A 230,686-nucleotide genomic window follows, 5' to 3' on the forward strand; every position below is an offset into this window, starting at 1 on the left:
CGCGGTAGGCACTAGCGATTTCGCCGCTGTTGTGACGGGTCTTCTAATGCAACAAGGCTTGGATGCGGCAACCGCATCTCAAACAGCTGCCATTGTTGCGCCAATGTACCCAAATATCGACCCTATCATCCTCGATATGCAGTACGGTCTTGATCAAGAAATTAAATCATCGGCAATCTATGGTGATATCACATGGTCTGTTAACGACAAGTTCGACATCTTAGCGGGCTTGCGCTATGACACCGAAGAGCAAAGTAACAGCTCGAATAACGCCTACAAAGTCAATAACACGTTACCAGATCCATCAGTTTTACCAGCACAAATTGCACCTGTAGTCACTGGTATTAATGGTTACTTACACGGCCTAGCAGCAAACGCTTCGGGCATCGGTGAGAAGTCGAAAGACGATTTTAACGCTTGGTTACCTAAACTTGGCGCGACATACCACATTAGCGATGACAGCTCAGCTAGCTTCATTTTCCAGCGCGGTTACCGCTCAGGTGGGGTTGGCTTTAACATCGCCCAAGGCGAAAGCTTTAAATACGATCCTGAATACACCAACAACTTCGAGCTATCATACCGCTCAGTTAATCTAGACGGTGACCTAGTGTTCAACGCGAACTTGTTCCTATTAAAATGGACAGATCAGCAAATTGAAAAACGTGGCACTAGCCAATTTGATACAGAAACAGTTAACTCAGGTAAATCGGAAGTTAAAGGTTTTGAAACTGAAATCTTCTACACAGCATCAGATAACTTGACCATTAAAGCTGGTTTAGGTCTAGCCAAATCAGAGTTCACTCAGTTTGTGATTGAGCAAACAGGCCAAGACGACCTGAACTACACAGGCCAACGTTTCCCAGATGCGCCTAAATGGACTGCTAATGTTGCTGCAAAATACGTGTTTGATAACGACGTTTACCTCAATGTGACAGCCAAACACCAAGATGCAAGCGATGCTTACTTAGATCCTCGTCGTTCACTGGGCGCTGCGCGTTATGCCGCTGAAAACAACCCACAAAACGATGGCCGCACTGTAGTCAATGCAACGCTAGGTTACGACTGGGACAAATACAGCGTTCGTCTAGATGTTGAAAACTTATTCGACGAAGACTACATCGCTTACTACACTCGCGATGCACTACCTGGCGAAGGTTTTGACAACTACGGCCAACACAGTGTTGGTTTATCACGTCAAATTTCAGCTAGCTTCCAAATGAAGTTTTAATTAAAGCGATTTAAAACAAAAACGGGAGCTCACGATCATGAGCTCCCGTTTTTTATAGTGAATTTTTATCTAACTAACTCGCCAAAACTGCTATCAACGCCAATAATGCCGGCGTGCCCTGTACAAATAAAATTGAACGCTTAGCCGTTAAACCACCAAATATTGCCGCAACGATAACGCAACCTAAAAAGAACAATTGAACTTGCTCGCCAATCGCTGCCGCAGGATGCAGTAAGCCCCAAATCAAACCTGCCGCTAGAAAGCCGTTATAGAGTCCCATATTGGCCGCCAATGTCTTAGATGTCTGTGCATCTTCAAGTGACATTCCAAACACCTTAAGTGCGCGAGGTTTAGTCCACAAAAACATTTCAAGCACTAAAATATAAATGTGCTCCACCGCAACCAAAGCCACGAGAATAAGCGCCAGCATTTCCATAAAATCTCCATTAATTCATATAAATAGTCTATTTAACCAACACTGTACGCTTAAATGATTATTAACGCCATCAATGGTTTATGAAAATCAGATTTTTGTTATCTCCTTGTCCATTACCGCAATTAATTCACTGCATAACTCGTCATCTAATACATCGCTGTGAGGCGAAGAGAAACGTCCAGCGTCATTATCAAAATAATCACCACTGTACGCAGTCGCCGTATCACTAAGTGCCATCTCAACTAATATGTCTGCGCCAATTGCCAAATTCTTTCCCGCCACACCAAAGCCTTGCTTAACCATCTTACTTGCCAGTAAAGAGCCAGGATTAATAGCCAGTAAAACAAGGTCTTGTAATTGACGAGACAACGTTTTAGTCCACATGGTAATCGCTGTTTTACTCTGCGCATAAGCCGCCATGTCATCTAGTTGTTTTTGCCCTTGCAAGGCGTCAAAATCGATGCTCGCTTGTGCAGCCGAAGATAAGTTAAGCACCCTAGCTTGAGCATTGAAAACCGATAGCAACTTTCGAGTGAGTAAATAAGGAGCAATGGTATTTACGGTGAAGCGGACATCCATGCCTTGTGCAGTTAGTGGAGTAGCAGTTCTAAATACCCCAGCATTATTAATTAACACATCGATTTTATAGCCACGATTTATCACTTCATCCGCCATTGCTGATACTTGCGTGAGCGAAGAAAAGTCAGCCATTAGTGAAATCACCTTGCCGCTACCCACTGCATCAATTTGCTTGTTGGCGTCAGCCAGCTTTTCACTGTTACGGCCGTGGATGATTAAATCATGGCCCAATTTAGCCAACTTCATCGCTGTAACCAAACCAATACCGTCAGTAGCGCCTGTAATTAAAATAGTCTTAGCCATTACCTTACCTTTTCAGTTATTAAGCGTTAGTTTAAACGTGCTCAACGACAACCTTGCCCATCGCCAAGCCACTCGTTAACCTCTCGTGAGCCTGACCAATTTGTGACAATGAAAAATGCTCGCTATCTAATACTGGTGTTAGGCCTCCTGCTTCAACAATGTCAGCAAGTTTTGTCAATATTTCGCCGTGCTCTTGGCGCTTAGTATTGTGCAGCATCGGGATCAGCATAAATACAACGTAGAGAGATAACCCTTTAAAGTGCGCCGTCGACAAATCCATTTCCACCATAGAAACCGTACTAATCACTTGCCCATTTAACGCAGCAGCGTCAAAAGAAGCCTGCATATTCATGCCGCCGACACTATCAAACACCACTTCAAAGCCAGCCCCAACAGTGTACTGCTCAACATAATCTTCAACGGTTGTAGTTTTATAGTTAATTGGCGTAGCTCCTAATTGTTCAATCAACGCCATTTGCGGCTCACCGCCACCAGTCGCATAAACATCTGCCCCAAAGTATTTCGCTAGCTGCAATGCGACATGACCAACGCCGCCTGAGCCGCCATGCACTAGCACCTTCGCCTCACTGTCTTGCGCTATTAACTGTTGTATATTGGCACGCATCAATCCTTCGTATGCCGTAATACCAACTAAGGGCAACGCAGCAGCTTGCGCCATGGTTAAATTTTTTGGTTTCAGCGCCATCAAGTTTGCGTCAACCAACATATATTCAGCTAATGAGCCTTGTAAATCGGCAAGACCACCAGCACAACCATACACTTCATCACCCACTTTATAGTTGTTCACGTCCGGTCCTACTTCGGTAATAACACCTGCGAAATCCATCCCTAGCACCGCAGGTAATGCTGGAGATAGTGGTAATTCGTCCCCCATTGCACGAATCATGGTATCAACAGTGTTAACGCTACTCGCCATCACGTTTACAACCACTTGCCCAGCTCCGGCTGTTGGTTTTGCCAGCTCAACCATGTCGAAACCATCAGTAGTACCAAAGGCTTTTAAAATCATCGCTTTCATTTAATTATTCTCATTCAATTTAGATTGCAGAAAGTGTAACCAGTAGCAATTAAATTGATAATAGAGCAAAATAAAGAATCACTTTATAGATTTTATTGAAAATAAATGAATACCGACTATCTGCAACTCTTTATCAAAATTGCCCAATACCAAAACATAAGCGCCGCCGGAGAATTACTGGGATTGTCGCCAGCGGTAGCAAGTGCGCACATTGGTAAATTAGAGCAGCAGTTAGGTGTACGGTTACTTCATCGCACCACACGGCAAGTATCACTCACAGAAGACGGCCACGCGTTTTTACCTCACGCAGAAAATGTTATCGCCAGTGTCGAAGCAGCCAAGGCATCTGTCGGCGCAACAGACGCTAAACCCAATGGCACACTGCGAGTTGCCGCGCCAGCTTCTTTTGGTCGTATGCACCTGCTCCCGGCACTAACTGATTTTTTCGAGCAATTTCCACAAATAAAAGTGGACTTAAAACTGTCTGACACCATCATCGATTTAGTAGAAGGTGGTTTTGATATCGCTATTCGCAATGCGCCATTGAAGGATTCTAGCCTGGTAGCGCGAAAACTTGCCCCAGACAATCGAGTGTTATGCGCCTCGCCTGATTACCTCAAACAGTTCGGCCATCCGCAGACACCGGATGATCTAAAGAACCATCAATGCATCACGTTAATGGGCATAGAAAACTGGCAGTTTCAGACAGTAACAGGCCAACAAACGATTAAAGCGACAGGAAATCTGCGCACCGATAATGGTGAAGCCATTAGAGACGCCTGCGTAAACGGATTGGGGATTACAATTAATTCGAGTTGGAGCGCCTATCAACACATACAAAATGGCGAATTAGTGCCTATTCTCACCGATTATCCATTGTTATCAAACACGGCGATCTGGGCGGTTTATCCAAGTTCACGACTTTTAGCCCCTAAAGTGAGAGTGTTTATCGATTATCTCGTCAGTTACTTTGGTGATACGCCCTACTGGGATCTAAACACACTCAACAAGTGAGTATTTAACAAACAAAAACACGCCTTCATCGATCAAAAATAAAACAATTTTACCTTTACAGACTTTTTCCGTTCATCATATTATAGATTGAGTGATATTTAATCACTTCATAATAAAGCATTAACAGGGAGAAGTTATGAATACCTACGATATTATGCCTGAAGACGAGTTTCAGAGCCGCTTTCCAGAAATTCACGATCAGGTTTGTAACGAGTTAGGCATCGGGTTTGTACCAGAAATATTCCGCGCTGTCGTTAACGCCAATCCAGCACTAGCTCAATCTTCGTGGAGCATGGTACGCGTTAATTTGTGTGCTGGAGACATTCCACGTATCACTAAAGAAATCTTATTTTCCTATGTCGCCAATCAGCGTAAATGTGACTACTGTGACATTGCCCATCAGGCACTAGCAATACATCACGGCTGCGATATTCCAGATATTCCCGACATGTTTAAAGACATTAATGCCATTCGCAATCCACCGCTTCGCGCAGTCATCCAATACACAGATGCAGCCATCAATAACGACTACATTAAACAGTCTCTATTAGAAGACGATCTCATTGGTTTTGGCTTTTCTAAAGAAGAAATTCTAGAGCTCATTGGCATGATTTCGTGTGCAATGTACATGGTAAACATTGCAAGTAGTATTCGCGTGACACCAGATCGTCGTTTTAACGACGTGGTAAATCAACACGCACAAATGGCGTAGGTAGACATGGCATGGACAATTCTAGCAGTAACGGAAATACAAAGCCGAGCCCATTAGATCTCTTTAGTCACTCGTCATCCACCAATCAGGCAATTGAAGCGGCATTACGCAGCTCCAGTTTACTTGGACTTAGCGAAACCATTAGAGAAAACTCTAATATCATCGATGATCTAAAAAGCATTTATAAAATCACCCGTTTTTCCATCGATATCGATAGCTGTATTTTGTTTCGATTCGTTAATGGCTTGTGGTGGGAATCCTTGATAATCATTAAAGATTATCAATTTAAAGAGCAGCACAAGTGGGAAAAAGTCGATAAGCTTACCGCGAATCAAATCGACTCTCTTTTTGACATTAAACACGATATTAGCGACAGCCAAATAATCACCGATACATCATCAGTTATTAACCCGAACGATAATTATATCGACAGCGTGTTGGCGGCAGACAATAACCATTTTGAGCGTTTTAAATTAGTACGTGGAGGCGTGTTATTCAAACCGTCTCAAGGGTGTGATTTCAATAACTACGATGAATCTTTTTTAGCTCAAATGACCGCTATTATGTCGTTTAGTGTCGACAAAGAAATTTCGGCAGGATATCTCAACGAACTATCAGATAACTTGCGCGATTTAGCCCAGAAAATCGACCGCGGTACTAATGAGCAGAGTACCATCCGCAGTATGTATTTCGACTATAATCTCGGTGTAAATCGCAAACTGGGGTTATTGCGAATGCTTAGCCAAGCGACTAATGCAGGAATCGACAATGGCTTTCTCGTGGTCATGACCCTAGATCAAGCGAATGGCTCGCCGCATAATCTAAATGATGAAATCAAAGTTGAGTTTCTAAAAGCGTCGATAAAGCGCATCGCCCGAGCCACTAAAGATGCACCAACACTAACGTTCTCTGAGCCTAATGAATTCTCGTTTCTTATTATTAATTCAAACGAAGAATCAGTAATTCGCATCCTTAAAAAACTAGAAGCCGAGTTCCAGAGTGATTTGGTGCTCAATAACTATCATATTCAATGTAAATTTAGCGCCGGCTACAGTAGCTACCCCAGTTGTAGTAACGATCCTGATACCCTCTATCGCATGGCGCAAATCGCCAACTTTCAAGCACTCAATAACAAGCAAATTAATTTCAGTGGCTACCAAGACAGCATAGTGCAAGAGCTACAACTCAAACTATCGCTGTACAAGCAGTTGCCCAAAGCCATCAGTAATAGCGAGTTTTCGGTATTTCTACAGCCCATAGTGGCAACTGAACAGCTAAAAACACCGGCAAAACATTTCGAATCACTCATTCGTTGGAATCATTGTGACAAAGGTTATTTAGAGCCCAATCAGTTTATCGAGCTCGCTGAAAAAAGCGGAAACATCATCGAGCTTGGTTATTGGTTTATCGACAATGTCAGCCAAATCATCAATCAATTTGATAAATTGCAAACAGGCACCAGCGTCAGCGTTAGCTTGTCGCCACTGCAACTGCGGGAACCAGACATTGTTGTCACGATCAAAAAAATCATCGACAACTACGGTATTTCACCAGAGCAAATCGTCTTTGAAATTTCAGAGCAAAATGCCATGCTCGATATTAACCTCACCAAAGAGCGCTTTACTCAGTTTTCAGAGGCTGGCTTTAAACTTTGCATTAGCAACTTTGGCTCAGGCTATTCATCCTTGTTTTATTTAATGAACTTGCCATTTAACATGCTAAAAATTGATAAAGAATTTGTGCTAAAAGCAAACCGCAACAATAAATTCGACATCATAGGCGCATCTATTGTAAAGATTGCCCAAGACTTATCGCTGACAGCAATTTGTGAAGGCATAGACCAACAAGACCATCTCGACATGGTAACGCAATGGAATGCTGATGCGATCCAAGGTCAAATAGTTAGCGAGGCAAAATCATGGGAAGTCTATTTTTATGATGATAAACAGTCGCGTCTTTAATTGGTTCTTGCTGGGTATTGCGCTGATGCTACCATTGTCAGTTTCAGCGCAAACACTCACCGTTTACACCGAAGACTTGCCGCCCTATCAGATTAAGAAGCGTAACGGCGAAATCACTGGCTTTAGTGCAGAATTAGTGCGAGCGCTCCTCCAGCGCGCAGAATTAAAAGCAAACATCCGCATGGTGCCGTGGGCTAGAGCTTACAACTCTGCTCTCAAGCAAAAGAATACGCTAATTATTTCCATGGTACGAACACCAGAGCGAGAAGGTTTGTTTCACTGGATAGGCCAGGTAGATAAATTAGAATACTACTTCTATCGACTAAGTAACCGCCAAGATATTCAACTAAGCAGTTTTGAACAGGCTAAAAAGTATCGTATTGGTGTCGGCGCAAATTCTTTTGAATATGAAAAACTCACCTATTTGGGCTTTCCTTACGTGGTATCAGTTCCCACCTATAATCAACTCATGGCGATGCTTAAAGCCAATAGATACGACTTATTTTTCTCTGCCGATCGCACCTTTAAAGGCATGTTAGAAAACAGTAATTCAAACCCCGACTCTTTCGATATAGCTTTTCATATTTCGTCTATAAATCAACAGATGTACATTGCCATGAATAAATCGTCAGATCCGCAATTAGTTAAGCGCCTCACCAATGCCTACCAACAACTTAAAGAAGCCGGAGAGGTAGAACGATTAGCGCAAATTTGGTTAAACTAAGCGCCTAAAACTCTTATTAGGAAATGTTGTGGATTCTTTAACTCAAGCAGTGTTAGGCGCAACAGTCGCTGGCGCTGTTGCCGGAAAACGCTGTAATGCCAAAGTTTTGATCGCAGGCGCTGCGCTAGGCACCTTGCCAGACTTAGATGTGTTGATTGATTATGGCGACGATATTAACAACGTCATCAAACACCGTGGATTTTCACATTCTATTTTTGTGCTAAGCGCCTTTTCATTCATTATGGCGCTGCTAATCGATAAGTTTAAACCTATTGCCAACTGGAGTTTTTATCGCTTATTTGGGTTAATTTCTGCCGCACTTATTACCCATCCTTTGCTGGATTTTTTTACCAGCTACGGCACTCAATTAATCTGGCCACTTGAAGGCTATTTTAGCGCCTCGAGTATTTTTATCATCGATCCAGCCTATACACTTCCGCTCATTATTGCGTTGTTTCTAATAAGGCTCGACTATCAAAAAGCCCGTAAACCTGCGGTTATTGCCCTCAGCTTCTCGACGCTGTATTTAGGTTGGGGTGTTATTGCCAAACAAGTTATCCATCAGCGAGCGCTATCCAGCCTCGCCGAGGCAGGCATTACTAGCGACAAAATATTCATTACTCCCACAGCTTTTAACACTATTTTATGGCGCATTGTCGTGATAGATGGAGAAACTTACTGGGAAGGTGAAAGTTCATTTCTAGACCAATCGCCAAAGGTTGATTTTGAAGCTCGAGAGCGTCATAAATGGCCGATTCAACAGCACCCTCAGTTATTGGACAGTTACCTATTCTTCACTCATGATTTAGTGCGCTATCGCGAACAAGACAATCAATTAATCATTTCCGATTTACGCATGGGCACAGCACAACAGGCGGCTTTTGAATTTGTTTTTGCCACACGCGACCACAACAATACTTGGCAACTTGTTACGCCAACACGCTATGAATCAGATCGCTTTAACGTCGATTTAAAAGCCTTTGGCCAACGTATCTTAGGGAATAAAAAGCCCAATAGTTCAACGCTAATAACTCACGAAGAAAATCAGCAATGATGGTTAAAAATTCACTTATTTGTTGCGTTATTCTCGTTATCGTTAGTGGCTGTACCATCAAGCCAGCCACTAACAACGCAGCATTACAAAACAGTAAAATAGCGATTCAACTAACACCCCACCCAGAAAGTAAATTCAATCAGGTAACTGCCAGCTTCACGGTTAACACAAGTAAAGAAACGGCATTTAAAGTGATTTCAGATCTCGCTAAAACGCCTTTGTGGTTAAAAGAAGTGTCGTCGATACGCACACTTAAAATCTATGATTTTAACAACTTCCTATTACAAACAATTCTCGATAGTCCGTGGCCTTTTAAACCCCGTGAAACCATTACCTGTGTCACCACTAGTTTTGAAGATTTAACGATAGATATTGCGATAAAAAGCTGTAATAAACGTCACCCAGAGTCACACAACGCTGTAAGAATTTCTCAGTTAAACTCTCATTGGCAAATTACCCAGATTAACGATACCTCGGTAAACGTCCAATACAGTGCATGGTTAGATCCAGCTGGTAATGTTCCGGCGTATTTCTTCAACCGACAACTACCAACTCAAACCAAGCGCTCAATGAGACTCCTTAAACAGCTCATTGAAGATACTAACAACGTTAAATAATCTCCAATAAAAAACCGCAGTAGGCTAAGCCATACTGCGGTTTTGGTAAATAAAGCTAACTTAACCCGAATTAAGACTAATGATGTTTCTGTGTCACTAAATCAGTCAAACAAGAAATCACATGCGAGCTGGCATTCTCCGCTTCTTGGAAGTGGTAAACAATGCCGTCAAAGACATCATCATTACGCAGCCAATCTTGCTTAACCAGATCCATGGCCTGATGAATATTGCCATGAACCTTAGCGTGGTGCCCATCGAGCTGGTTAAATGCCGGCAGGCCTTTAAATAGCGTTTGTCCCTCGCCTTCGAAATACCACTTACCGAGGCGACATGAATGATGATCAACTTCAACGGCTTTAGCTTCAACACCTTCGCCGTCCTGCTCAACGGCGATGTAAGCGTTTTGCATATATACGATATGGTCAAGTTTAACCAAAGAAGCAAAGGCGCGATCTTTCGTTTTAGTCACCAAGTTAATGGTTTGATCTGCTGACTGAGCAACCAGCTCGAAATTGGTATAGAAGTTACCAATTTCCTCACCGATAAGCTTAGCACTGCTGCTTACTTCAACCGTCTGCTCTACCATGCGATCAACTTTGCCAGTGAGATTATTAATAACATCGGCGATCTCGGCAGTCGATTTACGCGTTCTATCCGCTAGGTGTCTAACCTCATCAGCAACTACCGCAAAACCTCGACCAGACTCACCAGCACGCGCCGCCTCAATGGCCGCGTTTAGTGCTAGCAGATTCGTTTGCTCTGCAATATCGCTAATCAGTTTAACCGTTTCAGCAATACGGCCGCTTTCATTAGCTAATACATCAACGGTTTCTTCAACAATCACCATCCGCTCATTCACTTGATCAACCGAGCTCTTGAGCTTAGCAACAGTTTGGCTGCTTTCATCAGCGCCGCGCTTACTCTCAGAAGCGATAGCCGAAACATCATCCATATCAGTCGAAAGGTGACTCATCTCAGCTTGAGTATTCTTAAGGTTAGTCAGTAAATTCGTGGTATTAAGATGATGCATTTCACTTAACAGTCTATTTTGCCTCGCAAAAGTATCAGCCTTTTCCATCGCCGCAATTGCGGTATTGGTTTTGGCCATAATGCTAGCAAACTCACCTGGTAAGCCCTGAAGGTTACCACGGCGATAGAACTCGGCGCGACCCGCGCGCTCAAAGCTGTTCGACAACTCTTTAAAATTAACCTCAACAATGTCGAGAAATTCATTGAGCTCCCACGCAACTTTACCAACTTCACCCAATCCTTTAGTGCCTGTAACACGAACGTGAGTCTTTCCGGCAATTGCATCGTTAAGAGTTAAATAGATCGCCTTTAGTGCATTAATTGGCTGTCGTTGATCGATGTATGCATATATTGCAAAGGCTACAGCGAGCAAAGGTGGAATGACACTCCACAAGCTAATTCCGTTGTACCAAATGCTGTTCGCAGCTACCAACAGGTTTAAAATGACAAAAACCACACAAACGATTAAAAGTTTCTGTGTTAAAAAAGGAATATTTTTACTGACTTCACTAGTATGTCTAGGCATGATTTTCTTCCCTACTCTTGTTCGTACAACTTAAGAACATATTGCTCATAAGACATATTGTGCTCTTGGCGTAAATGCTGTTCTAACCATTCCCAAGACGCTTTTGCTGCCTGCGAAGGACTGGTCTTGCGCTCGATTTCATGCATTTGCTGATACACAGCTTCCATCGTTTTTAAAGCATGGCGCGGTGGTAGACGGCGCACCGAGAAAAACCCCTGAATTTCATCTTGCACCATATCAGGGGTAATGTTGGCAAACACCCAATAATAATTACCTTCGGCGGTGAGGTTTTTTACAAAACCAAAAAATTCGCGTTTCGCTTTTAGCGTCTTCCAAAGTGCGTAATAAACACCGCGCGGCATATCAGGATGACGAATTATATTATGCGGTTGACCGTGTAATACAGATTCAGGGAAGTTTGAAACTCGCATAAAAACGCGATTTGCATAGGTAATATTGCCTCGTAAATCCGTTTTACTAATAATGAGTTCATCTTTTTCGAATAAGACTTCGATAGGGTTTTCAGCCACTTTAATCACATTATTCTCTCTATTCTACATAATGGATATTTTAATAAATATTTAGACGCCAAAGTTTGATTGTAAACAATAAAGTCATCACAATCAGACGCCTTCTGACACACAAATGCAATCAGCGATTAGTATAAAATCAGTGATTTTCCCCGAACTTAGGAACTATATTCGCATACAGTTTGTGCTCCAATTTATAAACACGGTTTAATAAATAGTAGTAATTTACTTATAGTTGCACAAAGCCACTCCCTTATACTTAGATAATGCGATATATTTAGATACAGTGTTGATTAGTAAGAGTCTCTCGTGAAACATTCCAATATTGGACACCGCCCGTTTATTCTATCAGCCACGGCGCTGTTATCACCACTATTGTTATTTATAATCATTGCATTTGCTTCACTTACTATGCGCACTGGTCAGTTCGACATCAGTGAGTTATCTAACCAAAATGCCATTGCCATTCACAGTCTTGCTGTTTTAGTCATCTACGCAATTTATTACGGTATCGTAAAATCCGCCCGCCGCTGGATAACTCACCTCGATGACAAAATGACCGAAGCCAATCAAGCACTCGATGAGCAGAAAAAGCAATTAAAGTTAGAAACTTATCAACACCAACAAACCAACGTTGAGCTGCATAAGCTGCGTACGCAAGATCCACTGACAGAGCTCTATAACCAGAGCCACTTCGTACAACTGCTACACAACGAAATTGCCCGTTTCCGTCGTTACGAAAGTGAGTTTTCACTGCTGGTTATTGCAATAGATAATTTCGATAAGATTCATCACGAATACGGTAGCGAGTTTGCAGACTACCTCATTAAGAAATTCGCCGATTTACTGGAAAAACAGTTACGTGAGAGTGATATTCTCACCCGCTACGATCGCAATCACTTTGCCATTATCGCGCCAAGTACAGTGATTGATGATGCCATCACTTTTGCAAACCGACTGTGCAATCACATCGAAGTGAAAAAGCTTGATTATAAAAGTGTCGAATTAGACGTTACACTCAGCATTGGCGTAGTCGCACCATCTGCGGTTAAAGAAGTGACAACAGATAATCTAACCTCAATCGCCGATAAAGCCCTTCGCGCAGCCATTGAACAAGGCGGTAATCAAGCTGCTATTCTAAAATAATCCATCTGGCATATTTGTATACAAATAATGTAGAAATGTGCACTGCTTAAATTTCGTACCAATTTTATTATGTGTTTATCAATTTAATGAACCGCATCCGTTAGTGATGCCGAATGAGGTAAACATGTACAATTTTCCGAATATGCCCAATTTAAGCGGTAAAGTTGCAATAGTCACAGGCGCTAATAGTGGTACAGGATATGGCATTAGCTATCACCTAGCTAAACAAGGCTGTAAAGTCATTATGGCTTCACGTTCTCTAAGCAAGGTAGAAGAAGCTATTAAAAAATTACAAAGCGAAGTTCCTAACACTCAGTTAGAAGCTGCACAGCTAGATATTACTGATTTAGGCAGTATCGATACCTTCGTTGCTAAAATGCAGCAACAATATTCAAAAATCGATTACCTAGCCAACAACGCTGGCGCAGGTCATCATTCTTACATTAAAACCAAAGACGGACTTGAAGAGAACCTAACGGTGAACTACTTAGGCCACTTTGCGTTAACGACTAAATTACTGCCTTTATTACTCGACGGCAGTCGCATCGTTAACTTCTCAAGTATTGGTTACAAGCAGTTCCTTAAACACGATTTAGATATCGACAACCTAATGTGTACCGATGCAAGTACATACGATCAAATGCAAGAGTACTGTAAAGGTAAGTTGTGTTCTATTTTACACGCCGTGAAATTGCAGCGTGAATTCGAGCGTTTAGGCATTAGCTCACAGATTTCATCATGTCATCCGGGTAATGCACGCACAGAGTTGATGAATAAAGATCACAATAAATTACCGTTGCGTATTGCATTTAAGTACTTAATTGCTCCAATCATGAAAGTAACAGGTATGAGCCATAGCCTTTACGACGGTGCATTACCAGCCATAGAAGCGTTAATTACTGACGATTTACAAGCAGAGCGTGTATATTCGCCAAGTGGTAAAAACGAGTTCACAGGTAACCCAGTTCCATTAGAGATCGATCGCACGCACTTTAAAGAGCAAGATATCGACGCGTTATGGGATAAAACCCAACAACTATTGAACTTATCGGTTGCTGACTATCTCAAAGTCTAGCTCCAAAAATTCGGCGTAATACTAGGAAAATAATGAAAAAAATCGCATTAACTCTTTCGTTAGCTGTAATGGCAATACTATTACTTAGCAGTTGTGCTCGTACACCAGTGCAGCCACTAAATAACTCGACTAATTACTACCAGTATATTCAACCGAGTTTCGCCGAATACACCCGAGTAACCAGTGATTGGTTAACGTCTCATCGCGCTTACATTAGTGATGAGACTGCAACAGAGCTAGCCATGAACGCCCCTTACGCCGTTGAACCAACGCAGACGACAGACAAAGCGATTTTACTCGTTCACGGTCTTGGGGATTCACCTTATAGTTTTTCAGATCTCGCCACCACACTTAGTCAACAAGGGTTTTATGTCGAGGTATTACTCTTACCTGGTCATGGCAGCAATCCCAAGCATCTCGAGCTAATCGAATACAAAGATTGGCAACATATCGTCGATCACTACGCAAATCTACTCAAACAAAAGTACAAAAATGTTTGGCTCGGCGGTTTCTCAACTGGCGGTAATTTAGTGACGATTCACGCGATGGAGCAGCAAGGTATTGCAGGCTTAATGCTATTTTCACCGGGCTTTCAATCTCGAACCCCATTCCTTGAAAAATTAGCGCCACTAGCGGCATTGTTTATCGACGGTTACCGAGGAGTCGAAACTAACTTTGCCCGCTATAGCTCAGCACCGCTTAACGGGGCAATCGCCTATACCGATAGTGCCGATCGCGTACGTGAATTATTTGAGCAACACTCATTATCTATCCCAACACTAATCGCGGTAAGTGAAGCAGATAGCATAATTGATGCAGGGGCAATCAAAGGTTTTTATCGCACTAATTTCAGCCATCCAAATAACCGCTTTATTTGGTATGGCGATACGACAGAGCCAGTACCTAATATCAGTGTTAAGACAATGCGCCTGCCGCAACAAAAAATCACTACAGGATCTCACATGAGCATGCTATTTGCGCCTGACAACAGCTATTACGGTCGCAATGGGCGCAAAAAAATGTGTAATAACGGATTTGATAAAGAAGCTGCAAAACGCTGTAAAGAAGGCGCTGAGACTTGGTACAGCGCATGGGGCGTCGAAGAAGAGGGAAAAATTCACGCGCGCCTAACGTTTAATCCATACTATCAAGACTTAGCACGGCAAATGCAGCATGTCGCCAACTAAAGACTGTTATCCAAAAGCGCCACAACAGTGGCGCTTTTACTATCAAACTATTTCTTCACCTGTTTATTATCACTGACCACCATCATTTCACATTTCACACAGTCAAAAACTAATTTAAGTGTATCATTGCCGATTTCAATGGTCAGTGGTTCAGCCTTAATGTTTGGTACTTCTTTTGGACACAAGTTGAAGTTGTAACGCAAACAATGGCGAGTCACCATCAGCGGCGCATCATCCACTACTTTATTGAGCTCATAAGCATCTTCAATGTGAATCACGCCGTGTTCAGTGTAGAAATCACGGGCGCGTTGGTTAGCAACGTTATCTAAAAAGCTCAGGCTATTTGTTGGATACACGGCATCGTCATTGCGCTGCCACGCCTTAGGACGCACGTAATTTTCGATACGTTTAGCTTCAAGTGCGGCAATCGCATCGCGGCGCAAACCGTTTAACACCCCCGCAGGCATAAAGAATTGTTCAACGCCATTGGTAGTTAATTGCTTAAGGGTGAAGTCAGTACTACCTAACTTGCCAAGCTGCTTATTTAGAGTACTCAATGCGCGCTCGCTATCTTTGGCGGCTTGATGCTCAAATTCAGTTTCAACAGTTACCGCAGTACCAAAATAATCATCGACAGTTAATGCAAAACCGTTATCTGTGGTATTAAGCGCCATACCAACTTCGATAATACGCTTGCCAGATGGCTTCGCTAATAACGCTTCAAATTCATGATCGTGGTTACGATAAAGCTTCATGCCCACTTTTAGCGATTTCGGCAAATCGTTAACAAAGAGCTTGTTACCGTCGGCGCGGTTAACACGTAGACCTTCTGTTTTTTGGTCGCTGATTTGCTTTTTCTTGTGATCTTCAATGAAGTAACCCAAGCCATCGGCGTTGTTAAAGGTCATCTCTGAATCAACGGTGAAAAAGCCTTTGCCGATACTCGCTACAGTGCCGACTTCTTCCCCCATGTATTTCGGGGTTTGGAAATCGCTTAAACCATAACTGCGGTCGTTAACGAAATAATCCGTTTTACCACGGTTAAAGCTCTTATCAGGGTTTGGCGTGAAAGTATGCTCGGTGCGGCCATGTGACATATTCGACAACTCAGGGCGACGGGCGATAATCTTGTCCAGCTCTTGACGATAATGAGCAGTAATGTTTTTCACATAACTTAAATCTTTTAAGCGGCCTTCAATCTTAAACGAACGCACACCCGCATCGATTAGCGCTTCGAGATTATCGGTTTGATTGTTGTCTTTTGGCGATAGTAAATGCTCATTCTCAACAATGACTTCACCTTGACGGGTGGACATATTACACGGCAGACGACACATTTGAGAGCACTCACCACGGTTAGCACTACGGCCAGTGTAAGAGTGAGAAATGTTACAAAGACCACTGTAACTCACACAAATAGCGCCGTGAATAAAGAACTCCAACTGCATCTTGGTGTTTTTAGCTACCGCGCGAATTTGCGGTAAGGTCAACTCACGCGCTAGTACCACTTGGCTAAAACCCACTTGCTCTAAGAACGCCGCCTTTTCTGGCGTGCGGTTATCCATTTGCGTACTGGCATGCAGCGCAATTGGCGGGATATTGAGTTTTAAAATCCCCATATCCTGAATAATTAATGCGTCAGCGCCCGCCTCATAAAGCTCCCAAATGAGCTTTTCGGCGATGTCTAACTCATCATCTGTCATGGTGGTGTTAATCGCCACAAAAACTTGCGCGTTGTAACGATGGGCAAATTCACACAAACGCGCGATATCAGCTACTGTGTTGCCTGCACTATAACGCGCGCCAAACGCTGGGCCACCGATATACACCGCATCGGCACCATGTAAAATAGCTTCCATTCCGTATTCAGCATTTTTGGCAGGTGCTAATAATTCTAGCTTGTTGTTACCGACATCAATCGGCGTCAGAATGCGCGCTTCTTCAGACAGCGGCAGCGCTTGTGGCGCTTTTGGATCAAATATTTGTGGTTGGCTCATGACTATTTCATTGCTATATGGCGCTAGCGCGCTTGTATTTATGGCGCGCATTATAGCGTGTTATTGTGCAAATGGGATCTATGTTGCCAGTTCTGCGAGCACTGTCGAATATTGCAGCAATGCCCTACTTATTTTCCAAACGATTGTAGTCTAATAGCCCATGTTCTAATGGTTCATAGTCCTTAAACAGCTGATTAATGCGATCACTGTGTTGCCAAAATTGCGGATGAGTGCGGCGAATAGCAAACCTATCTAACAACTGCTTGTAATCTTCTTTCGACGTTAAACTCGCAACTGCATTAACAAAAGGCGTGATTTGCGCCTCGGTCAACTCAATAAATACGTTAGGGTAAGCGCCAATAAAGCCATTAACGACAGTCACAGTATCGCGTTTTGGCAAGCGTCGCTCCTGCTCATGCCCCAGTTCGGCCACATTTTTATGCGCGTTGTTGTGCAGCATCGAAAACACATGGCGTTGATTGTTTTCATCTACTACAGTGATCAACGATGTTTGCGCCAAATATTGTAAATTCTGCCCCTGCAAGGAATTTAACACCGCTAACTTACTCAAGGAGTCCGCATTCAAACCACTTTTAGCCAGTTCGAATTTATGCTCTAGGCTTGGCGCTAGATAGGCTTTGAGCTTTTGTTGTAACTCGCGATAAGTATCTTTGGTTTGGTAATCAATCCCAGTATCGGTATTGAGAATAACCTGACTATCGGTAAAGAACTTCTTCATCGTATCTGGATGATCTTGATACCACTTAGCCAGCAATTTAGCACGGTCACCTTTGGGTAATAGGCTCAGGAAATTAAACTCCCCTTCCATGCGTAAAAAATCCATAAATAAACGCGTTTTTAATTGATGCCCGTAATTGCCATAAACATCGAATCCCGCCACCAGCAAATAGTGTATTTGTTCTAGCAGTGGATAAGAAATCAACCACATGGTTTGTGGTGTTTCACCAATTAAACCATGCTCGACCGATGCCGTGTCATAATGTCTGAAGATGGTTAACGCGGCATTCTTATTGCCATTGTCACCATGCCATACGGTGTCTATTTTAGGTTTAAGGCCATCTGAATAAATTGAATTGATGTATTGTGTTTTAGCCTTGAGAAAGTCCATTTGTCTATCAGCGTATAGCAGCCATGACAACGCTCCGGTCGTACTACCCGATTCGGCGGGTAAATGAAGCTTTTTAGTAGCTTCGATAATAGACCCTTGATCTAAGGTTGCAATACGCTGTTTAACGTCACTTGCCAGCGCATCATCAGGCGCGACAAAGACCACCCAGAAGTGATCGTTAATCACATTGAGGGCGATTTGGCCGCGACAAACAGGCCCTTTAATAAAGCCCATGATGGTGAAACGCGCTTCTTCAAGCATAAAACGATAGCGCGTATTAGACGGAATTTGCGCGAAAGTCACAAAAGGATTAGACGCATTTTCTGGTTTGTAATCAGGCAGTTTGGTCACTGCGTAATTTTCGTCGATAAAACGTGCTTTTAACGTCGCTAAACGCTGGTTTGTCAGCACATAAGGCATATGAGTTTTCGACAAAATACTCTGGGTATTTTCGACTAAACGATAGTAGACGCGATCAACTTTAGGATCGTCAAACGGGCGAGTGGTGGCGATCACGTCAACTGGCTCACCGCTTGGTGTGCGCGAACGCACCAGCTTAAAGAAAGTACGCTGTGCCTTTACATCGTCAAAATATAAGTTCGCTAAAAACCAATGTTCATAAATATAACGCGCCATCAACTGCGCCTTAAGACTATCTTGATTTAAGAAAGTCTCCCATTGATTCACCCGCGCCACAATATCGTCAGCCAGTGTTTTTCTCGCCTTCACAGGAGCTCCAGCCGCAATCCACTGTGTTAAATTGTCGTATTCACTATCCGATAACCCCGGTAAACCAAAAGGCATGCCCCAGTGGGAAAAACCAGCCTCAAAAGCAGGTAATTCAGTGACTGTTGGGCAAAATTGATCACGATCTAGCGAAAAATCAAATTTATCACTATCAAGCGGCTGATTATCAAGAGGAAAACTATCTCGTTGTTGCTGTTTTAAGCTAAGGAGACGATGCATCACACCAGCTTCACGGTCGCCACTTGGCGAGCGCTCATTTAGCACCGGAAAAAAATCCTTTTCGCGCCATTGTGTAGGTGTTTGTGCGTCAATGAACAGGCGACTCGGCGCGGCAGCTAAAATGCGTGTACCGTTATAAACCAAAGCTTTACTCGCACCGCGACTTAACCCGTCATAAGAAGCGAGATTGAGCTGACACGGCGAATCATAACAGCCATGACACACCACACAGCGATTATCGAGAATTGGTTTGATATCTTGTTGGAAATCGAGCTTGGTTGGTGCAGTGGCCAAAACAGGCTGCTCGTAACGACGACTATCCTGCGGTCCCCAAAGTTTATCCAATTCTAAGCTTGGAATGACGGCACAGGCCCCTAAAAAAAGAGCGAGAAAAAAGGCAACAGACTTATTCATATTCTACATTGGCGACAAACTGATAATAGAAATATGGTATATCAAGCGCGCAATTCAAGAAACTGTGTTTAACCGATAATTACATGGATGGGACTTATCCCGCATATCCCGAGCAAAGTAATTACACTCTCCCACATCTCACAAGCGAGGCTAATTCAGCTCAGCCAACACCTTAGCGCGATTGTTATCGAGTAATTTTTGATAATCATCGCGCTTGAGTCCAGCATCGATAAAGAGTTGCAACATGATAGTTTCAGGATACAACTGCGCATTGTAATCTGGCAGCCAACCATCGTGCATTAGCCTGAGAATTAACGTTTGTGCTCGCTCTTTGTGGCCTCGAAATAACAACCAACGAGCATAATAAATATCTTGTAGTAAATATCCTTGCGTAAAGGTTCTATCTAGCAACTGCGCTAGTGCACTAACAGACTCAAACTTGCCACGCTTTGCCTGAAGTTGCACAAAATAGGCAATCAAATAAGCGTTATCATCTCCAATATCAACATCGCCGAATTTCTCTTGATGCAATAACTTATCAGCCAACTCAGGCCGCAAACGCAAAAACGCCTGATACACTTTTTCAGCATCTCCAAACTGCTCAAGCGCCATCAAATAGGCCCCAACATATCGCTGGGCATCTTGATGGAGTGCCATCCGCTTTTCGATTAACTCAATCACATCTTGATAGCGCCCTTGAGCGGACGCCAACGACATTTCAATAAATAGTTTGAATGAAAGATTAACTTGCTGACCTGCTAACTTTTCCAAGGTATTTGCCACTGCCGCATGATCACCCACTGCTAAGTGAATCAAAGCCTGTGTTAATTGATAAGAGTGTCGTTTTTCCATCAACGATGAATTCTGCTCTACCCATTTCAAAAACGCACGCGCTCGCTCAATCGTGATTGGCAAGAAATCCAACTCTTCAATAGCACGATCCGTATAATCAAACTGCAGACTCAATGCTCGGCGATAATAAAATCGCGCTTGTTTTTTGTTACCAGCATTTAAATAGGCATATGCCAAGCTTCGATTAACCGTTGGCGACATTGGCGCCAACTCATAAGCCGTTTGTGTCATACTCAAGCCTTGCTCATATTTCCCCATTCTGCGATTTTGCTCCGCATGCCAAACGTAACTAAAGGGATAATTAGGCGCGTTTTTAATTGCTTGTTTAAACAGTTCACTGGCCTGTTGTTTCTTTCCTTGCCTGCTCAACAAAAAGGCCTGCGCCGCCAACGCCTGTCCGAGTTCTGGCTCCTTAGACAAGGCCTGTTCTAACAGAGGGCGACATTTATCCAACGCCTGTTGCAATGACCAGTCGCTATAAATATTAAGCGAATGATAGGTATCGCATAGGCCGACAGCGGCTAGTGGAAATAACTGCCCCTGTCGCTGCATCTCTTCAAACACATCCTTGGCACGATTTAAAGCCTCGCTATTTCGTTGTTGCCATAAATGACGCCCCAACAAATATTGGTCAAAGGTTTTTCTATCAATCGCATCCTGCTTAAAAATAGAAGAAGTCGACGACTGTTCAAACACCGCTAGCAACCATTCGGCAATAGCGTTTTGCAGAAAAAACAAATCATTGGTATTACCGTCAAACACCTTAGCCAGAATCACGTCCTGACTTTCCACATCAAGCAACTGCAGAAAAACGCGAATATTGTCCGCCTTCTTATCAATGCGGCCAGTTATTATGGCTTGTGTCGTTGCATTTGATGGCGCTTGCCCTAGCGACACCACACGCAGCTTCTTGATTTGCATTAACTGAGTCAGCAACACATCATTTAACGCTACTAGTGAGTTAGCTTCATCAAGTCCCGTCGTGTCTAAATGTTGCAATGAAATTGATTTTATTTGAGCGATTTCAAGTGTCTTCGATGGTTGTTGAGAATCTAATAACCATTGTCCCGAAAGCAACACAATGAAAATGACCATGCAAGAAGCGGCAATCTGCCAATACCAAGGTCTCTGCATTTTTGGATTTAGCTCAGCATCGGCAGACGACAAAGAGGCGGAATCGTCACTATCTTTCTTATCGCAATCTAACTTAACGTCAATGAAATTGACCTCGGCAATTAAGCGATATCCTTTACCGGAGACTCGCTGAATGTAGGCAGGCTTAGCTGCCGTATCTCCTAATGCCTTACGCAGTTGAGCAATGGCTTGATACACAGAACTGTCACTAACAACCTGCTCTTTCCATACTTTTTTCATCAATGTTTTTAAATTAAGGGGCTCACCGCCACTTTCAACCAACACCAATAAAACAGCCATCACCTTAGGTACAAGAATCACTTCATGCTCGCCACAAGATAATTTATTGAGCTCGGGTTCAACTTTCCATTGCCCAAGCATAAAGGCCTTAGATGTATCCAAAAACTGCAAATCCACGATAAAAATTTCAAATATTCTATCAGATAAACTTTCTTTTACAGACTTTGTAACTCATTGTTTTAATTGCATTCAAAAAACTTTTAGAAATATTTCAACTAACTTTTAAGCATCTTTTTTCGATTAACGGCAATATCTTCCTCAATCGACAACCAACAAGAGAAAATTAATGATAATCACCAACCCACAACTCAACTTGCTAAAAATTCTGATACTGGCGAGTACCTTAACGGTAGGCAACTTTGCATTTGCAGCGCTACCAACACAGCCGACAGAAAGCGTACTCAATGAAAAAAATGTTTGGGATAACTCCTATAACAAGAAAACCAAACAGCGCTTTATTCCCGTCGAGCTATTCACAGGAGCTTATTGGGATGGCAAACACCAACTTGTTATGAAACCAGTAACCACAGTTGCTTGTTCTTCAGCTGGCGGCAGACCATGTGATAAATACTTCATAACAGGCCCATTTAAAACCACCGACAACACCACCAGCATTAGTTGGGTGGGTGATCAAATTCCTTATTACAAAAGAACCTTTTCAACGCGGCGCATGGGAGACGTTGTATCGCATTTCACCATTAACAATTCGAAAGATGGATTAGTCAGAATATTTGATAAGCGCAAAAGCTGGGGAAACAGAACCTACAGCGGATTAGGCAGCAAATTTCCATTGGGCTATTGGCGACAAGGAGAAATTCGCCATTATGATTCCAGAGCCCCCATTAGTATTGAAATATTAGAATTAAATGGGCCAGATAACTGCCTAACATTTCGCTGGATAATTGGCACAGGAAAACGACGTAATAGCGACAACAATTACACGTTTTGCCCTAACCGAGGTTTTACTAAAGTGAGTCATAATTACGGTGATTCGAAAAATAAGAGCAAACGTTTACCGTAAAGCAACTCAGCTTGCCGCATTAAAATAATGCTTAACCAGCTGATAAAAGCTACGGCTAACAACCAGTAACTGACAATGTAGTTACTTTGTAAAAACCCATTTAAAGATTGAAAATAGGCATTGACGAGAATATATGATAATAGAGAGCTCACAAAGCTAAAAAAATAAACTGTTGATATATATAACTTTAAGGTGTAGATTACATTTGCTACGAATCGTAGCTAAACACTTAAATAAAGGATTTATTATGTTATCAAAGTTTAAAAAAAGCCATTTTGTTCTTGCAGTTCTATTTACAGGCCTAACTGGTGCAGCAGTTAATGCAGCCCAACCTCGCCCAATTGCAGATTGTTTAAGAAACGGTGGTGAACTGGTAAAAGTGTATTTTTGTGACACAGTAGTTGGGGATGATGGGCAACCAGCTCAATATTGCTCATATGGCTATAAATGTGTTTACGAGTTAGGAAATGAAGGCCCAGCTAATAAAGTGACGCCACTTAATTTACAGCGCCGAGAAGATTAAGATCATACTAATTCACTTGAGTTAGTCTTCTCATCATTTAAAGCGAGAAAATTCGTTCTTAGTTTCTCGCTTTTTTGTGAAGAATAGAGAGCATATCAAATTAATTAATTTAATTACTGCCGATATCACTATTTAATTCCCATTTCAAACCATACCAACCGTTTTAAAATATCACGGAAAGTTTATCGCTAAAGGGAACGCAGACTCACTGCGCGGCAAACAACCATTTGCCAACAAAGCCGTGATTGAATTTCCGACAGAGCAGCACGCAAGAGACTGGTACAACAGCGAAGAATATCAAGCCCTAATTCCACTGCGTAGCCAAGCGTTAGACTGTCAGTTTCACTTAACGCGTGGGGTGTAAAACCCTAAATTAAGCGCTATTTAGTCAATAAATAGCGCCTTTATCTAGGCTGTATCATTATGCTATTTCTCAAAACCAAGTTAGTTTAGCAACACCTTGTCGCTTTTATCCAAGACCAACGGATGAAAACAACATATCATCTTGTATTCAAATTAATTAAGGGATTTATGCATGAGCGAATTAACATTCAAATACACCATTCTTTATGTGGCAAACGTAGCTGACACACTGGCATTCTTTGAGAATGCGTTTGGCTTTAAACGCACCATGCTCCATGAAAGTGGCGACTATGGCGAACTAGATACAGGCAACACAACCCTGTCTTTTTCATCACTCGAACTCATGACGGATATCGGCAAAAATCCCGCTAAGGTTGACGCATCAAAACCAACCTTCGAGTTAGCCTTTCAAACAGAGGATGTTGCAGGTGCATTAGCAAAAGCCATTGCAGCTGGCGCAACGCTGGTTCAAGACGTTGAAGAAATGCCGTGGGGACAAACCACTGCTTATGTGTCAGACAAAAATGGTTTTCTCATTGAGCTGTGTTCACCAATTGCTAGCTAATCATAACCCGCGCTAAACAGTTGGCTTATTGAGCTGGGCGCAGTTCGAATTGAAGATGGCGTTGTGTTAAACCAACGCTTTAACTCTCGGTTCATGTGCGACTGATCGGAATAACCGTAAATATCAGCGATTTCTGCAAACGACTTCTCTCCCGTAATCGCCCGTGCAGTCCTCCGTGCCCGCGCCAGTAAAATCCAATACTGAGGCGAACGATTTGTATGGCTTATAATGAGCCGTTGTAGCGTTCTAGCACTAACACCTAGCTCTTTTGCCACCATAGCGACAGAGGCAACATCAGTCGCCAAACAATCAAGCGCCTCAGACACTGCACCATTGATGTTCGTCGTGTCAGACAACAGCGATGGAATATCATCAATATTCCCGTCATTGCCACTTAGCGCACTCAGCAACTTATCTTCGGCAATATCAACTCCCGCTCTTAACCGAAAGCCCACCAGCGTAGAGCCAGATTCAATTGAAACGGTTTCAGCAGAGTCATACAGCGGTGATACAAGCCAGGTGGGTTTATCGTTTCCGACAACTTTCATAATGAGATCACGACAACCATCTGGCAACACAACCGCTGTGCTACTTTCCTTAGCATTCACCTGCCAAGATGCTAATAGATTGCTGTCGTTAAATTTATTCATTTAGTTGATGCCGAATAGAGATAATTCGCTAATTAAAAGAATGATAAGAGGCGACGACTTAAAACAATTTATCGACATTCATCGATGCTACACGCTCAAACTCATCAATAATGTGTTTTACAGTGCTTTCTTCCGCAAATAGAGTACAGCCAGTATCGTAAGTAAAAGATAACATTGAGCCCTGTAACTGAGTCGCAACAGTTATTACTGGCCCATCAGTACTATATAAACCACATTTAAAAACGTCTCCTTTACGATCGTTAGTAAGCCTTCCAATTCGAGCTAGCTTAAGAAAATCATTGTTATCTAATAAGTTTATTAAACTGACAAATGCGCCATCAAATAATTTACCGCGATATGCACCTTTCTTTTTCACATATCTATGGCCAATGAATACGAAGCTATCATCAGGAAACACATAGAAATCAAATACTGGACAAGGCCCGAAACAAGCATGGCGCGAGAATGAAACTACCTGTGTTTCTTTTGGGTGATAATCGACAATACGCTCTATCTTTGGCTTCCATTCACCTCTTTCAGGAAATACAAAAATCAAAACTGTGCTGGTGATTGTTAGCACAATTAGCAGCGCAATGATAATTACTGATCTTAGAAACATTAAGGCTCTCTGATTATTTGGCGTTTAAGGAGTTCACTAATAATTGGCGCAACACCTCTAAGAATAAAGATAACTACATAATTATCAATGATAAAATCATGTCTCTCCGAATTTCTAATACTCACAACGATTCTGTAATAAATAATCGTATGATATTATCGCGCTATTAAAACGACGATTATTAATGGATTAAAAATTGATTTTAAAAGACAAGGTTATTTCTCCTACCACTTCTCCAACCTTAAAAGCAGGTCAAAAACAAGAACAAGATGTAGCTTTCTTTTTGCGTCGACATTTCAAAGACGACAAAAATATTTTAGTTTTTAATGATATAAAAATAACTCATAACGAAGAAACTGCTCAAATTGACCACCTAGTTCTTTACCCATACGGCTTTGTTCTGATCGAGTCGAAAAGTATTACCGGCGAGGTTTCCGTGAACAAGCAAGAAGAATGGTCTCGTAGTTATAACAATCAATGGCGCGGCATGCTCTCGCCAATAAAGCAGGTTGAACTTCAGCAAAAGCTTCTCAGAGAACTGCTCTATGAACGACGAGCTGAGATCTTAGACACCTTCTTATTAATGCAACAAGGATTTGGTGGTCGTTGTTGGGACAACATTTGCGCTGTGTCTTCTAACGCGATAATCAATCGCGAACAGATGCCTGAAAGCATCTCATCGAAGCTCGTAAAATCAGAGTTTTTGGCGGATAAATTAAAAGCCATCATGAAAATCCGTAATCCGGTGCTAAACATGGTCAATATCTTAGATTCAAGACCAGCCTTTAACGCGCAAGAAATGAAATCTATCGCCGACTTTCTGCTAGCCAACGATCAATCAGAATTAAAAGCCAAAGTAGATAAGCCTTTAGAAAACGAAGAAATGATCACTGAGCCCTTACCGGATTATCAAAGCAACAAGCCCCAAGCTGACACTAAAGCGCAAGTTGAAACCAGCGAAAATACAGCGCCTTCTGTAGCGCAGACAGCTAGCCCTCAGGTTATCCAAATTCATTGCTCTAAATGTAACGAAGAAAATCAGCTGACCGCTAAAGCTGGAAAGTTTGGATACTATTTCAAATGTGGCGCATGTGCAGCTAACACATCAATGAAGGTCCCTTGTCCAAGTTGCCAGAACAAAAAGACAAAGGTAAGTAAGAAAAAAGAGAGCTACAAACTGATATGCGAAGCTTGTGATACTACGACGGAAATTGCTACGTAGATGTATCAAAGTGATTATCGAATTGCTTTGTTAGCAGCGCGCTTTAGGTTGGTGTAATAGTTAAGAGTATTGGGCGCTATTTAGATGGATAATTAGCGCTTCTACGAAGATTAGTTATTAATATAATGATAGTTTTTGTGGCTAAACTAATTTCACGAGTAACAATATAATTATCAAAAATAAATTTAAGGCTGTCCCCCATTTTTATTATAGACAAATACTGAATGAAAAAATTGTTTTTAATCAATATATTGGATTGTAATTTATACTTATTTTTATTGAACTTCCCATTGTTTTGATAGATTATAAATTCCCATTAAATATTATTTTATTAGAAAGGAATAACATTGATTTCTGGAAATGTATTAGGCGATATAAGAGCAGAGCACGACTCAAAAATGTTAGAGGCCACATTTTGGGAATCTTCAGATTATAAGTCGTTGTTAGAATCTTACGATCGACCAATTATTGTCGGGAGACGCGGAACAGGAAAAAGTGCTTTAGCGCATATGCTTTCAAAGCACTGGTCCATGAAAAGTAATACTACTGTCATAAAAATAGCTCCAGAAGAAGAACAAATGATTGGTCTAAGAGATATCTTTGAACAATTTGGAGAAAAATATCTACATATAAAAGCTGGCACTAAAATGGCTTGGCGGTATGCAATTTATATGGAAGTTATTACAGATTTAGCTAATCACTATAAGTATAAAAATAACCTTGATACTAATGCCATAAAAGAACATATTATTTCCTGGGGCCCTAAAAGACAAAGTATAGCGACTAAAATAAGAAAAAAACTTAAAGGAATTTATGATAAAAATCAGACTCCCCAGTCACGTATTGCAGATTTATCAGACACTCTAGAATTAGAATTAATCGAAGAAGTTTTGATTGAAGCTATTGAAAAGTCTAAGACTCAATATATTATTTTTGCTGATAAATTAGACGAGGGTTACAGCCCGGATAATCTTGGAGTTGCAATAGTAGATGGTTTTGTTCAAGCAGTAATAGATGTTAAGTCTAGATTAAATGAAAACGTTATCGCTTTTTCTTTCATCCGAGATAATATTTACAGAGCTATAGCGAAATTAGATCCCGATTTTACGAGAAATATAGAAGGACAAACATTAAGATTACATTGGGATGAATATAATTTATTTAACCTTGTCTGTAATCGTATGAGAGTAGCATTCGATACAAATGTTGAAAACAATATAAGGGTATGGAATAGCTTTACCGCGCGAGAACTAAAAGGGAAAGAGGGGTTTCGAGTTGCCTTAAAGCTCACACTTTATAGACCTAGAGATATTCTCGTCTTATTAAATGAAGCTTTCCTACATGCCAACTCTCAAGAACGTAAAGAAATAGTTCTAGAAGACATTGATATAACAGCAAAAACAATTTCCAGTAATAGACTTTCTGATTTACATAAAGAATATGAAATTATATTTCCTGCGCTGGAAGAATTCACAAGCGCATTCCATGGTTTATCGCCGGAAATTCTAGTTGAAAAAGCATTATCTATTGTAAATAAAACACTATCACAAGAAAATTTAGATAAAGAGAAACAGCAGGATTTGTTTATATTTGAGAATGGGAATCAAGTACTTTATAGATTATATAGCGTCGGATTTATTGGAATATACAACGAAAAGTCATCATCTTATGTTTTTTGTCACGATGGAAAAGATCCTGATAGAGATTTTAAGTTAGAAACAAGGCTATTGTTTCATCCGTGTTATTGGTTAGCATTAGGAACATCTCAGTCAGAATTAAAATTAGACGAAGCAGAAGAGATACATGATGAATATGATATAGAGGTAAGTTCAGTTTCTGTTGAGCAAAGAAATCAAAGGATTGGAAGCCTATTGCAAGAGTTATCTGCTATACCAGAAGGAGCAGACGGAGCAAATGATTTTGAAGGATGGTGTTTAAAAGCATTAAAAATAATATTTGCAGGTACTTTAAATAATATAGAAATGCACCCTAATAAGAATGGATTACAACAAAGAGATATCGTTGCAACCAACATGGGTAAGTCTAACCTCTGGAAGAGAATATTTGAAGACTATGGTTCTCGTCAAATAATATTCGAAATTAAAAATTTTAAAGAGCTAAAAGCTGATGCGTATCGCCAAATAAATTCTTATTTATATAATGAATATGGGAAACTTGCGTTTGTGGTTACAAGAGATACAACTAATAATTTGAAAAAACATCGTGAATTAGAATGGGCTAAAGAACTTTACAATGGACATAAGAAAATAGTAATAAAAATATCATCTAACTTTATTGAAAAACATTTAAGTAAAGTTAGAAGCCCCAAAAAACATGATGCAGTAGAAAAAGAATTAAACCACTTGTTAGATACCTATATCAGAAATTACTTCAATGGTAAATGTCGTTAATAATTATGCAATTAATCAAATCATAACTTATAAATTATGATTTTTCATACTTGTTACTCTTAAAAACTTATTAACTAAAAAATGAGCGAAGATGAAGATTATCTCTTCGCTTATAACTTACTATCGGGCCATGTAATACTATTACACCATCGATTCGAGTTAACCTCCTTTAGCTTGTTTCGTTCAACAATCTAGCCCTTTCTATATCAACTGAAATGGAAAGCGTACTACTATCAACTGATGTCAAGTTATCAAAAAGTGATTCAATCTGTTCTAGTTCATATTTTTCATCAAAGTGAAACGATATTGTTCCTTGAAACTCAGCAATATAGAATTCATAAAGATCGCAAATACCTTCACCATTCATACTATCCATATCAACATTTCTATCTTTATCGCGCTCTAACTCTAAGTAATTACCGTAATCACTAATGAAATGTAATGGGGCGCGAGAAGTGAAAGAAACAGCTGCTGTAAACTCGGTCTCAGATATTAGGTAAAAGTTACTTATTGACAAGTTATCTATTGATGCTGCGTCTGGATAATTTATTTCAGCATTGAATATACGAATACCAACTTGGTCTATATTTTCAACAGCCCCATCGGGGATGTATATTTGGCTAATTAATTCATCTTGAGTTCGCAAATAGTTCATAAGCAGTGTAGTTAGTTTGTTACTGCTAAAATACTGTTCGAACTGTGCGTTAGCAAGAAAGTTTTCAATCGTATCAATAGTAAAAAACTCATTGAGTGAATCATAAACCTTCACATTTGGGGCTTTTTTCATGTGCTTTTTGAATGCACCGTCAATCAGAGTAAGATGAACTTCTCCCACATCACTAACTATTTGTTTAATTGTTTGATGAATCATCGAGTCTGGTAGATCTTCACGTTGCTTTAGAGATCTAAAAACACCGTTACCACTGAAATAATCATTAAGAACAGAATAAATATGTTCAGGGTTAAATATGGATATAGTTACTTTTAGTTCATTTACCCAAGTTTGGAATTCAGCCTCAACACGTTCCTCAACTATTTCTTTTAATCTATTCAGCTCTTTTTCTATTTCTTGACTACTACTTTTTAGGTCATTATCAAAATCAATTCTACCTTGTAATTTATTGATATCTCCTTTCATATTATTTAGAGCCTTGGTTATTTCACTAGCTCGTTTAGTAGTAAATTCTCGTTTTACAATTTCAGGAATAAAAAGCCTGACCATGTCATTTTCTATTAGCTTTTTAAGCACTTGCATACGACCAGAGTTTAATCCTTCCTGATGGAGTATATTTGTATCCAGAATTAGGTTTATCATTTATATCCTTTGTCTACACTGATTTTTATGTTAATTGATACTGTATATTTACAACGAAAGAGACTCCTCAAAATCAATAATGAGCTCCTTTCTTTTTGAAGTAGATTAATTTTTCATATGTAACTGGCGTTCAGGTAAACTTAAATAGTCTTGATTTGTGAATTTATTTATATAATCAAGCTAATACTGAGACGTATATGAGAAAACTTCTTCAATCAATGAGGTCAAAGATAGCTGATATGATTACCCCGCCCTACATATTTAAATTTATAAGTCCTAATCACTAATCATCAAAGCCCGATATTCATCATAAGCAAACTGATCAGTCATGCCGCTGATGTAATCTTGAAGTAAGCGACAGCGATAATAATATTCATCTTCGTCGGTACTATTTTCATTGATGACATCGTCATAGGCGCGTAAGTGTTTGTTTGGCAGTTTTTTGAATAATCGTTTATGGAGTAATCCAGCTGATTTCTTTTGCTGTCTTACGTCTTCAAAGTCAGCTCTATTTAACGACAACAATGGTTTATAGGTATCTAATAAGCCAGAAATTATCTTATAGCCTTGTAACTCTCTCGCTTCGACTTCTTTGTCGCAAAATACATGTTTTTTAGCAACGCGCTGTTAGGTTTCACTGATAGCGTTTTCAATGCTTTTATCTTCTAGCAACGCCTCATTAAATGAGCCGTCATATATCTCATTAATATTCGATACAAAACGCTCAGTAGCATGTTTAGCTAGCGGGTGAAGTACGCCAACTCTTAGGGATATAAAAAACTCGCTGATCTGACACATCCCGTTTTCGTTGTATTTTTCTAGTGCTTTTTCGATGATTTTTGAAAACTTCTGATCATATATATTCAAACCAAACTCGCGCAGTATCGATTCAGATTCTTCCTTCAACAAAGCGCACAGTTTCTCTACGTCTAAAATGTCTTTTTCAACGGCGTCTTCAATATCAGCAATGCAATATGAAATATCATCAGCGGCTTCCATGATGTAAGAAACGGGATGCCTGCAACCTACTTGCATATCGAGGGATTGGCATAGTTCTTCGACATAGGCTTTTTCGCTGTGGTAATAACCGACCTTCTTTTTCAAATAATCGAATTTGTCGCCTTTCTTAGGTTTTAACTCTGTGCCACAGCGTGTGTATTTTAGAATTCCCGCAACCTGAGAATAGGTTAGGTTCAATTGGAGTAACGAATGAATTAGCCGAATAGCTTGGGCATTACCTTCAAAATGGCAGATATCTCGTGTCAGTTCGTCACTTATTGATAGTTTTATCTCTCGATCGCCTTCCTTAATTGTTGGCAACATCGAATCAAAATTTTGTTCAAACCAATCGTTAATCGCCTGCTCACCAAAGTGGCCAAATGGTGGGTTGCCAACGTCATGTAACAAGCATGACATTTCAACGATACTTTCAAGGCAACGTTCTAAGCCGTAGAGTCTATATTTATCTAATTGCTCATCACTCAATGTCTTAAACATCTTTTGAACAATGAAGCGGCCAACTTGTTGTACTTCTAATGAGTGGGTCAAACGACTGCGTACAGCGGAATTTCGTTCAAGGGGGAATACTTGTGTTTTTTGCTGTAGCCGACGCACAGCGGCAGAATTAATAATTCGTCCTCTGTCACTTTCAAAAGCTAATAACAAATTATCTAGCGACGTATAGTTCTTTGAACTTCTTACACGCTTACTTGTAATTTTCCTTGAAAAATCAATCATCAAACTCATCCCTGTTCATTAATTACTATGCAAGACTATCAGCCTTCAAATAAAACACAATAGATATTATTGCGATTCAATCATATCAAAGGGATAAAAGACTAAGGTGATACAAATCAAGTATTTCCTTACTTTGTCTCCTGCTTTGCCTCTTGTTTGATGAATAAAGAAAAGTAATCAAACCACACCATCAACAATCGCCTCTAAGCACAGCTTTACTCGCGATGGTCTAGTGGGGATTTGTGGATACACAAGGTACAAGTCTCGATGCTCTGACTCTTGGTTAGGGAGCAATGCCACTAACTCGCCTGATGTTAGCTCATCTTTGATCATGTACTCCGGTAATCGGGCGATGCCGTGGTGATTTAGCGCGGCCTTTTTTAATAAGTCATTATCAGACGCAGTGAATTTGCCTGACAAGTCAATACGTTCGGTTTTACCTGCATTACTAAACGTCCAAAACTGCCAATGGGCGAGTACTAAACACTTATGTTGTTGTAGTTCTTGCGGCGTTGCAGGTTCGCCGTGTTGTGCGAGGAATGTGGGTGTCGCGCAGCAAACGTATTTAAAGCGCATCAACTTTTTGGCAATCATATCTTGTGGCGGTGTGTTGGTGATGCGCACGGCAAAATCAAAATCATCGGCTACTAAATTGTGAGTGGTGTTTGAGGAATCGACCCAAATATTGATATCGCTGTGTTTGCTCATGATGTCATTAAAAATCGGCCACAACACGTGCGCACTCAAGCCAACTGGCGCAGTGCATTTTACAGTGCCTACTAGACCATCCTCACCGTGTTGCAGTAGTGATTGAGTTTCTTGCAAAAAGGTCGGCAGTTTACTCGCTTGCTTAAACAGGATTTCACCCGCCGAAGTCAGCCGCATTGTTCGTGTATTTCGCACTAACAACTGCTTGTTGGTTTCCGCTTCGAGCTTTTTGATTTGTGTCGATAAATACCCTTTAGAAACACCCAATAAATCAGCGGCTTTGGTGTAACTGCCCTGCTTTACCACTTCGCAAAACAAGCACATGCGCTCTAAATTCATAATCCACCTATGTTCATTCAACCGCACTACTCTACCTCATTGTTCTTATATGTGAACAATGTTTTTTTGGCTGTTGGTTGTTCAGCAGCAGGAAGTTGCAACAATGAAGGGATTACTATAATTACAACACCATTGGAAATTAGTTATGTTTCTTAACCACTTATCTAAAAAATGTGTCTCGGTAGCACTGACGTTGAGCTTGTTCAGCGCCACAGCTGTTGCCAAAAACACCACGACAACAGATCCTTATCAACCAGCGCCATACGTCGAATTGCAGCATCCCGAATGGTCTAAAAATGCCACCATTTACGAAGTGAACATTCGTCAATACACCAAAGAAGGCACCTTCAATGCGTTTGCTAAACACCTACCGCGTTTAAAAGATTTAGGTGTCGATATTCTGTGGTTAATGCCTATTCATCCTATCGGTGAGAAAAACAGAAAAGGCGGCAAAGGCAGCTATTACGCAGTTAAGGATTATCGTGCAGTAAATCCTGAATTCGGTACGCTGGATGATTTAAAAGCCTTAGTAAAACAAGCGCACGACATGGGCATGTATGTGATTTTAGATTGGGTGGCGAATCACTCGGCGTGGGATAACCCGCTGACAGTATCGAACCCTGAGTGGTACACCAAGGATCACAACGGCAATTTCCAACCAACGCCGTGGTGGGATTGGTCGGATATTATCGACTTTGATTACGAGCAACCGGGCATTCGCAAATACATGACCGAATCGCTAAAATACTGGGTGAAAGAAGCCGATATCGACGGTTACCGCGCTGATGTTGCTGGCTTTATTCCAACAAACTTTTGGGATAACGCCCGTCGTGAACTAGATGAAATCAAACCTGTATTTATGTTGGCGGAATGGGACGCTCGCGATCTGCATAAGAAAGCGTTCGATATGACCTACGCATGGAAACTGCACGACACCTTGCACGATGTCGCCAAAGGCCATAAAGACGCCTCAGGTGTTTACCTCCACTTTGCCCACGCGTTAAGTGCATGGCCTGACAACGCCATCAAAATGAACTTTGTTGATAACCACGACAAAAACTCGTGGGAAAAAACCATGTTCGATCGCTTTGGCGACCACCTAGAAATGAGCATTGTACTAACGGTCACTGCCGAAGGGATGCCATTGCTCTACAGCGGTCAAGAAGCGGGGTTAGACAAGGTACTAGCCTTCTTTGAAAAAGACGAAATCAAATGGCGTAAGCACCCAATTGGCGATTTGTACAAATCGTTATTCAAGCTTAAGCACGAGAACCAAGCGCTGTGGAATGGCAACTGGGGCGGCAAGATGATCCCTGTGCCAAACAGCAATCCGAAAAACGTGTTCTCATTCGCTCGTAAAAAAGCCGATGACAAGGTCTTCGCAGTGTTTAACTTCTCAGATAAGGCACAAACTGCGACTTTCAACGAAAACATCCAACATGGTGATTACGTTGAGTGGTTTAGCAAAGAGAAGAAATCGTTCGGCCCCAAAACCAGCGATACCATAGCACCATTTGGCTATAAGGTTTATGTGAAAGTGAAGTAGTTTTACAGCCTTAAAAGGAACATTAAAAAAGCGAGTGTCGGTTTGGCACTCGCCTTTATTTTGTATATTTCACGCCCTAACTCTCGTTAAAACCAACAACACTATAGTTCTCAATTTAAATTTTATGGCTGTCCAAAAATAAATCATTAATTAATTTCACGTTAAAAACGTAAATTAATCATCAAATGATATATAACAATTGGCTTATGAGCTCTGTACCTTACTTCCTTATAAAAGTTTAAAGTCTGTGAACTTTGTACAGTTTGAATGTTATCGCCTTTCGTGGTCGATTTTTCAAACCCCTTATAATCTCGGACTTTTGTATCATCATAGTATTTATCACAAAGACCTATAAAATCTGATACATCGCAATAAGCAATAATGAACACTGGGCTAAGACACTCTTGATCATATCCAGCGATTTTATTTAAATGACTCTCTATAACTGTTGTATCATTTGAGAAAAGACGAAATGCCTCCATTATTGCAATACGCTCGTTGTTATTACCACAGAGGAAAAAATCTATTTCACCGGGGTTCTGACTATTAGGCGAACGTCCACCTCGTTTTTGGTCTCTACAACTTAAGCCTATATAAGATAGTCTATGGTCAAATAATGAAGTCACCCAGTCATTAATAGGGTCCTCATTTATTATTCGATGAGAATCTTGGCTACCACTTTTATCAGTTGTCTTATTTAGGTTACTTTTCCTAAGCTGTATTTCTCCAATTATCGAACTTAATTGTTCATATAGAAAACTATCTATTGTCGAGTTAGCCCCTTCAATTATAGTTACTATATCAGCCAATTTCTGTGACTTTATTTCACTATACCTCTGCCTTAACTCATCGACAGATCTCGGTTGATTCGCTAACATATTGGTCAAAGCAGATGCATGTTTCGGCTCTATATCTTTAACAATTAGAGCCTCTAATTCAAGTAGTTGCTGATCAGCTTCTTCGCCTAAGGAAGTTACGTTGTGGTAATTTTTTAGCTTTTCGTAGATTGACTGAGCCACATAGTGCTGTCCTCTTTGCTTAAGTGAAGAGCAATAAGAAGTGACGATAGAAACATTGTGGTGTTGGCTTTTAGACAATCTATTCCAAAGTACATCAACCCCTCTAAAGTCATTGATTTTATTTAAACAATAAAGCCAATTTGAAATTATATTGAAATCGATCTCATGTGCATTTACACCACTTGCAGACTCTAGCCATTCACTTAATGCTTTTTTATAGTCAGCTTTGGTGGTTTCAAGATTACTATCTAAATACTTCAACTTTGATGCAAAGCGATTACCAGCAATATCATGAGTTCTCAATTCTCTATATAGTCCATCGAAATACTTATAAGCAGCTTCAGGGTTTGTGCTATAGAGAATTAAGGCAGTAATTTGCTTTTGAAAACGCTCACAATTTGTGGTCAACTCTTGCCTTACATGATGCGTGTCCTCCCCCTCAAATGGAAGGACAGCCTTTCTAAGGCTGTCTAATTTATTTTCATCGCTCAAGCTTTCATCTTTACTAATGAGCAATAATCCAACTTTAAACTCATATGCACTCCAATCATCTTTAAGCTTAGAAATATTAGCTGTAGATAACCTCTTATTTATGTAGCTATTGCTATCCGATAGTAAAGAAAGTCCCTTGTCCAGCATAATCTTTGCTGTATCAACTTGACCTACACGACATGCAAAATCCAATGACTTTTCAAGTGCTATAATATTTAAGTTTTCTAGAGCGTTATCTGAAGAAGCATCCTTTACATACTGTAGCAATTGAAATTTCCGAGATTCTCTTTTTAAATTAATATATAACTCTAGTATCTTATTTAGTGGGGCTTCATCTCTAAGAACCGAAATAACTCTATCGAACTCTTCATCATTTAAGTATTCTACAAATAGAGTAAACTGTTGCCATAACAGGTAGTCATATTGAGATTCAAAATCAAAAATCCCATGAAAATCCACCTCTCCATCGAGAAAACCACAACACTCCAATAGACTAAGGATCTTCAAGATAATTTTTGAATTGCACGAATCATTTCGACTATCACTATGTAGACCTATTAGCAGTTGAAAATAACTTCGTACAATATTTTTATTTTGATACCCCAACTCATCAGAACTGGAAAGCTTAAGACTCCACTGAGCAGGCTTTCTAATAAGTTGTAAATAATCAGAAATATACTTACTATCAATCCGCCACCAAGGCAGAAATTCAAACAATTTGTAAGCGTTAATTCTGTGATCTTTATTATCAACATTACGTTCAAAACATTCGCAATATAATTTTGTGATCAAAACTTGCGTCTTGTTCGATATTTCTTCACCTTCTGATAGATTTAAATCTTGAGCTACCTCTAGCAACCAAAAAAGTAGATAAAATTTCCAAACTGACAGACATCGTTCAGCTCCCGATTTGTCATTTTCAATACTTGACAATAAGCAATCCGAAATTGCTGATATTTGCTCTAAATTAAATTTACTCTTTAATATATCTAAGCAATCTTTTCTCGAATTAGATTCTCCTGCATAGCTGTCACGAATTGCCCCCTTTGCCATTAATATAAGTAACTCAACAATATCATCAGCAGACTCAACATCCTTATCGACTCCCCCATTTTTAAAATAATTCTTGAAATACACTTCCAAAAACTCATCGCAAACAACTGGAAAGTACTCTAGATGATAAGATTCCAACTCTTTATGAGTTAAATTGAGTCGGTAGTTTAAAGAGCTATTGCCGAAGAGGTATAACGCAATTGTCGCAGTCTCTTTTTTTGTTAGGAGATACAATAAATACTTAACTTCGCTATAGTGAAGTCCCTCACTTAGCATCATGAATCTTAGCTCATGACTTCTCTGTGACTTTTCAAAGAGCCTATCTAGTCTCCCATAGCTATTTATACTAGAGCTACTGACATAAATGTCTGAATTAATAATCTCTCCCAAAGGACTTGAATAAAAGTTACCCGAATCACCTTCATTAAAGCGACACCGATATAATTCATCACAAAAAGCTAAATTAGAACTGGGGGCAGGATTACCATTTGAGAAAAAGCTGCGCTCTACATCAACTAACTTTTTGGGATTTATTGTTTCTTTATAAGAATTTTTGGTAGCTGAATCAGGGGAAGTAAAATTAATTTGCACGCGATGTTCTGAGCGAATATCTAAAAACATTCCTCTGATATCAGAAGAGCATAACCATTTATTTTCTAAAACCAATTTAGGTTGCTTTAATTGTTCATCAGAATCGATCAAATATTCAAAGAATTCTAAATAAACCTTTTTATGGAAGCGATTTACAAAAGAAAAGTTAATTTGACTCAAGTAGTTATCAGAATAAACACGACATATTAACAGCCATTTTTTCATTAGAATTAGTTGCTGTTCATTTAAATTCACACTACAGCTGCCTTCCTCTTCCTCCTCTAAAGCAAGCTGCTTAATCAGTCCTTCCCATAAATACTCTGCTATTAAATTATCAAAGTTACACTCCAAAGCATCTAAATGGTAAAAATCGTTTTCTTCTTTAAACTCTGTTGTGATTAAAGGCAATGATCTATCCGATAAAATCGATTCTGCTTTTTTCTTGTCTATTTTAAAGTAGGGTTTAACAAAGCTTTCCCAGCCAAATATAATATTACGGAGTAACGCTACAGCCTCAAACAACGGTTTACATGATTCGTCAACCTCACCTATATCGGGTAGATTCCTGACATGTACTTGGCAGTAATTAGCATAAAAAGTTACTGCACCTAATTTTTCCAATGTCGACAATTCTACATTTAAATCTCTTTTGTATTCTTCACCATTGTCCTTAGGCCAAGCTAGTTTCCCAGATAATAGCTGAGCTACATTTTCCCTATTTAATTCTGGAGTTGCTATATTTGAGTTTAAGAGAAGTTCAGCGATGACTTTACTTTTCAAAGCCGAATCAAAATTTGACAGATATTCTTTATTTCGCTCAGTATGTTCTTCCCTAAATAATCTTAAAATTATTCCTATATTTTCTGAGTAATACATTGCCTTCCTTCTTATTAATTATATAGCTGCAGTGATCAAGTTAAACTGGCCACTTTTTAGAGTTTTTTAAATTTTCGTGCCCCTTAAGCTTTCTTTGAAGGAAATTCACTTTGGCTTTTGGGAAAGGTGTATCCAATATTTCTAACACGTTTTTTACCTCCCCAAATTCCACTACCGCCAACATCAACGAGGTATCCCCTTTAATTGGAGATATCTCTTCGTCATTCACGTCAGCACCACTTTCAATAAAAAGCAGCGCTATAGAGCTTAACTAAGTAATTTGAAAAATTCTTCGATTTATTCAAGTTGAAGCTTTAATCTCATTTCTGTTGAAATTAGATGATAGTCTTAAATTTCCCTTTGAAAATTATAGTGTTGTTGGTTTATGTATACCAGAAGCACCGAAAAATAGATGAAATAAATCAATAACTAGCCAACACATTCAATCAAACAAAAAAGCGAGTCCCACTTTCATGGCACTCGCTTTTATTTTGTCTGTTTGGCGGCTCTAACATCAGTTAAAACCGCAGAGTAACTAATTACTCTTCAATGTACTCATCAATTGGTACACAAGAACAATGTAGGTTACGGTCACCGAATACGTCATCGATACGGTTAACTGTTGGCCAGAACTTGTTAGCGCGTACTTCGGCTGTTGGGAATACAGCAAGTTCGCGGTCGTAAGCGCGGTTCCAGTTAGCGTCCATTACGTCGTCCATCGTGTGTGGTGCGTTGTGTAATGGGTTGTCAGTGTCAGTCCATTCACCTGATTCTACTTTAGCGATTTCGGCGCGGATAGCGATTAGGGCATCGGCTAAACGGTCGATTTCTACTTTAGACTCAGATTCAGTTGGCTCAATCATTAATGTGCCAGCTACTGGGAATGACATGGTTGGTGCGTGGAAACCGTAGTCGTTAAGACGCTTAGCAATGTCCATTTCTGTTACGCCACAAGCTTCTTTGATTGGACGTAGGTCAACGATACATTCGTGTGCTACGTAGCCATCGCGGCCGGTGAATAGAATTGGGTAGTGCTCGCTTAAACGGTTCTTCAAGTAGTTGGCGTTTAAGATGGCCATTTGCGTTGAACGACGTAAACCTTCGTTACCTAGCATTGCAATGTACATGTATGTGATTGGTAGGATGCTTGCGCTACCGTATTGCGCCGCAGAAACTGCGCCGTTACCTGATTCAGGACCTTCTAAATCAACAACACTGTGGTTTGCAACAAATGGTGCTAGGTGAGATTTAACACCAATTGGCCCCATACCTGGGCCACCGCCACCGTGTGGGATAGCGAATGTTTTGTGCAAGTTAAGGTGCGATACGTCTGCGCCAATGCTGCCTGGTGAAGTTAAACCAACTTGTGCGTTCATGTTCGCACCGTCTAGGTATACTTGACCGCCGTTGGCGTGGATGATGTCACAAATCTCGCCGATGGTTTCTTCGTATACACCGTGCGTCGATGGGTAAGTGATCATGATGCACGATAGGTTGTCTTTTAGCTCTTCTGCTTTAGCGCGTAAATCGTCGATGTCTACGTTACCATCGCTGTCACAAGCTGTAACAACAACTTTTTGACCAGCCATTTGTGCAGAAGCTGGGTTAGTACCGTGTGCTGATGCAGGGATCAGACAGATGTTACGGTGCGCGTCACCACGGCTCTCGTGGTATTTTTGAATCGCAAGCAGACCAGCGTATTCACCTTGAGCACCTGAGTTTGGTTGCATACATACCGCGTCGTAACCTGTGATGTTTACTAACCATGCTGATAACTCTTCAATCATCGCCACGTAACCTTTTGCTTGGTCTTGCGGGCAGAATGGGTGCATATTGGCGAATTCGTTCCAGCTAACAGGCAGCATTTCGCTGGCCGCGTTTAGCTTCATGGTACAAGAACCAAGGCTGATCATTGAGTGGTTTAGGGCTAAATCTTTGCCTTCTAGGCGACGGATGTAGCGCATCATTTCAGTTTCACTGTGGTACTTGTTGAATACTGGGTGAGTTAAGTATTCAGACGTACGAACAAGGCTGTCGCTGTATGAGTTGCCAGCAACTTCGCTGTCTAATGCAGCAACGTTTAGGCCGTGACCTTCACCTAAGATGATGTCGAATAACTGTGCAACGTCTTCACGAGTTGTTGTTTCGTCAAGGGCGATACCGATTTGACCAGCTAGGTCGCGACGGAAGTTAACGCCAGCTTTTACGCCGTTTTCGATGATGCTGTCTTTGTCTTCACCAACGTTTAACGTGATGGTATCGAACCAAGTGTCGTTCGCTAGTTCAGCGCCTTTGGCTGTTAAACCGTTTGCAAGGATAGTAGTTAGGCGGTTGATGCGAGTTGCAATGTTTTTCAGGCCTTTAGGACCGTGGTAAACCGCGTAGAACGATGCCATGTTGGCTAGTAGCACCTGTGCAGTACAGATGTTTGAGTTAGCTTTTTCGCGGCGGATGTGTTGCTCGCGCGTTTGCATTGCCATACGTAGTGCTGGACGACCGCGAGTATCTTTAGATACACCGATGATACGACCCGGCATAGAGCGCTTATGCTTGTCGCGTGTTGCGAAGAATGCAGCGTGTGGACCACCAAAGCCCATTGGCACACCAAAGCGTTGGCTGTTACCAAATACTACGTCTGCGCCCATTTCGCCCGGCGCTTTAAGTACTGTTAGTGCCATTAGATCAGAAGCAACAGTTACAACCGCTTTCTTAGCTTGTAGATCGGCAATTAACTGCTCGATGTCGTCAACGTGACCAGTTGAACCTGGGTAGCTTAACATTGCACCGAAGATATCGTGGTTTACTGCGTCTTGTGCAGGGCCAACAACGATGTCGAAACCGAATTTTTCAGCACGTGTTTTAACAACATCTAACGTTTGTGGGTGAATTGAATCACTAACGAAGAAGGTGTCTGATTTTTTGTTTTTTGAAACGCGCTTAGCAAGACCCATCGCCTCGGCACCAGCAGTTGCTTCGTCAAGTAGTGACGCGCTCGCTAGGTCTAAACCTGTTAGGTCGATAGTTAGCTGTTGGAAGTTAAGAATAGCTTCTAAACGACCTTGAGCGATTTCTGGTTGGTATGGCGTGTAAGCCGTGTACCAGCCTGGATTTTCTAATACATTGCGCAAGATAACACTTGGTACGTGTGTGTTGCTGTAACCCATACCAATGTAGCTTTTTAGTACTTGGTTTTGCTCAGCCATGCCGCGAAGGTGTGCTAGTGCTTCAACTTCAGTTTTTGACTCACCGATAGTTAGGTTGTCAGTTAGTAAAATCGATTCTGGAACGATTTTTTGCGTCATGTCTGTTAGTGATTCTGCGCCAATGGCTGCAAGCATTTCACTTTGTTGTGCTTCATCTGGGCCAATGTGGCGTGCGATGAACTCTTGCTTGTTTTCTAATTCGGTTAACGTTGGTAAACGAGTCATGAGGATTCTCTACAAAATATTACTAATTCAACCACTTAACATTTTAAGCGGCTAGAAAGAACAAAGCCCCTTAACGCAATGTTAAGAGGCTTACTCGATAATCAGTGATTATTCTTCTTCGATTGAAGCAGCGTAACCTTCTGCATCTAGTAGGTTATCTAATTCAGAAGCATCGTCTGCTTTGATTTTGAATAACCAGCCGTCGTTGAATGCGTCAGAGTTAACTAGCTCAGGGCTGTCTTCTAACTCTTCGTTTACTTCAACAATTTCGCCACCGATTGGTGCGTAGATGTCAGAAGCAGCTTTTACAGATTCTGCTACAGCAGCGTCTTCGCCCGCGTCGAACGTGTCGCCAACGTCTGGTAAGTCAACAAATACCATGTCGCCTAATAGACCTTGTGCGTGCTCGGTGATACCTACAGTGAAAACACCGTCGCCTTCGTCACGAACCCACTCGTGTGAAGAAGCGTATTTTAGTTCTGCTGGGATATTGCTCATGAGTTTATCCTTTAATAATTTAGTTAAGCAGCGATTTAGAAATCGCCACTATTGTAATTTAAGTCGTTCCTAAATGTCATCGAAAATGTTCACTTTGGAAACATATCGGATGTTAGGAAATTAGTTCTTGATCTGAATTAAAAAGTTTTCTTGCCGTTGCGAACGAAACCAGGCTTAACCACTTTTACATCAACGAATTTTTTACGCATTTCAACTTGTGCTACTTCACCAATTGAGCGTGGTACACGCGCGATTGCGATTGAGTGACCCAAGGTTGGTGAGAATGTACCAGAAGTGATTACACCTTCTTGGTCATTGCCTTCGCTGTCTTTAAATACCACTTTTAAACCAGTGCGTAACACGCCCTTCTCTTCTAGTAGTAAACCAACTTGCTTGTGAAGTTTGCCAGACGCTTTTTGCTCTACTAATGCGCTGCGACCGATGAAATCACGCTCTTCTGGATCCCATGCGATAGTCCATGCCATGTTTGCGGCTAGTGGCGACACTTCTTCGTCCATGTCTAGGCCGTATAAGTTCATTCCAGCTTCTAAACGCAGCGTATCACGCGCGCCTAAACCACAAGGGCGAACATCAACGTCTAATAGTTTTTGCCATAAGTCAGCAGCTTTTTCTTGAGGAACGATAATTTCGTAACCATTCTCACCTGTGTAACCAGTAGTCGCGATGAAGTAGTCACCTGACTCAACAGACATAAATGGCTTCATGCCTTCAACTAGTGAGTTTTGCTCGTCGTTAAATACCTTACCCGCTTTTTCTTTAGCGTTAGGACCTTGAACAGCGATCATCGCTAGCTCTGGTAATTCAGTTACTGTTACTTCATAACCAGCAGATTGCTTGTTGATCCAAGCCATGTCTTTTACGCGCGTTGCTGAGTTAACAACTAGACGGTAGTAGTCTTCTGTAATGTAGTAAGTGATCAAATCATCAATTACGCCACCAGCTTCGTTTAACATGCCGCCGTACATCGCTTTACCTTCAACGGTTAGCTTGGCAACGTCATTTGCTAGTAGTTTTTGTAAAAATGTTTTCGCACCTGCGCCTTTGATATCAACAACGGTCATGTGTGACACGTCGAACATACCAGCATCTTGACGAACCGCGTGGTGCTCTTCAATTTGAGAACCATAGTTGATTGGCATATCCCAACCGTGAAAATCAACCATCTTAGCGCCAGCTTCGATGTGCTTATCAAATAAAACTGTTTGTTCTGCCATTAGAGATCCTCAAGCATATCTAGGTGTTACGCCCCTTTTTTGGGGGTATCAAAAATTTTGTTGCGCGATTATAGCTTTTTTGTGAGGAAGGTTACAAAAAAAATTTCCAATTTTTCACATTTAGAAACACAAGGAAACTTTTCTCTAAATTAGGGAATTTAAAAATCAGCTCAAAAGTCACTGATATATAGTGCTATTAGGGATTTTTTTGCTTTTTTGTGTCATCGAAAATAAATAAAAGTTTCTCAGTTATTAGAAACACCAATCCACAAGATCACAGGTTGTTACATTTATATTTTGTACATTTTGCATTCCACCAAATATAGTAGCAGTACAAACTACTAATAAAATAAATTCCATGTCATCACATACTCAAATTTGCGATCAATTAGCTCAAATGGGGTTTACCTCATTAGAAGCTGAGATTTATCTAGCGCTACTTACTAAAGGTAAACAAACGGGTTACGCCATCGCCAAACACCTGAAAAAGCCAACGGCCAATGTCTATAAGGCCATCGATAGCCTAACCAGCAAGGGCGCGGTGGAGTTTACGACCGATAATAAAAAGAGTTTCTTCGCCTGCGATTGGAAGCTACTGCTAGAGCGTAAACAGCAGCAGTTTAATGAAACACTATCCAGCCTTGAGCAAAATCTAAGTCAGCTCGACAATACCATTGAGGACGATGAGCAGGTTTATCAGATTGCTCAGGTGGATTTGGTGATCGAACACAGCAATGCCTTAATAAATAATGCTCAGCATTTACTGATGGTTGAAGCTGAGCCAGATGCCGTTGCTCTATTGCAACCTGCGCTTGAGCAGGCGGCGCAGCGTGGTGTTGAAGTTTGGATAAAGGTTTATGAACCAACAACTATCGCTGGGGTGAATGTAATAGTGCGTGATAACGGCGATCAAATCTATCGCAGCACCAATGACGTTTCTTTTAAATTGGCCGCAGATGGAAAATCGATGTTGATGGCGGATCTCACCGCCGATTGCCAAGGCGTGATTCAAGCATTTCGCTCCAGCAGCGCATTGATGGCAATGAGTATATACAGCGCGTTACTTTATGAAATCACCCTTACCGAGCTGAAAAAATCTATTCCTGCAGGTGATATTAAAGCGGCACAGCAACTGCTTGATCGCAGCGCTCACCTGCATCCATTTTCAAGTCGCAATAGCGCATTCGAACACTATCAAGACAAATACCAAGACAAGAGGACTGACTAATGAATTTAGTTAACAAGCTCACCACCTTGTGCGGCGCCGTATGCCTATCAATGTCGGCAATGGCAACGGACTTTTCAAACATTGAGAAAATCATTAACGACACCAAAACTGCGGCTAATTTTCCATCAGGCACAGCTATTGCTGTGGTTAAAGATGACAAAATTATCTACGAGGGTTATTTCGGCTATGCAGATATCGCCAACAAAACGCCGATAACCAAAGACACCAGCTTTTATATTGCCTCGACCACTAAGCCTTACTTTGCATTGGCGATGTTACTAAAAGAGCACCGTGGTGAATTATCACAGGACACTAGCCTTGATAAGTTATTTCCTAAGATGAAGTTTAGCGACTTCGACGCATCTAAAGTGACGGTGAAGCATTTGCTTGGTCACACTATGGGAATCGATAATGTGCCATTAGTCATGGCGACTGCCTATACCGGCAATCACGATGCTGCTAAGCGTAATCAATTGGTGGCTAACAGCTACCCTAACAAAGAAGCACCATTAGATACCTTTGATTACTCGAATGTTGGCTACAACATTTTGAGTGTGTGGTTTGACAATACCCACCAGCAACCTTGGCAACAAATGGTTAATCAAAGTGTGCTATCACCATTGCAAGCACGCCATAGTTCGACTGTTATTAGCGATGCTAACAAAACAGGCTGGTCGCTTGCGCTACCCTATTCAATCTATAGCAAAACCGATAACCCCTTATATCTGCAAAAGCGCGACAACACCATGCATTCTGCTGGCGGCATGATTAGCTCGGCACGAGATATGGCTAACTTTGTTAAGGTGCAACTCAATAACGGTAAGCTAAATGGCCAACAGGTCTTCCCAGCATCTGTAATTGAAAAATCACAACAGAACATTGCCAAAGCGAATATGAGCCGCGGAGATTACAACAGAACTGGCTATGCTTGGGGCTGGTTTACGGGGCCCTATTTAGATGAGTCTCTCTATCATCATTTTGGCGGCTATGCTGGCACGCACTCTCACCTATCTTTTATGCCTGAGCACAACATTGGTGTGGTCATCCTAAACAACGATGACATGCTTGGTTCTAGACTTACCGCTGTGGTTGCCAAAACAATCTACGCCACACTGTTAAACAAGCCTGATGCATTAGCGCAAGCCAATAGCGAAGCGGAAAAACTGCAACAAAAGATAACTCAGCTGCCAAAAATGATCGCCCAAATGGAGCAAAAACTCGCAGCACGAAAATGGCAATTATCCTTACCTAGAGCGTCTTATACCGGCACTTTTAATCATCCTGATTACGGCGATTTAGTGGTAACGACTAAAGCTGATGATAAATTTGAAGTGACATTAGGACAAATACACGCTATTGCAACGCCTTATAAAAACAAGGATTCACTGCGGGTAGAGCTGATCCCTAATCGCGGCGAGCCAATAACCTTTACCGTAGAAAATAACAAAGCCGATAGTTTGAAATATAACGGCACGGTGTTTAAGCGAGTTCGTTAGATAGTTAAAAAATAAAATGGCCGCTAAGCGGCCATTTTATTGTTCACATTCCGTCAAACTATTTAGATTAACTATCTGCCTTAGAAAGAACAGATTTAGACAACTGCGGTAAATTCCCCGTCAGTCCCATCGCGTGTTTGATAAAGACTTCTTTGGCTGGAGTAATTTTATCAACCGCCACCAAACCGATATCTCGCACCAACTTCTTGAGTGGATTATCACCAGCAAATAACTGCTTAAAGCCTTCCATACCAGCAATCATCTGCATGGCATCACTTTTACGCCAGCGTTCAAAGTGGCGCAGGTTTTTATAGGCGCCAATATCTTTGCCTGCTGCGTGATTCGCCAGTAACTCTTGAGCTAGTGCTGCTGCATCTAAAAAGCCTAGGTTTACGCCAAGACCAGCTAACGGATGAATGGTATGGGCAGCGTCGCCAATTAATGCGATACGCTCTTTGGCAAAGCTTTGCGCATAACGCATGGTTAGCGGGAATACACCGCGCGCCGATTTAACCTGACAATAACCGAGACGATTATCAAAGGCGGCAGTGAGGCGGCGGTTAAACTCAATCTCATCACAAGCTTGCAATTCTTGTGCGTCATCTGGCAGCTGTGACCATACAATCGAGCATAAATTTGGTTCATTAAGGGGTAAAAATGCCAAGATGCTATCAGGCGAAAATATCTGGCGCGCCGTATTGTCGTGTGGCATATCGGTTTCAATAGTTGCGACTAGTGCGTGATGGCTATAATCCCAACTAGTTAAGCCGATTTCTGCTTGTTTACGTAGCCAAGAGTTTGCACCATCTGCGCCCACTATCAGCTTGCTGGTTAGCTGCTGCGTTAGGTGTTTTGTATCGTCGTTTGCGCCAACCAAAGTTAGCCATGTTTCACGCTCGCCCATGGCAATGCTTTGACAATGATAAGGATGAAACAGCGTAATATTGTCGGCTTTTTCTGCCGCTAACCACAGCGCTTGTTGAATAATTGAGTTTTCAACAATGGCCCCTAAGGATGCTTGCTCATTCGATTTTAAACTGGCTGCGTCAAAGGCGATTTTACCAAAACTGTCTTTTTCCCATACGCTCATTTTGCTGTATGGTTGATGACGATTTTGCGCGATGTAATCCCAGGCACCGATATTAGTGAGTAAGTTCTTACTTGCGGCAGACAATGCACTAACACGTATTTCATGTTCTTGCGCTATGGTCATCGACGGCGTTTTACCTTCAATCACAGCTACCTTGAGTTCACTATCAGCTAGTGCATTAGCCAAGGCTAAGCCCACCATGCCACCGCCAATTATAGTTACATCAAACGATTGAATATTCATGACTAAAACGACCTTATTGTTAACTGTTCGCCGAACTTGGCACTAGTGGATTAAGTTGATGACGCCAACCAAGCATTTGCTCAGCCACGGGCTTTTTAAGTGGCGATAATGAATCTGTTAGATGCAGCGCGACATTTCGCCCAATCACCAACGGCCAATGATTGTTGGAAAATAGTGAGACTAAACTACTGGTGGCATTGATGGTTTGCGCTTGATCATCAACTCGCGCTTTTTGATAGCTATTAAGCACATTAAAAGCACCAATATCTTGGCCGTTATTAACCGCAAGAGTTAGTTTGTCAATGAGCGCTGCGACATCGCGTAATCCGAGATTAAAGCCTTGACCGGCAATTGGATGTAGCGCCTGCGCCGCATTGCCCACCAGCGCCGTACGATGGTGAATATGGGCATTGGCAACATTTTGTATGAGCGGATAACTAAAACGTTTCCCCGTTTTTACTAAGGTGCCTAATCTAAAGCCAAAGGCTTGTTGCAATTGGAATAGGAAGTCTTGTTCATCAAGCGCCATCACATCGGCGACATCTTCGCTTGCCATTGACCATACTACAGAGCTACGCCCTTGTGACATCGGTAAAAATGCCAAAGGCCCATTTTCGGTAAAACGCTCAAAAGCTTCACCGTGATGCTTGGCGCTGGTTTCTACATTGGCAATAATCGCCGATTGACCAAAATCGGTAAGGGTTTTATCGATATTTAACAGTTGGCGCACTTTGGAGAATGCACCATCGGCGGCAACCATTAATTTAGCGCTCAGCGCTTGGCCATCAGCAAGGGTGACTTCGACGCTATCTTGATGCTGTTTAAGCGTTTCAATCGAGTTTGGGCGAAACCAAGTGACTTTGTCATCGTTGCCCAATTTATTCATTAATAAACGACCGCTATCTGCCAATTCAACCACATAACCAAGATGCGGCAAGTTATATTCTTGCGGTAATAAGGTTGTAAAACCACAGTGTTTGCGATCGGTAACCGATATTTTTTCAATTGGCGTCACTAAGTTGCGGTAGTCTTGCCACAGGTTGAGCTGCTCTAAGATTTGCTTTGAACCATAGGAGAGTGCAATCACACGCGCATCAAAACCAGCGTGATTATGGTCATCTTGCGAGGCCTCAATAATAGCAATATTAAGCGCGCGCTCAGGGCCTAAAATGGTGTTTAGTCCCCACGCCAAGGTCGCGCCAGCCATGCCGCCGCCATTGATAATGAGATCGAATGTTTTACTCACGCCCTTTCCTTATGCCAACTAGCTAGAAGCCATTAACGCTTCAATTTCATCGACAGTTTTCACTACGTCTTTGGTTAATACTTCGTTGCCGTCTTTAGTGATCAAAATATCATCTTCGATACGTACACCGATATTGTGCCATTTAGCATTAATTTCTGGCTTCGCCGCAAAATACAAACCCGGTTCAACCGTTAATGTCATGCCCGGCTCTAACACACGCGTTCTACCTTTGCCGCCGTAATCACCAACATCGTGCACATCAAGGCCGAGCCAATGACTCAAACCGTGCATGTAAAAGGCGCGATGTGCGTCTTCTTCGATAAGCTTTTTAACATCGCCGTTTAAAATACCAAGCTCCATCAAGCCTTTGATCATGATTTCAATCGCCACATCATTGGCCATCTTAATGGTGTTGCCCGGCACCAGTAATTTAATCGCTTCAATTTGTGCCTTAAGCACTAGCTCATAAATCGCTTTTTGCTCAAGCGTAAACTTGCCGTTGACTGGAAAAGTACGGGTGATATCTGCTGCATAGCCGTGCAATTCACAGCCCGCATCAATCAGCACTAATTCGTTGTCATTAAGCACTGATTCGTTTTCGGTGTAATGCAAAATACAGGCGTTTTCACCGCCGCCAACAATGGTGTTATAGGCGGCAAAGCGCGCGCCGTTCATGGCAAAGTGATGGAGAATTTCAGCTTCTAATTGATACTCAAACATGCCCGCTTTACATTGCTGCATTGCACGGGTGTGGGCTGCACTTGAAATTTTGGCGGCTTCACGCATCACCTCAAGCTCTTGCGGCTGTTTAACCAGACGCATTTCATCGCTAATTACTCGTAAATCAGATAAGTTTTGCGGTGCCTGATACTCTGGATTCGCTTTTAACGAGTCCAGTAAATCGTCAATAAAGCTATCATTATCATCAAAGAAGTCGTGATAAATGGTGTCACAACCTGCTACAAGTTCAGGCAGCTTTTCAGACAACTCTTCAACAGATAGCGCCTGGTCGATATCAAATTGCTCTAATGCAGCTGCTTGGCCTAAGCGTCTGCCGTGCCAGATTTCTTGTAGCTCGTCTTTCTCGCGATTAAACAACACGGATTGCAATTGTTCATCGCGCTTAACCATCACTAACACGGCTTCAGGCTCGGTAAAACCAGTAAAGTAATAAAAGGTGCTATCTTGGCGAAAGTGGTATTCAGTGTCGTTGCTGCGCGTTTTTTCTTGCGCCGAAAACACAATAGCCGCGCTATTATTGGCAAGTTGTTGCGCCAGCGCTTGGCGGCGCTGGGTAAAAAACGATTGCTTAAGCATTAGTGTAAATTCTTCTTATCGTCTGCTGGGGCAGGCTTTTGGCCAAGCTCAGAGAAACACAACATCGCACTAACACGCACGTATTCAGCAATTTCTTCAAAGGCGCGTTGCGACTCTTCATCATCTTCAACATCGGTATCTAGCTGGCTAATTTGTCCTAAGTCACCCAATGCTTCGGTTACATCTTTACTAAGCTTTTTCTTGCTTTCATTGCCGATAGCAAAACCAGCCATAAAACTTTCCGCCCATTGTGTAAGTGACACAGCTACCGCACTTAACGGCTGATTATCATCATTGAGCAGTAGCTTTAATTGATAGTCGCCACCAATAAATTGGTTAACAGCATCATCAAACAGCTCTTTGAGTAATTTTTTAAGCTCCGGTGGCAATGCCAAGCCGTCGTTCATTAAGTCGTTAAAGGCACCAGACCACGAATTATCTTCAACGTTAATACCGCCACAAATCAAGCCACAAATAATGCCGTGACATTCACTTGGTGTAGCGCCAAGTTCACTAGCCGTTAAAACACTTGAAAGTTGCTGCCACGATACGTTTTGATTTGAATTTTGGCTCATGTTGCCACCTACTTTAAGAACGAATTGGCCTCATTCTATCAGCACTGTAAAAGACATAAAAAGGAAAATAATAAATTCGCCCACAAAACCGACAGTTAGATCAATTTAGGGCGTAGTTGAGCAAGAAAAGGACAAATAGCCATTAACAACAACGCATTGCTGGCATATACTGATTTCAATTCCTGGGGTGTTCGTCAGTGTTCAGAGTTCCCGAGCCAATATACACACCAAGGGAGTTAATTCCTTCGCTATTGCGTAAGCCCGGCATGTACCGGGAAACCTACGGTGATAATTACCTCCCGCCTTGAACCGTCTGGTTCGAGGGCCAACGTTCACAACGGCACTTTGGGAAGTTTAATCTTTTCTAAATTATCCAGATAATTACCTCCCGACTTTCGCCTCAAAGAATACCGTCTAATTCAACAACCAAAATTCACGACAGCATCTTGGGAAGTTTAATCTTTTCTAAATTATCCAGATAATTACCTCCCGACTTACACCTTAAGAATACCGTCTGGTTCGAGGGCCATCGAATGCAGCGACACTTTGGGAAGTTTAATCTTTTCTAAATTATCCAGATAATTACCTCCCGATTTTCGTGCAGATAAAAACGCTAGATACAAGGCAAACGCCGAGTGAAGAAAGGCGTGTAGCAGCGCTACATAACTGACTGAGCGAGAAGTTTAACGCCGTAACTAGTGAATTTTAGCAAACGAAGCCTTAAAGAATACCGTCTGGTTCGACGGCCAATGTCCACAACGGACTTTCTCAGAAACAAAAAGTGGGAAGTTTAATCTTTTCTAAAGCTACTTTATCAATGCGTGACTCGGTGCGAATTTTTTAACTAATTTTTCCTGACTGCCATTTTCTTTTAAAACTTTAATCGCGCTATTTACTTTATTGACGATTTCTAAACCGCGATCGGCAGTCGTTGCACTCACCATAGCGACAGATTTGTGAAATGAAAGATGAGGAACTAGCACGATGTCTTTCACTAAAGGGTCGTTAATCGATTTTAAATAATCCACTTCTGCAGAGTGTAAAATCACGCCATCAATGTGCTTCTGATTCAAATTTCGCAACAATCCTTTGGCATTTTTTTGCGTCATTACTTTGCCATCGGCTCCCGGAGATACGCGAAGTTTTTCCATCTCAGGTGTTCTGATATCGTGAAAATTAAACCCAAATCGGAATCCTGCTCTAACAACCTCTGTCAGCGATTTTAGTTCTCCAACACTTGGATTTGATTTTAAGCGGTAAAAGCCCATGGGATCTTTTCGATAAACATCGGTTAAAACGTAAACTCCTAAATCAGCACCGCTTGGAACAGTACCAAGTAGCAAATCGAGCTTACCGTCAGCGAGTTCCTTAATCTGACGCATCCATGGTATATATCTGAAATTAACTTCACAGCCGAGTTCTTTACCAATTAGCTTAACGTATTCAATATCGAATCCTGTAGGTTGGCCAGAACGCTTCTTGTATTGATAGCTTGGCCTTTCCATCCAACCAACTTTAAGCTCACACTTTTCAGTTGATTCAGCGTTGGCACTTGATGCGATTGAAAAAAATAAAGCAATACCTAATAAAAATTTCATTATTCCCCGCCTTTGATATTGATTACCTGATGACTGGGTACATATTTTTGAATTAACTTTTGTGGTATCTGTTTTTCATTTAACGCAGCGATACCTTGATTAACAGTGTGTATGTAATCAGCGCCTAACGAAGAGTCTCGTCCAAGAATGAGATGCGCTGGTCGAGTAAAAGACAACTGTGGAATAAGCACAAGATCTTTGACGAAGGGATCCTTTTTTTGCCTCATGTAGTCAACTTCCGCGGCGTGAAGCATAATCGCGCCAAGCATTTTTCGCTTAAAATTTCTAAGTAATGCTTTGGTGGATTCAACAGGAAAAATTCTTGCTTTATATCTCGGTTTTTTTATAAGATTTAAGACCTCTGGACTATGAGTATCATGTGCGATTGTGCCCAGCATAAAACCGTCGTCTAACAGCTGAGTAATAGATTTATTCTCGATCTTATGCACATCACTTTTATGGACATAGAATCCAATTGGGTCTTGCCGATATTCCGAGCTTACTCTGATTAATTCAGGCGTTTCACCACTAGGTAATGCTCCCAACAAAAAATCAAGTCGACCAGCTACCATCTCTTTGTCTTGTCTAAACCATGGCATTTTCTTGAAAACGATTGAGCAATTCAGTTCTTTGGCTAAGGCCTTCATGTAGGCGATATCAAAGCCATCAGGTTTCCCGTTTCTTTTAGCGTATTGATAGCTAGGACGTTCCATCCACCCTGCTGATATTGCACATTTTTCTTGCGCCTGAGCCTCAGCCATAAAAGCAGACCAACTTAAGACAATTGCACCAACACTGATTTGTAATAACTTGATAATCGTCTCCTAGCATCCTTTGCGAAAATTCACTTTAGTATTAAAGCGAATATAAAATCAACACTTTTGACGCAAGTTAGACCAAGGGAGAATACGGCATTATTTCCATACTTAATTGGCAAGCATCACAAGTTGTTTTTTGCCAATTTGAAGGACAACTCACAGTATGTGAAAAGTAGCTAAACTGAGTGTTTAACATCGAAATTACGGAATTTAAAAAAACGAAAATCATGCTAAAGAAAACACATTGCCAACGAGTTAATATCCTCTAAAATAGCCAATCGCATTTATCCAACATAACTGGCTCAATGAAATATCAATTAGGACAATTTGAATTAGACACAACTGCACGCACGATAAATAATGGTGAGCAAGCGCAAACGATTCGTCCTAAGACACTAGAATGCCTGCTTTATTTAGCACAGCGCCCCGATGAAATTATTAGTAAACAACAATTACTCGACGATTTATGGTCAGATGTTACTGTCGATGAGGGCGTAATTTTTCAATCGATTACAGAAATCAGAAAACTGTTTGGTGATTCTAAAATCATTTTGAATTATCCCAAACGAGGTTATCAATTTACCCAACCGCTAACTCAAGTAAGCAGTAATAAGCCTGTCATCAATGCTAAAACTAAGCTAATAACCATTAGCTGTGTATTGGTATTGATTGCGCTATTGCTAACATGGCCACTCATACAGCCACAACAAATCTCAACTCCAGTGGCAAAACAACAGGTTGTAATATTGCCAGTTACCAGTCACGTCAACTATACCGACAATTCTTGGGCTGGGACTAACGGCAGGCAGACAATTATCAACAACCTTGCTCCTAATGTCGTTAATAGCGTTAACCTATTTGATACAAAAAAGCTCGCTAATCAATTGCGCCCCTCCAACACTAGCGCCCAACAAAACGCTCAAGTAAATATTGATGCTATTCGCCAGCACTCACAAGCCACGCTAGTGGTTGAAACTCAGGTCTATGGCGGCGTTAATAATTACAGCCTGATTTACAAATTGCACGGTGAAAACAGCACTCAACACGGTGCTATTTTCGACATTACAACTGATGGTGTCTTCGCGCAGTTAGCCGATAAAATTCATCAATGGACCGAGCAATATCCACATCAAAACACAACTACGGCGCAAGATGATTTCAATAATCAATTGCTATCGAAGGCGATAGTCAATTATGAATCTGATTGGCAAAGCTCCATTAGCTTTTTCGAAACCTATCTAACGTTAAATCCCGACTCTGTTAACGCCCGTATTCAACTGAGTCGTCTTTATCTATGGCAACAGCGAGTAGAAGATGCAATCGCAACCATTAACTTGGCAAAAACCAAAGATATTAGACAGCTAGCTCTTATTGCTCTTGTTCAAGGCCAAATAAGTAACCAACAGCAAAACTGGATCGCAGCGGTAGAGCATTTCAACAATGCGCTAGCTCAACTGGATAATTTTCCCGATTGGTCGCTAAAGGCGGATATCTTGCAACACCAAGCCACTAGCTATAGCAAACTCAACCAATATGAAAATGCCTTAAAAGTGCTCGAACAAGCACTCACCCTCCATCAAGTCGCCAATGCTGCTATTGGTATTAATTCAGTTCGATTACAACAAGCGCGTACCCATTATCAACTAGGGAATTATAAGCAAGCAAAGGCGACGCTAAATATTGCTCAACAAGCGATTAACGAGCAAAAACTCGACTTTTTACGCACTTCTCTACAGCAGACACAAGACTTTATTCGAGAAAAATAAATCCATTAATATCAATAGATTGAGAAAATTTAAGAACAATTAAACAACTTTAAATACCCTTTAGTTCTCAATAGCGGCATCTTTGTATTCACCATGGAAATATTATTGGATTGTTACATTATGCAGCATCAAATTATTCACGCTTTATACAGCAGCTTTCTTTACAGAAGCTCTCTTTTCAAAAGGAGTCAGCAGCTTAATAAAGTAGTTAAAGCCCTGTTATTAATGGCAGTAACTTTGACTGCGACAACGCAAGTCAGTGCCTTTGATTCACAACAGGCAAAGACGACCGACGCGGTCAGTCATTTTACCAATCCCATTTTACCCGGTGGCTATCCTGATCCATCTATTTGCCGTGACGGTGAAGATTTTTATATCGTAAATTCTACCTTTGAATATTTTCCAGCGCTGCCGATTCATCACAGTAAAGATCTCGTTAATTGGCAACTTATCGGTCATGGCTTACATCGACCAGAGCAAGCATCAGGTGCGGTTAATTTAGTTGATGTGCAATCAGATGGTGGTATTCACGCGCCGACTATTCGCTGTCATCAAGGCAAGTTTTACATCATTACTACCAATGTTTATCAAGCTCCAAACAGCCAGCAAACTGATTTTGTTAATTTCATCATTACTGCCGACAATCCTGCAGGTCCTTGGTCACAGCCTGTTGTCATTAAAGACGCTCCGGGTATCGATCCTGATATCTTTTTCGATGAGGATGGTCGTGTATGGTACTTAGGTACACACAGTCCTGAAAAGCCTAATTTTCCCGGCGAAGGAGAGATATACTTACAAGAGCTAGACCCTAACACTTGGCAATTTAAAGGGCCGCGTCACTTATTATGGCGTGGCGCCTGTGGTGGCGTATGGGCAGAAGGCCCGCATCTTTATAAAAAAGATGGTAAATATTATTTATTAGTTGCAGAAGGCGGCACCAGCTTTAATCACGCCGTTGTAGTTGCCGCGAGCGATAAAATAACTGGTCCTTATCAATCTAATGCCCGCAATCCAATATTTACAACGCGTCATTTGTCATACAACAACTGGGTTCACAGCACTGGCCATGCCGATATGGTTGAGCTTGCCGATGGACGCTGGTACATGGTGATGTTGGGGAAACGCGGTGATATCGGTCGCGAATCTAATATGGGCCGAGAAACTCACTTAGTCCATATGACTTGGGAACGCGAGCCTTTTTGGTGGCAACAAGAAAAAACACTATGGCCAGTAGTCGCGCCAGAAACAGGTCGAGTCTTGCGTCAAACACCAGTGCCCTTTGCAGGTACTAAACAGTACCGAAAGCTATCATTTATCGATAATTTTGATCGTGAACAATTAAATTTAGCGTGGAATTTCCGCCGCGTGCCACACGCCAATACCTATTCGCTAACAGCGAAACCGGGACACTTACGATTATTTACTCACAAAAATACTATCGGTAAACGCGCTCGTGCCAGCTTGATGGGTGTGCGACAAACCGCAAGCGATTTTAACTACCGTGCGAAAATGCAATTTAACCCCAAGAGCAAACGTAGCGAAGCTGGAGTAATGCTATTTCAAAAGGACAACAACTACATCAGTTTCACGTTACAGGCGACTAAAAATGGCGTTGAGGTCAAAGCCGTTCATTCAGCAGTCGGTGATAATGAATCTATAGTATTAGCGGTAAATACACTAGGTAAACAAGAGATTAAGCGAGAAGTTAATAGCATCATGTTTAACATTGAATCGCGAGATGACAAATACTTTCTATCTTATTCAATTAACGATGATGGTGTATTTACAACGCATGCTACTACGCCTGCCAATGGCGTGATTAGCCGTAAATATACAGGAGCCTACCTCGGCTTATACGCCACAAGTAATGGTCAGGTGAATAACGATTTTGCCGATTTTGACTGGGTGAATTATCAAGGATTTGAGAGACATTAACATGATGAAAAAAACACTGTTAACCCTCAGTATTAGCGCATTACTGTTTGGCTGTGACTCTGAAAATACTGAGGCTGCTTTAGTATCAAAAACCAATACAGCAACAGAGCAAACAAGGTTACTGCATGTACCATCGCCGCAATGGCAAGATCAAATCATCTATTTCACGATGACAGATCGTTTTGCCGATGGCGATACAAGCAATAACGATCAAGGACTTGGTGAATATGATCCGACTCGTGAAAGTCACTACAGTGGCGGCGATATTAAAGGATTAATCAATAACCTAGATTACATCAAAAACTTAGGGGCAACCGCATTGTGGACCACCCCACTCGTCGCCAATCAATGGTGGTCTGCGGCAGGAAATTACGGTGGTTATCACGGTTACTGGGCAACTGATTTTAGCGCGGTAGACGCTCATGTCGGTACACTTGACGATTATCAAGAATTATCACATCAATTACACACTAATGGCATGTATTTGATTCAAGATATAGTGGTTAATCACACGGGTAATTTCTTTAATTATAAGGGTGGGCAAGCGGGTTACGACTCAGCAGATACCGCTAAGAATTTTACCTTGTTAGTGCCGCAAGACGCGCCGCAACCAGCGCCAGTTCAAGCTCCTTTTGATCTCATTGACCGAAACAACCCCGAACACGTTGCAGCGGATATTTATAACTGGACGCCATCCATCACCGATTTTAACAATCAATCGCAGCAATATACCTATCAATTGGCTTCTTTAGCAGACATCAATACACGTAATCCCGTTGTGATTAATAACTTTAAAAAAATCTATGGCGATTGGATCAAAAACGTAGGCGTTGACGCATTTAGAATCGATACAGTGCGTTATGTTGAACATGAGTTCTTTAATCGATTCATGCATGATAGCGATGGTATTCACGCCGCAGCTAAAAGTACTGGTCGCGACCACTTTTTAGCCTTTGGTGAAGTCTTTGAGACATCAGAGCCTTATGAAAACAAAGCAGAACAAAGCATTACAAGCTATTTAGATAGCAGTGGCTTACCCCAGCTAAATTCTGTTATTTCATTTCCATTGCATCACGATTTGAAAACAGTATTCGCCCAAGGTTTTCCAACGGCTCACCTTGCTTATCGCATCGAACAACACATGAAGGTTTACGACAATCCATATGTCGTTCCAACTTTTATTGATAACCACGATATGGGGCGCTTCTTAGCCACAGGGGATCTCGCTGGCTTCAAACAAGCGCTAGCAACAATTCTAACCATTCCCGGCATTCCGACTATTTATCAAGGCTCGGCGCAAGCAATGACGGAATCTCGACAAGCCATGTTTAAAGGCGGCTTCATGGCACAGCGCGATTATTTTAATCAAGACAGTGAGATGTTTAAGTTTATTGCGCGTCTCGCCAAACTAAGAACCAGTGATAACTTATTTACTCGCGGTGATTTAAAGATTATTACTGCCAACAAAAATGGCTCAGGCGCATTGGCTTATACCCGCAGCTATCAAGGCCGAACAGTGTTAGTGATGTTTAACACCTCTCGCAATCCAATTTTGCTCGACAGTATCAAAGTAAGTGATCAGGCAGAGAAACTGCGCTCATTATTTGGCGAATTTGCATCGATGCAAACAAACCAACAAGGATTGCTAACAACGCAATTGCCGGGACGGGCAATTATTATTGCTGAACTAGACACTATCGATAATCAATCGTCTAAACCACTGAATAGTATCGCCATTAGTCCACAACATTTTAATAAAACGGTCTCTAAAAATGTGCAACTTACCGGTAATTCTACTTTTATCAACAGTCAGTTACATATTGTTAAAAACACTCGTTTAGATAACGTGGTTACTGTTAATACCGATGCTAATGGACGTTGGCAATATGAATACCCTGTGGTCAATTTGGGACAAGAATTAGTTTCTCTAGTGGCCTATCACCCAGCGACACAAACAACGAGTAATAGCATTAACTTCACCACTGAAGTCACCGATGTAGATTATCGACAACACCTCGATGATCCCGCTAACGACGATACGGGTCTCACCGGAAAACTAACCGCGCCACAACACGATCAAAGTAAGGGACAACAAGATATTACAGCGATTGACGCTGTTATTGGTGGCGATGTTTTATCACTCACTTTAACCATGAAAGAGCTCACCTATGATTGGTTGCCCGCCAATGGTTTTGACAATGTTGCCTTTAGTATCTTTATCGATCTTGGCAAAAATCAGGGCCAACAAACTTTGCCAATGATCAATGCCCAAATGCCACACAATTGGCAATGGGACTTAGGGCATGTTGTGTACGGTTGGGGCAATACAACATTCTCACCTGTTAATAGCAATGCTGAAAATCAAGGTGACAAATTTGGCATCGCGCCACAAGTTGTTGTAGATAAGGAAGCGAAAACGATTAAGTTTATCTACCGCGGCTCAGACTTCGACGTAAGCTCATGGAAAAACGCTAAACTTTATATCACCACTTGGGATATCACAGGTGAAGGCGCCTACCGTCAGCTACAACCAACACCTAGTCCATGGAATTTTGGCGGAGGCCCTGACAACGGCGCCAAAATACTCGATAGTGCAGAGCTTGAGCTCGTCGATTAGCACTCACTTGCGGACGAATACTCCTCGTCCGCATAATTTTTTCACCTCAGCCTTTTGCCTCACCCTCATTTACTCTAAACTGGCTAGCATTATTGCCACTATTTAATGTAAACCATGTCATCTTTTGAGTTGTTCGACAGCAAAACCTTGCGCCAACATATGCGTCAGCAGCGACGTGCTTTAACCACTGTCCAGCAAGAAACAGCGGCAAATGAACTGGCAAAACAGCTTATGCAGCATCAACCAAAGCAGTGTCAACGAGTTGCACTCTATCTTGCCAATGACGGTGAGATAGATCCAACGCCATTTATTCACGGATGCTGGCAACAAGATATTGCCGTTTATCTGCCGGTGCTTCACCCGTTTAGTCGAGGAAATTTGCTGTTTCTTCATTATGAAACAACCACGCCAATGATCCTCAATAAATACGGAATCAACGAACCTGTGCTAGATGTAACCAAGGTGCTTCCAGCCAGAGCGCTCGATGTGATTTACACACCGTTAGTCGCCTTTGATAGTCATGGTAATCGAATGGGCATGGGCGGCGGTTATTACGATCGTACACTGGCAGCCAATCCACACATCGCCACTATTGGCATTGCGCACGATTGCCAACAGGTCGATAAACTGCAAGTGCAACCTTGGGATATGCCATTGCAAAAAATTATTACGCCTACACAAGTGATAACGCCACTCAACTCTGCAAAAAGGGAGGTTTAATGAGTCTACTCAACCCAGAGAAAAAACCAGGGGAATTTGTCGTGTTGCTACATGGTTGGGGCCGCACCGACAAATCGATGCTGGTACTACAATTAGCGCTGCAACACGCAGGTTATGAAGTCGTCAATGTCGACTACCCTTCTAACGACAAAACAATTAAAGAACTGGCTGAGTTAGCAGTAGCTCAAGGAATCTATGAGTGTGAAGCTAAAGGCGCTAAAGTTATTCATTTTGTTACCCATTCTTTAGGCGGCATTTTAGTGCGCCAATATTTCAAAGAGCGCAAGTTAGGTAAGCTAGGTCGTGTCGTGATGCTTGGCACGCCAAATAAAGGCAGTGAAGTCATCGATATGTATCGTAAATTCTATCTATTTAGACAGTTTGCCGGCCCAGCAGGTCTTGCTCTTGGCACCTCGGAAAAGGATGTGCCCAATAATCTGGGGGCTGTGAGTTTCGAATTGGGAGTTATTGCAGGCTCAAAGAGTATTAACCCTATTTTATCCTTGATGCTGCCGGGCGATGACGACGGCAAAGTTAGCGTCGAATCTACCAAGGTTGAGGGCATGAGCGACTTTATTGCCCTACCAACAACCCACCCGACTATGCTCGCTAGCCCTAGTGTCATTAAACAAATGCTCCACTTTCTAGAGCATGGCCATTTTGAAGAACAAGCTAAGGAAAATGTGTGAATCCACCACCTATTGATGCCGTTTTATCAGACATCAACGCACAGCTCACCGCCCACAATCAACTAATTTTACAAGCGCCTCCCGGCGCAGGTAAATCGACCTATTTACCGCTCAAGCTGCTGACTCACCTAAAGTTTAGTGAGCAAAAAATATTGATGCTCGAACCGCGTCGTCTAGCCGCCAAAAACATTGCTCGTTTTGTGGCAAAACAGCTCGGCGAAAACGTTGGTGAAACTGTGGGCTATCGCGTCAAGGGTGAAACTAAGGTCAGTAAAAATACCCGCCTTGAGATCATCACCGAGGGGATTCTCACTCGCATGCTACAAAGCGATCCTGAGTTAGAAAACGTGGGATTGGTGATTTTCGATGAATATCACGAGCGCAGTATTCACGCCGACACAGCACTGGCATTTTGCTTAGAAATTCAAGAAGCCTATCGCGATGATTTGTCCTTGTTAGTGATGTCAGCGACACTAAATAGCGAACAGTTGGGTCAGTTGCTACCAGAGTCTCCCATCATTACTAGTGAAGGACGCAGCTTTGAAGTAACCACCAACTATTTTCCACGCAATAGCAAAGCACCGCTGCCGCCACAAGTTTCTAAGTTAGTCGAACAAGCGATTAGTGATTTTGATGAAAATATTCTGGTGTTTTTACCTAGCGCCAGCGATATCAACAAAACCGCGGCTCTGCTTAATCATCTGCCTGATAACGTCGATGTATTGCCACTCTATGGTCAGTTAAAGAATGATGCGCAAGATAAAGCGATAGCCCCTACACAAAACGGAAAGCGAAAAGTTGTTCTGGCAACCAACATCGCCGAAACGTCAATTACCATCGAAGGTATTAGCGTGGTGATTGATAGTGGTCTGGTGAATAAAGCGGTATTTAACCGCAATAACGGTGTTACAAAACTGAGTAAAGAACAAATATCTCAAGCTTCTGCTATTCAGCGCGCAGGTCGTGCTGGACGTGTTCAAGCAGGCTATTGCTGGCGCATGTGGCCGCAAGAGCAACAAGCGCGATTAGCTAAATATGACATTCCGGAAATCGAGCAAAGCGATTTACTGTCACTCGCCCTTGAACTCGCCAAATGGGGCGTGAGTGATGCGTCACAATTACAATGGCTTAATGTGCCGCCAAAGCACAATCTACAACAAGCACGAGATTTGTTAATTAGCCTTGGCGCTATCGATGACAAATACCAACTCACTAAACACGGTACAGAAATTTATCAATTTGGCAGCTCACCGCGTCTTGCCCACATGATGCTATTTGCTAAATCGCATAACCTAGACGCAACTGCCGCTTGGCTCGCGGCGATGCTCGATCAAACCAATGCCCTTGGCAATGATTTGGATATTAGCCATCAGCTGAACTTTTTAACCCATGGTAAAAACCTCAGCAAGGCGCAGCAGCTTATTAAATCCAATGCCGTCAAATTTTCTAAGCAACTCGGTTGCGAGTTATTCGATGTAGACAGTGACAAATGCGGCTTACTACTCGCTCACGCCTTTCCAGATCGCATCGCCAAACGCCGTAATAAAGACAGCGATGATGTGCAGCTCGCCAATGGCTTTGGCGCAAGCTTGCCCGATAATCACAATTTAAAAGGCGAATACTTAGTAGTTGCCGATCTCATGAGCTTTGCCGCCGTTGGCAACAAAGCCCGTGTATTTTTAGCATCGGAACTTAATATCGATGCGCTTGAGCAAATATCACCAGAGCTATTTTCAGAGCACGAACAACTAGCGTGGAATGATAAAGATCAGCGCGTAAACGCCAGTGCGCAAGTCAAACTGGGGCAATTAGTGATTCGTGAAAAACCACTTACCAATGTCGATACTGAACAATTTAATCAAGCGCTATGTCAGGGCTTGCGCAGCAAAGGACTAGCCTATTTAGATTTTAATAAAGCACAATATCAGCTACTACAACGCCTACGCACTGCTCATTTAAATGAGCCTGACTCTTGGCCTGATTACAGCGAAAGTGCCTTACTCGAAAGCCTAGAAGATTGGCTAGTGCCATTTTTTGATGGCGCGAAAAAACTCGCCTCTCTGAAGAAAATCAATTTTTCTGATGCCTTACTCTCACGCCTAGATTGGAATGAACAGCAGCAGTTAAACGCTCTATATCCAACTCACTTAAAAGTGGCCAGTGGCTCTAACATTCGACTCGATTATGACGACAGCGGCCAAGTAAAACTCTCGGTACGCATACAAGAGCTATTTGGCACAATGACCAACCCAACAGTCGGCCGTAATCAATTACCCGTATTAGTCGAAATGCTCTCCCCCGCCCAACGACCAATTCAGCTAACAAAAGATCTCGTCGGCTTTTGGCACGGCAGCTATGAAGCAGTAAAAAAAGATATGAAAGGTCGTTATCCAAAGCACTATTGGCCCGATGACCCAAGCGTGGCAATGGCAACGACGAAAACTAAGAAAAAGTTGGGGATATAAAAGTTTAAGCCTCGATTGTAATCGAGGCTGAAGTCAAAATGAATATCAAGGCTAATCCTGACTATTCTCAACGAAGCTCTTCAACTAATCCTTCAAGAGATTCAAGTTTATTAGGAACGCCTAACCAAGGAGTAAGCTCATCAAATGAAATCATTTCACCTTGAAACATTTCATTTACAACTGCTGGTGTACACAACGAATCATATTTAGTGTCAAACGCTGCATGTACATGAACTACAAATTTTGTTTCAGACTCCCATTCAACATAGAGTTTACCGAAACTAGCTTCTGCTGTACATCCAGCAACATATGATGAATCTATAGCTGAATAAATAGCTCTTACTTTAGGATTACTAAGTGACAATATATATTCCCCCGAAGGTTTCTCAGAAAAATATAATGTCAACTTCATAACATGCCGTTGCGATGTTCCGGACCAACTATCCCTGATATGGCGACGAACGCCTATAATCCATCCATCATTACTTTTAGCAAGACGATGAACTTTTATAGAAATGGTTTCAGAACCTTTAGCGTCATAAGAGGCTACCCCATCAGTTTCATAACTTTCAAAAGGAGATGAGAGTTCTACACCGTGAACAACAAAAATATCAGTATCAACTTGTTTACAGCCCAGCATTAAGGCACTAAACACAAGTCCAATAAATAAAGTCAGTTTATTTTGCACAACCACAAGCTCTTATTTTTCCACTAATGATAGCTATTTTTCGGAGGGACAACCATTAAGCCGGGATACGAGTCGCCGCTTTATATAGAGTATATTTTAATGGTTACTCTTTTATTATTAGTGACAAGTCTTCTCTTTCAATACTAACGAAATCCACAACATACTTTATATTACTCATCAACTAAATTGAGTTTATTAAGTTCACCGTGTTTTATAACCCCATCAGTTATTGATAGAGTCGTTTGAAAATTTATTGATTCCACAGTACTAGAACGCTCTAAATAAATTAACTTAGCTGTATTTGAACGAATTGTAATGGATATATCAAAATCACTTAACTCTCTTTGATCAACAACGGCAAAACTTTCTCCAGTAAATAAATCATGTTTAAAATAGCTATTTATCATTGGATATGAATAGATCAAAACTTTTAGTGCTCGACCATCGATATAACCTTCTTTAAGATTCGAGTTATCTTGCGAAATACCATATCCAACCACCAAAATAAAGCATAAAAAAACAACCGTCCCCACTCCACTTAAATACTTCATAAAACCTCGAAATTATTTATGATCGACTATTGAAGATACCGTATTTTTTTTCATATCAATTGTTAACGTGATATCGCCTCCAGATATATCTTCGCGTTTATCAAAATAATGAACATAAACCTTCCCATTTTTATGGGAAACTTTAACATAGTAATTTTCCAGAAACATGACTTGTGGCATTGGTGTTTTTATCTCACTTTCAGTCAAATTAGCTCTGCTAGCCAAGTAATTATTAGCAATCAATATTGCTTTAAAATCTTCACCAGTTATTTTAACTGTGTCGGTTTTCAGGTCTGAAAACAATAGCACTGAGCCAACTCCTAAAAACATAGCTACACTAATACTTAAAATAAATTTCATTTACAACCACGCGATAATTTTGATCGTCACTGCTCTTATCGAATACTCTAAATCCATCTCTGTGTCCCTAAAAATAATCATCGTTATCGCTGCTCAAACCTTTAAGTTAATTCGTAAAACATAATAAGTGTGAGTCAACTTCTCTTTCTACATCGCAAAAAGACTGTGGTGCGAATAAATAAACTAGAACTATTAATACAATAAGTTCAATAGTTATATATGTTAATAACCTTTTCTTTTTAATTGCCATTAAAATATGTTCCTTTAAATGCATTCAAGAAATTCAAATTCGCATTTAAGTTAATAAGCCACTTTTAAACCTGTCCTCCTATCAAGGTATGAAACTCAATCGCGATCCACATAAATTCTAGATAGGCAACAACACTACCCAAAATAAAAGTAATCAGCATGATAAAAATTGATTTAGTTGCTCGCTTATAGATACATACAACGAGTAACACAGGAAGTGTAAAAATCATTAACGAGAGATAATTGAGCCACCCAACTTTCTGCTGCATTCCCACAACAAAGACCAGATCTAACAAGCATAAAAATATCAAATAAATCAACGAGATTGATAACAACACACTCAAATAACTAAATAACTTTCGTTTAATCATTATCTGTTCAAATTAAAAACTATTTCCAAAGAATTTCTTCATACAATCAACATTAGAAACCTAAACATCAATATTAACTAGTAGAGAACAAAAGTATCTCGTCCTAAAAGTGTTACTCGGCCATAAATCAGAGGTGAACTCATTATTCACCTTCTCCTTCTCAAGGTATAAAGCAGCTTCTTTAATCCCTAAACTAGAAAAATACTCCCATTCACTCGATTCAACACATACACTTTCGAGAATAGATTTGTAAAATTTTCGGATAAATTCGACTAATACAGTTTTGCCAAATATATACTCACACTCTTTCAATGCATCAAAAATCCAATTCCAAGATACATCAATAATGGACTGAGGTACCTCGTGTTCTGTGACAAAACCACAATCTTGAATTAAAAATGCCAGAAAAGAAAAATTAACATAATCATCGAGCTCTAGCTTTTCATTATTCAACATTGCAGCTAAATAAGATTCAAACGCTAACGTCGCTCTATTTTCGTTTTCCGCAATTCTGGCTATTTGTAAAAATGTCATGAATACCTATAAGTAACTGTTGTGAAATTTTTAAAACTACTCTCGAAGTAGCTCCTGATGCATTCCTTCGAAAGAATCTAGTTCATTAGCAACACCCAACCAAGGTGTTAATTGGTCAAATGAAATCACTTCTCCTTGAAAGACTTCATTAATCAATTCTGCTCTGCAAAACATTCCATGTTTCATATCAAATGCTCCATTCACATCTACGGTGAACTGAGTTTTAGACAGCCATTTAAAGTGAACACTTCCAAAACTCGCTTCGGCAGCGCAGCCTTCGACATATTGCGGATTAATTGAAGAGTAAATAACTCTAACTTTATCTCTGTCTTTAGCTAAATCATACTCTTTACCAGACAAGGGCTTTTCTGAAAAAGACAATGTAAGTTTGGTTACATATCTTTGCTGAGTCCCAAGCCAAGCATTTCTATAATGTCGACGAACTCCTACTACCCAGCCATTTTGACTTTCAACTAATCGATGCACTCTTATAGGAATGGTTTTAGCCCCTAACGGGCCAAAAGAAATCGTTTGCTCGTTGCTAAAGCTTTCAAGCGGCGATAGCAGAGTTGCATTTTGTATAGCAAATACATCTGTTTTTATTTGCGAGCAGCTGCATATCAAAAAGCTGGTGATAACGACAAGTGTTAAAGAAAAGTATTTGTTTCTTAACATACTAATATACTTAATATAATGGCTTCCAATCATCATCTCAAAGACAATAACAAAACTGCAAGAAATACTTTATAAAGCCACACTATTACCCCAATAAAAGAAAAAGTCTTTCCCTTTATATCCATTTATTACATTTAGATTAGTTCTTAGGCTACTCCCTCAGTCATTATTAAAACAACAAAGGAAAACTGATGAGTAACACAAAGAAAAGCCTCCTTGTAGGTGCCTGTTTAGCGGGTCTAAGTCTAAATGCAACAGCGGTTGAAATCCTCAACATCAAAAACGGCGATCAACAAACCAAGGTCTCTATTGGCGGTTACGCCAAGTTAGACGTTCGCCACGTATCAGGTGATATTGCTTACCAAGATTACTGGGTTGCAAACTTCCCAGGTGGTCAAGCAGTAGATACCTCTCACACTGGCATGAGTGTAAAAGAGTCACGCATCAACGTAAAAGTTCAACACGGCGATATCATTGGTTTCGTTGAGATGGACTTTTTTGGCGGCGGCGGTAATGAAGTGGTAAGTAACTCTTCAAACCCACGCTTACGTCACTTCTTTATCGACTACAAAAACTGGAAACTTGGTCAAACATGGTCGACTTTCATGCCATTACACGCACTACCTGAAGCACTAGATTTTGGTGGTCCTCACGTCGGTGAAGTATTTAACCGTCAAGTTCAAGTACGCTACACCACTGGTAACTGGCAGTTCGCTATTGAAAACCCAGAAACAAATGGCGACGGCGATGTAGGTAGCCCAGCAAGTGCCGTTGGTCTTACTGGTACACAAGCCGATAGTGATGAAAGCACGCCTGATTTAATCGCTCGTTACAATCACAAAGCTGATTGGGGCATGGTATCGGTTGGCGCGTTAGTGCGTAAAATTGATCAAGGTGGTCTTGATGAAACTGGCGTTGCTTATAACGTTGCAGCAAAGATCAAAACGGTTGGTAAAGATGACATTCGTTTCCAATACACAGGTGGTGATGCAGGTCGCTACGTATCAGCGGGTATGACAGCAGATATCGTAACTAATCCTCGCACCGATAAAACTGTGGTTGAAAGCAGCAAAGCGTTCACCGTGGCTTATCGCCATTACTGGAATGATACGCTGCGCAGCACCGCTTATTACGGCGCAGCTGAAACTGATGTGCTAGAGCGCAAACGTAGCCATTGGGCAGTTAACTTAATCAATAGTGTTAACAGTCACTTAGATGTTGGCGCCGAGTTTGGTAACTACGCCATTGATGATGAAGGTATTGAATCTATCGATTCAAACTACTTGCAGTTGTCGGCGAAGTTTAAGTTCTAATCAAACTTAGCTGATAAAAAAGGCGTGTAGCTCTCGACACGCCTTTGTTTTCCTAAACTAACCTCTTTAATAAAACATCTCTTTCTTATTTTGAAAGCTCTCTCGTAAGTGCTCCACCAACAAATTAAGCTTTTTATCCGGCTGACGCGAACGGGGATAGACCGCATATACACCAAGCTTTTTACCAACATAGTTATTTAAAATAGAAACTAATCGACCGTTGTCTAAATCACCACACACTAGGACTCTTGGCAAATAGGCGATGCCTACGCCAGCAAGCGCTGAGCGTCGCAATGAATCTAGATTATTAGAGTAAACGCGCCCCTTCACCTGCATGTTAAATTCAGCGTCATCCTCAACAAAACGCCAAGTTTCAGCCCCCTGCCCTTCATATTTATAAAGCAAGCAATCGTGTTGTTCTAGCTCACTAGGATGGCTAGCAATACCGTGCTTATTGAGATAGGCAGGACTGGCGCAAATCACCCAATCGGAATTAATCAAACGACGGGCAATAAGCGATGAATCTTCCAAATAAGCGGTACGAATTGCTAAATCATAACCCTCATCGAGAATATTCATCACGCGATTACTAACCACCAATTCAACCTCAACTTCGGGATATTGCTGACAAAACGCCGCAATGGCATCACTCACCAGCACGTGAGACGACACCGCAGGCGCTGTCACTTTGATTTTGCCGCGCATGGTATCGCTATAACCGTTCACCGCATCTTGGGCATCTTGTAGGGCCTGTTTTGCCAATCTTGCCTTGCCATATAAGGCCCGACCAGCATCAGTGAGGCTAAGTTTTCGTGTGGTGCGATAAAGCAATTGCACGTTCAAAGCCTCCTCTAGGCGACCAATTCGTTTACTAACAACGGAATTGGTTATGTCTAACTTATTGGCAACTTTAGAGAAAGATCCTTCTTCCACCACTTGAACGAACAAAAACACATCATCGGCCTTTAGCATCTCACACCTTTATTATGTCAAAAAAAGAAAAAGAGAATCTCTTTCATCAATATATATCAATAGTTGAGTTAATTGTAAATTGCTAAAACTTTTGCTGAGTAAACTCAATAAAAGTAATGCGAATGTAGATGACGACTTAACCAGTTAGGAAATATAAAAACTAAGCGTCGTTTCATATCGTGAAAATAGGAAGACTACATCCCCAAATCGGATCATAAATAAAAATATAAACATAATTAGGAGTCCCGATTATGAACGAATTAACCCTAGGCTTGTTAGCCCTAGTGCCTATCGCACTGGCAGCCTTATTATTAGTTGGCCTGCACTGGCCTGCTAAAAAAGCCATGCCAGTTGTTTTGGCAGCCACCGCCGCCCTCGCTATTTTAGTGTGGGACATGTCAACAAACCGCGTTATTGCCTCTGTATTACAAGGCTTAGGCATTACGGCGTCGGTATTGTGGATTGTATTTGGCGCAATTTTCTTGCTCAACACCTTAAAACACACAGGTGCTATTCAAGTGATTCGCCAAGGCTTTACTAACGTTTCACCAGATCGCCGTATCCAAGCCATCGTTATAGCTTGGTGTTTCGGTACCTTTATCGAAGGTGCTTCTGGCTTTGGTACGCCAGCCGCTATTGCTGCGCCTTTACTAGTCGCTATTGGTTTCCCAGCTGTTGCTGCGGTACTTATGGGTATGATGATTCAATCAACACCAGTATCGTTCGGCGCAGTTGGTACACCAATAGTTATCGGTGTAAACAAAGGCTTAGACACAACGGCGATTGAAGCCAGCCTTGCTAGTCAAGGTTGGACTTGGGAGCAATACTTACAATTAATCACTGCAGATGTTGCCATCATCCACGCCATCGTGGGAACTGTGATGCCGCTGTTTATGGTAATGATGCTAACCCGCTTCTTCGGCGCAAACCGCAGCTGGAAAGAAGGATTAGAAATCTTGCCATTCGCACTATTCGCTGGTCTAGCTTTCACCATTCCTTACGCGCTAACTGGCATTTTCTTAGGCCCAGAATTTCCATCGCTTATCGGTGGTTTAGTGAGCATGGCCATTGTGGTTACAGCGGCTAAACGCGGCTTCTTAACGCCAAAAGCAGCGTGGGATTTCGAAGACAAATCGCTATGGCCAGCAAACTGGTTAGGTAAACTTGAAATCAAAACAGACGTTGCGACTGGCAACGCCAAGATGTCACCGTTTGTCGCTTGGATTCCTTACTTAATCGTTGCGCTATTACTGGTATGCTCTCGCGTATTTGGCGACTTCAAAGCATTCCTTGCTGGCATCAAAGTTGGTGCGACAGATATCTTGGGTGAAGTAGGCGTCAACGTAGCCTTTAGTCCACTGTATTTACCGGGTGGTTTGCTTATTATCAGTGCATTGGTTGCTTTGTTATTACAAGGTCAGTCAGGTCAACGCGGCAAGGTATTTACCAGCGCAGTAAGTGAGTCGACCAAAACCATTTTAAGTGCTGGTTTCGTGCTGATTTTCACCATTCCAATGGTGCGTCTATTCATTAACTCAGGCGTTAACCTTGCTGATTTACCGAGTATGCCAATGGCTGCTGCGCAAATGTTTGCTGATGCATTCGGTAGTGCATTCCCGCTAATTAGTCCAGCAATCGGCGCGTTAGGTGCTTTCATCGCTGGTTCTAATACGGTATCGAACATGATGTTTAGCCAATTCCAATTTGAAGCAGCAACAGCATTAAGTTTATCACCAGCAATCATCATTGCAGCACAGGCAGTAGGTGCAGCGGCTGGTAACATGATTGCAATCCACAACGTGGTTGCAGCAAGTGCTACCGTTGGTCTATTGGGCCAAGAAGGTGCAACTTTAAGAAAAACTATCTTACCAACGATTTACTACGTGTTGGTGGCAGGCTCAATTACCTTGTTTGCTATCTATGGATTAGGTATTAGCGATCCGCTTGCTTAATAAAAAGTGATGATTCCGTTGTCGAATTAATTAGCAATAGTGAATCGTTTGGTGTGCTTATCGAGCTATTCGGAAATTTTGAGTACAGCGATAGCACACCAGTTACTTTTCTTTGCGTCGCCAAAGAAAAGTAACCAAAAGAAAGGCGACCCGAATTTTATCGCTTGATCTTAAATGATAAATTGCCTATTCAATAACGTATTTGATCCGCATCCCTGCGGCAAATACTCAAAAATCATCCCTGATTTTTGTATTGGTCAATTTCTAATTTAAGGCGATAAATAGCGGGAATGGCCGCGCTGAAAATCAGCTAATAATCTTAGCTATAAAGAATTACATAGTTATTACCGTAGCTGTAATAATATGAGGACGATATGAACAACGCACAAGTCATCAGTCAATTAGTTGAGGTGTTGGATAACGATCGCGTTACCACCAACGCCAAGAAGAATGAGCACTATCGCACAGGGTGGCGCTCGGGTGGTGGCAGTGCGTTGGCGGTAGTATTTCCTCATAACTTAGTGGAGTTTTGGCGCGTCCTCGAAGTTTGTGTCAGCAACGATTGCATCATGATTATGCAAGCAGCTAACACGGGCTTAACCGAGGGCTCGACGCCAAGCGGTGACGAGTACGATCGCGAGATTGTCGTCATCAATACTCTCGCCATGAACAAGCTATTGGTGCTTGGCGATGGCGAGCAAGTGGTGAGCTTTCCCGGCACCACACTACACACGCTAGAAAAAACCTTAAGGCCGCTTAATCGCGCGCCGCATTCGGTGATTGGCTCATCGTGTTTAGGCGCGTCTATTGTTGGCGGCATAGCAAATAACTCAGGTGGCGCGCTAGTTAAGCGTGGCCCCGCCTATACTGAGCTTTCGCTATACGCTTGGGTCAATGCCCAAGGTGAGCTAAAGCTTGTCAATCACCTAGGTATTGAGCTGGGTGATTCTCCCGAAGAAATCCTCGCTAATCTCGAAAGCGAGAACTTTAAACTCGACTCGCTGGTGACAAAAGAAAAAGCCAGCGCATCAGATTATCAAGACAAACTACGCGACGTTGATGCCGACACCCCATCGCGCTTTAACGCTGATACCTCTCGCTTGTATGAAGCCAGTGGTTGTGCCGGTAAAATCGCGGTTTTTGCGGTGCGTTTAGACACCTTTGAAGTCGCCAAACAAGAGCAGACTTTTTACATAGGCACTAACAGTGAGCAAACACTGACTCAACTGCGCCGCCAAATGCTATCGAGCTTTAAAAATTTACCAGAAGTTGGTGAATATCTGCATCGCGATTGTTTCGACATTGCGGAAAAATATGGCAAAGACACTTTTATCAGCATCGAGCGTTTAGGCACAGATCGCCTACCAAAGCTGTTTGCGCTTAAAGGTCGCATCGACGCCACATTAAACAAGTGGCCAATAGTGCCAAAATATTTAACCGATCGCGTGATGCAATTTGCCAGCAAGCTATTTCCAGCCCACCTGCCAGATCGCATGATGGAATATCGCGACCAGTATGAGCATCACCTTATTTTAAAAATGAGCGATGAGGGTATCGACGAAGCAAAAGCATTTCTGCAAGACTTCTTTAACGATCATGAAGGTGATTACTTTGTTTGCGATCAAAGCGAAGCAAGTAAAGCTTATCTCCAACGCTTTGCCGCTGCCGGAGCCGCTATTCGCTATCAAACGCTACACGCCGATAAGCTTGGCGATATCTTAGCGCTAGATATTGCACTGCGCCGTAACGATATCAACTGGATAGAACAATTACCGAAAGAAATCAGTAGCCAAATCGAAAAGAGCCTCTATTACGGTCACTTCTTCTGCTATGTATTCCATCAAGATTACGTCCTTAAAAAAGGCGCAAATGCCAAAGCAGTTAAAAAGGCCATGCTGGCACTGCTAGATTCTCGCGGCGCTAAATACCCGGCGGAGCATAACGTCGGTCACCTTTATAAAGCGGAAGATGGTTTACAAAATTTCTACCGCAGCCTAGATCCCACCAATAGCTTTAATCCAGGTATTGGCCAAATGCACAAACACAAGCGTAATTGCGCTTGTTGTTAACGTCTTAGAGCACGGTTTAATACACTTTGTATTAACCATGGCAGTTCGCTCAGCCGAGTCTCCACGACTCGGCTTTTTTGTATTGAAAATCCCCAATTAATCACTGATAATCCGCCGCCCTAAGCAGTTATCAAGTGAATTACCTAGATGTCCATTAACGAATTACTTGAAAGTATTTACCAACAAGCAGCGCTTCAACTCGGCCGTGGTGAAGTTGCGCAATATATTCCAGCGCTTGCCGAAGTCGATGCCAATCAATTTGGTATCACTATTTGCGATATTCAAGGCAATGTTCACAGTGTTGGTGACGCGCAAACGCCGTTTTCAATTCAAAGTATTTCAAAGGTCTATAGCCTAACGCTTGCTATGCAAAACTTAGGTAATAAAGTATGGCAACGGGTGGGAATGGAGCCGTCGGGGCTACCATTTAATTCGCTAATTCAGCTTGAGCAAGAGCAAGGACTGCCGCGTAATCCTTTTATTAATGCGGGAGCCTTGGTCGTCGCAGATATGATTGAATCGAGCTACGCCACACCGAGCCTTGCGATTAAAAACTTTGTCAGAACATTGGCCGCCAATCCTGAAATTCAGATCGACAGCAAGGTCGCGCAATCGGAGTATGATCACCGCGCTCGCAATGCGGCTGCTGCTTATTTAATGAAGTCTTTTGGCAACTTTAACAACGAAGTCGAAGATGTACTGATGAACTACTTCTCGACTTGTGCCATCAAGATGTCTTGTGTCGATTTAGCCAAATCCTTTAGCTATCTCGCCAACAAAGGCCAATGTGTATTTAGCAACAAACGTATTCTCCCAGAGCAACAAGCAAGACAAATTAACGCGCTAATGGCCACCAGCGGCTTGTACGATGAAGCAGGTAAATTCGCTTTTGAAGTAGGCTTTCCCGGCAAGAGCGGCGTTGGCGGCGGCATAATCGCCATCGTACCCGGCGTGTTATCCATCTGCGTATGGTCGCCCGCCCTAAATAAAACTGGTAATTCTTACGTTGGCATAGAAGCCTTAAAACTTCTGTCTTCTCATATCGATTGGTCGGTGTATTAAGCTAAGCCTCAAACTAAAAAAGCCCCGATAGTAATTACTATCGGGGCTTTTGTTATCTAAGAATAAAGCTAGCTGTTCGCTGCTTTTTCTTCGGCTAATTCACGTTCGTGATGCTCTTTGATCTCAGCCGTCACTTCGGCTTTAGAGCGTTTGTCTGACATCTTGCGATCTGTTAGCCAGTAGTAGAACAGTGGCACGAAGAAGACAGCAAGGAATGTCGCGGCAATCATGCCTCCCATAACACCAGTACCTACACTGTGGCGGGCGCCAGCGCCTGCACCAGTACTTAATGCTAGCGGTACAACCCCCAAGATAAAGGCTAAAGATGTCATAACAATTGGTCTAAAGCGCAGACGGGCAGCTTCTAATGCCGAAGCGCCAGTACTCCAGCCTTCTTGCTTCTTCATCAAGGCGTATTCCACGATTAAGATAGCGTTCTTACTCGCCAGACCTAACAAGGTCACTAGACCGATTTGGAAGTAAACATCGTTTGTTAAACCTGCGATCCATACCGACACTAGCGCACCGAAGATACCAAATGGCAATGCCAATAATACCGACAATGGTAATGACCAGCGCTCGTAAAGTGCAGCAAGGATCAAGAACACCATGATTACCGCCATACCAAGGGCAAGACCAGTAGAGCCTGAGCTACGTTTTTCTTGATAAGCAGTACCCGTCCACTCGAAACTCATATCTGATGGCAATACTTGCGCCGCGATACGCTCGATTTCGGCAATGGCTTGACCAGAGCTGTAGCCCGGTGCCGCATTACCCAGCAGTTTAACCGCCGACAGGTTGTTATAGCGATCTAGACTATCAGGACCACTGCTGTACTCGATGTTGGCAAAGGCCGAGATTGGCACCATTTCGCCGCTGTTACTTTTCACATAAACACGGGCGATATCTTTAGGCTGCATGCGAAACTCTGGCTCAGCCGACATAAGTACCTGCCATGTACGACCAAACTTGTTGAAGTCATTGAGATAGTATGTACCTAAGGTTCCCGCCAACGCGTTAAACGCTTGGTTAATAGGAACCCCCATCGCACGCGCTTGTTCGCGATCAAGTTCTACTTTCAGCTGCGGCGTGTCTGAACGCCATAGTGTTTGTACACCAGCTAAAATTGGACTTTGCTGCGCAGCGCCCATCACGGCTTGCATGCTTTGCTTAAGCTTTTCAACACCACCTTCACCGCGATTTTGAATGTAAAATTCAAAACCACCAGTATTACCCAAACCTGGAATTGCAGGCGGGTTAAAGGCTAACACCAAGGCTTCTTTGATATTGGCGGTTTTCATAAATAACTCGCCAACTAGCTGTTGTACGCTAACTTCACGGTCATCCCAGTGACTTTGGGTAACAAACAGCGTTGCCGCGTTATTTTTGTAACCGCCACCTAGGAAATCAAAGCCCGTGAATGACACTACGTTTTCGTTGGCAGGATTAGACTGAATAGCCGCGACTACTTCATCAACAACCTTTTGAGTACGCTCTAGTGACGCGCCATCAGGGAGGAATACTGCTGAAATGTAGAAGCCTTGATCTTCTTCAGGCACCAATGAACCCGGTGTTTTCATCCACATATTGGCGGTAATCGCAATCATGCCACCAACTAATACCAACGCCACTAAACCGCGACGTAGGAAGAAGCTTACGCCATTGACGTAATATCCGGTAATGCGTTGGAACAAGCGATTAAAGGCATCGAAAAATACGTTAGCTTTCTTGTCTTCGTGTTTCAGTACCATCACACATAACGCCGGTGTCATGGTTAAAGCAACCACGCCAGATAAACTTACTGCGATAGAAATAGTAATCGCGAACTGTCTAAATAGCTCACCAGTTAAGCCGCCCAAGAAGGCGATAGGAACGAATACCGAACACAGTACTAATACGATAGCGACAACAGGACCACTTACTTCTTTCATCGCCTTAATGGCTGCATCACGCACGTTTTTACCCTCTTCGTGCATAATACGTTCAACGTTTTCCAGCACTACGATGGCATCATCTACCACAATACCTATCGAGAGCACCATACCAAACAGGGTCAAGCTGTTGATGGAGTAATCCAGCATGTACAGACCAGCGAAGGTACCTAATAAAGATACTGGTACTGCCAAGATTGGGATCAAGGTAGCGCGCCAGTTCTGAAGGAATACGAATACTACGATAAATACCAAGATCATCGCTTCAGCAAGGGTTTTAACAACTTCGCGAATCGATACTTTAACAAAGCGCGTCGTGTCATACGGCAACGAGTGCTTTAAACCTTGTGGGAAACGTGTTTCTAATTCTGCGATAGTGGCATTAACTTCATCGGCAACATCAAGCGCATTAGCTCCAGGTTGTAAGAAGATACCAAGTAGAACAGCTTCTTTACCGTTGATACGACCGTCAAAATCATAGTCTTTTGAACCCAACTCTACACGCGCAATATCTTTAAGGCGCAGTGAGCTACCATCGCTATTCGAACGAATAATGATGTTTTCAAACTCTTCGGCCGACGATAAACGACCTTGCACTTTAACACTGTAAACCAGCGATTGTGGCGTGGTTGAGGTTGGTGTAGCACCGATGCGACCAGCAGCATACTGCGAGTTTTGCTCGCGCACGGCGTTGCTGATTTCATCAACGGTGACACCTAACTGACTCATCACATCTGGGCGAAGCCAAATACGCATCGCGTAGTCTTTAGCACCGAAGATTTGTACGCTGGTTGTCCCAGGAATACGCTTGATTTTATCTAACACGTTTAAGGTAACGTAATTAGAGGTCCAGAGTGCATCACGAGTATCATCAGGGGAATAGAATGCATGAACGTGTAAGAAGTTCGACGAGCCTTTAGCCACTACCACACCTTGACGGCGAGTTTCTTCTGGCAAGCGCGCTTCAACTTGTTTAACACGATTATTGACGTTTACCGAGGCTTGATCAGGGTCGGTACCAATTTCAAAGGTTACCGTGATAGTAGTCGCACCCGCACTGGTTGAGGTTGATGACATATACATCATGCCTTCAACACCAGTAATGGCGTTCTCAAGTGGCGTAGCCACCGTTTGCTCCAGCACTTCTGCCGACGCGCCCGGATATACCGCAGTTACCTGTACTACAGGTGGCGACATCTCTGGATATTGTGCGATGGACAAACTGCGCATCGCCGCCAAACCCGCCAAGATAATAAATATAGATATTACAAAGGCGAATATGGGTCTATCGATAAAATAACGAGAAAACATATAACTTCCTCTCTATTGCGCAGCTTGCGCAGCATCAACTAAACGCACAGGCATGCCAGGGAAGAAGATACGCGCCATGCCATCAACAATCACCTTATCGCCAGTTTTTAAACCGCTACGAATAATCCAACCATTGGTGATAGTGTCGCCTTGTTGCTCTTGTACCCATTCACCAACAACCACTGGTGCAGGTAGTGCAACGTCCATACCTTGCTCATTTTTAGCCATCACATAAACAAACTTGCCAAGGCCGTTATCTAATACCGCGCGTTGTGGCACAACATAGGCATTTTCGCGAATAGCACCTTCAAGTACGACGCGAACAAACTGACCTGGACGCAGTGAAAAATCAGAGTTTGGTACAATCGCTTGCAACTCACTAGTACCCGTTAAGCTATTGATACGAATATCGCTGAAGTTAACTTCGCCTTCTTGTGGATGGAATGAGCCATCAAACAATTTGATTTTAGTTTTCCAGTGGCCACCTTCTGGCAGCGTCAGTGCACCTGATGCGGCATCATTACGCATTTCTAACTGCTCACGCTCAGACAAACCAAAGCGCACACGAATTGGATCGATTTGCGTTAGCTGTGTTAGTAGTACCTCAGGACCTGAAACATAAGTCCCTTCAGAAACTAATTCACGACCCGCGATGCCATTTACTGGTGAAGTCACCTTTGAATAATCAAGACGCAGCTGCGCTTGGTCTAAACGAGCTTCTGCTGATTTAACATCGGCAATGCTGATATCCAAGGTTGAAATAGCATTGTCTAACTCGCGTTGTGATACCGAGTTTTTAGCACGCAGGGGTTTTAAGCGTTTCACTTCACGTTGTGCTTGCTCTAAACGAGTATTGGCCGCGTTAAGTGCCGCTTTACTTTGATCTACTTCTACCGCATAAGTTTTTGCATCAAGGCTAAATAACGATTGTCCCGCCGTTACCTTGTCACCTTCACTGAAGTTACGGGTTTGCAGGATACCTGAAACCTGAGCGCGAACTTCTACCTCTTTGGCACCAGATAAAGTTGCTGGCAATTCAATGCTAAATGGCACTGAACGTGTTTGCATTTCCATGATAGCCACAGCAGCAGGCGGCATTCCACCTGCTGGTGCTTGATCATTTTTCTGCTCACAGCCAGCCATCGCAGCGATAACACTCATCACTAACGCGCCTTTGGCGAAAGATGTTGATTTGAACCTACTGAATAAGCGATTAGTCGTCATAATAAATCCACTGGAGATTGATAAAAAATGGGAACAGTTTGGGATAAAATTACTCCAACCCCAAAACTACACTGTGCAGTATACTTTTTAATTTTAAGATGTAAATCGTTCTCAACTAAATATGTCGAAGATCACACAAATTTCGTTTTTTGTACAATTTTTAATTGAAATTGAAGGAAAACTCGTGACGGCCAAAAACGCTTGATTTTCCATCATCAACTCCATAGCATGCCTGCTTACTTTGACTATTTAACTGCAATTTTATGACCACTAATAAGCAACCAACAACCTCTTCTACGCAGCGCTGGCTTAAGAGTTTTGCCCAGCTACTTGTTATTGTTGTTTGCTTTATCGCAGTATCATTATTTCTGTCTCGCAACATGTTGGCGACTAAAACTCCCGCCCCCAAGTTAATCGTCAACCAACATTTGTCACCATTGCACTTAACTGACAAATCTAATGATTTAGCGTTTAGCGAAAATGAGCCTACCTTGGTTTACTTTTTTGCGCCTTGGTGCACCGTCTGTGCGCTAAGCCAACCGTCGTTAAGTTCATTTCAACAAGTAAAACCCAATGTAAAAATCATAATGGTGGCCTTGGATTGGGAAACCAGAGAGCAAGTTGAAACATTTAAACAAGAGCATGAATTTGAACACCAAATATTACTTGGCGATCACCACATAAAACAACAATGGCGAGTGGATGCCTACCCAAGCTATTACTTCGTTAATGGCAATGGCGAAATTTCCAGTAAAGATCGTGGACTTGTTACCCTGCCCGGTCTAGTGGCTCGCGCACTATAAGCGTCAGAAATAACGGGATAATTATTGCTATTTAAGCCCCTCGCAGTACACTTAAGCCAGTTGATTAAATAGATTTTTGAGAATTGATTAGTGGCTGCAAAATCCAAGTCAAAAAAGAATACATCGAATAGTAAACCGCCTCGTACTTGGCTCAGAAAAACCATGCACTTTTTTGCCAAACTCACCTTTGTTGGCATTGTGGTACTAGGGGCTTATGCCATTTATCTCGACAGTAAAATCGACCGTAAATTCTCATCAGATCATTGGCAAATTCCCGCTAAAGTTTATGCCCAGTCTTTAACGCTAACGCCGCGTCAGCGCATAGCTCGCAATCAGGTGATTAATGAATTAGAGCAGCTAAATTATCGCCGAGTGAGCAATCCAACATCACCGGGTGAATATTCGATTTCCAAAACTAAGATCGACATCAATCGCCGCGCCTTTTCTTACATCGACGCGACCTATCCGCAGCAGCGGGTGATGATGAAGTTCAAAGGCAACTACTTGCAATCGATGACCGACCTTGCGACTCGTAAATCCTTGGCGCAATTTAACATTGAGCCTAAATTGCTAAAACGCATCAGCAATTCCAGTAAAGAAGACCGTATTTTTGTGCCGCGTGAGCAAATTCCAGAGCTGCTAGTTGCAACCTTACTGCATATTGAAGATCGTAACTTTTATCAGCATCAAGGCATTGCACCGCTATCAATCTTGCGTGCACTAGTGGCGAATATCAAAGCAGGTCGCACAGTTCAAGGTGGTTCCACTCTCACCCAGCAACTGGTTAAAAACGTCTTTTTAACTCGTGAACGCTCCTTACTGCGCAAAGCCAATGAAGCCCTTTACTCACTGCTTATTGAACTGAAATACTCTAAAGATGAGCTGTTAGAAATTTATCTCAATGAAGTTTTCTTAGGGCAAAATGGCCCATTGAGTGTCAACGGTTTTGGACTGGCAAGTGAGTTTTACTTTGCTCGTCCTATCGATGAGCTAACGCCAGAGCAAATTGCATTACTCGTCGCTATCATTAAAGGCCCAAGTTATTACAGCCCGACTCGCTACCCAGAGCGCGCATTGGAGCGCCGTGATTTTATATTGCGCCAAATGGTCAATAATAACTTCATTAGCGACAATGACTACAAGCGAGCTGCCAAAGCGCCGCTAGGGCTAAAGAGTAGCGTTGCTAAACACGGTCAATTTCACGGTTTTATGTCGCTTGTGAAAAGAGAATTAGCGACACGATTTACCCAAGATTTCTCCAGTACCTCAGGGATTTCTATCTATACCACCCTTGATAGTAGCGCCCAGCGTTTTGCGCAGCAGAGCCTGAGTGAACGGGTCAAAACATTAGAAAAATCTAGCAAAACAAATAAGTTAGAGGGCGCAATCGTCGTTACCAACTATCGAAGCGGTCAAATCAAAGCTGTCGTCGAAGGTAAAAATGCTAACTATGCAGGATTTAATCGCGCCCTTAATGCTCAGCGTCCGATAGGCTCGTTGATTAAGCCATTTATTGTCGCTAGTGCATTAGAAAACATCGGGCAATACAACCTTGCCACGCAACTTGAAGATAAAGCCATTAGCCTCACTAACAACGAAGGCGAAGTATGGAAACCGCTTAACTACGACAAGAAGTTTCGTGGTCACGCCAATATCCTCGACAGCCTCACCCACTCCTATAACATACCGATGGTAAACCTTGGTATGGATTTAGGTTTAGACACAGTCTCACATACCCTTGAGCGTGCAGGCTGGGACAAAGAATATAAACTGCGTCCATCAATGTTGCTTGGTGCTATTGAAACCAGCCCTTGGCAAGTGACTCAGCTGTATCAAACGCTGGCCAACAACGGCGAGCAGAAAAAGCTGCATGCGGTGCTCGCTATTACCACGCAAGAGGAAGAAACTTTCTATGCGTATGAAAACCTTCCTGTTCAAGCCATTACACCACAGGTCAGTTTTTTAACGCGTTACGCCATGAATAAGGTCACCACTAAAGGCACAGCCAAGTCGCTGCGTTGGAAAAACAAAGGCCTGTCACTGGCGGGAAAAACTGGTACTACCGATGATTTACGTGATAGCTGGTACGCGGGCTTTGATAATAACGAGGCTACGGTAGTTTGGCTGGGGCGTGATGACAACAAGCCTATTGGCCTAACAGGCAGTACAGGTGCACTCACCGTGTATAGCGACTTTGTCAAAAAGCGCGGAGGGGTTTCACTGCCACTGGGTAACCCAGCCAGCATTGCCACAGGATATTTCAATGCCGTCACCGGTGCGGTAAGTAACAAATCTTGCGCTAATATTATTGCAGTACCAGTGATGGAAGCGACTTTAACTACTGGCGGCTGTGATAATCAAGCTGTAGAAAAACCGAAAAACGACAAGAAAGCGCGTAAATCCGTATTCGATGATTTCTTTGGGCTGTTCTAACAAGCTCAAGCTGTTTTAGCGAGCGCAATAACAGCCTTTGGCGTCATTGATAATGGTTGGCGCCGAAAAGCCCTGGCGGTAATTATCGAGGACAACATCGATCAGGCTATTGTCGGCTGAGCAGTCAAGGCCAGTCGCATAAGGACCAACATAGAGAAGCTCATCGTTTTTATCGACAATCACAATGGCTGGCGTTGCCGGAACAAGAGCTGCGATTTCATTGCGATTAATATCGACATCAATGATCTCAAAGCCATCCTTTTTTGCAATCTTGTTGATTTGCTGACGATGTTCGGTCAGTAAGCTAGTGCAGTGGCACTCTTGGTCAATCAGATGATAGATACGTTGCCCACTGCCCGTTTGATTGGCAAATTGGGCAACAATTTCTTGAGGTGTCGCTGTCAGTAATTGCTGGTTTGGGTCGAATTCAACCAAGCGCTGACTGACTAAATAAATAAAGCCAGTCACTACCCAAACCAACCAAATACCGACAATCCAATAAAAATAACTTGGCGTTTTATTACTTGAAGTTGGCAATACTCACTCGCATTTTCTCAACTGCACTATCAATACTTTCAGCTGCGCCGGACACAACATTAACCTTATCAATATCCTCGTTGACACAATGGCGCAATCCTTCTGAGCTAGTGGCAATTTCTTTAGTGGTTGCCGATTGCTCTTCAACAGCGCTGGCAACATTAATTGCAAGACCACTAGATTCAGATACTAATTGTGATGCTTCTTCAACGAAGTCTTTCGCTTGCTCTGCAATAGATAATATCTCTTCTACCACTTCAATAGAGCTTGCCATCGACTGGGTTGAGCGTTGCGAATAATTCTCTAGACGAGCAAGGGTTTCATCGACCTTGTTGGTGCTTTCTTTGGTGCGATTAGCCAGCGCACGAACTTCATCGGCTACTACCGCGAAGCCACGACCTTGTTCACCAGCTCGCGCCGCCTCGATGGCCGCGTTTAACGCTAGGAGATTAGTTTGCTCTGCAATTCCGGTAATTTCAGTTAACACATTCGAAATACTGGCACTAGATTCCGTCAGCTGGGCGATATCGTCACCAGTTTGACGTAATTGCTCCGCCAACTGATTATTTTTTTGATGTACGCTCAATATCTGCTGAGTGGCCGCAGTCGTCTTATCATTTGCGGTTTCCACCGACTGACTTAATACACTGGTGTCTTGCGCTATCGAAGTCACAGTAACAGCCATTTCTTCAGCAGAAGCTGCAATAGAGTTTGTTTGATCTTGTTTGATATCGGAAGAGTTTTTCAGCTCATTGCGGGCTGACACCAAGTTTTGAGCATCATTAGAAAAGGCAACGGTTTGCTGCTTAAGGTCGCTTATCACTTGATCTAGCGTCGAGAGCAAGCCATTAAAATTATTGAGTAAGGCATTATCCTGTGCATTTACTCGGACGCTTAAGTCAATCTCACTTTGCTGACCTGTAATACGCTGCGTAGCGACAGATAACTCACTGCCAACTAGTTGTTCGTCATACAGTGTTTTGGCAATATAACCAGCAACCACACATTCAACAGCAAAATATACAGCGTGAACTAGTACATTACTAAACATCAACCGATCTTGACTAAAGACATATACCCCAACATCATTACTCTGCATGAAATAGAAAGACATGTGATGCGCACCGACTAATACCAATGTCGTGATATAGACGCGCCAGTCGTGCAACACAATTAAAAATGCTAGTAAAATAAACAATTCGAAATGCATTTCAATCAAACCATTCATTTGATGTATATGTAAACACGCAAATATCATGGTCGCCAACGCAACAGTGTGACGTGCTAACACTGATTCCGGTTGTCGATTCAGAATAAACAGTGACACCACAACCGTTGGTAAACCGATGACAAAAAGTGCTAAGTAGGTGTCATATACGAAAGACAGCGCTATAGATTCGACAAATAGTATCGCTATCAAAACGGATAGCATATTCTTAAATTTCTGCATTTATTGCTCCAACATTATATTTGTAACTCTTACTAAGCAGCATAACTCCATTTACATCGCACTCTAAACGTCGCTCATTATACGATTTTATCAAATAAAAAGTTCAGCAAGAATTCATTAGTTCCAACATAACAACTAAACCAGCTGGAATAAACAGCTCTATGTGCTACTCACACATTTCTTTATCGGCTTGCAATAGTTCGACTTGAATTTAGGCGGGCGTTTTATGGACAACAAAGAGAATTGATAGCCGGCGACATTCAAATCGCCAGCCAGAAAATGCCTATTACAATGGATAATCGGGTAAAACTTCCGGTCGTGTTTTCTTCTTTTCCCTTCCTTTCTCCATATAGCGTTTAACTTCCCAATCTCTCTGAGCTTTTTTAGTACCGCCATACCAAGTTGTTACACCATATTGAGCAAATTTATACTCCAATCGATTCGCGTCAATTTTATGGGCAATAAACTCACTTTCTGCCTTATTTAAGGCTTCAATACGACTTTGAATGCGCTTTTTGAATCGAACTAACTCGTCATATGAAACAAAAACACCAGTAAATACAGGTTGTATCGTTATTCTATTGAGAACAATTTCACTCGGCTTTGGTGGTTCAATCTTTTTCGACGAGCGCATGTAGATATTAACCATGGAACGAACATCCTCAAAAGTATGCTCCGAGATTCTCTTCATGTTAGCCATACTAAAGGCATGCTCCATGTATGAGCTGCTTGAATCTTTTCTCTTTAGTTCAAAATAGCCATTTATGGTGTTAAATATTGTCTTGTTAACAATAGTAACTTTATAAAACTGCTGAAACTGTCCATTTCCTTTGTCCTCGTTGCGCACGAATTGGTGAGATATATCGATATTATCTTTCCAATACTTTGCAAGAGCTTGCTCGCTGTTAATATCGGAAAACTCAGCCTTATATTGCTCTAACTGGGCTATAACTGGCTGTGATTTCTCACGGAAAATGGCGAGTGCTTTTTGATGAGCTTCCTCTTTAAGACGCTTTTGCTCTGCGAGATATTCTCTCTGTAGCTCAATTGCTTGTATTACCGTTGTGCCAACAACATAGTCCTTTTCACGTCTCATATATGCGGAAAGCAGACTGTATTCTTCATTGGTTAATTCGGCATTGACACGATCCCTGAATTCTTTTTGTTGAGCTCTTGTGTCATCTTTTTTGGGTAATGTTTCGTCTCTGATATCACCACAGGCGACGAGAGTACATAGAAAAATGAATAGAAATAGGTGTTTCATTGAATAATCCCTTAAGTTTGAAATTACATATGAAAAACACAAAACCAATTGCTGGTTACTACGTATGGTTTAACAATTAAATCTAAGTTTTAAGGACTACAAAACTAACGAATTTGACAAAAATTCGCAAACAGATTATTCGGCAATTTATTGATTTGTACCCTGATGATAGATCATCTTCCACTGCTGAGCTTCTTGATCTAATCGCCAAATGGATGTGCGGCGAGAATGCAACTCGCCATTGTCACTATAAATAATTGCTCTATAGCAAAGCTGAGCAATAATTGGCGCCATTAATCGGCATTCAAAATCGAACTGCTGACAGCGCATCGGATCTTCGTTTGGCAATCGGTTGATAACGTCATCAAAACCAAATCGACGTCCACTAGCACCAACTTCAATAAAATCGACGTCTATTAACTGCTTTAAGGTCATTGCATCATGTCTCGAATTCGGTGCCACTAACGCCCGCTCTTGTTCAATAAGTAAATCTTTCAAATCATCCATGACGATTCCTTGTTACCAGTACTGTTTCTAATACAGCGGCTATTACAATTAATAACCCGCCGACATAAACCGTGGTACTAGGCCATTGTCCTAAAACCAACGCAGCTAAAATAACTCCATATACCGGTTGCATGCAAGAAATTAAGCCAGCGGTTTTTGCAGATAGGTGACGTAAGCAATTAGCGAGAAATGAATGTGGTGCAGCAGTAAAAATAACACTTAATATCAATAACAGCCCTAATTCACCCAACTGACCATTAGCCCATAAGCCTGACATATTCAGCGGGTTGTAATCCATAAAAGGGAGCAATAACACAGAGGTGACAGCCGTTTGATAAAACATCGCCTGCGTGCCTTTATATTGGCTAAAATAGCGCTTATGAAGAACATTGCGAATAGCAAACAGTACACCTGAAATCACACCAAAAACCACGCCAAGTGTCGTATTATTTTGCAATGTTAATTCAGGCACTAATAAATAAACGCCGACAAATACAACAATGGCACAAATGACATCACGTTGCTGCGGTTTAGCACCTGAAAATAATGGTTCTAAAAACACGGTTACAACGGGATAACAAAAGAAAGCCAACATGCCAATTGCGACACCGGCGAGCTGCAAACCGTAAAAATAGGTGACCCAGTGCAGGCAAACCGTCACACCAAGTAAGGCTGCAACTTTATAATCAGTTGCTGAATTTAAGCTAAGATTGTCCCCCTGCCACTTAATCATCAACGCTAGGCTAATGGCAGCAATGGCTGTGCGAAATAATGTTATATCAACCGATGACCACGGCAAGAGATGTGAAAACAATGCCGTACCACCAAATAGAAGTACGGCAAAGTGAAGTTGAAAAAGACTCTTAGTCTGCTCTGACATGAGATTCAGAACAGGTTATTTGTTTAAATGAGCCATTGGCTGACCAAGTCGAGTGACAGTACCAGCTTCTAGTCCTTCTTCGAAATGACTCAGCATATCGTCGCCAAATAACATCACAACGGTAGAGCCTAGCTTAAAGCGCCCCATTTCATCACCTTTCTTAAAGGTGATTGCATTGTCGCCATCCGCTGGATATTCCCAGCTATCAAGTTGACCACAAGGTGGCGTTACTGTGCCGTGCCATGTCGTTTCAATACTCGCCACAATAGTCGCGCCAACTAACACCATCGCCATTGGGCCGTGTTCAGTGTCAAAAATTGCTGCAACGCGCTCATTACGGGCGAATAAACCCGGTACGTTTTGGGCAGTTAATGGATTTACTGAGAATAGATCACCCGGCACATAGACCATTTCGCGCAGGGTAGCGTCCATTGGCATGTGAATGCGATGATAATCTTTTGGCGCAAGATAAATCGTTGAGAAATGGCCATTGGCAAAAGGCTTAGCACGATTTTTATCACCACCAAGTAAAGTAAACGCAGAATAGTCATGGCCTTTCGCTTGGATGATACGGCCAGCTGTCATTGGCCCTTGCTGTGAAACACAACCATCAACAGGTAATACAACGTCGGTATCACAAATTGGACGTAAGCCCTCTTTTAGCTCGCGCGTAAAGAAGTCGTTGAACGTTTTGTAGTGCTCAGGATCTTCATGCAGCGCTTCGCTCATATCTATTTTGTACTGTTTGATAAACCACTTGATAAACGTTGTGGTTGCACTGCCACTTTCTGACGCAGCAAAGCGTCCCATAATGCGAGAAATAGCATGCTTAGGCAGGACATATTGTCCGAAAATTTTAAATCTATCTAAAACGCTCAAAATAATTCCTTAATTAGCGCCGCCCGGATGGCGGTTGGGTTTATTATTATCTAACGATTCGAGGATTCGATGATAATTGTCAAATCGCTCACTATCAATCTTTTCATCTTCCACGGCTTGGGCAAGAATACAACCGGGATCGTCAAGGTGCTTACAGTCTCTAAACTTACAGCCGCCTAAAAACTCGCGAAACTCAACAAAACACCACGCGATACGCTCAGGATCGAGATGCCATAGGCCGAATTCACGCACCCCAGGGCTATCAATTAAATCACCGCCATCTTTAAAATGCAGTAATTTCGCCGTCGTTGTGGTGTGCATGCCAAGGCCAGAGGTATCAGAAATATCACCAGTAATGAGTTCAGCTTCAGGCATCAAGGCATTAATCAATGAAGACTTACCAACTCCAGATTGACCGACGAAGATATTAACATTGTCTTTTAGCAAGGTATTAAGTTCATCAACCCCTTCGCCGCTTTTACTCGACAGCATAATGACTTGATAATCGATATCGCGATAAGGCTCTAGCATTTCATCGAGTAATTCACGGCCTTCATCGTCTAATAAATCGATTTTATTAAGCACAATAATCGGCTTGATTTCGACATCTTCCGACGCCACCAAATAACGGTCGACAATTTGCGTAGAAAAAGCAGGAACAACCGAGGAGACAATAAAGATTTGATTGATGTTGGCGGCAACAACTTTAACGCCATCGTAAAAATCAGGACGAGTTAACTCACTAACGCGTTCGTGTACCGCTTCAATAACACCGCTAATGCCAGATAACACTTCATTACCACGGCGCCAAACGACTTTATCACCAGTGACTAATGAACCAGCTGTACGGCGAATGTTGCAACGGAAAATCTCACCATTACTATCTTCAACATCGGCGTGCTGACCATAGCGACTGATAATTAAGCCATCTTCTTGAGCGCCAAGCTGATCGGCTTGCCATTGCACCTGTGCTTGTTCTTTATTGCCCGACAGGCGTTTTTTGCGATTAGAACTAACGCGGCGCTGTTGGCCTTTGGTTAGCTTTTTCTTTTTAGCCAAATGAACTCTTCTGTTTCGAAACCTAAAATCAATGGCGCATCATACCAATAATTTTGCATAAAATCTGTTGATTAAAAGAGGCGTCAACGCATTATTTATTGATATACTGCTAACAATTTTAAATCAGGTTATCAAAATCATGTCTGAAACAGCTATTACACCTCAAGATCAAAGCGCAGAAGAGCGTGCACAAAACCTCATTTGGATCGACTTAGAAATGACGGGGTTAGAACCTGATACCGATGTAATTATTGAAATCGCTACCATAGTGACAGATAAAGATCTCAATGTATTAGCGCAAGGCCCTGTTTTGGCGATCTCACAGCCACAGGCACGTTTAGACGCGATGGATGAGTGGAACACAACCCACCACAATGCATCAGGCCTAGTTAAGCGCGTACAAGAAAGTACTATTACTGAACAAGATGCCATTGACCAAACCATCGCCTTTTTAAAACCTTGGGTCGACGCTGGCGTGTCACCACTTTGTGGTAACACTATTGGTCAGGATCGCCGATTCCTCGTTCGTCACATGCGTGAACTAGAAGATTACTTCCACTATCGCAGCATCGATGTCAGTACTTTAAAAGAGTTAGCTAAGCGCTGGCAGCCAGAACTGGCAAAAGGTTTTAAGAAGAAAGGTGCGCATTTAGCGCTAGACGACATCTTAGAATCAATTGAAGAGCTTAGATATTATCGCGAACACTTTATAAAAAACGAGCAAATGGTGACAGCGTAAGCAATTTGGCAAAGAAATAGCCAGTTAGTGATTTTTTATAAAAAAACACTTGCAGGGTAAATTAATCACTCTATAATGCGCTTCACTTACTTAGCAAGCCAGCCAAGTAAGTGAAGAATTGAAATGCGACTTTAGCTCAGCTGGTAGAGCGCAACCTTGCCAAGGTTGAGGTCACGAGTTCGAACCTCGTAAGTCGCTCCAATTTTTTAGCATTTATGTTAACTAATTGGTTAAGCGAAAATAGAGGTCAACATATTCAGTGCCTCGAAAGACGCTACAATTTCTCTTCTTAAGAAATATGCGACTTTAGCTCAGCTGGTAGAGCGCAACCTTGCCAAGGTTGAGGTCACGAGTTCGAACCTCGTAAGTCGCTCCAATTTTTTAGCATTTATGTTAATTAGTTGGCTAAGCGAAAATAGAGGTCAACATATTCAGTACCTCGAAAGACGCTCCAACTTCTCTTCTTAAGAAATATGCGACTTTAGCTCAGCTGGTAGAGCGCGACCTTGCCAAGGTCGAGGTCACGAGTTCGAACCTCGTAAGTCGCTCCAAATTTTCTTCAAAATAATTCCAATAAAGCATTCATCAACTTTTAAATTAATCATTATTGATACAGTTTAAATAATTGCGATGTCTAATTATTCACAATCATTAACTGACTGTTATTTATAATCTAATCCAACTCCCCCGACCTCTTTGTCTTTACATTCAAAATATCGATTGCGACTAAAGATTTAGTTATACTTCTGCGCTGATGAATTTTAGGACAATTTAACTGTCTATTTCATTTCCCGATTTTTAAATTTGAGATCCCTTAATGTTTGATGATATTAGGCCTTTTCGCGATAGCGAAGTCCCAGCTATTGTAAAAAAACTCGTTAATGAGCCAGCGCTACAACAATCAATTGCCAGTTATGTACTGCCTAAATTGCATCGTTTCGTGCCTGGACTTAGCCGACTGATGGTTAAAAGCTATTTAACATGGCGTTTGAAATCTATTCACAGCGTGGATGACTTTCAAACAGAAGTGGCGAAATACCTCCATCGCCTTATCAAACAAAGTACTGACGGTTTTAGTTTCGACGGTTTAGCAAAACTCGACATGAGTAAACCAACGTTATTTATTAGTAACCACCGTGATATAGCCCTCGATCCTGCGCTAGTAAATCTTGCTCTGTATAAAAGCGGTGTAAGCACTGTGGAAATAGCTATTGGCGATAACCTACTTAGCAAGCCTTGGGTCTCCGATTTAATGCGCTTGAACAAGAGCTTTATCGTTAAACGCAGCGCAAAATCAAAGCGTGAAATGCTCACTAACTCAAAAAATCTCTCTGGGTATATTCACCATACATTGACCGACAATCAACAAAACATCTGGATTGCCCAGCGCGAAGGTCGCGCCAAAGATGGTCTGGATAAAACTAATGCAGCGCTGATTTCAATGCTGTTACTCAACAAGCCAAAAACACAGTCGATTAGTGAATACATTAAAGAGCTCAACATAGTGCCTGTCTCTATTAGCTATGAATTTGACCCATGCGATCATCATAAAGCGATTGAGTTAGCGACTATTGAAGAAACGGGAACTTACGAGAAAGACACCCACGAAGATCTCAACAGCATCACCCAAGGTTTACTAGGTTACAAAGGCCGAATTCACATCGAATTTGGCGATGCACTGCACGGTGAATTTGAAGATTCAAAGGCGATTGCCGCAGAGATTGATCGTCAAATCATCGGCAACTACCGCCTATATGATTCAAACATTGCAGCTAAGGCCCGACTAACTAAAGCGGAAATAACCAGCGAATGTGAAGAGCACAGCATGCTGGAAACCCTCAGCGAGCGCATGCATGACTTAACTGAAGCACAGCAGAAGTGGCTGCTAACAATGTACGCTAACCCTGCCCTAGCTAAGGAAAGCGTCGAATAATTGCTATTCTTTTGACAGCAGCAGTTGTGGTTTCACCTCAAACTGCTGCGCCTTGTCTGATAACGGGCAATTAAAACTCAAGTGATAGGCACATAACTGCAAGTCATAATCTGCATTATCAAGCACGTCCCCATAAAGCCTATCACCAACAATCGCAAAACCATCTTCACTCAAATGCTTCCTAATTTGATGTTTGCGACCAGTGCCAATTTCCACATCAAGTAGGGAATAATCATTATCACTATTGTAACGTAACAATGTCGCCTTGGTGTAAGCGCTGCGCCCATCGATATCGGTTTTATAGGTTTTAACACCATCAAAGTGACCATTTATCACTGCTTGATATTTTTTAGTGATATTACGTTGTTCAAATAGCGCCGTGAGCTCTCGAACGCCACGTCTTGAATGTGCGACTAAAATAATGCCTTGAGTTGCTCTATCGAGACGATGTACCAAAAACGCAGGCCGCTGCGGGGTTAAATTAAGCTCTGCAAAGCGGGCAATGGTGGAATGGTCGCCCCACTTAGAACCTTGGCTCATCATGCCACTTGGCTTATACCACACAGAGTAATCACCGCAATCACTAATCAATTGAGGATGCACAAAATCATCGCTAAGTGCTGCCTCATTGTAGTAAAGATGTAGTTCTTGCCCCACTTGTAACTGAGTCTTAGCACGACGCAGTCTTTTGGTTTTCCCTTTATCTGTTAACCAGACTGCCCCTTTTTGCATGACTTGCTTGATCTGAGCTTTGGACAGCGATAAATCATGCTCCAAACAACCTAGCTGCAATAATTCAAGCGCTGAGATTTCGGTGGTTATGGATTGGTGAAGTTCAAATTTAATCAAGGTCATGCTATCGCCTAAAAACAAGGTCGCCACTTTAGCATTTTTCGCCGCCAAAAGCCCAGTGTCCACGCCCTGTACATCGGACACAAGCGGACACTTTTTCTGTGTACGCCGGACACTATAAAAATACCCAAAAACAATTTATTAATTTTAAAACAATGACTTAATTATTTATTTCAATTTGGCACAGTACTCGCACTGTTAGTGAAAATGATATTTTCTAATTTAATTAACCGACGAGTATTAAGTCATGATTAACGGAACAGACGGACAAGACGAAGTAATCACTTCACCAAGTAAAGCGAAACAGTGGAAGAAAATCGCCATCGGCGCAGTATTAGTGTGTGGCCTAAGCTGGCTTAGTGCGCCGACATTGAGCCAGTGGTTTGGTGGTGTCGTCAGTGTTAGTGCACAAGAAGTGACCTTATCTAAAGTTTTCCGCGGCACCTTAGTTCGAGACATCGCAGTTAACGGTAAACTAGTGGCAGCTAACGCACCAACCTTATACAGCTCTGAAGCAGGTCAAGTAACCCTCATTGCAAAACCAGGTGACGTGGTGGCAAAGGGCGATATCGTTGCCACCATTCACAGCCCAGAATTAGAAGCATCGATTAAACAAGCCATTGCTAAATTAGAGCAGTTAAAAATTGATGCCAGCCGCGGCGCACTGCGCGACAGTGAAGCGCAGCTAGATTTAGAGCGCAGTTTAGATACCGCCAAGGTGCGTTTAAATGCCAGCAAACGTGAATTGGCCCGCGCTGAAATTTCATTCGACAAACAAGTAATCAGTCAACTTGATTTAGTCACCAAGCGCGATGCCAAGGTGGAAAACGAATTGCTGTACAAACACGCCGAAAAGCGCGTGGAGTTGGCGAAAAAGCGCCTTGCTTTTGAAAATCAAAACCGAGAGTTCTCGGTAAAGAGTCAGCAACTTATCGTTGATGAATTACAGCGCCGTCTAGAGCTACTTAACGTGCGTGCACCAGTTGCGGGTGTGGTTGGTAACTGGTTAGTGCAAAAGAAAGAGCGCGTCGCTGATACTCAAGCCATTATGACTATTGTTGATTTAAGCCATTACGAAGCCGAGCTTAACGTGCCTGAATTTTACGCCGACGATTTAGGTTTAGGGTTGGATGTACAAATGACTATCGCCGGAAAATCACTAATAGGCAAGGTGATTTCTGTATCGCCTGAAGTTAAAAATAGCCAAGTTATGGTACGCGTTTCAGTAAGCCCGAGCGATGAAATCAAACTTCGCCAGAATCAACGCCTTAACGCGCGCATCGAGTTCGAAAAGAAAGACAATGTGTTGATGGTTAAACGCGGTGGCTTCTTATCTAGTAACGGCGGTCGCTCTGTATACGTAGTTAGCGAAAACCTCGCTGCTAAAACGCCAATCAGCTTAGGATCGCAAAGCGTCGAATACATCGAGGTGCTATCTGGACTCACAGAAGGCGATAGCGTTATCACTTCATCAACTGCCGATTTCGATCAACACCCAACAATTGCACTGAACTAAATAGATTAATCATTAAAAAATTAAAAAGAATAAAGGATTTTTACCATGCTTAACATGAACAACATTAGCCGAATTTACCGCTCAGACACTATTCAAACTCACGCATTACGCGATTTTAGTTTACAAGTTAACGAAGGTGAATTTGTTGCCGTTACCGGACCGTCAGGTTCGGGTAAATCGACTTTCCTCAATGTCGCTGGGCTGTTAGATGGCTTTGACCAAGGCAGTTACGAATTAGACGGTGTTAATATTCAAGGATTAAACGACGATGAACTATCACGCCTACGCAATGAAAAAATTGGCTTTATTTTCCAAAACTATAATCTCATTCCCGACTTTAACCTTTTTGACAATATTGATATGCCACTACGCTATCGCGGCTTTAATGCTGCCGAGCGCAAGCGCCGTATTACTAATGCATTAGAGCAAGTAGGTCTTGCAAGTCGTGCCGATTACCTGCCAAGTCAACTATCAGGTGGTCAACAGCAACGTGTCGCTATTGCTCGCGCCCTCGCTGGCGAGCCAAAAATCTTACTCGCCGATGAGCCAACAGGTAACCTCGACTCACTGATGGCACGTCAAGTGATGGAGCTTTTACACACCTTAAATGAACAAGGTAGCACCATCATTATGGTTACTCATGATCCAGAGCAAGCGCGCAGTGTAGGACGCAACGTACAAGTGATCGACGGCCAAATTACCGATCACAGTGTCTATGCACCAACCAACGCGCCAATCGAAGTAAACGCTTAGGAGCTCATCATGGAAATGTTTCAGTATTACCTCAAACTGAGTATGCGTAATCTCAAGCGCAACCGTCTATTTTTCATCTTGATGATTTCAACACTGGCTTTGGGTGTCGGCGTATTTTTAGCAAACATAGCCATTATCAAATCGATGTCTAATGATCCTATCCCTCACAAGAGCGATCGCATCTTTAACCTATCGTTAAACATCTGGCCTAATGAAAACCCAAGTGCTCGTATTCGTGAAACCATGCGTTATGACGATGCCATGCATATCTTAAAAAATGATATTGCAACCAATACCCTAGTGCACTATCAATCTAAGGTTTACATGCGCGATATCGATTCGAAAAGCCTCACCCGTTACGGCGCTGTTGTTCGTGCGACAACACCAGGTTTCTTCCCACTCACCGAAGCGCCCTTTGCTCACGGCGGCGTCTGGCAAGATGATCACGCCAAGCAAATCGTGCTAAGTCATCACATGAACGAGCAAATCTTTGGCGGCGGTAACAATGTCGGTAAAGCGGTAGAAATTGACGGAAAGCCATTCGAAGTTGTTGGTATTTTAAAGCCTTGGAACGTAAAGCCACTGTACTATCACGCCACAACACGTCAAGCGTTCGGCCTTGTTGATGACATCTTTGCGCCTATCGAAACGGCAATGGATAGCGAGTGGGCAATCCATGTACAGAGCTCAGCGACTGAACGAATCGATTCTGTGTCAGATAATCGCGGTAAAAATGGTTTCTTTATTCAAGCCTTTGTTCAATTAGACACACCAGAACAAAAACGCGCGATGCAGGAATATATCGACAATTATTCACAGCACCGTAAAGCCCAAGGTGACTTCCTGCGCGACAACGACAATCGTTTGTTAGACGTCAATCAATGGCTAGATCATCAAGGTGTGGTCGATGAGCGTATGTATGCCTTTGCGATTGCCACATCGCTGTTCTTAGCCGTGTGTATTTTCAATGCCAGCAGCCTGTTATTAGCGCGCTATCACAGCGGCCGTTTTGAAACCGGATTACGCCGCGCTATTGGCGCACGCATCAAAGATGTGTTCTATCAAGGGCTCGTCGAAAGTCTATTAATCGGGCTGTGTTGCGCTGTTGTCGCACTGGTATTTGGCTGGGTATTCCTGCAACTTTCGACGACATTATTCCCTCGCCTTGCACATACCAGTGATATCGATGCACAGCTCATTGTCTTTGGCATAGTCATTGCGCTTATCACTTCATTTATCAGTATGGTTTACCCGCTTTACCGCTCGTGTCAAACCTCACTTTCTACTACATTAAAATAGGGCCTAGTCATGAATATCAAAGCATTATTAAAAGCGCTGCGCCTACGCAAGTTTGCCACCGGACTTTTGCTATTACAACTGAGCTTAACCATAGGTTTAATGGTCAACACCGTTATTCTTACTATGAGCACCGCCGAAAAGCTTAACGATCCCTTAGGTTTTGACGTAGAGCAGCTAATTACTGTTGAATTATTGCCAACCTCAGGCGCGTATCGCGATACCGATTACTTTCGCTCTATTACCAAGCAAGATATTGCAAAAATTACGGCGATGGACGGCGTAATCAGTGCTTCTTATTACAACCAGATACCCATTCAACGCGGTGGTTGGAATGGCAATATGCAGCCAGCAGACTTTCCTGAAGACAAAATACTGCCGCGAGAGCTGCAATACGTACCTCAGTTTTACACCAGTGAAATCGGCTTGGAAAACCTTGGGGTAGAAATCATCGAAGGTCGTGGTTTAACACCTGCCGATGACATTACCGAGGCGTTCTACACACCCGGTGGTCGCGATAATCTAGAGCAAAATATCGTTCTAACAGAATCGCTTGCTAAAGCAGTATTTCCTAATAAATCAGCCATTGGCGAGCTAACTAACAACGGTCGCGTTGTTGGTATTGCGAAAGATTTTTCAATCAACCCAAGCAGTACTCTTGGAAAGCACCGCTACTTCGGCATGTTCGGTAACTTCATGTATTCACAAGCCGATTACGGCCAAAACTACATTGTGCGAGTTGAGCCAGGCAAGGTGGCTGAGGTTCGCGCCAAACTCAGTGATGTTATTTTAGGTGTCCAGCCAGAGCGCGATATCTTACGTGTGCGCAGCATGAGTGACCGCTTTGCTGCTTATTACAGCCAAGACTCAGGTCTAGCAAAGCTCTTTGCGATGTTGTCATTATTAATGGTCATCGTCACAGTGGTAAGTAGCTTTGCCCACGCTCATTTCCATGTGACACAGCAACGTAAATTTATCGGTATCCGCCGTGCATTAGGCGCTCGTAAGAAAGATATTATGCTGTATGTGTTCAGTGAAAACTGGTTACTCAATACAGGCGCAAGTTTGCTAGGAATTGCAACGATGATTGGGCTAAACATTGCACTCTCTAAGGTGATAACTATCGATAAACCCGATGCTTTACTATATGCTTTAGCGGTGTTTGTTATCTTTATTGCTGGCACACTAGCCACTTGGCTCCCAGCGTATAAAACCACAAAGATATCGCCCGTAATCGCGACGCGTACATTATAAAAACAATAACAACGCCGCCATAATAATTGGCGGCTTTATTTCAATTAGGACACACCATGAAGCGGATTCTAGTGGTTGATGACAACCCTGATATTTTAGACGCACTGGATCTACTATTAAGCTTGCACAACTATCAAGTCACTGCAGTCTCCTCAGTGAAGGACGCATTACTCGCACTGCAAAATCAGCGCATCGATCTCATTATCCAAGACATGAACTTTAGCCAAGGAACGACGTCTGGCGCCGAAGGAAAATCACTGTTTTATCAATTTAAAGAACAATCACCACAAACTCCCATTATCGTGATCACGGCATGGAGTCAGCTTGAAACTGCTATCGAACTGGTTAAATCAGGTGCAGCTGATTACCTACCAAAGCCTTGGGACGATGCCAAGTTATTGCAAACCATTGAAGAGCACCTTACCGAGGCTAACCAACCTGCTCCAAATGAATCAAAAGCGGGCGCGGAAAATAGCGAATTCATCGTTCATAGCGCGCCAATGAAGCAACTAGTTGCGATGGCAACTCGAGTGGCAAACAGCGATATTAGCGTATTAATTACCGGTGCCAACGGCAGTGGTAAAGAGCGTATTGCCGATCATATCCACCAGCAATCCCCCCGCAAAGAGGCGCCATTTATAAAAGTAAATATGGGGGCTCTGGCGAGTGAGCTAATGGAAGCCGAACTCTTTGGCGCAGAAAAAGGCGCCTACACAGGCGCAACAACCCAACGCCAAGGTCGATTCGAAGCCGCTAACGGCGGCACTTTATTTTTAGATGAAATTGGTAACCTGCCACTAGCAGGACAAATGAAACTGCTGCGGGTATTACAAACTGGCCAGTTTGAACGCGTCGGTTCAAGTGAAACTATCACTGTCGACGTGCGGGTTATCAGTGCGACAAACGCCGACTTAAAGCAAGCGATTAACGACGGAACCTTTCGAGAAGACCTTTATTATCGTCTCAACGTCGTTGAACTAAACCTACCGCCGCTACGGGATCGCATCGATGACATTTTGCCATTAACCCAACATTTTATTGGCAATGAGTACACCTTAAGTGAGCAAGCTAAAACGGCGTTGTTGCAACAATCATGGCCGGGCAATGTTCGAGAATTAGAGAATCACTGTAAGCGAGCCCTAGTCATGTGCAGCGATAATCTATTATTACCTGAGCACTTTATGTTATCTCCACAAATAAATTCAGCTAAGCTGCCAACTTTGGACGACGATAAAACGGTATTACAACAAACCTTAGACAAGCACAACTGGGTGATAGCGCGCGCAGCCAGCGAATTAGGCATTAGTCGCCAAGCATTGTATCGCCGCATCGAAAAGCACCAACTTAGTCAACCAGAGGCCTAAATGCGTTTAATCTTTTTTCTAGGCTTATTGCATTGCAGCGTGCTAGCGCTAGCCTACTTTACGGCGGCGCAATACCCTATTCTCAATGGCATAACCGTTGTTAGCGCCCTACTAGCAACCTTTGCGCTTTTAAAGAATTACTACAAACGCCACCTCACTATTCTGCGCAGCCTCGATCACGGCCTGCAAAGCCTGCGCGATAACGATTTTTCTGTAAGTCTTAATCCGCAAAAAGAGAAAAGCTATAACCCGCTGATAGAATCCTTTAATCAAACGAGTGCTAATCTACGAGACGAGCGTCAACGCCTGTATCAACGTGAAATGATGCTTGATAAAGTGCTCAACGCATCGCCAATGGTTACTATTTTGGTGGATCATCGCGACACCATTGTTTTCACGAATAACAGCGCGCAACAAGCCTTCGAACTCGACGGTTCTATTGTTGGCCTCAATTGGACCAAACTCGTTTCTTCACTGGCGCCAGAGTTTCAACACGCCCTTAATCACCACGGAGAAACGATTTTTACTCTCACGGACTCGCAAGGTGCGCAGCAGGCATGGCATGTCACATCATCTGATGTCACCATCCATTTAGCACATCATAAGCTGTTCTTACTCAAGAGCATTACTCAAGAGCTGTCGAAACAAGAAGTGGCGACATGGAAAAAAGTAATCAGCGTTATCAGCCACGAGCTCAACAACTCAATAGCGCCCATTAGCTCGATGTGTCACAGCGGAGAATTGCTGGCGAAAAACCTAGATGAGCCACGCCTCAATCGCGTATTTAACACCATTAGCGGCCGCGTTAATCATCTCAATGATTTTATTAAAGGCTATGCAACGCTTACTAAAGTTAAATTACCTAACAAACAGCCAATTGATTGGCCTGTCCTTATTGATGAATTACAAACACTCTATCCGTTTGAAAAATTAACTGATGTTACGCAGGAAGATTATCGCGGTGATATAGCCCAACTAGAGCAAGTGCTCATCAATGTATTAAAAAATGCCCATGAAGCGGATGAAAGCGGAAAAATCACCCTCTCTTTTGCAGTTAAAGATAAGGCTATCGAGTTAACAGTCAACGATAATGGCGCTGGCATGTCACCTGAGGTGATTCAAAATGCCTTGTTGCCATTTTATTCCACTAAGCATTCAGGGACGGGATTAGGATTGGCATTGTGCCGCGAGATAGTTGAAGCACACGACGGTAAACTGTTATTCAATAACCGTGATCAAGGTGGCCTTAGTGTATTAATTATCCTGCCGCTCATTGACTGAGAATACTTTTCAATTACAATATGTACTATCTCAATAGGGTATATTGTCATGAGCGATAAGAAATCTTTAAAAACGTTAAAAAAGCAGGTTAAAAAGCAAGAAAAAGCCTTTAACAAAGCTTTGCAACAAGCGTTAAAGAAGCGTCTTAAAGCCAGTGATAGTAAGCAACTATCTGTTGAAGAACTCTCAAATAAAGCGATTAACGAATTAGCAAGCAATCTCGCCGAACAACTAATCGCAGCTTCGCCGCAGCAAGATAATAAAGTCAGCCAACTGAAAATAAAACCAAGCGGCATGAGCTTTGCCCTCACACCACATAAATCATCGCCATGCAAAGGCTGCCCAGCGAAACAAGGCGGATTATGTGCCTGTGCTATCAAATCAGCCAAGAAAAAGAAAACTGGATAGCGTCTAAGCGCTAATTAAGTTGTAATTAAGCTAACCACGCCATACTCACACACGCCTTAGCAATTAGGAGCTATGTATGGTTAAAAGTTTGGTTAAAAATTCGCTGACAATAATTGCCCTTGTGACTATGTTGTACTCGATAACAAGTCATAGTCATGCGCTAGCTGCATTAAGCAGTGAACAATCACCAAAGATACTAACAAAGAGCCATCGATTTACCGACAGTCTCACCCTCAATAATAATTCCGGCATTAGCCTGAATCTGCTATCGCCTCAAGATATGCAGCGTTTGACGATGGCCTGCGAAAGTGAATTGATTGATTCGCGAAGCTGCGCTGTCCAACGCAGTGACAATGACAGAGACAACCTGATTAAAGATATCTCAAGCCACCATAGCATCGGCTTTTTCATTAATTCTGATGACATCATTTTCGCCAAAATCATTGATCTAACGTCCACTAATGATCAGGCTTATGAAAAAAGCGTGGTGTACGATTTTGGCTTGGGATATAACTACTATTTCAATGAAGCGAACGCCTCTGGCTTTAACTTTGGCGCGCATTTTTACCGCTTTACCGACAAGCGTTACAATGCTCACAAAGATACTTCAGGTATTCATCTAGAGTTGGGCTATCGATTCTAGTTGGACTATACTAGCCGGCCTTGCTAACTGCTTTAATTGTTTATTTTAACTAATGCGCCTACTTAACAACGCTGTTCACCTAAACGCAAACCCTCAGTCAGAATCATTATCCCATCGCCGTGCAACACGAGCTATTGTGCTCGATGGCGAAAACATTTTATTACTTTACACCGAGCGCTATCACGATTATTCATTACCCGGTGGCGGACTAGATGATGGCGAAGATATGATAGAAGGATTGATTCGCGAGCTGCAAGAAGAAACTGGCGCCCGCGATATTACTAACATCGAGCCATTTGGCTGCTACAGTGAATATCGCCCTTGGTACAAAGATGACAGCGATACCATTCACATGGAATCTTTTTGTTTCACCTGTGATATTCACAGTGAATTAGGTGATACGGCATTAGAAGAACACGAAGTGAACAATGGCATGCGTCCAGTGTGGATGAATATTTTCGATGCGATAAAACACAACGAATACACCATTGCCAATAGCGACAAGCAAGGTTTATCAGTAATTAGAGAAACCTTCCTCCTCAAACTCATTGCCAAAGAGTTAATAACGGCCTAACTGATAGTCCAACGGATTTAATACCGATTTTCGCGATATCATTTGCTCAGCTAATAATTTGGCTGAGCCACAAGCCAGGGTCCAGCCTAAGGTGCCATGCCCCGTATTGAGATAGAGATTTTCAACGGCTGTCGCACCGATGATTGGCGTACCATCAGGCGTCATGGGTCTAAGCCCCGTCCAATATTCGGCATCATCAAGAGTGCCAACATTGGGAAACAAGTCACTAACCACTTTATTTAAGGTCGCTACGCGTTTTGGTGGCAATTCCAAATCAAAGCCGCATAGCTGGGCCGTACCTGCTACGCGAATGCGATCATCAAATCGCGTTAATGCAACCTTATGCGTTTCATCCATTACCGTTGATTGCGGTGCGAATTTCGCATCACTAATCGGCATGGTTAACGAGTAGCCTTTCACAGGATAAACGGGGATTGATAAGCCAAGCGGATTGAGTAATTGCGAAGAATAGCTGCCTAGTGCCACGACTACATTATCCGCTGCTAAAAACTCCTGCGAAGTATTAACACCAATGACTCTTTTTTGCTGAGTTTCCAACGACGTTACATTGGTATTAAACAAAAACTTAACGCCAATTTGTTTGGCCTGTTGGGTTAGCGACTGACAAAATAACTCACAATCACCAGTTTCATCTTGTGGCAACAGCAAACCACCAGCAATATTACATCGCGAATGTTGCAGTGCAGGTTCTTGAGCCAAACACTCCGTAGCATCAAGCAATTGATGTTCAATACCACTGGTTTTTAATAAAGCGATATCTTTGGCTAAGGATTCTATTTGGTGCTGCGTTCGTAACAATTGCAGCGTTCCCTGCTGACGCCCTTGGTACGCCAGCGGCAATTGCTCACGTAAATCAATTAAGGCTTGCTGACTATAATTAGCGAGCGCCAACATACGACCTTTATTGCGCTGATAATTTGCATGCGAACAATTGCGCAATAGCTGCCACATCCAGCCTATTTGCGATAATGAAAATTTAGGATTGATAACTAATGGCGAATGCTTTGACAGCATCCACTTTAGCGCCTTTAGCGGTACTCCCGGCGCAGCCCATGGTGAACTATAACCGTAGGAAATTTGACCGGCGTTAGCAAAGCTAGTTTCCTGCCCAGATTTAGCTTGGCGATCGATGACGGTCACCTCGCAACCCGCCTGCGCTAAATACCACGCACTCGTTAAACCTATTACACCACTACCTAATACAACTACTTTCATCACGCCTCCACCTTAGTGAAGAAATTTTGAAACAAAAACATCGCATCAACAAATCATATAAACTACCATTAGCTTATAGATATTCTAAAGGCTAGTTCATCCATGAAGATCAATGCCACATTGCTATCACAGCTATTCTTTTTTGAAAAAGCCGCCACCTGCAGTAGTTTCACACAGGCGTCGCAACGACTTAATGTCACAACTGGTGCGGTAAGCCAGCAAATCAGAAATTTAGAATCGATACTGGGTATTTCCTTGTTTAATCGCCATTCTCGCGGTATTTCATTAACTATCCAAGGGACAGAATTGCATCACGTGGTATCAGGCAGTATCAATGATATTGAGCAATGCCTTAGTCGTTTAACACAACAAACTCAACAAGATAATGAAATCCATCTTAAGCTAACACCGTCCTTTGCGTTTAAATGGCTAATGCCAAGGTTGCATTCTTTCTACAACCAATACCCCAATATCACGATAACCACTTATGCAGATAGCGGCTTAGTTAATTACGATGAACAAGGCTATGATCTTGTTATTGATTATCAAAAAATTCCGTTCGAGCATAACAAGGCGCAACTGATCCTCGAAGAGTATTTAATCCCAGTAATGAGCCCAGCGTATTTCGCTCAGCTCAATACAACGACAAAGGAATTTGACGAAAAGACATGGCAGCAGTGCGCGCTATTACACGACAGCATGGTCTGGCCCAATGCGACTAAAACTCAAGAATGGCAGGAATGGTTTGCTAAACATCAGCTAACTATTCCCACTTCAAATCACTATTACTTTAATCGGACAGATATGGCTATGGCGGCAGCAGAAGCTGGTATGGGTGTCGCTTTGGCAAGGCGAGCGTTAATCGCTGACGAGCTCACAGAGCAGCGTCTAGTCAGTCCTTTTGAAGCGATTAGCGCCGATGCGGGCTACTATTTAATTGAGCATCAAACATCTTCTGCAACGGATAAATTTAAGGCGTGGCTATTTATACAACTCAACACATGTTAACGCTTGAATTCAACACAAAGCTTGTTAAGCTAATGACATTATACCCGCACATGCTGAGCAGATTAGAATTATAAAAAGGAAAGCGATATGAATTTTGAAAACTTACTCAACAACTTTGACATGGGCGTATGTGTCGATCAATTGCAACGCGAAGCCCTTGTTGATTTAGTGCTGTTATTCGTTGAGATCGACGGCGTTGTCGAAGACAAAGAAATGGAATACACCTTCGAGTGGGTTAGCTCACTAAAATGGAAGGGCGAAGTGTCGCCAGTCGATTACGTAAAATCAATGAGTATTTCAGCTCGTGACGCTATCGAAACAGATCGCATCGAAGAGTTCATTAGCCATCGTTGTAAACACATTATCGACTCACCAGCCAAAGCTCTAGCTGTCGAGTTAGCCAAAGGTGTTTCACTGTCAGATGGTCATTTAGATCCTAAAGAAGAAAAAGCAATTAAGTATTTGGAGCAGGTGCTTTAGTAATAATTGTTATTAAAAAGTCGGCAATTGCCGACTTTTTTATGCACCAAACGAATTTAACTTCTCGCCAAATAATCCCCAACACCTATCCATTTGTAGGTTGTTAACTCTTTTAGCCCCATTGGACCACGGGCGTGGAGTTTTTGGGTACTTACTGCAACTTCTGCACCTAAGCCAAATTGGCTGCCATCGGTAAATCGCGTGCTGCTATTAACATACACTGCCGCCGAATTTACCTGATTAACAAACTGCTCAGCACAACCAAGTGTGTTGGTTAAAATGCCATCTGAATGCTGACTGCTGTGCTCACGGATATGTGAGATAGCCTCATCAATATTATCAACCACTTTCACCGACAGCGTTAATGACAACCACTCGGTATCAAAGTCGCCATCGTCAATCGGTGCGGTATTGGCATCGCTCTGATTAAGAATGGCAAGTGCGCGTTCATCGGCCTTAAATTTAACCCCATCGGCACCAAGCTTCGCAGCAACTTTCGGTAACAATTCTTCTGCAATTGGTGCGTGTACTAACAATACATCTAAGGCGTTACAGACACTTGGTCGTTGCACTTTAGCGTTGTGAATAATCGCAACTGACTTTTCAATATCACAGCTTTGTTCGGCAAATAGATGACAAATGCCAATACCGCCGGTAATCACGGGAATAGTGCTTTGTTCAACACACAAACGGTGCAGTCCCATACCGCCGCGTGGAATAATCATATCGACGTATTTATCTAAGGTGAGTAACTCGCTAATTAACGCGCGATCCGTCTCTTCGATATATTGAATGGAATCACTTGGTAGCTCAGCCAATACTAAGGCTTGCTTGATAATATCAAGCAGCGCCATGTTGCTGTTAATAGTCTCTTTGCCGCCACGTAAAATCGCCGCATTACCGGTTTTTAACGCCAGCGCTGCAATATCGATGGTCACATTAGGACGTGCCTCATAAATTACGCCCATCACGCCAATCGGCACGCGACGCTTGGATAAACGCAAACCGTTTTCAAGCAATTTAGACTCAGTCTCTTCGCCAACAGGATCATCTAACTGACACAAGCGCAATACATCATCAGCCATAGCGTTTAAGCGCTCTTCATTAAGCAATAGACGATCGATAAGAGATTCATCTAATCCTGCTTGCTGCGCAGCGACAATATCAATGGTGTTGGCGGCTAAAATCGCGGGTTGTTTATCTTTGAGTCCTTGCGCTAATAATGTCAGCAGCTTGTTTTTCTGCTCGGTTGATGCCGTCGCTAGCTGATAGCTAGCTTGTTGGGCTTGTTTGCCCATAACGCTTAACTTACTCATTGATAACTCCCTACTTCTCTTTTGCTATTTAATTACTAAATTATTTCTATGCACTACGACCTTGCCGTAGGCATAACCGAGAATTTCCTCGATTTTTTGTGAATGCTGACCTTTGATACGCAATAAATCATCGCTGTTATATCGCGTTAAACCACGAGCGATTTCAGCGCCAACTTCATTGTGTAAAATCACCATATCACCGCGATCAAAGCGCCCTTCAATGGCAACGATTCCTTTGGCCAATAAACTACTACCCTTTTCAATAACCGCCTTACTCGCCCCTTTATCTAAACGAATACTTCCAACGGGACCTGGGCCGGCAAGTAGCCAGCGCTTGCGACTTTCCAATGGATTTTCTGATGGGTTAAAACGCGTACCTATACGCTCGTCATTGCAAATATCGATAATGACATCACTTTGCTGACCGGCGGCGATAATCACTGCCGCGCCGCTGCGTCTTGCAAGTTGTGCTGCTTGCAGTTTTGTCGCCATGCCACCAGTGCCTAGTGAAGTGCCACTATCACCAGCAATTTTTCGCAGCTCATCGTCAATAACATCGACTTCGCTAATTAATTTAGCATCGGAATTAGTGCGTGGATTAGCATCATATAATCCCGCTTGATCGGTGAGTAGTAGCAATAAGTCGGCATCGGCAAGGCCCACCATCAAGGCTGACAAATTATCGTTATCGCCAACTTTTATTTCGTTGGTGGCAACGGCATCGTTTTCGTTAATGATAGGAATAATTTTATGTTTAAGCAGCGTTTCCAACATATCACGCGCATTGAGATAACGCTCGCGATCGTCAAGATCTGCGCGCGTTAGCAGCATTTGCCCAACGTGAAGTCCGTAGATGTTAAACAGATTTTCCCACGTTTGAATAAGCTGACTCTGACCGACAGCAGCCAACATTTGTTTGCTCGCCATCGAATCATCGAGGGTTGGATAATTTAATCGCTCGCGTCCAGCGGCAATAGCACCAGAGGTACAAAGCACAATTTCACAGCCATTGTTGTGTAAGTGCGCCATTTGACGCACCAACTCCACCATCTGTGCTCTATTTAATCTGTCGCTACCACCAGTTAGAACACTGGTTCCCAATTTAACAACAATTCGTTGATACTTGATTGTCACTTGCTATTCATCGCTAATTTTTGATGATTATTTATACCTTGAAAAAGGCAAACGCAGCAAGGTTAAAATCCAGCTAAAAACTAATAACACCAAGGATTTGGGAATAACTATCGCTGTATACAATATAATCTATTTAATGGGTAAGTATATTTCGAAGGATTGTTGATTCATTACCACCTCAGGAAACATCGTCACCCTTTTAACAAACAACGGTCTGTCGTCGCACTCGGCATTATTATCGATTAGCCATTCGCCATAAAGATAGTGAATAGCCTGCGCCATTATTTCATTAGTTCCGACACATTTAAGGCGGGCGCATTTGCCACCATCGATAACTGCATTTTCCACGCCTACATCGTTATCACTAATTGGCTCTTTTACGCTGCAAGCAATATCAAAACGATAATCACTCGCGGCGACGTTATTTGGATCGTCATATAAAATATTAAAAGTATCGGTTTGTTGTGGTGATAAGTTTCCTTGCGCGCGGCGCCACTCGATAAAGCGTGCAACAGTTTTCATCACTAGCGCAGGTTCACCAACATGCGAAAGACGCGCGATATTCGTTGTAGGGAAGTCGATAATCTCAACTTGTTGTTCCGCTGTCGTAAAGTCCATTCTTAATAACCTTGTGTTGTGATCCGAAAGATTAAGACTGCTGTGATGCAGCTTTTCCCACGGTGTCATTTGTCTAAATTGAAGCGGACTCTGCCCCATAGTTCTCTTAAAGGCTCTACTAAAAGCCTCATGGCTTTGAAACTGACTATTAAAAGCAATATCGCAAATGCTATGAGCGCGAAAAGCCAGCTCAAAGGCGCTGCGCTCTAGTCTAATTTGCTGTAGATACTGAATGGGAGAAAGACCAAACATCGCACTGAACTGACGCTGAAAATGGTACTTAGAAAAGTGTGCCACCTCGGCTAAGTCGTCTAATGATACAGATTCATCAAGATGCTGATGAATATAGTGGATAACTTTGCGAAAACGTTCTTTATAGCGATGCTGCATTATTTTCTAATTAACCTTAAATTTACGGAGTTGTTCAATGCACAGCAAAGGTTATAGGATTAACGTCATTCAAGCTTGATTGAAATTGCTAGGCATCAGTTAGAAACGGTAGACCTATTTTTAAATCTCTAAGCAGTTCTAGATTTATAAGCAGTTCTACATTTATAAGCATAAGTCACAAAAAATTGTGCTATGCTCCCTTAGCATTTTCGATTAAGGGATTAACAATGATGCCAAAAAATCTATCTCGACTGCTGCTTCTGTCAGCGATAATAGCATTAGCCACTGGTTGTGCATCAACAACTAAGACAGAATTAGCAGCTTACGATAAGCATGTTGATTATCAAATGCCTGCAGTGTCGATTTATCACACCAAACTTTCACCCAAACTCAAAAGTAAATGTCAGACTTTCGCTGATGAATCCGTGTTAAATCATTGTCGTATAAACAAGGTATCGACACGACAGTACAGCAAACAATTTAAAGACACTAACTTGTTTGAAGACGTCCATTTTGCCAACGACAATATTGAGTATTCTATCGCAATAGCAACGGCAAGTATGGATTCAGAAACCGCTGGTGAGATATCGCGAGCGGCGTTATCTGGCGCCAGCTTAATGCTCATTCCGATGAAAAACTCGATGGACGTTGACGCCGAGGTTTCTGTCTATTGGCGTAATTTCAAAATCAAACAATACGATTACAAGCTTCCTTACATCAGTAGTATATCGCTATTTAGCGATAAAGAAGACGCCGATATCGAATTCGCGCAGAGTTTGGTTTCTAATGTGCTCAAAGACTTGCAAACAGATCAAACACTCTCAACCCGTTTTTTAACTAAAACCCTTAAAGCCAGTAATTATGAGCAAGACTTAGTGGTGCCAGCTAAGATCGCTAACTTCGACAACATGGGACAATACATCTATAACGATCCCCTATTAGGTAGCTCAACTACTTATGCCGCCGACGGTTTTCACAATGATCGCATCGACCTTTATGTTTATCCCACCCGCAAAGTAGATATAAGCGATGAATCTGCGCTACTTGCCGAAGAATCGAAGAACATCGAAAATGAATTTAATAGTGTCGCTAAGCAACTCGAATGGACAGACATAAAATTTTCTCAGCCTAAAACCCTAACAGTGCAGCACGAAAATCAACAAATAAACGGTGTTTATTTCGAAGGTGAATATCTGCAAAAGTTGGGAGAAAAGAGTTTTACCTCGGTCTATCTATTTAAATTAAAAGATAAATTTGTTAAATTCCGCGCCTCTTTCCCCGAACGCTTTATAACCCAACCCATCAGCGAAGTGTTCACACAAATTCGCGTTCCCGATGAATCAGTCTTTATGAAAGAGTTAAGAGCGCAGGGTAGAAAGCAACATGAATCTAAGTAAATCAGATGCTAAGACTAATTATTCTATTGTTTACACTTGGTCTGATTAGCTGCCAATCAACCACAACGAGAATCACACCTTCTCTAGACAAATTAAGCGAGGTTGTTGGTCGTGAGATTGCGAAGGCTTATGACATATTTGAACAAGGTTCCCCCAAAGAAGCCATTAATTATGTGAAGAATATTCAGCCACAAAAAAGGTATGATAAAGCTTATTTAAATCTATTGATTGGTAAATTGCTCCTCACTCAATCAGCATTAGAAAATGCTATCCCATATTTAGAAAAATCATTCGATGCGCGAATACTCGAACACAGTTTGCACCAAGTTTTAATTAAAGACCTCACAAAACTCCACCTATATTTAGGACACGAGAAAAAAGCAGATATTTACGCCAAACATTATCAAGATTTTAATGGAAAATCGTTCAATGAAATTAAACGTGAACTATCCAAGCTTTCTAGAAAAGAAGTTCTACAGAAATTAACATCAAAAAATCAAGTCAGTAATTTTCTGTTCAGAGGTAATAATAGAACGGTCATAAAAAGAGTTAGCCCTAAACTACCCCATAGAGTTCATACTTGGGCAGGACCAATCGAAGGGTATGTTGTCATCCAGTTCGATATTTCATCAAAGGGAATTCCTTTTAATCTACAAGTGATTAAATCATTCCCCACTCAAATATATGACAAAGCAGCTCTAGAAGCGATCGGGCAATGGCGTTACGTTGTTGGCAACTTGGAAAAAGGCCAAACTATACGTTTAGATTTTACGTTTGAAAAATCAAAATAAATCTTTTAAATACTGAAAAATTTATCTCAAATACACGTTAATATAAAAAACAACTTAACAAAATAGGGAGATGCCCAAGCCGCATATGACTTGGGCTAGAAACGTCGATAATTATCAACAAGCGCGCTCTGCACGCGCCTTATGCAGCTTGTTATAGCTATTAAGTAGACGCTGATGTCTATCTAAGCCTTCAAGATCCATATTCGTTGGCTCTAAGCCATAAAAACGAACATCGCCGTTAATGCTACCGATAACGCCTTCCATCACTGGCACGCTAAACATGCGGTTGAGGTTGTGGATGTAATCTTCAATTTCTAGCTCGTCATTTACCGCAATTTCCAATACCGTATTTAGCGCTTGATAGAACAGACCGCGCTCGACTGTGTTGTCGTTGTATTGCAAGTAACTTCCCACTTGCTCAATGGCTTCGTCAACATCACCTAAGGCTAAGTTAATTAAGATTTTAAGCTCTAAAATAGTTAACTGGCCCCAGTTGGTATTCTCATCAAACTCGATACCAATCAGCGTTTTAATATCGGTGTACACGTCAAGCTCACTTTCTTCTAGACGATTGTATAAATCATCTAATGCTTCATCGCTTAGGCTGTGAAGATTAAGGATGTCTTCGCGGAAATTCAGGGCTTTGTTGGTGTTGTCCCAAATGAGATCGTCCACCATGTACACTTCTGAGTAATCAGGCACTAAGATACGACAGGCATAACCGATATCAGTGTACTCAGCAACATAAGCCTCTTTGCCTAAATCAGCCAAAATACCAAATAAACGATCGCTCTCTTCCTCAGTCGTGCCCGAGAAATCCCAGTGGCAGAAGTCATATTCTGATTTCTCACTAAAGAAGCGCCATGAAATAACACCTGTCGAATCGATAAAGTGATCGACAAAGTTCTCCGGCTCACTTACTGCTGCACTTTCAAAGGTCGGCTTAGGTACATCGTTTAAACCTTCGAAACTACGACCTTGTAACAACTCAGTTAAGCTGCGCTCTAGCGCAACTTCAAAGCTTGGGTGTGCGCCAAACGAAGCAAATACGCCACCTGTTTTCGGGTTCATCAAGGTGACACACATAACAGGGAATACACCACCAAGTGACGCGTCTTTTACCACAATTGGGAAACCTTGTGCTTCTAGCGCATCAATGCCTTCTTTAATGCCTGGGTATTGGGCAATAACTTCTTTAGGCACTTCTGGTAGCACAATCTCTTCACTAATAATTTGCTTTTTAACCGCGCGCTCAAAGATTTCAGATAAACATTGCACCTTGGCTTCTGCCAAGTTGTTACCCGCGCTCATGCCGTTACTTAAGAATAAGTTTTCAATTAAATTTGACGGGAAGTACACCGTCTCGCCATCGCTATGACGCTGATATGGCAAGGCACAGATACCGCGCTCGACATTGCCCGAGTTAGTGTCAATTAAATGCGATGCGCGAAGCTCACCTTCAGGATCGTAAATAGCACGGCTGTAATCATCTAAAATACCTACTGGCAGCGCGTCAGACTCATCACCTTTAAACCACTTTTCATTTGGGTAGTGAACGAAATCGCGATTAGCAATATCGCTGCCAAAGAACTGATCGTTGTAGAAGAAGTTGCAGTTTAAGCGCTCGATAAATTCACCTAACGCCGAACATAATGCACTCTCTTTCGTCGCGCCTTTACCGTTAGTAAAACACATGTGAGATGCCGCATCGCGAATATGCAGTGACCATACGTTCGGTACAATGTTGCGCCATGATGCCACTTCGATTTTCATGCCTAAATCAGACAAAATCTTAGTCATCTGCTTGATGGTTTCTTCCAGTGGTAAATCTTTACCCTCGATAAAGGTCTGACTGCCGTCATCAGGCAGTTCCATCAACATGGCATCAGATTCATCTTTGAGATTAGTTACCGCTTCAACGATAAATTCAGGCTGATTTTGCACCACGCGCTTCACAGTACAGCGGTCGATAGCACGTAAAATACCCGTGCGATCACGCTCGCTAATGCTATCTGGTAATTGCACCTGAATCTTAAAGGTTTGCTGATATCTATTTTCTGGATCAACGATATTGTTTTGCGACACCGAAATACCATCGGTTGGGATATCGCGAGAATTACAGTAAACCTTCACGAAATAAGCGGCACACATCGCCGAAGATGCTAAAAAGTAATCGAAAGGCCCCGGCGCACTGCCATCGCCTTTGTAGCGAATAGGCTGGTCGGCGATAACGGTAAAGTCATCGAATTTCGCTTCAAGTCGCAAGTTATCTAGAAAGTTAACGTTGATTTCCATGAAAATATCCAGTGTGTTAGCTGCCGCAATTGCAATGTAATAAACGGCCAAAAATAATTGGCGCTAATTATCCAATGTTTTAGAGGCAGTGTCTTGAAATAATTACGGGAAATTAGTGGAGATTGAATAAGATCACTTTAAGGCAGTGAGATAAAAAAGCGCCCCCGAATTGGAGGCTACTTTAAATTAGCGCTTCAGTTTCAGTATTGGCGCTAACACATTAGTCCAATAAGGATCACAGTTAGCATTGCAAGTTTGTATTTTTGCGGCTTTCAAAATCTGGCGATAATCAGCCTGCATTACTACAGTAATTCTTTCTGCAGCGCTAGCTAAGTTCGAAGATCCAGACTTTATGTCAGAATTCACAGCGCTATCACCGACAGTGTCTTCAGTACTATTCTGATCGCGATGCTCCAGAAGTTCGTCTAATTTTGCGACTTTATCTTTGGCATCAAGTGTATTCTTGCGACTTGCAAGATAATACCACTTACGAGCAGACTTTAAATTTTTGGCTTTAAACAAGCCGTGTTCATAAAAGTAGCCCAATTGATACTGCGCGCCGGGTTCGCCTTTCCGCGCAGCCCTTGCTAAATGTCGATTAGCTTTCTCGATATTTTGTTCAACCCCAATTCCCTGATACAACATAATTGCCATAGCAAACTCAGCTAGTGACGATCCCTGTTCAGTATACTTCCTAAAGAATTGATACTCTGTTGTGCAATCACTTTCGCATAAACTGATTAGTTTTGATTCGCTCATTGCACCAACAGAAGAGCTCCCGAAAATGCTAACAACAATTAAAACGCTAATAATAGATTTCATAATATACACCTTATTCTAACAACGAGGACGGTTGTAGCGAGTAGGCAACTTCTTATCGGTAATCGAACCTTCGAACCCATGATTCATGTCACTAACTGTATATTTGAAACTACAAGGATTAGTGCCTATCTTGTCGAGCCTAGAGATACGCTGTCCCGATATGGCAATGGTTTCCATTGGCGCGTTAAGGGTAACTTCTGGGACTTCAAAATCAGACAATGCAGATACGGTCGACACTATCTTCTTAGATTTAATATCTTCAACCCAAACGTAAATATATCCCTTTTCTTCCTTTGTCATGAGCTGATAATTATGATTTTCTTCAAGTTTGACACGCATAGTATGAAAACTTTGCTGCGCTTTTTCCCCTTTTAAAGATTCTAATCGTTCTACTTGCAATAAATACGAACCTGGTTCTTTAATTAGTCCTTCAAACAGCTTGCCGTTAACGCCGACTAAAGTCAGCAAAATTTCATCGGGCTTTTTTAAATAATTATCTTTGATATTAATTGTTGATTTGGGGGTGGAAACACATGCGGTGAGAAAAATAGCTAATGTTATAGTTAGAATTTTATGCATCTTTAACTCCTTTTTATTGTTTAGAAAATCTACACTAGGATGATTAGAAAATAACTTCAACATAAAAATCAAAGTTTTACACAATGTTAACATTTAAATAACAAACGCACTTCCCGTCTCAAAAAAATAATTCAGCCAACACTTGAATATACAAAAAATCAAATATACACTATTTTACATATTTAATAAGGTGAGAATTTGCATGACGAATAATCAACGAAAACGCATTTTATTTTTGTGTACTGGAAACTCAGCCCGTTCACAACTTGCACAAGCATTGTTGACACATAGAGCAAGCGATTATTTCGACGTTTTCAGTGCCGGTATGGCGCCTGAAACCGTTGATGAACGCGCGGTAAAAGCCCTTAGCGATCTCGATATTGATACGAGTGTACTCTACTCTAAACCCTTCTCAGATTTCGATGGCCAGCACTTCGATACCGTTATTACACTGTGTGAAGACGCACAGGCGCAATGCCGAGAATACGACAATGCAACACAGCAATTAGCATGGCATCTTCCCGATCCCAAAACACGCCAACAAGCTCATGCCTTTAGTAAAACTTTGCAAGAAATTGATGATCTCATTTCTCTATTCCTTGCCGCCGAGTTTCCTGAACAATTTGCAGTCCAAGACAGCGGCGACATTGCACTTAACCCCATCGATTTTTACAAAGGCCTGACCGACGATATTCGTCTACGCACGCTAATGCTCACCCATTACCACGGCGAATTATGTGTCTGTGAGTTAATGGAAGCATTAGATGAAGAAAGTCAGCCAAAGTTATCGCGCAATCTCGCGGTGCTAAAAAAGTCCAATATTATCGTTGGCCGTAAGCATGGACAGTGGGTGTTTTACCGCATTAATCCGCAGCTACCACAATGGGCGAAAAGCGTATTAGCACAAACAACCAGACACAATATTTCGCTAATAAAAGAAAGTATTAACGCATTAAAGGCGATGAGTAATCGCCCAAGCAAAGACAGATTTTGCGGTTAATAAACCGTATTAACAATTGAGGTTATTATGACAATTAAAGTAGGAATTAACGGCTTTGGCCGTATGGGACGTTTAACAATGCGTGCGGCCTTTGACTGGCCTGAGTTCGAAGTGGTACAAATCAACGATCCCGCAGGTGACGCAGCAACACTAGCGCATCTTCTAACATTCGATTCAGTACACGGCACTTGGCATCACGAGGCGACTGCTGATGGCGACAATATGATTGTCGATGGTAAAACAATTGCCTGCACCCGCAATGTTGCCGTCAATGACACTGACTGGTCAGGCTGTGACGTAGTGATTGAAGCCAGCGGTAAAATCAAGAAAAAAGCCATGTTGCAAGATTACTTAGATCAAGGTGTTAAGCGCGTGGTAGTCACGGCACCAGTTAAAGAAGATGGCGTTCTGAACATCGTGATGGGAGTTAACGATCATCTGTACAACAAAGACGAGTATCCAATTGTTACTGCCGCTTCTTGTACCACCAACTGTTTAGCGCCTGTGGTTAAAGTATTGCACGAGAAAATCGGCATTAAGCACGGCAGCATGACGACTATTCACGATATCACCAACACCCAAACTATTTTGGATGCGCCACATAAAGATCTGCGCCGCGCCCGCGCTTGCGGCATGAGCCTAATTCCAACAACCACTGGCTCAGCAACCGCTATCACGCATATTTTCCCTGAGTTAAAAGGCAAGCTAAACGGCCACGCTATTCGCATCCCGCTGGCTAATGCGTCGATTACCGACTGTGTGTTTGAGATGGATCGCGCAACCACTGTCGAAGAAGTGAATAAGTTAATGGCAGACGCGGCACAAGGTGAGCTTAAAGACATTTTGGGTTATGAAGAGCGTCCGCTAGTATCTATCGACTATCGCACCGATCCGCGCTCAAGCATTGTCGATGCACCATCGACTATGATCGTCAACGACACTCAAGTGAAGCTATACGTGTGGTATGACAACGAATGGGGCTACGCGAACCGCACCGCAGAATTAGTGAAACTAGTCGGACTAAGTGATAAATAATCATGTTGAGTAAACTCGCGGGTCTGCCGCAAAGCCTCAAGCAATATCTGATTATCACCGGAAATTACTGGGGCTTTACCCTGACCGATGGCGCGCTGCGAATGCTGGTGGTATTGCATTTTCACCAGCTTGGTTATGAAGCGCTTGCCATCGCGATGCTGTTTTTGTTCTATGAAATCTTTGGCGTAATCACCAACCTTGTTGGCGGTTATCTCGGTGCTAAATGGGGCTTAAATCGCACCATGAATATTGGTTTGGCAATGCAGGTCATTGCCCTGCTGATGCTCGCCGTGCCTAATGAATATCTCACCATAGCCTATGTTATGGCGGCACAGGCACTGTCTGGTATTGCTAAAGATCTCAATAAAATGAGTGCTAAAAGCTCCATTAAGTTTTTAGTCTCAGGTAACGAGAACAATAAGCTCTATCAGTGGATTGCGTTGCTAACAGGCTCTAAAAACGCATTAAAAGGTGTCGGTTTCTTCTTAGGCGGCGCGCTATTAGCCCTGCTTGGTTTTACCAACGCAATGATTGCGATGGCCGCATTCTTATTTGTGCTGTGGTGCTTTAGCCTATACGCCTTACAGGGCGATATTGGCAAGGCGAAAAATAAGCCCAAATTCAAGGAAATGCTCTCAAAGAGCCACTCGATTAACGTGCTATCGGCGGCTAGATTATTCTTGTTCGGCGCTCGTGATGTGTGGTTTGTCGTCGCGCTCCCAGTATTTTTAGCTCAAATATTTAACTGGAATCACTGGTGGGTTGGCGGCTTTATGGCGTGCTGGGTCATTGCCTATGGCATGGTGCAATCAATTGCGCCTCGCATAACAGGAAACGATAAAATCGCCCCAGCCGATGGTAAAACAGCGATTAAATGGGCAGCGCTATTAACCTTGATTCCAGCGCTAATCGCTATTGCCCTAAGCAGCGATTTCTATATCAAGATTTCACTCATTGGCGGTTTACTAGTCTTTGGCGCGCTGTTTGCGGTTAACTCATCGCTACACAGTTATTTGATTGTCCGTTACGCCGGAGAAGATGGCGTGTCATTAGATGTCGGTTTTTACTACATGGCCAACGCCATGGGACGTTTGATAGGCACGGTATTGTCAGGCTGGGTTTATCAAGCCTATGGCCTTACAGCTTGTCTGTTGATATCGACACTCTTTATTGCCCTAGCGACAATTCTGTCACTCAAGCTGCCTGTCAACGACACTCAAGTTACCCGTCAACAACACAGGCGATAACAAGGCAATTAGCTAGAACTCAACGACCGTCAAATGCGGGTTATCAATATTAACCCGCATTTGTTTTAGCTCATCTAACACCACTAAGAGTGATTTGCCATCACAATCAAGTGCAATGCATTCAGCTTTATGCTCATTACGCGCTGTATCTACAGCGATTCCTGTCACTTCATCACCATTTTTTAGCGACAAGGTAACTGGATAACGATACATACACACAATTTCTATCGTGTCGTATAAGTTGCAGGAAATAGCCATAGCAGATGCACTCTTCAAATAATAATTTCAGATTCAACTATTCAACAAGTTGCGGCTTTTGTACATCAGATTTTTTATAGTTAATAATAATCGACGCGCTAATCAGTAGGCCTAACGCCAGTGCCAAATTACTCGACCACTGAGCATAACCAAAGCTTGCTAATAGGAGCGCTGAAATTAGTGGAGCACTAAAACTCAACGAAGCTATTAACGATGAATTCCCTCTCTTAAGGCCAAACTCCCAACAGTAGAACGCGCCGCCAACTGGGCCTAATGCTAATAACGCGATGGCAAAGATAAGCTGATTATCAAAAACCACCGCCCAGCTTTCTGTTAACGCGCTAATAATCAATGAGATAACAGACACGCCTAAACACAACCACGGCATATCATCGATGCTGTTATTGGCTTTTGATAGATAGAATGAATAGCTTGCCCAAGTTACGGCGCAGCCAAATGCGAATAAATAGCCCAACGCATAATCTGATGATAGCGATAAATGCTCCCAGCCAAGCACTAGAGATACGGCAAATAAACCGACGACTCCGCCAACCAATGCTTGCAAGCGGCTACCCTTTCCAGCCACCAGCAACGCGAGCATCATTGGCCATAAATAGCTGATCATACTTACTTGAATGACTGGCGCATAATCTAACGCCATAAAATAAAACACGTGAAAGAACATTAAGCAACTAATGCTAATCAGACATCCTCGCCAAGTAAACGTTGGACGCGACACAAGCGGTTTAGCACTTACTAAACGCAGCGTTGGTAAGATAAGCGCGGCGAAAAAGAAACACATCGCTAACAATAAATAAGGTGGCATACCGTTAATCTTTTGGGTTAACAGTGCAAATGCCCCCCACATTACTATCGCCATTAAGCCGCTTAAGGTTGCTAAAATTTTCATTGATACTCCTCATAAATCTGCGGCGTATTATGACAACAATAAAAATAAATACTGTGCGCAAAAGACGGTTTATTGCGTTAAGAAGACTGAACCTGTTTCGGCGAAACGCCAAAATGTGATTTAAATTGGCGACTAAAAGCAGAGCTATTTAAATAACCCACGTCTTGCGCCACTATCGCGATCGGTTTATCGGTATAGGTGAGTAATGATTTGGCTTTCGACATCCGCTGCAGACGAAGATATTGACTAAAAGTCACAGTCATTTGCTGCTTAAACACCACCTTAAATTGAGTGTCACTCAAGCAAGCAATTGTCGCCAGTTGCGTAATGGTTAACGGCTCAGCCAGATGGGTGTTGATGTAATCAATCACCTTTTCCAGCCGTTTGTCTAACAGTCGATGATTTTTCTGCTGCGCTAACAATTGCATCAATAATTCAAAGGCACTACTTTCGACATCGCTATCAACATTTAGCGACAGCTGTCGTTCTAAGAATTGGCAAAATGCCAGTACGCCGTCATCAACGCGTATCTTTTGCTGCACACTCTCCGATAGGTTTTGCGGCAAGCTATCGCTATCAATAACGATAAAGCGCGCAGCTTCATCGGCGCTAAACGCATGAGATTGCATTTCGCGAATAATCACGCAATCGCCAACCGATGCTATTCCCTGATAGTCACCAACCTCGATATGGATACTTCCCATCAGCGGCAGTACCAACTGATGGTAGGTGTGATGATGGCGCTTGAAGGATTTTGTATAGGCGCGAATAGAAAAATGTCGTGGCATGTGCTCACATTCCCAATGAAATAACCAAGATTTAAACGCAAGGTTAAGTATAATAACGTAATCTTAGTTACACACCAGAACGATTTATGCACGCCGTCCAACGCCTATTTCACTATCGCAAAAGCATCGCCACCAAGCCATTTAAAGCCCGTGGTTATAATGTGAAACGCTGTGACGACTGCCGTATCGCCCTCGACTTTTGTATTTGTCAGCACAAACCACAATGTGATAGCAAGGCCGCATTCTTGCTATTGATGTGGGATGACGAGGTCTTAAAACCCAGCAATACTGGCCGCCTTATTGCCGATTTAATCGAGGATACCCACGCTTTTATTTGGCGTCGAACCGACATAGACCAAGCGCTGCTAGCCACTATTAACGATCCTCAATATCAACCTTTTATTGTGTTCCCAGCTGATTATGCCAATGAACAACAACAGGTCATTCACAAGGTGAGCGATGTTAAACTGAGGAATAAGACACCGCTGTTTATTCTCCTTGACGGAAGTTGGCGCGAGGCCAAGAAGATGTTTCGCAAGAGCCCTTATTTGGCAAACTTCCCTGTTCTGTCGATTAATCTTGATTCACAAGACGAGCGTCATCGTCTGCGCAAAGCTAACGGCGATGATCGACTGGCCACCGCCGAAGTCGCCGCCCATATATTGCGAAGCTATGGTGAGATTGCCCCAGCTGAGATTGCCAATGGTGATTTACTCGATTTATGGTTCGATACTTTTAGTCAGCAATACAAAGCTGGCGCCACCGTCCGCCATGAAGTGAAAATAGATGCTCTAGAGCAATTGATTGCTTACAACAACGAGTCACTCACTCGCCGAACCGATTAAACAATCGACACAAAGCGCACAAATCAAACGCTTGTTTCACCATCGATTACAATAGTTGCTTTTATACGCTATATTGCGCCACTTTTGAGCTTTTGCTCTAATATCGATAAATAAGTGGAACTATGTCTTCAATCTCCAAAAATAAATACTCGTTAGTGGCACTAGCTGTGACCTCGGTACTCGCATCATCGGCTAATGCAGCGGGTTTTAAACTTTTCGAACAATCAACCAGTGCCATGGGCAATGCCTATGCAGGTCGCGGTGCACAAATCACCGACGCCAGCGTTGCCTTTACTAACCCAGCGGCATTATCACAGCTAAAACAAGCGCAATGGGTTGTTGGCCTCAACGTCGCTAATGTCGATGGTAAATTCACTAATGCCAGTGGTAAAAGCGCTCAAGGCATGCCGATTTCAGGCCCAGATTCAGGCAGCATTGGCAAAACCTCGCCAATTCCTCATTTTCACTATGCTAAGCCATTAAACGACAAGTGGGCTGTAGGTTTCTCAGTTGCCGTACCTTTCGGTACTTCAAGCGAGTATAACGACGACTTTGTTGGTCGTTACTTCGCCCAAGAAACAGAATTAAAAGTTATCGCCCTACAGCCATCAGTGAGCTATCAAGTAAACGACAAGCTAAGCATCGGCGCTGCTGTTGCTTTAAATTACGCCCAAGGAACCTTGAGCAAATTCAAAGATCACAGCGGTCTGTGTGAGCTAGGTGCAGGCATTAATGGTCAATACACTCAGCTAAGTCGCGGCACTTTCACCGATGTAGCACAACCTGCTTACTGTAATAGCTTCTACGAAGTGTCTGGTGATGATATCAAACCAAGCTACACCCTAGGTTTGCACTATCAATTAACCGATAGCACCAAGTTAGGTGTTAGCTATCACTCTGCGGTTAAGTACACACTAAAAGGTGATTCGAAAATCACGAACACGCCTATCACTGGCGAGTTCGTACAATATGCCGACAATCCTGCGCAATACTGGACAGTACCAACAATTCCAGGCGTGGTAGATGGCTCTAAGCTGCCTGTAGTCGATTTAACAACTGGCAAATTAGCGGTATCACCGACGAAAACTGAACAATCGAAACTAGATTTACACACACCACAAAGCGCCATTATTAGCGTTGACAACCAGATAGATAGCCAATGGTCAGTGCAGGCAACAGCAACTTGGACTCAGTGGAGTAAATTCACCGACATCAGCGTTCTATCAAATGACACTCAAACACCGATTAGCGCTAGCACCCAACAATCCCAAAACCTTAATGCAGACGGCTACATTGGCTACATTCCAGAACATTGGCAAGACGCTTGGGCATTTGCCGTGGGAGCGACTTATCAGTTTAACAAAACATGGACAGTAAAGGCTGGTATAGCGCAGGACAACTCGCCAGTAAACAGCAATTATCGCAGCGCTCGAATTCCGGCCAACGATCGCACCTGGTTTACCTTGGGTGGTCACTACCAAAGTCAAGAAAACTGGAGCTTAGATTTCGCTGCTGGTGTGATGGTAATGAAAGACACGAAGTTTGAAGATAACGAATACAATGCGCAAGATATGAAAATCTACAACAGCAGCTATCAGGCTGATTACAGCATTAACGCTTATGTTGTGTCGATGCAATTTAATTACACATTGTAAAATAACGTGAAAACAAAAAGGTCAGCAAATGCTGACCTTTTTTATGACTTGAGAAATCTAACCTAATTTAGGTCTTAAACTGATGAACATGACTTCTCAGCTCACCTAAACCGGAATTAATAGTTTCGTTAGCCTTCGACGTATTTAACGCTCCATCACTTGTTGCGACAGCGATACTCGTAATACTGTTGAGGTTATTATTAACCTCAGTGGCGACAGCCGATTGCTCTTCCGCTGCTGTAGCGATTTGCTCATTCAATGACGAAATGTTGTTAACAATCTGCGACACCTCTTCAAAAGCCTCAGTAGCAGCACTACTCATTGCTAAACACTTAACTGTGCTATCGCTACCCTTATCCATACATTCCACAGCGTTTTTAGCTTCTTCTTGCAAGCCTTCAACTAAGGTTTGAATATCCCCCGTCGAACTTTGCGTGCGCTGGGCAAGTGAACGAACTTCATCGGCAACTACCGCAAATCCTCGACCAGATTCACCAGCACGCGCCGCTTCAATCGCCGCATTAAGTGCCAGCAAGTTAGTTTGTTCGGCAATCGCGCGAATGGTGTCAAGCACCATACCGATACCATCAGTTTTCTCAGCCAGTGCGCCAATTGTATTAGATGCCATTTCAATTTCTTGAGCCAATTGCTGGACAATGCGATGCGAATCTTCTGCTGATTGTTGGCCGCTATTAACACTATCGCGCACTGCACCAGCCATTTCAGAGGCTTGAGACGTATTGGTAGCAACCTCGTGCGTTGCAGTATTCATTTGATTAACCGCTGATGCTACCGCTTCTATTTCGTTACGCTGTTTTTCGATATTATCAAGCGTCACTAGCATTTCGCCGCTAGCAGCTTTCGATGAGCTATCTAGCACTTCTACCGAAGAGGTTATGTCGGTAATAATAGTGCGCAGTTTCAACACAAAGGCATTAAATGAACGGGCTATATCGCCAGTTTCATCTTGATAACGCTCAGATAATGACTGCGTTAAATCGCCATCGCCATTAGCAATCTGTTCTAAACGCTCATTAAGAGTAACTAATGGTGTCGAAATTGAGCGGGCTATGAAATAAGGAACAACGATTGCGATTATAATGCTAAACAACAATAAACCGCTGATAATTTTAATGCCCGCTAATTCATCTTTCTCGGCTTGTAATGCCGCTGCGAGTGTAAACTCTTGAATCGAGTCGAGCATTTTAATTAGCTCATGATCGATATCATCACGGTGTTCTTGCACGAGATCGAGAGAGCTCTTAAGACTGCCATAATCATTTGTCGTCAACACAGCCTGAATAACTTGTTCCGATTCTAGTTTTAATTTGCTGTAGTTACTTTCAACACTAGTCAAACGCGCCAATAACGCACGATATTCGGCAATAGCGTCTTGTGAATGAAGTTTAGTAATTCCCTCTTCAATAAACGCTTTGGTTTCTTTAAATTCTTTGGTGGATTTTACGATAAGGCTATTAAGGTCGGTTTGAACCGCTTGTACATCAGCTTGTCGCTGCGAATCTGATACTGAAGAGTTCATTCCAGCCCGCAAGGCTCGCTCAAACATAACAGCTTCTTGTAGCTGATGCTCGGTAAGCATGGTAAGCATTTTAGTTAGCGGAATGTCTTCTTCGGCGATATCGATAAGCTCTAAACCAATCTTAGACATCTGACTGTAGCCAACGCCACCCACTAAGCAGATGAGCAATAATTGAATTACCCCTAAGATATAAACTTTTTGCGATATTTTTATTTTAGATAACATGGTCAACTCTACTATTTAAAAGCCATATGCAATCGGCAAAGTTACTTATTTAGCGCAATTATTAAAATTAATGGGAACGACGCCTTGAAAAAAAGGGAGGGAAAGTCGTTTGGTTCCATCAATTGACTTAAATCAAGAAAAATATTCTAAAGCCTTTTAAAACAAAGTACACCGAAAACACCCCCCTCTACTACTAAAATTGAATGTAATTATTTAAATTAAGTAAAATTAATTACTTTCAATAGCTCGAGAGAATTACTTTGAAATAAAAAACAATAATATAGTGCTACATAATAATTCGGCCGCTCATCACAATTGTTTAGAAAAATTATGACTAACGACCGAAAATTTGAAATTTAATACTTGTAAGTCACTGATACAAAAAGTAACGACTCATATAGTTAAACAAGCTTAAAGGCATTCGATTTTGCTTCGCTTATGACCACTCATCACAAGACTGCGTTCGTCTTTGTTTACCCACATCTTTGGTAAAGGTGAAATACGCAGTTGATAGTCAGAAACACTGCCTTGTTCTTCTGCCATTGTTGCGCTGATATAAACGATTTTGGCATCTGGCTTAAGTTTCTTTAATTCAGCACCAGTCCCTAAACCATTAATGATATGAAAGCGGCCTGCGATATGAAAAATGCGCTGCTGTGGATTTTGCTCTAAATGCAGAGCAATCGACTCAGCCATAGTTGCATCCCAAGCCATCTGCGCGCCAAACATTTGGTTAATGCGCTCATCACTTAAAGTCATGCCACGCATATTACTCAGGAATTTTTGGCGATAAGGAGAATCAGAAATATCGATATTTTTAGCCACTAACTTGCGCTCTTGTGCTGGCAGCTTTTCAAGATATTGTGGGCCTTGACGACCAATACACTTCACAATACTTCTCGGTGCGTTGGCAGCAATAACAGGTAAGGATTGTTGCCTTGCAATTTCCACTAATGGACGATAATCGCTCTTATAGTTATCCCATACTTTAGTTTTATTAGTGAGCGTAATTTCCCCCACCTCGCCCTTCACATATCGAGAAAGGATTGCTTGATCGGCACGGGTAAATTGCTCCATCGACAGCGCTAAGGGCTTATCTTGCGCTGCTATATATGCCATTAGTCTCGCTTGAAAAAGATGCACCGCCGGATGCGCGTGAAACTCGCCAACCATGAAAACATTAGCGTCTTGATGTTTCGCGACAAGCTCCTCAATTGAAATGGGTTCACCTGTTGGCGTCAGTAACTGATAGTCATATAACGAAGGGACAGCTGTAACTTTAGCCACAGAATTAGGCGCGGTGTTTGCTGGCGTGGTCGAGGCACAACCACCAAGTAATGAGATTGCCACTGCGCTTAGTAGCGATAATTTTGCAATAGATTTCATCGATTTATTCCCTAATAAAAATGCCATTGTAAAGCAATCACGACACATGTAAATGAAAATCATTATCAACTACTTCGATAGATAATCTTTAAAATAGGCGACTACTTCCTTGGCAATAATTGGCTGTGCTTGTTCGTTTGGATGAATCAAATCGTTTTGCATAAGTTCAGGGTTGGTGGCTACAGATTCAATAAAGAATGGCATCAAGGTAACTTGTTCTTGCTCGGCTAGCTTTGGATACAAACCTGTAAACATCGACGTGTAGCGCTTACCCATACTCGGTGGAATTTGGATCTGAGTCACAATCACCTTAATTCCCTTATCTTTACCCATCTTTACCATCGCGCTTAAATTGTTACGAATTGTATTGATTGGGTAGCCTCGAAGGCCGTCATTGCCCCCTAATTCAATCCACAAAACATCGACCTTATTCTTCTCCAAAAGCCGAGCCAGCCTAGCTTTTCCGCCACCGGTTGTTTCGCCACTGGCACTAAAATTTAGTAATTTAAAATCGGGATGTGTTTTTTGCAGCTCTAGCTCCGCTAAATGCGCCCAGCCTTTTGACGCTTGCATTCCGTAGCTAGCACTGAGACTATCACCCAGTAAAAGAACATTAGTGGCATGAGCCGGAACTATAGCAACAAGGCTCAATAAAACAGTTACATAGGCGCGACGCATGAGTGAAGAAAAAGCAGTAAACAATATCATCATAGTTAAAGATCTTATAAAACAAGTAGCAGTAAATAATGGAACCCTAGAGATACTTAAGTCTATCTCGTTAAATGTCAAGCAAGGACAATCTATCGCCATTGTCGGCGCATCGGGTTCGGGTAAATCGACCCTGCTAGGATTATTAGCAGGACTAGACTGCGCTAGCGCCGGTGAAATTTGGCTAGATGGTGCGCCACTGCATCAATTATCAGAAGAAGAGCGCACCGAACTTAGAGCAAAAAAAGTGGGCTTCATTTTCCAATCATTCCTACTACTACCAGCGTTAACCGCACTAGAAAATGTGATGCTGCCAGCGCAACTTGCAGGCCTTGAAAACGCCGAGCAAAAAGCCAAAGAATTGTTAGATAAAGTTGGTTTAAGCCATCGTGACGATCACTACCCTAACCAACTATCTGGCGGTGAGCAGCAACGAGTTGCTATCGCCCGTGCATTTATTTGCCAGCCGAAAATTCTATTTGCCGATGAACCAACGGGCAATCTCGACGGCTCTAATGGCAAGCGCATCGAAGAGTTATTGTTTGAACTAAATCAGCAGCTTAATACCACGCTTGTCTTAGTAACCCATGATCCAAAACTAGCGCAGAATTGTCAGCGCATCATCACCATGGACGATGGTCAAATTAGCGAAGACGTGAAAGAGAAGGAGCTGTCAGATGTGGTTTAAACCGGCAACTGCGCTTCTCAAGCAGCAGATCAAGCGCGGTGAACTCACGATCTTTATTCTGGCGATTGCCCTTGCTGTTACCTCAGTCTTTTCATTGAGTGGTTTTGGCGAACGTCTTAATCAAGCACTGGTCGCGAAAGGAAGTAACTTTTTAGCGGCAGATCGCGTGTTATCATCTGCCCATGCGATCGACGAGAGCATTCTCAATCGCGCGCAAAATTATCAAATAAAAGCCGCCGAATACCTCAGTTTTAACTCGATGGTATTTCACGGTGATGAAATGCTACTCGCCTATACCAAGGCGGTAAAAGGCCCGTATCCTTTGCGCGGTGAGCTCAAAATTAGTGACAAACCACTAATTGATGTTCCGCTAGATACTCAAGGCACAGTACGTGTTGGCCCGCCACCACAAGGACAGATGTGGGCATCACCAGAGCTTTTAGTGCGCTTTAACGCCAAGATAGGCGATAAAGTAGATGTCGGTGATACCACCCTAACCATCGGCGGCATTGTCACCAACGAACCTGATGGCTCGTTTTCCATTTTTAATTCCAGCCCGACTATTTTTATTAATGATCTCGACGTTGCCGCAACTAACATCGTCCAACCGGGAAGTCGTGTCTACTACAACTATCTCTACAGTGGTGAAGACGAGCAGCTAAAAGAATTTTATCAAGCCATTAAGCCAGATTTAAAAACCAATCAAAATTGGCAAGATATCAAAGGTGAAAACTCGCCATTGGCCAATTCACTTGAAAGAGCGAATCAATTCTTACTGCTATCAAGCCTGCTAGGTATTATTCTTGCCGCCACTGCAATTTCGGTGACAGCGTCCCGCTTTAGCCAGCACCAACTCGATACAGTGGCGCTACTAAAAACCCTAGGTACAAACGATAGCACCATTCGCAAAATATTTGTCTATCAACTCGCTACGCTAGCGGCCATAGGTATTGCCCTTGGTTTGCTTGTCGGTTTTGTCCTGCAAGAAGCGGCATTTGCGCTGGTGCAACATTACTTACCGCAAAGTCTGCCAAAAGAGCTGCCGGGACTTGGCGCTAAGCCGTTACTGATAGCTTTAAGCACCGGCGCTATCTGTGCTGCTTTATTCTCACTAACGCCAATGCTGCGTCTGTTTAGCGTGCCTGTGATGCGGGTAATCAAACGCGATATGGACAGCGCGCCGCTGGGACTTTGGAAAAATGGTTTAGTATTTGGTGGCGCAATTTTTATCTTGCTACTCACTTACTCACAAGATATCAAATTGTCGTTAATCACCTTAACTATTGCCGCAGTAATTGCCTTAGTCTTAAGCAGCATGGCATGGGTAATAATTCGATTATCACGCGGTAAACAATTTAGTGCAGCTAGCCCCTTTAAACTAGCGATGGCCTCCCTCTATCAACGGGCAAATCAGGCGAGTATGCAAATCGCCAGCATCGCCACAGCAGTCATGTTGATGCTGATTGTTCTGCTATTGCGCAATGAGCTTATCGATGAATGGCAAAGCCAAATTCCTGAAGGCACCGCCAACCACTTCCTTGGCAATGTGACGCCAGATCAAGTGGGCGAAATCGAAGCCCTCATGAAAAAATACGATGTTGAAACTAGCGATCTGTATCCAATCATTCGCGGCAGAGTGTCACAAATAAACGACGATGTAGTCGGCGGATATGACAGTGAAGGCAATGTTGATAATGAACGTAAACGCAGCGGACGACGCGGTTTTGGTCGTGAGCTCAGCCTAACTTGGCGCGATGAAAAGCCTGATGGAAATCCGATTACTCAAGGTGAATGGTGGGATCCATCCGATACCGATCTACAAGTTTCCATCGAAGCTGACGCAGCTGAACGTTTGGAGATCAACATTGGCGATAAGCTCACTACCTTGATTGGTGAAGAAGAAGTTGTGGCTACAGTGACCAGCGTGCGCGATGTGCATTGGCGCTCAATGCGACCTAATTTTATGTTGATTTTCAACCGCCCTGCGCTTGGTGACATGCCATCGACCTATATCTCATCGTTCTACGTCGATAAAGAGCAGCATCCAGTGCTCAAAGAGCTGTTGATCAACTACCCGACAATCTCTTTGATTAAAATAGATCGCCTGATCAAACAGCTGCGTGAAATCATTGAGCAAGTATCCTTAGCATTGTCTTACATCATGTTCTTAGTGGTGTGTGCAGCGATCTTGGTCTTGTTGGTACAAATTCAAGCAAGCTACCAGCAGCGCCATCAAGATCTCGTTATTTTACGAACGCTAGGCGCAGGCAAGAAACTTCTGCAACGCTCAATCGCCATTGAGTTTTTGATCTCAGGCGCACTTGCTGGCTTTATCGCAGCCCTAACCACAGAGCTAGCACTGTGGCTTATTCAAACCTTCGTCATTGAAATGCCATGGCAACCACACCCAACATTGTGGCTATTAGCAACAGCAGTAGGCAGCTTGTTTGTGGCGGTTATAGGCACAAGGGCTTGTAAACCACTAACGGTACTATCACCTAATGAACTGATTAGAAATCTGTCATAAGTTTTACAATCAGTAACAACGAGTGAAAAAAAGAGGAAAGTTGCGCTATGCACTTTCCTCTTTTTTATTCTGGTAAAACTAAAAGGTTATTACTTTAAAATCAGTAATTAACAATTAGTTTATAAAAGTGAACAAGCAGCAACTCTGAATAGATAATCGCCGCAGCGCATAGCCATGCAACAGTAAATTTTAGTCGGATTCATGCTTGCTTGTAATTCCCCGCACTTCTGGTTTAATGGCGGCTAATACAGAATTTAACCTCACTATTTGGGAGTTGTCATGGCAGATTGGTCAGTACTCAACGGCAAAATTAATCAATATTTATGTCCTCCGGGCAATGGCGTATTTACCGTAAATACCGCCAAGGAGCGCAAAGCATCTCTTCACTCTGCGCTATACGGCCGCACTGACAATATCGAAGAAGCGTGGCGCGCTCAAGTTGAGCAATTAGCCGAAGATAATCGCCCTGTAGTGCTAGGTGTTTGTAGCGATACAGGCGGCGGTATTCTGCGCGGCGCCAACTGGGGCCCATTATTCTTACGTCAAACCATGTTAACTGGTGGCTACGATGTTGATTATTTAGATGTTGGTGATGTACGTGTTATCCCGCATTTACTGCATGATAAATATCTAAACGATGCAACTATCACTAACTGTCGTAAAGCGCTTTACGGCGATAGTGAGTCTTCTCTGCCAGTAAGTTCACTATCAATCACCGAAGATTTCTGTGATGAGTTCTACGCGGCATTCCCAAATAAAACTTTATTCGCGATTGGTGGCGATCACTCAGTGAGCTACCCGCTAGTTAAAAGCTATCTGCGTGCCAAGAAAGCACAAGGTGTGAAAGCAGCACTCATTCACTTTGATGCCCACACAGACTTACTCGTAGAGCGTTTAGGTATCGATATTTGTTTCGGCTCTTGGGTAACTCACATTCTTGATGATCTACCATCGCACGACATGGCGTTCCAATTTGGCATTCGCTCTAGTGGTAAAGATCGCGGTCATTGGGAAGGCAGTTTTGGCGTAAACCAATTCTGGACTCACGAAATCATGGAGCGCGGCGCGCAATCAATCGTTGATGAAACCATTGAAAAACTAAAAGCAGCAGGTATCGAAGAGCTATACGTCAGCTTTGACATCGACGCACTAGATGCTCATTTTGCCGCTGCTACAGGCACACCAGAGCCAGATGGTTTAAATCCAGAGCAAGCATTGCTAATCATCAATGAGCTTAACAAGCACTTTAAGATCACTGGTGCAGACATGGTTGAAATCGCTCCGTTCTTAAACACCAACGAAGACGGCGGTAACGATCGCGAGAAGACATTAGCAGCAGGTAGCCAAATTAGTGAGCTACTAATCAATGCACTCGCTGAAAACAATAAGTAATACTCGCTTATCTATAAAAATGGCACCTTCAAAGGTGCCATTTTTGTATCTGATATCTTTAACTCAATATCGGATCTTCACCGAAATCATTCTTGCCGCTAGTTCCTTTGAAGAAACCTAAATAGATTAAGCCGAATAATGGACCTATAATCGGGATCATCAACGCCAAAACACACCAGCCTGTTTTATTACAATCATGAAAACGCTTTATGCTTATCATGATATTTATCCATGCAAGTATCGCTGCGACAGCCATAAAGAAAACCCCAGAAAAAATCTCATAAGCCATATTATTTTCTGGAACTCGCCAAGCCATGGCATATCTTAAAAGTACAATAAAGCCATTAAGCGTAATTCCCCCCAACAGCCAATAGACGCTGCGAGAAATTCGCCCCTGCCACGAGAATAATAGCTGCTTAACATTACCAACATTGAGTCGGTAATGCGTCCATAATCCGACTAAGAACAAAATTAAAAGAACTTGAGTCGCCAATTCAGTCAGCATATTTAGCCACTGGTAATAATCGTATCGCCAACTGAATCCGAAGACACCACCAAGGAGATCTACAGAACTCAATAATGCATAATAAAGACTTGCTAGTAGCCAAATGACAATCGTTGCAACCAGCCAGCTACGAGCAACAAAAGGCTTCATCTTAAGCGCAATGACTAAAAAAACGATATAAACGGCAGGTTGGTAAGCATCGCGTAAAAAGCGAATCAGTGTATCCGTATCTGGCATGACTATCCTTGATTTTTAGAGTAAAGGTTAAGCATAGCCAATATAAAAAAAGCCGTGATAATTTATGCAATTATCACGGCTTTTTGAAAAATTGAGATTAAGTGATTAGTGGCCTAAGAAAATAAACTTAGCGATACACAGCGCAGTAATCACCCATACGCCGTTTGAGATTTGATCAAACTTGCCAGTACCTGCTTTTAGTGCAGTGTAGGTAACAAAACCTATGGCAATACCGTTAGCAATCGAAAAGGTTAACGCCATCATAATGGTCGTTACAACCGCAGGCGCAACTTCCGTTAAATCGTCCCACTCTATACGCGCAAGTGCCGTCATCATCACCATAGCAACGTAAATCAAGGCACCGTTGACAGCAAAGCCTGGTAGCGTTTGGGCGAGTGGCAGAAAGAATACACCAAGCAGGAACAACACACCGATAGTCACTGCCGTTAAGCCAGTACGACCGCCCGCTTGTACACCTGCGGCAGATTCAACGTATGACGTCACAGGAGGACAACCAAAAGCGGTACCAATAACAGACGCTGTAGAATCCGCTTTTAGCGACTTGCTTAAACCTTCGATATTGCCGTCTTTATCTTGCAAGTTAGCTTTCTGAGCTACGCCCATTAACGTACCTGCAGTATCGAAAATATTAACGAATAAGAAGGTAATGATTACCGGGATCATCGCTACTTGCAATGCCCCCATAATGTCTACTTTCCAGAAAATAGGCGCGATAGCGCTAAAGTCAGGAAGCGCGAATAAACCGCCTGCTGGATAAGCCACAAAACCAGATTCAGGGGCAAATGATTTAGCTGCATCGGCAACAGTAAAGAAGCCTTGTGGCATCACCGCCGCCATAATGAAAGCAACTAAGGTAGTAATGGCAATACCGATAAATACTGCGCCAAAGACACGGCGGTAACTTAATACGGCAATAAGTAAGAAGCTTAATAAACCAAGCGCTGGCGCTTCAGGACCAAATGGACCAAAACCAAAATGCGTTAAATCGCCTAATGCAACAACGTTGTCACCGTTAGGTACGACGATGCCGGTAAAACGCAAGCCAATAAAACCAAGGAACAAACCAACACCAGCAGTCATTGCCAACCGCAAGCTCATGGGAATACTATCGAGCATCCATTCACGCAGCCTAGTGACACTCATCAGCACGAACAAAAGACCCGATAAGAACACGGCACCAAGCGCGACTTCCCACGAGTAATTCATCTGCAGCACAACGGTAAAGGTGAAAAAGGCGTTTAAACCCATGCCCGGCGCTAAACCAACTGGCCAGTTGGCGTATAAGCCCATAAAAATGGTTGCCACAGCGGCGCCTAAACAGGTCGCTAAAAATAAGCCGTCAAACGGCATACCTGTTTTTGACATAATGCTCGGGTTTAAAAACATAATGTAAGACATAGTAACGAAGGTCGTTAAACCCGCCATTAATTCTGTTTTTACGTTAGTTTTGTGGGCGCTAAGTTTAAAAAACTTATCGAGAAGTGAAGTTGGTTGAGACTGCTGGGTATCGGCCATGAGCCATTCCTTGTGAGTTTATTTGGACGTTAGTTCAAAATCATGATTTGCAAAGCACTTTCCGTTAACAATAATAGAAAGCCTATGCCCGCCAACATGATATACGCGGGTAGAAATTAATTTAAATGACTGTGCTCGGCTGATAGATAAATGCTGATTAGCCGCTAGGTCGCGTTCACTGATCTTGAATACCTTGGGTGACAAGCTGCCATTCTTTTTCAAATAATGAATGGCGTATTCGATCCGCACTTTTCTTGTACTTTGTGCCAAGTTTTTGAGAACAAAGTCAAACTTTAGCGAATCACCTACGTGAACGGCGTCACATTCTAGCACCAAATCCTCCACAGATAAATCCTCACTTGATAATCCATAAAGACTTAAAATTTGTGGTTCTCCCTGTTTAAGCAACGTTCGGCAGGCGTGTTTAATTAGCTTATCCGTTGCCTGCGATTCGCCAAGGTGATTAAGGGCATAATCAATCACAAAACATTTATTATCTTTGCTAATATCATTGAGATTATTAGCCACACTGCGACGGACAACTTCGCAACTGTCATTACGCAAGTTTTCCAAAATAGGTAATAGTGGCGCGGGATCATCCTTAAAGCTCGGTAGAGCCGTCGCCCAAGGTAATCTAGGTCTCGCCCCCTCACTCGCAAGTCGCCTAACAGAAGCGTGCTGATGTTGGCTCCAAACAATCATCTGCGCGAGCATTTTATCTGGGTAACGAATTAAAAATGGCCGCACGGCGAATTCACAGCTAGTAAATTGGGTAATGCGTTCAAAGGCGGTAATTGAGACTGCAAAGTCGTCTAATCCATATTGCTCGATGAAATGCGGTAAAAACATATATTCAACGCTTTTCTCACTAACTCCCCTCGCCTCCAAGCAGTCGATAATCGCTATAATTTGCTCGGCAGCCTGTGCAAAGTCAGCGGATAGAAAGTCATGCATTACCGCGCTAGTGCGATACATGCGCTCTTTGAGTTCTAACTGTTCAAAATCGCAGTCATAGATCTCATCTACGAATGCGCTCTGATCAAAGTTTTCAATCACTTCACAGCATGTGGACGCAAATGCGGCATAAAGTTCGCGATTATAAATATCCTTAAACAACTCACTCATCTATCTTCTTCTCTCTAGAGCAACAAAACAGCAATAAAAAAGCCCGCTTGATTAAAACCAAACGGGCCTTTAAAAACAATATATACGCCAATGTTATTTTATTGTCTGCACACGAGTATTATTGTCAAACAACAAACTTAAAGATTGCTCTGGTGACTCGTAAATAACGCGATTCTTTTGATTAACAAAGTAATCGGTCAATAACTTGTGAAACACCGTTACACCCTTTAGGTTTTTAACGCCTTCAATTTCTTGGTAGATAAAAGTTTCATTGAGGCCAGCTTCAATACCAATCAACGTCAATGGCAACACCTTGCCATCTTTGTCTTTTAACATGAAGTTTTTAGCCACATAGTCTTCCACCATCTTCAAGTATTCAGCGCTATCAGCTTCAATCTGCTGCTGATGCATATCGCTCAACATAAACTCCAGATCGTGACTGGTTAACCTGTGAATGATTTCAATACTTTTAGTATGCTCGTTCACTAAAATTTCTGTCGAACCGACAAAAAACTTGTGCGCTAGTGCTTGGCTACTGCCAAGCACTAACATCATTAATAAAACAACAAAACGCTTCATATCAATTACGCCGCTTTCTTAGCTTTGTCAGCGTCTTTGCTTTCGTCTTTCTTATCAGTCTTAAGCTTCTGGTTGTATTTCTCCATTAAGCTCTTACCGCGACTGCGCTTGTATAGCTGAAGACGAGACTCGATTGCACGCTGTGGCCAGTAGTTGTTGTTCACATCTACATCAGCAGTTTCCCAGTATGGATCTAATTCAATCGAGGCAATTTCTTTGTCAGTTACTAGTAGTTTAGAAACGTGCTCAGTATTTTTACGCCAGATTTGCGCTGAAGTACGAATTACTTCGTCAGTGCCGTCTGTGTAAACAACTTTTAAGATGATTGGCATAACCAAGCCACCTTTGTTGCTAAAGTCTACTGCGTACATTTTCTTGCCGTTCTTCAACAGCTCAAGTTGCCAATCTTCTAGCTTCTTCTGTGTGCTGTTGTATTTGTTGCGATCAGCGTTGGTTACCGTGAACTTATCGTTTTCATTGTAGAAATCTAGTAGCTCAGGGCGCTCGTGCGTACGACGCTTCATGTCTTTGTTACGTAGATCTGAAATGTCGATTGGCTGCTTGTTAAATTGCTCGCGATCCCATGCTTTTTCAACTTCAGGATCTTGGTTGCCAACGTGCATCTTAGTTACTTTGTCTAAAGAGATATCAACGTGATCAGTGGTGTAGAACCAACCGCGGAAGAACCAGTCTAGATCAACAGCAGAGGCATCTTCCATGGTGCGGAAGAAATCAGCTGGTGTAGGACGTTTAAACTTCCAACGCTCAGCGTACTCTTTAAATGCGTAGTCGAATAATTCACGACCCATTACAGTTTCACGCAGAATGTTTAATGCAGTTGCAGGCTTGCCGTAAGCGTTATTACCAAACTGTAAGATAGACTCACTGTTGGTCATAATTGGCACCTGATGCTCACTCTTCATGTAATTAACGATGTTACGTGCTGGACCACGACGCGATGGGTAGTTTTCTTCCCATGCTTGAGCCGCTAGGAATTCAACGAATGAGTTCAAACCTTCATCCATCCAAGTCCATTGACGCTCATCAGAGTTAACAATCATTGGGTAGTAGTTGTGACCAACTTCGTGAATGATTACACCGATCAAACCGTACTTAGTACGACGAGAATATGTTTTTTCACCAGTCTTCTTGTCAACTTTAGGACGTGGACCGTTGAAAGTAATCATCGGGTATTCCATACCGCCAACAGGACCGTTTACCGAGATAGAAACTGGGTATGGGTATTGTAAGCTGTACTTGTTGTATTGCTCGATAGTGTGAATAATCGCTTCAGTAGAGTAGCGCTCCCACAGTGGGTTACCTTCTTTCGGGTAGTATGACATTGCCATAGTGTCTACGCCTTTCTCGCTGTAACCTTGAGCATCCCAGATGAATTTACGCGAAGAAGCCCATGCAAAGTCACGAACGTTTTCCGCTTTAAAGCGCCACGTTTTAGTCTTGTTAGTGCCTTCTTTCTCGTTCTCAATCGCTTCTTCCTCAGAAACAATGATCACTGGTTTTTTAGCCGTCTTAGCTTTTTCTAAACGTTTGCGTTGCTCTGATGTTAGAACTTTACGCGCGTTATCTAGTTCACCAGTTGCCGCAACAATGTGGTCAGCAGGTACAGTGATAGAAACGTCGTAGTCACCAAACTCAAGCGCGAACTCACCGTTGCCTAAGAACTGCTTGTTTTGCCAGCCTTTAGCATCATAGTAAGCCGCCATACGCGGGAACCACTGTGCAACTTCGTATAAGTAGTTACCATCTTCTTTAAAGTATTCGTAACCTGCACGGCCACCGATTACTTTTTGCTCTTTCATGTTGTAATCCCAATCAATGCTGAACTTGAATGAGTCACCAGAGCGAAGTGGTTTAGGAAGATCGATACGCATCATCGTATCGTTAATAATATATTTTAATTTACGGCCGTTAGTACCGTGCACAACACGCGTAATGTTGTAACCACCATCAAACTCTTCAGAGCGAACTAGGTTGCGCATTGAGCTGAAAGAAGTCTTAGGATTTTTGTTGTTTGCCCAACGAGTCGTTTTCGTCGTAGATGAAATCGAGTTGCGGTTATAGCGGTTTTGGTCTAACTGCAACCAAAGGTACGTTAACGTATCTGGTGAGTTATTGGTGTAGTTAATAGTTTCTGAAGCCGAAAGACGTTGTTTTTCGTCATCTAGCTTAACTTTAATTACGTAATCCGCTTTCTGTTGCCAGTATTTATGCCCAGGTGCGCCAGAACCAGTGCGATAAACGTTTGGCGTAGGAAGCAGTTCGTCTAGTTGACGAAACTTGTCTTCAAAAGGTTTGCCTTTAGCCATTAATGGTGCAGTAACCACCACCGATAAGCTAAGCAACAAACCGCTAACTAGTTTGTTCATCTGTAGATCTCTCTCAAGTTAGGATTATATTGGAGTTTTTTCTTATTATTTAACCCAATTGCAGGTTATTTACTTAAAAAGCGGCTCTTTATACCATATGCGCAATGGGATTGCTGAAATAAAATGTTTCTAAATATTTGTTACCTTATAACAAAATAGTAAGGAGTAGTTTTTTCTGCAGAACACAGTAAGCAAGGATTCATTTTACGAAAAATATAGTACAATCAACTAACTATAAAAAATCTTGGTTTATCATGCGCAAATTACCTATACCAAACAACATGTTACGCAACTTTAAAATAGTAGCTCTTGTTTCATTTTTGACTGTTATTTCAGGCTGTGCTCACCAAAACTACATGGAAGAAGGCCAAAAATATGTGCAAAGCAATCAATATGAAGCCGCGGTAACGCAATTTAATCTCGCACTAAATGAAAAGCCAGACGATGTAAAAACACAGCAACAACTTCAGCAAGCGAAAGATCAACTACAACGCTGGGCAACGTCGCTAGAACCAGCGGCTGACATTGCCTATCAAAACAAAAATCTTGGTAAAGCGATGTTGTTGTATGGCAAGAGCGCGCAAATAACCAAGAACCCGCGAGCGGTTGAGCGTTATAAATCAATCTACCAAACCCTGCGCAGCGACAGTGTCATTAATGCCAAGATCAAACCTAACAAATTAGGCTTTAGTGATGTCATGCTAAATAGTATTGATGGCATCAAATACAGTGATAACGCCAAAACCATCTTGGCTTTTTCACAATCGAATCCCGTTTTTGAGATTCAACAGTCGACCCAAGACGCCGTCACACAATACATTAGTGGCAGCCAGCTTATCGCTAATCCTGAATTAGTTGATATGCAACACGAGTTACAAGACATTCGCAATAGTCGCCGCCACATTGAGCGCGATATGAGTAACCTGCGTCATCGCGCCCAAAATGAGCGCTCGCAAGTACAAAATTTACAAGGTCAATTGCAACGCGTCGAAATGATGATGACAGCTAGCAATCTTTCTGACAACCAGCGCGCAACATACAAACAGCAAGCAAATAGCCTTCGAAGCCAACTCAACACAGCTAAGCGAGATGAGCGAGAAGCCAGTCGTGAATTCGACCACGCCAAAAGCGACTACCGCAGCTTAGGCGATAAAATGCAGCACCTAGCAACAGACATTTCATTAACCCCTGCAGTAGTTGAAGTGCCAGTTTACTCAGATTATGTGTATCAAGAGTTTAAACAAACTAACAGTTTGGACGGCGTGCTCTACCTTAACATTAACAATGTAGTGCGCACTGCTGGGGTTGCCGTCGCTTCAACAGATATTAGCCACCCAGCTCATCCAACCATAGATTTAGCTGCAAACCCAATGCAAGTATTATCGCAACAACAACTTGCGCCGCAATATTCACAAGAGCGTTATAAAATTGGATTGCGCTTAATCGATGAACTTATTGCCGAACACAAAGCTGCTTATTTATTCCAAGCACAGGATTCGAGCAATTTAGAGATGAAAATGACGCTTTTAGTAAAACACGGTTTAGTAAACCATGACGGAGCAAGCGCAAAAGCAGCTACAACGCTAAATCAAATGCTTGTGACAGAATTTGGGCAAGGCGGAATTTTTAACATAAATCAGCTTTTACACCTTTATTAGTAAAGAAAGGTTATTTTTATTTCGATTAGTGAGCAAAAATTAGCACTAGCGCTCATTTTTGACTCACTTAAAGAATATTTAAAAATTAGTGGTTGCAAATAAAATTAATTTCTCTATTATAGCGCCCATCTCAACGACACAGGTCAGCGAGATAAAAATTGTGATTGCGGGATGGAGCAGTCTGGTAGCTCGTCGGGCTCATAACCCGAAGGTCGTTGGTTCAAATCCGGCTCCCGCATCCAACACAATTTTTCAAGTCCAATACAAATTGGCAAGTGATTGCGGGATGGAGCAGTCTGGTAGCTCGTCGGGCTCATAACCCGAAGGTCGTTGGTTCAAATCCGGCTCCCGCATCCAATCACTACTCTTTTTAAAGAGAAAGAATAATCGCACTATTTATTAGTAGCGATTTTTTTGTGCCTAAATTTTGGGATGAAGTAGTCTGGTAGCTCGTCGGGCTCAACTCTCTTAATAGAAAGTCGAAGGTCGTTGTGCTTTTCCTAAATCCGGCTCCCGCATCCAATCACTACTCTTTTTAAAGAGAAAGAATAATCGCACTATTTATTAGTAGCGATTTTTTTTGTGCCTAAATTTTGGGATGAAGTAGTCTGATAGCTCGTTGGGCTCAACTCTCTTAATAGAAAGTCGAAGGTCGTTGGTTCAAATCCGGCTCCCGCATCCAATCACTACTCTTTTTAAAGAGAATAAATAATCGCACTATTTATTAGTAGCGATTTTTTTGTGCCTAAATTTTGGGATGAAGTAGTCTGGTAGCTCACTGGGCTCAACTCTCGCAACAAAAAGTCGAAGGTCGTTGTTGTTTCTTTTAAATCCGGCTCCCGCATCCAATCACTACTCTTTTTAAAGAGAAAGAATAATCGCACTATTTATTAATAGCGATTTTTTGTGTCTGAAGAAAAGTAATCTTGGCAAATGATTGCGGGATGGAGCAGTCTGACTCTTTGTTTCTAAGAAAGTCGTCGGGCTCAACTTTCCCTCTCTAAGCAACAAGGTCAAAGAAAAAACTCGTAATAGCTTTTCCCTTTTTGTTATTTAAACAAAAACTGACTCATTTACCCAATCATTACTCTCTTTAAGAGAAGATAATTCCACTATTTTAAACAGCAATTTTAAGTCTCTTTTCAGCAAATCCCTCCATCTGTCATAAATTCGTAAACTTTAATTTACATAGTAAACCAATTAACAAAAGACAGTATTGCAGTAATTCGCATATCCATTCCATGAAGATCAAAGATAATCAAAGAGTTACTAATCACTAAAGTAAGTTATTGATTCATAAATTAGTTACTCAATACCAGTAAATCGTTTAATTTTTAAAATTACCCTTTCGCCAATTCCAATTCACAATCCTCACCACTATAATCAATGGGTATTTTGATATTGCACCTTTGACTTGTTCGGCAATATCTAGGAACTATTTTGATAATTTTTGGAGTGACAAATGGCAGCGTTTGGTACAGTTTTTATGCCTGAAATGGCGATTTCTAATTTCGATGGTGAAAAGTGGACCGATAGCCAAATTGTCCCTAGTGACAGCCTAACCTTCCACCCTGGTGCTCATGTACTTCATTACGCCAGTACCTGTTTTGAAGGTTTAAAAGCATTCCGTCACGAAGACGGCTCTATTAAGTTATTCCGCATGGATAAAAACGTTGCCCGTTTTGCCCAAAGCAGTGACTTATTATCGCTACCGTCTTTAGACGAAGCAGCAACAACGCAAATGATCAAAGACATCGTTGCTAAATTTGCTGATCAAGTACCAGAGCCACCGGGTTCAATGTACATTCGCCCGACACACGTAGGTACAGAAGCTGCTATTGGTAAAGCGGCAGCGCCTTCGCTAACATCAGTGCAATATGTATTGTTATCGCCAGTTGGCGACTACTTCACAGCAGGTGCAGGCACATTACGCTTACTACTAGACGAAACAGGCATGCGCTGTGCGCCTCACAACGGTATGATCAAAAGTGGCGGTAACTACGCCAGTGCTCTACGTCCAATCATGCAAGCGCGTGAAGAAGTAAAAGCAGACCAAGTACTTTTCTGTCCAAACGGCGATGTTCAAGAGACTGGCGCGGCAAACTTCCTATTAATCGATGGTAATGAAATCATCACTAAGGCATTAGATGAGAGTTTCCTACACGGCGTGACTCGCGATTCAATTCTAACGCTTGCCCGCGATCGTGGCATGGATGTTCAAGAGCGTGAACTAACAGTCACTGAGCTATTAGAGCGTGCAGCTAAACCAGGTTGTGAAGCAGCATTATCAGGTACAGCGGCGGTATTAGCGCCAGTTGGCACCTTGATTCACAATGGTAAAGAATACAAAGTTGGCGACGGTAACGAAGGCCCAACAACCAAAGCACTTCGCAAAGCCATGAATGACATTCAATGGGGTCTTGCTGAAGACAAACACAACTGGTTAGTTAGTCTATAAAACTAATCATTTGGGGCGCTATCCTTTTATTAGCGCCCCACTATTTTCCTCTCTTCTTTTTCTATTCTCTAAACCACATTTTCCGATAAATAATCAATCAGATACTTTATCTTTGGCGACAGCTGTCGATTGTGAGGATATACTGCCCACACACTTTCATTGGGAATTTTCACATTCTCTAACACCGGCACTAGCTCACCAGTGTCTATATAGTTGCTGAGGTAATATTCCGGTAGCTGCACAATGCCAATTCCCTTTAGTGCTGCATCAACCAATGCTTGGCCGCTATTAAATCTCAATTGTCCATTTACCTTTAAATTAACGATTTTCTCTTTGTGATAAAACCGCCAATAATCAGCAGAACCTAGCAAACAATTGTGTCGCTTTAGTTCGTCCATGGTATGAGGTGTGCCATGACGCGCTAAATAATCAGGTGAGGCACAAACAAAACTTTGCCGTGTAGCCAATTGCTTGGCCATTAAGGTGGAGTCTTCCAATTTTCCAATGCGAATGGCGAGATCGTAATAACCGTCATTCATATCCACTCGTTGATTCGATAAATCGGCACGAATACTGATTTCGGGATACAGCAGAGAAAAATCATTAATAAGTGGCAAAATGACTTTCTCACCGAACGTCACAGGTGCTGTTAAATTAATATGCCCTTGTGGCTTTGTTTGCAGCGATGTTAGCTCCATTTGTGCTTGGTGCAAGGCATCTAATATTTGTCGACACTGCTGATAAAAACTAGCGCCTTCTTGAGTTAAGGACACTTTACGGGTTGTGCGATAAAACAGCTTAACCTGTAAGCGTTTTTCTAGCGCCGATACTTGGCGGCTCACCTGTGCTGTTGAAATGGCAATGCGTTGCGCCGCTTTAGTAAAGCTCTCGGTTTCCGCAACTGCGACAAACTCGGTAATACCTTCCCACTCCATTATTACACCTCAGTAAAAGTATTTTTCATTTCACGATATTATCATCACACAGGAAATATATATAATGAATCTATTACTAGATAGCGCCACATAATCAAGAAGGCGCTACCAAAAGAGGAATAGAAAAATGTCAGATCAATTTATCAAATCAAAAGCCGCCATTGCGTGGGGCCCAAAACAACCACTAAGCATTGAAGAAGTGGATGTAATGCTGCCTAAAAAAGGTGAAGTATTAGTTAAGATTCTAGCCTCAGGCGTTTGTCACACCGATGCATTCACGCTTTCTGGTGAAGATCCTGAAGGTATTTTCCCTTGTATTCTAGGTCACGAAGGCGGCGGTATTGTCGAGCAAGTTGGCGAAGGTGTTACCGATGTAAAAGTTGGCGATCACGTTATCCCGCTTTACACCCCAGAGTGTGGTGAGTGTAAATTCTGTACCTCAGGAAAAACCAACCTGTGTCAAAAGATCCGCGAAACACAAGGTAAAGGCTTAATGCCTGACGGCACAACCCGCTTCTACAAAGACGGCGAGCCAATTTACCATTACATGGGCTGTTCAACATTCTCTGAATACACGGTATTACCAGAAATATCACTCGCTAAAGTTAACCCACAAGCACCGTTAGAAGAAGTGTGTTTACTAGGCTGTGGTGTAACAACTGGTATGGGCGCAGTTATGAACACAGCCAAGGTTGAAGAAGGCGACACCGTTGCTATCTTTGGTTTAGGCGGCATTGGTTTATCAGCAGTTATTGGTGCCACCATGGCTAAGGCGTCACGCATTATCGCCATCGACATTAACGAAGGTAAATTCGAGTTAGCTAAAAAGCTAGGCGCAACAGATGTTGTAAATCCAAAAGACTTCGATAAGCCAATCCAAGAAGTTATCGTGGAAATGACCGACGGCGGCGTAGACTACTCATTCGAGTGTGTTGGTAACGTAAACCTAATGCGTTCTGCCTTAGAGTGTTGTCACAAAGGTTGGGGCGAATCAGTCATTATTGGTGTTGCAGGCGCAGGCCAAGAAATCTCGACCCGTCCATTCCAGCTAGTAACGGGTCGCGTTTGGAAAGGTTCAGCCTTTGGTGGCGTAAAAGGTCGTAGTGAATTACCTGATTACGTAGAACGCTACATGCAAGGCGAGTTTAAACTCGATGACTTTATTACTCACACCATGCCATTAGAAGACATTAACGAGTCATTCGATCTAATGCACAAAGGTAAAAGCATCCGCACCGTTATTCACTTTGATAAGTAAATACACTTAGCTTATCTATAGGCGCTCTAGCATCAGTTAGGGCGCTCTCCCTACCCTCAAAAATTTCTGTGAAACATTATGACTATAGTAAACCTCGCTGTTAACAAGGTGTCTGATGGCTGGCACAAACAATATAGCCATCGTTCAACAACACTCAACTGCGATATGCGGTTTACCGTTTTCTTACCGCCGCAGGCAACTAATGATAATAAAGTACCTGTGTTGTATTGGCTGTCGGGTTTAACCTGCACCGACGAGAACTTTATGCAAAAAGCCGGAGCTTTTCGAAAAGCCGCTGAATTAGGTATCGCTATCGTCGCACCAGACACTAGCCCACGCGGTGAAGATGTTGCGAATGATGATGCTTACGATCTAGGTCAAGGCGCTGGCTTTTATGTCAATGCCACCCAATCGCCGTGGGATTCAAATTATAAAATGTATGACTACATCGTCGACGAATTGCCAAAGCTCATCGAAGCAACGTTTCCTGTTAGTGACGTTCGCGCTATTTCTGGGCACTCAATGGGTGGCCATGGCGCTTTGACTATTGGTTTAAAGAACTCGCAACGCTATCGCAGTATTTCGGCGTTTAGTCCAATTACGAATCCAACTAATTGTCCGTGGGGACAAAAAGCCTTTACTGCCTATCTAGGTGATAACAAAAGCGCGTGGCAAGAACACGACAGCTGTTATTTACTTGCTCAGGTAACGACACAATTGCCTATCAGAGTCGATCAAGGGCTGGCAGATGAGTTCTTAGAGCAGCAACTATTGCCAAAAAATTTAGAGCAGGTCGCAAAAAATGCCAATTACCCATTACAAATTAACTATCACGATGGCTTTGATCACAGCTACTACTTCATTAGCAGCTTTATCGAACAACACCTCGAATTCCACAATCGCTACCTGCGATAGTTCCAGATTTTTCTGCAAAAAATAGTAAAGCGAATCAACAATTGATTCAGGTCAAAGAATGCCGCGCCACTGCGGCATTTTTATTGATTTGAATCAAATGTTTAATTCTCATCAAGCGCATAATTCTAGCCATCAGATAACACAGCAAAGATTACAAAGTCTTTTGGAGATAACTCATGAAAAAAACTCTAATTAACATCGCGATGATGGCAGCACTAGCAACTACTTCTTCAGTTGCAATGGCAAACAAAGCTGGCGATATGATCCTTCGCGTTGGTGCAGTAAACGTACAACCTAACAGCGACAAAGCAACTGTTTACGCTGGCGGTAACAAAGTAGATTTAGGCGCTGGTGCATTAACAGCTTCTGTAGAAAGCGATACTCAACTAGGTCTAAACTTCGTTTACTTCGCAACAGACAAAGTAGCAGTAGAAGTTTTAGCAGCAACTCCATTTACTCATGACTTAAAAGTACACAGTGGCGACGCAACTTTAGACTTAGGTGAAACTACTCACCTTCCGCCAACAGTAAGTGCGCTTTACTACCTAAACGCACCTAGCGACAAATTCCAACCATACGTTGGCCTAGGTATTAACTACACTGTATTCTTCGAAGAAGAGTTCGCACCAGGTGTAACTGGCGCAGATTCAGTTGGCGGCTTAAACCTAACTGATCTAAAACTTAAAAACTCTTGGGGCCTAAGTGCACAAGTTGGTTTCGACTACCACCTAAACGAAAAATGGTTAGTTAACGCTTCAGCACGTTACATCGACATCGATACTACTGCTTCTTTCAAAGCAATCGATGGCTCTGTACCAGGCAAAGTTGAAGTATCAGTTGACCCAATGGTTTACATGGTATCTGTTGGTTACAAATTCTAATTCAGAATTCAACCACTCTACATAAATAAATGATTTGCTCAGGGCGCTTATTCACAGCGCCCTTTTTTTACATTCCTGTGACTATTCCCCCCCTCAAAAATCCTTAAATTGTTTAAAATCAATTAAAATGTAAATTACTCTCATTAACACTTGATCTAACAAATGATAAGAATTATCATTTGCGCGTTTTTTAACACTTGGTAATAAATAGCATACTTTTAAAAATCTCATAATCATTTTTAAAAGCATGTTAACTCATTAATTTTTAAGGAATAGCGCAAATGAATTTGAAAGAAGTTTCAAAAATCAGCTTAGCAGTTGTTTTAGGCCTTGGCTTAGCAGCTTGTAGCGGTGATGACGGTAAAGATGGTACCAATGGTACAAACGGTGTTGATGGTAAAGACGGTACTAATGGTCACACAACATTCGTAGCACGTGACGACGTAATCAAAACCAATGCAAACATCGCATACGCTTCTTACTCAGATTCATTAATTACTGCGGTAGCATTAAAAGAATCAATCGACATGCTAGTTGCAAACCCAACTGCAGAGAACTTCACTGCAGCTAAGCAAGCGTGGTTAGATGCTCGCGAACCTTACGGCCAAACTGAAGTTTACCGCTTCCGTGAAGGTCCAATCGACTTTGAAAACGAAGACGGTACTACAGGTCCTGAAGGCGCAATCAACGCATGGCCACTAGGTGAAGCACTTATCGATTACATCTCTACGTCACCAGCAGTTAACGGTAACGCATTCCAAGAAGATGAAACAAAAGCAATCAGCAGCAACATCATTGCTGACGCGACAAACTACCCTAACATCGATAAAGCTACAGTAACTGGTTTATTCGAGACTAACGAAGACGAGCGTAACGTAACTACTGGTTACCACGCCATCGAATTCCTACTTTGGGGTCAAGACTTGAACCTTCCAACGAACCCAAACCAAGCAGTACGTGACGCAACTGCTGGTCAACGTCCATTAACAGACTTCAACGTTTCTGGCGGTTGTACTTCAGGTGTTGGCAACGCTATGGCAGACAGTGTTTGTGAGCGTCGTGGTAAATACCTACAAGTTGCTGCTGACATTCTAATTGACGATTTAACAACTGTTGTTGACGCGTGGGAACCAGTTGCTGGCGCGCACTACAAAAAATTCGTTGCTGGCGGTGACGCTTCTCTAGCATTAATTTTAGAAGGCATGGGTCGTCTAAGCTACGGTGAGTTAGCGGGTGAGCGTATTAACGTTGCACTAATCAACAACTCACAAGAAGACGAGCACTCTTGTTTCTCTGATAACACACACCGTGATATCTACCTAAACGCTAAAGGTGTTCAAAACTCTTTCAACGCTTCTTACACTCGTGTAAACGGCGAAGAAATCACAGGTGCGTCTATCTACGATTTACTAATCACTGAAGGCAACCCAGAGCTAGCAAACAAACTACGCGCTTCTCTTGAAGCGACAATGGCGGCAGCAGCAGTTATCGATACTAAAGCGAAAACAGGTATGCCATTCGATCTTCTAATCCAAGAAGGCATCGACCAAGAAAACGTTATTGCGGTAATCAAAGCCTTAGTTGCTCAAACAGATGACATCGAAGAAGCGATTAAAGCACTTAACGTAACAACTAATGACCTACGTCAAGATACTGAAGAGAAAATCTAGCGACAATGTTAACCATTATCGTTACCATAATCGGTAATGATTAACGAGTTGTTATGAAATGGAAGGGTTCACACTGTGAACCCTTTTGTCGTATCTAATCACGGACGAAATATCTATTTATCTCGCGATAAATAACCACCTCCCCAGAGGTCTGATGGACTTAGCGACAATTTTGTCACAGCAGCTCTTTTATACTAAATACGAATTAAAAGCGATTACCGTATCACTTAAATTAGCAACGTATTTAAACCATTTGGTTAGCAGATTAGTAATGAGCGAAAGCATCACGCTCAATGTAGGAAAACAGCAATGAACAAACTGAGTATTATCACAGCCTCAATCACATTAGCCTTAACACTGTCTGCCTGTGGTGGCGGTGGTAGCTCATCTAGTCCGACACCTACTCCAACACCAACGCCTACGCCGACTCCTACACCAGTTCCAACAGTGGATCACAGCGGCTTAACACCGCTAACGAGCGAGGCACCAGTGGCAGGCGAACATCTTACTGGTGGGCAAATTACGACCACAGTACACACTCACGATGCCTTTAGTCAGCGACCAACGCCAGTTAAACAAGACTTCCAAGCGGACGGTTTCTTTACCTCAGGCGATCACTTATTTAGAACACCTCACGAAGGTCGTGGTCCTGTTATCAATGCCGGCAGCTGTCAAGGTTGTCACATCAACGACGGTAAAGGCGTAGTGCCAGCATCACCTGATGAACCAATGAAAAGCATGTTCCTCAAAATCAGTGATGCACAAGGTAATCCTGATCCAATTTACGGCGACCAGCTGCAAACCTTCGCGCTACAAGAAGAAAATAATGACGATGGCGCCTTAATCTTATCAAAGCACGCTGGCTCAATTAATGGCGACAAGCTCTACGGCGAAGCTTATGCCTTTGTTGAATATGAAACTATTACAGGTCAATACGCCGACGGCACCAGCTATGAATTGCGCAAACCAACTTACAAAGTAAAAGACTTAAGCTACGGTGATTTTAATGACACAGTGGCTTTCTCGGCTCGTGTTTCTCCTGCGGTATTTGGCTCAGGTCTTTTAGAAGGCATTCCAGACGCCAACTTACTGGCACTTGCCGATCCAGAAGATACTAACAACGACGGCATCTCTGGCCGCGCTCATATGGTCACCAACGTGATGACGGGTGAAAAAGAAGTCGGTAAATTTGCCTACAAAGCGCAAAACCCACACGTCTTACAACAAGCGTCTGGCGCCTATCGCGGTGATATCGGTGTCACCAACTCACTATTTATCGGCGAACCTTGTACCGACAAGCAAATCGCTTGTGTTAGCGCAGCAGAGCAAGAAAAGGCGCAAGGCGATGAGCCAGATATCGGTAATCGTCAACTTGCCTTTGTTGAATTCTACAACAAAGTGCTGGGTGTTCCGGTACGTCGTGGCTTTGACTCAAGCAACGAAACTTGGGACGAAAATATCGTCGCAGGCCGCAAACTATTCTTCGATACAGGCTGTGTCGATTGTCACACACCGCGTCACGTAACAGGTGAAGTTGTTGATAGTCGTTTAGGCGGTATTGCCCTCACGGAATTAACCGCAGAGCCAAATAAAGTCGACTACTTATCTGAGCAAACATTCTATCCATACACTGACTTGTTGCTTCACGACATGGGCGGCAGCTGTAAAGTCACTCGCGAACTTGAAGACGGCAGTGCTTGTACCACTGGCGAAGCATGTTACTACGTGCAGCGTTGTGACGGCCTAGCCGATGGCATGCCAATGGGCGAAGCCTCTGGTAGCGAATGGAAAACACCAGCGTTATGGGGCACAGGTCTGGTACAAACCGTTAACGAAAAAGCCACTTTCTTACACGATGGCCGCGCCCGCAATCATGCCGAAGCAATTTTATGGCACGGCGGTGAAGGCGAAGCAGCTAAAAACAAATTTATCCAATTATCTAAAGCCGAGCGCGATCAACTGTTAGCGTTCTTAGGATCGCTGTAATGAACAAAAAGGCATTAATGCTCACTGCTGTATTAGTTGGTGCTGTCGCCATTACTGCGTTGGAATACCAGCGCAGTAAGGTACCAGCCTTTGACAACAGTGAGTTACTGCCCGGCGGTGAAATGACCGTCAAACGACTCTCTCACAACACTTTCATCGGAATAGGCCGCAATGTCGATCGCATGAAAGAGTTAGAGTTTTGGAGCGGTTTTTCCTTCTTTCGCGATCCTTGGGTTGTGGCCCCTGCCAGTACCACAGGTCGTGATGGCGTAGGCCCTCTCTTTAACACCCGCTCTTGCATTACCTGTCATCACGATGGTGGCCGCGGCCCTATGTCACCTGTTGGCTTACACAAACCATCATCGCTCTTGATCCGCATTGGCAGCACCATCGATGGTGTTAATGCCGTCGATCCTAACTACGGCGGTCAAATTCAGCCGCGCTCTATCACCTTGCTCAACAAATCAGTGACCGAGCAGCCACAAGGCGAAGCAATGCTGGATTTACAATATCAGACCATTAACGGCCAATACGCCGACGGTTCGACATACGAGCTTATTAAACCAAGTTACGCCCTAAGCCACTTTAGTCATGGTCCACTTGCTAGAGATCTTGGTTTATCGCCGCGCTATGCGCCAAGCATTTACGGCATGGGACTACTCGATGCCATTAGCAATAGTGACTTACTCGCCCAAGAAGACATCGATGATAAAAACAATGACGGCATTTCCGCACGCTACAACCGCGTAAAAGATCGTATTTCAGGCGAAGACAAAGCCATCGGTCGTTTTGGTTTTAAAGCACTGCACCCAACGCTTGATCAACAAGTGGCTGCCGCCTTTGTCGGTGATATCGGCATTACCAATCCAATCTTCCCTGATGAAAACTGCACCGAAGTACAAGTGGGCTGTCAGCAAGTCGCAAAAATAGGCCATCCCGATGAACTCGAAGCTCCAGAGCGCGTCATGCGCCGCGTTAATGCTTTTAGCGCCTACATTGGAGTACAACCAGCACGCAATCTAACATCTAAAAGTGCCCAGCAAGGGCGCAAGCTGTTTTATCAAGCTGGCTGTAATGGCTGTCACACGCCAAGTTACACCACCGACGAGAACTACCCGCTTAAAGAGCTAGCAGGTCAAAAAATCTGGCCTTATACCGATCTAGCACTGCACGACATGGGAGAAGGTTTAAGCGATGGCATCACCGAAGTTGACGCCAACGGCCGCGAGTGGCGCACACCACCACTGTGGGGTATCGGCATGCAAAAAGAATTATCGGCAACGGCGCGTTTTCTTCACGACGGCCGCGCTCGTTCAATCGAAGAAGCCATCTTATGGCACGGCGGTGAAGCAGCGGCTTCCCAACAACAATTTATTCAAATGACAAAAGCACAGCGTGATTCGCTGCTGACTTTTGTGAAATCAATTTAGGAACTACAGCATGAAAAAATTAAGCATTATTAGCACCTCAGTCGCCCTAGCCCTGACTCTAGCTGCTTGTGGCGGCGGTGGTGGTTCTAACAGCACACCGACGCCGACTCCAACACCTACCCCAACGCCGACGCCGACACCAACTCCTACGCCGACACCGACGGGAACTATTACTGACCAATACGCCAGCTACCTAAAGGATCTAACGGAAAATCACATTTTACCGGGCTACGCCGCTTTTAAAACAGAAAGTGATGAGTTCGCCACTGCGGCAACCGATTTTTGTGCGCTAACCAATGCAACAGATACAGACCTTGATACAGTGCGCAGCGCGTGGCTTGACAGCAACTTGAGTTGGCAAAACGTGCAATGGGTCAAGGTGGGACCTGTTGTCGACAACTTCACTTCGTTTCGTATTCAAAACTGGCCTGATGGCAATAACGCCGTAGAACGCGGCGTCGCCGAATTGCTGGCTTTATCAGAAGCAGTAACCGCCGATTTAGTTTCGAAAAAACAAACAGGTGCCCAAGGTATTCCAGCGGCCGAAATGCTGCTTTACCCAGAAGATAACAACGACAACCTACTCAGCGCCAGCAACAAAGACAAGCGTTGTGAAGTACTTGTCGCGGTGAGTCAAAACATCGCCAACATGGCGACAGAAGTACACACCCAATGGGCACCAACTGGCGGTAACTACATCAAGAAAGTGCAAGATGGTACCGACGAGTTCACAGGTCAAAAAGACGCAGTAGAAGAGTTAGTCACCAACTGGTTAGAACAAGTTGAACGCGTAAAAGACGAAAAAATCTTAAAACCAGTAGGCAGTGCCGCACCGGGTCTACCGAACATTACCGAGCACGCACTAAGCGACAAGTCGCTTAACAGCATTAAAGTTAACTTAGAAACCTTCGAAGCCATTTACACAGCTGGTCAAGGCCACGGATTCGACGACATCTTAAAAGACTTCTTAGATGCTCAAGCCACAGCGACGTCAATGCAAGAAAAAATCGATGCTGCACAGGCCGCAATCAGCAGCTTAGAAGGCTCTTACAAAGACGCCCTTAACGATGATGCTAAGCGCGCAATTCTAGAAAACACCATCGCGAAAATTCGTGACGTACGCGATACGCTAACGGCTGAATTCGTTCAAAAACTCGATTTAAGCATCGGTTTTAACTCAAACGACGGTGACTAATGCTTAACCGTCGTCAGTTTCTACTCGGCGTTGGCGGCGCAGCTGCGCTAGCCAGCCTGCCACTTGTTATTAATCGCCAGTCACAACAATGGCTGGTGAGCGCCTTTGATCAAAACAAGCAACATTTTGCTGGTGCCTTTGATTTAGCTGGCAAGCTCATTAGCGCCGTGCCATTGCCCGCCCGTGGTCACGGTAGTGCCGCGCATCCAACAAAAGCAGGACACGCCATCATGTTTGCACGCCGTCCCGGCACCTTCTTGATGGAAGTCGATTTTGCGACTGGGCAAATTACTCAGCGCATCGACTCAGGCAGCGATCACCACTTCTTCGGTCACGGCGTGTTTAGCCGCGATGGTAAACAGCTATTTTCAGTAGAAAATAACTTTGCTGCGGGTCATGGCGAAATAGTCGTGCGCGATAGCGATAATTATCAAGTGCTTGAGCGCTATCACTGCGGCGGCGTCGGCCCTCACGAATGTCGACTAATGCCCGATGGCAACACCTTAGTCATTGCCAACGGCGGCATTAAAACGCATCCCGAATGGCCGCGAAAAAAGCTCAATCTCGATACTATGTCGCCTGCCCTCACCTACATGGATTTAAAAAGTGGCAACATCATCGACCAATATCGCTTAGCCATCCACCAGCTCAGTATTCGCCATCTAGATGTTAGCGATTCAGGCAAGGTTTTCGCAGGACTGCAATATCAAGGGCCGAAATCTGACGATGTGCCGCTAGCCATTAGTCATCACGGCCAAGACAGCTTGCAGTTTTTACAAGCAGATGACGTGGTATGGCGCTCCCTCAATCACTACACCGCCAGCGTGTGTGTCGACAGCAGCGCTCAACAAGTGGCCATTAGCTGCCCGCGCGGCGATGTGATTACCCTGTGGGATCTAAACAACGATCAGTACATTCGCAGCATCAAAATGCGCGATGTCGCTGGCCTTGGCCTCGCCAATAGCCAAGTGGTTGCCACCAACGGTAAAGGTCAGGTCCTCAACCTGAATCAAGCCAAGCAGCAATTTCTCAAATTTAACGATATTCGTTGGGACAACCACCTAACGACTATTCAATCCTAATTTCAGCGGAATAATACGCAATGACAACAGCTTCAAAACTATTACTCGCTCTTACTGGTTTAACCGCGCTTCACGCCAATGCCAATGAAGCCAAGAGCGACAAAACCGACAAACAAATTGAAATCATCAGCATCATCGGTCAAAAGCAACAGCTCAAACAAGAAACTGGCTCAGCTTATGCCCTTACCAAAGAGCAATTAGAGCAGTTTGAATTTGACGATATTCACCGTGTCCTACAAAGCGTTCCCGGCGTTTATATTCGCGAAGAAGACGGCTACGGCCTACGCCCAAACATCGGTATTCGCGGCGCGACCACCGAGCGCAGTAGCAAAATTACCTTAATGGAAGACGGCGTACTTATAGCACCCGCGCCATACGCAGCGCCAGCGGCTTATTACTTCCCCAATTCAGCCCGCATGACAGGCATCGAAGTGCTAAAAGGTCCATCGGCTATTAGCTATGGCCCTAACACCGTTGGCGGCGCGGTTAACATGCAGTCACGCGCTATTGAAGATGAAAACAAAGGCAACCTAGAACTGGCCTACGGTACAGATAACTACCAAAAAGCCCACGCTTATTATAACTACAGCAAAGACAATCTAGGTATGCTGATTGAAGGTCTGCGCCTGTCATCAGACGGCTTTAAAGAGCTCGACAACGGTGGCGATACAGGCTTTGTTAAAAACGAAGTATTATTTAAACTCAACTACGAGTTAGAAGACGATGGCATCTACCAACTGTGGCAATTTAAAGCAGGCTACAGCGACGAAGAGTCAAACGAAACCTACCTCGGTCTCACCGAAGACGACTTCAAAGCCAAACCAAACCGCCGTTACGCTGCCAGCCAAGACGATAAAATGGTATGGGATCACACGCAAACCCAAATTGGCCACTACATCGAGTTTAACGACGAGTTAAGTATTCACACTCAGGCATACCGCCGCGATTTCGACCGTGACTGGGGCAAGCTAAACCGCCTTAACACCAATCGCTCTATTCAAACTGTATTACAGTCGCCAACGACTGGTTTAAACGCAATTTATTACGATGTATTAACAGGCGCACGCGATTCGCAAATTGGCACCGACACCCTGATGTATGGCCATAACGATCGCCAATATTACTCACAAGGCATTCAATCGAAATTAGTCTGGCAAGCCAATCACTTTGGGGCCGATAGCGAGCTGGAATTCGGCATTCGCTTCCACCAAGATCAAGTAGAGCGTAACCACTTTGAAGATCCTTACTTGATGCAACAAGGCCAGCTAGTCGCCACCAACGGTGATACGCTAACCACCATCAAGAACAAGGATACAGTCGACGCACTAGCCACTCACATCAACTACCAATTAGCCTTTGACGCGCTAACGGTCACAGGTGGTGTGCGCATCGAAAACATCGACGGCAAACATAAAGACTTACTCAACGCCGCCAACAACACCACTAACAGCCAAACACTGGTTTCACCGGGATTAGGCGCGTTCTACCGCCTAAACGACGAGTTTGGTTTACTAGCTGGCGTCAACAAAGGCTTCGTACCCAATGGTCCAAGCCAAGGCGATGACATCGATGCCGAAGAAAGCTGGAATTACGAGTTTGGCCTGCGCTACGGCAATGGCGTCACTCAAGGTGAAATCGTCGGTTTCTTTACCGATTACTCAAACCTAAAAGGCAACTGTACTTTCTCAAGCGGCTGTTTAAGCAACATCGACCAAGAGTTCAATGGCGGTGCGGTTGAAGTGAAAGGCCTAGAAGCTAGCTATGCAAGCCAGTGGCAACTCACGGACAGTATTTCTATTCCACTGAGCATCAACTACACCTACACCCAATCAGAATTCCAAAGCGATTTCTTATCGACCTTTATCCAATGGGGCGATGTCAGCAAAGGCGACGAATTACCATACATGCCAAAGAACCAATGGAGCATCGAAACAGGTCTACAAGGTGAAGATTGGAAAGTAGCGCTAATTGCCAAACACGTGGATAAGATGCGTGAAGCAGCAGGTGAACGCACCGAACTCTCAGGCTACTGGACTGACGCCATCGACCAAATCGATGTATCAGCTTATAAGGAGTTAAGCGAAGGTTTACGTGTATACGGCAAAATCGACAACCTAACTGACCAGCAAGATATTGTCTCTCGCCGTCCATTTGGGGCGCGTGCTAGTAAGCCAAGGATGTTTACTGTTGGGGTGAAATACGATTTCTAGGAGTTTAGCGTAACTTTTTGGTGTGCTTATTAGCCTTTCGTGCCTATTTTTCTTAAGTGATAGCACACCAGTCACTTTTTTTTATGAAATACATCCCTGTATTTCCCCCTACGGGTAGCCTGCGGCTATTCAAATTTGTTCCAGACAAATTTGTGCGTCGCCACTAGAATATCTGGAATATTCTAGGACCGCGAAAGCGGGTCGCGCAGCGATAAATCTCAGGACGAGATTTACAAAAAAAGTAACCCAAAAAGGCGACCCGTGGTTTTATCGCTCAATCTTAATCTGAAAATAGCTTTTTCAGTACCGTATTTGATCCGCGTCCCTGCGGCAAATACTAGAAAATCATCCATGATTTTCTTACTGCGCTATTTTCAAATTAAGGCGATAAAAAACGGGAGTGATCTGCGCTATAAGTTCTGCATACTTAATTACAGTAATTCGATAAACGCTTATTTTTTAATGTATAAAAATCCGTGTTAAGGTATTTACTTTTTAGTTACTGAGACTTAGAAATGCTAGACAAGGAACAACTCGACGAGTTTTTTAAAACTGAATTTCCACAAGCTGATTTTATTATTCAAGAATTAGGTAAGCGTAGTGCAGTTGTTAAAAAGGAAATCGGCCACCAGCATTTAAGGCCCGGCGGCACAGTCTCGGGGCCAACCATGATGGAAGTTGCAGATACAGCCTTGTATGTCGCTATTCTCAACGAAATCGGCCTAGTTTCCCTCGCCGTTACCACCAACCTCAATATCAATTTCCTACGTAAGCCAGCCGCTAACAAAGACATCATTGGCGAATGTCGCCTCATTAAAGTCGGAAAATCATTAATCGTTGGTGATGTATTTTTGTATTCAGAAGGGATGGCAGAGCCGATAGCGCATGCGACTGGGACTTATTCGGTTCCTCACTAAATAGCAGAGTCTCAAACATTAATTCACTGGGTCAAATTTAAAGATAAAACTAAAGGAATTTAAAGTGAAAAGATTGATATTTATTCTCATAGCATTACTAGCTATAAAAAATTCTAACGCAGGAGTCCTAAGTGACAACTGTGAAGTGCCAAAAAAGCTTATGGCGCATGTAATATCTGAAGATGTAATAGGCTATATAAGTGGTAAAAAGTCTTCTCTTGATGCGTATCTCAAGCAACATGGCTATAAAAACTTTACTGATTACACATTTACAAATGAAAGATACAGCAAAGCGATTGAGCTAGTCGTGACGAATAAAGAGCTCCTTGGGGATAAATATATAATGGCACTCGATGCTAAGATTAATGCTCCAGAAAAGAAAGAAGCGATGATAAGTTCACTTAAGCGAGTATTTAAAAAATGTGGAAAAGACAAAGATAAAGCATTTAAAAAAGCTTCTGATTATTCAAATTTCATAACCGGAGAAAACAAGATATTTGAGTACTATTTGCTCACGATTGCAACAATGATTGAATAGGCTTCACACTAAAAGTAAGAGTTACACAGATTAAAGACGCGACAAAAAAAGCCAGCTAATTCCCATTAGCTGGCTTTCTCATTTCTAAAACTTAAAAAGCTTATTTCGCTGGTAGCACTAGCGAGTAACACTCACCGAAACCGATGCGTTTTGCGCCTTCTTTTTCACAGAAACCACGCATTACGATGGCGTCACCGTCTTCAACGAAACCGCGGGTTTCGCCGTTGCCTAAATCAAGACGATTTTTACCAGCGCTGGTTAGCTCTAATAATGAACCAGCTTCTTCTGCGTTAGGACCTGATTGCGTGCCACTACCGAAGAAGTCACCTGCAACTAAGTTACAACCGTTTACTGTGTGGTGAGCAACCATTTGTGCTGTCGTCCAGTAAGAGTGACGGAAGCTTGAGTTGGTTAGCTTAGCCGCTGGTTCACCTGCATCGCGCATTTTTGGTGTTTCAAGGAACACTTCTACTTGCACATCGTAAGAGCCGATGTCGCTGTTACGCTGACTTGATAAATATTCCATTGGCTGTGGATCGTTTTCGTCACGCGTCCAGCCCATTCTGAATGGTGCTAGCGCTTCGTTAGTGACAATCCATGGTGATACCGTTGAAGCGAAGTTTTTAGCAAGGAATGGACCTAATGGCTGATATTCCCAACCTTGGATATCACGTGCTGACCAGTCGTTGAATAAACACATACCGAATACGTGCTCATCGGCGTCGTCTAGTGCGATAGCATCGCCTAATTCATTACCGCCACCGATGTAGATACCCATTTCCATTTCGTAGTCTAAACGCTTACATGGGCCGAAGCTTGGTGCGTCTGCGTCTGGTGCTTTAGTTTGACCTTTTGGACGTGGGAAGGCTTGGCCTGATACGCCAATTGACGATGAACGGCCGTGGTAACCGATTGGGATCCACTTGTAGTTTGGTAGTAATGGGTTGTCTGGACGGAAGAACGAACCAACAGTTGTTGCGTGGTGAATCGACGTGTAGAAATCTGTGTAATCACCGATGCGACAAGGTAGGTCATATTCAGCATCGCTTTGCGCTACTAAACAAGCTTCTACTTCAATTTCATATTCACTATCAGTGCTTAGCGCCATTGATAGTGCAGCACGTAATGCAGACCACACGCGTGATGGCTGTGCCATAAACTCGTTAAGTGTGCTTTGGCTACATAGCTTAAGTGCGTTTGCTACGTCGCCTTCGAATAAGTTCTTGTCGGCTAGTGCCGCTAAATCAACGATTTGATCGCCAATGGCTACGCCGCCACGGAAGTTTTCATCGCTGCCTTTGCGCTTAAAAATAGCGAATGGCAAGTTTTGAATTGGAAAGTCAGTCTCGCCATTGGCCGACTCAACCCAGCTAGTTAGCGCTGGATTGTGGGTTTCATTTAATAAGTTGTAAGACATGATGAGTCCTTAAGATTCGTTATCGTCGCTAAATTCTAATTCGTGTAACCATGCTGCATGTTTCGGCGCTTTCTTGGTTACTGACCATTCTTCGATCATCTCAGGCGCTACGCGCTTAAGCTCTTCCATTTGTTCTGGTGTGCCGCTGCGATACGTCAACTCTAAACGATGACCGTTAGGATCGAAAAAGTAAATTGAGTGAATAATGCCATGATTGGTAATGCCAAGTACATCGATACCTTTGCTTTCAAGTTCAGCTTTGGCGGCGGTGAGCTCGTCGCGATCTTTCACTTCAAACGCGATGTGTTGAACCCATTCTGGCGTGTTGGTATCGCGTCCCATTTTCGGACTGTTTGGCAATTCGAAAAACGCGAGAATGTTGCCCATGCCTGCATCTAAAAACAGGTGCATGTAAGGATCTGGCGCCTTGGTTGACGGCACGCGATCTTCACTAATTGCCACCAGCAATTCCATATTGAGGTGCTCTTGATACCACTCAGCGGTTTCTTTGGCGCAGTTACAGCGATACGCCACGTGATGCATTTGTTGGATGTTAATCATGGATAACTCCCATTATTGAAAGGCATTCTTATTTTCATGCCAAATAGTTACATGCTTAAAAGATTTAGTAACAAATGATACTAGTTTGATTTCGATGTTAGTATCATTTGTTACTAAAGTCAATTGTGGTTAGAATGACTCAGTCGCCGTGATTTAAGGGTATAAAAAATGAAGCAACATCTTGATCTTGAAAACTTCTTTCCTTACCAGTTTTCAATTTTAGCCCAACAAATGAGTGAATATATTGCGCAAATTTATCGCCAGCAATACGGTTTATCACGCTTTGAATGGCGCGCACTCGCGGCAATAGCCCAGCAAAGTGACATTACTGCAAAAGATATAATGCAAATCACCCGCCTCGATAAAATGCAGGTAAGCCGTGCTATCGCCAAACTAAGCGATAGCGGCTATGTTACCCAAACGGCAAGTAAAACCGACCGCCGCTCAAGCACGCTGTCACTAAGTAAAGATGGTCAAGCGTTGTATGAAGAGATAGTGCCGCAGGTATTAACTCGCGAGCAGGAGTTATTAAGTCATTTAACGCCGCAAGAGCGCAATGCCTATACTTCAATTACTCAGAAACTTAGTCAGATGTTGGAGCAGTCTTAACCGTTAGATATACGCCTACTAAGCTCAATAGCAATCCAAGGATGGCCAAGGGCGGAAATTGCTCATCAAAATAGAGCCACGCTTGAATGGCAGTAATGCCGGGAACAAGATAAAAATACGATGCGACTTTCTCGCTTGCACCGTGTTTAATCATGTATAGCAGCAATAGGATTGCTAATACTGACATCCCTAATACTAACCAAGCTAGCGTCAGAATAAGCGGCAGTTGCCAATCGACAACCTGCGTTTCAAAAGAAAAGGTTAATACGGCCATTAGCACAGCAGTTGCGATATATTGTACAAACGATGCGCTAAGCAAATTGACCGAACCGCTATAGCGCTTTTGATACAGCGATCCAAAAGTTATTCCGCACAGCGCAATTAATGCTGCCGCTATCATTTGCCAATTTAACGAAAATTCTGCCAATGCCCCTTTGGCGGCTAACACCATGAGTACGCCACCAAAGCCCAAGGCAAGCCCTAGCCATTGTTTGGCGTTAATTGAGGCGCTTTTCATGAGTAATAAGGCGGTTAATAGTGGCTGCATAGAAACGAGCAGTGCAATAACGCCCGCTGGCATTCCAAACTGCACCGCGCTAAATACACCGCCCAAATAAGCACCGTGGATCAGCAGTCCCGCTACCGTTTGATGTTTTAATTGCTCCCCCTTAAGCAAGGGCGCTTTATACCACCACAGCAGCAAACCAAATACGCCCACCGCCATAATGATGCGCAAAAATAGCAAGTAAAAAGGCTCGATATATGGCAGTGCAAACACTGCACTTATGAAGCCTGTACTCCATAAAAACACAAACAACGCGGGAATGAATTTAGTCAAAGAGTTTGTGGCTGATTGCATGTACGGCGCTATCGCTAATTGAAATGAGGTGAGCTATGCTAACACGCAAAATCTAAATACAGAATGAACAATATGTCTTGTAACGGCGAGCAGCCAGCCATCCTGCTGCAAAAAGTAAATCACTTATTACCGCCAAGCGCTAAGGTGCTAGATCTCGCCTGTGGTTTCGGTCGTAACGGCAAATATTTAGCAGCGCAGGGCCACAAGGTATCTTTCCTTGATAAAAATTCAGAAGCACTAGCAGAGATACAGCAGCAACGGCTTCAGAGTGAAATTATAGAGGCGGATTTAGAATGCGATAATCCGTATCAACTACCACAAAATCGGTACGATGCCATTGTCGTCTTTCGCTATTTGCATCGCCCGCTGATGCCGACAATAGTCGATGCTTTAAAACCTGGTGGCCTAGTTGTGTATGAGACCTTTAATCATCAACAAGCCGATATTGGTAGGCCGCGCAACCCCAACTTTTTATTGCAAGATGGCGAACTTGCCACACATTTTCCAAACTTTGAATTAATCCACCAGTTCGATGGTTTCGATGAAGCGCAACAGGCGTTTATAAGTCAATTTGTTGGTCGTAAGCCTTAAAGTAATTTGGCGTAGATGTGCTCATCAAAATAATGACCGTCTTTAAACGACACCTGTTTAAGGGTGCCTTCTAATTCAAAGTCATTGTTTTGTAAGACACCAATCGATGCGAGGTTTGCGGTGACGACTGAGACAAATAATCGCTGGAAGCGCTGAGTGTGCTTTAGTCGCTGGACAAATAGCGCCACCGCTTGACTACCATAGCCTTGTCGCCACTTAGATCTTGCTAACCAATATCCCAGTTCAGCGCTGCGTTGATATTCAAACTGCCCCGGCTGAGCCGAAATACAACCAATGAGCTGACCATCGAGACAAACCGCCTGAATTAGTGGATTACCCTCGCTATACTCAATCCACCATTTGGCATCACTGAGCGTGTAAGGCTTGGGAATAGCGGCCGTGATAAAGCGGGTTACTTGCTCATCATTAAGATATTGCACTAAAAACGGTGCATCATCAGCGTAAAAATCGCGGAGTTGAAGCATATAATCAAACACTTAAGACAAAAAATCAGTGTCTGATAATATGTCTAATTACGCAAGCGCTAGCTTAATACAGATTTAATCTTTTCAAAGGTAGGTGCAAACCACGGCGTAAACTGTTCTGGTGTTTGCTGTAATTGCAGCTCGATATTGTCAATCGATACCCAACGCAACGCCTGTACTTCGTCGGGATTAAATTGATCGATGGCAGGGTTTTCATGGGCAACAAAAAGGTGGTCGAACTCGTGTTCAATCAACTCATTTGGCATTATCGCTTTGTACAAATGGCTACCAACCCAAGTTAGGGATTTTAGCTCAACGCCCAGCTCTTCGACTACACGGTTAAGCGCTGAGGTCTCAACATCTTCATCAGGCTGTGGATGTGAACAGCAGCTGTTACTCCATAGCAAGGCGCCGTGATATTTAGAGGCAGCGCGCTGTTGCAGCAACACTTGAGTTTCCCCTTGGTGTTGCCGCGTAATAAAAACTGAAAACGCGCGATGAAGTAATCCTTGTTGGTGCGCCAGTAGTTTTTCCGCACTACCCATTGCTTGATCATTCTCATCGACCAAGACGACACAATTGCGGTGCATGGTATTTCTCTTTCTAAAAAACGCCAGTATTATACAGAATAATTTCAATTAAAGATCACATACCTAATGAGCAATATCGAAGATTTAATCATTGAACCGGTACTCACCCCGCAACAACAAGATGTCGAAGATCTGTTAACGGGATTGCGCGCCTATAACATTTCTCAATTGTGGCAAAACGAAAAGCGTCCTGTTGCTTGTATGATCAGACATATTGATGGCTCTATCGCTGGCGGTATTTTTGGTTATATCAGTTGGGGCTGGTGCAGTATTGAAATGCTGTGGGTAGACGAGCAATATCGAGGCAATGATTTAGCTACTAAGATAATGCGCCGTATGGAGAATTACGCCATTGGCGAAGGAATAACTCGTTTTAAGCTCGAAACAGGTAGCTTCCAAGCCTTAGATTTTTATAAGAAATTAGGTTATGAAGTCTATGCCGAACTAGAAGATTACCCTATCGGTCAAACGAATTATTACTTGCGTAAACTGTTGGAATAGTTCAAAAATTAAACGCATCAGATTTTCTCATCTGTCGGTGAATTTAACTCGTTTGCCGACACTCCCTCCCCCAATTAAGATGACCTTGTTTTAAAGATTCCAGATAGATTTTTTAGAACACTTAGACTCCCTTAGGAATCCTTTTCAATTCCTGTATTTGATTTATTTAATGGCACCGAATTTTACGGTGCCTTTTTTTATCCAAAATAAAGACTCCAATTAGTGCAATTGCACTATAGCGGTGCAACATCCCTTACCCATTCGAAACTTCAATGACTTAAAGCTAATAAAATCAATGCATTAACTATTGGAATATCACTTGCTTTTAGCTAGTGGTTTATTTCAACAAGTCTTTTTATATGTCCGTTCAAACACCTATCAGAGGGTTGCGCTCATTTTGTGTTGCAGCCAAGTGCCTTAGTTTTAAGCATGCTGCTAATCAGCTCTATCTCACGCCATCGGCAGTAAGCCATCAAATAAAACAGTTAGAAGAACAATTAGGTACCGAGCTATTTATTCGCGGTACCCGCTCTATTACGTTAAGCGCTATGGGCAAACAGTTTTATCAATCGGTAGCGCCCATTATTCACGAATTAGAGTCCACCATTAGCGAGTTTACTCAGCGCACCTCTAATAAAACCATTGTCATTGCCTTGCCTGAGTTTTTTGCCAGCGAGCTATTTATTCCGAAATTAAAACAGTGGTCGGCGCAATATCCTGATATCAATTTGCAACTGGAAATGATGAGTGTGGGCGAGCAAGCTTCGCCACTGGCAGATTTATCGATTGTGTTATCAAGCAGCCAGCCCAACGCCAGCGTGGTAGAAGAGCTTTTTCCAATGCGCTATGTGCCTGCCTGTAATCAGCAAGTGGCGCAAGAATTTAAGCAATCGAATCAATCTCTCAATCAGTTTCCACTGATTCTTCATCGTAGCAGACCTTGGGCATGGCACCAATGGGCAGATGCAGCAAAAGTCGAGGATTTCGATCCTAAACAAATCATTCAACTAGATAGCATGTACGGTATTGCACGAGCTGCTCAGCAAGGAATGGGTGTTGCATTAATTCCGCTGCCCATTAGTCAGGCATGGTTCGATAATAAGTCGTTAGTGCCCTTGTTTGATTGCGCACTCGACACTAAAGATCGTTATTTTTTGATTCAGCACGAGAACCTTAATAACAGACCCGAGTTAACGCTGTTTTCAGAGTGGGTAGTAGAGAATTTTACGGCGCTACCATCATCTACAGATGAAATTATTTAGTTTGTGAAATATACGTGCCGAAGATACATTGAAATTGTCAAAGCACACACCAAGGAGAGTAATCATGTTGAATTATATGAAAACATCAATAGAGCGCGTCAGTGACTTTATCTACCTCGTTAACCACATCGATGTCACTCAATGGGACGAAGTTGGCCAGCGTGATGACTAAGCAACGCCTCATAACTTCGCACTGGTAGCTCTGCACTAAGTAACATAGTTTTTATGCTTGGTGCAGCGTCTCGCAGCGCAAATTTAAAGTAACACCAGCGTTGTGTAAACGCAGTTTCTCTTGATGTAAATCGCTGATCAAACCATTGCTACCACTCAAACTCGGCGGCACCTCGCCGACAATAAAGTGCTCATCGTCGACAATAACCTTTAAGGGAATAGGCGCACTGTTCAAACGACCTTTAGTACAAATGATCGCTAGTCTAAACAGACTGAGCAGTGTTAAAAAACGTGTTTGGTCGAGTTCATTAAGTAGAGGATCTGATTTGATTTTACCGCGGTGATAACGCACCAAGCCGCGGATCATCGTCTTCTCATAATCATTAAACCCCAGCATCTCACTGTGCTCAATAATATAAGCACTGTGACATTGGCGCTTCTTAGAGTTTATTGCCAAACCAATTTCATGCAGCTGCGCCGCCCATGTTAAACAAGCATATTCCTCATCGCTAAGGGCTTCGCTTTCAGGAAGCTGCTCAACAAAGTTAGTGAGCTGATTAATCACCCGGCGACTATAGGCCACATCGGTGTGATAAAGCTTGGTCATGTTATCCAGTGTTTGACGACGAATATCGCTATCAAACGTCGCTTCACTCAGGCCATAGAGCACACCTTCCCGCAATGCCGATGAACAATAATCCATGCTATTGACGCCAAATGTCTTGAAGATATTTTGCAGAATACAAACCGCCGTTGGCAGCAATCGCGTTTTCTCGGGATCGAACATTGGCAGATCAATATCATCAATCCGTTGCCATTCAATCAATTGCTTTTTTAACTTATTGAGTAGCTTTAATGTGATGGTTTCGCTTTGATACAGATGCGCGATGACTTGGCTAACAATCTTTATTGAACCTGAGGTACCAAGCACATGTTTCCAGCCAAACTTCTGATAGCGCTCGGCAATGCTTACCAATTGATTGTTCACTAATTCACTCGCCTTTTTAAAGGCTTTGTTTGTGATTTCACCATCGCTAAAACACAATTTACGCAAGTGGCTCGAACCAATCTCAAGGCTGGCTGTTAACGTCGGTTCAAAGTGACGACCAACAATAAACTCGGTGCTGCCACCGCCAATATCGACAATGAAAGTGCGCTCAACAATAGCTTGTGTGTGTGCAATGCCCTGAAAAATTAGCTGCGCTTCAGTCACGCCGTCAATTACTTCAATCGGATATGGCAGCACCTTAAACGCCGCTTTGATAAAGTCATCGCGATTAACCGCTTTGCGTACGCTGTGCGTCGCGACAATGCGCACTCGTGATTGCGGCAATCTCGAAAACGCCTGCGAAAATTCTTTAAGACAAGCAACAGCGCGCTCAATCGCAAGCTCGGATAAGTGATTATTTTCATCGAGCCCCAACGCCAAATTAATGCGCTGTTTTTGACGTTCGACAATCACAATTTTCCCCGCCTGCTCCTTAGCAATAATCATTTGAAAACTGTTTGAACCTATGTCGATAGCGACAAAATGGTTGTTATCACTCATGGGTAATCACCTCAAGTTGCGATTCTTTCTCTGCGTTAACCTGTTCTAATTCTTCGTCGATTGCATCTTTGACGAGTTGTCGTTGCTGTTTAGCAAGGTATTGCGCGATTGCCATTTGCGCCTGTGTTTGTTGGCCAATATCTTGCGGATGAATCTGATAAGGATTGGTTTGTTCTTTGTTGATCAAACGCGCTTTAACATTGTCTTGTAGCTGAATGTTAATGATATCGATAATGGTCTGTTTCACCTCAGGACAATAAACAGGACAGCCCACTTCGACGCGGCGGTCGATATTACGAGCCATCCAGTCAGCCGAAGAAATAAAGACTTTTGGATCGCCATCGTTTTCGCAGATAAGCACTCGCGGGTGCTCTAAATAGCGATCGACAATACTAATCGCACTAATGTTTTCACTCTGTCCCTCCACGCCAGTTTCAAGGGAACATATACCGCGCACAATGAGCTGAATTTTGACGCCGGCATTATTAGCTTCATAGAGCTTGGCAATCAGGCGCTTATCAACCAAGTTATTAACCTTGAGAATAATGCCATTTTTGCGCCCTTCGGTGGCGGCACTAATTTCTTGATTTATTAGCTCGTTCAATCGCTGGCGGGCATTTATTGGCGATACCGTGAGATGGTGAAACGATGATTGCTGATAAGGTCGTTCAATGAAATTAAACACCTTAACCAGCTCGCGGGTTAGCTTTGGGTGACAGCTAAACAAACTAAAATCGGTGTATATCTTGGCGTTTTTCTCATTGAAATTACCGGTACCATAGTGTCCATAATATTTGAGCTGATTACCTTCGAGACGACTTATCAAACATATCTTAGCGTGAACCTTGAGGCCGCTAATGCCATAGCTCACTTCGGCCCCTGCATTGGTGAGTTTTTCAGCCCACATCAGATTTGCTTCCTCATCAAAGCGCGCTTGCAGCTCAATATTAACCTTAACTTGTTTGCCATTTTTTACCGCTTCGGTAAGGGCCGAAATGACGCGGGATTTTTTAGCCACTCGATAGAGGCAGATCTGGATGCTTTGCACCTTGGGATCAAACGCCGCTTGACGCAACAATTCGGTAAAATAGGAAAACTTGTGATATGGGTAATACAGCAAGATATCGCGCTCGGCGATAGCACTAAAGGCGTTGTTGTATTGATTGAAATGTTGATGATCGAGGGCTGGGATCTTTTTGAACTCCAGCGATTTTCGGCCCATGCTTGGAAACTCAATAAAGTCTTTAAAGCTGTGGTATCGGCCGCCGGAAATCAGCCCTTGGCGATCGCTAATCTCTAAGTGCTCAATCAGAGTATCGAGCATCGATTGTGGCATTTTGTGATCGTACACCAAACGCACTGGCACGGCGTTTAAACGACGCTTTAACCCCGAGCTCATTTGTTCATAGAGGCTTTGGCTAAATTCTTGTTTTAGATCGAGAGTGGCATCGCGGGTTAGCTTCATCGAATAGGCACTGATGCGGTCAAATTCGAAAAAGCCTGAGAAAATATCGACCAAACAATAACGGATGATATTGTCTAATAGCATAATGTATTTATGGCCATCGCCTTTGTCGTGTGGCAATTCAACAAAGCGCGGCACATTGCTACTCGGCACTTCCACCAAGGCGTATTGCGCAGGATGCAAACCACTCATCTCCACCATTAAATAAGTACAATCATCGTTAATGTTGTCACTGAGTTTGGTTTTGTTGTTAATGAGGAGCGGAAAGATATGACGGCGCAATTTATTGCGATAGTACTCTCGCAACCATTGACCTTGCTCTTCGTTGACCTGTGTTTCGTTGATAAGGTGGATGTCGTTATCGTCGAGCTCTCGCAGTAAATCGATATAGGTGGCATCAAACTCTCGCTGCGATGCAATTACCTTAGATTGAATATCATCGAACAGCTTGAGGGCCTTTTGCTTATGGCTAGCATCCTGACTGAGTAACACTTGACGTCTAACATTAGCAACACGCACCCGATAAAACTCGTCCATGTTGCTAGAATATATCCCCAAGAAACGAAAGCGCTCTAATAAAGGAACATTCTCGTCTTGCGCTTCTTGCAATACACGGTGATTAAACGAGAGCCAACTCAGCTCTTTTTCAATAGTGCGATTTTCCATTTTTAATCTGCCTTCAACAACTTATAACGCGATTGTATAAACTGCATATGACACTTTTATGGCGAACTGTCATAGTGTCATATTACATTGCCATAAATTAGTTGGTTAGCGCCATGATTTAGCACAAAAAACAAGCAGATTTAAATTATGAAGAAACAGGTAACAATTGGTGGTAATTTTGGTCGCTAAAGGGTGCTGATTTATTTAGGGCCTCTCCCGCCAACACTCTCTCATAGCAAACTTGGTAGCCTTGCGCCATTCTATGATGACTAAACTGAGTCACCGCCACTTCATGGCAAGTGTTGCGGTTAAAATGGCTGACATTGGCGATTGCTTGTTGCAGCTCTTGATAATCTGAAGAAAGCAGACCGGTCTCTACTTCGGTAATAATTTCAGGCAAGGCACCATAAGGTGTCGAAAACACCGGCGTGCCTAAATAAAGCGATTCTATAATCGCCAGGCCAAATGGCTCATGCCAGCGCACAGGAAAAATAAGGCCTTGCGAGTGTTTGATAAGCTGATTCTTACGCTCGCCACCGACCATACCTGCAAATGACAAACGGCGATCGAGGTAGCAATAGAACTGGCGGCTAAAATTAACTCGGCTTCCTCCCAACACATTGAGTTTTACATCACTGGCTCTGGCAATATCGATTGTCCCCGACAGATTTTTTATTGGCCAGCTCGCCTTGCCCAGAAAATGAAAATAGTCCTTTGGCGCGCTAAATTTTGGCTCGCCATACTCTTGCCAATCTAAGCCATTGTAAACATAGCACTCTGCGTGATGATTTTGGGCATGCTTTTGACTCAAAAATATCGTATTTACTCCATACTCACGCTTGCCACGCGCATTGCCATGCTCAGTAGATACATAAGGAGTGTTAAGTTCACCGGCAAATGGGCAGTGAAAATGCACAATATCAGGCCATGATCCTATTTGTTCTTCTAAAGGCAATTTGCTATCAATAACACGGGCGTTGCTAGGTAAGTGAGGCGCTTGCCCCCACAAAAACTGCACCTGATGTCCTGCTGCGATTTGTGCTTTAGCTAACGACCAAACCACCCGTTCGGTGCCGCCATAACCACGTGCAGGTAATGATATTTTACTATTAAGAACGTGAAGGATTTTCATTAGCGAGATGCGTCCTTACTTAATTCAAACAGTTTTGCTTCTTTTAAAAAGGCATAAGTCGCTTCTAAATGTGCGGTAATAAGACCACGCACGCCCGACATAAACATCTTGCGCAGGAGATAGCTTTTAATAAAGCTCAGCGGGTAAACCAATACCAGTTTGAGCATTGACGGCGACTTAGCTGCATTGTGCTTCTCTTGCGCCTTTAATGACGAGTAGCAATTGAATTTATTGGCTAGCATCTCAGTCGAGTTGTACCCATAGTGAGTCACTAGCGATGTAACCGATTTCACACGTGTGCCCTTTTTCAAAACGAGATTCTCATGAACAAGGCGTTTAATAGGATAATTGGCGAACGATCGCTTAAATGCCCTAATGATCGAGCGTTTACGAGATGACTTTGCCATTGAGCGTCCCCACAATAAGTCGTCAAAGTGAAGGCGAATGGCATCGGCACTGTCTTGATTAATGATGTGGTAAATCTCATCGATATTACGCTGGCTCAGCACCTCATCACCGTCAATATTTATCACCCACTCATGTTTACATTGACGCATCGCGAAATCTTTTTGCTTGGCGTATCCAAGCCAATCTTGATGGATGACTCGCGCACCATTTTCTTGAGCGATACGCACAGTGTCATCACTACTGCCAGAATCCACCACTATCACCTCATCAAAGCAGCTCAATGCCGCAACAACCTTGGCGATATGCGCCTCTTCGTTCTTGGTGATTACGAAAGCACTAATGGCTACATTTGAAGTCATTTAGTTTCTCCTGGGGAATTGAACTCAGCGAGTGCTGCGTATTTATGAAAGGCATATTGGCCAAGAACGATGGCCATCATTAGACCGCGCCAGCCATCAAGAAAGCCAAGGCGCAGCAAGTATTGCTGAATAAAATCAGTAAAGAAGCGTAAACACGCATAGGGCATAGACGCGGTCTTTCCTTTGTCGTGCTTCTCTTTTGCTAACAAACAGGCATATTTGAGGTGTTTTTCTTGCACGTGTTGATAATTGCGCCAACTGTAATGAGCAAGACCATGACGCAGCGTTAACGACCTTTTATTGGGGAGTAATAAGGTTTCGTGTACTTGGCGATTTTTAAAAGACGCGCCAGTTTTTAAAAATAACTTACCTTGTGGTGAGGCGTAGCGCCCAAACTTGAGCGGTTTACCAAAGAAATAGGTATACCATTTAAATTGGATAACATTGACGTCAATATCTCGCTGAGACAACACTTCATCGACCTCATTTTTGAGGTCGTTAGACATCACTTCATCGGCGTCAATGTTTAACACCCAATCATGCTGACATCGCTTTAAAGCTCGATTGCGCTGCTGCCCATAACCCGGCCAGTCAGTTTGATGGACGGTGGCATAACGCTTGGCAATTTCAACTGTGTTATCTGTAGAGCCTGAGTCTAAAACAATCAGCTCATCAACCCAGCCCGCTAATGATGCAAGACAGCGCTCAATACGATCTTCTTCATTGCAAGCAATGACAAAACAAGAGATAGGATATTTTCGGCAATGACTAGCCATTACAATGCCCCAATAGCTTAACTAGGGCACCAATTTATCGTTATAGCAGTCGAAAAAATGTCAGGAAAAACAAAAAAGCCCCGCGAGAGCGAGGCCTTTAAAGCAGAGTTAACCTATTATGCGAATGGGTTAACCAGCGTGATAGTCTCAACGCGATCAGGACCTGTTGAAATGATATCTACAGGAACTTCTAATAACTCTTCGATGCGAGCGATGTAATCAAGTGCTGCTTGTGGCAACTCTTCACGCTTTTGAACACCGAATGTGTTATCAGACCAACCCGGCATGCTTTCGTATACAGGTGTCACCTTCTCGAAATCATCAGCAGCCATTGGCGGGATGTTTGATACTGTGCCATCTTCTAGTTTGTAACCAGTACAGATTTTTAACTCTTCTAAACCGTCTAATACGTCTAATTTAGTTAGACATAGACCAGAGATAGAGTTGATTTGGATAGCGCGGCGCATTGCAACAGCGTCTAACCAACCAGTACGGCGTTTACGACCAGTAGTCGCACCAAACTCGTGACCTTTAACACCTAGGTGTTGACCAACTTCACAATCAAGTTCAGTTGGGAAAGGGCCAGAACCAACACGAGTAGTGTAAGCTTTGATGATACCTAATACGTAATCGATGTGACGTGGACCGAAACCAGCACCAGTAGCAACACCACCAGCAGTCGTGTTTGAAGACGTTACGTATGGGTAAGTACCGTGATCGATGTCTAGTAAAGTACCTTGAGCACCTTCGAACATAATCTTGTCGCCGTTTTTACGCGCTTCATCAAGTAGTTCAGTCACATCAACAACCATAGATTTCAGCATATCAGCTACTTTAAGCGCATCTTCTAATGTCTTATCGTAGTCAACAGCGTCAACTTTGTAGTAAGTAGTCAGCATGAAGTTGTGGTATTCCATCACTTCTTTTAACTTGGCTGCGAAGGTTTCTTTATCGAATAAATCGCCGACACGTAAACCGCGGCGAGATACTTTATCTTCGTAGGCAGGACCAATACCACGACCAGTTGTACCAATAGCTTTGTTACCACGAGCGATTTCACGCGCTTGGTCTAATGCGATGTGGTAAGGAAGGATAAGTGGACAAGCTTCACTGATGCGTAGACGATCGCGAACTGGTACGCCGCGCTCTTCTAACATTTGCATTTCTTTTAGTAATGCTTCTGGTGATAACACCACCCCATTACCGATAATGCTCATTAAGTTGTCGCGTAAAATACCCGATGGGATAAGGTGAAGAACCGTTTTTTCACCATCGATTACTAGCGTGTGACCTGCATTGTGACCACCTTGATAACGTACTGCGTACTTAGCGCTATCAGTTAAAAGATCAACAATCTTACCTTTACCCTCGTCGCCCCATTGGGTGCCGAGCACAACTACATTATTTGCCATTGTTTTGTTCACGGTTGGAAATTAAAGCGGAATTCTAACAGATTTTTTCGCCAGATCTAGCAAATACTTCACTTTTATCGGCGGATCAATTCACAAGTTTTTCAAGGGCTAGTATCCCTTGAAAAACCCTTGTTAGAGCGTAAATTTAACTATCTATTTTTATTAGCTTTTTAATTTAAAGGTCGAGACCGAAGAATTAAGTTGATATACCAACTCCAAGACTTGTTGACTAGCACTTAATGAATTCGCCGCGCCAGAAGATGTCTCACTCGACATATCACTTATTTTCGTAATACTAAATTCGATTTCATTGGCAACATCAGATTGCTGAGAAATAGCCTCTGCCATTTCTGCGTTCATATCATTAATGCGCTGAATACCATCGATAATACTATTGAGCACTTGGTCAGTATTTTGCGCATTGGCTGACGTATCCCCTGCCAATGAAAGCGTTTTTTCCATTTGCACAGCTGACTCTTCAGCATTGACTTGCAACTTAGTAATCATATTTTGAATATCTTGGGTCGAATCATTCGTGCGCTGTGCTAATTGGCGCACCTCATCGGCAACCACCGCAAAACCTCTCCCCTGTTCACCTGCTCGCGCCGCTTCAATGGCGGCATTTAATGCCAAAAGATTCGTTTGCTCTGAAATACCTTTGATGACATCAACCACTGCGCCAATGTCGTTACTGTAATTTACTAATTCGCGGATACTCGCCGTAGTGCTATCAACTTGCTGCTGCATCGTCATAATCGAGTCGACAGTCTTTGCCACCACTTCCTGACCATTCATGGCCTCATCAGACATTTGCTGCGCTGCAGCTGCCGTGTCTTGGGCTGATCGAACAACGCCTTCGACATTAGCACTCATTTCGGTAATTGCCGAAGCTACTAGTTCCGTCTGATGGCGCTCTGCGTCAATAGTGGTACTCGTTTGTTGAGAAATCGTCGCTACCTGTTGTGCTTGCTCTTCTAGCGACTTCGTCGCAAAGAACACATCGCTCAATAAGCTATTGAGGCGCTCCTGCATTTGTGACATTGCCAAATAAATACCTGAGCGTTTCTTGTCAGTAAAACGTGAAGTTAAGTCGCCATCGGCAATAGCATTAGAGATTTCACTTAAACGGGCAGGCTCGCCGCCTAAAGGTAAGGTAATACTGCGGGTTATTATTAACCCACCAGCAGTTACTAATATCAAGGTAAATGCTACAAATACGCCAAAACCGATTTCCGTGCTCACTAACTCGTCATGAGCATTATCGACAAATTCAGCAGCCTTTTTAAAAGCAAACTCTTCAAGATACAGTAGGCGTTGATTAATCTTGTTAACGTGCTCTTTACCTTCGTATTTGGTGATGTTGGCTGCGGCAACGCGATCGCCATTGGCGACAAGCTCAATCACCTTATCGCGAATAGGCTTCCATTGGACAATAAGTTGCTTAACTTCTTCGATTTTCGATTTATCACCTAAAAATCGCTCCTGTAATAAATCAAATTGAGCAAATACTTTCTTTTCTGATTTATCTAACGCCGTCATCGCACTACGACGTTGCTCATCACCTTTAGCCAGTACCACATCTTTCATAGAGCGATGCATCGCCGTAACACCAACTTCGATTTTTAACACTGCCGTACTCACCGCAAAAGGATGCTTGTAGAGCTTGTCTGTCATATAGGAAAGAGAGGCCATTTTATTGGCGGAGTAAATAGCGATAGCAATCATAAAGACGGCGGGAATACCAAAACCAACAAGTAATCTGGTTTTAACACTTAGTTTAGAAAAGTCCATTTTATCTCCAAATAGACGTACCAAAAAACAACAAGAGACTACGCCATATAAAAAGGAGGCAAGCATAGCAATCTAACGCTATTATGCCATTAAGCCTTGGTAGTAGAATTGATCAAAAACAAAGAACCCAGCACTTGGCTGGGTTCTTTCATCATATAAATCAACGCGGTAAGGTACTATTTAGCGTTTGGATTTTTCATGTATTTGAAGAAATCGTTGTCTGGTTTCACTACCATGACATCAGAAGAGTTTCCGAAAGATTTCTTATAAGCATCCATCGAACGCAGGAAGCTAAAGAATTCTGGATCTTTACCATAGGCGTTGGCGTAAATATCAGCTGCCTCTGCATCACCTTCACCGCGAGTAATACGCGCTGCTGAATCAGCATTCGCTAGCATAATCGCCACTTTAGCATCGATGTCTGCACGAATAATCTCTGATTGCTCTTTACCTTTCGAACGGTGCTCTTTAGCTACCGCTAAACGCTCTGCACGCATACGTTGGTAAATGCTGCTACGAACCGCTTGTGGTAGTTCAATTTGCTTAACGCGCATATCAACTAATTCAACGCCAATATCTGTTGCTTTTTCCGCAGCTTCTTTCAGCGCTTCGTCCATTAGCTCGCTACGCTCACCAGATACGATTTGTGAAATAGTACGAGTACCGAATGAGCTACGTAGGCCATCACTGATTTTTTGCTTCAAGATGTTTTCTGCGTTGAATTTGTTACCACCGCCTGTACGTAGGTAGTAAGTAGCGAAGTCTTTAATGCGCCATTTCACGTATGAATCAACGATCAAATCTTTCTTTTCAGAAGTAACGAAACGATCTGGCTCACCGTCAAGGGTTTGAATACGCGCATCTAGCACACGTACTGAATCAACAAGCGGCAACTTCATATGCAAACCAGGTTTTACCACCATAGTTTGATCGTTGGCGTCTTTTAACACCGCCGAGAAACGCACGATAATACCGCGCTGACCTTCGTAAATAACATACAGCGAAGAGTAAGCAAAAAGCACTGCCGCCGTTAATAAGATAACAATGATACGAACCATGACTTAGTTTCTCCCTTGGCGTGATACATCGCGCGAGTAACCACGCTGAGAGTCATTAACTGTTGAAGTAGTGGTTTTAGGCACAACAACATTATCTACCATAGAGCGTTTTGGCGCTGGCACCTTGTGCTGCTTAAGGATTTGATCCAATGGTAAGTACATCATGTTATTACCGCCGTCTACATCAACCATCACCTTGTTAGTGTTGCCGTAAACTTCCTCGATAGTCTCAAGGTAAATACGCTCACGAGTTACTTCTTTAGCGTTTTGATACGCAGGAAGCAGTTTCTCAAAACGTGCTACTTCACCTTTCGCAGCTAAAATTTGCTGCTCTTTATAAGCTTTAGCTTGCTGCTCTAGACGACGTACCTGACCACGCGCTTGTGGCTCAATACTCAATGCATAGGCTTCAGCTTCACGGATGTAACGCTCTTCATCTTCTTGTGCTGCGATTGCATCATCAAAAGAACCTTTTACTTCTTCAGGCGGACGCGCTGGAAGGAAGTTAACGTCGACAATCGCGAAACCTAAGTTATAGCTTTCAATAATCTTTTTAAGCTCAACTTCTGTCTGCTGACGTACCAGCTCACGGCCGGTAGTTAATAAGTCATCCATTGTTGTATGACCAACAACATAGCGCAAAGCACTGTCTGTGGCGTGGCTTAACGAGTTAGCAGGATCAACGGCACTAAATAAATACTGCTCAGGATTAGTCACGCGGTATTGTACGTCCATCTCAACACGTACTACGTTTTCGTCTTGTGTTAACATGAAACCCGCTGCAGGTAACGAACGAATCGCTTCAATATCTACCGGGATTACTGTATCAACAAAGGTTGGTTTCCACTTTAAGCCAGGGTCAACTTGACCAACAACTTCACCAAAGCGCAAAACAACACCGCGCTCTGCTTCTTTAATAGTGTAGAAACCACTAACGCCCCAAACTACTGCTGCCAACGCTAAGATAAGCATCAGGCCAGCGCCAGATAAACCGCCGCCTGTGCCATTATTTGATGATTTACCACCAAACATGCCACCAAACTTTTTGTTTAAATCACCAAAAACATCACCAAGATCTGGTGGCCCTTGATCTTTGCCACCTTTATTGCCCCAAGGATCTTTGTCCTTATTTCCAGGCTCATTCCAGGCCATAATCGCTCCAATAATTAAAAGTAAATCTTAAATTTGCCGTAATATTATTTATCTTACAGCGTTTTATTCTTCTAGAGTATCACTGTCGGGGACAGGACCGTCGACATATTGTAACAACTCTTTTTCTGTTCGTTTTAACAGCTTATTCCAATCAACGAGTGGTAGTCGCACTGTCAATATCGTGTTGCCCATTTCATCATAGTCTTCACTGACCACAAAATCTGACTTGTAAAACATACCTTTGTATTTACCAGCCACTTGAGCAGGCAACTGCAGCGTTTGTTGGACAATCTTTCCCGCCAATAATTCAGACAAGGCTTGCGACAACAACTCCATACCTAAATCGCGTTGGGCTGAAATCCACACTCGAATTGGCACGCCTTCATCGTCGCGATCAATACGCGGCGTTAACGGCTCCTCTAACGCGTCAATTTTATTACAGACCAATAATTGTGGGATTTCGTCGGCGTCAATTTGCGACAGAACACTAGTAACTTGCTCTATATTATCTAGTTTTCTAGGATCGGCAACATCAATTACATGTAATAGTAAATCCGCCTCTTGCGTTTCTTGCAATGTCGCTTGAAACGCCGCTACTAAATCATGTGGCAAATGCCTAATAAACCCTACCGTATCGGCGAGGATCACATCGCCAACATCTTCGATATCAATCTTTCTCAACGTAGGGTCTAGCGTCGCAAATAACTGGTCTGCCGCGTATACCGATGCTTCAGTAATGCGGTTAAACAAAGTCGATTTACCAGCATTGGTGTAACCCACTAGCGAAACTGTTGGCACTTCAGCGCGAGCTCTAGAGCGTCGGCCCTGCTCACGCTGCTTAGACACCTTATCTAAACGAGCCAAAATATTCTTGATCCGACCGCGTAATAAACGTCTATCGGTTTCAAGCTGCGTTTCACCAGGACCACGTAAACCTATACCACCTTTTTGGCGCTCCAAGTGAGTCCAACCGCGAATAAGTCGGGTAGAAATATGACGCAGCTGTGCCAATTCAACTTGCAGTTTACCTTCATGGGTACGTGCGCGTTGAGCAAAGATATCGAGAATAAGCGAGGTGCGATCTAACACGCGACATTGACACAATGCCTCGAGGTTTCGCTCTTGGGAAGGAGTTAACGCGTGATTGAAAATAACGACGTCGGCCTTTAATGCCGCCACGGTATCTGCAATTTCTTGAGCCTTACCACTGCCGACGAAAAACTTAGCTTGCGGAAATTGACGACTGCCCGTAACGGCGCCGCAGGTTTCAACCCCTGCAGAGGATACGAGCAGTTCTAATTCTTCTAAGTCTTCGCGATCGTCTTCTGATGAAAAATCTATATGAACAAGGACCGCCTTTTCGCCGGTCTCAAAACGATCAAACAAAAATGTTTCCTTAGTTTTCTGTGTTCTCAGCTGACTCGTCAGATTGAGCTTGCTGATGCGCATTAAACGGTCGTGCAGGCACAACAGTTGAAATAGCGTGCTTGTAAACCATTTGGCTTACCGTATTGCGCAATAAAATGACAAATTGATCGAATGATTCAATTTGACCTTGAAGTTTAATGCCATTTACCAAGTAAATCGCTACTGGGCAGCGTTCACGGCGAAGTGCATTAAGAAATGGGTCTTGTAATGATTGTCCCTTAGCCATAGCTAATCCTTTTCAATGTTGTTGTAATTTATAATGTTATTATTCTTAATAAACCAATCTAAAACTCAATACTTCAGAGTTTTTTCTTACAATTAGTTCAACGAATCTACTACCAGTTTCATGTTTAACGCCAATGTTTGTTCGGCGTTTTCGCCCATCGGCGTTTGTAACTTAATAAGCTTATCCCATCCGCGCAGCCAAGTCATCTGACGTTTAGCTAATTGACGCGTTGCGACTATTCCGCGATAGACCATTTCATCATAATCTATATTGCCGTCTATGTAGTCCCACATCTGGCGATAGCCAACACAGCGAATCGATGGCATATCAACATGTAAGTCACCGCGATTGTATAAGTCTCTCACTTCTTGCTCAAAGCCTTGTTTAAGCATTTGCTTATAGCGAAGTTCGATCCTTTCGTGCAATTGCGATCGCTCTGGAGGATAAATAGCAAATTGTACAATATCAAATGGCAAATCATTATCAACTGTTTGTGTCAATTGCGTCATAGACTTTCCGCTAATGCGATAAACCTCTAATGCCCGCGACAAGCGCTGTGGGTCATTTGGATGTATGCGCTCGGCGGCAACAGGATCGACCTCTTTGAGTTGATCGTGCAACCACTGCCAACCATATTTATCGGCCTGGGCTTCTATTTCTTGACGAATTTTAGGATCAGCCTTCGGTAACGGCGATAAACCGTCAAGCAAGGCTTTAAAATACATCATGGTGCCACCAACCAATAGCGGCGTTTTGCCTCGCGCTGTAATGTCGTGCATTAATGCCAAGGCATCTTTACGAAAATCGGCAGCAGAATAAGGCACACTAGGATCGAGAATATCGATTAACGCATGCGGCGCTCGCGCCTGCTCTTGCGCATTGGGTTTAGCACTACCAATATCAAACCCTTTGTAAATAAGCGCCGAATCAACCGAAATAATTTCACAGTTGTGTTGTTCGCTTAAGCGAATCGCCAATTCGGTTTTACCACTGGCCGTTGGTCCCATTAAGAAAATGGCTTTAGGCAGTGTTTGTTCGCTATTGCTCATTAACAATTATTCGCTATTGGTTAAGGTATTAATGGTGCTTGTAAAATCGAGCTTTGCCACAAATTTATCGCGTAATTCAATCAGCTCATCGCTAAACTCATTACCTTTACTTAACAGGGTATTTACGCTGTTAAGATCAAAGCTGACGGAGCTTACACTCGCCAACCAATCGCAAATTAATGGTGTTAACTCATCGCTTGGCAGATATTGCTGCTTATCGAGTAATTCCAAAAGCTGTGGAATTAATTGGGCAATATCTTGGTTTCTCAATTGCGACGGCACCTGTTTGACAATGATTTGGGGACGACGCAGATTAATATCAATCCCTAAGCGGCGGAAAAGTTGTTGATGATTTTCCAACTGGTCGAGAAGTGAGCTATCGAGTTTGATAGATACTGGTAATAATAGAGGCTGTGACGTGAAGCCTTGCTGCCATTTTTCCTGCAGATAACGGCTTTCAATCCAACGCGCTAGTACGGGTAAATTAACCAACTCAAAGCCTGCCTCACCTTTTACCAACAGATAATTGTCTTCGACTACGTCGAGTAACTCCCCAAAAGCAGCGCTCTTTAGGGGCAGCTTCTGCGCTTGCTGCGGGTTGTTGTCGACATGAGAAAAGGTATTAGGGAAAGGCGTCTCAATTTTCGCACTATCATTCATTAAATTTTGATAAGCGCCAGCCCCTTGGCGAATATCACGGGCGCTATGCTCTCGCTCATATTGGGGCTGATATTGCGATTGATACTGTGGCTGGTATTGAGGCATCTGCTGCGGTTGCGACGAGCTTCTTGGTGCAGGCTCAGTTAAATCATCAAATGACACAGGTGCTGCAGAATAGCTGCTTGTAGGCGCTGGTGTATATTGATGAGCAGGCGTTTGGGGATTAACCACAGGAGCGCTACCTTGCGCTTGTGCATCTAGCTGCGGCGCGCTCATCGCCTGTGATAAACCACTGGCTAACACTTGCGCAATTAAATCGTGGATCATGCGCGACTGATGAAAACGTACTTCGTGTTTTGCCGGATGCACATTAACATCTACTTGAGTCGGGTCGAGCTCGATATACAGCACATAGCTCGGCACTGCACCTTCCGGTAAATAATCTTGATAAGCTTGTCTAATCGCATGATTGATTAGCTTATCGCGCATCATACGGCCATTCACATAACAAAACTGCGTATCGTTAGTCGTGCGACATGCCGCTGGCAACCCCAGCCAGCCAGAGATTTTTATATCGTTGTGATCATTGTCGATGGCAATGGCATTATCGATAAAGCGATTGCCGCAGATAGCCGCCACTCGGCGCTCTTGCTGCGCCGTCGTTTTAGCCACCTTTAGATTACGCAGCATTTTCTGATTGTGTTTAAGCACAAACTCGACATCGAAACGACTTAGCGCAAAGCGCTTTATTAATTCATCGATGTGATTAAATTCGGTTTTCTCGGTGCGTAAAAAACGGCGACGAGCTGGCGTATTAAAAAACAAATCCCCAACTTCGACGCTAGTGCCTGTTGGATGCGCTGCGGGTGTTATTTCGACCCCCATTTCACGCCCTTGGGCAAAGGCTTGCCACGCCTCGTTTTGCTCGCTCGTCTTTGAGGTGAAAGTCAAACGACTGACCGAACTAATACTCGCTAAAGCCTCGCCGCGAAAGCCTAAAGAAACAATAGAATGCAGATCGTCAAGGTGAGATATTTTACTGGTTGCATGGCGCGAGAGTGCCAAGGTCAGTTGTGATTTTTCAACGCCGCAGCCATTATCGCGAATGCGAATTAACTTACTACCGCCTTTTTCGATATCGATATTAATTTGCGTCGCGCCAGCATCGAGGGAGTTTTCAACCAGCTCTTTAACGACAGATGCTGGACGTTCAACCACTTCACCAGCGGCAATTTGGTTCGCCAATCGCGGCGATAATAATTCGATAGCCATATTAACTTTGCGGGATCTTTAACACTTGGCCGATACGCAAGACATTCGAACGCATCCCATTGTGTTTCTTAATTTTTGCCACCGAGGTTTTATAACGCTTAGCAAGCATCGATAACGAATCACCGCGCACTACGGTGTGCTTTTTCGGTCGATAGTTTGCAAAATAGGTCCCCTCAGGGGCTTTTTCTTTGAAGTAATCGATTACCGCGTTGTAAATAGCATTAACTAACTTTTTGCGGTGGCTAGTGCTAAATAAGTTCTTCTCATCTTTGACGTTTGAAATAAACCCCGTTTCAATCAACAACGATGGGAAATCAGGCGATTTCAATACCGCAAGACTGGCTAATACAGGCTTGCGCTGATGTAACCGAGTTACAGGGCTAAAATTATGTAAAATATCTGATGCTATGCTGTAGCTTTCAACTTTGGCGTGCTCCATCGACATATCGATAAGGGTACGAGCGAGATATTTGCTGTTTTCATTTGATTCAATAATTTCGCCAACACCACCAAGCAATTCAGAGTGACGTTCGTTATCCTCAAGCACTCGACCCACTTCGGTATCGGCACGCTTGTTGGACAGTACGAGCACTGAAGCCCCATTTGGCTTACGTGATGTAAAAGCATCGGCGTGAATCGATAATAATAAATCTGACGATGCTTTGCGCGCGATGGCAGAGCGTTTATTTAAACCAACGTAATAATCCCCTGTTCGCGTCAAGACAGCTTTAACGCCTTTAGTGTCGTTAAGCCGTTTAGCCAGCATTTTTGAAATGGCCAAAGTAACTGTTTTCTCATAACGACCGCTAGCGCCAATAGAGCCAGGATCTTCACCGCCATGACCTGCATCAATCGCAATCACGATATCTCGAGTTTGCTTTGACTTATCACTACTGGTTTTAACAACGGTTGTTGTTTTTTTGGCAGGAGTTTTAGCGACGACTTTTTTTGGTAAATCGACAACTAGGCGATCGCCATAAGGACCAGTAGGTGGCAGTGAGAAAATACGCGGTTTTATGCCGCGTTTTAAGTCGATCACCAAACGCAACATGCCTTTCTTTGGCGGGCGACTGGTACGAATACGCGTCACTAAATCGCTTTTAATTTTTAACTTTTTGAGATCTGTTTTTAACGATGTACTTTTAAAATCAATCACCAACCGATGGCCATTGGTGAGATTGAAATGGGTAAACTGTGGTTTTTCACTGAGATCAAACACCACCCGAAATTTATCCGGCGATGGCCAAACCCGCACATCTTGTAGCTTATTAGCTGCGGCGGCGGTTAAGGAAAAACACAGTGCAATTAAAAACAGCGCGATTCTCAAAATGTTAGGCTCTCCGTTGTTTTAACGCTTCTAGCACAGCGCTACCATTGTCTGTATTAGCACTAAAATTAATTTCACGTTCGTTATCGACATAGGTTAATGACAATTCAATATCTGCTTGTGGCAGCATGCCAAAACCACGCTGTGGCCATTCGATTAAACACAGGCTGTTGTCAGTAAAGTAATCGCGAATTCCCATAAATTCGAGTTCTTCGGGATCGGCTAGGCGATAAAGATCAAAGTGATAGATTTTCCAATCAGCCACTTCATAAGGCTCAACTAGCGTATAAGTAGGACTCTTAACATTACCTTGATGACCAAGGGCTTGCACAAAACCGCGGGTAAAGGTTGTTTTGCCGGCTCCTAAATCGCCGTGGAGAAAAATAGTCGTAGCACCAGTCATGCACAGGGCTAAATCGCGCCCCATATTAACGGTTTGATCGCTATCAGTTAGGTGAGAGTGGAAGGAATTTAAAATATCTTTGTTATTCACGTTGTTATTTAGCAATTACAGCAATTGATTTTATTTGCAGCAATATAGCATTGACTAGCGATTTGACACAACTGGCAGCGGTTTTCTAGAATGATTTAACCGATGTTAATCACGCTATTTTACGTGAATTATTAAGAGACATTTATGGATCACAGTGTACGCTCGCCCTGTATTGCCAACTGCAAACTCGACGATGAAGAAATATGCCAAGGGTGCTTTCGCACGCTTGACGAAATTATTGGCTGGTCTTCGTCAACCAATCAACAAAAACAGGCGATTGTTGATCGCGTTACCCCACTACAAATCTCCGCTCGTGAAGCGAGAAAGCATTAATTAACTAAAAAAGAGCAAAAAAAAGCACCTAGAAAACCGCCAGGTTTCTAGGTGCTGAGTTGTTCTTTTGCCAACCTCAAATATTTGAATACAGCTAATCGAATAACACTCACGAGCAAGGCCCGCTTAAAACATGCGTTGATAATCTAGTAAATCAAGCAAATTAACAAGCATTCAAAATATAATTATTGAAATAAACCAAATTCGTTTACCATAAGCACACTTTTACTGAATATTATCTAATTAAAGAGTCTTTTTATGAACAAACAATATCAAATCGATAATTTAGATAAAAATATCCTTAATGCACTCAAGAAAAATGCGCGAACGCCCTATGCCGAACTCGGAAAAAAACTCGCAGTTAGTCCAGCAACGGTTCATGTTCGCATTGAGAAGATGCGCCAAGCAGGGATCATTGCTCGCACCAAGGTCGAGCTCAATGAGAAAGCACTGGGTTATGATGTGTGTTGTTTTATCGGTATTAACCTAAAGACGGCGGGCGATTACAAACCAACAATTGCCAAGCTCAACGAGATAGAAGAAGTGTTAGAAGCCTATTACACCACGGGGCATTACAATATTTTTGTGAAGATTATGGCCAAATCAATCGATCATTTACAACGCGTACTCATCGATAAAATCCAAGCCATTACAGAAATTCAATCAACGGAAACCTTGATTTCCCTCGACAACCCAATTAACAGAGAGGTTAGACCATAAGATCACGCGCCAATACTAGCGTTTTAAGCAAAACCTGCCATGATGTGAATTCCACGGTAGGACGTTAATCAATTTTAGGACATACTCATGTTTTCCCGATTATTCCGGCTAGCCATTTTCTCTTGTTCGCTAGCAATGACAACATCGGCACACGCAGCTGACACCATAGAAACACAGCGCCAACAGTTCGATGACGCGCGATTACAGCTCGATAAGCTTTCAGCCCGAAAAACAGTACCACAATCGTTGCGTAAGCAAATCGATGACCTCAAAGACTATCCACTCTATCCTTATTTGCAGCTATCACTGTTTAAACGCAATCTCGAAAAACGCTCTGTAAAAGACATAGAAGGCTTTCTTAATACTTATAAAAAGCTGCCGTTTAAGCACAGTTTAAGGGTGCTGGCGTTACGTAAGAAATTTAAACGTAAACAATGGCAAGACGTAATTGCCCTTTATCGCCCCGGTGATAAAACCAGCTACCAGTGTATGCAGTTAACCGCTCTCTATAAATCAAAACAGCAGTCAAAAGCACTATTCCAAGTCGAATCCATTTGGCTCTCGGGTACCTCCTTACCTAAGCAATGTGATTTCATTATCAAACGCTGGCAAAAAGCGGGAAAACAAACCAGCGCTCTCACGATGCAGCGCATCGAGTTAACGCTTGAAAAGCGTCAAGGGCGCTTAGCCAAATACCTTGCCAAGTCCCTAAATGCTAAAGATAAAAAAACTTACCTTTACTGGAAAAAGCTCTATAACAAACCGCAAATGGTTTCTAATTCTCACTATTGGAAAAAGCGCGGTCATTTCGCCAATGTCGCAATGAGAATCGCCATCGAGCGCCTGACTTATCGCGATATTGCTAAAGCGATGACCTTAATCGGTAAGATAAAAAATCATATTGGCTTTACTGAGAAAGTACGTGCGCAGCTCATTAATAACATCGCACTAAGAGCCATGCTTAAAGACAAAGAATCAGCAGAAACGGCCTTAACGCATATTGATTGGGCATTGCTCAATGCATCGAAACAAGAGCAAATATTACGGCACCTTGTCGGCGACAGCCAATGGCCATTAATTGCGGCACTTTACAGCAAACACTATCGTCAAAAAGATGCGCCAATAGAGTGGCAATATTGGTACGCTTCATCCCTAGAAAACATGGGCAATACCCAGCGTGCGAATGCGCTTTATCAAGAAATCGCCAAAAAACGTCGCTATTACGGTTTTCTCGCCAGTGACAAACTTGGCATTAATTACAGTTTAAATCATCAAGCGCTCAACAAAGATCAACGTATTATCGACGACTTAAATAAAAACGACTATTTACAACGCGCCAAAGAATTCTATTTATTAGGTGATGACTTACCCGCACGCCGAGAGTGGTATCAACTCGTTAAGCCACTTTCCGAAGAACAACGTATCGCCGCCGCTCACATCGCTCATGATTGGCAATGGCACAACCGCGCCATCATTACATTGACGATGACCGAGCAGCGAAATGACCTTAACTTGCGTTTTCCTATGCCCCATAAAGGCGACTTTCAAACACAGGCCAAAAAGCAAGACATGACGCTAAGCTGGCCACTTGCCATCGCTCGCCAAGAAAGTGCATTTTTAAAAGACGCCACTTCAAGTGCGGGCGCTCGTGGCTTAATGCAATTACTACCTGGCACGGCTAAGTTACAAGCTAAGAAAGACGGTGTGCTTTATTACTCACGCAAGCAGTTGCATGAACCACAGCTCAATATCAAATTAGGCACAGCCTATTTAAGCGCCATGCTAGCGCGCTTTGACAATAATCTAGCGGTAGCAGCGGCAGCGTATAACGCAGGTCCACACCGCGTGAAACATTGGGTAAAAGAGGAGTTAGCGCAAGATCAGTGGGTAGAAACCATTCCTTATCGTGAAACCCGCTCTTACGTTAAAAACGTTTTAGCGTACGCGGTGATTTATCAGCATCACCTCGCGCAACAACAAAAACTACCAAGTTCAGCAATAGATCCATCACGGATGGGATTGGCGAATAAATAAAAAAAGAGGTTGCCGCGGCAACCTCTTTTCTCATGTCGATAAATTACTTATCACCTTCAACTAGTGCTCTCAACTGCGCCATAAAGGTATGTTCGTTTTCATTGTTCGCCAACACTACTTGTTCCGATAAAATATCACTTAGAATTTCATTGCTGGTTAACGGGTTGGCTAACACCACTCGAAATACAATAATCGATTGATATTGATAATATGACGGGGTTAATTTAGTACGAGAAACGAATGCCTTACCGTGCCCACGTTGAATTTTTTGCAGGTATTTAGTGAAGCGATTAAGCAAATCATTAATGGCTACGCGTGATTCTTCTGAGCAAGTTTTCAAATGCTCTTGCACCCAAGCCGGACAATAGCGATAAGTCAGAATATTTAATGTTGGCTCATTACACAGCTCAAACTCACCGTGAGCTTTAATCATATCGGCAAAGCGATGCGTCTTGTTAATTCCCTCTTCAATCAACAATTCATAACCGCTGCGACCTAAGATCTTAAGCCCAGAATGCACTAACATTGCCATGCCAGGACGTGAGCCTTCAAGGGTTTTACTACCTAAATCTTTCGAGCCCTTACGAATAATGTAGTTTGCGTGGTGTTCGACGCCACTGAGAACATCTGGCGACTTAAATACAACAATACCAGCGCCCATAGGCACATAAAGCTGTTTATGGGCGTCGATAGTCACAGAGTCTGCTCGTTCAATGCCGGACAATAATGGTGCGTATTTCTTCGAGAACAGCGTTGGTGCGCCCCAAGCGCCGTCAACGTGGAAGTGACAGTCGTATTGCGCTGCAATATCCGCCATTTCATTGAGAGGATCAACAGTGCCTGTTTCTGTCGTTCCAGCAACGCCAACTAAGGCCAAGATTTTTATCTTGTTATCGGTAAGTTGCTGACACTTTTCTTTAAGCGAAGTTAAACAGATTTGATTATTGTCATTGGTCGGTACGGCAACGATATTATCCATCCCAAGTCCCAAAACATCAGCTGTTTTCTTTAATGAATAATGGCCGCGTTCACTGACTAAAATCGCAGCGCCGCGATAACCGTAATGTAATAGTGCGCCTAATAAACCTGTTTTTTGGATGCCAGCAAAGTTTTCTGTTGGCGCAAAAGCATTGTTACGCGCAGCCCATAAAGCGGTAATGTTGGCTACAGTTCCGCCAGAACAAAACGCCCCTAAGGCATAGTTTTGATCATGCATATAGGTGTCATAAAAACCATCGTCGCTATTATAAACGAGTCGATGCAGCATACCGATGACTTGGCGCTCAAGCGGAGTAAAGGATTTTGACGTTTCGGTTTTAACAAGATTTTGATTAAGGGCAATCATAATCTTCGACAACGGCAGCATAAAATAAGGCAGTGCCGAGGTCATATGGCCAACAAAACTGGGCGAAGCCGTATGAACAGAATGAGCCACCAATTTTTCTAATAAAAAGTCTGCTTGCTGAGAAACGAAAATAGGATCATTAGGGATTGATGCATCGGCAAAGTCTTTTTCAACTTCAGCCAAATCTTTTTCAACCGCAACGATATGAGATTGCAGAAAACCCTCTAGGTTTTCCGAGATCTCTTGCTCAATTCTACTTAACGTCGATTCCTTATCTTCGGGTACAGTAAATACCCGCAGTAGGCTATCTTGAGTAGCGCTAGCTTGACGTGTGGTTAGACTCATTCTTTTTTATACTCTAATAATTATACTGCGATTTACGGTCGCAAATTTTCCACAATCTATCACTTACCCCAAATTGTTACCAGCCTGCGATGTTAATCTTTGAACTCAATCGTCCAAGTCGCCTAAAAAAAACGCAAAAAATTACCGAAATGTCGCAATATCTCCGCTGTTTTTTTAAATCTTGTCTACTATTAACAAATCAATCAGACAAGGAATTTACCATTGAACAAACTATCGGAGAATACTATGCCAGAATTAGAGTGTCGTCGTGAAGGTGTTCGTGTAGCTGTTAAGAATGAGGATCACATTGAAGCGATCATCTATACAGAGCAAGGTGTACCAGAGTTTTGCGATGAATATGAAATCAATTTAGGGGGCATCAAGGTTAATACGGACTTTAACGAAATAAAGAATCGGCGTGTTCGCGTCAGCTTATTCGATAATAAAGAGCAGCGAGTCGAAATAGAAAGTACCATCGTTAGCTCGACAATGCGTAACTCAATCATTAAGTTCGACCCCCTCGATCAGCAGCAATACGCCACCTTATGCTCCATGCTAACCTTACAACAGCCAATCGAAGAATAATATTTTCTATAAAAAACGCCGCCCATTTCAACACGAAATGGGCGGCGTTTTTATTTTAACAGCTCTCCTCGCTACTTGCCGTAACGCATCTCTTTGTAATAGTTAATCAGGTTGGTAGTTGATGAGTCGTGCTCGCCAACAGTGCCATCTTGCGCTAGCTCATCTTGAATCTTCACCGCTAAACCTTTACCTAATTCAACGCCCCACTGATCAAACGAACAAATCTGTAAAATAATACCTTGAACGAAGATCTTGTGTTCATACAGCGCAATCAATGCGCCCATGCTTTGTGGGTCGATACGATCAAGCAAAATAGTATTAGTAGGTCGGTTACCTTGATGCACCTTATGTGGTGCAAGCTTATCGATATAGGCTTGAGTACGCCCTTTTGCTTTTAAATCTTCGCGAACTTGTTGCTCATTCACACCACACATTAATGCTTCTGTTTGTGCAAAGAAGTTACTCATTAATGTTTCATGATGTCCTTTCACCGGTGTAGTACTTTCAATTGAACCGATAAAGTCTGCTGGAATAACGTTTTTGCTTTGGTGTAAATACTGATAAAACGCATGCTGACCGTTGATACCGACACCGCCCCAAATTGAAGGTACGGTTTGATATTCAATATCTTCCCCCGTCCAACTTACCGACTTACCGTTTGACTCCATTTCTGCTTGTTGCAAATAAGCCGCCAGCATGTGCAGAGTTTGATCATAAGGTAAAATCGCTTGTGACTGGCAACCGAGGAAGGTGGTATTCCACAAGCTGATTAAGGCGAGAATAACAGGCGTGTTTTGCTCTAGTGGCGTATCAATAAAATGCTGATCCATTTCATGGGCGCCTTCGAGTAATTGCATAAATTTCTCAAAGCCCATATCCAACGCAATCGGTAAACCAATCGCTGACCATAGTGAGAAACGACCACCAACCCAATCCCACATCGAGAATAGGTTATCGGGATGAATACCGAAATTAGTGGCGTTTTCTAGATTCGATGTTACCGCCACAAAGTGATGCTTCACTGCTTCGTCATCAAACGAAGATGAAGTTAACCAAGCGCGAGCCGTTTTGGCGTTAGTAATGGTCTCTGTGGTGGTAAATGTTTTACTCGATACAATAAAGAGTACGTTTTCAGGATTCAGTGGACGTAATACTTCGGCAATTTGCGCGCCATCGACATTTGAAATGTAATGGACATCTACCGTGCTATCGTTGTGATGTTTAAGTGCTTCAGTCACCATTTGCGGCCCTAGGTTTGAACCGCCGACACCAATATTTACCACATCGGTAATGCGCTTACCGCTGTAACCTTTCCACTCGCCTTGACGCACTTTACGCACAAATTCTTCCATTTTTGCCAATTCGGCATTGATGGTTTCGGTAACGTTTTCGCCATCGACGATTAAATCTTTACCGCTGCGATCGCGAAGTGCTGTGTGCAATACCGCACGTTGTTCGGTTTGATTGATTTTCTCGCCGCTAAGCATACGCTCGCGCCAGCTTTCAACTTCACATTCTTTGGCTAAATTAATCAGCCCAGCCATGGTTTCGTCGGTAACGAGGTTTTTCGAATAATCAAACAACATGTTTGGAAGTTTGATTGAGAATTTATCAAAGCGCTGATTATCTGCGGCAAATAAATTATTGAGATGTTTAGATTTCATCTCAACGGCATGTTGAGTAAGAAACTTCCAGCTAGATAGCGCTTGACGATTTTTCATTGACTTGTATTCTCCTGCAATCATATCAAGGATACGATTTTTGACTGAGCTTATAATTATGATTATGGTAACTTTATAACGAAGATTCCAGCAAAAAGCTGTGATTTATGTAATAAAATTACCAATTGAATTATCATTGCTTCAAAAGTGCTAGTAGGAATATAGATGCATCAATTTACCATTACATTATTACGCCACGGTGAAACAACTGCCCCCAATAATCTTAATGGTAAAACCGATGTATCTCTGTCTGAATTAGGCGAGCAGCAAATGCATGATGCTTTAGCGAATATCGAAAACCTCTCGCAAGTTATTTCCTCGCCATTAATTCGCTGCGCCAAGGTGGCGCAGGAATATGCTCTGCAATGTGATTTACCCTTCACTATTAATCCCGAATTTGCAGAAATAGATTTTGGCGATTGGGATGGACAACCTTTTGGCGAGCTTTATCGTCAGCAGCCAGAGTTGATGGATAAGTTTTGGCGCACACCATGGGAAGTGACTATTCCCAATGGCGAGCAGCTCGACGCTTTTCAACACCGCATCGACAACGCATGGCAACAGCTAATCAATCAACAGCACAATTCTTTAGTGGTATGCCACGGCGGCGTTATTCGGTACCTCATTGCTAAAGTGCTTAATTTGGGGCCAACTAATAATAGCCATATTACGGCGCTAAAAATCGATTATGCGGCGGTAGTAGAGATTCAAATTACCGTCGATGAGGATAAAAATGTCTACCCTATGCTTTTGTGGCCTTAATTGCCCTTTGCATCAGCGTCAAAAACACCGATAATGACGGCACAATACCAATTGTGTTAATTAAGTGATCAATTTTGTAACGTGGATAAATGGATTAGAACAAGGCATTTATTTTGATAAATAGTTCTTCTATTAATGAAATAAATAACGCAGTTATCATCCATTTAGTCCGTGAAAAATGATTAAAGAGTTAATACAATTGGTATGTCATTGGGAATGAAGTGAAAATCTTCAGCTGTACCCGCAACTGTGAAGTTAGTAAAGCTAACTAAGCCAGATACTAATGCGCCATACACAATCCAAATTGAATCTTAAACAAGCGGAGTACTTGGGTAAGCGATCCCCTGCCAATTAACATTGAGCAGCTATTGCTTGCGCGCTATTTTTACATGCCATCCATTATCGACATCAAGCAGCTGTGCTGGCACATCGACCACAAAACCATTCTCGATAAAGTAAGTTTAACTATCGACAAGGGTAACTTTGTTGGTGTTATTGGTGTTAATGGCAGCGGCAAAACGAGTCTTTTACGCAGTATTTATCGGGTATTAAAGCCCACATCCGGACAAGTTCATATTAATGGTGAGGATATTTGGCGACAATCATCCATCGACGTTGCCAAGCAAATTGCGGTAGTGAGTCAATCAAACACCCCATTGCCCTATCAAGTACGCGATGTTATTGCGATGGGGTTAATTCCTCACAAAAAATTGTTTGAACAAACCAGCGCACAAGACAAACAGCAAATCAATTTGGCAATCGAGCAGCTCGATTTACAGCATTTAACAACCAATAATTTCGACACCCTATCGGGCGGCGAGCAACAGCGTGTGCTTATTGCCAGAGCCATGGTGCAACTCGATTATCAAGGTGACTTGCACAACCGTTTATTGGTGATGGACGAGCCCACTAATCATCTGGATATTCACTATCAAATCGATTTACTCAAACGAGTAAAACAACTTGGCTGCACAGTTTTGGTTTCACTGCACGATCTCAACATGGCAAGCGCCCACTGCGATGAAATCATTTTGATCGACAATGGCAAAATTATCGCTAAAGGTACACCCGAAGTCGTGTTAACACCGCAGATAATCAGCGATGTTTATCAAGTGGAAGTCGATGTTATTTCTCACCCTCGCCACCAGCGCCCTCATCTGCTTTTTAGTGAACAGAAAGTTAGTGAAAGAAAAGCTGGTGAAAAGAAAGTGAATGAAAAAAGAGGGAGCGCAAGTAATGACTAAAACGCTCTCCATCACTATGTTGCTGTTTATCAGCTGCGCATTATCGATTGTCGCAGCCTTAAGCCAAGGGGCGATCGCCATTGACTTTCACGATGTAATCGGCTCACTGATTCCTGCATTGGCCAACGGTCCAATTGACCCAATTATTACGCAAATCGTTACCGAGCTGCGATTACCACGTATTTTATTGGCGCTGTTATCAGGTGCTGGACTTGCCATTGCAGGTGCCACTTTACAACAAGTAACCCGCAATCCGCTGGCGGATCCATTTTTATTTGGTATTTCAGCGGGCGCGTCCTTCGGTGCCGTTATCGTGTTAACCACCCTAACCAATCTCGCCATTTTATGGTTACCAATTGGCGCCTTTGTCGGTGGTTTACTGTCGGTGGCCATGGTGTTATTTATTGCAGGACGCAGCAGTTATCAGCAAATCGAGCGTATGCTACTTGCCGGTGTAGCCAGCTCATTTATGTTTAGTGCCGCCACCAGCGCTATTTTATATCAAAGCGATCCGCAGGCCGCCGCCTCCATTTTATTTTGGACACTTGGCAGTTTTTCCCAAGCACAATGGGATCAATTATTGTGGCCAACGCTAGTTATTAGCCTCAGCATCATTGTATTTTTCGCCTATTCTCGCCAAGTACTTGCCATCTCTGGCGGTGATGAAAATGCCACAACCTTGGGCGTTTCCGTATCGAAAGTCCGATTATTAATGCTAGTGCTAAGTTCGCTTATCTGTGCGGTTATCGTCGCCAATGCCGGTGGCATTGCTTTTGTTGGATTACTGATCCCTCATGTCGTGCGCCTAACCTTGGGCCAACGCATGTTAAACAATTACTTTATTATTGCCTTACTCGGCGCAACCTTTATGATTTTGGTGGACTTGGCAGCACGTACGCTGATTCCCAATCAAGAAGTGCCATTGGGAATTATTACCAGCGCCATCGGTAGTATCTTTTTTCTGTTTATTCTTAAACAACGCCGTCAATACTAATTAAAAAACCAGTGAGAACAGCTATGGACTTTATCGCCCCGCTCAACAAAGCAAAACAACCGCTTATCGAGGCGCGTATTAACAATAAAACCAAGCCCTTAGGCTCTTTAGGGCAGCTTGAATCACTTGCAATACAACTGGCACTTATACTTGACGCGGACAACCCGCAAATTGAAAAACCAACACAATTGGTATTTGCAGGCGATCACGGCGTAAGTAAATTAGGTATTTCCATTGCTGGCCCCGAAGTGACGGGACAAATGGTGGCTAACTTTTGTCATGGCGGCGCGGCTATTAATGCGTTTTGTAGCCAAAACGATATGCAATTGTTCGTGGTCGATTGCGGCACAGTTGTCGAGCAACCTGATCACCCAATGCTTATCAAACAACGTATCGATAGCACGACCAAAGCCTTTAATACCGCGCCCGCGATGACAGATGATCAAGCACAGCAAGCTATCGATTTTGGTAAACAAGCGGCAGTAAAAGCGCTAGCAACAGGTGCCAACGTCATTGGAATTGGTGAAATGGGCATTGGCAACACCACCTCCGCGGCGGCGATTATGCATTTTATTACCAAGCAAGAAATCGACTATTGCGTCGGTCAAGGCACCGGTGTCGACAAGCAAACCATCGCCCTTAAAAAACAAATTATCATGAAAGCCGCCAGCCTTCATCGCAATAATTTAGACGATGCCTTTTCAGTGCTAACACAGGTTGGTGGTTTTGAAATCGCGCAAATGGTAGGAGCAATGTTAGCCATTGCGGAAGCGGGCAAGGTCATTATTGTCGACGGCTTTATTTCTACTGCTGCAGCATTGGTTGCCAGTCAAATGTCTGAGCATGTGCGGGATTACATGATCTTTAGCCACTGCTCTTATGAACTTGGCCACACCTTAATGCTCAAAGAGCTCGATGCCGAGCCTGTGTTAGATCTTAACTTGCGCCTCGGTGAAGGCAGCGGCTGCCCATTGGCACTGCCAATTTTGCGCAGTGCATTGGCATTTTACAACCATATGGCCAGTTTCGAACAAGCCAGTATTAGCGTCGTTCAACCGGAATAATAACCGCTATGAGTGCCGAGCAGCAATCGACGAATCCGATTAAACACCAATGGCGTTTATGGTGCATCGCTTTGGGATTTTTTACCCGTATTCCGGTTAAAGAAATTCCTAATTTTCAGCAAGCATGGCTCAATCAAGCCAGTCGTTATTACGGGCTGGTAGGGTTATTAGTTGGCGCGATTGCAGCGCTGACATGGTATCTCACCAGCCAATTATGGCCATTAGCGATTAGCGTGATCTTATCGATGATCGCCAGCGTATTAGTCACAGGCGGTTTTCACGAAGATGGCCTTGCTGATACGTGGGACGGTTTTGGCGGTGGCTGGAGCCTTGAGCAAAAGCTCACTATTATGAAAGACTCCCGCTTGGGTACGTATGGCGCACTGGCACTTATCTTAGCGGTATTACTCAAGTTTCAATTATTGGTCAGCCTAACCCAATACAACCTAGATTGGCTCAACCTCAATTTAATTATCGTCGCTTTACTGGTGGGTCATTGTTTAAGCCGAGTCACCGCGGTGAGCCTGATCTTTGATCAAACCTATGTCCGTGATATAGATTCAAGCAAAGTAAAACCGATGACCGAGTCACAAAGTGCCACCGAAATCATCGTGTTATTGTTAAGTGGACTTTTGCCACTAGCCCTGCTGCCATGGCAGCTTTCCCTGATGTTAGTAGCGACCTTAATCCTTTGTCGCCAACTTATTGTGCTTTGGTACAACAAACAATTAGGCGGTTATACCGGCGATCTACTTGGACAAGCACAACAAATCAGCGAATTGGTTATCTATTTAACGCTTTTGGCGTATTACAGTTAGAGGAAAATCACATGAGTGATAAAGAACAGATTAAAAAAGAAAAACACCAACAGCGCCAACAAAAACTCAAAGAAAGCATTGACGCTAAAGTGGCCAAAGCCACCAAAGAGCAAGGAGTATTTATGGTCATTACCGGTAACGGTAAAGGCAAAAGTACCGCTGGTTTCGGCACAGTTTTACGCAACGTTGGCCACGGTCAAAAAGCCGCTGTAGTCCAGTTCATTAAAGGTCAATGGCCTTGTGGTGAACGCAATGTATTAGAAAAACTCGGCGTTAAATTTTGTGTCATGGGCACAGGCTTTACTTGGAATACCCAAGATCGCGAACTCGATACCCAAGCGGCACAAGCAGCATGGCAAGATGCTAAAGCTATGCTCGCCGACGAATCGTTAGATTTAGTATTACTCGACGAGCTAACCTATATGGTGAGCTATCACTATATTGATGTTGAAGAAGTGGTAGCAGCCATTAAAAATCGTCCACCGATGCAACACGTCATTATCACAGGCCGCGCTTGTCACAGAGCACTGCTTGACATTGCAGACACAATCAGTGAAGTAAAACCTACAAGACACGCTTTTGATAACGGCGTTAAAGCGAGGATTGGTTTTGATTACTAGATTAAAACAACTATGGCTTATCGCCAGCTTATTTGCCGGGACCACAAGCTGGGCAGTAGCTAACGATAACTATCCACAGCGCATTATTGCCTTATCGCCGCACGCCGTTGAAATGCTTTATGCGATTGGCGCTGGTGATAAAATCGTAGCCACTATTTCCCATGCCGACTACCCAGAAGCCGCCAAAGCAATTGAAGTGATTGGTGATTATCGCGGCATTACCTTAGAAAAGCTCATTAGCTTAAAGCCCGATCTGGTAGTGACTTGGCCGAGCGGCAATAAATTTAATCAAATCGAGCAAATTAAAAAACTTGGCTTTAAGGTATTAGCGTCCGATCCCACAACGCTAGATGAAATCGCTAGTGATATTCGCAGCCTAGGTAAAGCCACAGGCAATCAAACTCAGGCGGAGCAAGTCGCCAACAGGTTCGAGCAAGATTTAGCAAAAATCACCGCCCAATACCAATGGCGCAAGCCCGTTAAAGTGTTTTATCAATTGTGGTCAAAACCACTGATGACCATTAGCGGCGATAGCTGGATCAGCCAATTTATTTCACGTTGTGGCGGTATTAACGTGTTTAAGAACGCTGATAGCCCGTATCCGAAGGTCAGTACTGAGAACGTGTTACTGACAGGTGCAGAGGTTATTTTAGTACCAGAAGATAAAAACACCCGCGGCCATGAGCTCTACGACTGGCAACATTGGCAATTATTACCCGCTGTAAAGAATGACCACATCTATCATCCTGATGCTAAGGTGCTTCACCGCCCAACAACACGGGTACTCACGCCGATGAAAGAGGTGTGTGAGTTTATAGAAAAAGCTAGGTAACAACTTGAAAATTATCATAAATACTCTATGCTTACTTTTTCAAGAAGCTTTAATTTCGCAAGGAGCATTAATGATGAAAGCAATCGCTGACCATCTCGAACAACAAGGTGAGAACACGCAACTTAAAAACAATACTGTTGAGGTAAAGTTCTCTCTATTTATTTCTAAACTAGTCATAAGAAAGGACTTAGCAAGCAATCGCTTAACCTATTCCTATAATCAATTTGGTGATTTTATCGCAATCATCATAATGTCCTTCATAAGCGGAAATTTCATGACGCAAAATAACTTTCCATTTGCGATGTTATGCGTTGGTTGGTCATTAGCTATGGTTGCAGGATGTATTATTAAAGAATTAAAAGTATCGGTTATTAAGCAACAAATTAACGCCTTAATTGAAAAGCATCCAGAAATTCTATCTACCAAATTACAGCGCCTTTCACCTTCATCGGTCACAAATTCAATTTAACTTCTCCACCATCACCACGTACAATGGCGGCCATCTTCATTCGCAAATACCGCCGTTGTGTTCAAACTTAGCCATCGACTTCAAACCCTCGAATCACTAGCCAAAAACCAATACAACGCTATTTGGGATTGCTGCTGCGATCACGGCCATCTTGGCATGAGTTTATTGACTAAATTTAGTGACTACGAGGTTGCTCCAAAAATCCACTTTGTCGATATTGTGCCGCAGCTAATGACTAGTATTGAAAGCAAGCTAACTCGCTTTTATCCGCAGCAGCAGTTTAACTGGCAAGTGCACTGTCAGGATCTCAATCAGCTGATTTTAGAAAAATGTGAAGAGCAACAACTCGTTGTCATCGCAGGGGTTGGTGGTGTGTTAACGGCCGAGTTCGTCACTAATATAATGCAAAATAATACGCAGCAGAAATTAGATTTACTACTATGCCCTGTTAACGATTGTCACCTTTTACGGCAAACCCTTAGCAAACTTGGTTTGTCGTTAAAATCTGAGCAAGTAATTACTGAAAATAAGCGTTTCTACGAAGTAATCTTGGTGACTAATTCACTTCAATCTACTTTTTCATCACGAGACATTGGGCCTATCTCAGTCATTGGTGATGAGATGTGGCATAGCGAATGTGAAATACAACAACACATCAACCAAGCCTATCTCACCAAGGTATTGGCGCACCTCCAACGCACTCAACTAAATGCTGCGCCAACCGATAGGCGTTATAGCGATATCATCGCTCAATATCAATCACTACAATCGTCTTTTAAGGACAAATTACATGACTGCTAATGTTCGTGTCGGCGTTGCCGCCATCATTATTCATCAGGGAAAAATCTTACTCGGCGAGCGCATTGGTTCCCACGGTGCCAACACTTGGGCAACGCCCGGTGGCCACCTCGAGTTTTTCGAGTCAGTCGAGCAATGTGCTAAGCGAGAAGTGTTTGAGGAAACGGGCCTTAACATTCACAGCATTGAACAACTCGGCTTTACCAATGATATTTTCAGTGACGAAAATAAACACTACATCACCCTTTATGTGATAGCGAAAAGTGATAACAATCACCCGCAAATTATGGAGCCAAACAAGTGCAAAGGCTGGCAATGGTTTGAATTATCACAACTACCAAAGCCGCTATTCGAACCCATGCATAATTTATTGGCCGACCAAAAACTCATACACGAGCTGAGGGAACATTTAAAATTTACAAATGATAATTAATATCATTTAGTTATTGACCACAATTTAGTTACATTATAACATAACGAAAATTTCGAGTTATGTTTGAATTATTGTAGGTAAATTATGAGACCCAATATCCACCCAGAATATCGCAAGGTGTTATTTCACGATGTATCTGTTGATGCTTACTTCTTAGTAGGTTCGACTATTAAAACTGATAAAGAAAAAGTTTGGGAAGAAGATGGCAATACTTATCCGTATGTCACCTTAGACGTATCAAGCGAATCGCATCCGTTCTATACAGGTCAGCAAAAACAAACCAATACCGAAGGTCGAGCTGCAAGCTTTAGCCTACGCTTTGGCAAAATGTTCTCTAAGAAAGGAAAATAGGTTGAACAATGAAAGTATTGTCATCACTAAAGTCGGCCAAAAGCCGTCACCCGAAGTGTCAAATCGTTAAACGTCGCGGCAAGCTTTATGTTATTTGTAAAGAAAATCCACGACTAAAAGCGCGCCAGCGTTAATTGTCCCCAAGCTCCGAGACCAGCGCCTTGAAGTCGCTTGGGTTAAAATATGCTTATCTCTCTGTTATTTAACCAAGCTTAGGTTAAATAATCTTTACGCTGCTAGCACTATCACCTAGCAGCGTTTTTTATATCTAGCTAGGCACTTTCTTTTAATAAAGCTTCCACCACTTGCCACGTTTGCTCGCTATTAATTACGCGTCCGTGACCATGACCTTGCGTAGGATAAAGTCTGATGTGCTCGTGCTGCTTATTCATCGATGCACTGCCAGCAAAAGGAGCAAATCGATCCTCTTCATCATGAATAATGTGTAGCGGTTGCTCAACCAAACCTATGTGCTGTTCAGACACCGCATCCTTGAACATGATTTGGTGACTCCCTTCAATATGTGCGAGCAGGCGTTCAAACAATTTAGGTGAAATACCGCTGTCAAACACACTTTTACGCAATGAATCATAGAACCCAAAGATAGGGGCGATTAATACTTGTGGAATGTCTTTTGGTAGATTTAACGCCGATACGGTGCCCATTGAATGACTAACGATACAGCGGATATTTTCTTTGCCGTGCAGCGCGACAACATCTCGCACGCCTTTAATAAACAATGGTAAGTTTGCAATCTTACCGCTACTTTTTCCGTGTCCATAATGATCAAAGGCGATGGCTTGATAACCCGCTTGCGCAATCTTTTCCATTAGCGGGAAAAACTGACTCGCACTCCCTGACCAGCCATGGGTTAAAATCACAATATCACCTTGACCAAGACTATATTGCTGCAGTTGACCAGCGACGCCACTGACTTGTTCTACTTTCATCCCTTCAGGCATCGCCGCTTGTTTACGGCCTTTTGCAGGCGTTAACAGAATCTTCTCCGCCTGTTTTAACGCAAATTTCGGGGCAGCCTTGTTTAAAACACTAGAAATAGCGCGAATTACATGAAAACCCATCGAGCGTTTTTTACTGTCTGAAAAATAAATTTTACTACTCATATGCTAACTCCTCTATTAACTCCGATAGCGAGCAATAAGATCGCTAAGTGCCCGTTTAAACCTGCTGTGCTGATTGTCTTCTACGCCAACCCACACCATGCTTTGCGTCCCCAAATACAATGAATACAACTCATAAACAAATTGCTGTGAATCAGTGCCTTCTTTAAACTGCTTAGCCGCAATCACTTGTTCAACGGTGTAATTGAGATGATCGAGCCAAAGTGCCAAATCACGACAAATTTTGTCGTGAACTGCCCCCTCTTGATCGTCAAACTCTACCGCCGCAGAAATAAAGATGCAGGTCTTAGCCTGACGCTCATACCAATCAAGCCAACAATCACACATGCTCATTAGCCGTGTTAGCGGATCTTCAATCGTCATCGTCGGCTCAATAATAGTTTTTCGAAACAAACCATGCGCATGACGCAACACTTCCAACTGCAAATTCTCTTTCGATTTAAAATGCGCAAAGAGTCCAGACTTAGACATCCCCGTCGCCACAGCAAGCCCACCAATTGTCAGATCATTGAGACTAGTCTCAGTCGCCATCAGCAGCGCTGTTTCTAAAATCTGTTGCTTTGTTTTTTTGCCTTTATCAACCATGTTATTTCATCGTCGTCATTTAACTGCGCAACAAAAATAGCACGAACGTTCGTGTTTTGACAATACGTTTTTTCATGCCATATATACTTGTGCTAGCTTTAGCTAGCATTCCCCTGAAAATAAGAATATTTCAATGGATTAAATAAAAATAGAGAGCTAGACGAGTACGAAAATCTCATTCGTATATAATGATTTAGGTGGCAAAAGAAGTAAGAGAAATTTATTGCACTCACTCAACGAGTGCTGTTTATGTTCATAGTTGCGCTTGGTATCAAGGTCGTCGTCGACTAAGAAACAATGCCGCACACATCTACTAGTTACACAGCAACGAATAGATTATGAATGAAAAGAATACAACCAATTCTTTATTTTTATTCTAAAACACCTAAGAACCCTAATATAACACCCGAAAATACAATCAAAACCATCATTCGAGTGTTTCTAATACAAGAAGAATAATAATTTTTCTGACGCTCGTTCTGTAAAGGCAATTGCGTTTTCACTCTACAGAACGATAAGGACTCATTATTTATCAAATAATACAAATCTATTGTTGGCAATTGAGAGTCAATTTCTATTTTTAGCTTATTCGCCAAAAAATAGCCTCTTATGGAAAAGAAGAACATAGAAAAAAAGAGAAAAAAACCTAACATTTTCAGTTCTAAACCTCTAACCAGCAAAACCCATTTAGGAATGTGAATTCTTTATTCAATATTAGTTTGATTACTTCATAGTGCAGGAAAAAGCTACAAGCAGACAGGAAAAACTATCTCATTGTTTTATCTTTAATTCAATGTCCAATAAACAATATCTCTTATCTATTTACACTAGAGAAACGCTTGATATTAAACTCTACCTACAAAATCTATTACTACAATTAAGCTAATTACCTTTAATCAGTTCTACTATTTTGGCGTTCGAATAATTCAATACTAAAAACGACTAAACAACGAGCAAACTAGGTAAATTAGATACTCATCACAACGGGTTACTTCAAAGAATAGTTTTCTTACAAGCAACAAAAAGCCCGCTTGTTTACAAGCGGGCTTGCCCATCGACAGTTTCAACTAGTCTAAAAAGCGAATAACACCTGGATTAAGCTCAGTCAGTAGACGGTCGCCTTCTTTTTGGTTAGTCGCCGTGTTGATTACATCAATACCCGGCGTTGATGGGTTAATAGTACTTACCCATAAGAAGTTAGAATCATCAACGCTAATAAACGAAATTTCTTCGCTACCAGTCTCAGCAATATTGCTCGCGACAATCGCACCAGTTGATGGGTTGAACTCGTATAAAGCAGAGGTTGTTACCCATTTTCCATCATCGTTAAAACCAGCTTTACTCGCCACAAAATAGCCCTTGCTGGTTGAAACAATTTCACTAGTCGTAATAAAGGCATCGGTGTTATCAGCAATGTCTGCCGCACTTAATACTGTTGACGTTGAGTAATCTGACGTTTCAATCTTCTCAATCATACTCAAACTTAAATCGGTATTGCCGAAAACGCTACGCGATGTGACATAAACATCACCAAAGGCCGCTTTAAGGTTGTGTTCAAGCGGGTTTTGGCCAGTTAACTTAATGCCTTTAACGCCATCATCAGCAGTGTGATTTGTTTCAATTTCTGTGTCAGTCGCTACATCAAATACCGCAACATAAGCAGTGTTTGGTGCCCAAGCGTCAGATAAACGCTGCATTGTAATGTAGAGTTTACCGTCAACGACAACACCTGCAGATGGCGAAGGCGTTGTGCTGTTATTTTCTGGAATGTATGAACCAAGATCCAATTCGCCAATTTTAAAGTCAGCTGCTTCAGTTGCGTTTGGATTAACGATCCATACCTTTGATGAGCCGTAGCGGATCAAATACGCTTTATTGGCATTAGCAAATACTAAATTGTACGGGTTTGATGATGCAGTTTCGCCCTCATCCTTGGTGCCGTATGAGTAAATCTGCGCATCTGGTGCATCGCTGTTGTACTTTTCAACGGTATCAATAAAGAAACGGCCAATGTGGTACACGTCTTTACCGTAGCTTGTTAAGGTGTAATCTGATTTATCCTTTACGTAGTAATCGCCCGCAACTGATTGATCGTTGAGATCTAAATAAGCCACTTCTGAGCTAGAGTAATCAGGCGCAATTGTTTGTACTACGGCTTTCTTTGGTACAACAGGCACGATATCTTTTTTAGTATCGCTACTGCCGCCACAACCCGCTAATAAACTAACACTGGCCGCAAGGGCTAACGATAACGCAGTGCGCTTAGCGCTAGCACCCGATTTAAAATAACTCATGGTAATTACTCCTCAAAAGAAAACTTAATAAATAGATTGCGCCCCTGTGCAGGACGGTTTGCGAGATCGCGATAGGTTTCATCAAACAGGTTATTAACCCCGATATTCACGGAAAATGATTGTTGCTGCCAACGCAGGTTAACGTCACTAAGCCAGCGATCACTCGGATTGCCATTACCCTGTGCTTGCTGCTCAACCTTGTTGGCTAAATTAAAATACAGTCCTTCGCTATATTGGCTCGACGCATCAAGTGACCAATGCTGCGTTAAATCCGCGCTTAATTTGACGCTGTATTCGCGATGATAAATGCCCGGCAGCTTTTTGTTATTGAAAGCGACAAACTCAGACACGCTGTTGCTGTCGATAAAATTAGCCTGCCCTTGTAACGTAATCGCATCGGAAATTTGATAGTCCGCTTGTAATTCAAATCCTGAAATATCAGCGTCATTAACGTTGCCATAACTACCAATACCCGATGAATTAAAGGTCGCGACTATGGCGTCTGATACCTGCTTTAAATACACAGCGGAGTTCACAGAAAAACGCGCCGCCTGATAATTAGCGCTCAGAGAAACTGCATTAGATTGCTCAGGCTTAAGGCTGTCATTTCCTTTAAATAATCCGCGGTCACCAAAACGCTCAAACATTGTCGGCATACGGACACCGCGACTAAGTGATGCGCCCCAATCGATACTGCGCCAGCTATACTGCACTGCAAGCTCACCAGAAACAAAATCACTATCGTTTTGTTTAACTGCGCCATCACTATTGAGCGCTCTATTACGACTCTCTTCACGTAACTGACTTATCAACACATGAGCTGACAACGGCTGCTTGTTACTTTTCCAGTCACCGCGACCACCAACAAGCCATTGCTCAACTGTCGCCTTAACGTCACAAGCGCTAATGCCATTACAGTTAATGGTCTCGCCGTTAACCTGTGTTTTTGATGCAAAGGCTTGACGATTAATATCGATAAATGGCGTTAACGTCCACTGCTCTAATTGCCACGTTGGTTTGACTGACAGACTGGCTTTCTCGCTGTCATAAAAGCCATCGCGACGCGCGAGTTGCGGTACATTATCGATATAATGCTCATCGCGTTTATCGAAGTAACCTTCCACTTCAAGTTGCGACAACCTCGAATTTACTGGATTATATAAGTAAGTAAGTGCCAACCTCGATTGCTCTAAATCGATTGACGAATTGTTGTTAGGCACATTAATTTGATAGTGAGGCAATGCTTTATCTTGATTGCTGAATTGACCGTTAAGACGCAGCTGATTTAAATCGCCAATCCACAACGCATTGGCCGAAAACGTCGTCTTTTCAAATCCATTATTGCGTAGTGGCTCAACCGTTGGCTCGGTCGGGTTAGCAATTGGTTGCGGCACTAAATAATCATAATCATTGTCACTTGTGACGTGATTGAGCCCAATCGCCCCTTGAAAACTACCAGCGCGAATATTTTTAAGGGCATTCAGCTCCTGATAACCAAAAGAACCAATACCCGCACTCAACCGCAATGTCTTGCGCTCAGGATTGTAAGTATTAATGCGGATCACACCGCCTATTGGCGTTGCCCCACTGCCAATTGCCTGCTCTTTACTCACTTCAATTGATTGGATGTTTTCGACGGGAAGCTGGTTTAAATCAAAACCGCCAAACTGGCCATCGTTCACCAATTGGCCATCAATATATAATTGCACTTGCTTGGAGGATGAACCGCGAATAGATACGGCTGCTGGATTGCCAATACCGCTAATTTGCCGAACTTGAATACCATTGATTTGATCGAGAATATCATTGAGGTTTTGCGCACTATCCACAAAGTCATCGCGACTTAATACGATATAGTTAGCACTTTGTTTGAGCCGCTCGCCGCTAATAGCAATACGCTCAATGTCTTGCGCCCATAACGAAGAGGAAGTCAAAATAGCACAACTAGTTATGGAAATAGATTTTAGCGACATAACGCCCTCAACAGCACACAGAGGACATAAGAAAGATACGCGCAGCGAATAAAAGGCGAATGCCCAGCGCGCAGATATTTCTTTCTATCGCCCTCCGCAATAGTATAGATAGATAGACTAAGGCCGGTATCGGACTGTTATTCAACACATTGAATAAATCACCGTTGCGGGGGCAGCGAAGGAATGTCACCTTACTTCCCGTTTACCCTAAGCCCTCAACATTACTTAAAATCACCGTATCGCTGAGTCTTAGGCACCTCAATTAATTGCTGCACTTTAAAGGCATTGCTGCTGTTGGTCAACAACTAAATAGACGTCTATACGTCTTTTTGTGATTCAACATTAGATTAGCCTTTCATAACATATATTTACAATTATTGATGAAAATATTAGATACAATAAATCTAAAAATAATATACTTAGCGGCCAAGTAAAGGACTGCAAAACATTCATGACCACCAGCGCAATACAAGCTATTCGACAAATCGATACTGAAAATATCGAGGCATTAGGTCGGTTCCACCTCAACAAAAATCGTGATTACACCCAATTTCAACGTGGTAAGTTCAAGGCAAATGCCACTGAAATCACCCTCAACCAAGCGCAAATTCTGCGAGAAAGTTTCAACCTAGGCACTCGGATCGAAGCGACACCAGCAGATTGCTTTTTGCCTTTTGCAGTGGTTATGCCCCATTCAAGTGATTACCAATTTTGTGGCCAGCAAGCGCAAGGCAACCCATTTCTTCAAGCCAGTGGCGGAACATGGGAAGTACACTCTCAGCAACGACTCGACTATGTTGCCACTGTATTTTTGCGAGAGCACTTTATAAAAAGTTATCACTCACTTACTGGAAGAGAACCAAATAGCAATGTCATTAGTAGTAGAATGGCCCAAACATCAAGTCAATTACAATGGCAATACGCGCGGCAAGTGTTAGAAGTAACCCAGCAACTTTTAGTACAGCCAAGTTTGTTAGCAGACGATAATATTCAACGAATGGTGTGCGCTCACTTATTGCGATTAACCATAGATATAGTTAATGACTCGCTCGCACTTCCGGAACCGTTAACTCGACACAACAAACGCCAGCAGGGCGTAACTCGCGTCGTTGAATTTCTTAGAGAAAATGCCCATTTGCTGCCAGATATCACGCAATTGTGTGATATTGCTCAGCTCAGTGAACGGTCATTGCAATATGGTTTTAAGGAAAAGTACGGCGTAACACCTGTTCAATACTTGCGTTTGATTAGGTTAAATGGCGCTCACAAAGCCCTACTAAATGCCGATAAGAGCACAACAACTGTCGCGCAAATCGCCTTAAACTGGGGTTTTGTTGAGTTTGGTCGTTTTTCCCGTGATTATAAATCGCTGTTTGAGCAACTCCCCTCTCAAACGCTCATTTCGTGAATGTAATCTTTCGCTTGTGACGAATTAACCAAGCTTAGCGCTTTGGCTTTCAATTCTTCGGCATCTTCCAGTTTTGCCTCAAGACGCAAAGCCAGCTTACTAATAATTCGCGCTTCAAAGATAAAACAACTGACGGGATATTTGCTACTTACCAAAGGAAGCTTATCAGCGCTGCGCAATTTTGTTTGCAACTCTAGCGGGCGTAAAATACTAGCTGGAAGCTGCCAATGTTTGGCAATGGCATAGGTGATACGCTTAGAATGACGACTGAGGATTTGTCTAAACAACTGCGAATCAGGTAAACAATCTGGATGGGCATGTTTAAAGGCCTCCACCATCATTTGATAAATCACAATGTCGCCTAAGTTACTAATCAAGCCAATCAAATAAGCTTGTTGCGATTGCTCACTACAATGAGAGTGATTTATCAGCTCTCGCGCCACAGCGCCAGAGGTTAAGCTGTGTTGCCAAATTTGCTGACCATAATGCTGAAAATAGAGATCGGTTTGCGGTACCAGTTGGCTCATAAAGCCATCGATAACTCCCTTAGATAGACCATAAGAGCCAAGCTGCATAAAGGCTGACTTAATATCCGTCACTTCCTTGTTTGAACGATTGTAATAGGATGAATTCGCTAATTTAATTACCTTAGCGGCGATCATCGGCTCATTCTTCAATAGTTCAACCACCACGTCGGCGTTAAACTCATTCTTACCTAGATGTGCAACGATAGTACTTAGTGACGCTGGCAATACTGGCAGTGAATCAAGAATTAGCTCAGGCTTTTTTAAAACTTGCTCGACTTTAATCGCAATTTGCAATGACAGTTCATCTTGTTGATTATTCTGGCGCACCTTACCAAACAGCACGTCATAGAATTCATCGCGATAATGTTGTTCAGGCGTCGACAAATCATCTTGAAAATATTGACTTAAATCGAGACCACGCATTTTTTGCTCCCACGTCACCGACGCGGCGCTTTGCGCATTGCTAGCACTCCCTTTACTCACATTATCTTTAGGTAATAAACGTTTAATCAAAGACTTAAACATGGCTCTTTCCGATGAACTATTACAGTTTTATTAATTTTATAGTTGGCGGAGTCTAACAAACTAAATATCACTGAATATGCAAAATCCGCAAAATTGGCAGGAGGTTGTTTTATTGTGATCGCTAAGCTACATTGTGCGCCAAATTCCTCCCAATGCTAATAACAACAGCCATTAACTATTATGAACGCAATTAACAAACTTCTTATATTCATATTCCTGAGCTTCATTAGCTTAAGCAGCTTTGCACTAGGTCAACTTGGTCATCAGGTGGTCTGTGATTTGGCCTATAACGAATTACCACAAAACCAACAACAGCAAATCAGCCAATTGCTAACTGCCATGCCTAAAGCGCACCGCATCAAACTCAATCGCTATATGAATCAAGATGACGATGCTGCTATCACGTTCGCCAAAAGCTGTGTCTGGGCAGATGCCATTAAGAAGCAAGCCGATTACAAGCAATTCGAAAAATGGCATTTTATGAACGTGCCGCGCACCGCACAGAACATTACAACGAACGCCTGTAAAAAGGACTGCATCGGTCAAGCCGTTAACATTCACCAACAACAAGTTTCAACCGCACAAGATCCTTGGCAAAAACTGCAAGCATTGATGTTCTTAGGCCATTGGCTAGGCGACATCCATCAGCCGCTGCACGTTAGTTACGCCAATGATTGGGGTGGTAACAAAATCAAGATTACAAAACGCAGTAATGTGCGCTGTGAAACACTGCACTGGTATTGGGATGACTGCGTACTGAGTCGCCAAGCTCGCAGCTTTGAGCAATGGATTAGCCATTTAAGTAGTAATAAATCAGTAACGACTACGCAGTGGCGTCCAGAGCACGTATGGCAATGGGCAGACGAATCTTATCAAATCGTGACTTCAGCGGACTTTAAATACTGTGTAAAACAAGATGGCAGCTGCCGCAGCCCACGTGATAACAAAGTCACGCTACCGGCTGACTATCAAGCACAATTTGCACCTGTTATTAATCAGCGCATGATATTAGCAGGCCAGCGTTTGGCTCAGTTATTAAAACAATCGATGTAATGAGCTAATAAAAATGGCGCTCGCCTTAATGAGCGCCACTTACTCTTAAGATTTCGCTACAGCGCGTTTTCGCCACAACAAATACACCACAGGCAATACGAATAGCGTTAACACCATCGCACTAACCATGCCGCCAACCATAGGGGCGGCGATACGGCTCATCACTTCGGATCCTGTTCCCGTACCATAAAGCACTGGCAGCAAGCCAAGAATAATCGACAGCGCCGTCATCATCACGGGGCGAATGCGTAAGCCAGCGCCTTTGACAACTGCTTGCTGAAGCTGAATCAGTGATGGCGAGCTATGCGTTTTGAGCAAGTCGTCATAGGCTTGGTTGAGATATACCAGCATTATCACGCCAATTTCAACAGCCACCCCAGCTAAGGCAATAAAGCCCACTCCAACGGCGACTGAGAAGTTGAAATTTTGCAGATAAATTAGCCACACACTACCCACTAAACTTAGCGGCAAGGTGCCCATGATCATCGCCACCATAGTTAGGTTCTTAAAGTTGAGATAAAGCAGTAATACGATAAGCGCCAAAGTTAGCGGCACCACATAGGCTAGCTTATCTTTCGCCCGCTCCATATACTGAAACTGCCCCGCCCAACGAATAGAATAACCCGCAGGTAGCACAAGCTCGCTGGCAACCAATTCACGCGCTTGCTCTACATAAGTTCCGACATCGATATTGCTAATATCCACATAAACCCAACCGTTAAGGCGCGCATTTTCACTCTTGATCCCCGCAGGGCCATCTTCCACTCTAATATTGGCAACATCGCCAAGACTAATGTATTGCCCGCGCTTAGTGACAATTGGCATCAGACGCAGCGCCTCAGGTGAATTGCGATAATCTTGCTGATAACGCAGATTCACATTAAAACGCTCTAGCCCCTCTAGCGTTTGCGTCACGTTCTGACCGCCGATGGCTGTTGCTATTACGGCCTGAACATCACCGATATTTAGGCCATAACGCGCTGCTGCGACACGATCGATATCGATTTTAAAATAACGTCCACCTGCCACACGTTCGGCGTATACCGAAGCCGTACCATCGAGCTGACTTAAGATCTGCTCAAGCTGTGTACCTATTTGTTCAATTCGTCCCAATGCAGGTCCTGCGATCTTAATACCAACCGGCGTTTTAATACCCGTGGCTAACATATCGATACGTGTTTTAATCGGCATCACCCACGCGTTAGTTACCCCAGGTAACTTCACCAATTTGTCTAGCTGACGGCGAATTTCTTCGCTAGTCATGCCCTCACGCCACTCACTGCGGGGTTTAAGCTGAATAAAAGACTCGATCATAGTAAGCGGCGCAGGATCCGTTGCCGTATCCGCGCGGCCAATCTTACCGAATACCGACTTCACCTCAGGCAATGTCATAATAAGCTTATCAGTTTGCTGTAATAACTCGCGCGCCTTACCAATAGACAAGCCTGGATACGTCGTAGGCATATACATAATATCCCCCTCATCCAGTGGCGGCATAAACTCGCTGCCAATCTTGTTTACCGGCCATAGGCCAGCAGCCAGAATAGCTACGGCTGTAATCAAAGTCGTTTTAGGGAATTTCAGGGCACCTTCGAGTAATGGAATGTAGGCCTTGGTTAGCACGCGATTAACTGGATTTTTATGCTCGCTTATCACCTTACCTCGAATAAAATAGCCCATTAACACAGGCACTAGCGTTACCGCTAACGCTGCCGCAGCTGCCATCGCATAAGTTTTAGTGAACGCCAATGGCGCAAACATACGTCCTTCTTGTGCTTCAAGCGTAAACACCGGCAAGAAACTCACGGTAATAATCATCAAACTAAAGAATAGCGCGGGCCCCACTTCGGTGGCTGACTTAGTCACCAATTGCCAGCGATTTTCTTTGGTTAATGGCGTTTGCTCCATGTGCTTATGCATGTTTTCGATCATCACGATAGCGCCGTCAATCATCGCGCCAATAGCGATAGCAATACCGCCAAGCGACATGATATTGGCATTTAGTCCTTGCAAATGCATCACTACAAACGCCGCTAAGATCCCAACGGGAAGACTGACGATAGCCACCAACGACGAGCGTACGTGAAATAAGAAAATCACACACACCAAGGCAACGACACCAAACTCTTCCAACAGCTTGATCCATAGATTATCGACGGCTTTTTCGATAAGCGCGCTGCGATCATACACAGGCACGATTTCTACGCCTTGCGGCAGGCCTTTCTTAAGCTGCTCTAGCTTCTCTTTGACACCGGAAATAGTCTGCTGAGCATTCTCACCGTAACGCATCACCACAATACCACCGACTGCTTCGCCTTCACCATTTAGCTCAGCAATACCACGGCGCATTTGCGGCCCTTCCACTACATTGGCGACATCGCGAATAAGCAGTGGCGTTCCTTGGCTATTAAGGCCTAGTGGGATCTGTTTAATATCTTCGATACTCTTCAGATATCCCGTCGCACGCAGCATATATTCGGCTTCCGCCATCTCAATGACCGATGCGCCAACCTCTTGATTACCTTGTCGAATCGCTGTTGCCACTAGTGATAGCGGAATATTAAAGGCGCGTAACTTCGCGGGATCGATTTGTACCTGATATTGCTTAACCATGCCGCCTAGCGCAGCCACTTCCGACACGCCAGCCACAGTTTGCAGTTCGTATTTCAAGAAGAAGTCTTGAATTGCTCTAAGCTCACCGAGATCGTGTTGACCGCTTTTATCAATTAAGGCGTAAAGATAAACCCAGCCCACGCCTGTCGCATCGGGCCCCAGCTGTGGTTTGGCTCCCGCTGGTAGTTGCGATGCAACCTGAGACAAATACTCCAATACTCGCGAACGCGCCCAATACATATCGGTGCCTTCATCGAAAATCACATAGACATAAGAGTCACCGAAAAACGAAAAACCACGCACAGTTTGCGCTCCCGGCACTGACAGCATCGCCGTGGTCAACGGATAAGTAACTTGATCCTCTACTACCTGTGGCGCTTGTCCCGCATAACTGGTTTTTATAATGACTTGAACATCTGACAAGTCAGGTATGGCATCCACCGGCGTTTTTTGTACGCTGTATAAACCAGCGCCCACCAGCAACAGCGTTGCCAGCAGCACCATGATACGGTTTTCCACCGACCATTTAATCACTGAATTAATCATGGTGATGGTGCTCCATGGCCATCGCTTTCACATCGGTAATGATGTAATCGCCTTCATCATCTTCCATAATTTCGATTTGCAGCTTTTGACCGGCGCTAAAGTCATCGATATTTAGCGACTCGTCAATATAAAAATTCATGGTCATCTCCGGCCAATTCCATTGGGCGATGGCACCATGAGTCACATTAAGCATTTCATGACCAGCCATTACGCGATTAATTGTCGCATCCGCCCATACACGCAGTGCTTGCGCTTGCTCTTCGTCATTACCTTGATAACGCTTGAGATCAGAGTTGATATTCGACTCTGAATCGATAAGAAACTGCGCTGAAGTGACAACCTCATCATCCATGGCAAGCCCTGAGATAACCTGTACCTGTTCACCATTGCTTTGTCCAAGTTCCACCGCAACCGACTTAAAGCGTCCTTCGCCAAGCGCCATGACCACACGGTTATTTTTCCCCGTTCTGATTACGGCATTGTTTGGTACCAGAAAGCTCATGTCATCATCCCTAACATGCATCGTTACCTTGGCAAACATATTAGGACGCAGTAACTCATCGTCGTTTGCAATACGCAAACGCAGACGTAAGGTTCTGCTATCACCGTCTAGCATCGGATAAATCGTGTCCACGCTTCCCTGCCAAACTTTGGTTGGAAACGCCGCAACGCGAACCTCAGCCATATCGCCGACTTTTAACCAGCTCGCCTGAGACTCAAAGACATCGATATTGGCCCAGACTTCACCTAAATCAACAATAGTAAGTAACTGCTTACTCGGCATAATGTAGCTACCTTCACTAACGTTAATAGCTTCGATAACACCAGAGGCTGGCGCTAACATAGTGATGTGATTTTTCACTTTACCGCCGCGCTTTAGCTGCTCAATCACTCTTTTTGGCACTAATAACGCTTCCAAGCGTTTAGTCGCTGCAATAATCAAACGGCGACTTTTTTGCGACTGTGCTAGTAGCAGCTCTTCCTGTGCATTCACCAGATCTGGTGAGTAGAAATCGTAAAGCGGCTGACCTTTTTCTACCTTATCCCCCATGGTTTTCACATGCAGTTTTTCAACCCAACCTGCAACGCGAGGGTTGATCACCACACGACTCTCGTTATTAAACTCGATAGCTCCTGTCGCATTGATGTGCTGCATTAAGGTGCCGTGTTCAACCTTTGCTGTTTTCACACCAAGATTGTTCACTACAACCGGAGAAATACTCACTACGCCAGCATCATCTTCTGCGGCATCTTCGGCGTACACAGGCACTAACTCCATGCCCATTGGCGAGAGACCCGGCTCGTCACGGCGATAATTAGCATCCATTGGCGCCACCCAATAAAGCGGCTTGTCGACAGCAGTTTCATCGCTTGCCATATTCTTATCGGAAAACATTGGCATCATAAAAATGCCAAGCACAACGCCGATAACTAAGGTAATAAAAGGGATAACAAATTTATTCATCACGGCTCTCCTTAATGGCAGCCTGGTTTAGAAAATACTGTAATTGGAAAATAGTGAGCTGACGCTCGATGTCGATATCAAACGCCTGAATTTGGCGATTAAGCTTGGCAAGGCTGGCGCGTAGAATTGCGGCGAAATCACCCTGCTCATTGTAGTAATCGGTTGTCGCCGCGCTCACGAGGTTAGTTACCTGAGGTAATAATTGCTGCTGATAGAATTCTTGGCGCTGTGTCAGCAATTGCAGTTTCTTCTGCTGCGCTTGCGCCTTGGCAATCATCGACTTTAACAGTAATAAACGCTCGGTTTGATGGCTCACCAACTTGCGCTTAGCCACAGTTACCTTACTGTCGTTTCGCTCCTCGTTGAATAAAGGCACATCGACACTAACGCCTACCGAAAGTAAATCCGCACGAGAAGCACCCTGCGGCTCATTACCGCGTAAACCATAACTCGCATTAAACTGCCACTGCAGTTTATAAGACTCTTTGGCGATATCGACATTCGTCATTAGCGCTTGGTGCATCTTAATAAAGCTTTGCAGTTTTGGATGCTGATAGAGATGCTCGCTCCACGCCTGACTAGTCACAGGCAATACATCTGATGTCAGCAGCTGAGCCTTAAAGTCGCGAGCTAATGGCAGGCTAACTAACTCATCTGGTAACCATTCCCTTAGCTGTAATTTAGCCAGATGGCTATTAATTTGCAGTTGAGTGATGCGATCATCTAGCGCGGCTAGCTCGACCTGAGCACTCACGATGTCACTTTGCGATACCGCTTTATCACCAGACTCGTAGCGACGCTGTGCGTTACTAATAAGTTGCTCTAGCAATTGACGCTCTTGTGACACCAACAGTTGACGTTGCTCGTTGGCATAGGCATCAAGCCACAACTTTGCCACGGCTAAACGCAACTGAGCGCGGCGATCTTGCGCCAATAGTGGAAACATCTGAAAACGCTGACGCTGCATTTTGGCGCTTAAATCTGCACTATCTCCGCGATTTAGCTTCTGCGATACACTCAGCTTAAATTGTGTCATCGCCTCTTGGTTAAAATCAAAGCTATCGCTAGCGAGATTGTTAATGCTCATTCCCACCTGTGGATTTGGCAATGCTGATGCGGTAATGGCTTGTGCCAGTACCATATCGCCGTCGGCTTGATTTTTGCGATGCCAGATATCTTGCGTTACGGCCCCTTCGATAGCGCGCTCTAGCGTCAAATGAGGAATTGCCGCAGCGGCATTAATACTAAGCGCCGTTAACAGGCAGAAAATAGCGCGTTTGCTATAAGTAAAAAACATGGATTAACTCCAACAAATAATCATAAGCGAAAGAGTTCGCTTAAAATTCAATCAATGAAAAATGGATAGATCTAGATTGTGATTAGCTGGCTATCGGTGGACGATATAGCGAAGTTATAGAGGTTTGAGGTTGATTGACTAACGCGAAAAACAGCTGATTAGCACTGCTTGCCGTCAATCCTTGGAATTGAAAATTGAGATAAAGTGGTGATGTCGAACACACGCCGGGGCAACACTCACAATCGCTACTACATTCCATAGTCGCGTTATTATGAGCTGTATTGTCGTGTTCCATCATTTCCTGACAATGAGCTTGCTGCTCAGGTGTCATGTGCGATGTCATTGACATAGTCATCATCTCCCCTTGACCAAACACCATCGCTGCCGCTGTTGTTTGCAAAGCGCTCACAACTAACAACATTAAACAGATGAATTTAGAAAAATTAGACAATGTTTATACCCAATGACATGATTGAGTAAATGGTAAAGCAAGCTGCATTCGAATTCAATCATCGCTCACAACAATGGAGCTAAACATTTGTTTGAATTCACGCTAAAATGCACATTCTCTCTTTCAGTCTGTGGGTAACGCTATGTCGCAAGTACTAAATCAATTATTAGACTTATTGAGTCTAGAAACCATCGAGCAAGGTATCTATCGCGGCAACAGCCAAGATTTAGGCTTTGGACGCGTCTTTGGTGGGCAAGTAATTGGTCAGGCGCTATTTGCCGCCAAGCAAACTGTTGATAGCAGCTTCTCTCTTAACTCTTTTCACTGTTATTTTCTGCGCATGGCAGACTCAGCCAAACCCATTGTTTACGATGTAGAAACCATACGTACCGGTCGCTCTATTGCCACGAGACGTACTAAAGCCATTCAAGGTGGCCAACCGATTTTCTACCTCACTAGTTCGTTCCACGTTGAAGAAGAAGCCTTCGATCACCAAGCCTCAATGCCGCAAGTTGCAGGACCAGATGGTTTACAATCAGAAGTAGAACTCGCCCGCATCTTACAAGAGTTTATTCCATCAAAAATCCGTCAACAGTTTACCTGCGACAAGGCCATTGAAATTCGTCCTGTCGAAGACTTCAATCCAATTAAACCAACGATAGGTAGCTCCAAAGGACACTTTTGGATGAAAGCCAATGGCACCCTGCCAGACGACTTGCGCGTTCATAAATACTTACTGGGTTATGCGTCAGACTTCTCATTTTTGCCGGTCGCTGGCCGCCCACATGGCATTTCGTTCATGACACCTAAGCTGCAGATGGCTACTATCGACCATTCGATGTGGTTCCACCGTGACTTTAGATTCGATGATTGGTTGTTATACGAAGTAGACAGCCCGTCAGCCAGTGGCGGCCGTGGTTTCGTCACGGGCAAATTTTTCGATCGTGAAGGCCGACTCGTCGCCTCAACCGCCCAAGAAGGCGTAATGCGCTGGAGTAAAAAATAGTAAAGCTTGAACCACATCAACTTTTAGAGCATTTACTCAGAAGCAAACAACAAAAGCAACCCGACCATTGGCTAAGCGCAAAATAGCGCTTAGTCGTTACACTTAGTCTTCCTAAAAATCTGATAAAGATTCAGCAGTTTTTAATTTTCTTTCCTAAGCTATAAAAATGGCGTAATGTGAATTAAAGCACTCGCTTAATTGGAGACAAATTAATATGAATAACTTACGTAAACTCACCATCAAGCAGCGCTTTTCCATTATGGTTGGCATAGTTATTATCGGCCTGTTTTTCCAAAGTGGCTTAAGCCTCTACCATCAATATCAATCTCTTAATAATCAGCAACGCGAAAAAGTACAACATCTCGTTGAAAGCGCCCACGCTACCGTGGCGCATTATTACCAGCAATCGCAAGACGGAAAAATGTCTGAAGTAGACGCAAAAGCCGCCGCATTAAGTGCCATTGAAGCCATGCGTTACGCCGGCAGCGACTACTTTTGGGTTAACGACTTCACGCCAACTATGCTAATGCATCCCATTAAGCCCTCGCTCAATGGCAAGAATGTCACGGATATACAAGACAGCGATGGCGTACAGATTTTTGTTGAGATGCTCAAAATCGTGCGTAGTCAAAAGCAAGGATTCTTACCTTATAAATGGCCAAAGCCTGGTGCCGATGAGCCTGTTGATAAAATATCATTCGTTCAAGAATTTGCACCGTGGCAATGGATTATCGGCACAGGCGTCTACATAGACGATATTCAAGAAACCTTTGCAGCGCGACGCAATGCTATGTTGCTTAATACATTTATGATTATCGTTATCGTGATGGGGTTAAGCTATATGATTGGTACCAGTATTCTTCTTCCGACTAAAGCAGCTAGCGATTTAATGAAAAATATCGCCCAAGGTGAAGGTGACCTTACTAAACAGCTTAATGCTAATGCCAACGACGAAATTTCCCGTCTGTCTTATTATTTCAATCTTTTCACCGAAAAAATGCGTCAATCACTCAAAGAAGTCGCTGCTAACTCAGAGCAAGTCATGATGCAGGCAGATATGCTGTCGCAAACAAGCCATCGCAGTAATGAATCTATTCAAGTGCAAAATGACAATGCGACGCAAATAGCAACAGCCATGGAGCAAATGACCTCAAATATTCGCGAAATTAGCGCCAATGCCGACCAAGCAAATACCGCAGCTAACGACGCAACCACCAATACAGTGCAAGGCAAACAAGTTGTTGCCGACGCCATTGCGCAAATCGATTCACTGTCTGGCAATATCAATAACGTTAACGATGTTATTTCAAGGCTTGCTACAGAAACAGATAGCATTGGCGCCGTACTCGACGTGATTCGCGGTATTGCAGATCAAACCAACTTACTCGCCCTTAATGCCGCCATCGAAGCAGCGCGCGCAGGCGAACAGGGTCGTGGCTTTGCCGTTGTAGCAGACGAAGTGCGTACCTTAGCCAGCAGAACTAGCCAGAGCACCGATGAAATCCAAGGCATGATTCAACGCCTACAAGCGGGAGCTCAAGAAGCAGTAACTGCAGTAACTGTCAGTAAAGAAACTTCAGATAAAACAGTTGAACAAGCAGCGCAAGCCGAAACTTCTCTCAATGAAATAGAACGTTTAATTGAGGTGATCTCACAAATGAGTGACTACATTGCAGAGGCCACAGAGCAACAAACTCAAGCCGCAGAAGAAGTGAATAAACGCATTAGCGACTTATCACAAATGACGGTAGATGCAGCTACAGATACAGAAGAGATTGCCAACGCAAGCCACGATCTTAAACACAGCAGTAGCCAGATGTCTGAAATCGTTCGTTTATTCAAGCTCGATTAACTCAGGCGTCTTACACCAATACAACCGTCACCAAGCCACCTTTATCTGAGGTGGCTTTTTCTTATCTTTCAACCCTCTTTATGTCCAAAAATTATACAAACGATTCAAATTAGGCTAATTGGTAATATCAAATTCGTTATCAGGACTATAGTTTTTTGTTAATCGGTTGTAACATCGACCGAACTTAATAAACAAATTAGATTCAAAGGATCAAAATAAATGATAAAGAGTTTTAAGGCGAATTCGCTCTCCGTTGCCATAACACTCGCATTAGGCACAGTTACAGCAACTGCCAACGCGGCGGAATCAACAAAAGACACAGCAAAAGATGTTGAGAAAATCTCAATCCTCGGCTCTCGCGTTTCAAGTCGCACCGAGACCCAATCAACAGCCCCAATCGATATTATCGATGCAGATGCACTAACTAAAGGTGGTTTTACTCAGCTAGGCCAAAGCCTGCAAGCTACCGCGCCATCATTTAACTTTTCCCGTACCCAAGTTTCAGACGGCTCAGACTTATTCCGTCCAGCGACTTTACGTGGTTTACAACCAGACCAAACACTAGTGTTAGTCAATGGTAAGCGCCGCCACAACCAAGCTATCTTTGGCCTCAATGGCACCGTTGGTGCTGGTGCAGCTGGCACCGACATGAATGCGATTCCAATGACTGCTCTTGCCGATGTGCAAGTACTGCGTGATGGCGCAGCCGCGCAATATGGTTCAGACGCGATTGCAGGTGTAATTAACCTATCACTTAAAAACACCACTGGCATTACAACAGGCTTTATCCAAGCTGGCTCAACCAGCGAAGGTGACGGTGATGACATTACCTTGGGTTTAAATCGCGGATTCGATTTAGGCGATGATGGTGGCTACATTAACCTATCGTTAGAAGCCCGTGATTACAGCGGTACTAACCGCGCTCAACGCGACATCGGTGGTTCATCAACCATCGCCAAAGGCACGCTATCCGACACTGTTCGTTGGGGCCAAGGTAATGCTGAATCAGAATTCTCTACCGTATTTTACAACGCTATGCTGCCAGTAGGTGAAGCCGAGCTATATTCATTCGGCGGTGTTTCTACACGTACGGCACTAGGCAATGGTTTTTATCGCAACTTTGATGAAGCAGATCGTAACGTTCCGCAGGCCTACCCAGATGGTTTCTTACCGCGCATCGACAACGAAGCACGCGACACCTCATTCTCTATCGGCTTACGCGGCGACATTTCGCCAGACTGGGCGTACGACATCTCTGCCGTATACGGTGAAAACCGCTACGACTTTGACTCGAAAAACACCATCAACGCATCTTATGCCGCCGAATATCTTGCCAACAATCCTGACGCATCAGATAGCGATATAGCCGCTAATGCGGGCCCAACATCAGGCTATTCAGGTGGATTTAGATTCGACCAAACCACGGTTAATGCCGATGTATCAGGCAGTATCGAACTCGACAATGACCTAACGCTATTCATCGCTTACGGTGCAGAATATCGCAAAGAGAACTACCAAATCGTTGCAGGTGAACTAGCCTCATACGCCTGTGGCGCATCTAACAGCAGCAGTTCATTCCCATCAGTTATCGACCCAGATACATTCGCTGGCTGTGGTTTCCAAGCCTATCCAGGACTTCGCCCAGATGCCGCCAACAAACAAAGCCGCGATAGCTACGCCCTCTACGCCGATATCGAAACGCAACTGTCGGATGAATGGCTAGTAGGCGCAGCAGTGCGCTACGAAGACTTCTCAGACGCTGGCGACGACATCATTGGTAAGCTGTCAACTCGTTATGAAATTAACGACGACTTATCAATTCGCGGCGCTATTTCAAGTGGCTTTAGAGCACCATCGCTTCAGCAAAGTGCCTACACCGCTTACACCACCAACCTTGGCGCTGGCGGCGTATTATCGCCATCTTTCACAGCCACAGCAGGTGCTGATTTCCCATCTGCACTAGGCATTGACGGCTTAACACTTGAGAAATCAAACAACCTGAACTTTGGTTTCGTATTTGACGCCACCGACGAAGTAACCATTACCCTAGATGCCTATCACATCGCCATGAAAGATCGCATCACTTTGGGTAGTATGCTAACACCTGACGACGTAGCCTTTAGTCCTGCCGCAGTAGCTGCGCTAAACGCCACAGGTGCCGATCAAGCCAACTACTTCTCAAACTCGGTTGATCTCACCACCAAAGGTATCGACTTAATCGTTACCTACTCAACCGATGTCGGCGAAGGCAAACTCGACGTCACCTTTGCAGGTAATGTGAATGATACCGAAATCGACGCGGTAAACACGCCAACTGGCATTCCAAAAACCGTTGCCCTCGATGACTTACAACGCAGCTTCTTAACCGACGGTCAGCCACACGAACGCGCAACATTAACAGTGGCCTACGGCCAAAACGACTGGAACGCCACAGTACGCGCTAACTACTTCGGCGAAACCGATGTTACTTACTTCGGTAACGATCACATCGGCCTACCAGACTTTTTATCGCCAACCGGCTCATTCAAGCCAACCAGCGTGGTAGAAGCCGCGGTGTTAGTTGATGTGAATTTCGATTACACCATCTCAGAAAACCTAACGTTCTCACTGGGCATCAACAACCTGTTTGATAAAACCCCAGACGAACTCGGCGCAGACGAAGCCCTTGATTTCATCACCAATCAAGCCTTCCAATATCCAGTTCGCGCCCTCCCATACGGCTTCGACGGCATGAGCTACTACGGCCGCTTAAACTTCAAGTTTTAAGCGAGAGTAAACTCTGCCCAATAAAAAGGAGGTCATCAAGCGATGGCCTTTTTTTGTTTCACCAAATAAATCCTAAAGTATTTAAAAATAAAGTATTTATAATCGTTTTAAAGTTCAAACTCTAAGAGATTGGTTCTATTTCGTATCAGCGATTTAACAACTCAAGGCAAACAAAATGCTAGAGAAAATACATCAAGAAAACTGGCAAGAATTAAGTGTATTAACAGGCACAGCAGAGCATGTTCCTGAAGCAGTACTTGGTTTGTTATCCAAGAACTATAAATCATTTGAAGCTGCCTATTGGAAGCTCGATAATTACGTGATAGTGCAAGGCGATTTATTTAGCTCAGCCGCTGTGCTGCCAAAATATCTTGAAGAAGTCGTCTTACAATGTAAATTTAAAGAAAGAGTAATTGACCTAATTTGGCAAATTGGCACGGGTTACTCCGAGAATGCCGAGTTACAATCCGCTTGCTTTGACGCAGCCTTTAAGGCTTTTAACTCTCTCCTCAAACATCCAGATATCACCCACACCAAGTACTGCGAAATGATAAAAACTGAATTAAATGATATGGTTGAAATTAGCGAAAAGTAAGAAGGTTATGCCTATTCAAAGGCAATTCTTAACTATCTTCGGACTCCAAATTAACTTGTTTGAATTTATAGAGCGTAAGCTAAAATAGTAAATTGCGTTTCTATAGTATTTTAAGTATGAATCAATTTTATGTAAAAACTTCTAGTGATTATATTACTAAAAGCGACTTCGAAAAGTTTGATGTCTGGTGCGAATGGGCAAGCTCTGATGAAATCAAATATATTAAAAGCCAGCTTAAGTCCCCCGAATTATTCGAAGAGTTATTTTTAAAGCCTTATGAAAAAGGTCTGGACTGCTACTACCCAATACACGAAGGCAATTCATTACCATATCGAGAGTTTATGCATGTGGCATGTAAAGCCAAGATATTGGAGAACGTTGAGTTAACAGGTTATGTCTCACTCGTCTGTAATGAAGTTACTTCACTAACTCTTTGGATTAATAGCTCGGAAGTTCAGCTGCTACGTTCAGACCGATTAATCGCTGATGAAGATAACCCTAAAAATATCTCATTTATTGTTGAATATTTTGGTTTAGAACTCTTCGACGAGATTTATTATTCAACAAGTTATAACGACTCGAAGGGAGATTTAATTCAGGGAAGATTACAGCTAATTGAAACATAATAAATAGCTAAATTAATCACTTAAAAACTATAAAATGCGGTGTTTTGCTCACGTAAATAATACTCTGTAAGTTAATTTTAGGAAAAATACATGGATTTTAAATGCGCGGAAGAATTGTTAGAAACATTGGCTTGGATATCGGTGCCACTCGATAAATTGGATAGAGATTTAGCAGAAATAACAGATGCAGATGAACGAGAATCTTTAAAAAAGCACTTTAGCGCGCTCTTAAAAGCCTTCTACGGTATCCAAGGAGATATTTCAGAGCAATATCGCGATTTAGACCCAATGTTTGGCGGTTTTGAAAAATACGCTTTATTGAGAAAAAAATATGAAACTGATTCATTTAACGTTGAAATTCCTTCGGAAGAACGAATCAAACAAGCTATGATGACCGCTGAAGCGATCAGAAATTTTAGTCAAAACAGCGAAAAATAGTCATCAAACTTGTCAATTAGAATGACTTAAATAACATGAACACTTTCCTTATTATTTCAGCCTTAATTATCGCAATAGCGATTTGGACAGCTATCGAGCATTACAGAATGAAAAAGCTCGCTACTAAGCGAGGTAACGCCAATATATGCGAATACGCGAGATCGTTTGATTTCAGAAATGTTGATACCAAAATAATGCGCGAATTATGGAATGAACTGCAATTATATTTAGGTAAATACAACGGTAAACCATTTCCTATTAAAGCCGAAGATACCTTTGAACAAAATTATAAAATAGACTCTGACGATCTTGATGAAATTTATTGGTCAGTCGCAGACAGACTAAATATCAGCACAGAACAGCCCGAAAAGAATCCATATTTTGACAAAGTGACTAACGTTAGAAACCTCGTATTATTCTTAAATAATCAGCCTAGACGTAGTAATACGTAACACGTCACAGGGCGAACAAATAAAAAAGGCCATCAAGCGATGGCCTCCTTTCACTTTACCGCAAATGCCTAGCACTCGCGTTTCATGATTCCCGAAAACTCGGTGTCGCCTTCTAATTCTCGAAAGTCGGCGTTTACAAGCTCCCAACCTTGAGCACCTAGCTTATTGAGATAAGCCTCAATATCAGAGCGCTTACGGCCTTTAAATAAACTCACTGCTGCGACATCCTTTGAGTCGATCATTTTGTATTCAAACTTTTTCATTGTTTTATTCCCTAGTTACACTGCGGTTAAAATTTATGTTCTTCCTGCTCTTTTTTACTGTGGCTGAGTTTAAACACCACCACAAAAAATACAGGTACGAAAATTACGGCGAGTACGGTTGCTGATAGCATACCGCCGAATACACCTGTGCCAATGGCGTTTTGACTGCCAGAGCCAGCGCCAGTGGCAATTACTAACGGCGTTACGCCAAGCATGAAGGCCATTGAGGTCATGATGATTGGGCGTAAGCGTAGCTTCGCGGCTTGCAGCGTTGCATCCACTAAGCTGTGTCCTTGCAAGTACAATGAGCGGGCGAATTCGACGATTAGAATGGCGTTTTTAGACGCCAATCCAATGGTAGTTAACAAGCCTACTTGGAAGTAGACATCGTTGGATAACTCACGCGCTAACGCGAAGCTCACTGCCCCCATCACACCAAGTGGCACTACCAGAATTACCGCAAATGGCACGCTCCAACTCTCGTATAGCGCGGCGAGACACAAAAATACCACCAGCATCGACAATGCGTATAACAATGGCGCTTGCGCTCCTGATTGTTTTTCTTGCAGTGACATGCCAGACCATTCAAAGCCAAAGCCGGCTGGTAGCTGTTTTACGTGTTCACTCATTGCCGCCATGGCATCACCAGAGCTTAATCCCGGTGCCGCTTGACCAAATATTTGCGCCGATGGCGCACCGTTGTAGCGCTCTAATTTTGGTGGGCCAAACACCCATCGCGCAGTAGCAAAGGCGCTAAATGGCACCATTTCGCCGCGGTTGTTTTTGACATACCAGTATTTGATATCGTCCGGCATCATGCGATATGGCGCGTCAGCTTGTACGTAAACGCGTTTGACACGACCGCGTTCGATAAAGTCATTAACATAGGTTGGTGCCCATGCGCTTGAGAAAGTGTTGTTCACATCTTCAAGCGACAGTCCCAATGCCATGGCTTTTTGCTGATCGATATCGATTTTAAACTGCGGTGTGTCTTCTAAACCGTTTGGACGAACACCAACCAAGCGTGGATCTTGCGCCGCAAGTCCCAACAATTGATTACGCGCTGCCGTGAGTTTTTCATGGCCGTGTCCCGCGAGATCTTGCAATTGGAAATCAAAACCCGAAGCGGTGCCAAGTTCCATAATCGACGGCGGCACAAAGGCAAAAGCGAAGGCTTCTTTAATCGTCATAAAGTAGCCCATAGCGCGACCTGCAACAGCGTTAACGTGTTGGTCGTCGCGGCTTCGTTCGTCCCAATCTTTGAGTTTCACAAACGCCATGCCGTTGTTTTGGCCGTTACCGCTAAAGCTAAAACCAATTACCGAAAACACCGAGGATACGCTTTCTTTTTCTTGCTCTAAGAAGTATTTCTCTACCTTGTCCATTTCCACCAATGAGCGCTCAGTGGATGCGCCTTGCGGCAACACTACTTGAGTAAACATGGTGCCTTGATCTTCATCGGGTAAGAACGAAGTTGGCAAACGTTGGAACATCACAACTAACACAGCAACTAAAATGCCGTAGACAACCATGGTACGGCCGCTGCGCTGCACAACTTTTCCGAGTAACGATTGATAGCCCGTGCTAGAGCGCTCGAACATGCGGTTAAACCACGCGAAGAATCCGCGTTGTGGTTTTTGATGATGTTCTGGCGATTTTAGCAAGGTGGCACAAAGCGCAGGTGTTAGCGTTAAGGCAACAATCACCGATAGCACCATCGACGATACAACGGTAATCGAGAACTGACGATAGATAACCCCAGTCGAGCCACCGAAAAACGCCATAGGTACGAATACCGCCGATAACACCATTGCGATACCGATTAACGCGCTGGTAATTTGCTGCATCGACTTTTTAGTCGCTTCTTTCGGCGATAGCCCTTCTTCGTGCATAACCCGTTCAACGTTTTCCACCACCACGATGGCATCGTCCACCAGCAAGCCGATGGCCAGCACCATACCGAACATGGTGAGGGTGTTAATTGAATAACCAAAGACGGAGAGTACTGCAAAGGTACCGAGTAGTACAACTGGCACGGCAATGGTTGGAATGATGGTTGCTCTAAAATTTTGTAAGAACAAGTACATCACCAAGAATACCAACAAGATCGCTTCTAATAGCGTTTGAATTACCGATTTTATCGACAACTTAACAAATGGCGTAATGTCATAAGGAAAGACAACTTCCATGCCTTGTGGAAAGTTTGGTTGCAGCTGAGCGATTTTGTCACGCAGCGCTTGTGCAGTTTCCAATGCATTGGCACCTGCGGCAAGGTTAATACCAAACCCAGTGGCTGGTTGATCGTTATATTCCGCCACTACTTGATAGCTATCACCACCAAGTTCAACGCGCGCAACATCTTTAAGTTTGATGGTTGCACCGCTTTCTTCAACACGCAGTAAAATGTTGCCAAACTCTTCTGGCGTCGCCAGTCCCGTTTGCACGATGATACTGGCATTAATTTGCTGACCTTGCACACTTGGCGCGCCGCCCAATTCACCTGCAGCCACTTGTGAGTTTTGTGCGCGAATCGCTCGCATCACATCAAGTGCTGATAGCTTATATTGGTTGAGTTTCTCTGGGTTCATCCATACGCGCATGGCGTATTTACTGCCAAAAAATTGCACCTGACCAACACCGTTAATACGGCTGATTTGGTCTTGGATATTCGACGCCATGTAATCGCCTATATCGATAGCGTCAAGTTGGTCACTACTGGAGTAAAAGCCAATCACCATCAAGAATGCGCTAGACGACTTGGTAACTTGGACGCCGTTTTGCTGCACTTTTTGTGGCAGTAATGGCATGGCAGTTTGCAGTTTGTTTTGCACCTGTACCTGCGCAATATCGGGATCGGTACCTGCGTTAAAGGTAACTGTAATATTGGCTCCACCCGAGGAATCACTGGTGGATGAAATATATTTTACGTTGTCGATACCGCTGAGGTTTTGTTCGATAACCTGCACCACGGTGTCTTGTACAACTTGGGCTGATGCCCCTGAATAAAATGCACTAATGGTCACCGAAGGCGGTGCCACATCGGGATATTGTGAAATCGGCAATCTAAATATCGAGAGGATCCCCACCATCATAATCATGATGGCGATAACCCATGCTAATATTGGCCGTTCTATAAAGCTTCTTGCCATGATTTATCCTTGTTTCGCCGCGTCGCTTGTTGGCATTACAGGTGAAACTGTCGCCCCTGGCCCTATTTTTTGTAGGCCAGTAGTTATGACTTTGTCACCACTTTCTAGGCCAGATAACGCCAACCAATTTTTGCCAATTGAGCGGCCGATACGAATTTGTTTAATACCAACCTTATTGCCCTCTAACAGAACAAAGACATTGGCGTGACCTTGTTTATCAAAAGACACTGCACTTTGCGGCACTAAAATTGAGTTTTCGCGCACCGCTTGCGTAAGATCGATTTGCGCAAACATGCCCGGTAATAGGTTGTGTTCAGGATTGCTAAATTCAGCGCGCAGTGTCACGGTGTCTGTACTTGGATTAGTGCGCACTTCGTTGAATTTCAATTCACCAAGGTGCGGGTAATTGTCGTTGTCACCAAACGTCAGCTGCGCGGTTTGTTTAACTTTAGATAGCTCACCACTGGCGAGTCGATTTCGAACATCGCGTAGCTCTTTATTGCTTTGCACCATATCAAAGTAGATAGGGTCAAGCTGAGTAATAGTCGCGAGTGTTTGTGCCTGTCCTGCGGTTACCAACGCGCCGACGGTAACATTAGATTTACTGATTTGGCCGCCAATCGGTGCTTTTACCTTGGTATATTCAATATCAACCTGCGCCTTGTGAATAGCCGCTTTACGCACATCTAGCTCAGCTAATACCGCTAAATAATTGGCATTGACTTGATCGTATTGCTGCGCGCTTGCTGCTTTGTCTTTTAGCAGTTGTTTGTAACGAGCCAGCTCAGCTTTGGCAGATTTTAAGTTAGCTTGAGTGCGCACGAGCTCTGCTTTTGCCGATTGCAAGTTTGCTTGATAAATAGTGTCATCAATTTGATAAAGCGCTTGTCCCGCACCAACTCTAGAGCCTTCTTCAAACAGACGCTGTTTAACAATGCCTGTCACTTGCGGTCGCACATCGGCAATAGCCGACGCCACAGCGCGCGCTGGCAGGTGCTGGTTAAAAGCGACATCCGTCGTAGTCACAGTAATAAAATCCACGGCTTGTGGTGGCATTTGAAAAGGCGCAGGTGCTTGTTCGTCGTTACAAGCCGTTAGTGTAAGGGTTATTGTGCTCGCCATAACCATAGCGAATAATTTCAATTTCATACATTCCTCGAAAAACACAAGGTCGCCTGTAATAGGCAAAGAAAGGGGTTAAACCACAAACGCTGATGCGGACGTAAAAGAGAATAGTGACAGCGATCTGTAGTCTTCAAATTTGGTACCTAATCTTCTGATTTTTTATCACTGCACTGTTTTTTCGAGAAAAGATCACCGAGAAAAAACGTTGCGGAGCATAGCGGAGGGGCGCAGCGATAAGGGCATAATCAAATTTTTAGCGCAGATAGTGTACGCCCTTTACTAATTTATGTACAACAATTCAACGCATTACGCAGCCAAAAGAGTTGTAACGAAATGCAACCAATCATCAAACAGCCAATTCATTCAGTTGTTTAAAAACTGACTTTATTGTGGTAAAAAATGCCAACAATAAAAATTAAAATAATAGGTATCACAGTGCCAATTCGCCCTTTTTTATCCATTGCCCTACTTTCAGTTTCTAGCTTTTTCGTCAGTGCAGAATCAACGCCGTCTACAGCCAACAATATGGAAATGCGGGATGTCATTGTGGTTGGTAATAACTGGGATGGCACTATTGATATTTATGATCCTCACACTTTTACGCGCATTAAAAAACTTAATGCCGTACCAGATAAGGAAGAAAGACTCGAAGAGATTTATTCAGGTGTAATTCGCCGTATTAAATCCACCTTTATTCGTGAGGTGATTGGGGAAGGCAACAATCAGATGGTGGACGATATGTTCCCGTCTAAAGACGGTAAATATCTGTTTATTTCACGTCCTAGCTTTGCTGATGCCATCGCCTTAGACGTAAATACTGGTGAGATAAAGTGGCGTACGCCAGTTGAAGGCGCGCGCTCCGATCACGCGGCAATATCACCAGATGGCAAGATATTTTTAGTGTCAGCATCAACGGCGCGAAAGGTTCACGCGATAGATACTGACACCGGAAAAATTGTTGCTAATTTTGAGTCTGGCGATCAGCCGCACGAGAGTAACTACACCAAAGACGGTACTAAAATCTTACACGCCAGCATCGGTAAAGTATTTGTGCCATTTTCTTCTGGCTGGCTCGATTGGATGAAAGGCGATCGTTACTTTCAGGTCGTTGATGCTAAAACCTATGAGGTACTCCAGCGCGTCGATATTGGCGAAAAGCTCGAAGAATTTGGCTTTCCTTGGGTAGATAATGCGGTACGCCCAATGGCTGCTGCGCCTGATGGCCGTTATGTGTATCTGCAGGTATCGTTTTTTCACGGGTTCTTCGAATACGATCTTCACGAGCAAAAAATCACTCGCAAAATGCACCTACCAGTGCCTGAACTAGTAGCGCAAATGAGCTTGCGTGATTATCAGCTAAACTCAGCGCATCACGGTTTGGCAATGAATCACGAAGGTACTAAGCTTTGTGTTGCAGGCACCATGTCAGGCTATGCAGCAATTGTCGATCGCGTTACCTTTAGTTATAAGATTGCTCAACTCTCAGAACATCCTTTAGGCGCTAAACCTTATTGGGCAACAGAAAGCGCTGACGGCAAGCATTGTTATGTGTCGGTAAGCCAGCAAGATCGCGTATCGGTGATTTCATTTGAAACAGGAAAAGAGATAGCGAGTTTTGATGTTGGCGATCACCCACAGCGCATTCGCACGGGTAAGTTGATAATTAATAAATAAAAATAATTTCAAAATTTGAAAATGATTGACTACGCTTAGTTTATTCGAAAGCGCAGCTATTGTTAGTTGTTGATTTTGTATACAAAACTCACATACAATCTCTGCGCTTTGCTGTCGAACAAGGAAAACGTTGCCAATCATGCTCAAAATTATTCTTATTGATGACCATCAATTGTTTCTCTATGGCGTATCGCAAATTCTGCCGCTGCATATTCCCAATCTTGAAATTTTCGGCTGCTGTAGTGTCAGCAAAGCACAACAAATTATCGCCGAGCACGGTGATGTGGATTTGATTTTAGTAGACTTAGACATGCCAGATGTCGGTGGCCTAGCGTTTCTTAGCAAGAATTTTCAATCGGGCGATGTTCACCCCGTCGCGGTATTATCTGCCTCACAAGACATCAATATTATTCAACAAGTACTGCAAATCGGTTCATTGGGTTTCATCCCTAAAACACTTGGCAGCGCCGATCTCGTCAATGCAGTGCAGAGTATTTTAGATGGACATATCTTTGTCCCTGCTGATATCAAGCAGCAAATTGATGCAATCCCTGAAGAAGACGAGCAAGCTTTTGCTGACATCACACCGCGTCAACTGGAGGTGTTAGCATTACTTTCGCAAGGATTGAGTAACTGTAAGATTGCTGAATCGATGTTTATTTCAGAGCACACGGTAAAATCTCACGTCAAACAGCTATTCCAAAAGCTAGAAGCTGACAATCGACTCGCTTGCGTTACCAAAGCCAAAGATCTCGGTCTTTTGCGCTAGCCGTTATTGCTACTAAGTCACCTTATTAATTGCCATCCGCAACTTGGCGGGGCGCAATGGTTTGTGGAGCAACATTAAACCACTATTTCTTGCTTCGTTAATGCCAACATCGTCGGCAAACAATAGGCAATAAAACTAGGAAGATGAACACCTTGTGATCCTATGGTCCCAGCCACCATGCCAATCCAACTCACCATAATGAAAGTTACGAGCTGAGGGTGTTGTGGCATAACGAACAACCATGCGCCAATCCCCCACCATATGCCAGCAACCAACGACATCGAAATAAAACGGTTTTGCCATTTTTTCAATAGACTCGGAGTCGTTATATCACTAGTGAGAAATCTATTTTTAATGAGGTGGCGCCCTAGCATCATTAAAACGACAATGGCATACCAACCACTTAATACGATTTGCTCAACAACGCCCCACAACACATAAACTGTTAAACCACCCACGACAATATTCGCGTAGGAAATTAGATTGTAATTACTGGCCAACATGGTTAGTTGGTCGTTTATTTTCCGCTGCTTGGTGGTTAACTTAACTTAACTTAGTTATCCATAACAATATCTTATAAATTAATACTTTAACTTTAAATTCTCGAGTTTATTAATGTAGCCATACGCATCAATACAACGAAATAAGCAGGAAATAATAATTATTCTATAATTTAGTTGCAGGCGTAAGTTGCTTACTTTATAGTCTGCTCCCTCAACCTCAAAGAAGTATTTAGGATAATGAGTCAATTGGCGCCAAACATTCAACAATTGCTTGCTACATCGCTCGAAAGAACAAATGATTGCGTTGGTATTTTTGATGCTCAAGACACTCTAATTTACTGCAATGAAGCGATGGCATCGATGTATGCTCAGCCGCTTGATGCCGTAATAGGTCAGTCCTTTTCCAAACTCGTTGAATACTGTTATCTATACAATAAAGGGTTGGTTATCGAAGCAAACAGTATTCATGAATGGCTGGTATACGCCAACCAAAAACGCCGCCAAAGTCCCTTTCGCAACTTTGAAATCGATCTCCATGATGGCCGTTGGTTCTTAGCCACAGAGCGCGTTATCGATAACGACTTTATTTTCTTTTACGCCACCGATATAACCGAGAAGAAGCGCACCGAAAAGCAGCTTCAAGTAGCCTCACAAGAGCTCTTTAAGCTAGCAACAATAGACTCATTAACCGACTGCCATAATCGTCGCTATTTTTTAGAAATGGCCAATATTGAACTACAGCGTGGCGCAAGAGCAAATTCTGATTGTAGTATTTTGATGATTGATTTAGACAATTTTAAGTCCCTTAACGACAACTATGGTCACCAAGGCGGCGATATAACCTTGGCGCAAAGTGCAAAATCGATCAAAGAAAATCTGCGCCCCTACGATATTTTTGGTCGCATTGGTGGTGAAGAGTTTGCCGTATTGCTGCCCAATACTAGTTTGGACACAGCAAAAGATATCGGTGAGCGCATCCGCCAAACACTAGAAGCACTAACCATCAGCTATCTTACTCATCAAATCAACATCACGACTTCTGTTGGCGTTGCCAACAGCGCAAATAGTGAACTTTCGCTTGAGCAATTAATGTCATTTGCCGATAAAAACCTCTATCGCGCCAAGCACAGCGGCCGCAATAAAGTTATCGCCTAGGTACATTTTCTAATAGTGCGAGGCGATGTTTTAAACCAGCGCTGGCAAGCCGCAGTAAATGTCGCTTGCTCTTGATAACCCAAAAGCTCAGAAATATGCGAAAACCTTAATTGGGTTTGTGTTAAGTAATGCCACGCCAATTTTGACCTAACCTTATTCTTGAGCTTGATAAAGCTGGTATTCTCACGTTGTAACAAGCGATGCAATTGTCTTGTATGAAGGCCGAGTATGTGAGCAACATTATCATTAGTACACTGCTCAATTGCCAACAATGGCTTGACGATTAATTCCACCTTATCGCATAACGTAAGCGAGTGTTCACCTTGTGATTGCAAATAGCCTAGAGATTGCTGCAGTTGATTTGATTGCTTGGTCTTGATGGGTAAGTTGAGATCTGACTTACAAATGACGATGCCAGAAAAATTGCGATAACCGGTCACCTCGGCTGAAAAATGTTTGGCATATGCATAATTATTGGTGGCAATTTTACTGGGTAAATATACCCGTAACGGCGACCAACTTTCCACCGTTAACTCTCGAACGATAGCCACCATCAATCCGATACTCAGCTCACTCACCTGACTAATATCTGGTAGTGGATCGAGCGCAATTTCAAACGACAATAAGACTTCATCAGAATCCGCAACGGTAGTTTGCGCAATAGCGATTGCAGGACAATGAACATGCAAAAATTTCGTGACCCAACTTAGTACTTGCGCCAAGGTAGTTCCTGATTGAGCCACCAGCGCTATCGGCCCTAAAATATCAAAGTGCTGACGCGCCGCTAGTCGTAAACCAAAATCAAAGCAGTCGAGCGATTGCGCACAGCTATTTAACAATTCGATATAATCGCGATATTGCATAAATTGGCTATCTAGCTGCTGAAAATCGACCTCGATATTAGACTGTGCCAACAATGAGCGCGGACAACCACCTAACTCAGCAATCAGCTGATTGATTCCCAGTAACGATGTCGCTCTAATATAATCGCTCAATTGATTATCCCCAGTTCAATTGCTATGTCTAAAAATATCAAGTCTTAAACATTTCTTCTATGCATGATAATAATTCTATTGATGAAAAGTTATTGAGTTATGAGTGAGAAATTCGATTACGTTATCGTTGGCGCGGGCAGTGCTGGTTGTGTTTTAGCGGCGCGCCTTAGCGAAGATAAAAACGTTTCTGTTTGCCTAATTGAAGCTGGCGGCAATGACAACAGCGCCTTTGTGCAAATGCCTGCTGGCGTTGCTGCAAGTGTGCCTTATGGGATAAACAGTTGGCATTATCAGACGGTGCCACAAGCCAATCTCAATAACCGCTGTGGTTTTGTACCGCGTGGTAAAGTATTAGGTGGCAGTAGCTCAATTAACGCGATGGTTTATATTCGCGGTAACCGTTGGGATTTCGATAACTGGGCGGCGCAAGGCAACCACGGTTGGGATTACTACTCACTACTTCCCTATTTCATTAAAGCAGAAACCAATCACTCTATTAACAACGAATTTCATGGCAGTAACGGCCCTTTACAAGTCAATGAACTTCAAACGCCAAGTCCAGTAAATCAGTATTTCTTAAAAGGCTGCGCCGAACAGGGCATTGCGTTAAATAGTGATATTAACGGCGTAAATCAAGAAGGCGCGCGATTGTCGCAAGTTACCCAACACAACGGCGAGCGATGCAGTGCAGCTAAAGCTTATTTAACGCCGAACTTATCGCGTCCCAATCTAACGGTGATGACCAAAGTTCAAGTCGAAAAACTTATCGTCACTGATAACACGGTGACAGCGCTGAGAGTTAACCACAAAAATCGCAGGCGCATTATTAACGCGAGCAAAGAAGTAATCGTAAGCGCAGGTGCAATTAACTCACCACAGTTATTAATGCTGTCAGGCATTGGCGATAAAGATGCCTTAAAGAAGCTCGGTATAGAACCAACGCTGCATTTACCCGGCGTCGGTCAAAACCTGCAAGATCATTTGACAGTGGTGCCACTTTATCGCGCGAAAACTAGCGCAGGCACTTTCGGAATTAGCCTGCCTGGTGCTATGCAAATGACTACGCAAACCTATCAGTGGTTTAAAAACAGAACAGGCGATTTAACCAGTAATTTCGCTGAGTCCCACGCTTTTTTCAGCATTGATAACGATGCGCCTGCCCCTGAAATTCAAATGGAGTTTGTTATCGGTTTAGTCGACGATCACAGTCGTAAATTACACTGGGGACACGGTTATAGCGTGCACGCAAGTTTAATGCGTCCGAAAAGCCGCGGCAG

At 43.1% G+C, this 230,686-nt stretch carries 194 protein-coding genes, 5 tRNA genes, 1 other RNA gene, 1 pseudogene and 2 riboswitches (2 of these 203 running past the window's edge); of the genes and pseudogenes, 106 read left to right on the forward strand and 95 right to left on the reverse strand.

Annotation, left to right across the window (positions count from 1 at the left end; translation table 11 throughout):
- Positions 1-1,228, forward strand: the 3' portion of a protein-coding gene (locus MHM98_RS03290) for a TonB-dependent receptor (RefSeq protein WP_239437812.1). It extends 1,124 nt beyond the left edge of the window; 1,228 of the gene's 2,352 nt are visible here — the last part of the coding sequence; the start codon falls outside the window, past its left edge; its stop codon occupies positions 1,226-1,228.
- Positions 1,229-1,301: 73 nt separating this feature from the next.
- Here MHM98_RS03290 and MHM98_RS03295 read toward each other — a convergent pair whose 3' ends face one another.
- From MHM98_RS03295 to MHM98_RS03305, 3 genes are all read right to left on the reverse strand, one after another.
- Positions 1,302-1,664, reverse strand: coding sequence for a DUF1304 domain-containing protein (locus MHM98_RS03295; protein ID WP_239437813.1), 363 nt, complete (start codon positions 1,662-1,664; stop codon positions 1,302-1,304).
- A gap of 87 nt (positions 1,665-1,751) precedes the next feature.
- Positions 1,752-2,546: an SDR family NAD(P)-dependent oxidoreductase gene (locus tag MHM98_RS03300; protein ID WP_239437814.1), complete on the reverse strand. Its 795-nt coding sequence runs from the start codon at positions 2,544-2,546 to the stop codon at positions 1,752-1,754.
- Between the two features lie 31 nt (positions 2,547-2,577).
- Complete coding sequence (locus MHM98_RS03305; RefSeq protein WP_239437815.1) at positions 2,578-3,585, reverse strand: zinc-dependent alcohol dehydrogenase family protein; 1,008 nt, start codon at positions 3,583-3,585, stop codon at positions 2,578-2,580.
- A gap of 105 nt (positions 3,586-3,690) precedes the next feature.
- Between MHM98_RS03305 and MHM98_RS03310 the strand changes: the two genes are divergently transcribed.
- The 6 genes from MHM98_RS03310 to MHM98_RS03335 all read left to right on the forward strand — a co-directional run bounded on the left by MHM98_RS03310 (position 3,691) and on the right by MHM98_RS03335 (position 9,667).
- Positions 3,691-4,599, forward strand: coding sequence for a LysR family transcriptional regulator (locus MHM98_RS03310; protein WP_239437816.1), 909 nt, complete (start codon positions 3,691-3,693; stop codon positions 4,597-4,599).
- Between the two features lie 136 nt (positions 4,600-4,735).
- Positions 4,736-5,311: a hypothetical protein gene (locus MHM98_RS03315; RefSeq protein WP_239437817.1), complete on the forward strand. Its 576-nt coding sequence runs from the start codon at positions 4,736-4,738 to the stop codon at positions 5,309-5,311.
- A gap of 11 nt (positions 5,312-5,322) precedes the next feature.
- A complete protein-coding gene (locus MHM98_RS03320; RefSeq protein ID WP_239437818.1) occupies positions 5,323-7,272 on the forward strand; it encodes an EAL domain-containing protein in 1,950 nt (649 codons plus the stop codon).
- Positions 7,247-7,996 carry a transporter substrate-binding domain-containing protein gene (locus tag MHM98_RS03325; protein ID WP_239437819.1) on the forward strand — a complete coding sequence of 250 codons (750 nt, stop codon included), beginning with the start codon at positions 7,247-7,249 and terminating at the stop codon, positions 7,994-7,996. The genes MHM98_RS03320 and MHM98_RS03325 overlap by 26 nt, the downstream gene beginning before the upstream one ends.
- 28 nt (positions 7,997-8,024) lie before the next feature.
- On the forward strand, positions 8,025-9,050 hold the full coding sequence (locus MHM98_RS03330) for a metal-dependent hydrolase (RefSeq protein WP_239437820.1): 1,026 nt from the start codon (positions 8,025-8,027) through the stop codon (positions 9,048-9,050).
- The gene (locus MHM98_RS03335; protein ID WP_239437821.1) at positions 9,047-9,667 is read left to right on the forward strand and encodes an START domain-containing protein; all 621 of its coding nucleotides are present in this window, start codon (positions 9,047-9,049) and stop codon (positions 9,665-9,667) included. The genes MHM98_RS03330 and MHM98_RS03335 overlap by 4 nt, the downstream gene beginning before the upstream one ends.
- A gap of 76 nt (positions 9,668-9,743) precedes the next feature.
- Here the strand turns inward: MHM98_RS03335 and MHM98_RS18730 are convergent, their stop codons facing one another.
- Positions 9,744-11,222, reverse strand: a complete 1,479-nt coding sequence (locus MHM98_RS18730; protein ID WP_275441376.1) for a methyl-accepting chemotaxis protein — start codon at positions 11,220-11,222, stop codon at positions 9,744-9,746.
- Positions 11,223-11,233: 11 nt separating this feature from the next.
- Positions 11,234-11,761, reverse strand: a complete 528-nt coding sequence (locus tag MHM98_RS03345; protein ID WP_239437822.1) for a PAS domain-containing protein — start codon at positions 11,759-11,761, stop codon at positions 11,234-11,236.
- A 300-nt stretch (positions 11,762-12,061) separates the two neighbouring features.
- Between MHM98_RS03345 and MHM98_RS03350 the strand changes: the two genes are divergently transcribed.
- The 3 genes from MHM98_RS03350 (at position 12,062) to MHM98_RS03360 (ending at position 15,160) form a co-directional block, all read left to right on the forward strand.
- Positions 12,062-12,898 carry a GGDEF domain-containing protein gene (locus MHM98_RS03350; protein ID WP_239437824.1) on the forward strand — a complete coding sequence of 279 codons (837 nt, stop codon included), beginning with the start codon at positions 12,062-12,064 and terminating at the stop codon, positions 12,896-12,898.
- A gap of 124 nt (positions 12,899-13,022) precedes the next feature.
- Complete coding sequence (locus MHM98_RS03355; RefSeq protein WP_239437825.1) at positions 13,023-13,973, forward strand: SDR family NAD(P)-dependent oxidoreductase; 951 nt, start codon at positions 13,023-13,025, stop codon at positions 13,971-13,973.
- 32 nt (positions 13,974-14,005) lie between these two features.
- The gene (locus tag MHM98_RS03360; RefSeq protein WP_239437826.1) at positions 14,006-15,160 is read left to right on the forward strand and encodes an alpha/beta fold hydrolase; all 1,155 of its coding nucleotides are present in this window, start codon (positions 14,006-14,008) and stop codon (positions 15,158-15,160) included.
- A gap of 47 nt (positions 15,161-15,207) precedes the next feature.
- Here the strand turns inward: MHM98_RS03360 and MHM98_RS03365 are convergent, their stop codons facing one another.
- The 3 genes from MHM98_RS03365 to MHM98_RS03375 all read right to left on the reverse strand — a co-directional run bounded on the left by MHM98_RS03365 (position 15,208) and on the right by MHM98_RS03375 (position 22,054).
- A complete protein-coding gene (locus MHM98_RS03365) occupies positions 15,208-17,157 on the reverse strand; it encodes a U32 family peptidase (protein WP_239437827.1) in 1,950 nt (649 codons plus the stop codon).
- Positions 17,158-17,281: 124 nt separating this feature from the next.
- Positions 17,282-19,666: a fatty acid cis/trans isomerase gene (locus MHM98_RS03370; RefSeq protein WP_239437828.1), complete on the reverse strand. Its 2,385-nt coding sequence runs from the start codon at positions 19,664-19,666 to the stop codon at positions 17,282-17,284.
- A 150-nt stretch (positions 19,667-19,816) separates the two neighbouring features.
- Complete coding sequence (locus MHM98_RS03375) at positions 19,817-22,054, reverse strand: winged helix-turn-helix domain-containing protein (RefSeq protein WP_239437829.1); 2,238 nt, start codon at positions 22,052-22,054, stop codon at positions 19,817-19,819.
- A 184-nt stretch (positions 22,055-22,238) separates the two neighbouring features.
- Here MHM98_RS03375 and MHM98_RS03380 point away from each other — a divergent pair, with 184 nt between their 5' ends.
- The 4 genes from MHM98_RS03380 (at position 22,239) to MHM98_RS03395 (ending at position 24,424) form a co-directional block, all read left to right on the forward strand.
- The gene (locus MHM98_RS03380; protein ID WP_239437830.1) at positions 22,239-22,973 is read left to right on the forward strand and encodes a hypothetical protein; all 735 of its coding nucleotides are present in this window, start codon (positions 22,239-22,241) and stop codon (positions 22,971-22,973) included.
- A 247-nt stretch (positions 22,974-23,220) separates the two neighbouring features.
- Positions 23,221-23,496: a hypothetical protein gene (locus MHM98_RS03385; protein WP_239437831.1), complete on the forward strand. Its 276-nt coding sequence runs from the start codon at positions 23,221-23,223 to the stop codon at positions 23,494-23,496.
- A 151-nt stretch (positions 23,497-23,647) separates the two neighbouring features.
- Positions 23,648-23,860: a DUF1330 domain-containing protein gene (locus MHM98_RS03390; RefSeq protein ID WP_343229204.1), complete on the forward strand. Its 213-nt coding sequence runs from the start codon at positions 23,648-23,650 to the stop codon at positions 23,858-23,860.
- Positions 23,861-24,031: 171 nt separating this feature from the next.
- Positions 24,032-24,424 carry a VOC family protein gene (locus tag MHM98_RS03395; protein WP_239437832.1) on the forward strand — a complete coding sequence of 131 codons (393 nt, stop codon included), beginning with the start codon at positions 24,032-24,034 and terminating at the stop codon, positions 24,422-24,424.
- Here MHM98_RS03395 and MHM98_RS03400 read toward each other — a convergent pair.
- Together MHM98_RS03400 and MHM98_RS03405 are read right to left on the reverse strand one after the other, a co-directional pair.
- On the reverse strand, positions 24,421-25,074 hold the full coding sequence (locus MHM98_RS03400) for a helix-turn-helix transcriptional regulator (RefSeq protein ID WP_239437833.1): 654 nt from the start codon (positions 25,072-25,074) through the stop codon (positions 24,421-24,423). The two genes, MHM98_RS03395 and MHM98_RS03400, sit on opposite strands and share 4 nt — an antisense overlap.
- A gap of 58 nt (positions 25,075-25,132) precedes the next feature.
- On the reverse strand, positions 25,133-25,693 hold the full coding sequence (locus MHM98_RS03405) for a DUF6438 domain-containing protein (RefSeq protein ID WP_239437834.1): 561 nt from the start codon (positions 25,691-25,693) through the stop codon (positions 25,133-25,135).
- Between the two features lie 196 nt (positions 25,694-25,889).
- Between MHM98_RS03405 and MHM98_RS03410 the strand changes: the two genes are divergently transcribed.
- Positions 25,890-26,915, forward strand: coding sequence for a nuclease-related domain-containing protein (locus MHM98_RS03410; RefSeq protein WP_239437836.1), 1,026 nt, complete (start codon positions 25,890-25,892; stop codon positions 26,913-26,915).
- Between the two features lie 347 nt (positions 26,916-27,262).
- Positions 27,263-29,326, forward strand: a complete 2,064-nt coding sequence (locus MHM98_RS03415) for an ATP-binding protein (protein WP_239437837.1) — start codon at positions 27,263-27,265, stop codon at positions 29,324-29,326.
- 169 nt (positions 29,327-29,495) lie between these two features.
- On the opposite strand, the gene MHM98_RS03420 is transcribed toward MHM98_RS03415, so the two are convergent.
- The 3 genes and pseudogenes from MHM98_RS03420 to MHM98_RS03430 all read right to left on the reverse strand — a co-directional run bounded on the left by MHM98_RS03420 (position 29,496) and on the right by MHM98_RS03430 (position 33,425).
- Positions 29,496-30,641: a PIN domain-containing protein gene (locus MHM98_RS03420; RefSeq protein WP_239437838.1), complete on the reverse strand. Its 1,146-nt coding sequence runs from the start codon at positions 30,639-30,641 to the stop codon at positions 29,496-29,498.
- Positions 30,642-30,917: 276 nt separating this feature from the next.
- Positions 30,918-32,378, reverse strand: a pseudogene (gene dgt, locus MHM98_RS03425) (dGTPase).
- Between the two features lie 177 nt (positions 32,379-32,555).
- Entirely contained in the window at positions 32,556-33,425 is an 870-nt protein-coding gene (locus tag MHM98_RS03430) for a LysR family transcriptional regulator (RefSeq protein ID WP_239437839.1), read from the reverse strand.
- A 145-nt stretch (positions 33,426-33,570) separates the two neighbouring features.
- Between MHM98_RS03430 and MHM98_RS03435 the strand changes: the two genes are divergently transcribed.
- Positions 33,571-34,971, forward strand: coding sequence for an alpha-amylase family glycosyl hydrolase (locus MHM98_RS03435; RefSeq protein WP_239437840.1), 1,401 nt, complete (start codon positions 33,571-33,573; stop codon positions 34,969-34,971).
- A gap of 161 nt (positions 34,972-35,132) precedes the next feature.
- Here the strand turns inward: MHM98_RS03435 and MHM98_RS03440 are convergent, their stop codons facing one another.
- The 5 genes from MHM98_RS03440 to gcvT form a co-directional block, all read right to left on the reverse strand.
- The gene (locus MHM98_RS03440) at positions 35,133-39,002 is read right to left on the reverse strand and encodes a hypothetical protein (RefSeq protein WP_239437841.1); all 3,870 of its coding nucleotides are present in this window, start codon (positions 39,000-39,002) and stop codon (positions 35,133-35,135) included.
- A gap of 40 nt (positions 39,003-39,042) precedes the next feature.
- Positions 39,043-39,231 (reverse strand): hypothetical protein, encoded by a 189-nt coding sequence (locus tag MHM98_RS03445; protein WP_239437842.1) that lies wholly within the window; start codon positions 39,229-39,231, stop codon positions 39,043-39,045.
- Positions 39,232-39,541: 310 nt separating this feature from the next.
- Positions 39,542-42,430: an aminomethyl-transferring glycine dehydrogenase gene (gcvP, locus tag MHM98_RS03450; protein ID WP_239437843.1), complete on the reverse strand. Its 2,889-nt coding sequence runs from the start codon at positions 42,428-42,430 to the stop codon at positions 39,542-39,544.
- A 108-nt stretch (positions 42,431-42,538) separates the two neighbouring features.
- Complete coding sequence (gene gcvH / locus MHM98_RS03455; protein ID WP_239437844.1) at positions 42,539-42,928, reverse strand: glycine cleavage system protein GcvH; 390 nt, start codon at positions 42,926-42,928, stop codon at positions 42,539-42,541.
- A gap of 137 nt (positions 42,929-43,065) precedes the next feature.
- Positions 43,066-44,163: a glycine cleavage system aminomethyltransferase GcvT gene (gene gcvT, locus MHM98_RS03460; RefSeq protein WP_239437845.1), complete on the reverse strand. Its 1,098-nt coding sequence runs from the start codon at positions 44,161-44,163 to the stop codon at positions 43,066-43,068.
- 358 nt (positions 44,164-44,521) lie between these two features.
- On the opposite strand from gcvT, the gene MHM98_RS03465 reads away from it, so the two are divergent.
- Together MHM98_RS03465 and MHM98_RS03470 are read left to right on the forward strand one after the other, a co-directional pair.
- Positions 44,522-45,391, forward strand: a complete 870-nt coding sequence (locus MHM98_RS03465; RefSeq protein WP_239437847.1) for a helix-turn-helix domain-containing protein — start codon at positions 44,522-44,524, stop codon at positions 45,389-45,391.
- Positions 45,391-46,887 (forward strand): serine hydrolase, encoded by a 1,497-nt coding sequence (locus MHM98_RS03470; RefSeq protein ID WP_239437848.1) that lies wholly within the window; start codon positions 45,391-45,393, stop codon positions 46,885-46,887. Before MHM98_RS03465 ends, MHM98_RS03470 begins: the two co-directional genes overlap by 1 nt.
- A 67-nt stretch (positions 46,888-46,954) precedes the next feature.
- On the opposite strand, the gene MHM98_RS03475 is transcribed toward MHM98_RS03470, so the two are convergent.
- The 4 genes from MHM98_RS03475 to MHM98_RS03490 are packed head-to-tail and all read right to left on the reverse strand — an operon-like array spanning position 46,955 to position 51,358.
- Positions 46,955-48,220 (reverse strand): FAD-dependent monooxygenase, encoded by a 1,266-nt coding sequence (locus MHM98_RS03475; protein ID WP_239437849.1) that lies wholly within the window; start codon positions 48,218-48,220, stop codon positions 46,955-46,957.
- A 19-nt stretch (positions 48,221-48,239) separates the two neighbouring features.
- Positions 48,240-49,466, reverse strand: coding sequence for a 2-octaprenyl-6-methoxyphenyl hydroxylase (gene ubiH / locus MHM98_RS03480; RefSeq protein ID WP_239437850.1), 1,227 nt, complete (start codon positions 49,464-49,466; stop codon positions 48,240-48,242).
- Positions 49,467-49,484: 18 nt separating this feature from the next.
- Positions 49,485-50,783: a Xaa-Pro aminopeptidase gene (gene pepP, locus MHM98_RS03485; RefSeq protein WP_239437851.1), complete on the reverse strand. Its 1,299-nt coding sequence runs from the start codon at positions 50,781-50,783 to the stop codon at positions 49,485-49,487.
- The gene (locus MHM98_RS03490; RefSeq protein WP_239437852.1) at positions 50,783-51,358 is read right to left on the reverse strand and encodes a UPF0149 family protein; all 576 of its coding nucleotides are present in this window, start codon (positions 51,356-51,358) and stop codon (positions 50,783-50,785) included. The genes pepP and MHM98_RS03490 overlap by 1 nt, the downstream gene beginning before the upstream one ends.
- A gap of 176 nt (positions 51,359-51,534) precedes the next feature.
- Here MHM98_RS03490 and ssrS point away from each other — a divergent pair.
- A non-coding RNA gene (ssrS, locus tag MHM98_RS03495) (6S RNA) lies at positions 51,535-51,714 on the forward strand.
- A gap of 450 nt (positions 51,715-52,164) precedes the next feature.
- On the opposite strand, the gene MHM98_RS03500 is transcribed toward ssrS, so the two are convergent.
- Together MHM98_RS03500 and MHM98_RS03505 are read right to left on the reverse strand one after the other, a co-directional pair.
- Complete coding sequence (locus tag MHM98_RS03500) at positions 52,165-52,956, reverse strand: transporter substrate-binding domain-containing protein (RefSeq protein WP_239437853.1); 792 nt, start codon at positions 52,954-52,956, stop codon at positions 52,165-52,167.
- On the reverse strand, positions 52,956-53,717 hold the full coding sequence (locus MHM98_RS03505) for a transporter substrate-binding domain-containing protein (protein ID WP_239437854.1): 762 nt from the start codon (positions 53,715-53,717) through the stop codon (positions 52,956-52,958). The genes MHM98_RS03500 and MHM98_RS03505 overlap by 1 nt, the downstream gene beginning before the upstream one ends.
- Positions 53,718-54,079: 362 nt before the next feature.
- On the opposite strand from MHM98_RS03505, the gene MHM98_RS03510 reads away from it, so the two are divergent.
- The 6 genes from MHM98_RS03510 to hrpB all read left to right on the forward strand — a co-directional run bounded on the left by MHM98_RS03510 (position 54,080) and on the right by hrpB (position 63,966).
- Entirely contained in the window at positions 54,080-55,540 is a 1,461-nt protein-coding gene (locus tag MHM98_RS03510; RefSeq protein WP_239437855.1) for a tetratricopeptide repeat protein, read from the forward strand.
- A 225-nt stretch (positions 55,541-55,765) separates the two neighbouring features.
- Entirely contained in the window at positions 55,766-57,475 is a 1,710-nt protein-coding gene (locus MHM98_RS03515) for a glycoside hydrolase family 43 protein (protein ID WP_239437856.1), read from the forward strand.
- A 1-nt stretch (position 57,476) separates the two neighbouring features.
- On the forward strand, positions 57,477-60,092 hold the full coding sequence (locus tag MHM98_RS03520) for an alpha-amylase family glycosyl hydrolase (RefSeq protein WP_239437858.1): 2,616 nt from the start codon (positions 57,477-57,479) through the stop codon (positions 60,090-60,092).
- Positions 60,093-60,206: 114 nt separating this feature from the next.
- Positions 60,207-60,812, forward strand: coding sequence for a 5-formyltetrahydrofolate cyclo-ligase (locus MHM98_RS03525; RefSeq protein ID WP_239437859.1), 606 nt, complete (start codon positions 60,207-60,209; stop codon positions 60,810-60,812).
- Entirely contained in the window at positions 60,812-61,501 is a 690-nt protein-coding gene (locus MHM98_RS03530) for an alpha/beta fold hydrolase (RefSeq protein ID WP_239437860.1), read from the forward strand. Before MHM98_RS03525 ends, MHM98_RS03530 begins: the two co-directional genes overlap by 1 nt.
- Positions 61,498-63,966, forward strand: a complete 2,469-nt coding sequence (gene hrpB / locus MHM98_RS03535) for an ATP-dependent helicase HrpB (RefSeq protein ID WP_239437861.1) — start codon at positions 61,498-61,500, stop codon at positions 63,964-63,966. Before MHM98_RS03530 ends, hrpB begins: the two co-directional genes overlap by 4 nt.
- Positions 63,967-64,033: 67 nt before the next feature.
- Here the strand turns inward: hrpB and MHM98_RS03540 are convergent, their stop codons facing one another.
- The 5 genes from MHM98_RS03540 to MHM98_RS03560 all read right to left on the reverse strand — a co-directional run bounded on the left by MHM98_RS03540 (position 64,034) and on the right by MHM98_RS03560 (position 67,394).
- The gene (locus MHM98_RS03540) at positions 64,034-64,654 is read right to left on the reverse strand and encodes a hypothetical protein (protein ID WP_239437862.1); all 621 of its coding nucleotides are present in this window, start codon (positions 64,652-64,654) and stop codon (positions 64,034-64,036) included.
- 170 nt (positions 64,655-64,824) lie between these two features.
- Positions 64,825-65,205 (reverse strand): hypothetical protein, encoded by a 381-nt coding sequence (locus tag MHM98_RS03545; protein WP_239437863.1) that lies wholly within the window; start codon positions 65,203-65,205, stop codon positions 64,825-64,827.
- Positions 65,206-65,217: 12 nt separating this feature from the next.
- On the reverse strand, positions 65,218-65,565 hold the full coding sequence (locus MHM98_RS03550) for a hypothetical protein (RefSeq protein WP_239437864.1): 348 nt from the start codon (positions 65,563-65,565) through the stop codon (positions 65,218-65,220).
- 680 nt (positions 65,566-66,245) lie between these two features.
- Positions 66,246-66,719 (reverse strand): hypothetical protein, encoded by a 474-nt coding sequence (locus MHM98_RS03555; protein WP_239437865.1) that lies wholly within the window; start codon positions 66,717-66,719, stop codon positions 66,246-66,248.
- A 36-nt stretch (positions 66,720-66,755) separates the two neighbouring features.
- Positions 66,756-67,394: a hypothetical protein gene (locus tag MHM98_RS03560; protein ID WP_239437866.1), complete on the reverse strand. Its 639-nt coding sequence runs from the start codon at positions 67,392-67,394 to the stop codon at positions 66,756-66,758.
- A 191-nt stretch (positions 67,395-67,585) separates the two neighbouring features.
- Between MHM98_RS03560 and MHM98_RS03565 the strand changes: the two genes are divergently transcribed.
- Complete coding sequence (locus tag MHM98_RS03565; protein ID WP_239437867.1) at positions 67,586-68,707, forward strand: DcaP family trimeric outer membrane transporter; 1,122 nt, start codon at positions 67,586-67,588, stop codon at positions 68,705-68,707.
- Positions 68,708-68,773: 66 nt separating this feature from the next.
- On the opposite strand, the gene MHM98_RS03570 is transcribed toward MHM98_RS03565, so the two are convergent.
- On the reverse strand, positions 68,774-69,679 hold the full coding sequence (locus MHM98_RS03570) for a LysR family transcriptional regulator (RefSeq protein ID WP_239437869.1): 906 nt from the start codon (positions 69,677-69,679) through the stop codon (positions 68,774-68,776).
- Positions 69,680-69,930: 251 nt separating this feature from the next.
- On the opposite strand from MHM98_RS03570, the gene MHM98_RS03575 reads away from it, so the two are divergent.
- From MHM98_RS03575 to glsB, 3 genes are all read left to right on the forward strand, one after another.
- Positions 69,931-71,631, forward strand: a complete 1,701-nt coding sequence (locus MHM98_RS03575) for an L-lactate permease (RefSeq protein ID WP_239437870.1) — start codon at positions 69,931-69,933, stop codon at positions 71,629-71,631.
- A 374-nt stretch (positions 71,632-72,005) separates the two neighbouring features.
- On the forward strand, positions 72,006-73,700 hold the full coding sequence (gene dld / locus MHM98_RS03580) for a D-lactate dehydrogenase (RefSeq protein ID WP_239437871.1): 1,695 nt from the start codon (positions 72,006-72,008) through the stop codon (positions 73,698-73,700).
- Positions 73,701-73,847: 147 nt separating this feature from the next.
- Positions 73,848-74,762, forward strand: coding sequence for a glutaminase B (gene glsB / locus MHM98_RS03585; protein WP_239437872.1), 915 nt, complete (start codon positions 73,848-73,850; stop codon positions 74,760-74,762).
- A gap of 68 nt (positions 74,763-74,830) precedes the next feature.
- Here glsB and MHM98_RS03590 read toward each other — a convergent pair whose 3' ends face one another.
- Positions 74,831-78,004 (reverse strand): efflux RND transporter permease subunit, encoded by a 3,174-nt coding sequence (locus tag MHM98_RS03590; RefSeq protein ID WP_239437873.1) that lies wholly within the window; start codon positions 78,002-78,004, stop codon positions 74,831-74,833.
- 12 nt (positions 78,005-78,016) lie between these two features.
- On the reverse strand, positions 78,017-79,228 hold the full coding sequence (locus MHM98_RS03595; protein WP_239437874.1) for an efflux RND transporter periplasmic adaptor subunit: 1,212 nt from the start codon (positions 79,226-79,228) through the stop codon (positions 78,017-78,019).
- A 263-nt stretch (positions 79,229-79,491) separates the two neighbouring features.
- On the opposite strand from MHM98_RS03595, the gene MHM98_RS03600 reads away from it, so the two are divergent.
- Both MHM98_RS03600 and mrcB read left to right on the forward strand, forming a co-directional pair.
- Positions 79,492-80,031, forward strand: a complete 540-nt coding sequence (locus MHM98_RS03600; RefSeq protein WP_239437875.1) for a thioredoxin-like domain-containing protein — start codon at positions 79,492-79,494, stop codon at positions 80,029-80,031.
- A 162-nt stretch (positions 80,032-80,193) separates the two neighbouring features.
- Complete coding sequence (gene mrcB, locus MHM98_RS03605) at positions 80,194-82,464, forward strand: penicillin-binding protein 1B (RefSeq protein ID WP_239437876.1); 2,271 nt, start codon at positions 80,194-80,196, stop codon at positions 82,462-82,464.
- Between the two features lie 15 nt (positions 82,465-82,479).
- Here mrcB and MHM98_RS03610 read toward each other — a convergent pair whose 3' ends face one another.
- From MHM98_RS03610 to rsgA, 7 genes are all read right to left on the reverse strand, one after another.
- Complete coding sequence (locus tag MHM98_RS03610) at positions 82,480-83,001, reverse strand: DUF6436 domain-containing protein (RefSeq protein ID WP_239437877.1); 522 nt, start codon at positions 82,999-83,001, stop codon at positions 82,480-82,482.
- Positions 82,985-84,451, reverse strand: a complete 1,467-nt coding sequence (locus MHM98_RS03615; RefSeq protein ID WP_239437879.1) for a methyl-accepting chemotaxis protein — start codon at positions 84,449-84,451, stop codon at positions 82,985-82,987. The genes MHM98_RS03610 and MHM98_RS03615 overlap by 17 nt, the downstream gene beginning before the upstream one ends.
- Before the next feature lie 286 nt (positions 84,452-84,737).
- A complete protein-coding gene (locus MHM98_RS03620) occupies positions 84,738-85,715 on the reverse strand; it encodes a hypothetical protein (protein WP_239437880.1) in 978 nt (325 codons plus the stop codon).
- Positions 85,716-85,862: 147 nt separating this feature from the next.
- A complete protein-coding gene (locus tag MHM98_RS03625; protein ID WP_239437882.1) occupies positions 85,863-86,222 on the reverse strand; it encodes a DUF4440 domain-containing protein in 360 nt (119 codons plus the stop codon).
- Positions 86,215-87,102: a DMT family transporter gene (locus MHM98_RS03630; protein ID WP_239437883.1), complete on the reverse strand. Its 888-nt coding sequence runs from the start codon at positions 87,100-87,102 to the stop codon at positions 86,215-86,217. Before MHM98_RS03630 ends, MHM98_RS03625 begins: the two co-directional genes overlap by 8 nt.
- Positions 87,103-87,117: 15 nt before the next feature.
- Positions 87,118-87,912 (reverse strand): archaetidylserine decarboxylase, encoded by a 795-nt coding sequence (asd, locus tag MHM98_RS03635; RefSeq protein WP_239438060.1) that lies wholly within the window; start codon positions 87,910-87,912, stop codon positions 87,118-87,120.
- A gap of 78 nt (positions 87,913-87,990) precedes the next feature.
- A complete protein-coding gene (rsgA, locus tag MHM98_RS03640; protein WP_239437884.1) occupies positions 87,991-89,040 on the reverse strand; it encodes a small ribosomal subunit biogenesis GTPase RsgA in 1,050 nt (349 codons plus the stop codon).
- Between the two features lie 139 nt (positions 89,041-89,179).
- Between rsgA and orn the strand changes: the two genes are divergently transcribed.
- From orn to MHM98_RS03665, 5 genes are all read left to right on the forward strand, one after another.
- Positions 89,180-89,779 carry an oligoribonuclease gene (orn, locus tag MHM98_RS03645; RefSeq protein ID WP_239437885.1) on the forward strand — a complete coding sequence of 200 codons (600 nt, stop codon included), beginning with the start codon at positions 89,180-89,182 and terminating at the stop codon, positions 89,777-89,779.
- A 125-nt stretch (positions 89,780-89,904) separates the two neighbouring features.
- Positions 89,905-89,980, forward strand: a tRNA-Gly gene (locus tag MHM98_RS03650).
- A 99-nt stretch (positions 89,981-90,079) separates the two neighbouring features.
- Positions 90,080-90,155: transfer RNA gene (locus tag MHM98_RS03655), tRNA-Gly, on the forward strand.
- Between the two features lie 99 nt (positions 90,156-90,254).
- Positions 90,255-90,330, forward strand: a tRNA-Gly gene (locus MHM98_RS03660).
- Positions 90,331-90,596: 266 nt separating this feature from the next.
- Positions 90,597-91,712 carry a 1-acyl-sn-glycerol-3-phosphate acyltransferase gene (locus MHM98_RS03665; RefSeq protein ID WP_239437886.1) on the forward strand — a complete coding sequence of 372 codons (1,116 nt, stop codon included), beginning with the start codon at positions 90,597-90,599 and terminating at the stop codon, positions 91,710-91,712.
- Positions 91,713-91,715: 3 nt separating this feature from the next.
- On the opposite strand, the gene MHM98_RS03670 is transcribed toward MHM98_RS03665, so the two are convergent.
- Positions 91,716-92,648: an RNA pseudouridine synthase gene (locus MHM98_RS03670; RefSeq protein WP_239437887.1), complete on the reverse strand. Its 933-nt coding sequence runs from the start codon at positions 92,646-92,648 to the stop codon at positions 91,716-91,718.
- Between the two features lie 163 nt (positions 92,649-92,811).
- Between MHM98_RS03670 and MHM98_RS03675 the strand changes: the two genes are divergently transcribed.
- The 9 genes from MHM98_RS03675 (at position 92,812) to MHM98_RS03715 (ending at position 101,653) form a co-directional block, all read left to right on the forward strand.
- Positions 92,812-94,080: an efflux RND transporter periplasmic adaptor subunit gene (locus tag MHM98_RS03675; protein ID WP_239437888.1), complete on the forward strand. Its 1,269-nt coding sequence runs from the start codon at positions 92,812-92,814 to the stop codon at positions 94,078-94,080.
- A 45-nt stretch (positions 94,081-94,125) separates the two neighbouring features.
- Positions 94,126-94,833, forward strand: a complete 708-nt coding sequence (locus tag MHM98_RS03680) for an ABC transporter ATP-binding protein (protein ID WP_239437889.1) — start codon at positions 94,126-94,128, stop codon at positions 94,831-94,833.
- A gap of 9 nt (positions 94,834-94,842) precedes the next feature.
- Complete coding sequence (locus tag MHM98_RS03685; RefSeq protein ID WP_239437890.1) at positions 94,843-96,132, forward strand: ABC transporter permease; 1,290 nt, start codon at positions 94,843-94,845, stop codon at positions 96,130-96,132.
- Positions 96,133-96,141: 9 nt separating this feature from the next.
- Positions 96,142-97,383: an FtsX-like permease family protein gene (locus MHM98_RS03690; protein ID WP_239437891.1), complete on the forward strand. Its 1,242-nt coding sequence runs from the start codon at positions 96,142-96,144 to the stop codon at positions 97,381-97,383.
- A gap of 56 nt (positions 97,384-97,439) precedes the next feature.
- Positions 97,440-98,747 carry a sigma-54 dependent transcriptional regulator gene (locus MHM98_RS03695; RefSeq protein ID WP_239437893.1) on the forward strand — a complete coding sequence of 436 codons (1,308 nt, stop codon included), beginning with the start codon at positions 97,440-97,442 and terminating at the stop codon, positions 98,745-98,747.
- Positions 98,748-100,028: an ATP-binding protein gene (locus MHM98_RS03700; protein ID WP_239437894.1), complete on the forward strand. Its 1,281-nt coding sequence runs from the start codon at positions 98,748-98,750 to the stop codon at positions 100,026-100,028. It begins immediately after the preceding gene.
- A gap of 48 nt (positions 100,029-100,076) precedes the next feature.
- Positions 100,077-100,436, forward strand: coding sequence for a hypothetical protein (locus MHM98_RS03705; RefSeq protein ID WP_239437895.1), 360 nt, complete (start codon positions 100,077-100,079; stop codon positions 100,434-100,436).
- Between the two features lie 76 nt (positions 100,437-100,512).
- The gene (locus MHM98_RS03710; protein WP_239437896.1) at positions 100,513-101,079 is read left to right on the forward strand and encodes a hypothetical protein; all 567 of its coding nucleotides are present in this window, start codon (positions 100,513-100,515) and stop codon (positions 101,077-101,079) included.
- A 52-nt stretch (positions 101,080-101,131) separates the two neighbouring features.
- On the forward strand, positions 101,132-101,653 hold the full coding sequence (locus MHM98_RS03715; RefSeq protein ID WP_239437897.1) for an NUDIX hydrolase: 522 nt from the start codon (positions 101,132-101,134) through the stop codon (positions 101,651-101,653).
- On the opposite strand, the gene MHM98_RS03720 is transcribed toward MHM98_RS03715, so the two are convergent.
- Positions 101,639-102,889 (reverse strand): D-amino acid dehydrogenase, encoded by a 1,251-nt coding sequence (locus tag MHM98_RS03720; RefSeq protein WP_239437898.1) that lies wholly within the window; start codon positions 102,887-102,889, stop codon positions 101,639-101,641. The two genes, MHM98_RS03715 and MHM98_RS03720, sit on opposite strands and share 15 nt — an antisense overlap.
- Positions 102,890-102,991: 102 nt before the next feature.
- Between MHM98_RS03720 and MHM98_RS03725 the strand changes: the two genes are divergently transcribed.
- Both MHM98_RS03725 and MHM98_RS03730 read left to right on the forward strand, forming a co-directional pair.
- Complete coding sequence (locus tag MHM98_RS03725) at positions 102,992-103,897, forward strand: LysR substrate-binding domain-containing protein (protein WP_239437899.1); 906 nt, start codon at positions 102,992-102,994, stop codon at positions 103,895-103,897.
- Between the two features lie 87 nt (positions 103,898-103,984).
- Entirely contained in the window at positions 103,985-104,377 is a 393-nt protein-coding gene (locus tag MHM98_RS03730) for a hypothetical protein (RefSeq protein WP_239437900.1), read from the forward strand.
- Between the two features lie 56 nt (positions 104,378-104,433).
- On the opposite strand, the gene MHM98_RS03735 is transcribed toward MHM98_RS03730, so the two are convergent.
- The 3 genes from MHM98_RS03735 to MHM98_RS03745 form a co-directional block, all read right to left on the reverse strand.
- Positions 104,434-105,693 carry a glutamate-5-semialdehyde dehydrogenase gene (locus tag MHM98_RS03735; protein WP_239437901.1) on the reverse strand — a complete coding sequence of 420 codons (1,260 nt, stop codon included), beginning with the start codon at positions 105,691-105,693 and terminating at the stop codon, positions 104,434-104,436.
- 24 nt (positions 105,694-105,717) lie between these two features.
- Entirely contained in the window at positions 105,718-106,821 is a 1,104-nt protein-coding gene (gene proB, locus MHM98_RS03740) for a glutamate 5-kinase (RefSeq protein WP_239438061.1), read from the reverse strand.
- A 135-nt stretch (positions 106,822-106,956) separates the two neighbouring features.
- Positions 106,957-107,835 (reverse strand): AraC family transcriptional regulator, encoded by an 879-nt coding sequence (locus MHM98_RS03745; RefSeq protein ID WP_239437903.1) that lies wholly within the window; start codon positions 107,833-107,835, stop codon positions 106,957-106,959.
- Positions 107,836-108,062: 227 nt separating this feature from the next.
- Here MHM98_RS03745 and MHM98_RS03750 point away from each other — a divergent pair, with 227 nt between their 5' ends.
- Complete coding sequence (locus MHM98_RS03750; RefSeq protein ID WP_239437904.1) at positions 108,063-109,232, forward strand: hypothetical protein; 1,170 nt, start codon at positions 108,063-108,065, stop codon at positions 109,230-109,232.
- A gap of 5 nt (positions 109,233-109,237) precedes the next feature.
- Positions 109,238-110,023, forward strand: a complete 786-nt coding sequence (locus tag MHM98_RS03755; protein ID WP_239437905.1) for an energy transducer TonB — start codon at positions 109,238-109,240, stop codon at positions 110,021-110,023.
- A gap of 114 nt (positions 110,024-110,137) precedes the next feature.
- On the opposite strand, the gene MHM98_RS03760 is transcribed toward MHM98_RS03755, so the two are convergent.
- The 3 genes from MHM98_RS03760 to MHM98_RS03770 form a co-directional block, all read right to left on the reverse strand.
- A complete protein-coding gene (locus MHM98_RS03760) occupies positions 110,138-112,318 on the reverse strand; it encodes an OsmC domain/YcaO domain-containing protein (protein ID WP_239437906.1) in 2,181 nt (726 codons plus the stop codon).
- 186 nt (positions 112,319-112,504) lie between these two features.
- On the reverse strand, positions 112,505-113,140 hold the full coding sequence (locus MHM98_RS03765; RefSeq protein WP_239437907.1) for a tetratricopeptide repeat protein: 636 nt from the start codon (positions 113,138-113,140) through the stop codon (positions 112,505-112,507).
- Positions 113,141-113,155: 15 nt separating this feature from the next.
- Positions 113,156-113,719: a hypothetical protein gene (locus MHM98_RS03770; RefSeq protein WP_239437908.1), complete on the reverse strand. Its 564-nt coding sequence runs from the start codon at positions 113,717-113,719 to the stop codon at positions 113,156-113,158.
- A 202-nt stretch (positions 113,720-113,921) separates the two neighbouring features.
- Between MHM98_RS03770 and MHM98_RS03775 the strand changes: the two genes are divergently transcribed.
- From MHM98_RS03775 to arsJ, 3 genes are read left to right on the forward strand one after another with little or no spacing between them, the layout of a single operon-like run.
- On the forward strand, positions 113,922-114,719 hold the full coding sequence (locus tag MHM98_RS03775; protein ID WP_239437909.1) for a metalloregulator ArsR/SmtB family transcription factor: 798 nt from the start codon (positions 113,922-113,924) through the stop codon (positions 114,717-114,719).
- 27 nt (positions 114,720-114,746) lie between these two features.
- A complete protein-coding gene (locus MHM98_RS03780) occupies positions 114,747-115,754 on the forward strand; it encodes an ArsJ-associated glyceraldehyde-3-phosphate dehydrogenase (protein ID WP_239437910.1) in 1,008 nt (335 codons plus the stop codon).
- Between the two features lie 2 nt (positions 115,755-115,756).
- Complete coding sequence (arsJ, locus tag MHM98_RS03785; protein ID WP_239437911.1) at positions 115,757-117,001, forward strand: organoarsenical effux MFS transporter ArsJ; 1,245 nt, start codon at positions 115,757-115,759, stop codon at positions 116,999-117,001.
- A 12-nt stretch (positions 117,002-117,013) separates the two neighbouring features.
- Here the strand turns inward: arsJ and MHM98_RS03790 are convergent, their stop codons facing one another.
- The 3 genes from MHM98_RS03790 to MHM98_RS03800 all read right to left on the reverse strand — a co-directional run bounded on the left by MHM98_RS03790 (position 117,014) and on the right by MHM98_RS03800 (position 118,957).
- On the reverse strand, positions 117,014-117,259 hold the full coding sequence (locus tag MHM98_RS03790; RefSeq protein ID WP_239437912.1) for a Rho-binding antiterminator: 246 nt from the start codon (positions 117,257-117,259) through the stop codon (positions 117,014-117,016).
- Between the two features lie 37 nt (positions 117,260-117,296).
- The gene (locus MHM98_RS03795) at positions 117,297-118,169 is read right to left on the reverse strand and encodes an EamA family transporter (protein WP_239437913.1); all 873 of its coding nucleotides are present in this window, start codon (positions 118,167-118,169) and stop codon (positions 117,297-117,299) included.
- Positions 118,170-118,246: 77 nt separating this feature from the next.
- Positions 118,247-118,957: an AraC family transcriptional regulator gene (locus tag MHM98_RS03800; RefSeq protein WP_239437914.1), complete on the reverse strand. Its 711-nt coding sequence runs from the start codon at positions 118,955-118,957 to the stop codon at positions 118,247-118,249.
- A gap of 86 nt (positions 118,958-119,043) precedes the next feature.
- On the opposite strand from MHM98_RS03800, the gene MHM98_RS03805 reads away from it, so the two are divergent.
- Both MHM98_RS03805 and MHM98_RS03810 read left to right on the forward strand, forming a co-directional pair.
- Positions 119,044-119,802 carry a tRNA-uridine aminocarboxypropyltransferase gene (locus MHM98_RS03805; protein WP_239437916.1) on the forward strand — a complete coding sequence of 253 codons (759 nt, stop codon included), beginning with the start codon at positions 119,044-119,046 and terminating at the stop codon, positions 119,800-119,802.
- Positions 119,803-119,924: 122 nt separating this feature from the next.
- Entirely contained in the window at positions 119,925-121,457 is a 1,533-nt protein-coding gene (locus MHM98_RS03810) for an outer membrane protein transport protein (RefSeq protein ID WP_239437917.1), read from the forward strand.
- 67 nt (positions 121,458-121,524) lie between these two features.
- Here MHM98_RS03810 and MHM98_RS03815 read toward each other — a convergent pair whose 3' ends face one another.
- The 3 genes from MHM98_RS03815 to MHM98_RS03825 form a co-directional block, all read right to left on the reverse strand.
- On the reverse strand, positions 121,525-123,222 hold the full coding sequence (locus MHM98_RS03815; RefSeq protein ID WP_239437918.1) for a methyl-accepting chemotaxis protein: 1,698 nt from the start codon (positions 123,220-123,222) through the stop codon (positions 121,525-121,527).
- Positions 123,223-123,633: 411 nt separating this feature from the next.
- The gene (locus MHM98_RS03820) at positions 123,634-124,608 is read right to left on the reverse strand and encodes a ChaN family lipoprotein (RefSeq protein WP_239437919.1); all 975 of its coding nucleotides are present in this window, start codon (positions 124,606-124,608) and stop codon (positions 123,634-123,636) included.
- Between the two features lie 69 nt (positions 124,609-124,677).
- Complete coding sequence (locus MHM98_RS03825; protein ID WP_239437920.1) at positions 124,678-125,319, reverse strand: arylesterase; 642 nt, start codon at positions 125,317-125,319, stop codon at positions 124,678-124,680.
- Here MHM98_RS03825 and MHM98_RS03830 point away from each other — a divergent pair.
- From MHM98_RS03830 to MHM98_RS03840, 3 genes are all read left to right on the forward strand, one after another.
- Positions 125,285-126,004 (forward strand): ABC transporter ATP-binding protein, encoded by a 720-nt coding sequence (locus tag MHM98_RS03830; protein WP_239437921.1) that lies wholly within the window; start codon positions 125,285-125,287, stop codon positions 126,002-126,004. The genes MHM98_RS03825 and MHM98_RS03830 overlap by 35 nt on opposite strands.
- Positions 125,994-128,531: an FtsX-like permease family protein gene (locus tag MHM98_RS03835; RefSeq protein WP_239437922.1), complete on the forward strand. Its 2,538-nt coding sequence runs from the start codon at positions 125,994-125,996 to the stop codon at positions 128,529-128,531. The genes MHM98_RS03830 and MHM98_RS03835 overlap by 11 nt, the downstream gene beginning before the upstream one ends.
- A 279-nt stretch (positions 128,532-128,810) precedes the next feature.
- Entirely contained in the window at positions 128,811-129,923 is a 1,113-nt protein-coding gene (locus tag MHM98_RS03840; RefSeq protein WP_239437923.1) for an arginase family protein, read from the forward strand.
- Between the two features lie 58 nt (positions 129,924-129,981).
- Here the strand turns inward: MHM98_RS03840 and MHM98_RS03845 are convergent, their stop codons facing one another.
- From MHM98_RS03845 to MHM98_RS03865, 5 genes are all read right to left on the reverse strand, one after another.
- On the reverse strand, positions 129,982-130,665 hold the full coding sequence (locus MHM98_RS03845; RefSeq protein WP_239437924.1) for a DUF805 domain-containing protein: 684 nt from the start codon (positions 130,663-130,665) through the stop codon (positions 129,982-129,984).
- 105 nt (positions 130,666-130,770) lie between these two features.
- Positions 130,771-132,201 carry an NCS2 family permease gene (locus MHM98_RS03850; protein ID WP_239437925.1) on the reverse strand — a complete coding sequence of 477 codons (1,431 nt, stop codon included), beginning with the start codon at positions 132,199-132,201 and terminating at the stop codon, positions 130,771-130,773.
- Positions 132,202-132,219: 18 nt separating this feature from the next.
- Positions 132,220-133,326, reverse strand: a complete 1,107-nt coding sequence (locus MHM98_RS03855) for a DNA alkylation repair protein (RefSeq protein WP_239437926.1) — start codon at positions 133,324-133,326, stop codon at positions 132,220-132,222.
- Between the two features lie 93 nt (positions 133,327-133,419).
- Positions 133,420-133,905, reverse strand: a complete 486-nt coding sequence (locus tag MHM98_RS03860; protein ID WP_239437928.1) for a DUF6702 family protein — start codon at positions 133,903-133,905, stop codon at positions 133,420-133,422.
- Positions 133,906-133,910: 5 nt separating this feature from the next.
- Positions 133,911-136,292: a M1 family metallopeptidase gene (locus MHM98_RS03865; protein WP_239437929.1), complete on the reverse strand. Its 2,382-nt coding sequence runs from the start codon at positions 136,290-136,292 to the stop codon at positions 133,911-133,913.
- 320 nt (positions 136,293-136,612) lie between these two features.
- On the opposite strand from MHM98_RS03865, the gene MHM98_RS03870 reads away from it, so the two are divergent.
- The 4 genes from MHM98_RS03870 (at position 136,613) to MHM98_RS03885 (ending at position 140,408) form a co-directional block, all read left to right on the forward strand.
- The gene (locus MHM98_RS03870; RefSeq protein ID WP_239437930.1) at positions 136,613-137,950 is read left to right on the forward strand and encodes a hypothetical protein; all 1,338 of its coding nucleotides are present in this window, start codon (positions 136,613-136,615) and stop codon (positions 137,948-137,950) included.
- Positions 137,951-138,115: 165 nt separating this feature from the next.
- Positions 138,116-138,192 (forward strand) — tRNA-Met (locus tag MHM98_RS03875).
- A gap of 38 nt (positions 138,193-138,230) precedes the next feature.
- Positions 138,231-138,307, forward strand: a tRNA-Met gene (locus MHM98_RS03880).
- Positions 138,308-139,412: 1,105 nt separating this feature from the next.
- Positions 139,413-140,408 carry a branched-chain amino acid aminotransferase gene (locus MHM98_RS03885; protein WP_239437931.1) on the forward strand — a complete coding sequence of 332 codons (996 nt, stop codon included), beginning with the start codon at positions 139,413-139,415 and terminating at the stop codon, positions 140,406-140,408.
- Between the two features lie 68 nt (positions 140,409-140,476).
- Here MHM98_RS03885 and MHM98_RS03890 read toward each other — a convergent pair whose 3' ends face one another.
- Positions 140,477-141,343 carry a LysR family transcriptional regulator gene (locus MHM98_RS03890; RefSeq protein ID WP_239437932.1) on the reverse strand — a complete coding sequence of 289 codons (867 nt, stop codon included), beginning with the start codon at positions 141,341-141,343 and terminating at the stop codon, positions 140,477-140,479.
- 127 nt (positions 141,344-141,470) lie between these two features.
- Between MHM98_RS03890 and MHM98_RS03895 the strand changes: the two genes are divergently transcribed.
- From MHM98_RS03895 to MHM98_RS03945, 11 genes are all read left to right on the forward strand, one after another.
- The gene (locus MHM98_RS03895) at positions 141,471-142,601 is read left to right on the forward strand and encodes an S-(hydroxymethyl)glutathione dehydrogenase/class III alcohol dehydrogenase (protein ID WP_239437933.1); all 1,131 of its coding nucleotides are present in this window, start codon (positions 141,471-141,473) and stop codon (positions 142,599-142,601) included.
- Between the two features lie 78 nt (positions 142,602-142,679).
- Positions 142,680-143,516: an S-formylglutathione hydrolase gene (gene fghA, locus MHM98_RS03900; protein ID WP_239437934.1), complete on the forward strand. Its 837-nt coding sequence runs from the start codon at positions 142,680-142,682 to the stop codon at positions 143,514-143,516.
- A gap of 176 nt (positions 143,517-143,692) precedes the next feature.
- Positions 143,693-144,397, forward strand: coding sequence for an OmpW family outer membrane protein (locus MHM98_RS03905; protein WP_239437935.1), 705 nt, complete (start codon positions 143,693-143,695; stop codon positions 144,395-144,397).
- A 281-nt stretch (positions 144,398-144,678) separates the two neighbouring features.
- Complete coding sequence (locus MHM98_RS03910; protein ID WP_239437936.1) at positions 144,679-146,067, forward strand: imelysin family protein; 1,389 nt, start codon at positions 144,679-144,681, stop codon at positions 146,065-146,067.
- A 309-nt stretch (positions 146,068-146,376) separates the two neighbouring features.
- Complete coding sequence (locus MHM98_RS03915; protein WP_275441377.1) at positions 146,377-148,053, forward strand: di-heme oxidoredictase family protein; 1,677 nt, start codon at positions 146,377-146,379, stop codon at positions 148,051-148,053.
- Complete coding sequence (locus MHM98_RS03920) at positions 148,053-149,483, forward strand: di-heme oxidoredictase family protein (RefSeq protein ID WP_239437938.1); 1,431 nt, start codon at positions 148,053-148,055, stop codon at positions 149,481-149,483. The genes MHM98_RS03915 and MHM98_RS03920 overlap by 1 nt, the downstream gene beginning before the upstream one ends.
- Before the next feature lie 10 nt (positions 149,484-149,493).
- Positions 149,494-150,678: an imelysin family protein gene (locus MHM98_RS03925; RefSeq protein WP_239437939.1), complete on the forward strand. Its 1,185-nt coding sequence runs from the start codon at positions 149,494-149,496 to the stop codon at positions 150,676-150,678.
- Positions 150,678-151,760: a DUF1513 domain-containing protein gene (locus tag MHM98_RS03930; protein ID WP_239437940.1), complete on the forward strand. Its 1,083-nt coding sequence runs from the start codon at positions 150,678-150,680 to the stop codon at positions 151,758-151,760. The genes MHM98_RS03925 and MHM98_RS03930 overlap by 1 nt, the downstream gene beginning before the upstream one ends.
- A gap of 20 nt (positions 151,761-151,780) precedes the next feature.
- Positions 151,781-153,970 carry a TonB-dependent receptor gene (locus tag MHM98_RS03935; RefSeq protein WP_239437941.1) on the forward strand — a complete coding sequence of 730 codons (2,190 nt, stop codon included), beginning with the start codon at positions 151,781-151,783 and terminating at the stop codon, positions 153,968-153,970.
- A 515-nt stretch (positions 153,971-154,485) separates the two neighbouring features.
- The gene (locus tag MHM98_RS03940; RefSeq protein WP_239437942.1) at positions 154,486-154,887 is read left to right on the forward strand and encodes a PaaI family thioesterase; all 402 of its coding nucleotides are present in this window, start codon (positions 154,486-154,488) and stop codon (positions 154,885-154,887) included.
- A 64-nt stretch (positions 154,888-154,951) separates the two neighbouring features.
- A complete protein-coding gene (locus tag MHM98_RS03945) occupies positions 154,952-155,425 on the forward strand; it encodes a hypothetical protein (protein ID WP_239437943.1) in 474 nt (157 codons plus the stop codon).
- Between the two features lie 100 nt (positions 155,426-155,525).
- Here the strand turns inward: MHM98_RS03945 and fahA are convergent, their stop codons facing one another.
- Positions 155,526-156,842, reverse strand: a complete 1,317-nt coding sequence (fahA, locus tag MHM98_RS03950) for a fumarylacetoacetase (protein WP_239437944.1) — start codon at positions 156,840-156,842, stop codon at positions 155,526-155,528.
- A 9-nt stretch (positions 156,843-156,851) separates the two neighbouring features.
- Entirely contained in the window at positions 156,852-157,403 is a 552-nt protein-coding gene (locus MHM98_RS03955; RefSeq protein WP_239437945.1) for a VOC family protein, read from the reverse strand.
- Between the two features lie 168 nt (positions 157,404-157,571).
- Here MHM98_RS03955 and MHM98_RS03960 point away from each other — a divergent pair, with 168 nt between their 5' ends.
- Positions 157,572-158,012, forward strand: a complete 441-nt coding sequence (locus MHM98_RS03960; protein WP_239437946.1) for a MarR family winged helix-turn-helix transcriptional regulator — start codon at positions 157,572-157,574, stop codon at positions 158,010-158,012.
- On the opposite strand, the gene MHM98_RS03965 is transcribed toward MHM98_RS03960, so the two are convergent.
- Positions 157,987-158,871: a DMT family transporter gene (locus MHM98_RS03965; RefSeq protein WP_239437947.1), complete on the reverse strand. Its 885-nt coding sequence runs from the start codon at positions 158,869-158,871 to the stop codon at positions 157,987-157,989. The genes MHM98_RS03960 and MHM98_RS03965 overlap by 26 nt on opposite strands.
- Before the next feature lie 72 nt (positions 158,872-158,943).
- Here MHM98_RS03965 and MHM98_RS03970 point away from each other — a divergent pair, with 72 nt between their 5' ends.
- The gene (locus MHM98_RS03970; protein WP_239437949.1) at positions 158,944-159,462 is read left to right on the forward strand and encodes a methyltransferase domain-containing protein; all 519 of its coding nucleotides are present in this window, start codon (positions 158,944-158,946) and stop codon (positions 159,460-159,462) included.
- Here the strand turns inward: MHM98_RS03970 and MHM98_RS03975 are convergent.
- Together MHM98_RS03975 and idi are read right to left on the reverse strand one after the other, a co-directional pair.
- On the reverse strand, positions 159,459-159,947 hold the full coding sequence (locus tag MHM98_RS03975) for a GNAT family protein (protein WP_239437951.1): 489 nt from the start codon (positions 159,945-159,947) through the stop codon (positions 159,459-159,461). The two genes, MHM98_RS03970 and MHM98_RS03975, sit on opposite strands and share 4 nt — an antisense overlap.
- Before the next feature lie 59 nt (positions 159,948-160,006).
- A complete protein-coding gene (gene idi, locus MHM98_RS03980) occupies positions 160,007-160,537 on the reverse strand; it encodes an isopentenyl-diphosphate Delta-isomerase (protein ID WP_239437952.1) in 531 nt (176 codons plus the stop codon).
- A 66-nt stretch (positions 160,538-160,603) separates the two neighbouring features.
- Between idi and MHM98_RS03985 the strand changes: the two genes are divergently transcribed.
- Positions 160,604-161,038 carry a GNAT family N-acetyltransferase gene (locus MHM98_RS03985; RefSeq protein WP_239437954.1) on the forward strand — a complete coding sequence of 145 codons (435 nt, stop codon included), beginning with the start codon at positions 160,604-160,606 and terminating at the stop codon, positions 161,036-161,038.
- Positions 161,039-161,397: 359 nt separating this feature from the next.
- Positions 161,398-162,300, forward strand: coding sequence for a LysR family transcriptional regulator (locus tag MHM98_RS03990; protein WP_239437956.1), 903 nt, complete (start codon positions 161,398-161,400; stop codon positions 162,298-162,300).
- Between the two features lie 223 nt (positions 162,301-162,523).
- Here the strand turns inward: MHM98_RS03990 and MHM98_RS03995 are convergent, their stop codons facing one another.
- From MHM98_RS03995 to tsaE, 15 genes are all read right to left on the reverse strand, one after another.
- Complete coding sequence (locus MHM98_RS03995) at positions 162,524-164,020, reverse strand: hypothetical protein (protein WP_239437958.1); 1,497 nt, start codon at positions 164,018-164,020, stop codon at positions 162,524-162,526.
- Positions 164,013-166,151 (reverse strand): polyphosphate kinase 1, encoded by a 2,139-nt coding sequence (gene ppk1, locus MHM98_RS04000; protein ID WP_239437960.1) that lies wholly within the window; start codon positions 166,149-166,151, stop codon positions 164,013-164,015. The genes MHM98_RS03995 and ppk1 overlap by 8 nt, the downstream gene beginning before the upstream one ends.
- 145 nt (positions 166,152-166,296) lie before the next feature.
- Complete coding sequence (locus tag MHM98_RS04005; RefSeq protein ID WP_239437961.1) at positions 166,297-167,283, reverse strand: glycosyltransferase family 4 protein; 987 nt, start codon at positions 167,281-167,283, stop codon at positions 166,297-166,299.
- Positions 167,283-168,050: a glycosyltransferase family 2 protein gene (locus MHM98_RS04010; RefSeq protein WP_239437962.1), complete on the reverse strand. Its 768-nt coding sequence runs from the start codon at positions 168,048-168,050 to the stop codon at positions 167,283-167,285. The genes MHM98_RS04005 and MHM98_RS04010 overlap by 1 nt, the downstream gene beginning before the upstream one ends.
- The gene (locus MHM98_RS04015) at positions 168,047-168,826 is read right to left on the reverse strand and encodes a glycosyltransferase family 2 protein (protein WP_239437963.1); all 780 of its coding nucleotides are present in this window, start codon (positions 168,824-168,826) and stop codon (positions 168,047-168,049) included. The genes MHM98_RS04010 and MHM98_RS04015 overlap by 4 nt, the downstream gene beginning before the upstream one ends.
- Before the next feature lie 116 nt (positions 168,827-168,942).
- Positions 168,943-170,238 carry an adenylosuccinate synthase gene (locus MHM98_RS04020; RefSeq protein WP_239437964.1) on the reverse strand — a complete coding sequence of 432 codons (1,296 nt, stop codon included), beginning with the start codon at positions 170,236-170,238 and terminating at the stop codon, positions 168,943-168,945.
- Positions 170,239-170,400: 162 nt separating this feature from the next.
- Positions 170,401-172,029: a methyl-accepting chemotaxis protein gene (locus MHM98_RS04025; RefSeq protein WP_239437965.1), complete on the reverse strand. Its 1,629-nt coding sequence runs from the start codon at positions 172,027-172,029 to the stop codon at positions 170,401-170,403.
- Positions 172,030-172,205: 176 nt separating this feature from the next.
- Entirely contained in the window at positions 172,206-173,087 is an 882-nt protein-coding gene (gene hflC, locus MHM98_RS04030) for a protease modulator HflC (protein WP_239437966.1), read from the reverse strand.
- Positions 173,088-173,090: 3 nt separating this feature from the next.
- The gene (hflK, locus tag MHM98_RS04035) at positions 173,091-174,239 is read right to left on the reverse strand and encodes an FtsH protease activity modulator HflK (RefSeq protein WP_239437967.1); all 1,149 of its coding nucleotides are present in this window, start codon (positions 174,237-174,239) and stop codon (positions 173,091-173,093) included.
- A 63-nt stretch (positions 174,240-174,302) separates the two neighbouring features.
- On the reverse strand, positions 174,303-175,625 hold the full coding sequence (hflX, locus tag MHM98_RS04040; RefSeq protein ID WP_239437968.1) for a ribosome rescue GTPase HflX: 1,323 nt from the start codon (positions 175,623-175,625) through the stop codon (positions 174,303-174,305).
- Between the two features lie 10 nt (positions 175,626-175,635).
- Positions 175,636-175,893: an RNA chaperone Hfq gene (gene hfq / locus MHM98_RS04045; RefSeq protein ID WP_239437970.1), complete on the reverse strand. Its 258-nt coding sequence runs from the start codon at positions 175,891-175,893 to the stop codon at positions 175,636-175,638.
- A 92-nt stretch (positions 175,894-175,985) separates the two neighbouring features.
- The gene (gene miaA, locus MHM98_RS04050) at positions 175,986-176,942 is read right to left on the reverse strand and encodes a tRNA (adenosine(37)-N6)-dimethylallyltransferase MiaA (RefSeq protein ID WP_239437972.1); all 957 of its coding nucleotides are present in this window, start codon (positions 176,940-176,942) and stop codon (positions 175,986-175,988) included.
- A gap of 6 nt (positions 176,943-176,948) precedes the next feature.
- Positions 176,949-178,874 (reverse strand): DNA mismatch repair endonuclease MutL, encoded by a 1,926-nt coding sequence (gene mutL / locus MHM98_RS04055; RefSeq protein WP_239437974.1) that lies wholly within the window; start codon positions 178,872-178,874, stop codon positions 176,949-176,951.
- A gap of 1 nt (position 178,875) precedes the next feature.
- Positions 178,876-180,201, reverse strand: coding sequence for an N-acetylmuramoyl-L-alanine amidase (locus MHM98_RS04060; RefSeq protein WP_239437976.1), 1,326 nt, complete (start codon positions 180,199-180,201; stop codon positions 178,876-178,878).
- Between the two features lie 4 nt (positions 180,202-180,205).
- Positions 180,206-180,694, reverse strand: coding sequence for a tRNA (adenosine(37)-N6)-threonylcarbamoyltransferase complex ATPase subunit type 1 TsaE (gene tsaE / locus MHM98_RS04065; protein ID WP_343229202.1), 489 nt, complete (start codon positions 180,692-180,694; stop codon positions 180,206-180,208).
- A gap of 144 nt (positions 180,695-180,838) precedes the next feature.
- On the opposite strand from tsaE, the gene MHM98_RS04070 reads away from it, so the two are divergent.
- From MHM98_RS04070 to MHM98_RS04080, 3 genes are all read left to right on the forward strand, one after another.
- Positions 180,839-181,027, forward strand: coding sequence for a DUF1289 domain-containing protein (locus tag MHM98_RS04070; RefSeq protein ID WP_239437977.1), 189 nt, complete (start codon positions 180,839-180,841; stop codon positions 181,025-181,027).
- Between the two features lie 258 nt (positions 181,028-181,285).
- Positions 181,286-181,747, forward strand: coding sequence for a transcriptional regulator AsnC (gene asnC / locus MHM98_RS04075; RefSeq protein WP_239437978.1), 462 nt, complete (start codon positions 181,286-181,288; stop codon positions 181,745-181,747).
- A gap of 87 nt (positions 181,748-181,834) precedes the next feature.
- On the forward strand, positions 181,835-183,781 hold the full coding sequence (locus MHM98_RS04080) for a transglycosylase SLT domain-containing protein (RefSeq protein ID WP_239437979.1): 1,947 nt from the start codon (positions 181,835-181,837) through the stop codon (positions 183,779-183,781).
- 43 nt (positions 183,782-183,824) lie between these two features.
- Here MHM98_RS04080 and panP read toward each other — a convergent pair whose 3' ends face one another.
- Positions 183,825-185,471, reverse strand: a complete 1,647-nt coding sequence (panP, locus tag MHM98_RS04085; protein WP_239437980.1) for a pyridoxal-dependent aspartate 1-decarboxylase PanP — start codon at positions 185,469-185,471, stop codon at positions 183,825-183,827.
- A 222-nt stretch (positions 185,472-185,693) separates the two neighbouring features.
- Between panP and MHM98_RS04090 the strand changes: the two genes are divergently transcribed.
- Positions 185,694-186,056, forward strand: coding sequence for a hypothetical protein (locus MHM98_RS04090; protein ID WP_239437981.1), 363 nt, complete (start codon positions 185,694-185,696; stop codon positions 186,054-186,056).
- A 71-nt stretch (positions 186,057-186,127) separates the two neighbouring features.
- Here the strand turns inward: MHM98_RS04090 and pgi are convergent, their stop codons facing one another.
- Positions 186,128-187,777 (reverse strand): glucose-6-phosphate isomerase, encoded by a 1,650-nt coding sequence (gene pgi / locus MHM98_RS04095; RefSeq protein ID WP_239437982.1) that lies wholly within the window; start codon positions 187,775-187,777, stop codon positions 186,128-186,130.
- A 165-nt stretch (positions 187,778-187,942) separates the two neighbouring features.
- On the opposite strand from pgi, the gene MHM98_RS04100 reads away from it, so the two are divergent.
- The 12 genes from MHM98_RS04100 to ykgO all read left to right on the forward strand — a co-directional run bounded on the left by MHM98_RS04100 (position 187,943) and on the right by ykgO (position 196,296).
- Positions 187,943-188,539 carry a histidine phosphatase family protein gene (locus MHM98_RS04100; protein WP_239437983.1) on the forward strand — a complete coding sequence of 199 codons (597 nt, stop codon included), beginning with the start codon at positions 187,943-187,945 and terminating at the stop codon, positions 188,537-188,539.
- A gap of 174 nt (positions 188,540-188,713) precedes the next feature.
- A riboswitch (cobalamin riboswitch) is annotated at positions 188,714-188,843 on the forward strand.
- An 85-nt stretch (positions 188,844-188,928) separates the two neighbouring features.
- Positions 188,929-189,783, forward strand: a complete 855-nt coding sequence (locus MHM98_RS04105; RefSeq protein WP_239437984.1) for an ABC transporter ATP-binding protein — start codon at positions 188,929-188,931, stop codon at positions 189,781-189,783.
- A complete protein-coding gene (locus tag MHM98_RS04110; RefSeq protein ID WP_239437985.1) occupies positions 189,776-190,777 on the forward strand; it encodes an iron ABC transporter permease in 1,002 nt (333 codons plus the stop codon). Before MHM98_RS04105 ends, MHM98_RS04110 begins: the two co-directional genes overlap by 8 nt.
- Positions 190,778-190,800: 23 nt before the next feature.
- A complete protein-coding gene (gene cobT / locus MHM98_RS04115) occupies positions 190,801-191,841 on the forward strand; it encodes a nicotinate-nucleotide--dimethylbenzimidazole phosphoribosyltransferase (RefSeq protein WP_239437986.1) in 1,041 nt (346 codons plus the stop codon).
- Between the two features lie 8 nt (positions 191,842-191,849).
- Positions 191,850-192,659, forward strand: a complete 810-nt coding sequence (locus tag MHM98_RS04120) for an adenosylcobinamide-GDP ribazoletransferase (RefSeq protein WP_239437987.1) — start codon at positions 191,850-191,852, stop codon at positions 192,657-192,659.
- Between the two features lie 11 nt (positions 192,660-192,670).
- Positions 192,671-193,279, forward strand: coding sequence for a cob(I)yrinic acid a,c-diamide adenosyltransferase (gene cobO, locus MHM98_RS04125; protein ID WP_239437988.1), 609 nt, complete (start codon positions 192,671-192,673; stop codon positions 193,277-193,279).
- Positions 193,269-194,111 carry a cobalamin-binding protein gene (locus tag MHM98_RS04130; protein ID WP_239437989.1) on the forward strand — a complete coding sequence of 281 codons (843 nt, stop codon included), beginning with the start codon at positions 193,269-193,271 and terminating at the stop codon, positions 194,109-194,111. Before cobO ends, MHM98_RS04130 begins: the two co-directional genes overlap by 11 nt.
- 70 nt (positions 194,112-194,181) lie before the next feature.
- On the forward strand, positions 194,182-194,580 hold the full coding sequence (locus MHM98_RS04135) for a hypothetical protein (protein ID WP_239437990.1): 399 nt from the start codon (positions 194,182-194,184) through the stop codon (positions 194,578-194,580).
- Positions 194,581-194,637: 57 nt separating this feature from the next.
- Positions 194,638-195,381, forward strand: coding sequence for a tRNA (adenine(22)-N(1))-methyltransferase TrmK (locus MHM98_RS04140; protein ID WP_239437991.1), 744 nt, complete (start codon positions 194,638-194,640; stop codon positions 195,379-195,381).
- A complete protein-coding gene (locus tag MHM98_RS04145; protein ID WP_239437992.1) occupies positions 195,371-195,811 on the forward strand; it encodes an NUDIX hydrolase in 441 nt (146 codons plus the stop codon). Before MHM98_RS04140 ends, MHM98_RS04145 begins: the two co-directional genes overlap by 11 nt.
- Before the next feature lie 84 nt (positions 195,812-195,895).
- The gene (locus MHM98_RS04150) at positions 195,896-196,162 is read left to right on the forward strand and encodes a type B 50S ribosomal protein L31 (RefSeq protein ID WP_239437993.1); all 267 of its coding nucleotides are present in this window, start codon (positions 195,896-195,898) and stop codon (positions 196,160-196,162) included.
- 8 nt (positions 196,163-196,170) lie between these two features.
- A complete protein-coding gene (gene ykgO / locus MHM98_RS04155; RefSeq protein ID WP_239437994.1) occupies positions 196,171-196,296 on the forward strand; it encodes a type B 50S ribosomal protein L36 in 126 nt (41 codons plus the stop codon).
- A 138-nt stretch (positions 196,297-196,434) separates the two neighbouring features.
- On the opposite strand, the gene MHM98_RS04160 is transcribed toward ykgO, so the two are convergent.
- The 4 genes from MHM98_RS04160 to MHM98_RS04175 form a co-directional block, all read right to left on the reverse strand.
- Positions 196,435-197,286: an alpha/beta fold hydrolase gene (locus tag MHM98_RS04160; RefSeq protein WP_239437995.1), complete on the reverse strand. Its 852-nt coding sequence runs from the start codon at positions 197,284-197,286 to the stop codon at positions 196,435-196,437.
- A 15-nt stretch (positions 197,287-197,301) separates the two neighbouring features.
- The gene (locus MHM98_RS04165; protein ID WP_239437996.1) at positions 197,302-197,889 is read right to left on the reverse strand and encodes a TetR/AcrR family transcriptional regulator; all 588 of its coding nucleotides are present in this window, start codon (positions 197,887-197,889) and stop codon (positions 197,302-197,304) included.
- Positions 197,890-198,956: 1,067 nt separating this feature from the next.
- Positions 198,957-200,183 carry a cadherin repeat domain-containing protein gene (locus tag MHM98_RS04170; protein ID WP_239437997.1) on the reverse strand — a complete coding sequence of 409 codons (1,227 nt, stop codon included), beginning with the start codon at positions 200,181-200,183 and terminating at the stop codon, positions 198,957-198,959.
- Positions 200,184-200,188: 5 nt separating this feature from the next.
- Positions 200,189-202,156: a TonB-dependent receptor gene (locus MHM98_RS04175; protein WP_239437998.1), complete on the reverse strand. Its 1,968-nt coding sequence runs from the start codon at positions 202,154-202,156 to the stop codon at positions 200,189-200,191.
- 103 nt (positions 202,157-202,259) lie between these two features.
- A riboswitch (cobalamin riboswitch) is annotated at positions 202,260-202,410 on the reverse strand.
- Between the two features lie 197 nt (positions 202,411-202,607).
- Here MHM98_RS04175 and MHM98_RS04180 point away from each other — a divergent pair.
- Positions 202,608-203,564 carry an AraC family transcriptional regulator gene (locus MHM98_RS04180; protein ID WP_239437999.1) on the forward strand — a complete coding sequence of 319 codons (957 nt, stop codon included), beginning with the start codon at positions 202,608-202,610 and terminating at the stop codon, positions 203,562-203,564.
- Here MHM98_RS04180 and MHM98_RS04185 read toward each other — a convergent pair.
- Complete coding sequence (locus tag MHM98_RS04185) at positions 203,546-204,616, reverse strand: HDOD domain-containing protein (protein WP_239438000.1); 1,071 nt, start codon at positions 204,614-204,616, stop codon at positions 203,546-203,548. The two genes, MHM98_RS04180 and MHM98_RS04185, sit on opposite strands and share 19 nt — an antisense overlap.
- A 180-nt stretch (positions 204,617-204,796) precedes the next feature.
- On the opposite strand from MHM98_RS04185, the gene MHM98_RS04190 reads away from it, so the two are divergent.
- The gene (locus MHM98_RS04190) at positions 204,797-205,669 is read left to right on the forward strand and encodes a S1/P1 nuclease (protein ID WP_239438001.1); all 873 of its coding nucleotides are present in this window, start codon (positions 204,797-204,799) and stop codon (positions 205,667-205,669) included.
- Positions 205,670-205,714: 45 nt separating this feature from the next.
- Here the strand turns inward: MHM98_RS04190 and MHM98_RS04195 are convergent, their stop codons facing one another.
- From MHM98_RS04195 to MHM98_RS04210, 4 genes are all read right to left on the reverse strand, one after another.
- Entirely contained in the window at positions 205,715-208,828 is a 3,114-nt protein-coding gene (locus tag MHM98_RS04195; RefSeq protein ID WP_239438002.1) for an efflux RND transporter permease subunit, read from the reverse strand.
- Entirely contained in the window at positions 208,821-210,293 is a 1,473-nt protein-coding gene (locus MHM98_RS04200; protein ID WP_239438003.1) for an efflux RND transporter periplasmic adaptor subunit, read from the reverse strand. Before MHM98_RS04200 ends, MHM98_RS04195 begins: the two co-directional genes overlap by 8 nt.
- Positions 210,286-211,590 carry a TolC family protein gene (locus MHM98_RS04205; protein ID WP_239438004.1) on the reverse strand — a complete coding sequence of 435 codons (1,305 nt, stop codon included), beginning with the start codon at positions 211,588-211,590 and terminating at the stop codon, positions 210,286-210,288. The genes MHM98_RS04200 and MHM98_RS04205 overlap by 8 nt, the downstream gene beginning before the upstream one ends.
- An 82-nt stretch (positions 211,591-211,672) precedes the next feature.
- A complete protein-coding gene (locus tag MHM98_RS04210; RefSeq protein WP_239438005.1) occupies positions 211,673-212,041 on the reverse strand; it encodes a hypothetical protein in 369 nt (122 codons plus the stop codon).
- A 142-nt stretch (positions 212,042-212,183) separates the two neighbouring features.
- Between MHM98_RS04210 and tesB the strand changes: the two genes are divergently transcribed.
- The 7 genes from tesB (at position 212,184) to MHM98_RS04245 (ending at position 219,776) form a co-directional block, all read left to right on the forward strand.
- Entirely contained in the window at positions 212,184-213,047 is an 864-nt protein-coding gene (tesB, locus tag MHM98_RS04215; protein ID WP_239438006.1) for an acyl-CoA thioesterase II, read from the forward strand.
- Between the two features lie 214 nt (positions 213,048-213,261).
- The gene (locus tag MHM98_RS04220) at positions 213,262-214,899 is read left to right on the forward strand and encodes a methyl-accepting chemotaxis protein (protein ID WP_239438007.1); all 1,638 of its coding nucleotides are present in this window, start codon (positions 213,262-213,264) and stop codon (positions 214,897-214,899) included.
- Between the two features lie 222 nt (positions 214,900-215,121).
- Entirely contained in the window at positions 215,122-217,665 is a 2,544-nt protein-coding gene (locus MHM98_RS04225; RefSeq protein WP_239438064.1) for a TonB-dependent receptor, read from the forward strand.
- A 175-nt stretch (positions 217,666-217,840) separates the two neighbouring features.
- A complete protein-coding gene (locus MHM98_RS04230) occupies positions 217,841-218,260 on the forward strand; it encodes a hypothetical protein (protein ID WP_239438008.1) in 420 nt (139 codons plus the stop codon).
- 116 nt (positions 218,261-218,376) lie between these two features.
- Positions 218,377-218,886: a hypothetical protein gene (locus tag MHM98_RS04235; protein ID WP_239438009.1), complete on the forward strand. Its 510-nt coding sequence runs from the start codon at positions 218,377-218,379 to the stop codon at positions 218,884-218,886.
- A 90-nt stretch (positions 218,887-218,976) separates the two neighbouring features.
- Positions 218,977-219,324 (forward strand): hypothetical protein, encoded by a 348-nt coding sequence (locus MHM98_RS04240; RefSeq protein WP_239438010.1) that lies wholly within the window; start codon positions 218,977-218,979, stop codon positions 219,322-219,324.
- Positions 219,325-219,359: 35 nt separating this feature from the next.
- Entirely contained in the window at positions 219,360-219,776 is a 417-nt protein-coding gene (locus MHM98_RS04245; RefSeq protein WP_239438011.1) for a hypothetical protein, read from the forward strand.
- A 68-nt stretch (positions 219,777-219,844) separates the two neighbouring features.
- Here the strand turns inward: MHM98_RS04245 and MHM98_RS04250 are convergent, their stop codons facing one another.
- From MHM98_RS04250 to MHM98_RS04260, 3 genes are read right to left on the reverse strand one after another with little or no spacing between them, the layout of a single operon-like run.
- Positions 219,845-220,039 (reverse strand): DUF4177 domain-containing protein, encoded by a 195-nt coding sequence (locus MHM98_RS04250; protein WP_239438012.1) that lies wholly within the window; start codon positions 220,037-220,039, stop codon positions 219,845-219,847.
- Between the two features lie 26 nt (positions 220,040-220,065).
- The gene (locus MHM98_RS04255) at positions 220,066-223,188 is read right to left on the reverse strand and encodes an efflux RND transporter permease subunit (RefSeq protein WP_239438013.1); all 3,123 of its coding nucleotides are present in this window, start codon (positions 223,186-223,188) and stop codon (positions 220,066-220,068) included.
- A gap of 3 nt (positions 223,189-223,191) precedes the next feature.
- A complete protein-coding gene (locus tag MHM98_RS04260; protein ID WP_239438014.1) occupies positions 223,192-224,337 on the reverse strand; it encodes an efflux RND transporter periplasmic adaptor subunit in 1,146 nt (381 codons plus the stop codon).
- 411 nt (positions 224,338-224,748) lie between these two features.
- Between MHM98_RS04260 and MHM98_RS04265 the strand changes: the two genes are divergently transcribed.
- Both MHM98_RS04265 and MHM98_RS04270 read left to right on the forward strand, forming a co-directional pair.
- On the forward strand, positions 224,749-225,987 hold the full coding sequence (locus MHM98_RS04265) for a hypothetical protein (protein WP_239438015.1): 1,239 nt from the start codon (positions 224,749-224,751) through the stop codon (positions 225,985-225,987).
- Positions 225,988-226,126: 139 nt separating this feature from the next.
- Positions 226,127-226,756: a response regulator transcription factor gene (locus MHM98_RS04270; protein WP_239438016.1), complete on the forward strand. Its 630-nt coding sequence runs from the start codon at positions 226,127-226,129 to the stop codon at positions 226,754-226,756.
- A 74-nt stretch (positions 226,757-226,830) separates the two neighbouring features.
- Here the strand turns inward: MHM98_RS04270 and MHM98_RS04275 are convergent, their stop codons facing one another.
- Positions 226,831-227,259 carry a hypothetical protein gene (locus MHM98_RS04275; protein ID WP_239438017.1) on the reverse strand — a complete coding sequence of 143 codons (429 nt, stop codon included), beginning with the start codon at positions 227,257-227,259 and terminating at the stop codon, positions 226,831-226,833.
- 237 nt (positions 227,260-227,496) lie between these two features.
- On the opposite strand from MHM98_RS04275, the gene MHM98_RS04280 reads away from it, so the two are divergent.
- Positions 227,497-228,414, forward strand: a complete 918-nt coding sequence (locus MHM98_RS04280) for a sensor domain-containing diguanylate cyclase (protein WP_239438018.1) — start codon at positions 227,497-227,499, stop codon at positions 228,412-228,414.
- On the opposite strand, the gene MHM98_RS04285 is transcribed toward MHM98_RS04280, so the two are convergent.
- Entirely contained in the window at positions 228,411-229,409 is a 999-nt protein-coding gene (locus tag MHM98_RS04285) for an AraC family transcriptional regulator ligand-binding domain-containing protein (protein WP_239438019.1), read from the reverse strand. The two genes, MHM98_RS04280 and MHM98_RS04285, sit on opposite strands and share 4 nt — an antisense overlap.
- Positions 229,410-229,508: 99 nt before the next feature.
- On the opposite strand from MHM98_RS04285, the gene MHM98_RS04290 reads away from it, so the two are divergent.
- A protein-coding gene (locus tag MHM98_RS04290) for a GMC family oxidoreductase N-terminal domain-containing protein (protein ID WP_239438020.1) crosses the window boundary here: on the forward strand, positions 229,509-230,686 show its 5' portion. The gene runs 442 nt beyond the window's last position; only the first 1,178 of its 1,620 coding nucleotides appear in the window; the start codon lies at positions 229,509-229,511; its stop codon lies off the right edge, out of view.

Origin of the sequence: Psychrobium sp. MM17-31 (genome assembly GCF_022347785.1) — a bacterium.
Classification (GTDB): Bacteria; Pseudomonadota; Gammaproteobacteria; order Enterobacterales; family Psychrobiaceae; genus Psychrobium.

Coding starts and splice junctions, on each gene's coding strand:
- MHM98_RS03475 (WP_239437849.1), bottom strand. CDS start 48,220: ATGAATATTCAATCGTTTGATGTAACTATAATTGGCGGTGGCATGGTG.
- MHM98_RS03405 (WP_239437834.1), bottom strand. CDS start 25,693: ATGTTTCTAAGATCAGTAATTATCATTGCGCTGCTAATTGTGCTAACA.
- MHM98_RS03430 (WP_239437839.1), bottom strand. CDS start 33,425: ATGAATTTAGAGCGCATGTGCTTGTTTTGCGAAGTGGTAAAGCAGGGC.
- MHM98_RS03525 (WP_239437859.1), top strand. CDS start 60,207: ATGTCATCTTTTGAGTTGTTCGACAGCAAAACCTTGCGCCAACATATG.
- MHM98_RS03890 (WP_239437932.1), bottom strand. CDS start 141,343: ATGGAGTGGGAAGGTATTACCGAGTTTGTCGCAGTTGCGGAAACCGAG.
- MHM98_RS03555 (WP_239437865.1), bottom strand. CDS start 66,719: ATGACATTTTTACAAATAGCCAGAATTGCGGAAAACGAAAATAGAGCG.
- MHM98_RS04195 (WP_239438002.1), bottom strand. CDS start 208,828: ATGATTAATTCAGTGATTAAATGGTCGGTGGAAAACCGTATCATGGTG.
- ykgO (WP_239437994.1), top strand. CDS start 196,171: ATGAAAGTATTGTCATCACTAAAGTCGGCCAAAAGCCGTCACCCGAAG.
- MHM98_RS03595 (WP_239437874.1), bottom strand. CDS start 79,228: ATGACGACTAATCGCTTATTCAGTAGGTTCAAATCAACATCTTTCGCC.
- MHM98_RS03835 (WP_239437922.1), top strand. CDS start 125,994: ATGTGGTTTAAACCGGCAACTGCGCTTCTCAAGCAGCAGATCAAGCGC.
- MHM98_RS04280 (WP_239438018.1), top strand. CDS start 227,497: ATGAGTCAATTGGCGCCAAACATTCAACAATTGCTTGCTACATCGCTC.
- MHM98_RS03625 (WP_239437882.1), bottom strand. CDS start 86,222: ATGGATGATTTGAAAGATTTACTTATTGAACAAGAGCGGGCGTTAGTG.
- MHM98_RS04005 (WP_239437961.1), bottom strand. CDS start 167,283: ATGAAAATCCTTCACGTTCTTAATAGTAAAATATCATTACCTGCACGT.
- MHM98_RS03925 (WP_239437939.1), top strand. CDS start 149,494: ATGAAAAAATTAAGCATTATTAGCACCTCAGTCGCCCTAGCCCTGACT.
- MHM98_RS04245 (WP_239438011.1), top strand. CDS start 219,360: ATGAACACTTTCCTTATTATTTCAGCCTTAATTATCGCAATAGCGATT.
- MHM98_RS03420 (WP_239437838.1), bottom strand. CDS start 30,641: ATGATAAACCTAATTCTGGATACAAATATACTCCATCAGGAAGGATTA.
- MHM98_RS04150 (WP_239437993.1), top strand. CDS start 195,896: ATGAGACCCAATATCCACCCAGAATATCGCAAGGTGTTATTTCACGAT.
- MHM98_RS04220 (WP_239438007.1), top strand. CDS start 213,262: ATGAATAACTTACGTAAACTCACCATCAAGCAGCGCTTTTCCATTATG.
- MHM98_RS03435 (WP_239437840.1), top strand. CDS start 33,571: ATGTTTCTTAACCACTTATCTAAAAAATGTGTCTCGGTAGCACTGACG.
- MHM98_RS03985 (WP_239437954.1), top strand. CDS start 160,604: ATGAGCAATATCGAAGATTTAATCATTGAACCGGTACTCACCCCGCAA.
- MHM98_RS03490 (WP_239437852.1), bottom strand. CDS start 51,358: ATGAGCCAAAATTCAAATCAAAACGTATCGTGGCAGCAACTTTCAAGT.
- MHM98_RS03395 (WP_239437832.1), top strand. CDS start 24,032: ATGAGCGAATTAACATTCAAATACACCATTCTTTATGTGGCAAACGTA.
- MHM98_RS03560 (WP_239437866.1), bottom strand. CDS start 67,394: ATGTTAAGAAACAAATACTTTTCTTTAACACTTGTCGTTATCACCAGC.
- cobT (WP_239437986.1), top strand. CDS start 190,801: ATGGACTTTATCGCCCCGCTCAACAAAGCAAAACAACCGCTTATCGAG.
- gcvP (WP_239437843.1), bottom strand. CDS start 42,430: ATGACTCGTTTACCAACGTTAACCGAATTAGAAAACAAGCAAGAGTTC.
- orn (WP_239437885.1), top strand. CDS start 89,180: ATGTCTGAAACAGCTATTACACCTCAAGATCAAAGCGCAGAAGAGCGT.
- MHM98_RS03800 (WP_239437914.1), bottom strand. CDS start 118,957: ATGCCACGACATTTTTCTATTCGCGCCTATACAAAATCCTTCAAGCGC.
- MHM98_RS03575 (WP_239437870.1), top strand. CDS start 69,931: ATGAACGAATTAACCCTAGGCTTGTTAGCCCTAGTGCCTATCGCACTG.
- MHM98_RS03440 (WP_239437841.1), bottom strand. CDS start 39,002: ATGTATTACTCAGAAAATATAGGAATAATTTTAAGATTATTTAGGGAA.
- MHM98_RS03810 (WP_239437917.1), top strand. CDS start 119,925: ATGTCTTCAATCTCCAAAAATAAATACTCGTTAGTGGCACTAGCTGTG.
- MHM98_RS03470 (WP_239437848.1), top strand. CDS start 45,391: ATGAATTTAGTTAACAAGCTCACCACCTTGTGCGGCGCCGTATGCCTA.
- MHM98_RS03720 (WP_239437898.1), bottom strand. CDS start 102,889: ATGAAAGTAGTTGTATTAGGTAGTGGTGTAATAGGTTTAACGAGTGCG.
- hfq (WP_239437970.1), bottom strand. CDS start 175,893: ATGGCTAAGGGACAATCATTACAAGACCCATTTCTTAATGCACTTCGC.
- MHM98_RS03295 (WP_239437813.1), bottom strand. CDS start 1,664: ATGGAAATGCTGGCGCTTATTCTCGTGGCTTTGGTTGCGGTGGAGCAC.
- MHM98_RS03815 (WP_239437918.1), bottom strand. CDS start 123,222: ATGTTATCTAAAATAAAAATATCGCAAAAAGTTTATATCTTAGGGGTA.
- MHM98_RS03965 (WP_239437947.1), bottom strand. CDS start 158,871: ATGCAATCAGCCACAAACTCTTTGACTAAATTCATTCCCGCGTTGTTT.
- MHM98_RS03365 (WP_239437827.1), bottom strand. CDS start 17,157: ATGAGCCAACCACAAATATTTGATCCAAAAGCGCCACAAGCGCTGCCG.
- MHM98_RS04020 (WP_239437964.1), bottom strand. CDS start 170,238: ATGGCAAATAATGTAGTTGTGCTCGGCACCCAATGGGGCGACGAGGGT.
- MHM98_RS03400 (WP_239437833.1), bottom strand. CDS start 25,074: ATGAATAAATTTAACGACAGCAATCTATTAGCATCTTGGCAGGTGAAT.
- MHM98_RS03885 (WP_239437931.1), top strand. CDS start 139,413: ATGGCAGCGTTTGGTACAGTTTTTATGCCTGAAATGGCGATTTCTAAT.
- MHM98_RS03940 (WP_239437942.1), top strand. CDS start 154,486: ATGCTAGACAAGGAACAACTCGACGAGTTTTTTAAAACTGAATTTCCA.
- MHM98_RS03620 (WP_239437880.1), bottom strand. CDS start 85,715: ATGAAACACCTATTTCTATTCATTTTTCTATGTACTCTCGTCGCCTGT.
- MHM98_RS04110 (WP_239437985.1), top strand. CDS start 189,776: ATGACTAAAACGCTCTCCATCACTATGTTGCTGTTTATCAGCTGCGCA.
- idi (WP_239437952.1), bottom strand. CDS start 160,537: ATGCACCGCAATTGTGTCGTCTTGGTCGATGAGAATGATCAAGCAATG.
- fghA (WP_239437934.1), top strand. CDS start 142,680: ATGACTATAGTAAACCTCGCTGTTAACAAGGTGTCTGATGGCTGGCAC.
- MHM98_RS04175 (WP_239437998.1), bottom strand. CDS start 202,156: ATGTCGCTAAAATCTATTTCCATAACTAGTTGTGCTATTTTGACTTCC.
- MHM98_RS03840 (WP_239437923.1), top strand. CDS start 128,811: ATGGCAGATTGGTCAGTACTCAACGGCAAAATTAATCAATATTTATGT.
- MHM98_RS03355 (WP_239437825.1), top strand. CDS start 13,023: ATGTACAATTTTCCGAATATGCCCAATTTAAGCGGTAAAGTTGCAATA.
- MHM98_RS03300 (WP_239437814.1), bottom strand. CDS start 2,546: ATGGCTAAGACTATTTTAATTACAGGCGCTACTGACGGTATTGGTTTG.
- MHM98_RS03910 (WP_239437936.1), top strand. CDS start 144,679: ATGAATTTGAAAGAAGTTTCAAAAATCAGCTTAGCAGTTGTTTTAGGC.
- MHM98_RS03975 (WP_239437951.1), bottom strand. CDS start 159,947: ATGCTTCAACTCCGCGATTTTTACGCTGATGATGCACCGTTTTTAGTG.
- MHM98_RS03850 (WP_239437925.1), bottom strand. CDS start 132,201: ATGGCCGATACCCAGCAGTCTCAACCAACTTCACTTCTCGATAAGTTT.
- MHM98_RS04080 (WP_239437979.1), top strand. CDS start 181,835: ATGTTTTCCCGATTATTCCGGCTAGCCATTTTCTCTTGTTCGCTAGCA.
- MHM98_RS03725 (WP_239437899.1), top strand. CDS start 102,992: ATGAAGATCAATGCCACATTGCTATCACAGCTATTCTTTTTTGAAAAA.
- MHM98_RS04025 (WP_239437965.1), bottom strand. CDS start 172,029: ATGGACTTTTCTAAACTAAGTGTTAAAACCAGATTACTTGTTGGTTTT.
- MHM98_RS03305 (WP_239437815.1), bottom strand. CDS start 3,585: ATGAAAGCGATGATTTTAAAAGCCTTTGGTACTACTGATGGTTTCGAC.
- MHM98_RS03600 (WP_239437875.1), top strand. CDS start 79,492: ATGACCACTAATAAGCAACCAACAACCTCTTCTACGCAGCGCTGGCTT.
- MHM98_RS03710 (WP_239437896.1), top strand. CDS start 100,513: ATGGTTAAAAGTTTGGTTAAAAATTCGCTGACAATAATTGCCCTTGTG.
- MHM98_RS03830 (WP_239437921.1), top strand. CDS start 125,285: ATGAGTGAAGAAAAAGCAGTAAACAATATCATCATAGTTAAAGATCTT.
- MHM98_RS04015 (WP_239437963.1), bottom strand. CDS start 168,826: ATGGCTAGTCATTGCCGAAAATATCCTATCTCTTGTTTTGTCATTGCT.
- mrcB (WP_239437876.1), top strand. CDS start 80,194: ATGCACTTTTTTGCCAAACTCACCTTTGTTGGCATTGTGGTACTAGGG.
- MHM98_RS03615 (WP_239437879.1), bottom strand. CDS start 84,451: ATGCAGAAATTTAAGAATATGCTATCCGTTTTGATAGCGATACTATTT.
- MHM98_RS04270 (WP_239438016.1), top strand. CDS start 226,127: ATGCTCAAAATTATTCTTATTGATGACCATCAATTGTTTCTCTATGGC.
- panP (WP_239437980.1), bottom strand. CDS start 185,471: ATGAGTCTAACCACACGTCAAGCTAGCGCTACTCAAGATAGCCTACTG.
- MHM98_RS03820 (WP_239437919.1), bottom strand. CDS start 124,608: ATGAAATCTATTGCAAAATTATCGCTACTAAGCGCAGTGGCAATCTCA.
- MHM98_RS04275 (WP_239438017.1), bottom strand. CDS start 227,259: ATGTTGGCCAGTAATTACAATCTAATTTCCTACGCGAATATTGTCGTG.
- MHM98_RS04165 (WP_239437996.1), bottom strand. CDS start 197,889: ATGGTTGATAAAGGCAAAAAAACAAAGCAACAGATTTTAGAAACAGCG.
- arsJ (WP_239437911.1), top strand. CDS start 115,757: ATGTTGAGTAAACTCGCGGGTCTGCCGCAAAGCCTCAAGCAATATCTG.
- MHM98_RS03705 (WP_239437895.1), top strand. CDS start 100,077: ATGAGCGATAAGAAATCTTTAAAAACGTTAAAAAAGCAGGTTAAAAAG.
- MHM98_RS03310 (WP_239437816.1), top strand. CDS start 3,691: ATGAATACCGACTATCTGCAACTCTTTATCAAAATTGCCCAATACCAA.
- MHM98_RS03845 (WP_239437924.1), bottom strand. CDS start 130,665: ATGCCAGATACGGATACACTGATTCGCTTTTTACGCGATGCTTACCAA.
- MHM98_RS04170 (WP_239437997.1), bottom strand. CDS start 200,183: ATGAGTTATTTTAAATCGGGTGCTAGCGCTAAGCGCACTGCGTTATCG.
- MHM98_RS03335 (WP_239437821.1), top strand. CDS start 9,047: ATGATGGTTAAAAATTCACTTATTTGTTGCGTTATTCTCGTTATCGTT.
- MHM98_RS03715 (WP_239437897.1), top strand. CDS start 101,132: ATGCGCCTACTTAACAACGCTGTTCACCTAAACGCAAACCCTCAGTCA.
- MHM98_RS03825 (WP_239437920.1), bottom strand. CDS start 125,319: ATGATGATATTGTTTACTGCTTTTTCTTCACTCATGCGTCGCGCCTAT.
- MHM98_RS03760 (WP_239437906.1), bottom strand. CDS start 112,318: ATGGAAATCAACGTTAACTTTCTAGATAACTTGCGACTTGAAGCGAAA.
- MHM98_RS03675 (WP_239437888.1), top strand. CDS start 92,812: ATGATTAACGGAACAGACGGACAAGACGAAGTAATCACTTCACCAAGT.
- pepP (WP_239437851.1), bottom strand. CDS start 50,783: ATGCTTAAGCAATCGTTTTTTACCCAGCGCCGCCAAGCGCTGGCGCAA.
- MHM98_RS03505 (WP_239437854.1), bottom strand. CDS start 53,717: ATGGCTGAGGCTCAGGCGCAAGAAAAATGTGCAATATCAGCAGGGTGG.
- MHM98_RS04145 (WP_239437992.1), top strand. CDS start 195,371: ATGACTGCTAATGTTCGTGTCGGCGTTGCCGCCATCATTATTCATCAG.
- MHM98_RS18730 (WP_275441376.1), bottom strand. CDS start 11,222: ATGCCTAGACATACTAGTGAAGTCAGTAAAAATATTCCTTTTTTAACA.
- MHM98_RS03570 (WP_239437869.1), bottom strand. CDS start 69,679: ATGCTAAAGGCCGATGATGTGTTTTTGTTCGTTCAAGTGGTGGAAGAA.
- gcvH (WP_239437844.1), bottom strand. CDS start 42,928: ATGAGCAATATCCCAGCAGAACTAAAATACGCTTCTTCACACGAGTGG.
- asnC (WP_239437978.1), top strand. CDS start 181,286: ATGAACAAACAATATCAAATCGATAATTTAGATAAAAATATCCTTAAT.
- MHM98_RS03500 (WP_239437853.1), bottom strand. CDS start 52,956: ATGAAATTTTTATTAGGTATTGCTTTATTTTTTTCAATCGCATCAAGT.
- MHM98_RS03685 (WP_239437890.1), top strand. CDS start 94,843: ATGGAAATGTTTCAGTATTACCTCAAACTGAGTATGCGTAATCTCAAG.
- MHM98_RS03895 (WP_239437933.1), top strand. CDS start 141,471: ATGTCAGATCAATTTATCAAATCAAAAGCCGCCATTGCGTGGGGCCCA.
- MHM98_RS03510 (WP_239437855.1), top strand. CDS start 54,080: ATGAAATATCAATTAGGACAATTTGAATTAGACACAACTGCACGCACG.
- MHM98_RS03990 (WP_239437956.1), top strand. CDS start 161,398: ATGTCCGTTCAAACACCTATCAGAGGGTTGCGCTCATTTTGTGTTGCA.
- MHM98_RS04070 (WP_239437977.1), top strand. CDS start 180,839: ATGGATCACAGTGTACGCTCGCCCTGTATTGCCAACTGCAAACTCGAC.
- MHM98_RS04010 (WP_239437962.1), bottom strand. CDS start 168,050: ATGACTTCAAATGTAGCCATTAGTGCTTTCGTAATCACCAAGAACGAA.
- pgi (WP_239437982.1), bottom strand. CDS start 187,777: ATGAAAAATCGTCAAGCGCTATCTAGCTGGAAGTTTCTTACTCAACAT.
- MHM98_RS03565 (WP_239437867.1), top strand. CDS start 67,586: ATGAGTAACACAAAGAAAAGCCTCCTTGTAGGTGCCTGTTTAGCGGGT.
- MHM98_RS04250 (WP_239438012.1), bottom strand. CDS start 220,039: ATGAAAAAGTTTGAATACAAAATGATCGACTCAAAGGATGTCGCAGCA.
- MHM98_RS03320 (WP_239437818.1), top strand. CDS start 5,323: ATGGACAATTCTAGCAGTAACGGAAATACAAAGCCGAGCCCATTAGAT.
- gcvT (WP_239437845.1), bottom strand. CDS start 44,163: ATGGCAGAACAAACAGTTTTATTTGATAAGCACATCGAAGCTGGCGCT.
- MHM98_RS03665 (WP_239437886.1), top strand. CDS start 90,597: ATGTTTGATGATATTAGGCCTTTTCGCGATAGCGAAGTCCCAGCTATT.
- MHM98_RS04100 (WP_239437983.1), top strand. CDS start 187,943: ATGCATCAATTTACCATTACATTATTACGCCACGGTGAAACAACTGCC.
- MHM98_RS04255 (WP_239438013.1), bottom strand. CDS start 223,188: ATGGCAAGAAGCTTTATAGAACGGCCAATATTAGCATGGGTTATCGCC.
- MHM98_RS03735 (WP_239437901.1), bottom strand. CDS start 105,693: ATGAGTAAGTTAAGCGTTATGGGCAAACAAGCCCAACAAGCTAGCTAT.
- MHM98_RS03790 (WP_239437912.1), bottom strand. CDS start 117,259: ATGGCTATTTCCTGCAACTTATACGACACGATAGAAATTGTGTGTATG.
- MHM98_RS03795 (WP_239437913.1), bottom strand. CDS start 118,169: ATGAAAATTTTAGCAACCTTAAGCGGCTTAATGGCGATAGTAATGTGG.
- MHM98_RS03750 (WP_239437904.1), top strand. CDS start 108,063: ATGATGCCAAAAAATCTATCTCGACTGCTGCTTCTGTCAGCGATAATA.
- MHM98_RS03855 (WP_239437926.1), bottom strand. CDS start 133,326: ATGAGTGAGTTGTTTAAGGATATTTATAATCGCGAACTTTATGCCGCA.
- MHM98_RS03315 (WP_239437817.1), top strand. CDS start 4,736: ATGAATACCTACGATATTATGCCTGAAGACGAGTTTCAGAGCCGCTTT.
- MHM98_RS03915 (WP_275441377.1), top strand. CDS start 146,377: ATGAACAAACTGAGTATTATCACAGCCTCAATCACATTAGCCTTAACA.
- fahA (WP_239437944.1), bottom strand. CDS start 156,842: ATGTCTTACAACTTATTAAATGAAACCCACAATCCAGCGCTAACTAGC.
- MHM98_RS03385 (WP_239437831.1), top strand. CDS start 23,221: ATGTTATCAAAGTTTAAAAAAAGCCATTTTGTTCTTGCAGTTCTATTT.
- MHM98_RS03545 (WP_239437863.1), bottom strand. CDS start 65,205: ATGAAGTATTTAAGTGGAGTGGGGACGGTTGTTTTTTTATGCTTTATT.
- MHM98_RS03630 (WP_239437883.1), bottom strand. CDS start 87,102: ATGTCAGAGCAGACTAAGAGTCTTTTTCAACTTCACTTTGCCGTACTT.
- MHM98_RS03755 (WP_239437905.1), top strand. CDS start 109,238: ATGCTAAGACTAATTATTCTATTGTTTACACTTGGTCTGATTAGCTGC.
- MHM98_RS03805 (WP_239437916.1), top strand. CDS start 119,044: ATGCACGCCGTCCAACGCCTATTTCACTATCGCAAAAGCATCGCCACC.
- MHM98_RS04160 (WP_239437995.1), bottom strand. CDS start 197,286: ATGAGTAGTAAAATTTATTTTTCAGACAGTAAAAAACGCTCGATGGGT.
- MHM98_RS04190 (WP_239438001.1), top strand. CDS start 204,797: ATGAACGCAATTAACAAACTTCTTATATTCATATTCCTGAGCTTCATT.
- MHM98_RS03360 (WP_239437826.1), top strand. CDS start 14,006: ATGAAAAAAATCGCATTAACTCTTTCGTTAGCTGTAATGGCAATACTA.
- hflC (WP_239437966.1), bottom strand. CDS start 173,087: ATGGTTCGTATCATTGTTATCTTATTAACGGCGGCAGTGCTTTTTGCT.
- MHM98_RS04230 (WP_239438008.1), top strand. CDS start 217,841: ATGCTAGAGAAAATACATCAAGAAAACTGGCAAGAATTAAGTGTATTA.
- glsB (WP_239437872.1), top strand. CDS start 73,848: ATGTCCATTAACGAATTACTTGAAAGTATTTACCAACAAGCAGCGCTT.
- MHM98_RS04235 (WP_239438009.1), top strand. CDS start 218,377: ATGAATCAATTTTATGTAAAAACTTCTAGTGATTATATTACTAAAAGC.
- MHM98_RS04135 (WP_239437990.1), top strand. CDS start 194,182: ATGATGAAAGCAATCGCTGACCATCTCGAACAACAAGGTGAGAACACG.
- MHM98_RS03700 (WP_239437894.1), top strand. CDS start 98,748: ATGCGTTTAATCTTTTTTCTAGGCTTATTGCATTGCAGCGTGCTAGCG.
- asd (WP_239438060.1), bottom strand. CDS start 87,912: ATGGGACGCTTTGCTGCGTCAGAAAGTGGCAGTGCAACCACAACGTTT.
- dld (WP_239437871.1), top strand. CDS start 72,006: ATGAACAACGCACAAGTCATCAGTCAATTAGTTGAGGTGTTGGATAAC.
- mutL (WP_239437974.1), bottom strand. CDS start 178,874: ATGGCTATCGAATTATTATCGCCGCGATTGGCGAACCAAATTGCCGCT.
- MHM98_RS03770 (WP_239437908.1), bottom strand. CDS start 113,719: ATGCATAAAATTCTAACTATAACATTAGCTATTTTTCTCACCGCATGT.
- MHM98_RS03780 (WP_239437910.1), top strand. CDS start 114,747: ATGACAATTAAAGTAGGAATTAACGGCTTTGGCCGTATGGGACGTTTA.
- MHM98_RS03690 (WP_239437891.1), top strand. CDS start 96,142: ATGAATATCAAAGCATTATTAAAAGCGCTGCGCCTACGCAAGTTTGCC.
- cobO (WP_239437988.1), top strand. CDS start 192,671: ATGAGTGATAAAGAACAGATTAAAAAAGAAAAACACCAACAGCGCCAA.
- MHM98_RS04105 (WP_239437984.1), top strand. CDS start 188,929: ATGCCATCCATTATCGACATCAAGCAGCTGTGCTGGCACATCGACCAC.
- MHM98_RS03970 (WP_239437949.1), top strand. CDS start 158,944: ATGTCTTGTAACGGCGAGCAGCCAGCCATCCTGCTGCAAAAAGTAAAT.
- MHM98_RS03515 (WP_239437856.1), top strand. CDS start 55,766: ATGGCAGTAACTTTGACTGCGACAACGCAAGTCAGTGCCTTTGATTCA.
- MHM98_RS03960 (WP_239437946.1), top strand. CDS start 157,572: ATGAAGCAACATCTTGATCTTGAAAACTTCTTTCCTTACCAGTTTTCA.
- MHM98_RS03775 (WP_239437909.1), top strand. CDS start 113,922: ATGACGAATAATCAACGAAAACGCATTTTATTTTTGTGTACTGGAAAC.
- MHM98_RS03905 (WP_239437935.1), top strand. CDS start 143,693: ATGAAAAAAACTCTAATTAACATCGCGATGATGGCAGCACTAGCAACT.
- MHM98_RS03955 (WP_239437945.1), bottom strand. CDS start 157,403: ATGATTAACATCCAACAAATGCATCACGTGGCGTATCGCTGTAACTGC.
- ppk1 (WP_239437960.1), bottom strand. CDS start 166,151: ATGGAAAATCGCACTATTGAAAAAGAGCTGAGTTGGCTCTCGTTTAAT.
- MHM98_RS04185 (WP_239438000.1), bottom strand. CDS start 204,616: ATGTTTAAGTCTTTGATTAAACGTTTATTACCTAAAGATAATGTGAGT.
- hflK (WP_239437967.1), bottom strand. CDS start 174,239: ATGGCCTGGAATGAGCCTGGAAATAAGGACAAAGATCCTTGGGGCAAT.
- MHM98_RS03865 (WP_239437929.1), bottom strand. CDS start 136,292: ATGAACAAACTAGTTAGCGGTTTGTTGCTTAGCTTATCGGTGGTGGTT.
- MHM98_RS04120 (WP_239437987.1), top strand. CDS start 191,850: ATGAGTGCCGAGCAGCAATCGACGAATCCGATTAAACACCAATGGCGT.
- MHM98_RS03370 (WP_239437828.1), bottom strand. CDS start 19,666: ATGAATAAGTCTGTTGCCTTTTTTCTCGCTCTTTTTTTAGGGGCCTGT.
- tesB (WP_239438006.1), top strand. CDS start 212,184: ATGTCGCAAGTACTAAATCAATTATTAGACTTATTGAGTCTAGAAACC.
- miaA (WP_239437972.1), bottom strand. CDS start 176,942: ATGAGCAATAGCGAACAAACACTGCCTAAAGCCATTTTCTTAATGGGA.
- MHM98_RS03930 (WP_239437940.1), top strand. CDS start 150,678: ATGCTTAACCGTCGTCAGTTTCTACTCGGCGTTGGCGGCGCAGCTGCG.
- MHM98_RS03680 (WP_239437889.1), top strand. CDS start 94,126: ATGCTTAACATGAACAACATTAGCCGAATTTACCGCTCAGACACTATT.
- MHM98_RS03765 (WP_239437907.1), bottom strand. CDS start 113,140: ATGAAATCTATTATTAGCGTTTTAATTGTTGTTAGCATTTTCGGGAGC.
- MHM98_RS03550 (WP_239437864.1), bottom strand. CDS start 65,565: ATGAAATTTATTTTAAGTATTAGTGTAGCTATGTTTTTAGGAGTTGGC.
- MHM98_RS03730 (WP_239437900.1), top strand. CDS start 103,985: ATGAATTTTGAAAACTTACTCAACAACTTTGACATGGGCGTATGTGTC.
- MHM98_RS03325 (WP_239437819.1), top strand. CDS start 7,247: ATGATGATAAACAGTCGCGTCTTTAATTGGTTCTTGCTGGGTATTGCG.
- MHM98_RS03520 (WP_239437858.1), top strand. CDS start 57,477: ATGATGAAAAAAACACTGTTAACCCTCAGTATTAGCGCATTACTGTTT.
- MHM98_RS03920 (WP_239437938.1), top strand. CDS start 148,053: ATGAACAAAAAGGCATTAATGCTCACTGCTGTATTAGTTGGTGCTGTC.
- MHM98_RS03530 (WP_239437860.1), top strand. CDS start 60,812: ATGAGTCTACTCAACCCAGAGAAAAAACCAGGGGAATTTGTCGTGTTG.
- MHM98_RS03935 (WP_239437941.1), top strand. CDS start 151,781: ATGACAACAGCTTCAAAACTATTACTCGCTCTTACTGGTTTAACCGCG.
- MHM98_RS03695 (WP_239437893.1), top strand. CDS start 97,440: ATGAAGCGGATTCTAGTGGTTGATGACAACCCTGATATTTTAGACGCA.
- MHM98_RS04240 (WP_239438010.1), top strand. CDS start 218,977: ATGGATTTTAAATGCGCGGAAGAATTGTTAGAAACATTGGCTTGGATA.
- MHM98_RS03995 (WP_239437958.1), bottom strand. CDS start 164,020: ATGAGTGATAACAACCATTTTGTCGCTATCGACATAGGTTCAAACAGT.
- MHM98_RS03745 (WP_239437903.1), bottom strand. CDS start 107,835: ATGCAGCATCGCTATAAAGAACGTTTTCGCAAAGTTATCCACTATATT.
- MHM98_RS03465 (WP_239437847.1), top strand. CDS start 44,522: ATGTCATCACATACTCAAATTTGCGATCAATTAGCTCAAATGGGGTTT.
- MHM98_RS04200 (WP_239438003.1), bottom strand. CDS start 210,293: ATGAATAAATTTGTTATCCCTTTTATTACCTTAGTTATCGGCGTTGTG.
- MHM98_RS03860 (WP_239437928.1), bottom strand. CDS start 133,905: ATGAAGCGTTTTGTTGTTTTATTAATGATGTTAGTGCTTGGCAGTAGC.
- MHM98_RS04260 (WP_239438014.1), bottom strand. CDS start 224,337: ATGAAATTGAAATTATTCGCTATGGTTATGGCGAGCACAATAACCCTT.
- MHM98_RS04180 (WP_239437999.1), top strand. CDS start 202,608: ATGACCACCAGCGCAATACAAGCTATTCGACAAATCGATACTGAAAAT.
- MHM98_RS03590 (WP_239437873.1), bottom strand. CDS start 78,004: ATGTTTTCTCGTTATTTTATCGATAGACCCATATTCGCCTTTGTAATA.
- MHM98_RS04205 (WP_239438004.1), bottom strand. CDS start 211,590: ATGTTTTTTACTTATAGCAAACGCGCTATTTTCTGCCTGTTAACGGCG.
- MHM98_RS03380 (WP_239437830.1), top strand. CDS start 22,239: ATGATAATCACCAACCCACAACTCAACTTGCTAAAAATTCTGATACTG.